This is a genomic window from Yeosuana marina (genome assembly GCF_011762485.1).
Classification (GTDB): Bacteria; Bacteroidota; Bacteroidia; order Flavobacteriales; family Flavobacteriaceae; genus Yeosuana; species Yeosuana marina.
Map to the genome: position 1 here is coordinate 1 of NZ_JAAKGI010000008.1, position 230,686 is coordinate 230,686.

The 230,686-nt window shown below is 33.2% G+C and carries 236 protein-coding genes, 2 tRNA genes and 1 riboswitch (1 of these 239 cut by a window edge); of the genes, 93 read left to right on the top strand and 145 right to left on the bottom strand.

Annotation, left to right across the window (positions count from 1 at the left end; all coding sequences use genetic code 11):
- Positions 1-659: 659 nt before the first annotated feature.
- The 17 genes from G5V56_RS10110 to G5V56_RS10190 form a co-directional block, all read right to left on the bottom strand.
- Positions 660-929 carry a Crp/Fnr family transcriptional regulator gene (locus G5V56_RS10110; protein WP_166964540.1) on the bottom strand — a complete coding sequence of 90 codons (270 nt, stop codon included), beginning with the start codon at positions 927-929 and terminating at the stop codon, positions 660-662.
- 89 nt (positions 930-1,018) lie between these two features.
- Entirely contained in the window at positions 1,019-1,342 is a 324-nt protein-coding gene (locus tag G5V56_RS10115; RefSeq protein WP_166964542.1) for an EthD family reductase, read from the bottom strand.
- A gap of 28 nt (positions 1,343-1,370) precedes the next feature.
- Positions 1,371-2,375 carry an NAD-dependent epimerase/dehydratase family protein gene (locus tag G5V56_RS10120; RefSeq protein ID WP_166964544.1) on the bottom strand — a complete coding sequence of 335 codons (1,005 nt, stop codon included), beginning with the start codon at positions 2,373-2,375 and terminating at the stop codon, positions 1,371-1,373.
- Positions 2,368-2,904, bottom strand: a complete 537-nt coding sequence (locus G5V56_RS10125) for a peroxiredoxin family protein (protein WP_166964547.1) — start codon at positions 2,902-2,904, stop codon at positions 2,368-2,370. The genes G5V56_RS10120 and G5V56_RS10125 overlap by 8 nt, the downstream gene beginning before the upstream one ends.
- Positions 2,905-2,966: 62 nt before the next feature.
- Positions 2,967-3,536, bottom strand: coding sequence for a Crp/Fnr family transcriptional regulator (locus G5V56_RS10130; protein ID WP_166964549.1), 570 nt, complete (start codon positions 3,534-3,536; stop codon positions 2,967-2,969).
- A 102-nt stretch (positions 3,537-3,638) separates the two neighbouring features.
- The gene (locus G5V56_RS10135; RefSeq protein ID WP_166964551.1) at positions 3,639-3,848 is read right to left on the bottom strand and encodes a YgaP family membrane protein; all 210 of its coding nucleotides are present in this window, start codon (positions 3,846-3,848) and stop codon (positions 3,639-3,641) included.
- Positions 3,849-3,989: 141 nt separating this feature from the next.
- A complete protein-coding gene (locus G5V56_RS10140; RefSeq protein ID WP_206285894.1) occupies positions 3,990-4,616 on the bottom strand; it encodes a Crp/Fnr family transcriptional regulator in 627 nt (208 codons plus the stop codon).
- 39 nt (positions 4,617-4,655) lie between these two features.
- Positions 4,656-5,105, bottom strand: a complete 450-nt coding sequence (locus tag G5V56_RS10145; protein ID WP_166964553.1) for a hypothetical protein — start codon at positions 5,103-5,105, stop codon at positions 4,656-4,658.
- 52 nt (positions 5,106-5,157) lie between these two features.
- Positions 5,158-5,733, bottom strand: a complete 576-nt coding sequence (locus G5V56_RS10150; protein ID WP_166964555.1) for a Crp/Fnr family transcriptional regulator — start codon at positions 5,731-5,733, stop codon at positions 5,158-5,160.
- Positions 5,734-5,918: 185 nt separating this feature from the next.
- Positions 5,919-6,206 (bottom strand): YciI family protein, encoded by a 288-nt coding sequence (locus G5V56_RS10155; protein ID WP_166964557.1) that lies wholly within the window; start codon positions 6,204-6,206, stop codon positions 5,919-5,921.
- A 67-nt stretch (positions 6,207-6,273) separates the two neighbouring features.
- Entirely contained in the window at positions 6,274-6,621 is a 348-nt protein-coding gene (locus tag G5V56_RS10160) for a hypothetical protein (protein WP_166964559.1), read from the bottom strand.
- A gap of 89 nt (positions 6,622-6,710) precedes the next feature.
- Positions 6,711-7,589: a DUF5777 family beta-barrel protein gene (locus G5V56_RS10165; RefSeq protein WP_166964561.1), complete on the bottom strand. Its 879-nt coding sequence runs from the start codon at positions 7,587-7,589 to the stop codon at positions 6,711-6,713.
- Between the two features lie 3 nt (positions 7,590-7,592).
- Positions 7,593-8,132, bottom strand: coding sequence for a YceI family protein (locus G5V56_RS10170; RefSeq protein WP_166964563.1), 540 nt, complete (start codon positions 8,130-8,132; stop codon positions 7,593-7,595).
- 5 nt (positions 8,133-8,137) lie between these two features.
- Complete coding sequence (locus G5V56_RS10175) at positions 8,138-8,566, bottom strand: OB-fold protein (RefSeq protein ID WP_166964565.1); 429 nt, start codon at positions 8,564-8,566, stop codon at positions 8,138-8,140.
- A gap of 11 nt (positions 8,567-8,577) precedes the next feature.
- Complete coding sequence (locus tag G5V56_RS10180; protein ID WP_166964567.1) at positions 8,578-8,787, bottom strand: hypothetical protein; 210 nt, start codon at positions 8,785-8,787, stop codon at positions 8,578-8,580.
- A gap of 218 nt (positions 8,788-9,005) precedes the next feature.
- Positions 9,006-9,962 carry a cytochrome P460 family protein gene (locus tag G5V56_RS10185; RefSeq protein ID WP_166964569.1) on the bottom strand — a complete coding sequence of 319 codons (957 nt, stop codon included), beginning with the start codon at positions 9,960-9,962 and terminating at the stop codon, positions 9,006-9,008.
- Positions 9,963-10,028: 66 nt separating this feature from the next.
- On the bottom strand, positions 10,029-11,615 hold the full coding sequence (locus G5V56_RS10190; protein ID WP_166964571.1) for a hypothetical protein: 1,587 nt from the start codon (positions 11,613-11,615) through the stop codon (positions 10,029-10,031).
- Positions 11,616-11,833: 218 nt separating this feature from the next.
- Between G5V56_RS10190 and G5V56_RS10195 the strand changes: the two genes are divergently transcribed.
- Complete coding sequence (locus G5V56_RS10195) at positions 11,834-12,946, top strand: LytTR family transcriptional regulator (RefSeq protein ID WP_166964573.1); 1,113 nt, start codon at positions 11,834-11,836, stop codon at positions 12,944-12,946.
- A gap of 301 nt (positions 12,947-13,247) precedes the next feature.
- Here G5V56_RS10195 and G5V56_RS10200 read toward each other — a convergent pair whose 3' ends face one another.
- The 23 genes from G5V56_RS10200 to G5V56_RS10310 all read right to left on the bottom strand — a co-directional run bounded on the left by G5V56_RS10200 (position 13,248) and on the right by G5V56_RS10310 (position 33,732).
- Positions 13,248-14,267, bottom strand: coding sequence for a phytase (locus G5V56_RS10200; protein ID WP_166964575.1), 1,020 nt, complete (start codon positions 14,265-14,267; stop codon positions 13,248-13,250).
- A gap of 9 nt (positions 14,268-14,276) precedes the next feature.
- Positions 14,277-17,096: a TonB-dependent receptor gene (locus G5V56_RS10205; protein ID WP_166964577.1), complete on the bottom strand. Its 2,820-nt coding sequence runs from the start codon at positions 17,094-17,096 to the stop codon at positions 14,277-14,279.
- A gap of 417 nt (positions 17,097-17,513) precedes the next feature.
- A complete protein-coding gene (locus G5V56_RS10210) occupies positions 17,514-18,338 on the bottom strand; it encodes a DNA adenine methylase (RefSeq protein WP_166964579.1) in 825 nt (274 codons plus the stop codon).
- 139 nt (positions 18,339-18,477) lie between these two features.
- Positions 18,478-19,368 carry a phage baseplate protein gene (locus G5V56_RS10215; protein WP_166964581.1) on the bottom strand — a complete coding sequence of 297 codons (891 nt, stop codon included), beginning with the start codon at positions 19,366-19,368 and terminating at the stop codon, positions 18,478-18,480.
- On the bottom strand, positions 19,361-19,861 hold the full coding sequence (locus G5V56_RS10220; protein WP_166964583.1) for a hypothetical protein: 501 nt from the start codon (positions 19,859-19,861) through the stop codon (positions 19,361-19,363). Before G5V56_RS10220 ends, G5V56_RS10215 begins: the two co-directional genes overlap by 8 nt.
- Positions 19,861-20,730: a hypothetical protein gene (locus G5V56_RS10225; RefSeq protein ID WP_166964585.1), complete on the bottom strand. Its 870-nt coding sequence runs from the start codon at positions 20,728-20,730 to the stop codon at positions 19,861-19,863. Before G5V56_RS10225 ends, G5V56_RS10220 begins: the two co-directional genes overlap by 1 nt.
- A gap of 10 nt (positions 20,731-20,740) precedes the next feature.
- Positions 20,741-22,543 (bottom strand): hypothetical protein, encoded by a 1,803-nt coding sequence (locus G5V56_RS10230; RefSeq protein ID WP_166964587.1) that lies wholly within the window; start codon positions 22,541-22,543, stop codon positions 20,741-20,743.
- An 11-nt stretch (positions 22,544-22,554) separates the two neighbouring features.
- On the bottom strand, positions 22,555-22,839 hold the full coding sequence (locus tag G5V56_RS10235) for a hypothetical protein (RefSeq protein ID WP_166964589.1): 285 nt from the start codon (positions 22,837-22,839) through the stop codon (positions 22,555-22,557).
- Positions 22,840-23,364, bottom strand: a complete 525-nt coding sequence (locus tag G5V56_RS10240) for a phage holin family protein (protein ID WP_166964591.1) — start codon at positions 23,362-23,364, stop codon at positions 22,840-22,842.
- Positions 23,361-23,642, bottom strand: coding sequence for a hypothetical protein (locus G5V56_RS10245; RefSeq protein WP_166964593.1), 282 nt, complete (start codon positions 23,640-23,642; stop codon positions 23,361-23,363). Before G5V56_RS10245 ends, G5V56_RS10240 begins: the two co-directional genes overlap by 4 nt.
- Positions 23,642-23,863 (bottom strand): hypothetical protein, encoded by a 222-nt coding sequence (locus G5V56_RS10250; protein ID WP_166964595.1) that lies wholly within the window; start codon positions 23,861-23,863, stop codon positions 23,642-23,644. Before G5V56_RS10250 ends, G5V56_RS10245 begins: the two co-directional genes overlap by 1 nt.
- Positions 23,864-23,868: 5 nt before the next feature.
- Complete coding sequence (locus tag G5V56_RS10255; RefSeq protein ID WP_166964597.1) at positions 23,869-24,354, bottom strand: hypothetical protein; 486 nt, start codon at positions 24,352-24,354, stop codon at positions 23,869-23,871.
- Positions 24,351-25,310: a hypothetical protein gene (locus tag G5V56_RS10260; RefSeq protein WP_166964599.1), complete on the bottom strand. Its 960-nt coding sequence runs from the start codon at positions 25,308-25,310 to the stop codon at positions 24,351-24,353. Before G5V56_RS10260 ends, G5V56_RS10255 begins: the two co-directional genes overlap by 4 nt.
- 8 nt (positions 25,311-25,318) lie before the next feature.
- Positions 25,319-25,936 carry a DUF6046 domain-containing protein gene (locus G5V56_RS10265; RefSeq protein ID WP_166964601.1) on the bottom strand — a complete coding sequence of 206 codons (618 nt, stop codon included), beginning with the start codon at positions 25,934-25,936 and terminating at the stop codon, positions 25,319-25,321.
- Positions 25,936-28,014 carry a phage tail tape measure protein gene (locus tag G5V56_RS10270; RefSeq protein ID WP_166964603.1) on the bottom strand — a complete coding sequence of 693 codons (2,079 nt, stop codon included), beginning with the start codon at positions 28,012-28,014 and terminating at the stop codon, positions 25,936-25,938. Before G5V56_RS10270 ends, G5V56_RS10265 begins: the two co-directional genes overlap by 1 nt.
- 244 nt (positions 28,015-28,258) lie before the next feature.
- On the bottom strand, positions 28,259-28,600 hold the full coding sequence (locus G5V56_RS10275) for a hypothetical protein (RefSeq protein WP_166964605.1): 342 nt from the start codon (positions 28,598-28,600) through the stop codon (positions 28,259-28,261).
- A 5-nt stretch (positions 28,601-28,605) separates the two neighbouring features.
- Positions 28,606-29,046 (bottom strand): hypothetical protein, encoded by a 441-nt coding sequence (locus G5V56_RS10280; protein ID WP_166964607.1) that lies wholly within the window; start codon positions 29,044-29,046, stop codon positions 28,606-28,608.
- Between the two features lie 2 nt (positions 29,047-29,048).
- Entirely contained in the window at positions 29,049-30,281 is a 1,233-nt protein-coding gene (locus G5V56_RS10285; protein ID WP_166964609.1) for a DUF2586 family protein, read from the bottom strand.
- The gene (locus G5V56_RS10290; RefSeq protein ID WP_166964611.1) at positions 30,281-30,640 is read right to left on the bottom strand and encodes a hypothetical protein; all 360 of its coding nucleotides are present in this window, start codon (positions 30,638-30,640) and stop codon (positions 30,281-30,283) included. Before G5V56_RS10290 ends, G5V56_RS10285 begins: the two co-directional genes overlap by 1 nt.
- Before the next feature lie 2 nt (positions 30,641-30,642).
- Positions 30,643-31,119 carry a hypothetical protein gene (locus G5V56_RS10295; RefSeq protein ID WP_166964613.1) on the bottom strand — a complete coding sequence of 159 codons (477 nt, stop codon included), beginning with the start codon at positions 31,117-31,119 and terminating at the stop codon, positions 30,643-30,645.
- Positions 31,116-31,472: a M15 family metallopeptidase gene (locus G5V56_RS10300; protein ID WP_166964615.1), complete on the bottom strand. Its 357-nt coding sequence runs from the start codon at positions 31,470-31,472 to the stop codon at positions 31,116-31,118. Before G5V56_RS10300 ends, G5V56_RS10295 begins: the two co-directional genes overlap by 4 nt.
- A gap of 75 nt (positions 31,473-31,547) precedes the next feature.
- On the bottom strand, positions 31,548-32,552 hold the full coding sequence (locus tag G5V56_RS10305) for a hypothetical protein (protein WP_166964617.1): 1,005 nt from the start codon (positions 32,550-32,552) through the stop codon (positions 31,548-31,550).
- A 31-nt stretch (positions 32,553-32,583) separates the two neighbouring features.
- Positions 32,584-33,732, bottom strand: coding sequence for a Clp protease ClpP (locus G5V56_RS10310; RefSeq protein WP_166964626.1), 1,149 nt, complete (start codon positions 33,730-33,732; stop codon positions 32,584-32,586).
- A gap of 157 nt (positions 33,733-33,889) precedes the next feature.
- Between G5V56_RS10310 and G5V56_RS10315 the strand changes: the two genes are divergently transcribed.
- The 8 genes from G5V56_RS10315 to G5V56_RS10350 all read left to right on the top strand — a co-directional run bounded on the left by G5V56_RS10315 (position 33,890) and on the right by G5V56_RS10350 (position 40,272).
- Positions 33,890-34,429, top strand: coding sequence for a terminase gpP N-terminus-related DNA-binding protein (locus tag G5V56_RS10315; RefSeq protein ID WP_166964628.1), 540 nt, complete (start codon positions 33,890-33,892; stop codon positions 34,427-34,429).
- Positions 34,426-34,674, top strand: coding sequence for a hypothetical protein (locus G5V56_RS10320; RefSeq protein WP_166964630.1), 249 nt, complete (start codon positions 34,426-34,428; stop codon positions 34,672-34,674). Before G5V56_RS10315 ends, G5V56_RS10320 begins: the two co-directional genes overlap by 4 nt.
- The gene (locus G5V56_RS10325; protein ID WP_166964632.1) at positions 34,658-36,175 is read left to right on the top strand and encodes a hypothetical protein; all 1,518 of its coding nucleotides are present in this window, start codon (positions 34,658-34,660) and stop codon (positions 36,173-36,175) included. Before G5V56_RS10320 ends, G5V56_RS10325 begins: the two co-directional genes overlap by 17 nt.
- The gene (locus G5V56_RS10330) at positions 36,172-36,591 is read left to right on the top strand and encodes a DUF1320 family protein (protein WP_166964634.1); all 420 of its coding nucleotides are present in this window, start codon (positions 36,172-36,174) and stop codon (positions 36,589-36,591) included. Before G5V56_RS10325 ends, G5V56_RS10330 begins: the two co-directional genes overlap by 4 nt.
- Complete coding sequence (locus G5V56_RS10335) at positions 36,591-37,874, top strand: phage portal protein family protein (RefSeq protein ID WP_166964636.1); 1,284 nt, start codon at positions 36,591-36,593, stop codon at positions 37,872-37,874. Before G5V56_RS10330 ends, G5V56_RS10335 begins: the two co-directional genes overlap by 1 nt.
- Before the next feature lie 380 nt (positions 37,875-38,254).
- A complete protein-coding gene (locus G5V56_RS10340) occupies positions 38,255-39,148 on the top strand; it encodes a phage minor head protein (RefSeq protein WP_166964638.1) in 894 nt (297 codons plus the stop codon).
- Positions 39,149-39,234: 86 nt separating this feature from the next.
- On the top strand, positions 39,235-39,747 hold the full coding sequence (locus G5V56_RS10345) for a phage virion morphogenesis protein (RefSeq protein WP_166964640.1): 513 nt from the start codon (positions 39,235-39,237) through the stop codon (positions 39,745-39,747).
- 12 nt (positions 39,748-39,759) lie between these two features.
- Positions 39,760-40,272, top strand: coding sequence for a hypothetical protein (locus G5V56_RS10350; protein WP_166964642.1), 513 nt, complete (start codon positions 39,760-39,762; stop codon positions 40,270-40,272).
- Here the strand turns inward: G5V56_RS10350 and G5V56_RS10355 are convergent.
- The 29 genes from G5V56_RS10355 to G5V56_RS10495 all read right to left on the bottom strand — a co-directional run bounded on the left by G5V56_RS10355 (position 40,269) and on the right by G5V56_RS10495 (position 53,168).
- Positions 40,269-40,451, bottom strand: a complete 183-nt coding sequence (locus tag G5V56_RS10355) for a hypothetical protein (protein ID WP_166964644.1) — start codon at positions 40,449-40,451, stop codon at positions 40,269-40,271. The two genes, G5V56_RS10350 and G5V56_RS10355, sit on opposite strands and share 4 nt — an antisense overlap.
- Positions 40,452-40,495: 44 nt before the next feature.
- Positions 40,496-40,900 carry a hypothetical protein gene (locus tag G5V56_RS10360; RefSeq protein WP_166964646.1) on the bottom strand — a complete coding sequence of 135 codons (405 nt, stop codon included), beginning with the start codon at positions 40,898-40,900 and terminating at the stop codon, positions 40,496-40,498.
- Positions 40,901-40,917: 17 nt separating this feature from the next.
- Positions 40,918-41,331, bottom strand: a complete 414-nt coding sequence (locus tag G5V56_RS10365; RefSeq protein WP_166964648.1) for a hypothetical protein — start codon at positions 41,329-41,331, stop codon at positions 40,918-40,920.
- A 52-nt stretch (positions 41,332-41,383) separates the two neighbouring features.
- On the bottom strand, positions 41,384-41,689 hold the full coding sequence (locus G5V56_RS10370) for a hypothetical protein (RefSeq protein ID WP_166964650.1): 306 nt from the start codon (positions 41,687-41,689) through the stop codon (positions 41,384-41,386).
- A 3-nt stretch (positions 41,690-41,692) separates the two neighbouring features.
- A complete protein-coding gene (locus G5V56_RS10375) occupies positions 41,693-41,914 on the bottom strand; it encodes a hypothetical protein (RefSeq protein WP_166964652.1) in 222 nt (73 codons plus the stop codon).
- A 3-nt stretch (positions 41,915-41,917) separates the two neighbouring features.
- Positions 41,918-42,289 (bottom strand): nucleoside triphosphate pyrophosphohydrolase family protein, encoded by a 372-nt coding sequence (locus G5V56_RS10380; RefSeq protein ID WP_206285895.1) that lies wholly within the window; start codon positions 42,287-42,289, stop codon positions 41,918-41,920.
- Between the two features lie 53 nt (positions 42,290-42,342).
- Positions 42,343-42,663 carry a DUF7220 family protein gene (locus G5V56_RS10385; RefSeq protein WP_166964654.1) on the bottom strand — a complete coding sequence of 107 codons (321 nt, stop codon included), beginning with the start codon at positions 42,661-42,663 and terminating at the stop codon, positions 42,343-42,345.
- Between the two features lie 2 nt (positions 42,664-42,665).
- On the bottom strand, positions 42,666-42,848 hold the full coding sequence (locus G5V56_RS10390) for a hypothetical protein (protein ID WP_166964656.1): 183 nt from the start codon (positions 42,846-42,848) through the stop codon (positions 42,666-42,668).
- Between the two features lie 11 nt (positions 42,849-42,859).
- Positions 42,860-43,156, bottom strand: coding sequence for a hypothetical protein (locus G5V56_RS10395; protein WP_166964658.1), 297 nt, complete (start codon positions 43,154-43,156; stop codon positions 42,860-42,862).
- A complete protein-coding gene (locus tag G5V56_RS10400) occupies positions 43,143-44,105 on the bottom strand; it encodes an RNA-directed DNA polymerase (RefSeq protein ID WP_166964660.1) in 963 nt (320 codons plus the stop codon). The genes G5V56_RS10395 and G5V56_RS10400 overlap by 14 nt, the downstream gene beginning before the upstream one ends.
- A gap of 211 nt (positions 44,106-44,316) precedes the next feature.
- Positions 44,317-44,724 carry a hypothetical protein gene (locus G5V56_RS10405; RefSeq protein ID WP_166964662.1) on the bottom strand — a complete coding sequence of 136 codons (408 nt, stop codon included), beginning with the start codon at positions 44,722-44,724 and terminating at the stop codon, positions 44,317-44,319.
- Positions 44,725-44,728: 4 nt separating this feature from the next.
- Positions 44,729-45,190: a hypothetical protein gene (locus G5V56_RS10410; RefSeq protein WP_166964664.1), complete on the bottom strand. Its 462-nt coding sequence runs from the start codon at positions 45,188-45,190 to the stop codon at positions 44,729-44,731.
- Positions 45,191-45,207: 17 nt separating this feature from the next.
- Positions 45,208-45,657 (bottom strand): hypothetical protein, encoded by a 450-nt coding sequence (locus G5V56_RS10415; RefSeq protein ID WP_166964666.1) that lies wholly within the window; start codon positions 45,655-45,657, stop codon positions 45,208-45,210.
- The gene (locus G5V56_RS10420; RefSeq protein WP_166964668.1) at positions 45,657-45,974 is read right to left on the bottom strand and encodes a hypothetical protein; all 318 of its coding nucleotides are present in this window, start codon (positions 45,972-45,974) and stop codon (positions 45,657-45,659) included. Before G5V56_RS10420 ends, G5V56_RS10415 begins: the two co-directional genes overlap by 1 nt.
- The gene (locus G5V56_RS10425) at positions 45,971-46,207 is read right to left on the bottom strand and encodes a hypothetical protein (protein ID WP_166964669.1); all 237 of its coding nucleotides are present in this window, start codon (positions 46,205-46,207) and stop codon (positions 45,971-45,973) included. Before G5V56_RS10425 ends, G5V56_RS10420 begins: the two co-directional genes overlap by 4 nt.
- A complete protein-coding gene (locus G5V56_RS10430) occupies positions 46,204-46,398 on the bottom strand; it encodes a hypothetical protein (RefSeq protein ID WP_166964671.1) in 195 nt (64 codons plus the stop codon). The genes G5V56_RS10425 and G5V56_RS10430 overlap by 4 nt, the downstream gene beginning before the upstream one ends.
- On the bottom strand, positions 46,398-46,913 hold the full coding sequence (locus tag G5V56_RS10435; protein WP_166964673.1) for a hypothetical protein: 516 nt from the start codon (positions 46,911-46,913) through the stop codon (positions 46,398-46,400). Before G5V56_RS10435 ends, G5V56_RS10430 begins: the two co-directional genes overlap by 1 nt.
- A 45-nt stretch (positions 46,914-46,958) precedes the next feature.
- Complete coding sequence (locus tag G5V56_RS10440; RefSeq protein ID WP_166964675.1) at positions 46,959-47,402, bottom strand: hypothetical protein; 444 nt, start codon at positions 47,400-47,402, stop codon at positions 46,959-46,961.
- The gene (locus tag G5V56_RS10445) at positions 47,399-47,590 is read right to left on the bottom strand and encodes a hypothetical protein (RefSeq protein WP_166964677.1); all 192 of its coding nucleotides are present in this window, start codon (positions 47,588-47,590) and stop codon (positions 47,399-47,401) included. The genes G5V56_RS10440 and G5V56_RS10445 overlap by 4 nt, the downstream gene beginning before the upstream one ends.
- On the bottom strand, positions 47,587-47,736 hold the full coding sequence (locus G5V56_RS10450; protein ID WP_166964679.1) for a hypothetical protein: 150 nt from the start codon (positions 47,734-47,736) through the stop codon (positions 47,587-47,589). The genes G5V56_RS10445 and G5V56_RS10450 overlap by 4 nt, the downstream gene beginning before the upstream one ends.
- A gap of 1 nt (position 47,737) precedes the next feature.
- Positions 47,738-48,466: a DUF3164 family protein gene (locus G5V56_RS10455; RefSeq protein WP_166964682.1), complete on the bottom strand. Its 729-nt coding sequence runs from the start codon at positions 48,464-48,466 to the stop codon at positions 47,738-47,740.
- Positions 48,459-48,758: a hypothetical protein gene (locus tag G5V56_RS10460; RefSeq protein WP_166964684.1), complete on the bottom strand. Its 300-nt coding sequence runs from the start codon at positions 48,756-48,758 to the stop codon at positions 48,459-48,461. The genes G5V56_RS10455 and G5V56_RS10460 overlap by 8 nt, the downstream gene beginning before the upstream one ends.
- Entirely contained in the window at positions 48,755-48,931 is a 177-nt protein-coding gene (locus G5V56_RS10465; protein ID WP_166964686.1) for a hypothetical protein, read from the bottom strand. Before G5V56_RS10465 ends, G5V56_RS10460 begins: the two co-directional genes overlap by 4 nt.
- Positions 48,915-49,271: a hypothetical protein gene (locus G5V56_RS10470; RefSeq protein WP_166964688.1), complete on the bottom strand. Its 357-nt coding sequence runs from the start codon at positions 49,269-49,271 to the stop codon at positions 48,915-48,917. The genes G5V56_RS10465 and G5V56_RS10470 overlap by 17 nt, the downstream gene beginning before the upstream one ends.
- Before the next feature lies 1 nt (position 49,272).
- The gene (locus tag G5V56_RS10475) at positions 49,273-49,914 is read right to left on the bottom strand and encodes a P-loop NTPase family protein (RefSeq protein ID WP_166964690.1); all 642 of its coding nucleotides are present in this window, start codon (positions 49,912-49,914) and stop codon (positions 49,273-49,275) included.
- 12 nt (positions 49,915-49,926) lie between these two features.
- The gene (locus tag G5V56_RS10480) at positions 49,927-50,781 is read right to left on the bottom strand and encodes an AAA family ATPase (protein ID WP_166964692.1); all 855 of its coding nucleotides are present in this window, start codon (positions 50,779-50,781) and stop codon (positions 49,927-49,929) included.
- Between the two features lie 18 nt (positions 50,782-50,799).
- On the bottom strand, positions 50,800-52,791 hold the full coding sequence (locus G5V56_RS10485) for a hypothetical protein (protein ID WP_166964694.1): 1,992 nt from the start codon (positions 52,789-52,791) through the stop codon (positions 50,800-50,802).
- A gap of 10 nt (positions 52,792-52,801) precedes the next feature.
- Positions 52,802-52,948 carry a hypothetical protein gene (locus G5V56_RS10490; protein WP_166964695.1) on the bottom strand — a complete coding sequence of 49 codons (147 nt, stop codon included), beginning with the start codon at positions 52,946-52,948 and terminating at the stop codon, positions 52,802-52,804.
- Between the two features lie 4 nt (positions 52,949-52,952).
- Positions 52,953-53,168, bottom strand: coding sequence for a hypothetical protein (locus G5V56_RS10495; RefSeq protein WP_166964697.1), 216 nt, complete (start codon positions 53,166-53,168; stop codon positions 52,953-52,955).
- 79 nt (positions 53,169-53,247) lie between these two features.
- Here G5V56_RS10495 and G5V56_RS10500 point away from each other — a divergent pair, with 79 nt between their 5' ends.
- Positions 53,248-53,955 (top strand): helix-turn-helix domain-containing protein, encoded by a 708-nt coding sequence (locus G5V56_RS10500; protein WP_240911297.1) that lies wholly within the window; start codon positions 53,248-53,250, stop codon positions 53,953-53,955.
- Positions 53,956-54,849: 894 nt separating this feature from the next.
- Positions 54,850-56,331 carry a Fic family protein gene (locus G5V56_RS10505; RefSeq protein ID WP_166964698.1) on the top strand — a complete coding sequence of 494 codons (1,482 nt, stop codon included), beginning with the start codon at positions 54,850-54,852 and terminating at the stop codon, positions 56,329-56,331.
- 325 nt (positions 56,332-56,656) lie between these two features.
- On the opposite strand, the gene G5V56_RS10510 is transcribed toward G5V56_RS10505, so the two are convergent.
- Together G5V56_RS10510 and G5V56_RS10515 are read right to left on the bottom strand one after the other, a co-directional pair.
- A complete protein-coding gene (locus G5V56_RS10510; RefSeq protein ID WP_166964699.1) occupies positions 56,657-57,907 on the bottom strand; it encodes a site-specific integrase in 1,251 nt (416 codons plus the stop codon).
- 235 nt (positions 57,908-58,142) lie between these two features.
- Positions 58,143-58,216, bottom strand: a tRNA-Arg gene (locus tag G5V56_RS10515).
- Between the two features lie 84 nt (positions 58,217-58,300).
- Between G5V56_RS10515 and G5V56_RS10520 the strand changes: the two genes are divergently transcribed.
- From G5V56_RS10520 to G5V56_RS10545, 6 genes are all read left to right on the top strand, one after another.
- Positions 58,301-58,936 (top strand): Crp/Fnr family transcriptional regulator, encoded by a 636-nt coding sequence (locus G5V56_RS10520; RefSeq protein WP_166964701.1) that lies wholly within the window; start codon positions 58,301-58,303, stop codon positions 58,934-58,936.
- A gap of 41 nt (positions 58,937-58,977) precedes the next feature.
- Positions 58,978-59,535 carry a YeeE/YedE family protein gene (locus tag G5V56_RS10525; RefSeq protein WP_166964703.1) on the top strand — a complete coding sequence of 186 codons (558 nt, stop codon included), beginning with the start codon at positions 58,978-58,980 and terminating at the stop codon, positions 59,533-59,535.
- A 3-nt stretch (positions 59,536-59,538) separates the two neighbouring features.
- A complete protein-coding gene (locus G5V56_RS10530; protein WP_166964705.1) occupies positions 59,539-59,952 on the top strand; it encodes a DUF6691 family protein in 414 nt (137 codons plus the stop codon).
- A 1-nt stretch (position 59,953) separates the two neighbouring features.
- Positions 59,954-60,748 (top strand): sulfite exporter TauE/SafE family protein, encoded by a 795-nt coding sequence (locus tag G5V56_RS10535; RefSeq protein ID WP_166964707.1) that lies wholly within the window; start codon positions 59,954-59,956, stop codon positions 60,746-60,748.
- A 64-nt stretch (positions 60,749-60,812) separates the two neighbouring features.
- Positions 60,813-62,225 carry an MBL fold metallo-hydrolase gene (locus G5V56_RS10540; protein WP_166964709.1) on the top strand — a complete coding sequence of 471 codons (1,413 nt, stop codon included), beginning with the start codon at positions 60,813-60,815 and terminating at the stop codon, positions 62,223-62,225.
- A 19-nt stretch (positions 62,226-62,244) separates the two neighbouring features.
- Positions 62,245-62,448 (top strand): YgaP family membrane protein, encoded by a 204-nt coding sequence (locus tag G5V56_RS10545; protein WP_166964711.1) that lies wholly within the window; start codon positions 62,245-62,247, stop codon positions 62,446-62,448.
- Positions 62,449-62,456: 8 nt separating this feature from the next.
- Here G5V56_RS10545 and G5V56_RS10550 read toward each other — a convergent pair whose 3' ends face one another.
- The 6 genes from G5V56_RS10550 to G5V56_RS10575 all read right to left on the bottom strand — a co-directional run bounded on the left by G5V56_RS10550 (position 62,457) and on the right by G5V56_RS10575 (position 66,745).
- Positions 62,457-62,732 carry an ATP-dependent Clp protease adaptor ClpS gene (locus G5V56_RS10550; RefSeq protein WP_166964713.1) on the bottom strand — a complete coding sequence of 92 codons (276 nt, stop codon included), beginning with the start codon at positions 62,730-62,732 and terminating at the stop codon, positions 62,457-62,459.
- A gap of 14 nt (positions 62,733-62,746) precedes the next feature.
- Positions 62,747-63,583, bottom strand: a complete 837-nt coding sequence (gene prmA, locus G5V56_RS10555) for a 50S ribosomal protein L11 methyltransferase (protein WP_166964715.1) — start codon at positions 63,581-63,583, stop codon at positions 62,747-62,749.
- 145 nt (positions 63,584-63,728) lie between these two features.
- Positions 63,729-64,478, bottom strand: a complete 750-nt coding sequence (gene tpiA, locus G5V56_RS10560; RefSeq protein ID WP_166964717.1) for a triose-phosphate isomerase — start codon at positions 64,476-64,478, stop codon at positions 63,729-63,731.
- Positions 64,479-64,527: 49 nt separating this feature from the next.
- Positions 64,528-65,013 carry a TlpA family protein disulfide reductase gene (locus G5V56_RS10565; protein WP_166964718.1) on the bottom strand — a complete coding sequence of 162 codons (486 nt, stop codon included), beginning with the start codon at positions 65,011-65,013 and terminating at the stop codon, positions 64,528-64,530.
- Positions 65,014-65,097: 84 nt separating this feature from the next.
- On the bottom strand, positions 65,098-66,192 hold the full coding sequence (locus tag G5V56_RS10570) for a BT_3928 family protein (RefSeq protein WP_166964720.1): 1,095 nt from the start codon (positions 66,190-66,192) through the stop codon (positions 65,098-65,100).
- A 10-nt stretch (positions 66,193-66,202) separates the two neighbouring features.
- Positions 66,203-66,745 (bottom strand): DUF1599 domain-containing protein, encoded by a 543-nt coding sequence (locus G5V56_RS10575; protein ID WP_166964723.1) that lies wholly within the window; start codon positions 66,743-66,745, stop codon positions 66,203-66,205.
- A 162-nt stretch (positions 66,746-66,907) separates the two neighbouring features.
- Here G5V56_RS10575 and folP point away from each other — a divergent pair, with 162 nt between their 5' ends.
- From folP to G5V56_RS10590, 3 genes are read left to right on the top strand one after another with little or no spacing between them, the layout of a single operon-like run.
- A complete protein-coding gene (gene folP / locus G5V56_RS10580) occupies positions 66,908-67,732 on the top strand; it encodes a dihydropteroate synthase (RefSeq protein ID WP_166964725.1) in 825 nt (274 codons plus the stop codon).
- Positions 67,733-67,740: 8 nt separating this feature from the next.
- A complete protein-coding gene (locus tag G5V56_RS10585; RefSeq protein WP_166964726.1) occupies positions 67,741-68,424 on the top strand; it encodes a hypothetical protein in 684 nt (227 codons plus the stop codon).
- A 35-nt stretch (positions 68,425-68,459) separates the two neighbouring features.
- Complete coding sequence (locus tag G5V56_RS10590; RefSeq protein ID WP_166964728.1) at positions 68,460-69,245, top strand: diadenylate cyclase; 786 nt, start codon at positions 68,460-68,462, stop codon at positions 69,243-69,245.
- Here the strand turns inward: G5V56_RS10590 and G5V56_RS10595 are convergent.
- Both G5V56_RS10595 and truA read right to left on the bottom strand, forming a co-directional pair.
- On the bottom strand, positions 69,242-71,008 hold the full coding sequence (locus G5V56_RS10595) for an ABC transporter ATP-binding protein (protein ID WP_166964730.1): 1,767 nt from the start codon (positions 71,006-71,008) through the stop codon (positions 69,242-69,244). The genes G5V56_RS10590 and G5V56_RS10595 overlap by 4 nt on opposite strands.
- Positions 71,009-71,752 (bottom strand): tRNA pseudouridine(38-40) synthase TruA, encoded by a 744-nt coding sequence (gene truA / locus G5V56_RS10600; protein WP_166964732.1) that lies wholly within the window; start codon positions 71,750-71,752, stop codon positions 71,009-71,011.
- A gap of 75 nt (positions 71,753-71,827) precedes the next feature.
- On the opposite strand from truA, the gene G5V56_RS10605 reads away from it, so the two are divergent.
- A complete protein-coding gene (locus G5V56_RS10605; protein WP_166964734.1) occupies positions 71,828-72,325 on the top strand; it encodes a metallophosphoesterase family protein in 498 nt (165 codons plus the stop codon).
- A 57-nt stretch (positions 72,326-72,382) separates the two neighbouring features.
- Here the strand turns inward: G5V56_RS10605 and G5V56_RS10610 are convergent, their stop codons facing one another.
- Complete coding sequence (locus G5V56_RS10610; protein ID WP_166964736.1) at positions 72,383-72,793, bottom strand: DUF4293 domain-containing protein; 411 nt, start codon at positions 72,791-72,793, stop codon at positions 72,383-72,385.
- 199 nt (positions 72,794-72,992) lie between these two features.
- Here G5V56_RS10610 and rho point away from each other — a divergent pair, with 199 nt between their 5' ends.
- Positions 72,993-74,627 carry a transcription termination factor Rho gene (gene rho, locus G5V56_RS10615; protein ID WP_166964738.1) on the top strand — a complete coding sequence of 545 codons (1,635 nt, stop codon included), beginning with the start codon at positions 72,993-72,995 and terminating at the stop codon, positions 74,625-74,627.
- Positions 74,628-74,769: 142 nt separating this feature from the next.
- Here the strand turns inward: rho and rpsT are convergent, their stop codons facing one another.
- The 3 genes from rpsT to proS form a co-directional block, all read right to left on the bottom strand.
- A complete protein-coding gene (rpsT, locus tag G5V56_RS10620) occupies positions 74,770-75,021 on the bottom strand; it encodes a 30S ribosomal protein S20 (protein WP_166964741.1) in 252 nt (83 codons plus the stop codon).
- Positions 75,022-75,045: 24 nt separating this feature from the next.
- A tRNA-Glu gene (locus G5V56_RS10625) sits at positions 75,046-75,117 on the bottom strand.
- Positions 75,118-75,264: 147 nt separating this feature from the next.
- The gene (gene proS / locus G5V56_RS10630; protein ID WP_166964743.1) at positions 75,265-76,743 is read right to left on the bottom strand and encodes a proline--tRNA ligase; all 1,479 of its coding nucleotides are present in this window, start codon (positions 76,741-76,743) and stop codon (positions 75,265-75,267) included.
- Between the two features lie 99 nt (positions 76,744-76,842).
- Between proS and G5V56_RS10635 the strand changes: the two genes are divergently transcribed.
- From G5V56_RS10635 to yidD, 5 genes are all read left to right on the top strand, one after another.
- A complete protein-coding gene (locus G5V56_RS10635; RefSeq protein WP_166964745.1) occupies positions 76,843-77,940 on the top strand; it encodes a hypothetical protein in 1,098 nt (365 codons plus the stop codon).
- A 36-nt stretch (positions 77,941-77,976) separates the two neighbouring features.
- Positions 77,977-79,491, top strand: a complete 1,515-nt coding sequence (locus G5V56_RS10640) for an OmpP1/FadL family transporter (protein WP_166964747.1) — start codon at positions 77,977-77,979, stop codon at positions 79,489-79,491.
- 178 nt (positions 79,492-79,669) lie between these two features.
- Entirely contained in the window at positions 79,670-80,347 is a 678-nt protein-coding gene (folE, locus tag G5V56_RS10645) for a GTP cyclohydrolase I FolE (protein WP_166964749.1), read from the top strand.
- A 21-nt stretch (positions 80,348-80,368) separates the two neighbouring features.
- Positions 80,369-81,850, top strand: a complete 1,482-nt coding sequence (gene cysS / locus G5V56_RS10650; RefSeq protein WP_166964751.1) for a cysteine--tRNA ligase — start codon at positions 80,369-80,371, stop codon at positions 81,848-81,850.
- 102 nt (positions 81,851-81,952) lie between these two features.
- On the top strand, positions 81,953-82,189 hold the full coding sequence (yidD, locus tag G5V56_RS10655) for a membrane protein insertion efficiency factor YidD (protein ID WP_166964753.1): 237 nt from the start codon (positions 81,953-81,955) through the stop codon (positions 82,187-82,189).
- A 55-nt stretch (positions 82,190-82,244) separates the two neighbouring features.
- Here yidD and G5V56_RS10660 read toward each other — a convergent pair whose 3' ends face one another.
- Positions 82,245-83,705 carry an aminoacyl-histidine dipeptidase gene (locus tag G5V56_RS10660; protein WP_166965043.1) on the bottom strand — a complete coding sequence of 487 codons (1,461 nt, stop codon included), beginning with the start codon at positions 83,703-83,705 and terminating at the stop codon, positions 82,245-82,247.
- A gap of 71 nt (positions 83,706-83,776) precedes the next feature.
- On the opposite strand from G5V56_RS10660, the gene G5V56_RS10665 reads away from it, so the two are divergent.
- The 3 genes from G5V56_RS10665 (at position 83,777) to G5V56_RS10675 (ending at position 87,024) form a co-directional block, all read left to right on the top strand.
- Positions 83,777-84,844, top strand: a complete 1,068-nt coding sequence (locus G5V56_RS10665) for a DUF3810 domain-containing protein (RefSeq protein WP_166964756.1) — start codon at positions 83,777-83,779, stop codon at positions 84,842-84,844.
- Between the two features lie 36 nt (positions 84,845-84,880).
- A complete protein-coding gene (locus G5V56_RS10670; protein WP_166964758.1) occupies positions 84,881-85,678 on the top strand; it encodes a TrmH family RNA methyltransferase in 798 nt (265 codons plus the stop codon).
- Between the two features lie 113 nt (positions 85,679-85,791).
- Positions 85,792-87,024 (top strand): M48 family metallopeptidase, encoded by a 1,233-nt coding sequence (locus G5V56_RS10675; RefSeq protein WP_166964760.1) that lies wholly within the window; start codon positions 85,792-85,794, stop codon positions 87,022-87,024.
- 123 nt (positions 87,025-87,147) lie between these two features.
- On the opposite strand, the gene G5V56_RS10680 is transcribed toward G5V56_RS10675, so the two are convergent.
- The 4 genes from G5V56_RS10680 to hutH all read right to left on the bottom strand — a co-directional run bounded on the left by G5V56_RS10680 (position 87,148) and on the right by hutH (position 93,268).
- A complete protein-coding gene (locus G5V56_RS10680) occupies positions 87,148-88,266 on the bottom strand; it encodes a hypothetical protein (RefSeq protein ID WP_166964762.1) in 1,119 nt (372 codons plus the stop codon).
- Positions 88,267-88,523: 257 nt separating this feature from the next.
- A complete protein-coding gene (gene hutI / locus G5V56_RS10685; RefSeq protein ID WP_166964765.1) occupies positions 88,524-89,768 on the bottom strand; it encodes an imidazolonepropionase in 1,245 nt (414 codons plus the stop codon).
- Entirely contained in the window at positions 89,768-91,765 is a 1,998-nt protein-coding gene (locus G5V56_RS10690; RefSeq protein ID WP_166964767.1) for a urocanate hydratase, read from the bottom strand. Before G5V56_RS10690 ends, hutI begins: the two co-directional genes overlap by 1 nt.
- A 12-nt stretch (positions 91,766-91,777) precedes the next feature.
- Positions 91,778-93,268, bottom strand: coding sequence for a histidine ammonia-lyase (gene hutH / locus G5V56_RS10695; protein ID WP_166964769.1), 1,491 nt, complete (start codon positions 93,266-93,268; stop codon positions 91,778-91,780).
- A 95-nt stretch (positions 93,269-93,363) separates the two neighbouring features.
- Between hutH and G5V56_RS10700 the strand changes: the two genes are divergently transcribed.
- From G5V56_RS10700 to G5V56_RS10710, 3 genes are all read left to right on the top strand, one after another.
- Positions 93,364-94,260 carry a LysR family transcriptional regulator gene (locus G5V56_RS10700; RefSeq protein WP_166964771.1) on the top strand — a complete coding sequence of 299 codons (897 nt, stop codon included), beginning with the start codon at positions 93,364-93,366 and terminating at the stop codon, positions 94,258-94,260.
- A 158-nt stretch (positions 94,261-94,418) separates the two neighbouring features.
- Positions 94,419-96,236, top strand: coding sequence for a DEAD/DEAH box helicase (locus G5V56_RS10705; protein ID WP_166964773.1), 1,818 nt, complete (start codon positions 94,419-94,421; stop codon positions 96,234-96,236).
- 119 nt (positions 96,237-96,355) lie between these two features.
- On the top strand, positions 96,356-97,132 hold the full coding sequence (locus G5V56_RS10710) for a carboxypeptidase-like regulatory domain-containing protein (protein WP_166964775.1): 777 nt from the start codon (positions 96,356-96,358) through the stop codon (positions 97,130-97,132).
- A 9-nt stretch (positions 97,133-97,141) separates the two neighbouring features.
- On the opposite strand, the gene G5V56_RS10715 is transcribed toward G5V56_RS10710, so the two are convergent.
- A complete protein-coding gene (locus tag G5V56_RS10715; RefSeq protein WP_166964777.1) occupies positions 97,142-97,672 on the bottom strand; it encodes an SRPBCC family protein in 531 nt (176 codons plus the stop codon).
- A 140-nt stretch (positions 97,673-97,812) separates the two neighbouring features.
- Here G5V56_RS10715 and G5V56_RS10720 point away from each other — a divergent pair, with 140 nt between their 5' ends.
- Together G5V56_RS10720 and G5V56_RS10725 are read left to right on the top strand one after the other, a co-directional pair.
- A complete protein-coding gene (locus tag G5V56_RS10720; protein ID WP_166964779.1) occupies positions 97,813-98,493 on the top strand; it encodes an SIR2 family NAD-dependent protein deacylase in 681 nt (226 codons plus the stop codon).
- Positions 98,494-98,751: 258 nt separating this feature from the next.
- The gene (locus tag G5V56_RS10725) at positions 98,752-99,540 is read left to right on the top strand and encodes a transglutaminase domain-containing protein (RefSeq protein ID WP_166964781.1); all 789 of its coding nucleotides are present in this window, start codon (positions 98,752-98,754) and stop codon (positions 99,538-99,540) included.
- 91 nt (positions 99,541-99,631) lie between these two features.
- Here G5V56_RS10725 and G5V56_RS10730 read toward each other — a convergent pair whose 3' ends face one another.
- Positions 99,632-99,979 carry a hypothetical protein gene (locus tag G5V56_RS10730; RefSeq protein ID WP_166964783.1) on the bottom strand — a complete coding sequence of 116 codons (348 nt, stop codon included), beginning with the start codon at positions 99,977-99,979 and terminating at the stop codon, positions 99,632-99,634.
- A 111-nt stretch (positions 99,980-100,090) separates the two neighbouring features.
- Positions 100,091-101,728, bottom strand: a complete 1,638-nt coding sequence (locus tag G5V56_RS10735; protein WP_166964785.1) for an ABC-F family ATP-binding cassette domain-containing protein — start codon at positions 101,726-101,728, stop codon at positions 100,091-100,093.
- Positions 101,729-101,854: 126 nt separating this feature from the next.
- Between G5V56_RS10735 and G5V56_RS10740 the strand changes: the two genes are divergently transcribed.
- Positions 101,855-102,301, top strand: a complete 447-nt coding sequence (locus tag G5V56_RS10740) for a KTSC domain-containing protein (RefSeq protein WP_166964787.1) — start codon at positions 101,855-101,857, stop codon at positions 102,299-102,301.
- Here the strand turns inward: G5V56_RS10740 and G5V56_RS10745 are convergent, their stop codons facing one another.
- On the bottom strand, positions 102,302-103,867 hold the full coding sequence (locus tag G5V56_RS10745; RefSeq protein WP_166964789.1) for a serine hydrolase: 1,566 nt from the start codon (positions 103,865-103,867) through the stop codon (positions 102,302-102,304).
- Positions 103,868-104,000: 133 nt separating this feature from the next.
- Here G5V56_RS10745 and G5V56_RS10750 point away from each other — a divergent pair, with 133 nt between their 5' ends.
- Positions 104,001-104,555 carry a hypothetical protein gene (locus tag G5V56_RS10750; protein WP_166964791.1) on the top strand — a complete coding sequence of 185 codons (555 nt, stop codon included), beginning with the start codon at positions 104,001-104,003 and terminating at the stop codon, positions 104,553-104,555.
- A 3-nt stretch (positions 104,556-104,558) separates the two neighbouring features.
- Here the strand turns inward: G5V56_RS10750 and G5V56_RS10755 are convergent, their stop codons facing one another.
- Positions 104,559-105,797, bottom strand: a complete 1,239-nt coding sequence (locus G5V56_RS10755) for a glycosyltransferase (protein WP_166964793.1) — start codon at positions 105,795-105,797, stop codon at positions 104,559-104,561.
- A gap of 39 nt (positions 105,798-105,836) precedes the next feature.
- On the bottom strand, positions 105,837-106,310 hold the full coding sequence (locus tag G5V56_RS10760) for a heme-binding domain-containing protein (RefSeq protein ID WP_166964795.1): 474 nt from the start codon (positions 106,308-106,310) through the stop codon (positions 105,837-105,839).
- Positions 106,311-106,350: 40 nt separating this feature from the next.
- Here G5V56_RS10760 and G5V56_RS10765 point away from each other — a divergent pair, with 40 nt between their 5' ends.
- The gene (locus tag G5V56_RS10765; RefSeq protein ID WP_166964797.1) at positions 106,351-106,923 is read left to right on the top strand and encodes an adenylosuccinate lyase; all 573 of its coding nucleotides are present in this window, start codon (positions 106,351-106,353) and stop codon (positions 106,921-106,923) included.
- Positions 106,924-106,925: 2 nt separating this feature from the next.
- Here G5V56_RS10765 and G5V56_RS10770 read toward each other — a convergent pair whose 3' ends face one another.
- Positions 106,926-107,906: a DUF1028 domain-containing protein gene (locus tag G5V56_RS10770; protein WP_166964799.1), complete on the bottom strand. Its 981-nt coding sequence runs from the start codon at positions 107,904-107,906 to the stop codon at positions 106,926-106,928.
- A gap of 129 nt (positions 107,907-108,035) precedes the next feature.
- Between G5V56_RS10770 and purB the strand changes: the two genes are divergently transcribed.
- A complete protein-coding gene (gene purB / locus G5V56_RS10775) occupies positions 108,036-109,379 on the top strand; it encodes an adenylosuccinate lyase (RefSeq protein ID WP_166964801.1) in 1,344 nt (447 codons plus the stop codon).
- Between the two features lie 3 nt (positions 109,380-109,382).
- On the top strand, positions 109,383-109,580 hold the full coding sequence (locus G5V56_RS10780; RefSeq protein WP_166964803.1) for a hypothetical protein: 198 nt from the start codon (positions 109,383-109,385) through the stop codon (positions 109,578-109,580).
- A gap of 65 nt (positions 109,581-109,645) precedes the next feature.
- Here G5V56_RS10780 and G5V56_RS10785 read toward each other — a convergent pair whose 3' ends face one another.
- The 4 genes from G5V56_RS10785 to G5V56_RS10800 are packed head-to-tail and all read right to left on the bottom strand — an operon-like array spanning position 109,646 to position 111,782.
- Positions 109,646-110,191 (bottom strand): DUF4252 domain-containing protein, encoded by a 546-nt coding sequence (locus tag G5V56_RS10785; protein ID WP_166964805.1) that lies wholly within the window; start codon positions 110,189-110,191, stop codon positions 109,646-109,648.
- 19 nt (positions 110,192-110,210) lie between these two features.
- A complete protein-coding gene (locus G5V56_RS10790; protein WP_166964807.1) occupies positions 110,211-110,771 on the bottom strand; it encodes a DUF4252 domain-containing protein in 561 nt (186 codons plus the stop codon).
- Positions 110,772-110,818: 47 nt separating this feature from the next.
- Positions 110,819-111,286: a hypothetical protein gene (locus G5V56_RS10795; protein ID WP_166964809.1), complete on the bottom strand. Its 468-nt coding sequence runs from the start codon at positions 111,284-111,286 to the stop codon at positions 110,819-110,821.
- Positions 111,273-111,782 carry an RNA polymerase sigma factor gene (locus G5V56_RS10800; RefSeq protein ID WP_166964811.1) on the bottom strand — a complete coding sequence of 170 codons (510 nt, stop codon included), beginning with the start codon at positions 111,780-111,782 and terminating at the stop codon, positions 111,273-111,275. The genes G5V56_RS10795 and G5V56_RS10800 overlap by 14 nt, the downstream gene beginning before the upstream one ends.
- 147 nt (positions 111,783-111,929) lie before the next feature.
- Here G5V56_RS10800 and G5V56_RS10805 point away from each other — a divergent pair, with 147 nt between their 5' ends.
- Positions 111,930-113,462 carry a S41 family peptidase gene (locus tag G5V56_RS10805; RefSeq protein WP_166964813.1) on the top strand — a complete coding sequence of 511 codons (1,533 nt, stop codon included), beginning with the start codon at positions 111,930-111,932 and terminating at the stop codon, positions 113,460-113,462.
- Positions 113,463-113,517: 55 nt separating this feature from the next.
- Positions 113,518-114,984 carry a S41 family peptidase gene (locus tag G5V56_RS10810; protein ID WP_166964815.1) on the top strand — a complete coding sequence of 489 codons (1,467 nt, stop codon included), beginning with the start codon at positions 113,518-113,520 and terminating at the stop codon, positions 114,982-114,984.
- A gap of 82 nt (positions 114,985-115,066) precedes the next feature.
- Here the strand turns inward: G5V56_RS10810 and G5V56_RS10815 are convergent, their stop codons facing one another.
- Positions 115,067-116,941, bottom strand: coding sequence for a TonB-dependent receptor plug domain-containing protein (locus G5V56_RS10815; RefSeq protein WP_166964817.1), 1,875 nt, complete (start codon positions 116,939-116,941; stop codon positions 115,067-115,069).
- 65 nt (positions 116,942-117,006) lie between these two features.
- Positions 117,007-117,201, bottom strand: a riboswitch (cobalamin riboswitch).
- Between the two features lie 242 nt (positions 117,202-117,443).
- Here G5V56_RS10815 and G5V56_RS10820 point away from each other — a divergent pair.
- From G5V56_RS10820 to G5V56_RS10840, 5 genes are all read left to right on the top strand, one after another.
- Entirely contained in the window at positions 117,444-118,556 is a 1,113-nt protein-coding gene (locus tag G5V56_RS10820; protein ID WP_317166426.1) for an ABC transporter substrate-binding protein, read from the top strand.
- Between the two features lies 1 nt (position 118,557).
- Positions 118,558-119,589 (top strand): FecCD family ABC transporter permease, encoded by a 1,032-nt coding sequence (locus G5V56_RS10825; RefSeq protein ID WP_166964820.1) that lies wholly within the window; start codon positions 118,558-118,560, stop codon positions 119,587-119,589.
- Positions 119,590-119,602: 13 nt separating this feature from the next.
- The gene (locus tag G5V56_RS10830) at positions 119,603-120,394 is read left to right on the top strand and encodes an ABC transporter ATP-binding protein (RefSeq protein ID WP_166964824.1); all 792 of its coding nucleotides are present in this window, start codon (positions 119,603-119,605) and stop codon (positions 120,392-120,394) included.
- A gap of 86 nt (positions 120,395-120,480) precedes the next feature.
- The gene (locus G5V56_RS10835; RefSeq protein ID WP_166964828.1) at positions 120,481-121,803 is read left to right on the top strand and encodes a DNA recombination protein RmuC; all 1,323 of its coding nucleotides are present in this window, start codon (positions 120,481-120,483) and stop codon (positions 121,801-121,803) included.
- A 9-nt stretch (positions 121,804-121,812) separates the two neighbouring features.
- Positions 121,813-122,349, top strand: coding sequence for an acyl-CoA thioesterase (locus G5V56_RS10840; protein ID WP_206285896.1), 537 nt, complete (start codon positions 121,813-121,815; stop codon positions 122,347-122,349).
- Positions 122,350-122,382: 33 nt separating this feature from the next.
- Here G5V56_RS10840 and carB read toward each other — a convergent pair whose 3' ends face one another.
- Positions 122,383-125,235, bottom strand: a complete 2,853-nt coding sequence (carB, locus tag G5V56_RS10845; RefSeq protein WP_166964839.1) for a carbamoyl-phosphate synthase large subunit — start codon at positions 125,233-125,235, stop codon at positions 122,383-122,385.
- A 113-nt stretch (positions 125,236-125,348) separates the two neighbouring features.
- Positions 125,349-125,510: a 50S ribosomal protein L34 gene (gene rpmH, locus G5V56_RS10850; RefSeq protein WP_019387117.1), complete on the bottom strand. Its 162-nt coding sequence runs from the start codon at positions 125,508-125,510 to the stop codon at positions 125,349-125,351.
- A gap of 386 nt (positions 125,511-125,896) precedes the next feature.
- On the opposite strand from rpmH, the gene G5V56_RS10855 reads away from it, so the two are divergent.
- Positions 125,897-126,472 carry a DUF2892 domain-containing protein gene (locus tag G5V56_RS10855; RefSeq protein WP_166964842.1) on the top strand — a complete coding sequence of 192 codons (576 nt, stop codon included), beginning with the start codon at positions 125,897-125,899 and terminating at the stop codon, positions 126,470-126,472.
- On the opposite strand, the gene G5V56_RS10860 is transcribed toward G5V56_RS10855, so the two are convergent.
- From G5V56_RS10860 to G5V56_RS10870, 3 genes are all read right to left on the bottom strand, one after another.
- Positions 126,473-126,790: a PH domain-containing protein gene (locus tag G5V56_RS10860; protein ID WP_166964844.1), complete on the bottom strand. Its 318-nt coding sequence runs from the start codon at positions 126,788-126,790 to the stop codon at positions 126,473-126,475. It lies immediately after the preceding gene.
- A gap of 145 nt (positions 126,791-126,935) precedes the next feature.
- Positions 126,936-127,862 carry a lytic transglycosylase domain-containing protein gene (locus G5V56_RS10865; protein ID WP_166964846.1) on the bottom strand — a complete coding sequence of 309 codons (927 nt, stop codon included), beginning with the start codon at positions 127,860-127,862 and terminating at the stop codon, positions 126,936-126,938.
- A 33-nt stretch (positions 127,863-127,895) separates the two neighbouring features.
- On the bottom strand, positions 127,896-128,561 hold the full coding sequence (locus G5V56_RS10870) for an alpha/beta hydrolase (RefSeq protein ID WP_166964848.1): 666 nt from the start codon (positions 128,559-128,561) through the stop codon (positions 127,896-127,898).
- A gap of 116 nt (positions 128,562-128,677) precedes the next feature.
- Between G5V56_RS10870 and G5V56_RS10875 the strand changes: the two genes are divergently transcribed.
- Positions 128,678-128,974 (top strand): N-acetyltransferase, encoded by a 297-nt coding sequence (locus G5V56_RS10875; protein ID WP_206285897.1) that lies wholly within the window; start codon positions 128,678-128,680, stop codon positions 128,972-128,974.
- Positions 128,975-129,046: 72 nt separating this feature from the next.
- Here G5V56_RS10875 and G5V56_RS10880 read toward each other — a convergent pair whose 3' ends face one another.
- The 6 genes from G5V56_RS10880 to G5V56_RS10905 form a co-directional block, all read right to left on the bottom strand.
- Positions 129,047-129,421 carry a hypothetical protein gene (locus G5V56_RS10880; protein WP_166964850.1) on the bottom strand — a complete coding sequence of 125 codons (375 nt, stop codon included), beginning with the start codon at positions 129,419-129,421 and terminating at the stop codon, positions 129,047-129,049.
- 124 nt (positions 129,422-129,545) lie between these two features.
- The gene (mtaB, locus tag G5V56_RS10885; protein ID WP_166964852.1) at positions 129,546-130,883 is read right to left on the bottom strand and encodes a tRNA (N(6)-L-threonylcarbamoyladenosine(37)-C(2))-methylthiotransferase MtaB; all 1,338 of its coding nucleotides are present in this window, start codon (positions 130,881-130,883) and stop codon (positions 129,546-129,548) included.
- Between the two features lie 132 nt (positions 130,884-131,015).
- Positions 131,016-131,345, bottom strand: coding sequence for a hypothetical protein (locus G5V56_RS10890; protein ID WP_166964854.1), 330 nt, complete (start codon positions 131,343-131,345; stop codon positions 131,016-131,018).
- A 5-nt stretch (positions 131,346-131,350) separates the two neighbouring features.
- A complete protein-coding gene (locus tag G5V56_RS10895) occupies positions 131,351-132,268 on the bottom strand; it encodes a TolB family protein (RefSeq protein ID WP_166964856.1) in 918 nt (305 codons plus the stop codon).
- 16 nt (positions 132,269-132,284) lie between these two features.
- Positions 132,285-133,460 (bottom strand): GlmU family protein, encoded by a 1,176-nt coding sequence (locus G5V56_RS10900; RefSeq protein WP_166964858.1) that lies wholly within the window; start codon positions 133,458-133,460, stop codon positions 132,285-132,287.
- 150 nt (positions 133,461-133,610) lie between these two features.
- Positions 133,611-133,862, bottom strand: a complete 252-nt coding sequence (locus G5V56_RS10905) for a type B 50S ribosomal protein L31 (protein WP_166964860.1) — start codon at positions 133,860-133,862, stop codon at positions 133,611-133,613.
- A 159-nt stretch (positions 133,863-134,021) separates the two neighbouring features.
- Between G5V56_RS10905 and G5V56_RS10910 the strand changes: the two genes are divergently transcribed.
- From G5V56_RS10910 to G5V56_RS10940, 7 genes are all read left to right on the top strand, one after another.
- Entirely contained in the window at positions 134,022-134,540 is a 519-nt protein-coding gene (locus G5V56_RS10910; protein WP_166964862.1) for a DUF4199 domain-containing protein, read from the top strand.
- Positions 134,541-134,592: 52 nt separating this feature from the next.
- Entirely contained in the window at positions 134,593-135,543 is a 951-nt protein-coding gene (locus tag G5V56_RS10915) for a glycosyltransferase family 2 protein (protein ID WP_166964864.1), read from the top strand.
- Positions 135,544-135,644: 101 nt separating this feature from the next.
- On the top strand, positions 135,645-137,375 hold the full coding sequence (locus G5V56_RS10920) for a phospho-sugar mutase (protein ID WP_166964866.1): 1,731 nt from the start codon (positions 135,645-135,647) through the stop codon (positions 137,373-137,375).
- Positions 137,376-137,461: 86 nt separating this feature from the next.
- Entirely contained in the window at positions 137,462-139,297 is a 1,836-nt protein-coding gene (locus tag G5V56_RS10925) for an ABC transporter ATP-binding protein (protein WP_166964868.1), read from the top strand.
- A 309-nt stretch (positions 139,298-139,606) separates the two neighbouring features.
- A complete protein-coding gene (locus G5V56_RS10930) occupies positions 139,607-140,158 on the top strand; it encodes an RNA polymerase sigma factor (protein WP_166964870.1) in 552 nt (183 codons plus the stop codon).
- Positions 140,159-140,191: 33 nt separating this feature from the next.
- Entirely contained in the window at positions 140,192-140,692 is a 501-nt protein-coding gene (locus G5V56_RS10935; RefSeq protein WP_166964872.1) for a hypothetical protein, read from the top strand.
- Positions 140,693-140,715: 23 nt separating this feature from the next.
- Positions 140,716-141,156 carry a hypothetical protein gene (locus G5V56_RS10940; RefSeq protein WP_166964874.1) on the top strand — a complete coding sequence of 147 codons (441 nt, stop codon included), beginning with the start codon at positions 140,716-140,718 and terminating at the stop codon, positions 141,154-141,156.
- 31 nt (positions 141,157-141,187) lie between these two features.
- Here the strand turns inward: G5V56_RS10940 and G5V56_RS10945 are convergent, their stop codons facing one another.
- Positions 141,188-142,228, bottom strand: coding sequence for a WD40/YVTN/BNR-like repeat-containing protein (locus G5V56_RS10945; protein ID WP_166964876.1), 1,041 nt, complete (start codon positions 142,226-142,228; stop codon positions 141,188-141,190).
- A gap of 107 nt (positions 142,229-142,335) precedes the next feature.
- A complete protein-coding gene (locus G5V56_RS10950; protein WP_166964878.1) occupies positions 142,336-143,220 on the bottom strand; it encodes a carbohydrate kinase family protein in 885 nt (294 codons plus the stop codon).
- 151 nt (positions 143,221-143,371) lie between these two features.
- Here G5V56_RS10950 and G5V56_RS10955 point away from each other — a divergent pair, with 151 nt between their 5' ends.
- The 4 genes from G5V56_RS10955 to G5V56_RS10970 all read left to right on the top strand — a co-directional run bounded on the left by G5V56_RS10955 (position 143,372) and on the right by G5V56_RS10970 (position 150,594).
- Positions 143,372-144,586, top strand: coding sequence for an RsmB/NOP family class I SAM-dependent RNA methyltransferase (locus G5V56_RS10955; protein WP_166964880.1), 1,215 nt, complete (start codon positions 143,372-143,374; stop codon positions 144,584-144,586).
- Between the two features lie 60 nt (positions 144,587-144,646).
- Complete coding sequence (locus G5V56_RS10960; protein ID WP_166964882.1) at positions 144,647-145,510, top strand: fructosamine kinase family protein; 864 nt, start codon at positions 144,647-144,649, stop codon at positions 145,508-145,510.
- Positions 145,511-145,622: 112 nt separating this feature from the next.
- The gene (gene purL / locus G5V56_RS10965; RefSeq protein ID WP_166964884.1) at positions 145,623-149,345 is read left to right on the top strand and encodes a phosphoribosylformylglycinamidine synthase; all 3,723 of its coding nucleotides are present in this window, start codon (positions 145,623-145,625) and stop codon (positions 149,343-149,345) included.
- Positions 149,346-149,400: 55 nt separating this feature from the next.
- On the top strand, positions 149,401-150,594 hold the full coding sequence (locus G5V56_RS10970) for a threonine/serine exporter family protein (protein ID WP_166964886.1): 1,194 nt from the start codon (positions 149,401-149,403) through the stop codon (positions 150,592-150,594).
- 54 nt (positions 150,595-150,648) lie between these two features.
- On the opposite strand, the gene G5V56_RS10975 is transcribed toward G5V56_RS10970, so the two are convergent.
- The 4 genes from G5V56_RS10975 to ppdK all read right to left on the bottom strand — a co-directional run bounded on the left by G5V56_RS10975 (position 150,649) and on the right by ppdK (position 157,675).
- Complete coding sequence (locus tag G5V56_RS10975) at positions 150,649-151,428, bottom strand: formate/nitrite transporter family protein (protein ID WP_166964888.1); 780 nt, start codon at positions 151,426-151,428, stop codon at positions 150,649-150,651.
- Positions 151,429-151,462: 34 nt separating this feature from the next.
- Complete coding sequence (gene pflA, locus G5V56_RS10980; protein ID WP_317166429.1) at positions 151,463-152,218, bottom strand: pyruvate formate-lyase-activating protein; 756 nt, start codon at positions 152,216-152,218, stop codon at positions 151,463-151,465.
- Positions 152,219-152,294: 76 nt separating this feature from the next.
- Positions 152,295-154,520 carry a formate C-acetyltransferase gene (gene pflB / locus G5V56_RS10985; protein ID WP_166964890.1) on the bottom strand — a complete coding sequence of 742 codons (2,226 nt, stop codon included), beginning with the start codon at positions 154,518-154,520 and terminating at the stop codon, positions 152,295-152,297.
- Between the two features lie 425 nt (positions 154,521-154,945).
- On the bottom strand, positions 154,946-157,675 hold the full coding sequence (gene ppdK / locus G5V56_RS10990; protein WP_166964892.1) for a pyruvate, phosphate dikinase: 2,730 nt from the start codon (positions 157,673-157,675) through the stop codon (positions 154,946-154,948).
- Positions 157,676-157,906: 231 nt separating this feature from the next.
- On the opposite strand from ppdK, the gene G5V56_RS10995 reads away from it, so the two are divergent.
- The 9 genes from G5V56_RS10995 (at position 157,907) to G5V56_RS11035 (ending at position 172,183) form a co-directional block, all read left to right on the top strand.
- Positions 157,907-159,679: an AMP-dependent synthetase/ligase gene (locus G5V56_RS10995; RefSeq protein ID WP_166964894.1), complete on the top strand. Its 1,773-nt coding sequence runs from the start codon at positions 157,907-157,909 to the stop codon at positions 159,677-159,679.
- A 134-nt stretch (positions 159,680-159,813) separates the two neighbouring features.
- Positions 159,814-160,257: a MarR family winged helix-turn-helix transcriptional regulator gene (locus tag G5V56_RS11000; RefSeq protein ID WP_166964896.1), complete on the top strand. Its 444-nt coding sequence runs from the start codon at positions 159,814-159,816 to the stop codon at positions 160,255-160,257.
- A gap of 14 nt (positions 160,258-160,271) precedes the next feature.
- On the top strand, positions 160,272-162,665 hold the full coding sequence (locus G5V56_RS11005) for a 3-hydroxyacyl-CoA dehydrogenase/enoyl-CoA hydratase family protein (protein WP_166964898.1): 2,394 nt from the start codon (positions 160,272-160,274) through the stop codon (positions 162,663-162,665).
- A gap of 102 nt (positions 162,666-162,767) precedes the next feature.
- A complete protein-coding gene (locus G5V56_RS11010; protein ID WP_166964900.1) occupies positions 162,768-163,958 on the top strand; it encodes an acetyl-CoA C-acyltransferase in 1,191 nt (396 codons plus the stop codon).
- A 14-nt stretch (positions 163,959-163,972) separates the two neighbouring features.
- Positions 163,973-165,781 carry an acyl-CoA dehydrogenase family protein gene (locus G5V56_RS11015; protein WP_166964902.1) on the top strand — a complete coding sequence of 603 codons (1,809 nt, stop codon included), beginning with the start codon at positions 163,973-163,975 and terminating at the stop codon, positions 165,779-165,781.
- 81 nt (positions 165,782-165,862) lie between these two features.
- Complete coding sequence (locus G5V56_RS11020; RefSeq protein ID WP_166964904.1) at positions 165,863-167,197, top strand: M28 family peptidase; 1,335 nt, start codon at positions 165,863-165,865, stop codon at positions 167,195-167,197.
- A 10-nt stretch (positions 167,198-167,207) separates the two neighbouring features.
- Positions 167,208-168,854, top strand: a complete 1,647-nt coding sequence (locus tag G5V56_RS11025) for a M1 family metallopeptidase (protein ID WP_166964906.1) — start codon at positions 167,208-167,210, stop codon at positions 168,852-168,854.
- 234 nt (positions 168,855-169,088) lie between these two features.
- Positions 169,089-171,554 carry a TonB-dependent receptor plug domain-containing protein gene (locus tag G5V56_RS11030; protein WP_166964908.1) on the top strand — a complete coding sequence of 822 codons (2,466 nt, stop codon included), beginning with the start codon at positions 169,089-169,091 and terminating at the stop codon, positions 171,552-171,554.
- Between the two features lie 59 nt (positions 171,555-171,613).
- Complete coding sequence (locus tag G5V56_RS11035) at positions 171,614-172,183, top strand: YdeI/OmpD-associated family protein (protein WP_166964910.1); 570 nt, start codon at positions 171,614-171,616, stop codon at positions 172,181-172,183.
- A 23-nt stretch (positions 172,184-172,206) separates the two neighbouring features.
- Here G5V56_RS11035 and G5V56_RS11040 read toward each other — a convergent pair whose 3' ends face one another.
- The 5 genes from G5V56_RS11040 to G5V56_RS11060 all read right to left on the bottom strand — a co-directional run bounded on the left by G5V56_RS11040 (position 172,207) and on the right by G5V56_RS11060 (position 179,277).
- Entirely contained in the window at positions 172,207-173,490 is a 1,284-nt protein-coding gene (locus tag G5V56_RS11040; protein ID WP_166964912.1) for a glycosyltransferase, read from the bottom strand.
- Between the two features lie 12 nt (positions 173,491-173,502).
- Positions 173,503-175,590 (bottom strand): HAD-IIB family hydrolase, encoded by a 2,088-nt coding sequence (locus G5V56_RS11045; RefSeq protein ID WP_166964913.1) that lies wholly within the window; start codon positions 175,588-175,590, stop codon positions 173,503-173,505.
- A 226-nt stretch (positions 175,591-175,816) separates the two neighbouring features.
- Complete coding sequence (locus G5V56_RS11050; RefSeq protein WP_166964915.1) at positions 175,817-177,283, bottom strand: magnesium chelatase; 1,467 nt, start codon at positions 177,281-177,283, stop codon at positions 175,817-175,819.
- Between the two features lie 98 nt (positions 177,284-177,381).
- Complete coding sequence (locus tag G5V56_RS11055) at positions 177,382-178,509, bottom strand: vWA domain-containing protein (protein ID WP_166964916.1); 1,128 nt, start codon at positions 178,507-178,509, stop codon at positions 177,382-177,384.
- 90 nt (positions 178,510-178,599) lie between these two features.
- Positions 178,600-179,277: a Crp/Fnr family transcriptional regulator gene (locus G5V56_RS11060; RefSeq protein ID WP_166964918.1), complete on the bottom strand. Its 678-nt coding sequence runs from the start codon at positions 179,275-179,277 to the stop codon at positions 178,600-178,602.
- A gap of 135 nt (positions 179,278-179,412) precedes the next feature.
- Here G5V56_RS11060 and G5V56_RS11065 point away from each other — a divergent pair, with 135 nt between their 5' ends.
- The 8 genes from G5V56_RS11065 to G5V56_RS11100 all read left to right on the top strand — a co-directional run bounded on the left by G5V56_RS11065 (position 179,413) and on the right by G5V56_RS11100 (position 188,098).
- The gene (locus tag G5V56_RS11065; protein ID WP_166964920.1) at positions 179,413-181,791 is read left to right on the top strand and encodes a heavy metal translocating P-type ATPase; all 2,379 of its coding nucleotides are present in this window, start codon (positions 179,413-179,415) and stop codon (positions 181,789-181,791) included.
- 70 nt (positions 181,792-181,861) lie between these two features.
- Positions 181,862-182,047, top strand: a complete 186-nt coding sequence (gene ccoS / locus G5V56_RS11070; protein WP_166964922.1) for a cbb3-type cytochrome oxidase assembly protein CcoS — start codon at positions 181,862-181,864, stop codon at positions 182,045-182,047.
- Between the two features lie 11 nt (positions 182,048-182,058).
- Positions 182,059-184,248, top strand: coding sequence for a cytochrome-c oxidase, cbb3-type subunit I (gene ccoN, locus G5V56_RS11075; protein WP_166964924.1), 2,190 nt, complete (start codon positions 182,059-182,061; stop codon positions 184,246-184,248).
- 24 nt (positions 184,249-184,272) lie between these two features.
- Positions 184,273-184,464: a CcoQ/FixQ family Cbb3-type cytochrome c oxidase assembly chaperone gene (locus G5V56_RS11080; protein ID WP_166964926.1), complete on the top strand. Its 192-nt coding sequence runs from the start codon at positions 184,273-184,275 to the stop codon at positions 184,462-184,464.
- A complete protein-coding gene (locus tag G5V56_RS11085; RefSeq protein ID WP_166964928.1) occupies positions 184,461-185,414 on the top strand; it encodes a cbb3-type cytochrome c oxidase N-terminal domain-containing protein in 954 nt (317 codons plus the stop codon). Before G5V56_RS11080 ends, G5V56_RS11085 begins: the two co-directional genes overlap by 4 nt.
- A gap of 95 nt (positions 185,415-185,509) precedes the next feature.
- Positions 185,510-186,934, top strand: coding sequence for a cytochrome c oxidase accessory protein CcoG (ccoG, locus tag G5V56_RS11090; protein ID WP_166964930.1), 1,425 nt, complete (start codon positions 185,510-185,512; stop codon positions 186,932-186,934).
- 13 nt (positions 186,935-186,947) lie between these two features.
- Entirely contained in the window at positions 186,948-187,394 is a 447-nt protein-coding gene (locus G5V56_RS11095) for a FixH family protein (RefSeq protein WP_166964932.1), read from the top strand.
- A 2-nt stretch (positions 187,395-187,396) separates the two neighbouring features.
- The gene (locus G5V56_RS11100) at positions 187,397-188,098 is read left to right on the top strand and encodes a sulfite exporter TauE/SafE family protein (RefSeq protein ID WP_166964935.1); all 702 of its coding nucleotides are present in this window, start codon (positions 187,397-187,399) and stop codon (positions 188,096-188,098) included.
- Between the two features lie 109 nt (positions 188,099-188,207).
- Here the strand turns inward: G5V56_RS11100 and G5V56_RS11105 are convergent, their stop codons facing one another.
- Together G5V56_RS11105 and hemN are read right to left on the bottom strand one after the other, a co-directional pair.
- A complete protein-coding gene (locus G5V56_RS11105; protein ID WP_166964937.1) occupies positions 188,208-189,038 on the bottom strand; it encodes a universal stress protein in 831 nt (276 codons plus the stop codon).
- A gap of 99 nt (positions 189,039-189,137) precedes the next feature.
- Complete coding sequence (hemN, locus tag G5V56_RS11110) at positions 189,138-190,502, bottom strand: oxygen-independent coproporphyrinogen III oxidase (protein WP_166964939.1); 1,365 nt, start codon at positions 190,500-190,502, stop codon at positions 189,138-189,140.
- 119 nt (positions 190,503-190,621) lie between these two features.
- On the opposite strand from hemN, the gene G5V56_RS11115 reads away from it, so the two are divergent.
- The 4 genes from G5V56_RS11115 to G5V56_RS11130 all read left to right on the top strand — a co-directional run bounded on the left by G5V56_RS11115 (position 190,622) and on the right by G5V56_RS11130 (position 193,317).
- Complete coding sequence (locus tag G5V56_RS11115; RefSeq protein WP_166964941.1) at positions 190,622-191,209, top strand: superoxide dismutase family protein; 588 nt, start codon at positions 190,622-190,624, stop codon at positions 191,207-191,209.
- 10 nt (positions 191,210-191,219) lie between these two features.
- Complete coding sequence (locus G5V56_RS11120; protein WP_166964943.1) at positions 191,220-191,843, top strand: YceI family protein; 624 nt, start codon at positions 191,220-191,222, stop codon at positions 191,841-191,843.
- A gap of 99 nt (positions 191,844-191,942) precedes the next feature.
- Positions 191,943-192,473 (top strand): RNA polymerase sigma factor, encoded by a 531-nt coding sequence (locus G5V56_RS11125; protein WP_166964945.1) that lies wholly within the window; start codon positions 191,943-191,945, stop codon positions 192,471-192,473.
- Position 192,474: 1 nt separating this feature from the next.
- A complete protein-coding gene (locus tag G5V56_RS11130; protein ID WP_166964947.1) occupies positions 192,475-193,317 on the top strand; it encodes an anti-sigma factor in 843 nt (280 codons plus the stop codon).
- Here G5V56_RS11130 and G5V56_RS11135 read toward each other — a convergent pair.
- A complete protein-coding gene (locus G5V56_RS11135; RefSeq protein WP_166965053.1) occupies positions 193,314-195,506 on the bottom strand; it encodes a TonB-dependent receptor in 2,193 nt (730 codons plus the stop codon). The genes G5V56_RS11130 and G5V56_RS11135 overlap by 4 nt on opposite strands.
- A gap of 295 nt (positions 195,507-195,801) precedes the next feature.
- On the opposite strand from G5V56_RS11135, the gene G5V56_RS11140 reads away from it, so the two are divergent.
- The 3 genes from G5V56_RS11140 to lpxD all read left to right on the top strand — a co-directional run bounded on the left by G5V56_RS11140 (position 195,802) and on the right by lpxD (position 199,439).
- Positions 195,802-196,974 carry an LETM1-related biofilm-associated protein gene (locus tag G5V56_RS11140; protein ID WP_166964949.1) on the top strand — a complete coding sequence of 391 codons (1,173 nt, stop codon included), beginning with the start codon at positions 195,802-195,804 and terminating at the stop codon, positions 196,972-196,974.
- 44 nt (positions 196,975-197,018) lie between these two features.
- On the top strand, positions 197,019-198,275 hold the full coding sequence (locus tag G5V56_RS11145) for an MFS transporter (protein ID WP_166964951.1): 1,257 nt from the start codon (positions 197,019-197,021) through the stop codon (positions 198,273-198,275).
- A gap of 171 nt (positions 198,276-198,446) precedes the next feature.
- Positions 198,447-199,439, top strand: a complete 993-nt coding sequence (gene lpxD / locus G5V56_RS11150) for a UDP-3-O-(3-hydroxymyristoyl)glucosamine N-acyltransferase (RefSeq protein ID WP_166964953.1) — start codon at positions 198,447-198,449, stop codon at positions 199,437-199,439.
- 13 nt (positions 199,440-199,452) lie between these two features.
- Here the strand turns inward: lpxD and G5V56_RS11155 are convergent, their stop codons facing one another.
- The 4 genes from G5V56_RS11155 to G5V56_RS11170 form a co-directional block, all read right to left on the bottom strand.
- Positions 199,453-199,653 carry a DUF6327 family protein gene (locus G5V56_RS11155; RefSeq protein WP_166964955.1) on the bottom strand — a complete coding sequence of 67 codons (201 nt, stop codon included), beginning with the start codon at positions 199,651-199,653 and terminating at the stop codon, positions 199,453-199,455.
- Between the two features lie 3 nt (positions 199,654-199,656).
- Complete coding sequence (locus G5V56_RS11160; protein WP_166964957.1) at positions 199,657-200,007, bottom strand: DUF418 domain-containing protein; 351 nt, start codon at positions 200,005-200,007, stop codon at positions 199,657-199,659.
- A gap of 2 nt (positions 200,008-200,009) precedes the next feature.
- Positions 200,010-200,339 (bottom strand): YtxH domain-containing protein, encoded by a 330-nt coding sequence (locus G5V56_RS11165; protein WP_166964959.1) that lies wholly within the window; start codon positions 200,337-200,339, stop codon positions 200,010-200,012.
- A gap of 245 nt (positions 200,340-200,584) precedes the next feature.
- The gene (locus G5V56_RS11170) at positions 200,585-201,013 is read right to left on the bottom strand and encodes an FKBP-type peptidyl-prolyl cis-trans isomerase (RefSeq protein WP_166964961.1); all 429 of its coding nucleotides are present in this window, start codon (positions 201,011-201,013) and stop codon (positions 200,585-200,587) included.
- A gap of 237 nt (positions 201,014-201,250) precedes the next feature.
- Here G5V56_RS11170 and G5V56_RS11175 point away from each other — a divergent pair, with 237 nt between their 5' ends.
- From G5V56_RS11175 to G5V56_RS11185, 3 genes are all read left to right on the top strand, one after another.
- Positions 201,251-201,484, top strand: coding sequence for a hypothetical protein (locus G5V56_RS11175; protein WP_166964962.1), 234 nt, complete (start codon positions 201,251-201,253; stop codon positions 201,482-201,484).
- A gap of 446 nt (positions 201,485-201,930) precedes the next feature.
- Positions 201,931-202,245 carry an HPF/RaiA family ribosome-associated protein gene (locus G5V56_RS11180; protein ID WP_166964964.1) on the top strand — a complete coding sequence of 105 codons (315 nt, stop codon included), beginning with the start codon at positions 201,931-201,933 and terminating at the stop codon, positions 202,243-202,245.
- Between the two features lie 218 nt (positions 202,246-202,463).
- A complete protein-coding gene (locus G5V56_RS11185) occupies positions 202,464-204,497 on the top strand; it encodes a hybrid sensor histidine kinase/response regulator (RefSeq protein ID WP_166964966.1) in 2,034 nt (677 codons plus the stop codon).
- Between the two features lie 23 nt (positions 204,498-204,520).
- On the opposite strand, the gene G5V56_RS11190 is transcribed toward G5V56_RS11185, so the two are convergent.
- The 9 genes from G5V56_RS11190 to G5V56_RS11230 form a co-directional block, all read right to left on the bottom strand.
- Positions 204,521-205,276 (bottom strand): LytR/AlgR family response regulator transcription factor, encoded by a 756-nt coding sequence (locus G5V56_RS11190; protein ID WP_166964968.1) that lies wholly within the window; start codon positions 205,274-205,276, stop codon positions 204,521-204,523.
- Positions 205,273-205,614, bottom strand: a complete 342-nt coding sequence (locus G5V56_RS11195) for a 2TM domain-containing protein (protein WP_166964970.1) — start codon at positions 205,612-205,614, stop codon at positions 205,273-205,275. Before G5V56_RS11195 ends, G5V56_RS11190 begins: the two co-directional genes overlap by 4 nt.
- An 18-nt stretch (positions 205,615-205,632) precedes the next feature.
- Positions 205,633-205,938 (bottom strand): 2TM domain-containing protein, encoded by a 306-nt coding sequence (locus G5V56_RS11200; protein ID WP_166964972.1) that lies wholly within the window; start codon positions 205,936-205,938, stop codon positions 205,633-205,635.
- 13 nt (positions 205,939-205,951) lie between these two features.
- Positions 205,952-207,298: a histidine kinase gene (locus G5V56_RS11205; protein ID WP_166964974.1), complete on the bottom strand. Its 1,347-nt coding sequence runs from the start codon at positions 207,296-207,298 to the stop codon at positions 205,952-205,954.
- A gap of 25 nt (positions 207,299-207,323) precedes the next feature.
- A complete protein-coding gene (locus G5V56_RS11210) occupies positions 207,324-207,944 on the bottom strand; it encodes a hypothetical protein (RefSeq protein ID WP_166964976.1) in 621 nt (206 codons plus the stop codon).
- Between the two features lie 206 nt (positions 207,945-208,150).
- Positions 208,151-208,819 (bottom strand): energy transducer TonB, encoded by a 669-nt coding sequence (locus tag G5V56_RS11215; protein ID WP_166964978.1) that lies wholly within the window; start codon positions 208,817-208,819, stop codon positions 208,151-208,153.
- A 235-nt stretch (positions 208,820-209,054) separates the two neighbouring features.
- Positions 209,055-209,783: an energy transducer TonB gene (locus G5V56_RS11220; protein ID WP_166964980.1), complete on the bottom strand. Its 729-nt coding sequence runs from the start codon at positions 209,781-209,783 to the stop codon at positions 209,055-209,057.
- 238 nt (positions 209,784-210,021) lie between these two features.
- Positions 210,022-215,973, bottom strand: coding sequence for an endonuclease (locus G5V56_RS11225; protein WP_166964982.1), 5,952 nt, complete (start codon positions 215,971-215,973; stop codon positions 210,022-210,024).
- A 130-nt stretch (positions 215,974-216,103) separates the two neighbouring features.
- A complete protein-coding gene (locus tag G5V56_RS11230) occupies positions 216,104-218,257 on the bottom strand; it encodes a TonB-dependent receptor (protein WP_166964984.1) in 2,154 nt (717 codons plus the stop codon).
- 547 nt (positions 218,258-218,804) lie between these two features.
- Here G5V56_RS11230 and G5V56_RS11235 point away from each other — a divergent pair.
- Together G5V56_RS11235 and G5V56_RS11240 are read left to right on the top strand one after the other, a co-directional pair.
- Entirely contained in the window at positions 218,805-219,299 is a 495-nt protein-coding gene (locus G5V56_RS11235; protein ID WP_166964986.1) for an RNA polymerase sigma factor, read from the top strand.
- A 4-nt stretch (positions 219,300-219,303) separates the two neighbouring features.
- The gene (locus tag G5V56_RS11240; RefSeq protein WP_166964988.1) at positions 219,304-219,939 is read left to right on the top strand and encodes a hypothetical protein; all 636 of its coding nucleotides are present in this window, start codon (positions 219,304-219,306) and stop codon (positions 219,937-219,939) included.
- Here the strand turns inward: G5V56_RS11240 and G5V56_RS11245 are convergent.
- The 5 genes from G5V56_RS11245 to G5V56_RS11265 all read right to left on the bottom strand — a co-directional run bounded on the left by G5V56_RS11245 (position 219,928) and on the right by G5V56_RS11265 (position 225,835).
- On the bottom strand, positions 219,928-220,506 hold the full coding sequence (locus G5V56_RS11245; protein WP_166964990.1) for a pseudouridine synthase: 579 nt from the start codon (positions 220,504-220,506) through the stop codon (positions 219,928-219,930). The two genes, G5V56_RS11240 and G5V56_RS11245, sit on opposite strands and share 12 nt — an antisense overlap.
- A 4-nt stretch (positions 220,507-220,510) precedes the next feature.
- Complete coding sequence (locus G5V56_RS11250; RefSeq protein WP_166964992.1) at positions 220,511-222,802, bottom strand: DNA topoisomerase 3; 2,292 nt, start codon at positions 222,800-222,802, stop codon at positions 220,511-220,513.
- A gap of 119 nt (positions 222,803-222,921) precedes the next feature.
- The gene (locus G5V56_RS11255) at positions 222,922-224,211 is read right to left on the bottom strand and encodes an alkaline phosphatase family protein (RefSeq protein ID WP_166964994.1); all 1,290 of its coding nucleotides are present in this window, start codon (positions 224,209-224,211) and stop codon (positions 222,922-222,924) included.
- A gap of 134 nt (positions 224,212-224,345) precedes the next feature.
- Complete coding sequence (locus G5V56_RS11260; RefSeq protein WP_166964996.1) at positions 224,346-225,143, bottom strand: lysophospholipid acyltransferase family protein; 798 nt, start codon at positions 225,141-225,143, stop codon at positions 224,346-224,348.
- A 50-nt stretch (positions 225,144-225,193) separates the two neighbouring features.
- Positions 225,194-225,835: an NUDIX hydrolase gene (locus tag G5V56_RS11265; protein ID WP_166964998.1), complete on the bottom strand. Its 642-nt coding sequence runs from the start codon at positions 225,833-225,835 to the stop codon at positions 225,194-225,196.
- 2 nt (positions 225,836-225,837) lie between these two features.
- On the opposite strand from G5V56_RS11265, the gene G5V56_RS11270 reads away from it, so the two are divergent.
- Positions 225,838-226,545 carry a peptidylprolyl isomerase gene (locus tag G5V56_RS11270; protein WP_166965000.1) on the top strand — a complete coding sequence of 236 codons (708 nt, stop codon included), beginning with the start codon at positions 225,838-225,840 and terminating at the stop codon, positions 226,543-226,545.
- Here G5V56_RS11270 and G5V56_RS11275 read toward each other — a convergent pair.
- Both G5V56_RS11275 and G5V56_RS11280 read right to left on the bottom strand, forming a co-directional pair.
- Positions 226,542-227,144, bottom strand: coding sequence for a trimeric intracellular cation channel family protein (locus tag G5V56_RS11275; RefSeq protein WP_166965002.1), 603 nt, complete (start codon positions 227,142-227,144; stop codon positions 226,542-226,544). The two genes, G5V56_RS11270 and G5V56_RS11275, sit on opposite strands and share 4 nt — an antisense overlap.
- A gap of 23 nt (positions 227,145-227,167) precedes the next feature.
- Positions 227,168-227,887 (bottom strand): RDD family protein, encoded by a 720-nt coding sequence (locus G5V56_RS11280; protein ID WP_166965004.1) that lies wholly within the window; start codon positions 227,885-227,887, stop codon positions 227,168-227,170.
- 24 nt (positions 227,888-227,911) lie between these two features.
- Between G5V56_RS11280 and G5V56_RS11285 the strand changes: the two genes are divergently transcribed.
- The 3 genes in view from G5V56_RS11285 to G5V56_RS11295 are tightly spaced (at most 13 nt apart) and all read left to right on the top strand, a layout consistent with a single transcriptional unit that may run on beyond the window.
- Positions 227,912-228,883 carry a stage II sporulation protein M gene (locus G5V56_RS11285; RefSeq protein ID WP_166965005.1) on the top strand — a complete coding sequence of 324 codons (972 nt, stop codon included), beginning with the start codon at positions 227,912-227,914 and terminating at the stop codon, positions 228,881-228,883.
- Between the two features lie 13 nt (positions 228,884-228,896).
- Positions 228,897-229,622 carry an ATP-grasp domain-containing protein gene (locus G5V56_RS11290; RefSeq protein ID WP_166965007.1) on the top strand — a complete coding sequence of 242 codons (726 nt, stop codon included), beginning with the start codon at positions 228,897-228,899 and terminating at the stop codon, positions 229,620-229,622.
- Positions 229,622-230,686 carry the 5' portion of a DUF4350 domain-containing protein gene (locus G5V56_RS11295; protein WP_166965009.1) on the top strand. 138 nt of this gene lie beyond the right edge of the window, so the window shows 1,065 of its 1,203 coding nt (coding positions 1-1,065); it begins with the start codon at positions 229,622-229,624; its stop codon lies off the right edge, out of view. Before G5V56_RS11290 ends, G5V56_RS11295 begins: the two co-directional genes overlap by 1 nt.

Consider the following 230,686-nt stretch of genomic DNA (forward strand, 5'->3'; position numbering starts at 1 on the left):
ATACTGATAATCATATAATTATAAATATTTTGTTTCTATTTGATATACTAAAAAGTCGGGATGACAGGATTACCTTTTATTTTATAATACACTGTTTTACAGTATTTTAAGCGATTTTATTTTGGTAGATTCACCTAATTGTACACTAAAGTCAAAAAGAACTATTTAAAAACAAATTTTATTTGTTTTTATTAACTTAAATATACAAATTAAAACAAAGACTAAAAAATATATATTAAATATATTTTAATATTGTGAATTGCTTTCAGTTCTTTAAGAATTGCTTAATTATTCGCTGACAAGAACCAATTCTTATTTCATACAATTCTATAATTAAAAACTTATATTCTTTATTCAAGATAAGATGTAAAGAAACCTATAATAACTGAACAAAATAATTGTCAGTCAGGTTTTAATTTATTAACACTATATTATAAAATATTAAAAAAAACATCATTTTATCGTATTTATTTATATTTAATCGATTAAATATTATATTTGTAAGAATTTAATCACTTATATTATTACAATGAAAGCAAAATTACCTACTCTATTCAAATTACTATTTGCTATATTTTTTCTTTTATTTATAAAAAAAATTGAAGCCCAAACAAACCCCAACGAGACTGTAAACGACAACTCATCAGGAAGTACAGTCTCTAGCAATTTAAATAACAATCTAACGACATAACACAGGTTTCTTGTGGCTGTACATAATACAGTAAAATCTCTCGATCTTCATTAACTTGGAAAACACGAATGGAGCCTTTTAAAACAATTGGCAATACTTTTAAATATTGGCCTTCTCTTATTAACAACTCGCCTTTTGCGAATGATTGAATTTCTCCAACGTTTTGGATTTCCTGCTTTAGTTCAGGTTCTCTGGCAGGAGTGAATTTAGAGAAATCGATAGCAGAATCTTTACCCATAGTTAAATAAAGTAATACTTAACAAAGTTAGTAAATTCAATTAACTAGGCTTAATTTTAAACCTTTAACAAGAAATGAATTAGAGCTATTTATTTTGATATTTCAACTTGATTTATTTGAATTACCGGAGTTATGTTTGTGTAGTTTTTGATGTCCTCCTGAAGTTTTTCTGCATTAGGCCCAAAAACCTCCATGAAACCCTCCAAAGTTTCAAAATAGTAGTGGCACATGGCCACAAAAGATGATTTTATTTCGGGGTTTTGCATATCCACGCCTCGTTCTACGGTAACTTTAATAAATTTTTCTGACCTGGAGAGCAACTCAATAGACATAGGCATATGTTTATTAAGATAATAATCAAAATCAAACTCGTAATTGTCTTTTACCGGATAGATACTTGAAATGTTTACCATATTCATATTTCTTTTATAGATTTAAAACTTAATTCTTATTCATTTTCATGTTAGAGGCTTGCTTCCGTACCATTTCATTAATCTGGATATCGATACTTTCTTTCCAATGAATTTTTGGTTTGTAATTTAAAACCTGTTCTGCTCTTATATTTGTTGCATTGGTTTCCTCCAATAATAAAACAATGGCTGGAACAATTAATGGGTCTCCCGGAATAATTTTATGGATGAGCTGCATCAATCTGGCAAAGCCATATGCAAATTTAAAAGATACACTAAAGAAAGGGAGCGGATAACTGTATTCTTTATGTAAATAGCTAAACACCTCTCTAACTGTTGGTATTTCTTTGCCAACAATATCAACAACATAAAATTTTTCTTGTAACTGAGCTGTAACCGTTTGCTTAAAAGCCAGTCCAATGTCCCTCCCATCAATTAATGGCAATGTTGTTTTACCTTTATTGATCCATGGAACTAGATACGTTTTCAATCGGGGCAACAAGATGGGCAATAAGCCAAGTGCATAATTCTTCCCTGTAAAATAGCCCACTCTTAGAATAATTACATCCATGCCTTGCCGGCTCACTTTCTTTAAATGATTTTCAATTTTTATAATGCTGTCATAATGAGGCCAGATTTTATTTAGTTTTCTACTGGAATGGACCAAATTTTGTTCAATAGGGTTTGAGGTAATGGCAGATAGAAAAATAAAACGCTTAACACCATTTTTTAATGCACTATTGATAACGTTAATGGTTGGTGCATAAAAATATTTTTTGGAATCTTCATCACTTCCATTCATTTCTGCCCATGCTGCAGTATGGCAAATAATATCTGCTCTTTCTGTTAGTATCTCAATATATTCTTTATCGGACAAGTCTCCAATAAGGGTTTCTCCCTGATACCAATCGGGAAGTTTTGACTTGGTTCGACAAGCAGCAATCACATTGCTCCTTTCCAAACCATTTCTATTGAACTCTTCCAAAATATGGCTACCCACAAATCCTGCAGCTCCTGTTACAACTATATTATCCATTGTTTTTATTTAAAATTTCACTTATAGGCAAATGGTCTGAAAAATCCTTACCGTAATGAGCTTTCACAATGACATAATCTTCAGAAATCAGAAAATCGGCTGGGATGGTGTTTCTTTTAAAAAATGACCTCGTGTTGAAAAATTCACTTTTTACAGCTTGCATGACTTTTTTCATATTAACTATTGTTCTTAATTTTCCTATAAAACCACCTTCAACACCGTAAAGCTTGTATATCCGTAGATCTGGATCGGGAATTATAGGAAACGGTGGATTTTGTTTTCCAGCATACTTAAAAATGTCTTCCTTGGTTGAATTAAAAAAAGTAATCACCTCAATATTATGACCCTTGAAAATATCATGGTTATTGATAAGACTCTGTAATCTTAAATTACAAAAAGGACAGGACGCATCCCTAAAAAAAGTCAATACTACTTTCTTTCCCTTAAAATCTGCTAACTGAATTTTATTGCCCAAAAAATCTTTGACCTCAAAATTTTTTGGTTTAGTGTTTTCTGTAATTCTTCCCATTTAGCATCCATTTTTCTTAAGGCAAAACTAACGGGATTGGAGTTGAAAAAAATTGATGTATGTTAGGAAATTAACTTGGAGCGTATTCTGCTCAAACTTTCAGGATGAATGCCCAAATATTTGGCAACTTTATTCACAGGTATTTTTTCAATGATTTCAGGTCGTTCATTTAAAAGTTGCAAATAGACCTCTTCCGCTGATTTGGTTAAAAAGTCATTTTCACGTTTCACCTTTGTAATAAAAAACTGTTCTGTAACATACCTGCCAAATTGATTGGCCACCATCGAGGTTTTATAAGCTTCTTCCAAATCCCATTTATAAAAAAACTCGACCTCACAATCTGTCAACGCCATGGTTTGGATTTCTGAAGGTGTAGCCAATAAAAAAGACGTATAAGAACAAATGAAATAATTAGGAAAGATAAAGTCTATGATTTTTATTTCCCCATCTCGTTCTATGGAACTCTCCAAAATTCCATCCAATAAAAAATAGGCGCTATGTTCTATTTGTCCGTAACGGGTTATTATATCATGCTTTTTGAACTTTTTTCTATAGGTAGGAAATGGACAAGTATCAATTTTGTCACTAGGCTGCTTAATTATATTTTTATTGATGAATTGCTTAATATCCATTTAAAACACTAATATTTTTTACCATAAAGGTAAAAAATCATTCAAAATAGAGATGCTTATCTTGTCTAACAAGCATCTCCATTCAAAGTTTAAATACCACGTTTACTGTTTTTTGACAGGGCATGATGATATACCAAAAATCCTATAGATAGGACAAAAATTGATTATGCTCGTCAGTGCAAAAACCCCTGCTATTACCAGTAACACAACGCCCAAAGTTCCAGACACAACATCCATAAAATAAAGTAGTGCAAACGTTATGGCAATAAGTAGTCTAATGATTCTGTCGGCATTTCCCATGTTTTTTTTCATAATTGATAATTTTAAAGTTTAACAAGAGAACCCAAAGAATGTACTCTTTCAACTTTTAAAGATGATAGAGATAACTTTCTGAAAATTCTATTGGTCAAAATTAACAACTAATAAAACCCTGTACAGTGACTATGGTCACCACTAAAGGACTTCAATGCTGTTTTTATGCTGGATTACCTTACCGTCAGTAACGAGCTTTTTTATTACTCTTGTAATGACTTCCCTTGCGGAACCTAGTTCATTAGCAATTTGCCTATGGGAAATTTTTAAAGGGTTTTTATCTGTTATTCTTACTTTTTCAACCAGATAATTATATAATCTGACATCCATTTTTTCAAATAACACATGTTGGATGGTATCAATAAGGTCAAAATACCTCAAATTATACTGGCTGTAAAACAGGTTGTTTATATCTGGATATTCTTTGACCCATTCATTTATTTTGTTAATGGGAAGCAAAAGAGCTACCGTATCTTCCTCTGTTACAGCAAACACCTTACTTGGTTCATTTTTAATACCAGACGAAAAGGACATTATGCAACTCTCATTGGGCTGGATATAATACAATAACAACTCTTTGTCTTCATAACGCGAACACACTTTTATAAGTCCCTGTAAAACTATGGGGACAACTTTAACATATTGCCCTTCTCGTAATATCTCTGTGCCTTTTGGAATTTGCTTCTCAGTAGCATTGCTTATTATTTCCGAAATTAACCCTTGGGACAGTTTTAGATCCATTTTTAATGTTCCGGAAAATGTTATCATATTTTTTACTTTTTGTTTTATAGCTAATATAAAATATTGCTATTCTACTTTCTTTTGTGGTTTGTTAAACTTAATAAAACTTAAAGTTCCGATTAAATACGTAATAACTATAAAGGCTATTGCTGAAAATAATATTTTATGAGGAGATTTAATAAAGAAAAGTGAAACCTCAACAGGATAAAAATATTCCAGAACTAACCTAGATATCCACAAAACAGTAAGTAAAGCACTTACCATGAATGAATCCTTTATAGATTTCAGTTTTGAAAAATATATCGAAATTAATCCCAAGGTTAATAAAAACCCACAGATGGCATAGGTGGCTAAATAATAGAAATGGTCTCTAACATTTGCCTCCATTGAATTGAAAATTTGAGGGCTGTAGCCAAAAGTTGGCATGAAAATATGGGCGACTCCTATAATCATTGTAAAGATTCCCCCTATCAATAATGCCCTGCTTAAAAATTTGTTTTGTGCTCTGAACTCCATAATTTATTCTTTTATTTTTTTGTAAAATTAGAGTTCAACAATTCTATAGAAGTTAACCTAGGTTAGTTTTTTTTCTTATTCTACTAAGGCTTTCTGGGTGAATTCCTAAATATTGGGCAATTCGTTTAACAGGGATGTGCTTAACTATTTCGGGTTTGGTATTAAGGATTTCTATATAAATCTCCTCAGAGGTTTTGGTCAGAAATGTTTTTTCTTTTTCCAATTTATCCAGAAAGAACTTTTCTTTTAAATACCTCCCCAATTTATTTAGGGTCAAAGAAGTTTCAAATCCTTTTTTTAAATCTTCTTTCTCAATATACTCTACTTTGCAGTTTGTAGAGGCCAGAACTTTAATATCAGAAGGCGTATCTAAAAGATAAGAGTTGTAAGCAGAGAAAAAATTACCTGGCAAAATAATGTCAATGACCTTATCATCACCATCATCATCAATAATGCACAAAACGGTGCCTTCTATTAAATAATACCCCTTTTTTTCTATCTGTCCAAAATCGGTAATGACTTCTCCTTTATTAAAACTTCCAGAAAAAATTTGTATTTGTAATGGATTATTCTTTAAATCAATTTGATTGTCGATGTGCTCTTGAATGAACTTTTCTATATACTTCATTTCACTTCTCTTTATCGCTTTTGAAAATAAATGCTAAAGATATTTATTTATTGGCAATCTATTTTGTGGGTTTAAAAAACTATAAGGGTATCTCCACTTTAAAAACAAAATAATACTTTTTTTGATCTTTTCAATATTTTTCAACCCAGTTCCTTGCTTTAGACAAAGAATTATCAATTCCTGTGCTATCCCATTAAGAACCCCAATTGTTTACACACCTTACTTGGAATGAATTCTATGAATTTGTATTCAGCTAAATCATTTATTTTAAAAGGATCTTGATTAATGATATTTTGCAATTTGATTTCATCTTGAATATTTGTCAATATGATCCCTCCTGTTCTGGGAATTTTTCTTCCAGAAACCAAAAAGTTTCCCTGTTGATACTGTTCACTCAAATACTCAATATGGTCATTCAAATATTTATCTACTGTTTCTAAAGGAACTTTGTAAGTTAAACTGATTATATACATTTCTTATTCTTTTAAGTTTTTAATCTCTTATACTCCGTTATTATGAAAATAATCAAAAACAGCAAATTTAAGAATAGTTATCCCAAACAAGATTATATTCAATTATAGCACATAATTGATTGTTTTGGTTGAAAAAATTATGTTTTGTAATCATTTCACATCCTTCAATGTCAATCTCAAAAATTTGAATATCAACTGTAAATACGTTTGTAAAAAACAGATCTTTTCTCTTGTCCAGAAACTTCTTTTTAACAGTAAAATCATGATTTGATCCACCTTGAAACATCCTTTCTTTATTTTCCTTAAAGTATCGTTTAATAGTCTTTTCAGAATATTTAAAGAATGATTCGTTTTCCATGACCATGTAATCATTAATATCCTCCTGACCATTTACTTTATATGAAATACTATACATGTCAATCATTTAAAAAATACCAGATGAACTTAAAATGAATGCCATTCTAAAGACACCTGGCATTTGGTTGCATTTCTCTTTTTCATATTCTACTTTCTTTTCCTTCCGGTTTGAAATGCTCTTGAAATATTGAAGCCAAAATGAATTCCTCCCTTAAAAAAATCATCTGTTGTTTCCGTAATGAAATCCCTCTCAACCATAGTTATGGAATTGGATAGGATAAGTTGAAATACGTGGCCTCCTGTTTCAATATCGATACCGATAGACAAAGAATTTTTTGTGTCTAAAGATTTTAATGGATTTACTGTATAAAAATACTCTGTGTTTAATGTGACTCGATTACTTAATTTAATTCGATTACCAAAACCAACTGCGAAAATATCATGAGGATCAGCACCAATTCTTGTAGAATTGCTATGGATATAAGTTGGTGAAACTTGTAACGAAATTAAATTATTAATTTTACTGGCCATTAACAATTGTGATGTATAGGCCAACCGTTTACTGAAACTCGGTTTATTTTCCGGATCATAGTCCTTTAGGCTTTTATATATCGTACTACCAAAAATGGAAACACTTATTGGAAAAGATTTTTCTCCTTTACTTTGCCTAATCAACTTGTATTTAAAAAACCCATCATACGTTTTGTTAAAAGAGCTTCTTCCCAATCCTAGCATTAAGTTATCTGTCATGCTGTATTCAAAAGCAAACCGGATATTGGATTGGTCCAGACCAAACAATTCGTCGACCCCTTGGTTTATTCTACCAAACCTATGGGAAATCAAAAATTCCAATGTGCCTTTTTTTCTATTTTCTATTGAATGGCCATTCAAAATCCTGGTCCCCTTAAATGTGGATGAAATATATTCCTTTTTCTTAGGTGTTTCTTTATCCAATACATCCAATAGGTTTTGTGAAAAGGACGTAAAGGACAATAATATTATGATTAACGTTGTAAAATTTTTCATGATTTAATTATATTCTTTATGATTAAGTGAAAATGATATTTCAATTGTTTTTGCGATATTATTTCTGACAACTGATGGAATTTTAATATCATAATCTGCTACCAAAACATTGAAGACCCCGGTTATGGAAACAATGTTGCCTTCTGCTTCAATATCTGCCTCAACTTCAATTTTATTACTAATACCATGTATTGTTAAGTCTCCTTCTATTAAGACAATACCAGTATTCCCTAAATCTTTTATGTTTAAAATTTTGCCAATAAACGTAGCTTTAGGAAACTTATCGGATTCGACATAGTTTTCATTAAAGTGCTCTTGCATCAATGACTTTTCGAACATGAAAGATTTCATCAACACCGATACAGCTATATCTCCACTTTCTACATCCATAATACTCAATACTTGATTGTTCAACGCTTTTATGTCTTCAACTGGAGAATGAGAAAAGAATGATATTGTACCTTGTTTGGTAATATATCTGTCTTGGGAGAAAGAAGTATTTACCATTAAAATGAATGTGAAAATTGCATATATATATTTCATCTTTTTTAAATTTTAACAAGGACACACCTTACCAAAATAACATCCATCAAGTATCCTGTACATATACCTTTTGCTATAATATCTTGGCCTTCCTTTAGATTTATTAATTTTTTGTTTTCGTCTGGAGAAAGATGGCAAATAACCGTTCCTAGAGGAGATTTATCATTAAGTAAGGTTATGATAATATCATTGTTTTCGGAGGCTTCTAGTTTTGATATGCGTCCGCTTACCTGAACTATCTGATCTAAATACTTTTTATTTGCCGAATTTTCATTTACCTGAAAATCCTCCAGTAACCCTTGTGAATTTGTTATTATATCCGGTTTTGTATCAGCTACATTTATATGTGGCTTATTATATTCTTTAACTGCCAAGAATATCCCCAACATAATAATTGCTAAAACCGATACAATTACTGTTTTTTTTCTACTCATCGTTTTTAGTACTAATTGTTTAATGACCCATTTTCTACCCAACACTTAATCAGGTTAATCTCTTCATTGCTCAAGACACCTCCAATGGGCATTGTTCTATTGATTACTTGTTCTTTTACTATTTCCGAATTGACACTTACCCCTTGATAAGTTCTCAAATCCGGAAATTGACTACCATTATGACAGCTAACACAGTTATTGTCTATTATTGGTTTAATCATGTTAGCAAATGATATATCAGGATCACACTCCTGCATTGGTGTTGCGTATTGCTCTTCTACATAACTTTCACAAGAGGAAAAAGCAACGCATGATATTAGTAATATCAAAGTCCTTATGTATTTTTTATTTTTCATTTTTTAAGATTAATATAACAGGAGGAGATTATACTATTAATATCCTCCTGTTAACAATTAACAACCAAATAAACCATGCCTACTTATGGAAAAATAGAAGGTGTGGTAAAGACATAATCCCTACCTTTTACTGGGGTATGGCACTCAATACAACTTTGAGAGAATTTTGAATCTTTGCCGAAAGGGGTCAATTCCTGATCAACCCATCGAGCCCAACCCCAGCCTTTGGTTTCTTTATATTTTTCTGAGTCTTTAAACATAAACTCTGCATGGATAAAAGTAGAAGGCACTATTGCCGCTTCCCAATTTTCATCGGAACGTTGATTCCAGACCACTTTTCCTAAAATGGTACCATCAGGCCATGGATTGGTTCTGTTTTCATTAATCGCCTTTATGGCAATATCATTACCCAAGATCACTCTTAAAGAATTATGGTCCTTTCTAAATGAACTACTCACAACGCTCCAGTTTCTGTAATCTTCAGGAAACTCAATACCATTGGGTGCATTTTTAACCGTTTTTTTCTTATTGCGATTGTTAATCCAAGTGGTATAGTCCTTTTCAAATTCTTCTTTATCCTTTCCAGATTCCTTTATCCCCATATCTTTATCCAACCCTTTTATGTATGCCTCAATAGCTACCAATTGGCTCTCGCTTATCTTCGCTTGAGGGTGAACCAGTAAATAATTTTCAGGGGGCATAATATTCTTTTTGATTTTGGTCAGAATATTATAGAGAATGGTCTTTCTTTCTTTTTCCGAATACTTGTCCCATTCAGAAAAATTTACTTTTTTTCTTCCTTTTTCTACGTCTTTTCTTACCATTTCTGCAACAAAAGGAAGCTTGTTATAAAATGATAGTTCGGTTTCATTTGAGTGACAATCGTAACAAGAGTTCTTGATAGTTGTCTTTACTTCTGCAGGCGCTCCTGTAAAATCACCAGTTACCGGTGGGTTTGTGACAACATCTCTAAATTGATATCCAATTATTATAATTAAGACTACTAGTATAATTCCTTTAAATACGTTCTTTGTACTCATATTTTTATATTATCTGGTTAATAGTGAATATTTCACCCAAATGAAACCGTTCTAAAATTTATAAATCTAATTTGGCGCTACAGCAGTATTTACATTAGCAATTGGCCATACTCCAGGTGATGGGAAGCTTACACCTTTATTGTCACCTCGTTCGGTATCCTGACCAAAGTAATACAGTGGCCATCCTTTATAGGTTAATTGGGTTCTACCATACACATCGATTGTTCCAAAATCATCACTGTTTAAGATAGTTGGTATCTTATCCAAGGTAATTTCTGCTATTGGCCATACACCGTTGTTTGAAAAATCTGGAGCGGTAAACGTATTGACACCGTTACTGTCATGGGAAAACGTATATAAAGTTCTACCATCAATGTCAACGATATAACCTGTTTCACCCTCACCAACCGTATAGTCGCTCATATAGTTATTACCATCATGACCAACCAACTGGGAATACACATACATTAAAGAATAATCTGGTTTTGCCACAAACCATTCATTTGCTACGCCCTCACCCGTAGTATCTCCTGCATTGACATCTGCTGCGTAATAGTATAAAGGCCATCCCTTATAAGTTGTTTGAAGTTCGCCATCTGTTCTGGTAATGGTTGCAAAGTCATTAATATCCAATCCTGTACCTACTACCAGGTTTTCCGAATAAAATATTGGCCAAATGTTTACACAACCATCCAAACATTCAGAGGTATCCATTGTATCATCAGAAAAGAAATAAAGTGTTTTACCCTCAGCATCTGTTAAAATACTACCTAAAGTAGAATCATTCACTAATTTAACTGTTGGTGCATCTGGAGCTACAGTAGTGTTTACATTTGCAATTGGCCATACTCCAGGAGCAGGGAAACTAATACCTTTATTGTCACCTCGTTGAGAATCCTGTCCAAAATAATATAGTGGCCATCCTTTATAGGTTAATTGGGTTCTACCATATACATCGATTGTACCAAAATCATCACTGTTTAAGATACTCGGTATCTTATCCAAGGTAATTTCTGCTATTGGCCATACACCGTTGTTTGAAAAATCTGGAGCGGTAAAACTATTGACACCGTTACTGTCATGGGAAAACGTATATAGTGTTCTACCATCAATATCAACAATATAACTTGTCTCCTCATCACCAACAGTATAACTACTTGTATAATTATTACCGTCATGGCCTTGTAATTGGGCTTTCGCATACATTAAGGAATAATCTGGTTTCGCCACAAACCAAACATTATTAACATTCTCTCCATTTGTGTCTCCAGCAACATTATCACTCGCATAATAATATAATGGCCACCCCTTATAGGTTGTTTGAAGTTCGCCATCTGTTCTGGTAATGGTTCCAAAGTCATTAATGTCCAATCCATTATCTACCTCAAGGTTTTCCACATAAAATATTGGCCAGATGTTTACACATCCATCCACACATTTTGAGATACCGTCGGTGTCTTTTGAAAAGAAATAAAGTGATCGACCCTCAGAATCGGTTAAAATACTACCCAATGTAGAATTATTGGTCAACTTGACCGAGGCCACATTAGGTTCAGGTTCAACGTAAGAACCTCCATCGTCTTTACTACAACTTTGTAGTAAGGTTACAAATGCCATTAATAAATAGGCTGCTTTTTTGATTGTTTTTTCCATTTGTAAAAAAAATTTATTTATTATTTAATTTCTGGGGCAAATCAAATCATTGCTAACAGCTCCAGTACTATAAATGTTTGTCAGAGGGAAAAAAATAGGGTTAAAAGGGAAAAAAAAGCGTTGAAAAAAAAGGCAAATATTTATCTCTTTTTAATTGAATCTTAGTAGGCGAATAACTAATTTTGTATTCGTTTCATGCCAATGAAAAAATCGCTCCCATGAAAAAGGATAGACTTTATTTCCTCACCTTCCTCTCTTTGCTTTTTGTAGTCTACATTATAGGGTATTTCAGTATGAACTACCTTGTTGATATTAGTACAGAGCAGTTCCTTGAGACCCAAATTGAATCCAGTAAAAGAGAAGCCAAAGAATTCTCCAATATGATTTCATCACAAATAACAAGAGGTATCCCTGAAGAAGAAGTCATAAAGAATATTCAAAAAAGTATAGAAAATACGGATAATGAAACCGGTTTTATCTGTATGTTTGATTGGTCTGGAAAAGAAGTCTGTCACCCAAACATAGAACGGATTGGAAAATATGCAACGCCCGAAGAATCCTTTATATCCACCACAAATGACAATGCAACATCTAAAGATTTTTATTACTATCTGAAAAACAAAAAAGAAGGCGGGGGCATAAGAACTTTTAATGAAAAAGAAAGATCCTCAGAAATTATCTATGTATATCCTGTAAAGAATACTGATTGGATTATTGCCGCCCATGCAAACACAAATAAAATTAAAGAACAAATTAATACCTTAAAAAGGAATTTCATTATAGTTTATTCCATTACGGGGGCGTTAATTGTTTTTCTATCCCTATTAATGGTAAGATTAGTTGGCAGTAGTTACGAGAGGAAATTGGAACTTAAGAATGAGAAGCTTTCTAAAGAGGTTTTAAACCTATCAAAATTAAATCATGATTTGGTTAGTTATAAAAATAAGGTAAATGCCACGGGAGGTCAAAATAAAGCATCGGATAAGAATAAAAACAAACAGAGGATTTTAACGTATTCAAAAAATGAGCTTGTTCCTCTTTTAGTGGAACAAATAGCTTATATCTATACTGAAAATACCGTTACATATATCATTAGTATTGATGGCAAAAAATCCCATAGTAACAATAGTCTGGATGAAATTTATACAAGTCTGGATGACACATTCTTTTTCAGGGCAAATAGACAATATATTCTTTCCATTAATGCCATCCATAAAATTTTACGATACGGAAATAACCAATTGAAAATTGAGGTTTTACCTAAAACAGAAATGGATATTCTTATAAGCAAGAATAAAGCATCTGAATTTAAGGGCTGGTTAAATACATAGTTTTTGTATACTCACAATACATTATATAGATTTGGGGAATTACTAACGGTTACCTTTTAAAAAGACAAGTACTTCTCTATTTTTAAGTATAAGTTCAAATACTTTCATATAACTGTTGGATTGGTTTTCTGATTTTCACACTGTGCTGTGACACATCATTTAAATCTCTAAAACCTATCGTTGCTATAACCGACACATTGAGCCCTTTTTCATTTAAGCACAACAATTGATTAAACCCTTCTGGCTCACTTTGCCCGCCCTATCCACCATGAAGGGTTTCAACTTTAAACCAGAAAAATTATTATTCTTTTAATTCAAGTTTTATCAAATCATGAAAAAAGAAATTCCTTTCATCGTTCATTGAAACAAATAGCCCGTTTGGAAACTTATCTCCTAAAGGCTGTGTGGTAGCATCGCAGCCATCGGTTTCAAGGGTTCCTAAATTAATTTCTTTTACAAAGGCATCAGTTTCTAAACTAAAAACTTCAAAAATATGTGCTTGCTGATTAGACACTACTAAATACCCTTTGTCTTGGTACTTTACAATAGCAATCCCTTCTATATCATCTTCAAAATGTTCACCTCCAAAAAGAGCCAGTTCTTTATTGCCTTTTTCTGGGCTTGCATGGTATTTTCTAACACCAATGCCTTCGTCAGAATAATAAACAAGACCTGCTTCATCATCAACAGCAATGGCTTCAATTTCTTTGTTTCCACTAAACTTACCAAACTTTCTAACAAAATTGGCATGTACACCCAATGAATCCGATACAAGCTCATATTGATATAAATAGTTTTCTGTAGGCCCTTTTTTTCTACTAACGATGGCTGATATACTTCCTTTTTCAAGATTTTTGTAAAGTGAAATTCCCATGGGGCGTTTCATTTCCACATCCGTTTCATCTTCAAAAACCTTAAACCCTCCGTGGTCCAATGGTTTCATATCTGGAACAGAAAACAAACGTATTTGATGTTTTTCTCTTTCTGTAAATGCTATGATATCTGTTTTTGTAGAATCGGTTAATTTAAAACCATATTCTATGTCAACATTATTAGGATAACTAATATTGGTTATACACTTATCTTTAATAATTTTTCCATCTAAATCGAACGCATACACGCCTCCGTTTACTTCGTCTTTATCGGTACCAAATACAATACTTTTGGCAGGATCCGTTGGGTTTACCCAAATAGCAGGATCGTCGGTATCATGCGGTACTTTTTCGGTAACTACACTGGCTACTATTTCTGGTAATTTTGCCACACAACCTAACAGTACAACGGTTGCGCCAAAAATAATATTGAGTTTTAACTTGTTCATTCTTTAACCTTATTTTCTTTTAAACAAATCGTATTTAATACCAAATGTAATACGTCTTCCGTAATATTCCATTTGCATGGTTCTGGCTTTAACACCTTGATAATAACGCAATGGTTGGTCTGTAATATTATTTAAATCGAAATAAACACTAATACCTTTGTTAAAAGCATATGATGCATTAAAATCCAATAAAAATTGCTCTCCGTAATATCTGTCTTCAAAAGCACTTCCTCCTATTTCATCAATGTATGAATCTGAATAATTAGCGGATAAACGTAAACTTAATTTTTTGTCTGTATAAGCTAACGATCCATTAAACATATTTGGTGCAGTTCCTGGTAAATCCAAATCGGTTCTTTCATCACCATCAGAGTTCCTAATACCTTTCGCACTAGATGTTAAGTAAGTATAGTTTGCCATGATGCTAAAGTTTTTAGCAAAACCAGGCAAGAAATCTAACTGGCGTTGGAAACCAATTTCTGCTCCAAAAATATTAGCGTTATCTCCATTTTGTGGTTGATAAACTTTAAAACCTGTGGTAGCATTACCATACGTATCATCAGTTGTTCTTGTTTGATATGTATAAATAAAATCTTTAATGTTTTTTTGGAACACCCCTGCTGAAATTATCCCAACACTTTTAAAATAATGCTCTCCCATCAAATCAAAGTTCATTGAAGTAGTTGCATTCAATTCTGGATTACCAACAACTATTTCACTATCAGCTAACAAAACATCTAAACTTGGTACAATATCAGCATAATTTGGTCTTGCCAAAGTATTTGTCCAAGCAAAACGCAATACGGTTTTATTACTTAAATTATATTTTAAATGAACACCTGGTAACACATTTGTATAACTTTTCTCTTTAGTAATGGTTCCTATAATATTTTCTTCGTCTTCAATTTGATTTCCTGTAGCTTCTGTTTTTGTGCTCTCTATTCGTAAACCAACCAAAACATCCAACTTATCAGATAATTTTTGATCTGCCATTACATAACCAGCATACACATGTTCTTTCACCTTATAATTTTGTCTTGCATACTCACTAGGCACATCTGTTTCTTCAAATGAAGATGCATCTTTAAAATTTAAGCTTCCTAAATATTCAGGAGTTACAAACATACCTGCCGCGTACTTACTTCCCGCTAAAAAGTCTTTATCTGTAGCGTTTATAAGTGGTAATGTTGAAAAGTCATCAAAAGTAGTATTTAAAGGCTCGTACTCAAAAAAGTCATTATTTCTCTTTTTTTCTTTTGTTTTAAAACGACCACCAAATTTTATAAACCCATCATTTGTATTAAAAAAGTTTACTGGCAATTTAAAGTTTACAAACGCATTATAATCCTTTTCGTCTGTGTAACCATTTTGTTCTGTAAGCTCTTTTAAACTAAACTCACTTAAATTAACATCACCTGCGTTAACTGGTGTAAGTAACGGAAATTTTGTATCTGATAAATCTTCATTAAGATCAACATTTTTTGCACTATAAGAAATATAACGCTCGTTTAAACGTTCTTCGGACGCTTTTGCGTAAGATGTTAACCAATCCATCTCTAAATTCCCAAACAAATGATTACCTCCTAAACTGTAATTTTGCATACGTTGGTCTTCAAGACGTCTGTTTTTATTTCTATTATTGTCTATACCACCTTTTGTTTGTCTATTAACCTCACCTATATAACCTGTTATGTTATCTGCATCATCAAATACAGGTTCAATTTTTTTGTAACGCAATCTGAAACGATTTTCTCTATCGTCTCTCCAGTTATACATGGTTTTTAAATAGATAGCGTTATTGGCATTAAAAACATAATCAAAATTAGCAGAAAAACTGCGACGAATACGCTGTACTAAATAGGTTCTGATGTCTGATTCCTCAATAAACGGATTTACCTCTATTTTATCTCCTACATTGTTTTTTGCTTCGTTTACCCAAGCAGCCTCTACGTTGTCTGACCCAAAATCCGTATCATTAATCGAGCTAGAAACCAACCAGCCAAATTTGCCATTTTTGCTTTTATCACCTATTAAAAAAGATCCATTAATAATTCTCTTATCGGTTATTAGGTTTACCCCAGAACCAACTGAAGCAGCAACTCTAAATCCATTTGGAGACGTTCTAGTTACCAAGTTTACAGAACCTCCTAAGGCATCGGCATCCATATCTGGTGTTACAGCTTTATTAACTTCAATAAGTTGAATCATGTCTGCTGGAATTAAATCCATTTGAACATTTCTGTTATCGCCTTCGGCTGAAGGGATACGGCTTCCGTTTAAAGTTACCGAGTTCAATTGAGGTGCTAAACCTCGAACTATTATATTACGAGCTTCACCTTGATCTACCTGCATGGTAATGCCAGGAATACGTTTTACGGCATCACCAATATTGGCATCTGGAAATTTACCAATTTGATCGGTAGAAACAACATTAGTTATATTCTGCTTATTTTTTTGTGCATTCAACGCTTTTGCTTGTCCGCTATTATATCCATTAATCACAACATCATCTAATTCTAATAATTTAGGAGTAAGCGTTATGGTAATAGTAGAAGTCTTATCTGCTTCAACAATAACATCGGCTTTAGTATCTTCGTATCCTAAAAACTTAACCGTAAGGGTTTGGTTTCCTGCTGGAACGTTTAGTAATAAAAAATTTCCTTCTTCATCTGAAATAGTTCCTTTATTAATAGATTCAATTAACACATTACTAAAAGGAACTTTTAATCCATCGCTATCAATAACAACTCCTTGTACGTTGCCATCTTGTGAGAATCCTAAAAAGGACACTAGTGAAATACATAGTAATAATACGTAATTTTTTCTCATGATTTTTGTTAGTTAATTATACTAACGAAGTAACAAAATTGATGAGAAAAGTGTTTTACCAGTTTTTTAATTTAGCGTTAACAATCACTCCTACAAAAGTTTAATTTACATTTGTTTAACATTAACTAAATATTTTTATAAAACAAAAAAAACCTCCTGTTTTCAGAAAGGGTTTATTCTTTCAGATACTCTTATTTACTAAGCTTCGAAATGCTCTATAGAAACATAAGATTTATTATCCTTTTTCTTCGTGAATTGTACACTAAAGTTAAAAAGAGCTATTTAAAAACAAAATTTATTTGTTTTTGCATATATTATAATCGTGAAATCAAATTGTACATAATCTGAAATCAAATTGTACATTAATTTCATCAAATGTACATAAATAAACAGAACTAAAACACTCTTTAAACAGTATTAAAACAGTGTTAAATCATAGTTAGGGTTGGTTAGGTCGTAGTTGGCTGTTAATACTTCAATCTTCTTCTTTTGAGGCTTACCTGTGTTATTAGCCACACTAACTGATTGCTCCAGCTTCATAGTATGCCAACCGCATTGCTTAGTATATTCAGTTAAAATGTCGCTTGGATAACTACTCATTAAAAACTTTCCTTTGATGCCTGAGAGCGTTTTTAAAAGCATTTCAAAGTCTTCCCTTGTATAGCCGTCATAATGACCACAATCACTATTAAAATAAGGTGGATCACAATAGAAAAAAGAATCTTCAGTATCTCTAGAGCTTATAATACGCAAGGCATCTGTACACTCAATCTGAACATTTTGAATACGAATAGCATAATCAATGGTAAACGCATCTCTTTTATTAGTTATCTTTTGACTAGTTGTGCCTTTTGCTTTATCATAACCCCAAGAACCGTCCAACATTGAGCTGAAACTTTGAGCTGCTTGCGCCCATACAGCCCAAGCACGCTGTATGCGACTAAACATGTGAGGGTTTTGGTAAATTACTAAAGCATCATTGAATAACGACCGTGAATGCAAGCTAATACGTATCATCTTTTCAAGCTCAACAAATTCGTTTTGTACAACTTCATAAAAGTTGATTAGCTCTCTGTTGGTGTCATTAATAACTTCTACTTCACTGGGTTGTTTTGCCCAAAAGATAGCACCACCACCTACAAATACTTCAGCATAAAGCTTGTGTTTTGGTATTAATGGCAATATGGTGGTTACAAGGTTTTGTTTGCCTCCATAATAGCTAGTTGGCGTTTTTAAATTCATATTTAATTGTATATTTGTTATCTCTTATCACTTAAAATAATACTATAGCCCGAACGCTGAAAGACTTATGTCCTCCAGTCCCGTTCGGGCTATGTTGTTAAAAAGTGGTAAGAGATTTTTTAATATACTGGAGGGCTTTTTACAGCACTCCTACATACGTAATGTAAGCCATGGTATAATATGGCGGTCTGTTTTCATGGGCTAAACCTCCCCCTTTATTATTCGTTGTTAGTGTATGGCTATGATTTCCATCTGTGCTAGTTCTGTAAATAGCGCCATTGCCGCCTCCTGAATCTGCATCATAATTTATATTACTTTGCCTAATAGCTCCATGATCTTCTAATCTATCATCACCAGGATATAGATGGTAGTGAGAACCTCCATTATTTGTATTTCCTATATGATTATGTGCTGGCATTTGCGCTTCATTAATAGCCACTTCTTTTAAACCTCCTTGTTTTCCAATTGTATCATAGTCTCCATCATTAGGATCTAAACCTACTATGAACATTCCAGATAAGTCAGGGATTCCATAAGTTGCATTATTAGCCTCATTGCATAATACCCAACCAGCATCTAAATCAGCTTCAAGACCCCAGTATGGTATTGCTGATTTTTTTGGAACTAAACGCCTTTGTATTTCCAATAATGGATTTAAACGCTCTAAATCTGCCCACTGAAAGGTTGCAACTCCATCGTTACCAAATCTAGCAAAGCGTGTAAAATAAGCGTTCTTATCATCGCCTTGACCATCGGCTGGATTGATGTCTTCTAAATAGGTTACAGCATCAACGGTTTCATCAATGGTTATTTCGGCAGCTAATGCACCACCTTGAAACGGCAACAACTCACCATCCAAAACAATAAAGCCATCGGCTATAACGCCATTATCGTCTTCACATCCTTTAAGAATGTAGTTATTGCCTCCAAAAGCCGTAAGCTCATGAACGGTATTTATCATATCACGTATAAAACGCCATGTTCTATTATCGGCAGGAAAGCCACTGCCTTGTACTTCAAATTTATTCATCGGTATAACGTATTTCGTATGTTTTGTCTGGGCTTCTGTAAAAATCGCACAATGCCCTTAAGCGAATCATTTCGGAATCTGTTAAATTCAATCCAAATGGTAACAATACAATAAAATCTACATCTAAAAGCTTGAGTTCATCAGGTTCGTAGAAGTAAACTGCCTTATCTTCTTCAGGTTCATAAAAATGTACTGGAGCGGTTTCTTCAGGCTCAAAAAAGTAAACAGGACTTTTATAAATGCCGTCCACAATTCTTATACGCCTTAAACCAATATCAAAAGTATCATTAAACACATTTACCATGCTGTAAACTTGTGGTGTATGCTCTATTTTATAAATGGCATCAGTACGTAATCCCATAAACTTACTATGTAAGCTCTGTAATGGCTTTATTTGGCAAAGCAACCAATGTACCAACCGTGTTTTACGCAAAGCAATGGGCAATAAATGCACGATGTATTCATTAAATTTTATGTTGAATACTTTATCCATTACAATACTTCAGGTTTTGGAATGAAATTAATGTTTAGATTGTAGTCTGTAACCACCATATAACCGCTGTTTGCCACATAACTATCACTAATGGCTATAAAGGCAGATGGTGTTAAATAATTAGCCTCACAAAGCCTTATGTAAGCTTCACGGTTGCTACAGCCATCAACATCCTGTAATAAGTCTTCCAACTTAGCAATATTGAATTCACCGTTAAATTTCAAATTCTTTAAATAGTCTCTTACTACATCTTGAACTGGTGTGTTTGAGGTTCCATCTATACGAGAACCATTTTCATCCAATACCAAAGGATTGTAAAAGAAATCTATATTTAACTTTAAATCATCAGCTTCATCGGTATAGATGATTATTTTAGTTCCAGCAGCTTTAACTCCATGTTCGGGGTCTGAATAATATACTTCTAAAGCTGCTTTAACTTCATTGGGTACTGGTGCTAAATCGCCATTTTCATCTTCAGTGGCAACTTTAATATACAAGTGTTTTCTATTATTGAGTTCTAATTCAATTACAGCTGCACGTTTAATGACTTTCATGGCTTCAATTTCTTCTTCGGTATAGCCATCATCGGTATATTCGTCATTAATTATTTGCTGGCCATAGCGAAACTCTAAAGCTCTATTTCTGTACCAAAGCAATGAGTATTTTTTTTGCTCCTTTATTTTGGTGTTTATTTCTTGAGTGAACAAATCAAAAAACACGTAGAGTGTCCAAATTACCGTTGCCACAATACCTGCCCATATACCAAATATGGATACTTTACTGGTACTATTCAAGGTATCTAAACTAATGTAGTTGGCTTTTTCTGTGAGGATTTGAGCCTTTATTTCTTGTTGTGTTGGGATTGCCATAATATTATATTTAAGCTAGTCTTTTTTGTAAAGCACCTGTAGAACTATTTATATAACCTTGACCTACATCTAAACCACCAGATGCTGCTGCTGTATCATCTGCATACTCTGGAATAGAACTTAAATCAATAGAGTCTATGTTTAATGTAGATAGTTTTGTTCGTCTGTCTGCTAAAGCTCCGCCTGTGTCTGAAAGGTCTATGTATTTTATGCTCTCAAAGTCCTGTTCTTGTACTGTAACATATAAATACATATCCTCAGTAATAACTCTAGTAGATTGGTGTACTAATATGTCATTTACATAGTAATACATTACACCAGACAAATACCTAAACTCAAAAATTGCATCCTCAAAAGCTGGGATTCTATCAACAATAGGTGTGCCAGATGGCACAATACCTAGTGACTTACTTTTTAGTCCTTGGTCGCTTGTGTCTAAGTAAACCATATTATTCCAACTTGCACCAGCCTGTTGAAATTGAAACTCTGTTTGATACCATGAGCTATCACTAGCTGAACCCAATTTAAGTAAATTAGTTCTAGTGTCTGCTGACTGTATGCCTAGGACACTTCTTTTATACCTAAATAAAACTTTAAAATCTTTAGTATAATCTAGTGCTTTGTTCCATTTTACTGTCTGTAAAGTTCCAAAATTAGTTAAAGATACGGCTCCGACTTCACTAACATCTGGATGTCCTCCTGTTAAGAATGTCCAATCATCATTTGTAGGTTCATAAACCGTACCATTAATAACCTGCAAAACGCCTACAAATGTTGAAGAAACCCCATTATTTAAAGTAACATCGTAAAGTCCGTCAGTCGCACTGGTTGTTAAATTAACACATATCTCATTATCATTTATAAAAGTGCAGTAATTGATAACGTTATCGCCTCCACTTATTTGAATGGCATTAGGAATCTCACCATTACACATTGCGGGTATAAAATAAGCCCCTTTAAGTATAAAGTTTCCTGTGGTACTTGGTAAGTAGGTATCGGGGATAAGCTCTTCTAAAAAAGGAGCTTGAAGGGATATTTGTGAGATTTCGGATTCTTGTATATATCTGCTAGAACCGTCTTCACCGTTATTGGTAATCTGTTTGGTTTGTGTTATTGAAGTTGATAAAGCAGAACTTTCAGTACCAGTCAACAATCTATAATCGTTTTCGTCACCAATAACACTGCCCAAATATTCAAAATAAGCACTACCAGAATCAACATTTGGATGTGCGCTGGCATCTGTAACAAATTGTATAAACGCATCGGTTTGATTGCCTTGGTCTGCGTATAAAGCTGCCATGTCTGCATATTCGTTTTCAACAACTTTAAACAGAGGCTTGTTTTGCAAATCATTATAATCGTTGGTTTTGGCTACCAATGCCAAATCATCATAAACAGCAAAGGTATCTAATAGTGTTTGTAAATCTTCAATCTCACTTATTTGATGAAACTCAGGATGCACATAGTTTACCAAACCATCCAGTTTGGTTTTTAAAGCGGTGGTAAAATCGTTTGTACTTAAGCCTTTTCCAGCTGCTTTATCCACTTTATTATCTAAAGTGGTTTGCAGATCTTGAATATAACTTATAGGTTGACTGTTGGGTAATGCAGGTACGCTTATGATGTGATCCACCTCATTACCATCACTATCTACAATGGTAAATTTATAACCGCCAGATTGAGCCGTTATAGATTTTAATAACCAACCCGAATCTTTATGCCAAAAGCTACTTAATAGATTAAGCCATTTGTTTTGTATTATTGGGTCGGTGCATGTAAGGTATGCTATTAAAATATTTAGTGCTTGTTTCATTTCTTTTAAAATTATTTAAAGAGTTTACATAAGTCGCATGGATCTGTATTCTCAATGCTTACTAAATCTATTGATGATAAAGCAGTTGAAGGCTTTATTTGCTTTTTGCTGTAATAGGTTTGAACCTCTGGGTTTGATGCTTCTAAAACGGGTATGTTTATGATAGTACCAGGAACAATAATATCGGTAACACTCAAGTTGTTTTCAACAGCCAACACAAAAGCTTCAGCAATGCTTCCATATTGCTGAATAGCGATGTCCAATAGACTTTGTTTGTATTTAACTCGAACTTCCAATTATTCAGGGTTTTTAAAATTAGTTCCAAATTTTCTAGTGATATAACCTAAAATACCAGTTGCCTCTTGATAGCCCAAACCTTCTAAGTTTTCAAGCAAGCTTTTAAATAGTTGATAAATTACTCCTGATAGAAATGACCAATACAATAGAATGAAAGGATCTATTTCATAATCCATAACTTTAGGGAAATGCAATCCCATTTTAAAGCTTTGAAGAATAAACAATATGGTAAGATATACGCCTACTTTTAAGAACATACGACCCATTTTACGTGATTGTATAATTTGTTTGTTTTTCTTTGATACAGCAATTCCTGTATTAAATTCTAGAATGTTAAGCAAAACAAATGCGCCTAGAACCAACAGAGGTATGCCAAAGTAATTTTGAAAAAAAGATTCAACAATGCCAATAATTAAAGACCATGTAATGACTTTAGTACCTATCATATAACCAAAAGTGCTAATTTTAAAATCGTTTAAGTTTTCAAAGCCAAAGCCGTTGAATAAAAAATTTAATGTTTTCATTGTGTGTTTCGTTTCAATTGTATATAATCTTTAAGGGCTTCATAATCTTTCCCGTCTCGTTGCAAATGAAGCTTTACCCGTGTTTGAAGCTCATCATCATCTACATTACTTTTTATTAACTGAATTAAGTTTGCACCCAGTAAAGGATCTTCTTTTAATTCGCCTTGGTTCATTCTTAAAATCAAACCAACATCTTGAGTGAGGCTTTCTCCTATTTTGAAATCGCCATTCTCAATAATTAAATCGTCGTTATCATCTAATAAAATATCCTGTTCCATTATGGCGTTGCTTTAATAATGCCAGTTCCAGCTACCGCACCTCCAGTTGCCGATGTTCCCGTAACCGTGGTTTCTCTACCAACTGTAAATTGAGCTATAGCCTCAGCAAGTTCATCAGCAAAATGTTGACGAGCTGCTGGTATATCCACAGTAGGATCATCACTATTAAACTCCATAGCTGCTTTTATTTTTGCTGCTAATTGCGCTTGACTTATTGGCATACTTATTATTCTATTAAAACGGTATTTAAACGCTGTTTAATGGCTGTGGTTGCAGCTACATTTATCGTGTTACCGTATATTACTTTTATCTTGTTTACTTCGTCTATGTAATCGTTAAGTATCTCTTTAAGGCTCTCATTTCCTACCTTTACGGAAAAGCCCTGGTCTTTTATTTTTAGTTCGGCTTCTTCAGTTGTCCAAACGGCTTCTTCAAACGCTTCACAGTCTATCAAGAAGGTTGAGGCTTCTTGGTTTAGAATAACACCTATTAAGCATTTTGCACCTACTTTGGGTTTTCTGTAAAAGGAACTTAAGCCTAAAAGCACATCATAAAACTCTAAATCGTCAACCAATCCTTTTACGGTCATGGTCTTGTTTTCCCAATCTACTTCAGTAACCATTGCCCAATGGGTTTGCACTTTGGTTTTAGAGTTCATTGTTTTGGACAATAATTGTCCAAATTCCTGTATTTCGCTTCCTTTACTTTTCATAACAATGCGCCTCCTAATGTTATTTCCTGCCTGTAACCAGATTTACCAAAGGTTTTTTTAACCGCTTCTATATAATAAATTCCTGATCGCTCTGGGTATAAACCACTCTCTAACTTTAATTTCAATCCGTGGGTTACTGAAGGCGTTCCAAAGCCTGTAAAACTGCCATCGAACCCTCCACGCTTTTTGGTTTCATAATCTTTCTCAAGCAACTTTTGCACTTCAGCTTTTACGGCAATATTGTAATAGGTTAGTTGGTAGGTGTCGCCTCCATCATCGCCAATCTCTACTTCAATCTTTTTTCCATCCTTCAGAACTGAAATGCCTTTTACCTTTAAAATGATGTCTTCAGCATTTCTATAGTTTAAATCGTTACTAACGGCATTGCGCTCTAAATGGAAGTTTAGGGTTTCTTCATTACTATCATCGCTGTAATATTTGCCACAAACCAACTGCTTACCTTTCATGTAGCTGAATAGGTTGTATGGGTCATTTTGGAGTTTATCCAAAACCGCTGCTACATTAGTGTTTGCAAACCGTACACCACCCAGTTCCACACCTTCTAAAGCATCAACCGAATAGTTTGGTGCAATGGTTTCCAAAAGCTTTTTAAGGCTGACAGATTTAAAGCTCACGTTTACTGGCAACTGTTTAAGCTTCCACATTTCGTCTTGACAAGTGATTTGGATGGGAATGCTTGCTGATACTTGAGAAATGTAACCTTCAAACTCTTTTATGTATTCACCATTGTAACCTAGAGTTATAATGACTGGAGCTCCACGTCTGAATACTTCACGAACTTTATTTTTATCAAAGAACTTTACGTTTCTAGGCAACGTTATGATTGCCTTATCAGTTAATAGCTTGAAACTGCTTTCAATCTCTACTGAAGAAACTTTTTTTATTATCATGTCTTTCCGGCCATTGTATTCAGGAAAGGAAATATGAGCGTTCATTGCCAGTGTCATAAAACCAATTCTAAAGGTTCATCACTACTAGCTGTAATTTCAAAAGGAATCACATTTTGTTTTCCTTGAGGTTGTTTAAAATCAAAGTCTTCAATGGTTAATCTATAAATGCTTTTATCTTTAAACAGTGCGCCAATAACTTCAATGCTATCTGCAATTTCTTCCCATTTTAATAATTGTTTATGCTGTTCGTAAGCCGATAGATTTGGTGTATCTAAACACAAACCACGGATGCGAATTTGCCAATCATCAAAACCATAGATCTCTTTTACAGTGCCGTTGCTTCCTAACACATTGGTTTTGGTTATGTTTTTGGCACGTCTAAAATCTGCTACACTGGCATGAGGCAATTCAAAATCGTTTAATCGTTTCTGATCTAAAACTCCTGAAGGTTTATAATACTGGTATGAACCACCTTTAAACTTCATTGGAAACATCACAGGCGTTCCCATCCAACTCATTTTCTTAACGTCCTCAATGGGTTTTGTTGGAATGGATTGATAGTTTGCATCGGCACTAGGTTGTACAGAGAAAGAATCACTCGCATACCTTACAGGAATGAATCCGAAAGCAAGGTTAAAAAGTTGTGATATGTCGGGTTTAAAATTGCTCATTATAAACTTATAAGGGAGTCTCTTAATCTATCGTTAATCTTGCCTGTTACAGCATCGGCTATTTTGTCAATGTCATTGCGCCAGTTACCATCAATGTTGAAATAGTTTTTTATGTCTAAATTCATAGTAACGGTTTTACCAGCTTCTTTACCAGCACCTTTTAAGCCGTTTGTGTTACCACCTGAAGTATCTAAATTACCAGTAGCATTACCTGCAAAATTGGTTAGATTTTTAGTGTCAACTTCTGGAGTTGTGTTAGGTAATACAGAACCTAAACTTAACCCTGTTGTTTCTTTTTTCTTTTTCTTTTTGGCATCAACTTCAGCAACACCTTCATGATAGGCAGTAGCAGCTTTATTGCCAACACCTTTCATATCGTTGACAAATTTCTTTTGTGCATCACCACCAATGCCTGTTAAATCGCTAACCGCTTTTTTACCAGTTTCCCAAGCTGCTTTCCAATCGCCTTTAAAGAATAGCATCAATGTTTTTCCTATTCCTGTAATACCTGAAAGCATTTCTTTTATTCGGTTTATAACCAAGTCCTTTATTGCCACGGCAAAGCCTTTAATAGCTTCCCATGTAGCATAAATAGCACCTCTAAACCAACCAAACTTATTCCAAGCGTACATAACTATAGCTACCAGTGCTGCAATAGCTGCTATTACAATACCTATAGGATTGGCATCCATAGCTGCATTCCATAACCATTGTGCTGCGGTTACTATTTTAGTCCAAACTGCTTGTAGTTTTTGTGATAGTATGAGTTTCTTCAGGTTTAGATTAAACAACCTTACTTGAATAGATGCGTAATTGAACATGATGATACCTACACCTAAAGCTGCTGAAACCAACGCTCCAACGGTTACAAATTTTGTTAGTGTTGGATTGGCTTTCATAAAATGACCAACCATTTTAAACACGGATTGACCAACTTGTAAAAGCTTCATTAATGTTGGTTGGGCTGCAACCATCATTTCATCCATGGCATTGTTAAAGCTATTTTTAGCTAACTGCATTTGTGCCTTGGTGGTTTGTGCCATTGTGCCAAAAGCCGTTTGAACATCTCCAGTTGCAGATGTAACTTCAGCTGTATTTTTACTCCAGCTCGCTCCCAGTTCACCACCAAGTCCTAAAACAAGTTTAATGGCTTCTTGACTTCCAAAAAGTTTACCTACAAGCTCTTCTTGATTAACGCCTGTTTGTTTACTGAAGGCTTCAATACGAGGCATCAACTCGTTAATGTAGTTTTGTAAACCACCTGCACGAGTGATTGATTTCGCATCAAAAGCAATGCCTAGTTTTTTTGCGGCATCAGTAGCTTCAGCACTAGGCTTGAGCATGGCATTTAAGGTTGCATTTAACTGCGTGGCCACTTCAGAGGTAGAACCCATCGGACCTGATGCGGTTGCAAATGTTCCAAGAAGTTCATTTTCTGTAACGTTCAATTTAGCTGCTACAGCTGTAACCCTTGGTAAGGATTCTGCCAAAGCTTCTAAACTTGGAATTTGTCCAAGCTTAACGGTACGTTGGAATTTATCTTGAATGCTCAAAGCTTCATCCCATTGTTTACCGTAGTTTTTTATAATGGTGGATGTAGCACCTACAACTGTGCCTACTTGAGCTTGACCAGCAATTGCAGCTTTAGAACTGTCTTGTAAAAATTGAACCCAATTGTTTTCAGGAACTCCAGCAGATATGGTTTCATAAAGCCCTTTGGCTATTTCTTCACGAGCTGTTGGTACTACTTCAGCAATGCCTTTTATTTGTGATTGCAGTTTTTCATAATCTGCCCCACTTTTATTTGCCATGGTATTGGCAACTGCCATGGAGTCCTCAAACTGTATGAAGCCTTTAGCTCCAGCACTAAGAGTTGCTAATAAAGATACGCCAAGACCAAGCTTTGCAATAGTATTTGAAAATGATTTGCTTTGGGTCTTAAGGCGGTCAATCTTGCTGTCTACCATACCAATAGCACGCTCTGTAACTTCACTGGATTTGGCAATTTTACGCATGGGCGCAGTTACCTTATCCATAAGTTCAAGAATCCATTGTGTAGTTGTAGAGCTTCCTGCCATTATTATCCTTTAAATAGCTGACTTAAGATGTCAGCCAATGCTTTTTTACTTGCAGTTTCAATTATTTTAGATAGGTTCTTAAAATCAATCGCTTTTACGTAGGCATATTCTTGATAGAGTTTTGCCCATTCATCGTCAGATAAGGACTCTGGTTCTATGTGATAGTGACTCCGTAAAAGCGCATTGACTTTACTTATAAATTGGTGATCGTCGGCTGTGTCATCGACCTCAAGTTTGTAGAGGTCTAACGCTTTTTTACCTTACTTTTTGCTTTAGAGGTAAGTTCTACGATCTGCGATAACACTTCAGCGTAAACATCGCCATCGTTTTCCAAAGCTTCCATGTCACCACCAAGCACACAGTTAGCTATAAAGATTTGATTCACTTTTGCTACATTGCCTTTTGAAGCTGGCTCACCAATGGCTTCCATAACGGTTCTGTTTGGTTTTCTTAAAACAAACTTCACGTTTTTACCTGAAGCGGTTTCAACTTCTAAATCTACAATGCGGTCTTTACCATATTTAGCTTCCCACTCCAGATTCATATCTGGAGTGATGTCGCTATACTTTTGAAAATCTTTGATCATCTATCTTAAATTACGTTCCACTCAATGTGTGAAACAATTAAATCGAATTTTGTTGAAATTGTGCCATCGTTGTTTTTTACCTCTACACCATTGTTCATGAACTCACAGTTACGAATACGGTCTTTTTGAATAGATCCGTCTTTCTTTTCATATTGAACATTGATATCAAAAGGTAAAATATCCTGAATGTATTGACCAGGAAGTAATGCACCTTGCAAACCGTCTACTTCTTCTTTGTAAAGCGTAATAGAAGCTTTGGCTTCATAGTTTCCTTCACCACGTCCTACGGGCATTTTACCACCACCGTAAGCGTTCTCTTTTTTGGTTTCATCGGTATAGCTTAACTCAGTAATACCTTCAACATCTCTGGATAACAAGTTTACAACTATGTTATTCCAACCAGTCATCTGACCGAATCTGTTAATTATTGTTGCGTCTGTTGTCATAGTTATAATTTATCTGTTAATCCTAGGTCTACATCAAATTCAAACACGATACCATCAACAACTAGTTGTCCTTTCACTTTTAAAGGTGAATCTTCAGCCAATACCTGTGATGGATTAATGTAAAAATCGAAGCCACTAATTTCATTATCAGTAATCATGGTTTCTAAGGCTTTGTTAAGTCTAGAGTTCCAGTCTGATATGGTTGATGATTTTATAAAACCAGTAGTTGGGTTCTTTTTAACGATACCACGTACTTTTGGTATTAATGTGGTACGTATCAATCTTGAGGCTTTATTCCAAACCCGATTGTTTTCTATGTATGCAAAATCATCTGCTTTTTCCACACAGGTTGGTGCATTATTGAAAAACACACCCCCATAGCCGTTAAAACTTCCTGCATAAATATATCCTGAATCGGTTAATGATTTTTGATCAGCATCAGACAGTGTTTCAAACGGATTGCCATCAGATAATTGAGAGGCTTCCCAAATGCTGGTGCCATCAATGGTTAAAGGAAAGTCTTCACGTCCTTTAAACGCATCAGGTTTATTTAGAATATCAACCGATCCTAAATTTTCATTCACTTGACGAACTGCCAGCATGCCCAAAACCGAACCAATAGATGCATATTTAGTATATGCTGCATCCATAGATGCAATGGCAGGATCTTGCGCTATGCTTACCGAAACATTTGGTGCATTTTTAGCACGCAGGTCTGGGTAATTTGCAATAGGTGTAATAGCAGCTGCCTCTCCTTTACCTTCTAAAATAACGGCATCTATATATCTAAATTCAGCTTTTAAAGCATCTACAAAAGCCTGTACAGGCTCAACTTCATCATCAATAGCAATTACTTCAGTAACGGTATTCATAACACCAATGACTTTAGCATCAGGCACAGAACGAACGGCTGTTTTAAAAGCATCCAACGCCACTAAAGCCGATGGTGCTAAATCTTCAGCACAAGGGATTAGATGCAATACGCCATCTGGACAATACGTAAAGAATTCAAATATTTCATTGTACACCAGTACACTTTCATTGGCATCAAACGCAGCGTTGACACCTAAAGCTTCAGCATCCGATGCCTGTAAAAGCTTTTTAGCTTCGTAAACCGTAAGGGTAGTTCCAGTAAGAGGCATACAAGCTGCCAATATGAAGATGTTATCTTCACTGGCATTTCTGCGTCCTAAACCACCTTTTCGTTTATTTATGTTAACTCCTTTAAAACTCATTATTCAGCTGGTTTTAATTCTGCAATTCTAGCATCATAAGCAGCAATTACAGTGCTTCTGTTTTTGCCTTTTGCTTCAATATCTTTAGCCGATTCAACCAAATCAATGGTTTCAATGGTTTTAGCTTCAGTAATTAAAGCTTCAGCATTTTTTGGTTTATTAGTATCATTGCTTTCAGAAGTGTCTTCATTAGCAATTTCTATCACTTTGCCTTTAGCACCTGCGTGTAAGTTGGCTCTGTTTTCATCTAAAAAGAATTGACCATCTGTAGTGGCAAATACTTTGTCGGCTTTTGGATAGTCTTTAAAAACGTCCTGAGCCTTTTTTTCTAATTCAGCTTTGCTGTATGTTTTTTTCATAATTAAAAGGGTTTTGATTTTATTAATGTGAATACGAATCCTATCAACGAAGCAATGCCAATAAAGGCTAGGGCTTTCATGTACCAGGGCGATTCTTTTACTTGTACCGTATTGGTAGTATCTTGAGACTGAGTAATCTTTAAAAGTGTCTCAATAATTTTATCTTGACTTTCAATAATAGCTTCGTACTCTTCAGTAAAGCACTGTACTTCTACAGTACCGTTTACTTGTCTAACTGAAGCTTTGGTTCTGCCACTCTCAGAGGTTTTGATTATTGGCTTTTCAGTAAGGTCTTTAATTGGTACTAAAAGCTTTAAACTATCTGCCTTAATTCTAATCGTGTCCTTTTTGGGCTTGTAGGTTATGGTTGTTATAGAATCTCGTTTAACATCCTTAACCGTTTTGGAACTTACAAGCTTACTGCCACCGCAACTGCTTAACAGTAATAAAATGACTATGTATTTTACCAATGGCTTCATACGTTCATTTCAAAATGTGGTGAGTCAATAAAGCCATCTTTAATGTCATTTTTGTTCCAGTCGCCTCCCCATCTGTTTAATGGGTGCAATGTTTTCCAATAATCACCTAATGGTTTTATAGTTGCCCAATCATAGGTTAGATTACCATTTACAAATACATTAAAGTCAACAGCCAATCGTCTTAAATGATTGCTGTTCATTGTTTTTGATTTTCCTGTTTGAACGTAAAGAAGTTGTTGTTCATTGGTTCTGTAAGCTTCACCAAAAGTTAACTCTAAACCATGCTGATAAGCAAAAACAATAAGTTTAGCTATGTTTCTAGTAAATATGCGTTGCTGTTCACTTAACTTCATGAGTATTGTTTTAATCCCCCAAAAGGGAGCAGGCTACTTGCAGTAAGTCAGCCTGCCATATTGAATTGACTAATTTTATGCTTTACCAGAGATAATGGCAGCACTACCTTCTATACCGTATGCCACGATAATGTGCCATACTCTGAAGCCTACTGTATTTTCTCTGTTTTCTGGATCTTCGGATGCAGCTCTAGCAAAACGCTTAACAGTTCCTACAGCTTTAGCTGTGCTTCCTTTATGGAAAACCACAGACGATTTACGTCCAACGGTTACAGAACCATAAGCTAATTTTGTTAAAAGTGTATCATCATACTCAGGAGTTGTAGAATCTTCATAGATTTTAAAACCATAGTATTTTCCACTTACAACACCATCAATTTGGTTGTGATATTGGGTATAGAATTTTCTATCTTCTTCTAATAAATCTGAAACGTGATCGTCACATAGTATTAAGATTCTACCTTTTTTATTAATACCAGCCTTATTCATTTTAGACTGTAAGGTTCTTAAATCTTTAGTTTGAAGTTTTAAACGACCTGTACCATCATCTTCACCAGTAGATTCTAAAACAAATTGATTTTCGGCTTCGTCATTTGCTTGAGGTGCCAATCCCCATAGACCGTACTCCATAGTTTCATCTTCTAAAGTTTCACGATGTTGACTTTGAACATCACTTACTTTTTCATAAGGTAAAGCGTATAGTTCATCTTCAGTAACAATGGTATTTTCAGTGTCAAACTTGTTTAATGCAACAACTACATGGCTATCGTCTCTATTATTCTTAACAATAGGATAGTTGGTATTATTGATTAACACCGCTGGAGCTGCACCACGTTTAGGAATTTTAATGGTATCGTTATTTACCCAACTTTGTTTAGAGCGAATCTCACTAGCCCATGTATGTTCATGGCGCAATTGTTTGATCATCTCTTTTTCTGCTAACTGGTTTTTAATAGGTAATGCTACCGTTGTAACTGCCATAGTAACACCACTAGTTGTTGAGCCTGTAAATGCGTGGCTAACCATGGTTACTAATACAATAGCAATAATTGCTAATGCGAATTTTGATATATTTTTCATGTGTTTAAAAGGGTTTAAATTGCTGTTTAAATTATTGTTTACCAAAGTATGCTGCCTCTAATGCTTCAGCTTCTTTAGGTTTTTCGGCTTTAAGTTTTTCGTAAGCTTCTGGGTCTTTTTCCAAATAGTCTTCTAAAGTCCATTTTGCTCTTGAGGCATCGTTAGATCCATCAGCAGATGTTAAGTTGGCACTTAACTTTTCTCTACTTACCATGGCATTTAATGCTTTTTCTGTACCATTAAAATCAGCTTTAGCCAATCCTAACCAAGTTTCTTTTTGGTCTGCTGTTAATTTTTTTGCAACAATGGCATCATCTACTAACTTTTCAGCTTTTGCATTAGCTTCAGTTTCGTTTTTTTGTTTGTCCGCATCTGCTTGAGAGCGTTGTTTAAGCGCATCTACTTTAAGCGCACTTTTTGCAGCCTCGATTTGTTCGTCGGTTGCATCGGCTGATAGCCCTAAAAAGGCAATCAATTCTTCTCTGTTCATAATTATCTGAGTTTTGGATTTATGTTGTGTTTTTGTATTGGCAGTTACTTTTGGAATAATGGGAGCTCCACAGGCTTCCAATATTGAAATGTCTTCAGAGGTTAATACAGCTTCAGCTTCATCATCTATAAAATCAATAAAGCCATCTGCTTTAGCTTCGGTAGCACTCATCCAGTAATCACCAGCTTTCCACAATTCTTCAATTTCGGCTGTGGTTTTTCCTGTTTTCTTACTGTATTTTGCTAAGTAATCTTGAGTTACGTTTTTAAGAAGCTTTAAATCACTTTGAATTTGGTCTTCATTTCCACCTGTATAAATAGATGGTTTATGAATCATGATTTGGCTATTCAATGAAGCGGTGGTAGGATAGCATGCTATAAAATAAGTAGCAGCACTGGCAGCCAATGAACCAACAGTTATGGTAACAGTTTTAAAGCGTTTTAACTGATTGTTGATTTCAGCAGCTTCAAATACAGAACCACCTTGACTGTTAATATATACCTCGCATTCACTATGCGTTTTTACAAGCTCATCAACTTTACTCTGAAATTCTTTTGAATTATTAGCGTTCCAATCGGCTATACGTCCAATAATTCTAACATACGCTTTGCCTTCTTTAGACTCAGCGGTTAGGATTAGTTCCCTACCATTTTGATTGCCTTGAGCAAATACTCGTTTTTTCAAATTCATAAGGCAAAAGTGTACACAAATGCGAGGTCAAAAAAATCGACATTCCGAATCGGTAACTACAGCATACCGAATTAGTAACCATGGCTTACCGATTCGGAATCGCAAATTCATAAAGCAATGCTACTATTGGATATTTGCCTTGTAATATTGAGTACTCATGGCAAAAGACAAGGAAAGAAGCATAGCACGAATTTGGTACACCGAACAAAATAAAACCGCCAAAGAAATAGCCGAAAAACTAAACCTAACGGAGAAAACAGTTGGTGATTGGGTTAAAAAATATGGTTGGAAAGAAGAACGCAATGCCCGTGAAAATGCAGTAGATAAACGCATCGATAATATTAAGAGTGTTATTGATGATATTACTGAAGACAGATCATCTGCACGAACTCGATTAAACGAACTTAAAAAGGAGTTAAAAGAAGCGGTTGCCAATAAAGATACTGACGAAGCTACGTTAACCAGAACCATGATTTCTGATATTAAAAAAGAAATTGTTGGTTATGATGATGCCATAAGCAAGTGGAACAAAACACTTGAAAATTTTGATAAAGAGAATAAAGTATCCTTATCAAACTACCTGCATGTTATGGACGAGATTTTTAAAGATTTACAAGGCTATGACCAAGCTATATACATGGCAACACTCGATTTTCAAGAACAGCACATTAATAAAGTAAGCATACAAATAGGATGATCATAAAAAGACTCGTAGGCCTGTTAAAACACAGAGCTCCAAAAGAACAGTATTTCTTAGAACTAGGTTCATATTTCATTAGAAAAGGCACAGGCTATAAAGTTGGTGATGCTTTTGAATATCAAGGGAAAAAAGCCAGTAAAACGCTGTTTATTTCGAACCTATATTACAATTTCAAATTAAACAAAATCACTTATAAACTAGACAAAAACCCGATTCTAAACCGAAGTGAAAAGAAGCGATAAAATAGCATTAGACCGCTATAAAAAGCGGTTAGAGTTTGCACGTAGTGCTGGCGAAGTCAATCCTTTTGAAACCAAAGCGGAACAAAAGGCTAGAATTGAACGAGCTAAGACTGACGTTAAATTCATGGTGCAGTATTATTTCCCTCATTATGCAACAAGTGAATGTGCAGATTTTCAGATTAATTGGGCTAATAAAGTAAAAAGCAATAAAGAATTTATAGGCTTTGCAAAATGGGGACGTGGTCAAGCTAAGTCTGTTTGGAATAATGTTCTAATTCCTTTTTGGCTGTGGATGAATGAAGGCAAAAAATATTTTGTTTTAATAGGTCAAAATGAAAAACGTGCGCAACAACTTTTAGAAGATATAAGAGCTGAATTTGAAGGTAATCCAAGAATTATACATGATTTTGGAGAACAAAGACAAATTGGTTCTTGGGAAGACGGATTTTTTATTACAAAAGGAGGGTTTATTGGACAGGCTTTAGGCTTAGGTCAAAGTTGTAGAGGATTGAGAGTTAAGGAAAAACGCCCTGATCATGTTAATTGTGATGATTTAGAAACAAAAAAAACTATCAAAAATGAAACCATACAAACAGAACATGTTGAATGGTTTGAAGGTGAATTATTGCCTGCAATGGATGGTGAATTTGAAAGAGCAACAATTTCCAACAACTGGTTTGCAGATAAAATGTTTATTAAAAAATTGGCAGAACGTCATGAAGACTGGTATGTTGATGAAGTAGTTGCATATGATTCTGTTACATATGAACCAACATGGTATCAAAAATATGACAATGAATATTTCCGTAAAAAGGAAAAGAAAATGGGAAGAGCCGCTGCTCTTGCAGAATATTGTCATGAAGTTTCTAAAAGAGGAACAATATTTCTACCTGAAGATGTACAATACAGATTAATACCAAAATTAAATAGCTATAAAACTATTGTTGGTCATTGGGATGTAGCTTATTCTGGTAAACCCAAATCTGACTATAATGCAGTTCGTATATGGGGGCTTAAAGATAAAGATTTCCAATATATAAATGGTTTTGTAAAGCAGTGTAAAATGCGCGCTGCACTTGACTTTATGTGCTACATAAATAAAAACCTTCCAGAGACAGTTATTATCCATTGGCAATATGAATCTCAATTTTGGAACGATGAAGTTGAAAGGACTATTGAAGAAGCTGAAGAAGCTGCTGGTACAAACTTATTACTGTATCAAATAGATACTCCAAAAACTAAAAAGTATGATCGTATTGAGTCTCTACAATCATATTGGCAGAATGGCAGGATATGGTGGAATGAACAATTAAAAGGCAATACAAGTCAACTAATAGGATTGGATCAATACTATGGTTTTGGACCAGGATATAAAACTAAAGATGATGCGCCTGATGCTGACCATCAAGCTATAACTAGATTAAGCAAATATATCCCGAAAGGATCTGGAAAAGGAAAATTAAAATCTGGACGAATGAAGGGCAAAAACGAACGCATATGATTTACATAACTGAAGACGATTTAAAAACCGAAAGCTTTGAACGGTTTATTACCGAAAGTACCAGCGACTTTCCAACGGTAAAAGATAAAGCCGAATTAAAAAGCATTGGTATTGCTAAAACCATGCTCAAAGGACGTTACGATGTCGATACTATTTTTGATGAAACCACACCTATTAAAGATGAGTTTTTGGTTGAAATAATAACCAAGCTCACGACCTGCAAGATATTTGGGCGTAATGCAGCTAGAAAACTTCCAACCGATATTAAAGAAGATTTTGATTGGGCTATGAAGCAGCTCGAGAAAATCAATGCAGGGCGATTGGTATTAGAACTGCCATTAAATTCGCCAACATATGGAGCTCCAAGCGGTGATACACTTTGGGGCAATAACAAAAACGAAAACTTTTATATCTAATGAAATTACCTCAATTTATATACAATCCACTAGCAAAGTACGTGTTTAAAAACAGCGACGAACGTTTATTAAGAGTGGTAGCTGCCACTAAATCTGGTAGCAGTAATAGAATTTCCGATAAAACGGTTAAAGAAGCCATTACCATGCAGGCGCAAACTTTAGACCAGTGGAAAATGGCATTGTTACTTGCTAGTGATCCTGATGAGCCTAGTCGTGCCGAACTGGATAAACTGTACAAAAACTTAAAGCTAGATAATCATTTAGTCTCACAGTTTGAAAACCGAACCGAACCGGTACAAGGTGCAGATTTTAAGTTTACCGATGCAAATGGCAATGAAAATGAAGATGCTAAAACCTTATTTGAGGCACAATGGTATATCGATTTTGTGGGTATGTGCATGTCTTCTAAATGGGAAGGTACAAAGGTTATTGAACTCTATGAGGTAGATCCTGAAACCATGCTTTTAAAAGATGTGATTGAAATACCTATGAGCAACATTATACCAAGCAAAGGTCTTATTGTAAAAGAAGCTGGAAGTACTGAAGGTTGGAACTACAAAGAAGGTATGTTTGCCGATCAATATATTCAAGTTGGTAAGGATAACTTTTTAGGCATGTTGGCGCAATTAGCACCGATTGTTTTGGCTAAAAAATTGGGTGTAGGTAGTTGGCTGGATTATATTGAGAAATATGGTGTGCCTTCTATTTTTGCCATTACAGATCGTGAAGACCAGGAACGTTTAGACCAACTCTACGAAGCCTTGTTAAACTTCAAGTCTAACAACTTTATGGTTGGGCGTGGACAGGAAACTTTTGAGATTGGAAAAGATACAGGAAGTGGCAACTATGAAGTGTTTGATAACCTTATTGAGCGTGCCAATAGTGAAATGAGTAAACGCATTGTAGGTGCCACTGGTACAAGCGATCCTAAAGCTTATGTTGGAGCTGCCAATGTACATGCTGCCATTTTAGCTACCAAGCATAAACTGGATAAGTTTTTTGTCAAGGTCATTATTAATAACGAGCTTATTCCTAGATTGGTTAAGCTATCTCCAGCATATTCCATGCTTGCTAATTTAAAGTTTGAATGGGATGATTCCGAAAGCTTAACACTTAAAGAGCTGTTAGAAGCTGTAAAAGATTTAAGCACGTTTTATGAGTTTGATGTTGATGAGCTTGTCAATAAAACTGGATTACCAATTACAGCAGTAAAACAAAGTGTTGCAGCTGTCAATTCTACTCAAGAAACCAATCCAACTACTAAAAAAAAAAGTCTAAAGTAAACGCTTTTAAACAAATTGAGGCGTATTATAATGCGCCTCGATGCAGTCATGCACTTCCAGAACCCGTTGCCATTAATTTACAACCATGGAACACCGTTATTGAGCGTATTGCAAAAGAGCTTCATACTGGTAAATTAAAGCCATCGGATTTAGACCAGGAACTGGTTCAAAAAACCTACGACACTTTAAACAATGGTGTTGCTGATGGTTATGGTGCTAAGTACTACCAGTACAATAAGCAAAATACACCAACGGTTCAAAGGCTTCAGCAAAACATTTACCAGTTTTCCGCTGCTAAAACCTATCAGCAATTAGCGGAATACAACAGTTATTTAGTTGATGAAAATGGCAAAGAACGTTCATTTAACGACTTTAAACAGTTGGTTCTTGAAAAGCATCCTAAGTACAATCAAAACTATTTACAGGCTGAATACCAAACTGCTAAAGCTTCAGGGCAAATGGCAGCTAAATGGGAAGGGTTTCAGCGCAATAAAGAACGTTATCCGTACTTAAAGTACATGACCGTTGGTGATGACCATGTACGTGATGAACATCAAGCTCTTCATGGTTTCATTGCTCATATCGATGATCCTATTTGGGATAGTATTTATCCACCAAACGATTGGCGTTGCCGTTGCTATGTGGTACAGACAAATCAAGATCCTTCAAAAGAGGCACCAGATATAAGCTTTATGAAACCTGAATTTAGTGTGAACGTTGGTAAAACGGGTAAGGTGTTTAATAATCAAGCGCATCCATATTTTATAATTCCTAAAAAGGATGAAGACCGTATGAAGTTGGCTTTTGAAAGTATGAAGCTTCGTTTAGGGTATGGTAAAGCTCGCTATACATCACCTTCAGGAAACAAGGTTTTTGTACATCCATTTGCTGATGTAAAAGACCTTTATGAAAACTATTTCAATGCTGTTCAAATTGCCAATACACTTAAACGCAATGTAAAATTAAGACCGCATTTAGATGGTTTGGTCATGAAAAACATTAAAAATCCTGAGTACTTAATCAATAACAAGCTTGCTGAGCGTAAAGCTCCATTAATGCTCAATTTTAGGAACATTTTTAACAAAGCCGTAAAACAAGGTAGTGAAGTTGTGGTTGTGGATCTGATAGACAATCCACATTCGTTTGATGAAGTAAAAACGCAAATTAAAAAACATTTAAGCAAGCCTACAAATTATAAAAGCATCAAAGAAGTGATATTGATTTCAAAAGACCGTAAAACGATTGAATCCATTAAACGAAGTGCCATAAAATAACAAAAGCAACCCGAAAGTTGCTTTGGTGTAAGGGGTATTCTTGAAGTTACTCGCGAACTTACTTACACTGCAAATGTACAAAAAATATGAGTAGAATTAACAAATCACCTGATTTTCTTGCTATGAGCCAACAACTTATAAAGGATCTGCAAAGCGATGCCGAAAAACAGGGTATGGATTTTATTCATAATAATTTTTATCAAGAAGGCTTTACTGATGCTGCTTTTGAAGCTTGGTTGCCTAAAAAAGAAAGTGACACTTACAATATTTTGCGTGTAACCAATTACTTATTCAATAGTGTGCATGTGGCATCCAGTACTCAAGACAAAGTGGTTTTTGAAGCAGATGCACCTTATGCTGCCATACATAACGAAGGTGGTATTTTAAACATTCCTATTACAGAACGTTCCCGAAAGTTTTTTTGGGTAATGTTTAAAGCCACTGGTAACGAAAAATGGAAGTGGATGGCTCTTACAAAAAAAGACCGCTTCACCATAAAAATTGATAAACGGCAATATATGGGAGATTCTGAGACGTTCACAAGAGATTGGGATGCTCATGTGATTAACGAAATTATAACACGATTTAAACAACTTTAAAATACTATTAAAATGCAAAACTGGAAAGACTTATACAAAGAACACGCAACGGCCATTAGCGATACTATACCTGCCATTCGTTGGATTGATTTATGGCATAATCAGGTTAATTTTTTAACTGAAGAACATCCATTTCCAACGCCTGCCATATTTTTAAGCTACAGAACCTTGCGTACTGAAGATGTTGGCAATAAAGTACAAAAAGTAAACCTACAGGTTGATGCTTACCTATATTATGAAACCTTTGCCGATACCTATAAAGATGCATTTAACCAAGACAGTGCTTTGGAATTTATTGATTTAATGGACAACATAAATGCGTTGTTTCATGGTGCAGAAGGCGAAAACTTTAGTAGTATGAGGCGTTTGGGTTTTGCGCCTGTAGATACTGGTAACGCTGGCAATTTATACCGAATGAGTTATGAATGTACGCTTATGGATTATTCAGCATTAAAGGAGTTTGCCGATCATGAAATTAATGACATAACCATTGAGCATGATAAAACGCCTTATGCGTTGGATTAAACTCTTTGAAAAATAATGTCTTCTATGGTTTTAACCTCCCTGAAGAATACACTGGCAAGTTTACGTCGTATCCATTCATCATTATATTTTTGAACGCCATACTCCGTAACATTGGTAAGGCGTTCATGCTCTTTACGAACGGTATCATAAAATTGGTTGGTTGTATGTTTGGCAGCCATACTACAAAGTAAATACAAACTGTCCAATTTTGCAAAAGGAGTTATTAAAGGTCTTTCAACTGTGGATCAGATTCAAAATGAAGCTTGCTGTCCAGCATCATGTTTTTCTGTTCTTCAGTAAAGTCATCAATTGACATATAACCATTAGCTTGAGTAAATAATGTTTTAGCTTTGGTTAAAATAGGTTTAGCCAGTTCAGGATCTACTTGATACACTTGATATGCAGCTGCATAATAATCATCACATAACAAGTATAAAGCTGATGCCTTTGCTTTGTTGCATTTTTCTTGAGGTGTAACGGCACATAAAGCTTCAACTTTTTTAAAGCCTTCACGAAGCTCATCAGCCGATGATCTTGGTTGAATGTACTGGGAGTATATTTCGGTTAATGATTGTGATTGAACTGAAGCTGCAATTAAGAAAGCAGTTAATAGTAGTAGTTTTTTCATGAGTATTTGTTTAATTTTTACAATCCAATAAAGCTAAAATCATAGGGTTCTTTACCGTTTATGTTAGACCATTCTCCAGCAGGAGCATAATCAACTTTACACATATAGGTATCTCCTTTAAACGTTTTATAAGTTTTCAATGGAGCTTTAAAAACATTAATAGCCAACACTTTTGGTTTTTCTTTATTTGCTACGTATAAAGCAATGCATTTAAGCTCTAATTTTAAAGCTTCATTTGATAGATTAGCACCTTCAGGAACGTTAACCGTTACAACCGTTCTTTTACCTTCAGCAATGCTCATATCTTCAATATTAAATATAAAGCTTACGGTTTCTGTACATTCTGGTTGTCCATAAATTTGCGTTTGTTTTTTTGGGCTTTTTCCACAACCGAGTATTGATATACAAATAATAAAAGTTAGTTTTTTCATCATTATAAACATAAATGTAAGTAAATATATAAAACCCTCGAATTCGAGGGAATTAATTCTGCAACAATTCGTTTAACTGCATACCTGTACGTTGTTTCCATTCTTTTAAAAGAGCTACATATCTATTATGGGCTTCTTTTACGGCTTGAGGTAGGTAATGATCTTTTAATCCATTTGCTTCGTCTTCAAACACCTCCGTTTCTCCATCTGCAATATCAACATAATCAAGTTTGTTATCAACGTCCATATAGCCATCAAAATGGTTATATATAGATTCTAAACCAATTACCGTGCCTTGAATAGCATTAAGTATGTTTTGGCTGGATTGTATTTGTTTTTCTTTTTGTTCAGGTGTCATGGTTTACCCTATTTTAATTATTCCAATTTCTAAATCATAGCTTCTTAAGATTTCAATTCCTTCATAAGGAAATGGTTTTCCATTTGTTGGGTCTATTGGCATAAGCCTTCCTATTTCATTTTCTAAATCTAAATAAGTTTTTGGGTTCATTATAATCATTGATGGTTGACAACCTCTGTTGTTTCGTTTCCATATGTATAATTGTTCTCTTAGTTTATTGTACATGATCTAGTATTTCTTACCATGTTTATGCTCTCTTAAAGAATTATAACGCATTTTAGCAATGATATGAGATTCTAAATCAATGCCTTTTGATACTGCCAAGTCCATGACCCTAATTACAATATCTGCCAATTCATCCTCAAAATTATGACTTACATTGTTTGAAAAAAGGGCTTTAAAATTTTTATCAGATTGTACTTCAGTTAATGCTCTAACATTAAATTCTGAATTGGTATAATCATTGTCTCTATCAGCCTCCAAAGCTTCGCTTACTTCACTGTGTATCAATGCCAGTTTTTCTGGTACGCTTGTAGGCTTTTCATAAAAACCCTTGCTTATGGCGTTTTGGTGGATTTCTATTGCTAATTTGTTGATCATAATTATTAGTGTTTTAGGTTATAATTTAAATTATTAGTGTTTCAGGTTATAATTTATATGCTATTCTTGTGTACCAAGCCACAATCAGCACAAAATAAGCGTCCTTTTTGTTCTACTACATGGTTTTCAACCTCGCAGTTAAAACAATAAAGCGTTGGTAACTGGCTATATCTTTTTTTATTAAAATACCTCCTAATCACATAACCTCTTAAAATACTTATTATGGTAAAATAAACGGTAATAATTAGGTTTGTACCGGCACTTGTTTTTAAGCCAACCAAGGGCAGTATTAAAAACGTGCTGGCATAACTTATAACAAAACCAATGGCAGTATTGGTTAGGCTTTCTATTAATGATTGTTTTTTTGTTTGCATGGTTAATCTTTATAGCCAATGGCTGTTAAACTTGAAGGCGTACACAATAACTTTTCTCCAGTTTCTTTAAATTGATTGTCTATTATTTTTACTTGTAATTTTTCGGCTTTTAAATCGTTATTTTCCTTATAAAAAATATACCCTTTCTTGCCTGTTTTGGTTTTTACTATAATTGCTTTTTCCATATTTTTAAGTTTTATGTAAATTCAAAATATTCGTTGTCTTTTATAATAGTTGCCGTAAACGGAAACTTATCTTTTGGCACTTGAGCTATTTGTTTCTGTAACACTTTAGAACCCGTGAAAATGATGTGCTTTGTTTGGTTCTTTTCTATTTGAAGCGTTAAGCGTTTTGTACCTTCTTTTACTGTGGAAGCTTCAATTTTAAAATCGTGAATAGTTATAGGCACGTTTATAATGCGGTCTATCTTTATTTTATCTCCAGTAAAAGAGTTTATTTCGGGTTTTATATTAAAATCTTTAAATGCGTTCATTGGGTAGTAATGTCTTTATTAAATGTTTGGCGTTGCAATGCGATGTCCAGCCTTTATATGAAGCAATGGAAGCTTCGTTTTGGTTTTCCTTTAGCATTTTTGCAAAGTTTTTTTTGATTTGTTTTCGTAATAAAATATGTGTGTGGTAGAACTTGTAACCTAAAAAGTCGATGCCACGAGCTTCAACAGGAAATACTTGGTAGTTCTGTTTTACCTGAAGCTTTAAATTAGTGTTTAAATAGTGTTTAATGTCGCTTAAAAGCTCATGTAAATACGGTTTGTTTGGTGCAAGAATTACCATATCATCGGCATATCTGAAGTAATATTTAACGGCTTTGGTTTCCTTGATCCAATGGTCAAAATATGACAAGTAAAAGTTTGCAAGATATTGGCTTAAATAGTTGCCAATTGGCAAGCCATCGGCACTATCAATAATTTCATCAAGCAGCCAAAGTAAATCGGCATCTTTAAACTTTTTCCGAAGCAATTGTTTTAAACATTCGTGATTTACATTAGGGTAAAACTTAGTGATATCAAGCTTTAAGCAATAGGTTGTACCAGGAATATCTTTTAGCGATTTTTTAACAGCTTTTGCAGCTGCATGGATGCCTTTACCTTTAATGCAACTATACGTGTCAGCTGTAAAATTGGACACAAAAATAGGCTCAAGAACATTCATAATAGCGTGATGCGTGACCCTATCTGGAAAGTATGGTAATCTATAAACTTTACGTTCTTTGGGTTCAAAAACCGTGAAAATATCATACTCCGAAGTTTTGTAGCCTTTATTGGCTAAAAGTTCATTTAGCATTAAAAAATTGCCTTCAGGATTCAAATCAAACAATTTAACACCGTATGTGTTTAGTTTGCCTTTTCGGGCTTTTTGATCTGCCAGTCTGAGGTTTTCAATACTTATTATCTTTTGGTATAAATTACTTTGTCGTTTCATGCCTTTGCTTTAAAAAAGTCGCTTTCCATTTCTGTACCAACGCCTTTGGTTTAAATTGTTATCTTTTGCTATGTAAGCAAGGTCTGCAATGTTATATTTTAGCATAGGTGAGAGCTGACATTCGAATTCGAGTTCCAGTTATCGTAGTCGTTGTACGAGAACCTGACACCTGAAGCAGAACTACAACCACACATTGCACCACCTTAATTAATTAAGCTGTGAAATACGCTTTGTAAAGTTCTATAAACTGATTGCCTGCATATCGTGCCAAACTGCTTGAGATAAAGCAAAGGCGAGAGCCGACAGTCGAAATCGAGCGCCAGAGAACGAAGTCGAGGTACGAGAACCCGACACCCGAAGCAGAATCCATATCAAACCAAGGGTAGTATTTATCCCATTCGCCATTAGTCCAATCTGGTGTCCATGGCTCACCACCGTTTTCTATGGTGTTTAAGGCTTCAGCTATCAGTACGAGTTTAGCATGGGATATCATGGCGTTTTGATGCTTTTCTGGAAACATTGAAAAATCGGGAATAGCATTATTAGGATCTACACTTAATACTTCACATGCGTCTTCAAATGTTTTGATGTCTTCTTTTGTTAAATTTTCTGTGTTCATTTTATTATTGTTTTATAGTTAAAAATTCTTTGTAAATATCCTCGAATTGTTTGCCTGCATATTCTGCCAATTCTCTTGATTTAAAGCAAAGGCGAGAGCCGACACACGAAATCGAGTACCAGTGATCGTAGCCGTCGTACGAGAACCCGACACCCGAAGCAGAACCCATTTCAAACCAAGGATAGTATTTATATTCATTACTGTCTGTCCAGTCTGGAGTCCAACCCTCGTTTAAGGCTTGAGCTATAAGTTTTAGTTTACGATAGGCTACTTCATCGGGTGCTAATTCATCACATTGTTGCGCAAAATCCCTAGCAATAATGTTATGGTAGTTGAGTACATTGGGAAACGTTTGAATACGTTCCTTGATGTCTTTTGGTATCGGTTCAAAAGATACCTCTCCTGTTTTTTCGTCGAATTGCTTTATTTTAAAGCCTTCAGGAATGTTGATTTTTAGTGTGTTCATATATTGATTTTAAATTATTAATGTATGCTTCCGTGATTGTCTTCCCAATATCGTTTGCCTAAGTATCTATATGGGTTGGCTTTGTCTACTCCTTTTCTTGCTAAATAATTGTTATATGTTTTGATATAAACAATAGCATCAATCTTGTCTTTTTCTGATAGCTTTTTCCAAAGTCTTTCAGTATCAATTTTCTTTAATTTATGGTTGTATAGTTCCCAAAAGGTTTCAAAGCTTAAATCTGGAGCTCCAATTTCTATTTTGAAGTTTTTAATACATTTCCAGCCTTTAATCTGTTTTTCTAAGTACGGGAATTCCCCTTTAAGAAACAGCCAGTTAATTTGTTTCTGGTCTAATTCGCCTTCAATCAGTTTAAACTCAGCTAAAAGTCCATTTAAACGATATTTAAACTGCCATACAATAGCAGTGTTAGATCCTGTTACAGTATAGGTGGTAAAAAGTTCTTCCATTATGCTAGTTTTTCGTGAATTTGCATTTTTATGGTTCGACATGCATTTATACGGTAATCGTGATCTGATATAACTTTATCTAGTTCATTATATAAAGCTGCTGCATCGGGATACTTTAGGCTTAATTTGAAGGGTTTTCCGCTAAAGTCATCAGCTTTATCTATTTGCTTTTTTAGCAGTTTTTTCATAACATCGGCAAACAGATGGAAATACACTTTTTCTATAATCTCTGTAAACCACATATCGGGTCTTTCATGTTTTAGGCTTGTAATGATCGCATCAAGCTGTTGTTTTTTTATATTGATATCTATTTTCATCTACAATCGTGTTCTACTTTTAATACTTTACTACAATCATCACAAACGGTATGAACGGTTTCACAATTAACCGAACTACTCACCGTTACAAGGCTTTTGTTTAAATGTGGGCATTCCAATACGGCATAATTATCATACCAATCCATATCAGGATCTTCATCATCAAAACTTATCAATGAAAAGACCAAAACAATAATGGCCATAATGCCTATTACAATTAAAAGCAGTGTCATATTTCATTAGGTATTTGTACGTTCATGGCAGCTTCATAACCACGCTCAAAAGCTTGTTTCTCATGCCATAGTAAAAATTGTTTGAGTTCATAAGCCAAATTCATGGCATCCTTTCCATCTTGAATTGGTTTAGCAGCAATATCAACTAAAACTGATAGAGCTAATTCTACATTGTAAGTATCCGCCGCCATTAGTAAATGGATATTTCAAGTCCAACAAATCCACTGGTTCTAAATACAGGTATTTCTAAATCGTTTCGTTGTGTTATTTGAACCATACTACATATTTTAAAGGCATTGCTTATTTTATAATTAACAACACCAGAGAAAGACCAGGAATGATATGTAAAATTTTCTCTATCTATCCAGCCCCAACCAGCAAAGGCTCCAGCTTCAGTATTTTTTATAACTAACTTGTTAAAAGTGTAACCTAGGTTAGCTGAATAGCGTATATAATTACCTCCTTTTAATTGAGCATATTCAAACTCAGGAAAAACGGTCATGTAACCCCATTTCTGCTGATTTCCTTGCATGTTTAAACGAGTAATAATATTTGGGGTTAAAGCTTTGTTGCCTTTATTGTCTCCAGCTACCAAAAGTTTAGCATCTTGGAAAACAGATATGGTTGTTTTTTCTTGGGCATGTGCTAAACACATAGCACCAAGAACTATGATGATAATGACAATGATGTTTCTAATAGTTTTCATAATTTTGATTTTCAGTTTTTAATTAAACATTGTTTTTGTTTACCCTCAATGTTGGCGCATTGAGGTTTTTTTTATATCCTTTTTTTGCATTTGCTGAAGCGCAAAAATGGTTTTGCTTACTTCATGGGGTTGCATATCTATTAAAGGTTTTTTTACTGGAGCTTTTGTTTGTAACCAACCACCAAAAGCATTCATATCGGCATAGTAACGTTGCTGTTCTGGATGGTAAAACTGCCAACCGTTTTGCATTAATAGACTCAACACATTTCTGTGTGAAGCTTTGTTTGCATCAAATCGTGTCCATTTATTGGGTACTGGAGTGCCTCCTAATTGCTGAATGATTTGATTGGCCTGATAAAACGTTAAATCGTTAGTGCTGCACTTTAAAGAATCGCCTGTTTGGTGCATTACCAATTCGGCTTTCAATTCTTTATCGCCATGGGTTAAAATGGCAATGATTTTCTTTTGTTGGGCATCGGCTTGTATCATACGTCTAAGGTTTTTAGTTTTTTTGTTAGTTTTTCAGTTTCTTCAGCTAACGTTCTTAATTTTTCACAGATATCGATTGCTTCATTTAATTCAGGTAATCTATTTGAATTATATCCTAACCTCTCTATCGTTTTATTCCTTTTTTTTAGCAAATCTATTAGCTTATTTGATGCTTGATTATAGGTCATATAACGCTTTTTATATGTTTTTGAAATGCCTTTTGTTCGGCTATCGTTAATTCTTCAGTAGCTATCCAGTTACCGTTACCATCTAAATAAACTCGTTTGTCGTTTACAAACATTTCATGATCTACGCATTGAACAATATGTACCATGTTAAAGACCTGAAAAATTCAATAAAATGTTACTCCATTTACCAGTGGATTCATCTTTCATTTTAAACTCATAACCAAAGCCCTTTAAATGATTACTAAAGCTTTCCTTTATAAGGCGTAAACCTTCTTTCCAACGTGGATCATCATACTTGTCTTCATGTTTGTATAAATCCATAACACGACTGTATTCTAAATCGCCATTGGCATTTCGTTCCAAGAAGCTCAGTAAAATTTCATAAAGTTTTAGATCTCTTTTTTTAATGGTATCACCTAAAAATTCCTTAATAAGTTCTATGGCTTTAACAGAGCGTTCATCCCAAACAGGTTCTGTATCTCTCCTTCGTGTTACACGCATGGTATCATCTGTATTTGTTACAGAAAAACCACCTTTACTATTACTTCTAATTTTACCGTATGCGCTCAATTTTATGGCTTGTTTGTCCATTTCAATGTGGCAGTAATCCTTAAACTCACTTAGTTCTTTAAAGAGCGTTTTAGCCGTGGTTATAATATTGAAAACCTTTTCATCTCTATCCTTTTCATAGGCTTCCTTTTCTTTGGCTAATTTTTTTTGTTCAGAGGCTTTTCGTTGTTTTAACAACGCTTCCAATTCGGCTGTTGATAGTTTTGAGGGATCTAATGTTTGTGTGTCTGTACTCATGTTTTTGTTTGAATTAATTGTTAATATTTCGGGTTCTATAACTTCTATGTTTTTGATGTCCTTACACATAATCTTCAGGTTTAAATGGTTTCCAGAGTTCTTTTGCTTCATCATACACTTCCAATTCTCTAGCACTGTTATATTTCAGCTCTGGGCGTTTCCATTTATGATTTACGATATATTGAGAAATACCTAAAATATAGCCTTGAGTGTCGTTTACCGTGGCTGGATCTGTACTGTATCCATGGTTTAATATTATTTCTCTGTGTAACCAATACCTATCGGCTATATCTAAAACTTGCACCATGCTGTCATAACATAAAATGGCTCTTAGGTGTTCTGAGTAATTGCCTCTGGTCATGCTTTAATGGTTTTTGCGTTTGGGGTTTCGTCTAATTCGGCTAGTTTGGTTATGTAATACTTGATGGCACTTTCTATTCTTATTTTTTCGCTCTTTGTTAAAAATGGATTTGATAATTCTTTATTAAAGTTTGAAACCTTGGTTTCCAATTCTGTTTTAGTGTACGTTCTCATTCTTTTTTTGTGGCTTTAATTCATTCTTAATCATGTATAGTATGACTGAAGGATAATATCCTTCGATGGTTTTTGGATAGGCTGACAACAATTCTAAATACGTGTTAGGATCATTAACATTAGCTTGTATATAAGCCTTAAAATCGTTTTTAAAAGCCGTCTCTACCACACCAAGCCATTGTTGGCAATACCAATCGTAAAGTGGTTTTGAAGTAACTAATGATTGTAAAGGCAAACATTGATCTGTGCATTGCTTTAAACACCATTCAAAAAAATAACTAAACCTATAATCGTCATAAGTTTTGTAGTCTGTTTTTAATATGTCCTGTATTGCTTTCATACTATAATTTTAAATCGTTCCAATATTTCTGAGCACCTTCTTCCCAAATGGTATAGGGTTTGGTTATTTTTCCTCTTGAACCTCTACTTCTTGAAAAAGCTTTAAAGCCTTCTACATTTATTTTCTGATCGGCATCATACTCAATGGCATGGGCTAATGTTCCTATGGCATATTTACCTTTAACATGACTGTTAATTATGAATACAATGTTTGGGTTTTCGGCTTGCATATCTTTATACTCTTTTAAAGTCATAAAAGCATATTGTATAGAATCTATCACCACAAACCGAATGCCTCTTGAACGCTTTAAACGTTCCCGCATATCGTCCATAGGTTCTCTATGTAGTAGCTTTATTTTGTTACGTTCGTCTTTAGTTAAATTTTGCTCTTTAAAAGCTTCTTTCATGCTTAACCGTGCGCCTTCTTCAAGTGAGTTGTAAATAATGTTTCCAAACTTGGTAAGCTCTTTTATCAACTGTAGCATGAAAGTAGTTTTACCTTCACCACTTTTACCCTTTATAAACCATGTGCCACTGGCCTCTGGTCTTCCAAGTAAATCTCTAAATCGTCCCGTAAGAGGTATTTCAATGAACTTTTTTTTAAGTAACTCATCAATAGAAACTGCTTTTTTAAGTCGTCTCAATGGATTTTGGTTTTAGGCAGTTTGTTTTAAGTTTTGTTTTAGTTTATACTTATCAATATCTCTACGTACACGCCTTAAATCATCCTCGCAGTTTTCATATATGAATAGAATCTCATCATTATCCTGTACGCCGTTTGCTTTACAAATCAATGCAACATCGTTATAAGTGATATGGTCTAGCTTGATGAATTTTTTACCTATGCGACTGTAAAATTCTGCATAACCTATTTTATCACGCTGCACACCTTTTAAAATGCGTTTTTCTAAGGCTTTTACACCACTTACTACAAATCCACACTTACCGTTTAAATCGTTGTACAAATCCATGAATAAATCAAGTTGTGGGTCTTTAAGCTTGTCGAACTGATCTAGGGTTAGGCTTGGTGCATCAATTGATCTAAGATGATTTATAAACCGTTCTAGTAATTCTTCAGTTTTACCATAGCTTTCTTGACCACTAGCTACAAGCAGGTTTTTTAAATAGCTTTTTTTTGTCCAGCTGTTTTTACATTGCACATAAATATTTTGTCCAATATGTGCTTTCCAAAAATGCTTGTAAGTTTCACTTTTACTTTTACCAGGAGTATCTGAAATGCCAATGCTAATACCTAAATCTTGACTGCTTTTTAATAAGCTACTTAGTATTTTAAAATTGGTAGTTTCAACCGTGTTCCAATTCGTGTCTATAAATAATTTAGCCTCTATAATGCGCCACATTTCATTGCTAATTAGCTTCCAGTTATTATTGATAACTTGACTTACCAATGCTGTGGATACTTCCAGCAATTTTGCCATGTGGTTTTGGCTCGTTTTTTGTGCAAGCCTTGAAAGCTCGTTGGCAATAAGTGTTTTTTGTTGGGTATTCATAATGAATAAATTTTAGTTTTACATTCTATCGATATAAACTTCAGACTCTACCTCATTGCGCAATTGTTTTGGTAGTTTACCTCCGAATTTTATTTTAAGTTCTTGGTCTTTTATCAGTTGTTCTGGAGTAATGCCAGTTTCTCGTTGTATGCGTTGAATTGTTGATTTTGCAGATGCTTCTTCTTTTTTGCGTACCTCGTAATCTTTAGTGAATTGCGATTTATCGCCCTCAGTCATAAGCACTGGTATTTGTTGTTGTTTACGCACTGGTTGGGCATCGGCAACAAATTGTTTATCGCCATCAGGAAGCTTTAAGTACAGGCTCACATAATTGTCCAGTTGGTCAGGATCATACTTCACAAAGAATTTTTTGTTCACCCAGCGTTCTCTAAATCTTAAATCGATGTCGCCATTTACGTTATAAACCTCAAAGTGATATTTCTCATTAGCTATCTGTACTTTAATACCATCGGCTTTGTAAGTAATAGGTTCAGGAGTATAGCACCAGAACAGATCTATCATGTCTAGATAGTTTATAGGCTCGTGCATTAATGGTTCTTGAGCATAAACTTCATTACGTGGTATTCTTAAAGTTGGATGCGTTGCTTCGTTCCATTCCTGTACACACAATTCCCATGCTTTAACCAATTCTTCTTTCTTTGGAAGTTTAGAAAGGTTGCTTAACAAGAAGTCCATGTTAGGCTTATTGTTGTTGGTACGCACCTTTACCGATTGCTTATCACTAAACCACCACGAGTTGATGACTTGCTGTTGTAAGCGGTTAAAAATACCTTCCACTGGTGAGCTATGCTCATAAGCAGCATGTTTGTAATGTAAACCACCTTTTTTGGCAACCATTTTACCGTACAGTTCTTGCATACGGTTACTAGTATGTCCAGATTGTCCATCATAAGTAAATAAGTAAGGGCGTGATTGCGATTCTTGAAATGCCATTTTAACAGCTGTAAAATGGTCTACATGGCTTTCGGTTTCGCTAAAGCTCCAGCCTATAATTTTTTCACTATATACATCTATTACAGGATCTATCTTTAGTTTAGCAGCTGCACCAAGATCATTATCGTAATAATGCATCCAGTCAATTTTAGAACCATCAATTGCCCAATACGCATTAGGAAACCATTGCTCTTTATCACGTACCAGTTTGTGTCCGTATTTGTTTCTGTAAGCTTCAATACCATCACGACTAATCATCCATAGTTTTTCCTGTTCTGGTTCGTAAAGCCATTTGTAAATAGCACTTTCACTAAGTTCACACCAGCTTTTTTTAGCAGCTTCACGTAAGTATAAACTATGTAGTACAGGCACAACCACTTTGTTAGGCATACTGTATTGCGCAATAATCCAGTTAGCGATGTCTCCTTTTATTTTTTGAGCTGCTTTATTACCAGCGTTTTTATGTACCAGAAACTCATAACCTTCATCAATATAGCCTTGACACTTTCTGTCGAAAGCTCTAACATTGGTTGGTAAATTATGAGGGTATTTTTTAGTAGTGGTGTTTGGGTAGCATTCTGTTTTTAAGTCTTTAATAATGCTGCAAAGCTTCTTTTTTAAACCACCTTTATTGTTCTTTTTACGTTGGTCTTTTATTTTGGCTTCGTAGTTTTGTACAATCTTATTGTATAGATTAAGTATCTCAGCTTCACAGATGTATTGGGCTTGCTTTTTGTCGCTGATGCCTAATCCTGTATCATATCTAAACGATTTAAAGAAATCAATAGCAGCTTCATCGGATTCTAGTTGATTGGTAAACGTTTCTCTATCATCTGTTAAATAGGGGTTGCCATAACTTCTAATGATCAGTTGTCTTAAATCTTCAGGAACTGATTGAAATTCAATTAAGCCTGTTCTGCCGTTACCCTTAGTTCTGACTCTATTTATTTTACCACGCTGTACCCATTTTTGAAAGTTATCATAACTAAGTATCGATAGGTCTTTATAAAAAACCTCTTGGTCAACGCATACTGTATTTAGGTAATTTTCAAACATTAAAAACGATTTAATTAAGTTTTGACAAAGTGTTTACTGGTGTATTGTACTCAAGATTTTTTGAGTTAATGAATGTTTTGTGCCATATGAGTTTAGCTTCGTGTTCAGCTACAAAGCGTTCAATAGTAGGTTTACTGCTTGATTTAGGAATAGCCATAAGATTATATGTTTTTGTTACTGGAATAAGCTGCGTACATGTTTACAATTTCTCTTGCAGCTTCTATAATGCGTTTAGATTTTTCATTGGCAGGTTCCTCTTGTAGTTTTAAAACCTTTCCAATCCACATGCTTGTACAATTAAATTTCTTAGCTAAAGCACTGGCATTTACCATTCTTATTTCATCTTCTGTAAATGGAATGAATTTTTTTTGATACATTTGGTTTAAATATTTAAACAAATATATACTAAAAAGGTATATATCCAAAATTAATTATACATTTTTTGAATAATTTTTTATGAATGCATTTGAAAAAATTAAAAAAGCTAGAGAGATGTTAGGCTTGAGTCAGTCTGATTTTGCTGAATCCGTAGGCGTTACTCAAAAAGATGTCTCTTTATTAGAATCTGGAAATAAAAAATTTATACCAAATAAGTATATTGATTTTCTAATTGATAAAGGATTTGATTTGAATACTATTTTTGATGATACTTTAAAATTAAATTACAAGAATGAAATAGACTTAAAAACCTTGAATGAAACTACAAAAGTATATCAATTAAGAACAGATAGAAATCACGACATTCAAAATATACCTTTGTTTAATTTAGAAGCTACTGCTGGTTTAGTTGAGTTATTTCAAAATCAAGGAGACCAAACGCCTATCGATACAATTCGAATTCCTAATCTTCCAAAGTGTGATGGAGCTGTTTTTGTAACTGGGGATAGTATGTATCCACTTTTAAAAAGCGGTGATATTATAGCTTACAAACAAATTCATGATATAAGTAATGAAATATTTTGGGGAGAAATGTATCTAGTTTCAGTAGAAGTTTCAGGTGAAGAATACATTAGTGTTAAGTACATTCAGAAATCCGAAAAAGGTGATCAGTATATTAAGTTGGTATCGCAAAATCAACATCATCAACCAAAGGATGTACTACTTAAAAAAGTAAGAGCATTAGCACTTGTAAAAGCCAGCATTCGTATCAATGCCATGCGATAAAAACAAATTGTACAGAGTTTTAAAACCTTAAAACGTACCTTTTTATTATTAAATATCTAATAATTAATAACTTACATATTTAGCTAACTGTATTTTTCATGTAATAACCCCCATGCTTAACGCTTATTTTAAGCATTTATCTATACTTTTATGTAATTATACGGCATCTTAGCACATGTTTTTTTATGTGTTTTGTCCATCCTACTGTCCATCCTACTGTCCATTTAGTTAATTTTAAGCATATTTTAAATATTATGAGACTTTATATTTAAAGATCTAATGTAGATGTTTAAATATTATTTAAACGTTATTAAAACGGCTTAAAATAGTACTGTTTAAGCCATTTTACAATATAAATGGTATATTTGTTTGTGTAATGGTAGTTGTGCTTTTAAGCAATGATACCTCAATGATGGAATAATGATACTAATGTACAATTTGAATTTTTTAGCAAATTGCACCATAAACGCTCGAAAGCCTTGTAAAATAAGACTTTTTTCGACCTTTTTATATTTAGTTACTATGTATTATTTGTTTTAATGCCCCTAATATACTGCAAAAAACAAATAAATTAAACCACAGAAAACGGAATTTTTTGAGCCACTTAAAAACTCATTTCAGCCTAAGATATAAAAGCATTTGCAAAAATTTTTGCTATGCTCACTTTTATCCGTTATAAGTGGCTCACATTTTTCGCCCTATCCATTCTGACATTAATTTTAAATATAATATAAAATATTTTGCATAAAGTCGATTATAATGGAAAATATTTTACATTAAGCGCCAGTTAAAAAATTATATTGAAAAAACTTTAAATTTTTACTGGAAAATATTTTGCAAAATTATAGTTATAATGGAAAATATTTTGCAATTTAGCGTTCTAAACCGTTTATAATGGAAAAAAAGGCATCTTCCTTGCATTTACAGGAGATTATTTATGGATCACCGGACGCTGTAACATCACGTAGACTATCACAATGGGAAGACAAGGGCTACATACGAAAAATAGCATCCAGGCTATATACGTCAAACTTTGAAGATAATCCCGCAGATATCATAAGACGTAATATTTTCCCAATTCTGGGGAATTTATATCCGAGAGCAGTGTTGAGCCATCGTTCTGCTTTAGAGTTTGCACCTACCGCTAATGGCAACCTATTTATTACCTACAAGTATACCAAAAAAGTAAAGCTTCCGGGAATTACCATTCGCTTTATGGAAGGTCCCAAAGCCATCGAGGGGGACATGTCCTTCTCAGGAGAATTAATGGTTTCCCAAAGGGAACGTGCATTTCTGGAAAATCTTCAGGTATCCAGACAGACCGGAGCCGATTCAAAAACGTTGGCCTTTCCACAAATAGAGGAAAAGCTTGAAAAAATCATACGTGTAAACGGTGAACAGGAATTGAACCTAGTACGTGACCGGGCAAGGGAAATTTCCAAAACATTAGGTATGGAAAAAGAATTCCAAAAACTCAATAGAATCGTAAGTTCCCTATTGGCCACAAGATCATCAAAGGAACTGAAATCACCAGTGGCCACAGCGCGGGCAACTGGCAATCCTTATGACCCTGTCCGTATTCAATTGTTTGAAATACTTTTTAGGGAATTAAAGCAACAAGAATTTAAATATAGGGAAGATAAAAATACCACCACCAATGCCTATCGCAACTTTGCCTTTTTTGAAAGCTATTTTTCCAACTATATAGAAGGTACGGTCTTTGAGATAGACGAGGCAAAACAGGTCATTGCCACACAACAGCCGTTACCATCCAGAAATGAGGATTCTCACGATGTTTTGGGAACCTACCAATTGGTTTCCAATAGGCAGGAAATGAAAATCACACCCTATTCAGGGGAAAATCTTTTAGACATTCTACAATACCGGCATGCCATACTATTGGATGCCCGCAAGGATAAAAACCCAGGGAAATTTAAAGTAAAAAACAATCAGGCAGGAGATACTTCATTCGTGGACATGGAGCTTGTTCGAGGCACTCTATTAAAGAGCTTTGACTTTTATCAGGCCCTTACCCATCCCTTTTCTAAAGCCGCCTATATCATGTTTGTAGTCAGTGAAGTCCATCCTTTTTTAGACGGTAATGGAAGAATCGCGCGGATTATGATGAACGCCGAGCTATCGTCGGCTGGGCAAACAAAAATTATTATTCCAACAGTTTACCGTGATGATTATTTAGGCGGATTGCGCAGGTTGACTAGAAACAATGATCCTGGTGTCTATATCAGGATGCTCGAACGCGCCCATGCGTTCAGTGATACCATCGTTGGCACTGATATGGATGCTATGGAAATTATCCTAAGAAAAAGTGATGCATTCAAAGAAAGTAACGAAGGGGTTTTAAAAATAATTGGTTAATAATCAAATTGCATAAACGTGATTCAAACCAAAAAACATTAAAATTTTCAGAAAAAAGTAAATATCTTAAGACCATAGACCTTTATTTGTTGTAGTCTTTTTGGAACATAAAAGTCAAAAATGACACTATCAAAAATTATTATGCTAGTTAAAAACGTTTTGTTCCCCAAACTGCAAATAACGGTTAAAGTGAACCATTAAAAACAGATTTTTTTGAGCCGCTTAAAAACTCATTTAAGCCTAAGATATAAAAGGATTTGCAATAATTATTGCTATGCTCACTTTCATACGCCGCAAATGGCTCACTTTGCCCGCCCTATCCAGGTTATGAGCCTAAGTCGTTATTTTTATTTTGAATATGGAGCTTGGCTTTTAAAGCTTCCATATCATCACTAACCTTTCTCTCTACCACTCTTGCATAGATTTGGGTTGTTGATATTTTTGTATGGCTTAGTAATTTAGACACCGTTTCGATTGGTACTCCATTACTCAAGGTGACTGTCGTTGCAAATGTGTGGCGAGCCATATGAAATGTTAAGTTCTTTTTAATGCCACATGCATCTGCCACTTCCTTTAAATATAGATTTAGTTTTTCATTTGTAATAACAGGGAATAACGTCTCAGTTATTTGGGTCATTGGATGCCCTTTGTATTTTTCAATTAATTCTTCTGCCTTATCTAATAATGGAACTTTAATTGGTATTTTTGTTTTTTGCCTTTTTGAAACTACCCAATTATTGCCATCGATTCCTTTAAGAATATTCGAATCATTCAATGTTATGATGTCTGCATAACTAATACCTGTATAGCAACTGAAAACAAATAGATCTCTAACTCTTTCCAGACGTTCTATTGGGAAATAATAGGTTTCTAAATTAGAGAGTTCATTCTCTGAAAGAAATTCACGCTCTTTCTTTTCCCATGTTGGTTTCCATCTCATGAATGGGTCTTTATCCACCCACTCCATATGAAAAGCTAGTGTTACCATTTTACGTAAACGCTGCAAATGTTTCATAACTGTATTATGGTTCATTGCCTTTGGATGGCCTTTTGGCCAATATTTATGTAGAAAAGTCTCAAAATCACAAATAAATTTGTAATTCAGCTGTTTTAGGAATACGTCCGTTGTCTTTAATGATGTCGTAAGAAACCTTTTTATGTAATTTTCTGTAATCCCAAAATTGATGACAGTGCCTGGTGCCAAAGTGCCTTCTATTTTGTGTGTATGATAGTTTATCAACTCTTGGAGTGTTTTACTTGTTTCTAGTTCTCCTACATAACTGGCTTTGATGAGTTGCGCCGTAATTAATTCTCCCTTGAATTTCAAATCTTGATAGCATTGAAATAATTGAGTGTGCGTTTGGTCTAAATATAGGTTTATTTGTCTTGCTTCACTGGAAGTTCCTTTTGCCCTTTTCTTTTTAGCATCCCAAAGGGAAATATCAATTTTTCGTTTAAGGCTTAAGTTCACTCGTTTACCATTAACAGTAATTCTAGCATAAAGTAATGCCTGGTCATCATTCTTATTTTTTTGATTAATAAAAAATAGAATAGAAAATGTGTTTGTACTTCTCATAGTTGTCGTCTTTAAATTATTAAACATTTTTCGAGACGAAAGTCAAATCAACTATACCAATTCAATTGATCAGAGTTATCAAAGTGTGTGCTCTAGCACACACTTTGCTCTTTGGGTGTCGAATAGCTACCATTTAAATTCAAAACCAATCAATTTAAATGAACCCCTAAAAACCTGAAAACCACACGATTCATAAGAATTGTGTGGTTTTAGTTGCTATTTTACTAGCTTTTAGTGACCTCGACTGGATTCAAACCAGTAACCTCTTGAGCCGTAATCAAGTGCGCTATTCAGTTGCGCCACGAGGCCTTTTTTGTGAGTGCAAATATACTATTTTTATTAAATTAGAGCCAAACAATTTATTTCAAATTTATAAAATCACTATTTTTGAACATGACAAATAAATTACTACAACAAAAATTCAATCAAATCCTCGATGAGGACCTCTTAAAAGAAATCTTTGAGTCAGGTATTTACAAGGAATTTAAAAAAGATGATATCATCATAGACATTAATCAGCCTTTAAATTATATTCCATTATTATTGACTGGAACTATTAAAATTTTAAGAGAAGACAATCATGGAAATGAATTGTTACTTTATTTCTTAGAATCTGGAGATACTTGTGCTATGTCCCTTACTTGCTGCCTAAAAACATCAAAAAGTAATATTAGAGCTGTCGCTGAAAGTGATTCAAGTTTAGTATTGATTCCCACAAGTAAAATTCACTATTGGTTTCAAACTAATGACAGTTGGAGAAATTTTATTTTAGAAGCTTATCAAATTCGTTTTAATGAAATGCTAGAAACTATAGACACATTGGCATTTATGAAAATGGATGAACGTGTTTATAAATATTTAATTGACAAAGTAAAACTCTCTGCATCTACCGATTTAGGAATAAAGCACAATGATATTGCTGAAGATTTAAACACCTCTAGAGTTGTTATTTCAAGAATTTTGAAACAACTAGAGAATGAGAAAAAAATAAAATTAAGCAGAAATAAGATTGAAGTTTTAGATTTTTAAAACTTCAATCACCACTTTAACCACACAACATAATTTTATCTATGGAATTCATTTTAAATCCATGGCCTTGGTATATATCAGGGCCCTTAATTACATTAGTGATGGCTTTATTGCTATATTTTGGTAAAACTTTTGGTATGTCATCAAACCTTCAAACCATGTGTTCTATTGCTGGAGCAGGAAAATTTATTGAATTCTTTAAATTTAACTGGAAAGATAGCTCTTGGAATTTAGTTGTTGTTTTGGGAGCTGTGATTGGTGGTTTTCTTGCAAAATTTGTATTATCAAACAATACCCCAACAAAACTCAATCCAGAAACCATAGAAGAACTGCAACAATTAGGTTTTCATAATGTTGGGAAAAGACTTGTACCTAACGAAATATTTAGTTTTGATGCTATGACCAGTTCACACGGTCTTGTTATTTTAATAATTGGAGGTTTACTTGTTGGTTTTGGAACTCGTTATGCTGGCGGTTGTACATCTGGACATGCTATTTTAGGTCTTAGCAGTTTACAAAAACCCTCGCTTATTGCAGTAATTGGCTTTTTTATTGGTGGATTAATCATGGTTAACCTAATATTACCATACATTCTATAAATTATGAGGTTTTTAAAGTTTTTATTAGTTGGAATGTTTTTTGGAATTGTACTCGTTAAATCAGAGGTTATTTCATGGTATCGTATTTATGAAATGTTTCGTTTTCAATCGTTTCACATGTACGGAATCATAGGAACCGCAGTCTTATCAGGAATCTTGTTTTTACAAATTTCAAAAAAACAACATATTAAAAGTGTGTTGGGATCAGAAATTTTCGTTCCAAAAAAAGAAAGTGGATTTTTAAGATATATAATAGGTGGAGCTATTTTTGGATTGGGCTGGGGCCTTATTGGTGCTTGTCCAGGCCCAATGTATGTTCTAGTAGGAACTGGTATTTTTAGCATGCTTATTGTTATTTTATTTGCTATCATTGGCACTCTTATCTATGGTGCTATTAAAAATAAACTTCCTCATTAATATGGATTACACCTTGATTTTTGGATATATTGGAGCTCTTATTATTGGTTTAGTTTTAGGACTTCTAGGTGGTGGTGGCTCTATTTTAACAGTCCCGTTATTAGTCTATGGTTTAGGTTATAATCCTGTGATTGCAACAGCGTATTCATTATTTGTGGTTGGTTCGTCTTCATTAGTCGGCACAATCCAAAAATTCAAAAGTGGGTTAGCCGATTTAAAAATTGGATTATCGTTTTCATTTCCTTCATTTTTAGCCGTTTATCTTTCTAGAAGATATTTAGTTCCAGGATTACCAGATGTGTTTTTTAATATTGGGAATTATACACTAACAAAAGATGTGGTAATTATGACATTTTTTTCTATTGTCATGCTTTTTGCATCATTTTCGATGATTAGAAATAAAAAGGAAGAGCCAGATACATCTACTAATCAACCATATTATAAAACATTTATACAAGGTTTGGCAATAGGTACTATTACAGGCATTATAGGTGCCGGTGGCGGATTTTTATATGTGCCTGCGTTAGTTCTTTGGGCAAATTTACCAATGAAAAAAGCTGTTGGAACTTCTTTAATTATTGTAACTTTAAACTCTTTGATTGGTTTTACAGGTGATATGCAAACTATAGAGATTGATTGGATTTTTTTACTGTCATTTTCTTTCTTTACAATTATTGGTATCCTCCTAGGTGTATTCCTTTCAAAATATATAAGTGGTAAAAAACTAAAAAAAGGATTTGGATGGTTTACCTTATTTATGGCATTTTATATTATATATAAAGAATTTAAGAACTGAATGTAATGATTATCACATAAAAACTTAAAATGTTTAATATTTTTACATTTAAAAAAATTAAAACATGAAAATTGAACAAATATACACAGGTTGCCTAGCTCAAGGAGCTTATTACATTGAATCTAAAGGTGAAGTTGCTATTATAGATCCTTTAAGAGAAACACAACAGTATGTTGAAAAAGCTAATCATGAAAACGCAAAAATTAAATATATTTTTGAAACCCATTTTCATGCAGATTTTGTATCTGGTCATATTGATTTAGCGAAAAAAACGGGAGCAACAATTGTATTTGGACCTGGTGCTGAAACTAGTTATGAAACCTACATAGCAAAAGATAATGAGGTTTTTAAATTAGGAGATATTACTATAAAAGTACTTCATACACCGGGCCATACTTTAGAATCTTCAACATTTCTTCTCATTGATGAAAACGGAAAAGATCATGCTATTTTTTCTGGAGACACCTTATTTTTAGGAGATGTAGGAAGACCTGACCTTGCTATAAAATCTGATTTGACAAAAGAAGATTTAGCAGCGATGTTATATGACTCGTTACGAAATAAAATTATGCCATTAGCTGATGATGTTATTGTTTACCCTGCACATGGAGCGGGTTCTGCTTGTGGTAAGAATCTTAGTAAAGAAACCGTTGGTGTTCTTGGAGAGCAAAAGAAAACGAATTATGCACTTAGAGCTAACATGACCAAAGATGAATTTGTAAAAGAAGTTCTTGATGGCATTCCACCGCCTCCTCAATATTTTGCTAAAAATGCCATGATGAATAAATCTGGGTACGATTCGTTTGAAACTGTATTAAAAAGAGGAAATACACCTTTAGATGTTGATGAATTTGAGGCCATTGCAAACCAAGAAGGAGCCTTAGTATTAGATGTTAGACATGAAGATGACTTTGTAAAAGAACATATTCCGAATTCTGTTTTTATTGGGATTGATGGCGCATTTGCGCCTTGGGTTGGAGCTTTAATTACAGATTTAAAGCAACCTATTCTTTTAGTGACTCCTAAAGGAAGAGAGGAAGAAACCGTAACGCGATTGTCTCGTGTTGGATACGATAATACTTTAGGATATTTAAAAGGAGGTTTTGACAGTTGGAAAAAGGCTGGTAAGGATATTGATGTTTTAGACTCCATTTCTCCAGACGATTTTGTACACAAAACAAACACAAACGACTTAAATATTCTAGATGTTAGAAAATCTGGAGAACATCAATCTATGTATCTGAACCTTAAAGGCGTTAAAAATTTTCCTTTAGATTTTATTAATGATAATTTACATGTTATTGATAAAACTAAAACTTATTACATACATTGTGCTGGTGGATACCGGTCAGTTATCGCTGCATCGATTTTAAAAGCGCGCGGATTCTATAATTTAGTGAATATTGAAGGTGGATTTGATGAGCTTAAGAAAACAGGAGTACAAATGTCAGATTTTGTCTGTCCTTCAACTTTATAATAAATAAATTTTTTATATCATGAAAAAAAACATGGGAAGTGCAGACAAAGGTATCAGAATAGTTATTGCGTTAGTAATTGCTGCTTTATACTACTTTAATGTAATTGAAGGAACTTTGGCTTATGTATTAATGGCCTTTGCTTTAATTTTCTTATTGACAAGTTTTATAAGCTTTTGTCCGCTTTATTTACCATTCGGAATTAATACTTGTAAAAAGAAATAGTCTTTATTTTAAACAATTTCGGCGCTTAAACCTGCTTCAAGTAGCGAGGTACAACGAGGCTTTAAATCCTTGTAAGGACCTGTTTTTACTGTACATTTACCATTGTAGTGCACAATTAAAGAACATTGCTCTGCTTGTTCTGGCGTATGGTCACAAACATGCATGAGCGTTTCTATAACGTGGTCAAATGTGTTAACATCGTCATTATGTAAAACGATTTCTTTTTGAGAGACCAATTTTTCATCAACAAGAAGCTTTTCTGATATTTTTTCTTTAGTACTCATAACAAAGATTTTTACTAATTTAAAAATTTTAACGAAACCCACAGGTTTCTTTCTAATTTTTCTTCAAATTTTAACAGATGCTTTTCACATTCTTCTTGTATCATAGGAATGTCATCATTATAAAAACCACTCAAAAACAACGTGCCACTTTTATTTAAACAAGACGCATAGGTTTTCAAATCTTGTAACAAGATATTACGATTAATGTTTGCAATAATTATGTCGTATTTCTTTCCTGTCAAAACACTGGCATCTCCTTCTATTACTGTGATATGCTTACAATTATTACGCTCTACATTTTCAAGACTATTTAAGTAACACCAATTATCATAATCTACCGCATCAATTGGTTTGGCACCTTTTAGTTCTGCAAGAATCGCTAAAACACCAGTTCCACAACCCATATCTAAAACAGATTTATTTGTGAAATCATTTTTTAAAATATGCTGAATCATCATATGTGTGGTTTCATGATGTCCTGTACCAAAACTCATTTTTGGCTCTATAATGATATCATATTGCGTATCAAACTTTGTATGAAATGGTGCTCGTACCGCACAAATATCATCAACCACAATAGGATTGAAGTTTTTTTCCCATTCAGCATTCCAGTTGGTCTGTTCAATGTCTTCAAAGGTATAGGTAATTTCAAACTCATCAGACTCTAAAATCTGGATATCATTTAAAATATCATCATTCCACTCGTCTTTTTGTATATATGCGGTTACACCTCTTTCAGTTTCTACAAAACTTTCAAAACCTGCATAACCCAATTCTGCTATTAAAATTTCAACACCTGGTTGAAGTGGAGAAACTATAAATTCGTATCCTAAATAAATATTGTTTGACATGGCGGATGTAAAATGATCTTAGTAAATAAGCCTGCGTTAGCGATTGGAATGAAAATCCTTTTTGAGAGGCACGAACAAAAAGATTGTAATAAAAAGCGCGACCCCGATTTTTTTTCGGGGTAACGCCCAAACTATTTTTTAAAACTTAAAATGCGTTTACTATGGCAAAAAAGTCGTCTGCATTAAGTGCAGCTCCACCTATTAAACCACCATCTACATCTGGTTTAGAGAAAATTTCTTTGGCATTATTTGGTTTACAACTTCCGCCGTATAAAATAGACACGCTATTAGCCACATCGCTCCCATATTTATCTGCTAATGTTTTTCTTATAAACGCATGCATATCTTGAGCTTGCTCCGGACTTGCAGTTTCGCCAGTACCAATGGCCCAAACTGGCTCATAGGCTAATACAATGTTTTTAAAAGCTGAAGCTTCTAAATGAAATAAAGCTTTTTTTATCTGACTTTCTACAACAGATTCATGATTCCCAGATTTTCTATCGGCTAAGACTTCACCAAAACAGAAAATAATTCGCATATCGTTTGCTAATGCTGCATCTACCTTTTTTGCAAGTGACTCATCGGTTTCATTAAAATATTCACGACGCTCACTATGTCCTAAAATAACGGTTTTAACGCCAACACTTTTTAACATACTTGCACTAATTTCACCAGTATAGGCTCCATTTTCCGCAAAATGCATATTTTGTGCAATCACCTCTATATCTGTACCTGTTAATGCTTCAAATGCTTTATATAAATTAGTAAAGGTTGGTGCGACCATAACCTCTGCTTTCGATGTTTTTTTTGCGTTTTTTAAATCTGTTATTAATGATTCTGTTTGAGATAAATCATTATTCATTTTCCAGTTTCCTGCTACTATTTGTTGTCTCATTTTATTCTAACCTTCTTAACTTAGAAGGATTTTTTTTTAATTGTTATGTTTATAAAATATTTTTAATTTTTGCGTCGTCTGCTTCCACAGCCTTAAATAGTTTAATCTGTCCTTCTTTATCTACTACCATGTATCTTGGAATCCAATCTAAACCTACAAAAGTTCCAAAAGGTCCTTTCCAACCTGATTCCATAAAATAATGATTACCTTCTACCTCATATTTTTCAATGCCCTTTTTCCAAGCATCTTGTGTTTTATCTAAGGATAGAAAAATATAAGTTACCTCAGGATGTTCCTTTTGCAGTTCTTTTACTTTTGGCATCCCTCCAACACAATCTTTGCACCAAGATGCCCAGATATCAATAACCAACGTTGAGCCTTTATGAGCTTCTAAAATATCATTAAATGTGATTTCATCTCCTTGCAATGTTACAAATGTATCGTTTAATGCTTCTTTTGAAAATGTTGTTGGGTCTTGAGCATTACAGCTAAAAAAAACCAAGCAAACTAATAGGATGTAGTTAATTTTGTTCATATTCATAATTTTATCAAGTATCTTTTCAAGTTAATAATTTACTCTAATTTAATTTTTTCGTGTCCCCAAACAAAAACAGTAGGTTTATAATTTCAAATCATCAATATCATTCCAATGTACCTTTTGCATAACGGTACCTTTATGTACAACCAAAATTCCTGGGTTTGAACGCACAACTGCTTTAAGTGCTTTTTCATCACATAAATAAAAATCAAAATTAAGATGATATCGCTCCTTTAATCGCTGCTTTGCTTCGTCGCCTGAAGCCGATAATCCAATAACGGTATATCCCATTTTCAAGGCCTTATCTGAAAATGCTTTTAATTTTCTAGCGCCTTCTAATTCCATTTTATCCAAATTGTATGATACAATCATTATTAATTTATCTTTTTCTAAAAACTGTTGGGTATAATCTCCATCATTAGTTTCAATAGAAAAATCAACAATTGGTGGTTGATAGCCTTCATCAATCACTTTAGTGTCTACCGAAACGAATTCTCCATCTACAGATGGGTATGAGCCATCAGTTGTTACAATTTTATCTTTACCATCAACTTTAAATTTCCAAGTATATTCTACCACAGGTTTTGGTGCATCTTCAGGAATAGTCATTCCTTCTTCAATATTTGCTCCTATGTGATACGGCCTAAAATCTATCGTTGGCAAATGCATTAGTACATGATAACCAAACCAAAAGCTAAGTATAAAACTCAATAAAGCCAAAAATGTCACTGTTAATTTGTTGAAAACAGGTTTGAGATGTTTAACCCCAAAGAATAAAATAAGAATAAAAAACAACAGCACAATATCTTTTGTAAAGCTTTGCCACGGTGTAAATTTTATAGCATCGCCAAAACAACCGCAGTCTTTTACTTTATCAAAATACGCCGAATAAAATGTTAAGAATGAGAAAAATACAATCATTAACAATAAGCTCCAAACTGTAAATTTCGGCTTATATCCAATCAATAAGAAAACACCTAAAACAACTTCATAAACAACGACCAAAACAGCAATCATTAAAGCATAGTGCTCTAAAAAAGCCATATTGAGCACCTCTTCACTAAAGTATTCTTGCAATTTATAAGAAAATCCTAGAGGGTCGTTAAGTTTTATTAATCCTGAGATAATAAATAATATACCAACAAAGAGTCTTGATATATTTACTAAATATTTCATTTTTTAAATTTTATTTTTCTTCGTTTAAATGTATCAAAGCAAAAACGGCATAATTAATCATGTCTTGATAATTGGCATCAATACCCTCACTTACTAAAGTTTTACCTTGATTGTCTTCAATTTGCTTAACTCTTAATAATTTTTGTAAAATTAAATCGGTTAAAGAACTCACTCTCATATCTCTCCAAGCTTCACCATAATCATGGTTTTTGTCTTCCATAAGTTGCTTGGTTATAGATACTTTTTCATCATATAACTCTGTTGCCTCAATTGTTGATAAATCTGGTTGCTCTACAATGCCTTTATCCAATTGAATTAAAGCCATAATACAATAATTTATAATACCTATAAACTCGCTAACTTCACCTTCATCTACTTTTCTAACACCATTTTTCTGTAAACTTCGTATACGCTGTGCTTTTATAAAAATTTGATCTGTTAAGGATGGTAAACGCAATATTCTCCATGCACTTCCATAATCCTTCATCTTTTTAATAAATAAACTTTTGCAGATGTTTATAACAGCATCATATTGTTTTGAAGTGTCTTGCATTGATTACTTTGAATTTTCTGTAAATTTCGCTTAAATAGTTTAAAGTTCAAAGTTAAAGGCTCAAAGATTTAGAGCGTATAATTTCACATTAAAATTTGAAACTATTTTTAGATAATTAGGTTAACTTTGAACTCTAATACATTGAAAACCGTTTGTTTCTAGATGACTATTAATTGCAAAGGAAAACTGATTGATCTATCCTCTCCCAAAGTGATGGGAATTTTAAATGTAACGCCAGATTCATTTTATGATGGCGGTAAACACAACCAAGAAAAAGACATTTTAAAACACGTTGAAAAGATGTTGCTTGAAGGTGCTACTTTTATTGATGTTGGTGCTTACAGCTCTAAACCCAATGCTGATTTTGTAAGTGAAGATGAAGAATTAAAACGAATTATTCCCGTAGTTACATCGATTATAAAAGCATTTCCAAATGTGCTACTTTCTATTGACACCTTTAGAAGTAATGTTGCTAATCAATCCATAGAAATTGGAGCTGCTTTGATTAATGATATTTCTGCTGGAAAACTAGATGAAAACATGTTGCAAACTATAGCTAATTTGCACGTTCCTTATAGTATGATGCATATGAAAGGAACACCACAAACCATGCAACAGCATACCAATTATCAAAATCTCACCAAAGAACTATTATTTTATTTTTCTGAACGAATTGCTGCTGCAAGACACTTAGGAATTGTTGATTTAATAGTGGATCCTGGTTTTGGTTTTGCAAAAACGAAGGAACAAAATTTTGAATTATTAAACCAATTAGAACTTTTTGATATATTAGAATTACCGCTGCTTGTTGGTGTTTCAAGAAAATCTATGATTTATAAAACCCTTGAAAATTCTTCAAAAGAAGCACTTAACGGAACAACCGTTTTAAACACTATTGCATTACAAAAAGGCGCTTCAATTTTACGTGTGCACGACGTAAAAGAAGCCATAGAATGCATCAAATTAGTTGAATCTTTAACAAGTTAATTTTATAAATGAAACCTATTTTTTATTGCTTATTACTTACTATCATAGTTTCTTGTGGAAACGAAAAAATTGTTCAACTTCCGGAAATACAACATTCAGATATTTCGAAAATAGATGATGTTTCTGCTGCGTATTTATTTTACGATGAAACCATGCCAGATAGTGTTGAACTCAATAGAAAAAATTTAATTAGCACAACCAATTGGTTAGTAAATGTTGATAAACGCTTAACATTAGGACAGGCTATTCCTAAAATTATGTACATACAAGCAAAAAAACGAGATGCCCAAATGCATAAAAACGAAAACGCCAAAAATTATTTTACCTGTAATAATATTAGTATAAAAAACTTGGGTTTTATTGAGTTTACCAATGTTTATTATCATGAAAATGGTTTTAATACTTACTTAGAAAAAAATAAAGCTAATCAGGTTATTTCCATAAAAGTTAACTCTCCAGATTCAATTATTATGTCTTTTATGTTTGATGGAACTACTTTAAGTCATTCATCAAACTACACAAAACTATTAGAACATTTAAAAACCAATCTCATCAATGAAGGTAATGCCATAATAATTTTAGAACTAAACCAAAAGCTCTCGTTTCAAGACTATATCACTTTAAAGTCGTTACTGTCAAAAATCAATTTAAAAAATGTTTCGATAGCTAATGATGAATTTGTTTTTAATTAGCTATATTTTATTAAATTTACCAAAACCCATGTGCCTTGGATATTTTTAAAGACCTTTTAAAATTTACCGTTATTGATGTTATAGATGTTATCTTGGTAGCACTTCTACTCTACTACATATACAAGTTGGTAAAAGGCACGGTTGCCATTAATATTTTTATAGGTATCATTATTATTTATTTAGGTTGGAGATTGACCGACTTTCTTAATATGGAATTGCTATCTAGTATTTTTGGCGGTTTTATAAAAGTGGGTATTATAGCACTTATTGTTGTTTTTCAACCAGAAATTAGAAAGTTCCTATTGATGGTCGGTTCGACAAATTTTAGTAGACGACGAAATTTTTTAAAACATTTTAATTTTTTAAAAACAGAAACAGGCGACGAAACCAATGTAGAAACTGTTGTTTCTGCTTGCAATAAATTAGCTGCGAGTAAAACAGGTGTGTTAATTGTTTTTGAACGTAATAATAGTTTAGATTTCCTTACAGCAACTGGAGACGAAATGAACATTCAGGTTACCCAGCCAATTATTGAAAGTATATTTTTTAAAAACAGTCCGCTACATGATGGCGCTATTATCATCAAAAATAATATTGTAAAAGCCACGCGAGTTATACTTCCTGTTAATAATGAGAAAATCATTCCGCAACGTTTTGGCTTACGCCATAGAGCAGCTATTGGTGTTACTGAAAAAACAGACGCTTTAGCACTTGTTGTAAGCGAAGAAACTGGTCACATTTCTTATTTTGTTGATGGAGAATTTGTTGTTTTTAAAGATACAGATGAGCTTATAGAACGCATTAAAAAGGATTTGGTTTAAGCAACTTCCTCTTTTAAAAACTGGACTTCATACAGATTTTTGTAGTATCCATTTTCCTTTTTAAGCAATTCATCATGCGTCCCCTGCTCTACAATATTACCTGAATCCATCACAATTATTTTATCAGCTTTTTTAATAGTTGCTAGTCTGTGTGCAATAATAATTGATGTTCTTCCTTTCGTGATTTTATCCGTTGCTGTTTGAATGAGTTGCTCTGAATACGAGTCTACCGATGAAGTTGCTTCATCTAAAACTAAAATACTTGGATTGGTTACATAGGCTCTTAAAAAGGATATTAACTGACGCTGTCCGGAAGACAACATAACACCTCGTTCTTTAACGTTATAATAATAACCTCCTGGTAAACTAGAAATAAACTCGTGAATACCAATATCTTTAGCTGCTTGAACAACATGTTCTTCTGTAACCGCAGGATTGTCAAGAGTAATATTACTTAAAATAGTATCGGCAAATAAAAAGACATCTTGTAACACAACGGCTATTTGTGACCGCAATGATGCAAGCGTTACATCCTTAATATTAACTCCATCAATTTCAATTGAACCCTCTTTAATTTCATAAAACCTATTCAACAAATTGATGATCGTTGATTTACCTGCACCTGTTGCTCCAACAATTGCAATAGTTTCGCCTGCTTTAACATCAAATGAAATACCATTTAAAACAACTTCGTCTTCAACATAACTAAAAATTACATTTTTAAAACTGATGGCTCCCATAAATGATTCGGCTACCAACGTGCCTTTATCATCAATTTGTGAAGTTGTCTCTAAAACTTTAAATACCCTATTGGCAGCAACCATACCCATTTGTAAGGTATTGAAATTATCAGCTATTTGTCGTAATGGCCTAAACAACATAGGAATAAACATAATAAATGCTGTTAAATCTCCTTCGGTTGTGGTTCCTGTGAGAACTACATTTAATCCGCCATACCAAGCTATCAGCCCAATAGTTATTGATGTAGAAAGCTCTGCAATTGGAAAAAATATAGAGTTATACCAAACCGTTTTTAACCAGCCTTTTTTATGCCGTTCATTAATTTCTTTAAACTTACGATATTCGGTATCTTCTCTTGTAAACAATTGAAGGATTTTCATACCAGTTAATCGCTCTTGCACAAATGAATTTAAGTTGGAAACCTCTGTCCGTACCTCTTCAAATGCTTTTTTCATATACTTTTGAAAAATTCTTGTAGCTATTAATACTACTGGAAGCATTATAAAAACGATTAAGCTCAATTTCCAATTCATAAAAAGCATAAATACAGAAACCACAATCATGGTAAGTAAATCTCTGAAAATAGTAAATAGTCCTTGTCCAAAAATATCTGCTATTCGTTCCATATCGGTCACAGCCCTTGTAATCAAAACACCAACCGAAGAATTATCATAATACTTCATTTTAAAACGAAGCAAGTGATTAAATAATTTAACACGAACATCTTTTACAACATTTTGTCCTAGCCAACCCGCGTAAAAAATAAATGATAACTGACCAACAACTTCCATGAGCAACATAACACCCATTATAATAACATAGGGTAAGAATCCTTCTATATCCTTATTTGCTAAATTATTATCCATTGCCAATTGCAATATTTTTGGTCTCACAGCTCCAAAAAGAGCAATTAAAATAGTGGCTACAAGAACACCTATAAAAACTAATTTATAAGGCTTTATATAAACTAATAACCGCTTAAATAAGTTTATATCAAAAACTTGTTCTTTATTTTTTTTCATCTATATTTTTATATCTTTCGGATATTCTATTGCCACTAAATACAAGGCATGAGCCGGAACAGAATAACCTGCTTCACTTCTACTTTTAGACAATATTATGTCATTTAAATCGGATACGTCTATTTTTCCTACCCCAATATTAACCATAGTCCCAACAATAGCCCTAACCATGTTTCGCAAAAATCTATCTGCTTTTATTATAAAATGTAGTTCATCATTTTTAATAAACCACTCCGCTTTACTAATGGTGCAATGATACGTTTTTACATCTGTATTACTCTTTGAAAAGCATTGAAAATCTTTATATGTAAATAATATTTTTGATGCTTCGTTCATTTTTGTAATATTCAGCTTTTTTGTAAAATAATAGGCGTTATCAAAATTAAATGCATTTTTTTTTAGTGCAATTCTATAAAGGTACGTCCTACTTAACGCATCAAACCGTGCATGAGTTTCTGGTTTAACCTTGAAAATAGTATGTATTGCTATATCTTTTGGCAAAAAAGAATTTAGTTTAAATACCATATTTTCTTCTAAAAACTCAATATCTGTATCAAAATGAGCAAACATTTGTGATGCATGAACGCCCGCATCTGTTCGGCCTGCTCCAACAATAGCAATTGGTTCTTTTAAAATTGTGCTAAGTGCCTTTTCTATAACTTCTTGTACAGAAATATCGTTGGGCTGATTTTGCCACCCATGATATGCTTGTCCGTTATAAGAAAGTTCGATAAAATACCTCAATCTATTTTGATACTTTTGTTTAAACAACAAAGATAAATAGATTTACGACTTTAGATTTACCATTAACATTTTAAAATGACAAAAATTTTATTGCTTTCTGACACCCATAGTTACATAGATGATGATATTTTAAAATATGTAAAAGAAGCTGATGAAGTATGGCACGCGGGAGATATTGGAGATATTGCAGTAACAGATGCTATTAGAAAATTAAAACCGCTTAAAGCGGTCTATGGAAACATTGACAATACCATAATTCGGTCTGAGTTTCCAGAACATAATCGGTTTATGTGTGAAGATGTTGATGTTTGGATAACTCACATTGGTGGATATCCCCAAGCATATGATGTTAGAGTTAGAGAAACCATTAAAGCAAATCCTCCAAAACTATTTATTTCTGGGCATTCCCATATATTGAAAGTTATGACAGACAAAAAACTAAATCTTCTTCATATGAATCCTGGTGCCGCAGGAAAACATGGGTTTCACAAAGCAAGAACCATGCTTCGTTTTACTATTGATGGTGCAAAAATTGACAACCTAGAAGTCATAGAATTTAATAAACGCTATTAAAAAACCCAAAGCTTTCACTTTGGGTTTTAACGCACTAATACTACTAAGATGTTAGGTTTATCGCAATCGATCTACAGATTTTACGAGATCTTCGTCCTTTTTAATGGCTTTATTGGCTAAAACCAATAACACGATAGAAATGATAGGAAGAAACATCCCAATACCTTTCTCAGAAACAATAGTTTCTCCAGATAAATTAAGAGATAGATACACAAAAAATCCTAGTAAAAAAAAGTTTAATATGATGTTAAGTCGCCCCAAAACAAACTGAAGCTTCCTGTTTTTAAACATAAAAATTGAAATAATAGACAATACTGCTGATCCTAAAAACAAGCCTAGAGAAATAGAATCATCCATGGCATAAACAACGAAACCATCTTTTGTTTTCCATAAATTGAATACAAAAATGAGCCCAGAAGAAATCCCTGCAACTAGAATTAAATATAAGGTTTGTATGCGTTGTATCATCTACTTTAGTAAATCAGGATGCAAAAATAATGGTTTCTTTTATAAATTTCGCTTAAAAAATTAAAATAAAGTTGTATTATTGCAATGTTAATTCTCAACAACCACTAAGTTAGGTTGTTAATTCTTCAGATTAAAAATCTATTTTTTTTCAGAACCAAACAAACTTATATTCAAATTTATATATTCAAGTAAATACCAAATGTTTGAAATTTCACAATTAAACGCAAAAAAACTCTCTGAATTACAGGAGATTGCACAAAAATTGAACGTTCCAAAGTATCGTTCAATGAAAAAATCAGATTTAGTTTATCAAATACTAGATCATCAAGCAGCAAACCCAAAAGCTGTAGCCGAAGTTATAAAACCTTCAGAAACACCTGCAGAAAATAAACCTGCTGCACCAAGACCAAAAAAGACAAGAGCGCGCATTCAAAAACCGTCTGATAAAGCCCCTATTAAAAAAGAGGAATCGACAAAAGAAGATGTAAAGACGCCTGAAGCGAAAAATAAGCCCGTTGATAAACCTGTTGAAAAGAAAAAACCGGAAGAAAAACCTGTTTCAAATTCAACTAATACACCAAATAAGCCGAATAAACCAAGGGACACTAATAAAAACCAACCTAAAAGAGAACATAATCCTCAACAAAAAAATCAAAACAAGAATCAGAATAATGGCAATAAAGATAACAGAAATCGTTATCGCGAACCAGATTTTGAGTTTGATGCTATCATAGAAAGCGAAGGTGTTTTAGACGTTATGCAAGATGGCTACGGTTTTTTAAGATCATCAGATTATAACTATTTATCATCTCCAGATGATATTTATGTTTCTCAATCCCAAATTAGATTATTTGGATTAAAGAAAGGAGATACTGTTCTAGGTCACGTTAGACCGCCAAAAGAAGGAGAAAAATATTTTCCTCTAATCAAAGTCATTAAAATTAATGGTCAAAATCCTGATGTTGTAAGAGACAGAGTTTCTTTTGAGCATTTAACACCATTATTTCCTCAAGAGAAATTCAATATTGCTGAAAAACAAAGTACGATATCTACTCGTATTATGGACTTATTTTCTCCCATAGGAAAAGGACAACGTGGTATGATTGTATCGCAACCTAAAACAGGTAAAACTATGCTTTTAAAGGATGTGGCTAATGCTATAGCCGCGAATCATCCTGAAGTTTATTTAATGATTTTATTAATTGATGAACGTCCTGAAGAGGTGACCGACATGCAGCGTAATGTTCGAGGTGAAGTTATCTCGTCTACCTTTGACAAAGAAGCTCATGAACATGTTAAAATTGCAGATATTGTGCTAGAAAAGGCAAAACGCTTGGTAGAATGTGGTCATGATGTTGTTATTCTATTAGATTCTATTACACGTTTAGCAAGAGCTTACAATACGGTTCAACCTGCATCTGGTAAAATATTGAGTGGTGGTGTTGATGCCAATGCGCTTCATAAACCAAAACGCTTCTTTGGTGCTGCCAGAAATATTGAAAATGGAGGTTCTTTAACTATTATAGCTACAGCCTTAACCGAAACAGGTTCTAAAATGGATGAAGTTATCTTTGAAGAATTTAAAGGAACAGGGAACATGGAACTACAATTGGATAGAAAAATATCTAACCGTAGAATTTTCCCTGCGATTGACCTTACGTCTTCAAGTACGCGTCGAGATGATATATTATTGGATGCCAATACCATTCAAAGAATGTGGGTAATGCGTAAATATTTAGCGGACATGAATCCTGTTGAAGCGATGGAATTTATTAATGACCGTTTTAAACAAACCAGAAATAATGAAGAGTTTTTAGTATCTATGAATGGATAATTAAAAGTTTAATTATATATAAAAAAATGCTTTGAGAATTCTCAAAGCATTTTTTTATGTCCTAACTTTTGTAATTAGATGAAATTAAAAAAGCCTTTCAAACGAAAGGCTCTTATATTATATATAACCAGAATACTATTCCTTATAAAGAAGCTACATGCTTCGCTAAACCAGATTTAAGGTTAGCCGCTTTATTTGCATGAATAATATTTTTCTTTGCTAATCTATCAATCATTGAAGCTACAGAAGGAAACATAGTTTCTGCTTCTTTCTTATCTGTTAACTCACGCAATTTTTTAATTGCATTACGAGTTGTTTTATGTTTATATCTGTTTACAACACGTTTAGCTTCGCTGCTTCTAATTCTTTTTAACGCTGACTTGTGATTTGCCATTAGTTCTTTTTTATTATTTAATTGTAGCCCGTAGGGGAATCGAACCCCTCTTACCAGGATGAAAACCTGGCGTCCTAGCCGATAGACGAACGGGCCATTTGGTTATAGCACAATAATAAATATCATTTCTATTTTACTAACTATGCTTTTCAAATAACTCTCAATGTCTCCATTGCGGATGCAAAAATACAACTATTTTTAAATGTCGCAATAGTTAGATAATATTTTTTTGAAAAAAAATAATTAATATGCTTTTGCAAACAATACTCTGCGTTTTGAAGGCATTCCCGTAAGCACACAAACCCCTTCTTCTTCCCTGTTATCCAATGGAATACACCTAATAGTTGCTTTCGTAAGTTCTTTTATCTTTCCTTCTGTCTCATTAGTGCCATCCCAATGCGCAGAAATAAATCCTCCTTTTGTTTCTAAAACTTCTTTAAATTCTTCAAATGTATCTACTTCTGTGATATGGGAATCTCTATAACTTAAGGCTTTATCAAATAAGCTTTTTTGAATTTCTTCAAGTAACGCCTCTACTGTATCTGTCAATTCACTTAACTTAACAATTTGTTTTGTTAATGTATCTCGCCTTGCTATTTCAACCGTTCCGTTTTCTAAATCTTTAGGACCAATGGCTATTCTCAACGGAACGCCTTGTAATTCATGTTGCGCGAATTTTGCACCGGGACGCTGTGTATCTCTATCATCGTACTTAACAGATATGTGTTTACTTCTTAAATCCTTTAATATTGTATTAGCTACTTCTGTAACAGCATTCAAATCCTCTTCACTTCTATAAATAGGCACAATAACAACCTGATTTGGTGCTAAACTTGGAGGCAATACCAATCCGTTATCATCACTATGAGTCATAATTAAAGCTCCCATTAAACGTGTAGAAACTCCCCAAGACGTTGCCCAAACATAATCCTGCTTGCCTTCTTTATTTGCAAATTTCACATCAAATGCCTTTGCAAAATTTTGACCTAAAAAGTGAGATGTTCCTGCCTGTAGCGCTTTGCCATCTTGCATTAACGCCTCGATACAATATGTTTCTTCGGCACCTGCAAAACGCTCACTTTCTGTTTTAACGCCTTGTATTACAGGAATAGCCATAAAGTTTTCTGCAAAAGTTGCATACACATTATTCATTTTTGTTGCTTCTTCTAAAGCTTCTTTTTTAGTTTCATGTGCCGTATGTCCTTCTTGCCATAAAAACTCTGCTGTACGCAAAAACAAACGTGTACGCATTTCCCAACGCACTACATTAGCCCATTGATTAATTAACAATGGTAAATCGCGGTATGATTGAATCCAATTTCTATACGTATTCCAAATAATAGCTTCACTTGTTGGCCGAACAATGAGCTCTTCTTCTAATTTCGCCTCTGGATCAACTCTTAATTTTCCCGGTTTATCTGGATCATTTTGAAGTCTGTAATGTGTTACAATCGCACATTCTTTTGCGAATCCTTCTGCATTTTTTTCTTCAGCTTCAAAAAGACTTTTTGGAACAAATAATGGGAAATAGGCATTTAAATGTCCAGTTTCTTTGAACATCCTATCCAATTCTGCTTGCATTTTCTCCCAAATCGCATAGCCATATGGTTTAATAACCATACATCCCCTAACGGCCGAATTCTCTGCCAAATCAGCCTTGACCACAAGTTCATTATACCATTTTGAATAATCTTCAGTCCTAGTTGTAAGTTTTTTGCTCATATCTGTGTTTTGGCATAAATATTGTGATTATGTTAAATATAAAAATAGTTCAGCAAAACTAACTATTTTTGTTATGTCCAACAATAAAATTATACAGATATGCTATTTACTAACTACTTAAAAAGAAAAATACCATTTTTAGCCATTTTAGGATTGCTATTTGGTTTATCATCATGTGGTTCTTATCAATACGTTGGTGTCGATAATGATGGTATTTATGGATCCTCATACCCCAACAATGATAATCAAGAAACTGTTGTTGTGGCTCAAAATAACCAAAACACCAATAATGGTTATTATAAAAATTATTTTAGAGATAAATCTCTAGAATATGATAACATGACTAATGGCGAAGTGTTTACAGATATAGACTCTTACGAAGGAGCTATTGTAGAAAATGATACTATTGACAACAATTATCAAGGATATGCAGGTTGGGGACAAAGCAATAGTTCTGTAACCATTAATTATATTGATAATGGCTTTAACAACTGGGGCTGGAATAACGGTTTTGGTATAGGATGGAATACTTGGGGTTGGAACCGATGGAATAACTGGGGTTTTTATGATGATTTTTGGTACAGACCTTACTTTTATGGAGGATACTATAACAGTTGGGCTTTCTACAATCCATACAGATATGGTTATTATGGGTACGGACATCCTTACTATTATGGTGGCTACAATGGCTATTACGGAAATCATGTATATAGCAGAAGAGGTCTATCTTACAGCGCAAGCAGACGTGGTAGCTTATCATCAAATTATAATACAAATCTATCCAACAGAACTGGATATTCAAGAAACTCTGCCTATAGCACTTCCAGAAGAAGTAGTGTAAACGCAAATTCTAATACTGTAAATAGATACAGTAATTCTAGAAGAAGTAGTGTAAATACAAATTCAAATACAGTAAATAGATACAGTAGCTCGAGCCCAAGAGTTTATACAAATACGCAACGTAGAACAACAGCCTCAACACCGGCTTCTAACTCTACAAGCAGATCGTCTTCTGTTAGAAGAAGTTATACCCCTGCCAACAGCAACTACAACAGAAGTTCATCATCTAACTCTACGCCCTCACGTAATTACAGTACACGAAGTAGCAGCAGTAGCTCACCGAGTTACTCAAGATCATCATCTTCTTCTGTGAGAAGTAGTAGTGGTTCAACATCTTCAGGTAGAAGACGCGGATAAAAATAAGACGTAAACAAAAAAAATAAAGTACTTAATATGAAAAAGTTAATCTTATTATTCATAGGCATCTTATCTATGCCTTTAATGTATGCTCAAAACATAACCGATGCACTTAGATATTCACAAGATGAAATTCAAGGAACAGCTCGTTTTAGAGCGCTAAGCGGTGCCTTTGGAGCGCTTGGAGGCGATATGAGTGCCGTAAGCTTAAACCCAGCTGGCTCAGCCGTTTTTAGTAGTAGTCATGCCTCTTTTACACTTTCAAATTTAGACTCTAAAAATGATACACAATATTTCAGTGGTTTTAATAGTACCTCTAATTCAAATTTTGATATTAATCAAGGAGGCGCCACGTTAGTATTTGTGAATCATGATACGAATTCACCATGGAGAAAATTTGCTTTAAGTGCTGCCTACGATAAAACTAGAAATTTTGATAATAACTGGTTTGCTGCTGGGACAAATACGAATAACAATTCTATTGATTTATATTTTTATGACTACGCTAATGGGTTACGATTAGATCAAATTTCATCTTTTGATGGTGAAACATACTCTCAGGCCTATTCTGACATTGGCAACTCATATGGTTTTGCAAATCAACAAGCATTTTTAGGATATGAATCTTACATATTAGAGCCACAAAGTAACGATGATGCTAATACTGTATATACATCTAATTTAGGAGATGGAACTTTTGATCAGCAATACACTTATGCTTCAACGGGCTATAACGGTAAAATTACTTTCAATGCTGCATTTCAATATGAAGATAATTTATATTTAGGAGTAAACTTAAATTCTCATCTTATCAATTTCGACCGTTTTACTCAATTATATGAAACTAATTCTAATTCAGCTTCTTTGATAAACGAGATAAATTTTGAAAACACGTTATCAACCACTGGATCTGGATTTTCCTTCCAATTAGGGGGTATTATGAAAATAAGTCCAGAATTTAGAATAGGACTTGTTTACGATTCTCCTACTTGGTACACTATTTCAGAAGAAACCACACAATATATCTCTACAACCTCCGGAACTGATAACCCCGTTATAATTGATCCACAAATTATAAATATTTATCCAGACTATAAACTACAAACTCCTGGTAAGCTTACAGGAAGCTTAGCGTATGTATTTGGAGAACAAGGCCTAATTAGTTTTGATTACTCTAGAAAAGATTATAGTGCTACAAAGTTTAAACCTACTTCAGACCCTGTTTTTATTGAGCAAAATAATGCTATAAGTTCAAATTTAACAGAAGCTTCTACTTATAGAATTGGTGGAGAATATAAATACAAACAATTTAGTTTTAGAGGTGGTTACCGCTTTGAAGAAAGTCCTTATAAAGATGGCGTAACTGTTGGCGATTTAAATGGATATTCTCTTGGACTTGGTTATAATTTTGGAAATACAAGATTGGATATTACTTATGATGAGGCACAACGCGACTCTCAATATCAATTATTTAATAAAGGACTTATTGATAAAGCTAATATCAATAACAAAAACTCTAACGTAACTATAACGTTAAGTTTTAATATTTAAAACACTGACTTTTCAGAATAAAAAGCTTAAATCTTAAATGGTTTAAGCTTTTTTATTTTCAATGTAATTTAATGCTAAAAAAACAGACAAATACATTAAAATTAATGTTTGCTAATACAAAACATAAGAAAACTGTTTTGCTTATCTTTGCAGACTAAAAACTTGATTTCTGTAGCAGATGAAAATTGAAAACAACATAGATGAATTTGAAGCTTTAGGAAATGACCATATTGGAACATCTTCAAATACACCAATGAGAAGTGATGCTTTTAAACTTTCGAATGATGAAAAAATGGACATCATAAAAGATGATGTGCGTCATATCATGGAAACATTAGGTCTAGATTTAACCGACGACAGTTTAAATGGCACACCCAACAGAGTAGCTAAAATGTTTGTAAAAGAAATTTTTAGCGGTTTAGACCCTAGTAGAAAACCAAAGTCTTCAACTTTTGAAAATAAATATAAATATGGTGAAATGCTTGTTGAAAAAAACATCACTTTATATTCAACATGCGAACATCATTTACTCCCCATTGTTGGAAAAGCTCATGTAGCTTACATTTCTAATGGAACTGTTGTTGGCCTTTCAAAAATGAATCGTATTGTCGATTATTATGCAAAACGCCCTCAAGTTCAAGAGCGCTTAACACTTCAAATAGTCAAAGAACTTCAAGAAGTATTAAACACAAAAGATGTTGCCTGTATTATTGATGCCAAACACCTTTGCGTTAATTCAAGAGGCATAAGAGATATTGAAAGTAGTACGGTTACTGCTGAATTTGGCGGGAAATTTAAAGATAAGTCAACCCGACGAGAATTTCTTGATTATATTAAATTAGAAACAAAATATTAGTACAAAACACCTACTAAAACAATGCAACTTTACAAGCATCAACAAATAAAAATTTACAATACCCTCACGGGGCAAAAAGAAACCTTTAAACCTATTAACGATGGCTATGTAGGCATGTATGTGTGTGGACCAACAGTCTATAGTAATGTGCACTTAGGAAATGTTAGAACCTTCATGTCTTTTGATGTAATTTTTAGATATTTAAAACATCTAGGATTTAAAGTTCGTTATGTTAGAAATATCACTGATGCCGGCCATTTAGAAAATGATGCTGATGTAGGTGAAGATCGTATTGCAAAAAAAGCGCGTTTAGAAGAAATTGAACCTATGGAAGTGGTTCAACGCTATACAGTTGATTTTCATAACATACTTGATACATTCAACTTTTTACCACCAAGTATAGAGCCTACAGCTACAGGACACATTATTGAGCAAATTGAATTGATTAAAACCATCCTCGATAACGGATTTGCTTATGAGATTAATGGCTCTGTGTATTTTGATGTTCATAAATTTAATGAAACTCATGATTACGGTATTTTAAGTAAGCGTAAACTTGAAGATTTAATTCATAATACTCGTGAATTAGATGGACAATCAGATAAAAAGAATCCACAAGATTTTGCCCTTTGGAAAAAAGCCGAACCGCAGCATATTATGCGTTGGCCATCCCCTTGGAGCGATGGTTTTCCTGGATGGCATTTAGAATGTACTGCCATGAGCACCAAGTATTTAGGTGAACATTTTGATATTCACGGAGGCGGTATGGATTTGAAATTTCCGCATCACGAATGTGAAATTGCCCAAAACGAAGCAGCTAAAGGACAGACACCTGTTAATTACTGGATGCATGCTAATATGCTGATTATGAATGGTAAAAAGATGGCAAAGTCTACAGGAAATTTTATTTTGCCTGGTGAAATTTTTACTGGAAACAATCCAAATATCACTAAAGCTTTCTCTCCTGGTGTGGCTCGTTTTTTTATGTTACAAGCGCACTACAGAAGTATTTTAGACTTTACAAATGATGGTCTATTAGCTAGTGAAAAAGGATTTTTCAGATTAATGGATGCCATTAATCTATTAGATAGTTTAAAAGCTTCAGCAACCTCATCCATAGATATAAACAAATGGAAACAAAGCTGTTATGATGCTATGAATGATGACTTTAACACACCTGTTTTAATTGCTAATTTATTTGAAGGTGTTAAATATATCAACCAAATAAAAGATGGTTCTGTTAGTGTTACCGACACTGATTTATCACTATTAAAAGATACCTTTCAAGCTTTTGTATTTGATATTTTAGGCTTAGAAAATAGCAGTAAAACTGATTCTGGGACCGACAAATTATCAGGAACTGTTGACGTACTTATCAAACTAAGACAAGAAGCCAGAGCAAACAAAGATTTTGCATTATCTGATAAAATACGTGATGAACTGGCTGCTGTTGGTATAGAACTTAAAGATGGTAAAGAAGGCACAACGTTTTCTTTAAATTAAATTTTGTCTGTTCGAGCAGTCGAAAACTACTTTATGATTACAGATTCTTAATAGGTTTCGACAGAGTTGCACCTGGCAATCATAACAAATCGTTATTTTTTAATGAAAAAGATACTTATTGCACCGTTTTTGTTTTTAATAAAAATTTATCAAATTTTTATTTCTCCATTAACACCTGCGAGTTGCAGATATAGCCCAACATGTTCGCATTACGCTAAAGAAGCTTTAGAAAAGCACGGTTTTTTAAAAGGCGGTTGGTTAGCGTTAAAACGAATTTTTAGTTGCCATCCTTGGGGAGGTAGTGGTTATGATCCTGTACCTGACAAAGACGACAACTAATTATTTTTCAATGAATTAGCTGTACTATTAACTAAAAATACGCACATGTATTTTCTTAATCTTCTGGTATATTTTTTAAAATCTCTAAAACAAACTTCCAATATTTTTGAACAGAAGAAATCTGAGCTCGTTCATCAGGAGAATGTGCTCCTTTTATAGTTGGTCCAAAACTAATCATGTCCATATTTGGGTAATTCTGCCCTAAAATACCGCATTCTAATCCTGCATGGCAAGCCGCTACATGCGGTTTTTCTCCATTCATCTTCTCATACAAACTAGACATTACTTTTAAAATAGGCGAATCCATATTAGGCGCCCAACCTGGGTAATCACCAGACAACTCTACTTCACAACCTGTCAATTCAAAAGTTGCCCGTAAGGTATTCGCTAAATCTATTTTAGAACTTTCTACAGAAGAGCGTGTTAAACAACCTATATGAATAGTTCCTTCCTTCACCAAAACTCTAGCAATATTATTAGATGTTTCCACTAAATCAGGGATATCAGCACTCATTCTGTAGACACCATTGTGAGCTGCATATAAGGCTCTTGTAAGTCCTTCTTGAACACCTAAATCCATTATCATTTTAGGAGCTTCGCATTTTGAAACCATTATTGCTAAATCAGGTTCCATCGTTTTTAACTCAGTCTTTAAGATGTTTGCTTGTACTTTCATTTCTGATAAAAAAGTAGCTTCATGAATGGCATCAATAACCACTAAAGCGTTACTTTCTCTAGGAATAGCATTACGTAAACTTCCGCCATCAATTTCTGAAATACGTAATCCAAATTTTTCAAATCCATCAAACAACAAACGATTCATGAGTTTATTGGCATTGCCTAACCCTTCATGAATTTGCATTCCTGAATGACCACCTTGCAATCCTTTAACTGAAATAGAAAATCCTATTTTAAACTCAGGTGTTTCTTCTTGATTATAAGTTCTTGTTGCTGTTATATCAACACCTCCTGCACAACCAACACCTATTTCATCATCCTCTTCGGTATCTAAATTCAGTAAAATACCGCCAGATAACAAGCCTCCTTTTAATCCCATAGCACCTGTCATTCCTGTTTCTTCATCAATTGTAAACAAAGCTTCAAGAGCCGGATGCGCAATATCTGTACTTTCTAGAATAGCCATAATAGTAGCAACTCCCAAACCATTATCAGCACCAAGTGTGGTTCCTTTTGCTTTTACCCAATCGCCATCAACAACCATATCAATTCCTTGAGTGTCAAAATCAAAATCGGTATCATTATTTTTTTGATGAACCATATCAAGATGTGATTGCAGCACCGCGGTTGTTTTTGACTCCATCCCTTTGGTTGCAGGTTTTTTAATTATCACGTTACCTACTTCATCAACCATGGTTTCAAGTCCAAGATTCTCGCCAAAATTTTTCATAAAAGCAATGACGCGTTCTTCTTTTTTTGATCCTCGTGGTACAGCATTTAAATCTGCAAATTTATTCCAAAGTTGTTTTGGTTCTAATTGTCTTATCTCTGAATTCATCATGTTTATTTTAGTTTTACAAAGGTAACATAACTAATCAGTATTAATAAACATTTTCATATTTTTGGAACATGCTAAAACATAAAAAAACTATAATAGCGCTTCTTATCATTCCTCAATATTTTTTGGTAAAATGGCTATCACATTACCCAAACTTTATTGAAACGTATTACAGTAATGGTCTGTATCCGTACATTTCAAAAATGTTTCGATTTATGTTGGGCTGGATACCGTTTTCGTTTGGTGATTTAGTCTATGGCTTTGCCATTATCTACATTATTAGGTGGGTTTTTAAAAATTTTAAGCGATTAAGAACAGATACAAAAAATTGGTTTATAGATGTATTTTCAGCAGCATCGATACTCTATTTTGCATTTCATTTGTTTTGGGGCTTAAATTATTACCGTTTACCTCTTCATAAAAGTCTTGGTCTTAATTCTGAATACACAACAGAACAACTTGTTGAAGTAACCAAAAAATTGATTTCTAAATCAAATGAAATTCAATTTGACATTATAAAAAATGATACCCTACCAATCGATATTCCATATAACAAAAGCGATATTTTAAATATGGTTCCTTTGGGCTACAACTCTTTAAAAAAGGAATATCCTCATTTAGAATATTATCCAAAAAGCATCAAAAAATCATTATTCAGTTTACCATTAACGTATATGGGTTTTAGTGGTTATTTAAATCCGTTAACCAATGAATCACAGGTAGACGGCTTAATTCCAAGTTACTTATTCCCAACAACGGCATCACATGAGGTTGCCCATCAGTTAGGATATGCAGCAGAAAATGAAGCTAATTTTATTGGATGTTTGGCAGCCATAAACCATGATGATATCTATTTTAAATACTCCGGATATACCTTTGCCCTTCGATTTTGTTTAAATGAAATTTACAGACGTGATGAATCTCTATTTGATTCTATTACTAAAACCGTCAATAGAGGGATTTTGAAAAATTACCAAGACATGCGTGAATTTTGGGACGCTTATCAAAATCCTGCCGAACCGCTATTTAAAAAAACGTATAGCTCGTATTTAAAAGCCAACAAACAAGATAAAGGCATGGAAAGCTATAGTTATGTAGTCGCCTTATTTGTTAACTATTTTGAAACAAAAACGTTATAACAATTTGATTAAAATTAAATTACATTTGTATTTGTTATGAACAAACACATAGTAAGCATACAAAACTCATTAATTAAGGAACTGGTTCAATTAATAGACAAGTCCAGAGAGCGAAAAAAAACAGGGTTATTTTTAATTGAAGGGGAACGCGAAATTTCGCTAGCTATAAAAGGACATTATGAGTTTGAAACGATTTTGTTTTATCCCGAATTAATATCTGAAATACGCATAAACGAATTAATCGATCAACACATTGAACGCATTGAAATTTCAAAAGAAGTCTACGAAAAACTAGCTTATAGAGATACAACTGAAGGCATTCTAGCCATTGCAAAAAATAAAACGAATTCGATTTCTGATTTAAAATTCAATACAAAAAACCCATTAATTTTAGTCGCCGAAGCTCCTGAAAAACCAGGAAACATTGGAGCGCTTTTAAGAACTGCTGATGCTGCAAACATTGATGCTGTTATTATTGCGAATCCAAAAACCGATTTATACAATCCAAATATCATACGCTCTAGCGTGGGATGCGTATTCACCAATCAGATTGCCACAGCAAGCACATCAGATATTATTGAATTTTTAAAAACTCAAAACATAAACATCTATTGCGCCGCTTTGCAGGCATCCGTAAATTATCACTCCCAAGATTTCACTAAACCTACAGCCATTATTGTTGGAACAGAAGCTACTGGTTTAAGTGATGAATGGATTAATAATTCAACTCAAAATATTATTATTCCTATGCAAGGAGAAATAGATTCTATGAATGTGTCGGTTGCAGCAGGAATTCTTATTTTTGAGGCGAAAAGACAACGAGGTTTTTTATAATCTTGTCATTCTAGGAGAGGAACTACCGAAGTAATCTCTAAAATTGAAACTAAAATAAAAACAGATTGCTATGTCGCTATAAAAAAGCGACTCGCAATGACAGTAAAATTAACATGACAGCAAACACCCTTTTTTATATCATCATCGCCATTATCGTCATCAATTTTATAGTTGATAAAATTTTAGATGCTTTAAATGCGAAACATTTTAACGATACAATTCCTAAAGAATTAAAAGATGTGTATGATGAAACAGAGTATAAAAAATCACAACAATACAAAGCAACTAAATATATATTCGGACTCACAACCTCAACATTTTCGTTACTATTAACTTCAGGGTTTTTATTTTTCGATGGTTTTGAATTTGTAGATAACATTGCAAGAAGTTATACTGAAAATCCAATTCTTTTAGCTCTTATATTTTTTGGAATCATTATGATTGGTAGCGACATTATTACCACGCCTTTTTCATATTACAGCACTTTTGTGATTGAAGAAAAATTCGGATTTAATAAAACAACGGTTAAAACATTCATTCTCGACAAACTAAAAGGTTGGCTCATGATGGCTGTTGTTGGTGGCGGCATTCTTGCTCTTATTATTTGGTTTTATCAGTCTACAGGCGACTATTTTTGGCTGTATGCTTGGGGATTAGTTGCTGTGTTTACCTTGTTTATGAATATGTTTTACTCGAAACTTATCGTGCCGCTATTTAACAAACAAACACCTTTAGAAGAAGGAAGTTTACGCGATAAAATTTCAGAATACGCTAAAACAGTTGGATTTAAACTTGATAAAATTTTTGTAATTGATGGCTCGAAACGAAGCACAAAAGCGAATGCTTATTTTTCTGGATTTGGAAGTGAAAAACGCGTGACACTTTATGATACGTTGATTAATGATTTAGAAGACGAGGAAATTGTTGCTGTTTTGGCGCATGAAGTTGGTCATTATAAAAAGAAGCATATCATTTTCAATTTAATAAGTTCTATTTTACTCACGGGTTTAACGCTTTATATTTTATCGTTATTTATTTCAAATCCATTATTATCAAATGCTTTAGGAGTTGAAATTCCTAGTTTTCATATTGGACTGATAGCCTTTGGATTGCTTTACTCACCTATTTCTGAAATTACAGGTTTAATTATGAATCTGTTTTCAAGAGCATTTGAATATCAGGCTGATGATTATGCTAAGAATACATATAAAGCAGAACCCTTAATTACCTCGCTTAAAAAACTATCAAAAAATAGTTTGAGTAATTTAACGCCGCATCCCGCTTATGTGTTTATGCATTATTCACATCCTACTTTATTAGAACGGATAGTTAATTTGAGGAAGTAAGCTTCTAATAATTCGTCATTACGAAAAATGAGGAACGAATAACGAAGTAATCTCATGTATTAATACTAAAATTAAACAGATTGTCGTAGTCGTTCCTTCTTTACTATGACGTGTTTAAAAAATTTAATCTGTAATAACAGAATTTGTAACACTAATGGGTGTATCTGCGTGCGCAGAAATACTAGGGTATGATGGATACCAAGAGCCTCCAATATTATTTTGAATGGTAGAATCATTTATAACGATATTACCAGAATGGTCGTTAGAAACAAAAAATATAGCAGCACCGTAAGCATTGACTTCATTGGACTCTATAAGTGAACCCATAACTTGAAGTGTCATCGTATTTCCGTCGTTATAAATAGCTCCTCCACTACCGCCTCCAAGCGTTCCTGACTGACTGGGGTTCCCTCCATTTCCAATAGCCGTATTGTATGAAAAAAGGCTGTTTATTATAGTCCATGAAACCCCAATACTACTTATTGCACCCCCATTTGACCCTGAATTACCAAACCCTTCTTTACCACCAAACGTACAATTGACAATGTATACGGGCTGGTTATTATATTGACTAAAAACACGAAGTGCACCTCCTCCAACATCTGGACCTGTTGGTACGCAAACGTTATTAAAAAATCTACAGTTTACGGCTTTAAAGCGGCCACCGCGAACCCAAATAGCACCTCCGCCTTCGTATTCTGTTTCATTATTTGAATTTCCATTTGCAAAAGTAATATTCTGAACAGTAAGCCTTGGGTTATCTTGATTTTGACAATGACTTGTTGTCCATACCTGGTTTTGGTCACAAGTATTCATATATAAAATTCTGGTTTGATTTTTACCACTTAAGGTTACCAATCCGCCTCCATCGATAACAACATCTGGATTGGCATTGTTAAATACTTTGGCTGGTTCATTTAGTGTTATTATAATGGGTTCTTTTCCACAATCAAATACAATTTTTCCGCCTTTTGACACAGCATCAATAACGAGCTGACCAGTACAACTTTCTGGAGTGCCGTTTCCAATAACGGTATCTGGATTTGACACATCTTCTAAACTTGCTTCGGAGGGAATAGGATAATTGCCATTTAGGTTTCCTGCTGGAATACCATCAAAAGGATTCTCAAGTGGATTTTGGACTATAGCTGTATCTGTTCCATCTTCATTACTACATGAGTTTAAGAGGATAATAATTAATAAAAACACAGAAAGCTTTAGAAAAAGTAAATTTGGTTTCATATTCATAAGTAGGTTACATATAAAGGCAAAACGAATTTATACTTTTATTATTGTTTTACAAGTAGTTAGAGCATTTTTTCATAGAAAATAATGCCTGTAATCGACAAAGTGACCTTCGTAAATAGACGCGTTAACCGATTATTCATTGATTCCTATTTTAAATTCTATCATTCATGAATGCTTCGCATTTGCAGCGACATCCTTTTTTGAGGCACAATAAAAAGATATAGCGGAAAGCGTGTTAAAACGCCCAAAAATTAATATTCTAGTTTTTTTTCTCCGTTAATAAAAACCGCTTCTATTTTATGATTTCCGAATGAATAAGGAATACACCCATGTGAATTAATTGGCTTGGTGAGTATTAAATTTGCTCGTTTATCTTTGGTAATTGAGCCAACTTTATCTTGCAATCCCATAGCGTAAGCACCGTTTATTGTGGCTGCATTAATGGCTTCTTCTGGGGTAAGATTCATTTTTATACAGGCCGTAGACACGACAAAATTCATATTTCCCGAAGGAGACGAACCTGGGTTATAATCGGTTGCTAATGCGAATGGTAAACCGGCATCGATGAGTTGTCTTGCCGGCGTAAAGGGAATCCCCAAAAAGAAGGAACAACCTGGCAAACCAACAGGCATGGTTTTGGTGTTTTGAAGTGATTCCATATCGTATTTACTCATCTCTTCAAGATGATCGACGGACAACGCATGATGTTTCACACCTGCCTGAACACCACCAATAGAGGTGAATTGATTGACATGTATTTTGGGTTGCAAACCGTATGTTTTTCCTGCTTCTAGAATACGTTCGGTATCTTTAACTGAAAAATAACCTTCTTCACAAAACACATCGATATAGTCTGCTAAATGCTCTTTTGCTACTAGAGGTAACATGTCATTTATCAGTAAGTCTAAGTAACCATCTTTATTATTTTTATACTCATTAGGAACCGCATGTGCTCCTAAAAATGTTGCCTTAATTGGAATCGAGTAATTTTCTTTTAAGCGCTTAATAACACGAAGCATTTTTAATTCGGATTCTACCGTTAATCCGTAGCCCGATTTAATTTCTATCGCACCTGTTCCAAGAGCTATAACTTCTTCTAAACGTATTTTACTTTGTTGATATAAATCGTCTTCGGACGTTTCTTGAAGCAGTTTTGCTGAATTTAAAATCCCACCTCCTTTATTTGCAATTTCTTGATATGTTAGTCCGTTTATTTTATCGACAAACTCGTTTTCTCTGTTTCCCGCATATACCATGTGTGTATGCGAATCGCACCATGTTGGTAAAACCATCTTTCCAGCGGCATCAATGACTTCTATAAAATCATTGTTCGGACAATCTTCCATCTTTCCGAAATCAGCAATCAGTCCATCTTCAACAACCAAGAACGCATTTTTAATGGTTGGCAGGATATTCATATCCTTTCCGGATACAAAAGCAATAGGCTCAGTTCTTACTTGAATTAACTCTTTTATATTTTTAAATAGTGTTGCCATTAAAATAAGTTGTTTAAAATATCGTCTTCAACAAGATTAGGTAAAGTTACTTTTAAATTTGGAGATCGTTCCATTTCACGTTTTATAGCGAATAAGGCCTCATTGTTTCTTGCCCAACTTCGGCGTGCAATACCATTATTTACATCAAAAAACAACATACTTTTTAATCGTTCTTCGGCTTCCTTTGTTCCATCTAATAACATGCCGAAACCACCATTGATGACTTCTCCCCAGCCAACACCGCCACCATTATGAATAGACACCCAAGTAGCGCCTCTAAAGCTATCGCCTATCACATTATGAATTGCCATATCAGCCGTAAATTTGCTACCATCGTAAATGTTAGATGTTTCACGATATGGTGAATCCGTTCCACTCACATCATGATGATCGCGCCCTAAAACTACGGGGCCAATTTTACCTTCTGCCACGGCAGTATTAAATGCTTCGGCTATTTTAGCACGTCCTTCGGCATCGGCATACAAAATGCGTGCTTGTGAGCCCACCACCATTTTGTTCTTTTTCGCATCCTTTATCCACGTAATATTATCCTGCATTTGCAACTTGATTTCTTCTGGTGAATTTTCCATAATTTCTTGTAAAACAGTCCCTGCAATAGCATCAGTTGCATCTAAATCTTCAGGTTTTCCCGAGGTACAAACCCAACGGAAAGGACCAAAACCATAATCGAAACACATGGGTCCTAATATATCTTGTACATAAGACGGATATTTAAAATCAATCTTGTTTTCAGCCATCACATCGGCTCCTGCTCGCGATGCTTCTAATAAAAACGCATTACCATAGTCGAAAAAATAGGTTCCTTTGGCGGTATGCTTATTAATGGCTGCGGCATGTCGTCGTAAAGATTCCTGAACTTTTTCTTTGAAAAGATCTGGTTCTTCACGAATTAAACGGTTCGATTCTTCATACGAAATTCCAATAGGATAATAGCCTCCAGTCCAAGGAATATGTAGCGATGTTTGATCGGAACCGACATGAATAAAAATATCCTCTTCGTCAAAACGCTCCCAAATTTCCACGATGTTTCCAATATAAGCTATAGACACCACTTCATTTTTCTCTTTCGCTTTTTTAACTCGAATAATCAAGTCCGCCATATTGTCAATCAACACATCAACCCAACCTTGTTCGAATCGTTTTGTTGCTGCTTTATCATTAACTTCAGCACAAACCGTTATGCATCCAGCAATATTTCCGGCTTTAGGTTGCGCACCACTCATCCCTCCTAACCCTGCGGTTAAAAATATTTTACCCTTAGAACTTTCTCCTTTTCTCAAAATATTTCGAAACGCATTCATCACGGTTATGGTGGTTCCGTGAACGATGCCTTGCGGACCAATATACATGAAGGAACCGGCCGTCATTTGTCCATATTGAGTAACTCCAAGGGCATTAAATTTTTCCCAGTCATCTGGTTTTGAATAATTAGGAACCATCATACCATTCGTAACAACAACTCTTGGCGCATTTTTAGATGATGGAAATAAACCCATAGGGTGACCAGAATACATATGCAAGGTTTGTTCCTCCGTCATATTCGCCAAATACTGCATGGTTAAAAGGTATTGTGCCCAATTTTGAAACACCGCACCGTTGCCACCATAGGTTATAAGTTCTTCGGGATGTTGTGCTACGGCAGGATTTAAGTTATTTTGAATCATGAGCATGATAGCAGCAGCTTGCGAACATTTTGCCGGATACTCTTGAATTGGTCTTGCATATATGTCATAGTCAGGCTTGAATCGGTACATATAAATTCTTCCAAAAGCTTTTAATTCTTCTGAAAATTCTTGAGACAGTTCTTCATGCCAATCCTTAGGAAAATATCGCAACGCATTTCTAATAGCCAACTGTTTTTCTTCTTTTGATAAGATATCTTTTCGCTTTGGAGCTCTATTTACTCCAGCTTCTAAAATATGTTTAGTTGGCAATTTTGATGGGATTCCTTGTAATATTTGTTCTTTAAAAGTCATAATGAGATTCAATTATTTTACTATGAAAGCTTGATTTTTAACCATTTCTATTAACGCATAAATATCATCTTTAAGAATGCGATCTTCTTCTAATTTAGCAACCTTACTTCTAATCATTTTAAAGTTAGATTCTATAATTTGAGAAAATGTATTTGGTCGTCTAAACTCCATTGCTTGTGCTGCATACATGAGTTCGATGGCTAATATTTTTTCAATATTTCCTAAGATTTGGTTGAATTTACGCCCCGAAATACTTCCCATAGACACATGGTCTTCTTGTCCTAATGACGTAGGAATACTGTCTGCTGAAGGCGGGAAACAAAGTGATTTATTTTCGGTTACCAGAGCTGCTGTGGTATACTGTGGAATCATAAATCCAGAATTTAAACCACCGCTCGCTGTTAATAATCGCGGTAAACCAAATTTTCCTTCAATGAGTAAATAACAACGTCTGTCAGCTATATTTCCTAATTCTGATGCTGCAATCGAACAATAATCTAATGCCATCGCAAGTGGTTGCCCATGAAAGTTTCCGCCAGAAATAGCTTCTGTTTCACTTAGTACGATGGGATTATCTGTCACTGAATTCATTTCAATCTCTGCCAATTCACTTAAATGATAATAGGCATTTCTTGAAGCACCATGCACTTGCGGAATACAACGCATAGAATACGGGTCTTGAACGCGCGCACAATTTTCATGAGACTTAATATTTTTAGAATTTTTGAACAACATACGCATACGCTCGGCCACTTCTATATTGCCTTTAAACGGACGAATACTATGCAATAATTCTTTAAATGGCGACTCACTACCTTGGTATCCTTCTAAACTCATGGCACCAGCCACATCGGCTAAATCTAGCAAATAGGCCATTTTTTGTAAGCCTGTTATCGCATGTGCTAATATAAATTGTGTCCCATTTATTAATGCTAAACCCTCTTTAGCTAGCAATTCTATCGGTTTAAGATTGTATTTTTCTAAGACGTCCTTTGCAGGAACCAAATCATTACCTACCCAAAATTCACCTTCACCAATTAGTGGTAAAAACAAATGAGATAAAGGCGCTAAATCTCCCGAAGCTCCCACAGAACCTTGCTCTGGGACAACAGGTAATAAATCATTTTCTATAAAATAAATGATGCGTTCAATAACGTCTAATCGAATGCCTGAAAACCCACGACTTAAGGCGTGTACCTTGCAAATCATCATAATTTTTGAAAGCTCTCTATCAATAGGCTTACCAACACCAACCGCATGCGTAATTAATAAATTTCTTTGGAGTGTGCTGGTTTGTTCTGGTGAAATTTTCACATCACATAACGGTCCAAATCCTGTATTAATGCCATATATAGCCTTACTTGAGGCAGCCATAACGTCTACCTTTTTTCTGCAATCCTGTATTTTTGATATAGCATAATCAGATAAAGAGGCCTTTAATGAACCATTAGCTATAGCCATAACTTTATCTACCGTAAGTTTATCAATTCCGTATATAAACATCTATTGAATATAATTTAAAGATTAAATCTATTTATTACAAAATTATCGATATTTTTGATGCTTAATAAGACTATTATTTAAAACTATTAATAACTATGAGTTATCAAATAGAATTGAGACATATCAGATATTTTTTAGCAGTCTCTGAGCTTTTGCACTTTAGAAAAGCTGCCGAAAAACTTTTTATATCACAACCCGGACTGAGTAGACAAATTAAAGAAATGGAAGATCATTTAGGTATTAAGTTGTTTGACAGACATAATCGGCAAGTCAAGTTGACGCCTACCGGATTGTATTTAAAAGAGGAGCTATCAAAAAACTTAAAAAGCTTAGACGCTATATTACATCATGCCAAATTACTTGAAGATGGGAAAGATGGCAAGCTTAACTTTGGGTATGTGGGTTCAGCTATGCAAAAAATTATTCCAGAATTACTATTAAAATTCACAGAAGATCATCCTAATATTTTGTTTAGCTTAAAAGAAATGGATAACAACAAACAAATTGAAGGGTTGCTTTCTCAAGATATCGATATTGGGTTTGTAAGATTAGACAGAATTCCGAGAGGTTTAGAAAGTCATCCTATTTTAAAAGAGCCATTTTGTTTGGTCTTACCTAAAAATCATGTCATTGATGCTTCTAACTTTAAAAGTTTATCACAATTTAAAGAGGAACACTTTATCTTATTTGATCCAGAATATAGTGCTTCCTATTATGAAAAAGTTATGGAAATTTTTGATGATAGCGGTTTTAGCCCAATTGTTTCGCACAATACCATTCACGCTGGTTCTATATATAAATTAGTGGAAAACAATTTTGGAATTTCTATTGTTCCAAAGTCTTTAATAAACGAAACTAATTCAAAAACAAAATTCATTGAACTACACAAAATAAAACAAAGAACCATACTATCGGCCATTTGGAATAAAGACAACAGAAATCCTATTCTAAATAATATTTTGTCACTAATTCATAAGGAAATGATAATATAAGTTCTAATGAAAAATAAAAGACTATATTTGCCGCTTGAAATCCGATAACGGATTTAAATTCCTCAGAGTGAGGATGTGTTGCTAGAAGTTTAGGTTTAAGTATGTCGATTCCCTTCTTATGTAACACCACATAATATAATCGAATACTTATACAAAGAATGAACACATTCCAAGATTTAGGTCTAAATGAAGACTTATTGAAAGCCATTACCGATTTAGGCTTTACTAAACCAAGTGAAGTACAAGACAAAGCCATTCCTATTTTATTAAACAATGAAACCGATTTGGTCGCTTTAGCCCAAACAGGAACAGGGAAAACAGCTGCTTTTGGTTTTCCTATGCTTCAAAAAATTGATATTGATAGCAGAACCACGCAAGGTTTAATTTTATCTCCAACCAGAGAACTTTGTTTGCAGATTACCAACGAAATGAAATTGTATGGTAAATACTGTAAAGGACTTAATGTCGTGGCTGTTTACGGTGGATCTAGTATTACAGACCAAGCAAGAGATATTAAAAAAGGAGCTCAAATTATTGTGGCAACGCCAGGTCGTATAAAAGATATGATTAGCAGACGTTTAGTTGATATTTCTAAAATTGAATATGCGGTTTTAGATGAAGCTGATGAGATGCTAAACATGGGTTTTTATGAAGATATTACTGATATTTTATCAAATACACCCGAAGACAAATGTACGTGGTTATTTAGTGCAACGATGCCAAAAGAGGTATCGGTTATTGCTAAAAAATTCATGGAAAATCCACACGAAATTACTGTTGGAAATAAAAACGAAAGTACCAGTCAGGTTTCTCACGAATATTATTTAGTAAACGCAAGAGACCGATACAACGCTCTAAAACGTTTAGCAGATGCTAATCCTGATATATTTTCAGTCGTATTTTGTAGAACAAAACGCGATACCCAAAAAGTAGCCGAACAACTTATTGAAGATGGTTATAATGCTGGCGCGTTACACGGAGATTTAAGTCAGAACCAACGTGATTTGGTGATGGGTTCTTTCAGAAAAAAACAAATTCAAATGCTGGTAGCCACGGATGTTGCTGCACGTGGAATTGATGTTGACGATATTACACATGTAATTAACTATCAATTGCCAGACGAACCTGAAATTTACACCCACCGCTCTGGAAGAACAGGGAGAGCAGGTAAAACGGGAATCTCAATGGTTATTGTGTCTAAAAGTGAGGTACGTAAAATAAAAAGTATTGAGCGCATCATTAAAAAAGAATTCGTTAAAAAAGAGATTCCGGATGGTATGGAAATTTGCGAAGTTCAATTAATGTCGCTGGCTAACAAAATTAATGATACAGAGATTAATCACGAAATTGATAAATATCTTACCAACATTAACGAACTGTTTGAAGACACTACCAAAGACGAACTTATTAAAAAATTCTTTTCGGTAGAATTCACACGTTTTTTCAATTATTATCAAAAATCCAAAAACCTAAATATTTCTGAAAGCTCTAGTGATCGCGACGATTCTGGACGTGATTATAGAGGTGGAAAATCTGATTCTACTCGTTACTTTATAAATGTTGGTAGTAAAGATGGTTTCGATTGGATGAAATTAAAAGACTTTTTAAAAGAGCAGTTAGAACTTGGTAGAGACGATGTTTTTAAAGTTGAAACCAAAGAAAGTTTCTCATTTTTTAATACTGAAAACGAATTAAAAGAAAAAGTTTTAGCCTATTTTACCGATTTTAAACATGAAGGTCGCTTTGTAAATGTTGAAGTATCTGAAAACCGTGGTGGTGGAAGACGAAACGACAGAAAAGGCGGTGAAAGACGATCATCTAAACCAAGAGGCGACAGAAGAAGTACCGGAGCAAATTCAGAAAACCGAAGTAGCAGAAGACGCTCTGAAGGCGACTCGAAACCGAGACGTTCAGGTAGTTCAGATTCTAAATCGTCCAAACCAAGCTTCGACAGACCAAGACGTTCAAGACGATAGATAATATTTAAACCTCTTTGCTTATATCAAAGAGGTTTGTTAATTTTAAGTCAAAAATATTGCATAGACCTGAAATTTGGTAGTTTGTTTACTATTTTTACGTTTAATAAAAAGTCTCAATGAAAAAGTATTTGCTTCTCCTTACCTTTATATTCACAACAATGTTTTCTGTTGCACAAGAAAAAACAACCGTAAAAGGAGTTGTTATAAACAGTTCAGATGATAAGCCGCTTGAAAATGTTAATATAGTTAACCTAAACCAAGTTGTAGGAACTTCGACAAATGACAAAGGGGAGTTTGAAATTTATGCAAAACCGGATGATACATTACATTTTTCTTATCTAGGATTTAAATCTATTGAAGTAAGAGTCACTAACGACTGGCTGAAATTTGGTAGTTCAAAAATTGAATTAACAGAATCAGCGTTGGCTCTTGAGACAGTTGTTGTAAATCAATTAAAACTTACAGGCTATTTAGAAGTTGATATTAAGCAAGTTCCTATCAATAATAATAATTATCGCTATAGCATATCTGGTCTACCAAGTACAGGTTACGAAGCTAGTTCTCCTGGTGCTATAACCAAAATAATAGGATCCATTTTTAATCCAGCCGATTTTTTAAATAGAATGTTCGGAAAAAAATCAAATGAACTAAGGAAACTCAAAAAAATGAAGCAGGATGATGAAATTCGGAATCTTCTTGCCTCTAGATTTGATAGGGAAATGCTCATGGCTTTATTACAGGTAGATCGTATTGATTTAGACGAAATTGTTAGTCAATGTAATTACTCAAAAGGGTTTATTCAAACAGCTAATGATTTACAAATACTTGATGCTATTAACGAATGCTATGAAGAGTATAAGTTGCTAAGCAGAGGAAGAACTAATAAACTATAATAAATTAGATTAGCCCTTCTCTAAAAGTTTTTTCAAATTAGCTAATCCTTCTTCAAAATCCTTTCCAATGGTTTGATCCAAATTATAAAAAAGCATCAAAATATTCGTTGGGAATTTATTTTCTCCTGAAAAACTCCAAGTAACTTTTGTTTGCATTTTACCCAAATCTTCTACTTTAGTAACGGCATTTGATATAGACTTCCATGGCCTATAAAATCGTAATTCGGTTTCAATTATTTTATTTTCAACAATATTTATAATTTCTTGTTCTCCTAAACCAACGTCACTGTTCCCTTGCCATTTTGCTATAAAACCAACGGTTCCATCATCTCCTATAAACTCTTGTTTCATATTAACATCTTTCTTTCTCCATGGCGACCAATGGTCTTCATTTTTCAAATATTTTAAATAACTAAAAACACCGGTGTATGGTCTGTCGATAATAATACTTCTGGTAAGCTCATAACGTTTAGGAGCCCATAATGAAAGTGCTATAATAATTCCTATAACAATAAGAATACCTATCAAAATAAGTAGCATTAAAATATGATTAGTTGGTTAATTGTGTTAAAAATAGAAAAAAAAATCAATCCGCATTAATTAAAGAGTTTTTAGCCTAAATAAAAGACATAACTTCATGGTGTTTTTTATACGACAGCAAAAAATAGTACTTTTAATTTATGAAACACATGGTAATACTTACAGGAGCTGGCATGAGTGCTGAAAGTGGACTTAAAACTTTTAGAGATGCTGATGGATTATGGGAAGGGCATGATGTTATGGAAGTTGCTACGCCAGAAGGTTTCGCCGCCAACCCAGAACTTGTCTTGGAATTTTATAATCAACGCCGAAGACAATTATTAGAAGCTACACCTAATTCTGGTCATATCGACTTAGCCCAACTTGAAACCGATTTTAAAGTGACAATCATCACACAAAATGTTGATGATTTACATGAACGGGCTGGAAGCACCGAAGTTGTTCATCTGCATGGAGAATTATTAAAAGCTAGAAATATAGTTGATGAATTTTCAATTATTGATTGGAAAACAGATATTAAATTGGGAGACACTTGCTCTAACGGACATCAATTACGACCACATATAGTTTGGTTTGGAGAAGCTGTTCCCATGATTGACCAAGCTATTAACATATGTATGACAGCTGATATTTTGGTTATAATTGGAACCTCAATGCAAGTTTATCCCGCAGCTAGTTTGATGCAATATACGCCTCAAGGGATTCCTATTTATTTCATAGACCCAAAACCCGCTTTAAAGACTCAAAATAATTTAACTGTTATTGCTGAGCCAGCAACTGTTGGAATAAAGCAGCTTAAAGAACTCCTAAAAACCCGATAATGCATTTTTAAATATGGAGCATGGTCTATAAGTAATAAATCACTCCTAACGTTTGGTTCTTTTTTAAAGATACTATTTCCTGTGGAGTCAAAAAAGGTGGTTTTATTATTAAAAATTCAATAAAACGACACTCAATTTTCATTATTTGTTATAATACCATATAAAGCAATTAAATAGCTTAAATAACATTGTTATATCTTCTCAATCATTTAATTTAATAGCATAGAAAGCCTGATTTCTTTTTAAAAACAAAAAAATATGTGGTTACGCGTTGGTTGTGAATTAACATTCGATATTGAAGTACCAACTCCTTTTATCTTAATGTTGCGTCCTCGCAGTGGTGCTCAACAATGGGTAGAGCGCGATGAATATAAAATTAGTCCCAATGTCCCTATTTTTGAGTATGCAGATGATTATGGAAACCTTTCCCAACGACTTGTAGCACCGCCAGGACGTTTTTCAATACATACTACAGCCGATGTAAAAATTGACGACTATGTTACCGTAAATCCAGGTGCTCCATTTATAGAAATACAACATTTACCAAACACCCTTTTAAGTTACTTATTACCCAGTAGATATTGTGAATCAGACCGTTTTAATGATATGGCAAACAATATTACCGCCAATCAGCTACCAGGTTATGACCAAGTAGCTGCTATTGAAAATTGGCTTCGAAATACGATTAGTTTTATTCCAGGAAGTAGTGATTTCCCCATTTCTGCTATAGAAGTTAACAACAAACAAATGGGTGTTTGTAGAGATTTAGCTCATTTGGGAATTGCATTATGCAGAAGCTTAAGTATTCCCGCACGCATGGTTGTTGGGTATTTATATAATTTAAACCCAATGGATATGCATGCTTGGTTCGAGGCTTATGTTGGCGGAAGTTGGTATACTTTTGATGCTACCCAAACCGACCCAAAAGGAGGTTATGTTGCTATTGGCTATGGGCATGATGCCGCTGATGTGGCAGTTTTTAACCAATTTGGCCCTGCGGTTCATCCTATCAATCAAATAGTAAGCGTAGAACGGATTGAGGGTTGAGTTTTTTGAAATTATAGAAGATTTATTTTGAGCTTAGAAAAGTTTTAACAAATGATTAAATTCAATAAAATATACAATTCTTGTTTGCCATTTACTTTTCAGTTATGTGTTTTTCAATTTCAGCAATAGCCTCTTTCACAGTATTTTTATCAAAATTAAAAAGAATAAAAATTCTTTCCACTCCGTCGTAATTCATTCTTATTCGCTCTTTGATTTTGAATATCCCACTTTTTGGACCAGGTAAAAATATGCTTAGAATAAAAACAGCTATTGTCCCAAAGATATCTATGCTTTTTTCTTTGAATTCAATATCATATAATTTTGAATATGAAAAAACTCCACTTTCTTGTTTATACTGATGATTAATAATTTTAAATTCAGTTTTATTAAGTACTATTTTGAGAAGCGGTGACTTTTTTATTATGAATTCCTTTTTCATTAAAATTACAAGGTTACTTGAATGGAAGTTTAAAATTATAGATTATTTTCTTCATATTGAATAATGATCTAACGAAGTTAAATAATTTACAAACTAAAAAACAACTAGACACTACTTCTTTAAATCTATCTGTTTTAAATTTTCGATTCGGTTTCGCACCAAGAAATCATCAATCGTTTCAAAATGTTCGATAACACGTTGGTCTTTAAATTCAAAGACTTTTTGTGAGAGCCCCTGAAGAAAATCACGGTCATGCGATACTAAAATTAAGGTTCCGTCAAAAGATAGTAACGCTTCTTTCAATACATCTTTTGACTTTAAATCTAAGTGATTGGTAGGTTCATCCAGAATTAACAAATTAACAGGTTCTAGGAGCAGTTTTACCATGGCTAAACGCGTTTTTTCTCCACCAGACAACACACTTACTTTTTTATCAATATCATCGCCTTTAAACATAAAACGACCCAAAATATTCTTGATTTGCGTGCGAATATCACCTTCTGTAACCTCATCAACAGTTTGAAAAATGGTCAGACTTTCATCTAATAACGATGCCTGATTTTGAGCAAAATAACCCACCTTTACATTGTGCCCCAAATGACAGGTGCCTTCAAAATCAATCTCTCCCATAATTGCTTTAATCATAGTTGATTTTCCTTCGCCATTTCTACCAACAAACGATACCTTCTCACCTCGTGAAATAGACATATTTGCATGTTTAAAAACCACATGCTCGTCGTATGATTTTGATAAATCTTTCACCGTTACTGGATAATCTCCTGAACGTTGTGCTGGCGGAAATCGTAATTTTAAAGCTGACGTATCAACCTCATCTATCTCAATAATTTCAAGCTTTTCAAGCATACGTTCTCTAGAATTAACCTGATTCGTTTTAGAATATGTTCCTTTAAACCGCTCAATAAACGCCATATTATCTGCAATAAATTTTTGCTGCTCGTTATAAGCTTTCACTTGATGTGCTCGACGTTCTTCGCGTAACTGTAAATAGTGTGAATAGTTAGCTTTATAATCGTAAATACGCCCCATAGTTACCTCAATGGTTCTATTGGTAATGTTATCAATAAACGCTTTATCATGAGAAATAACAACAATAGCTTTGGCTTTGTTTATTAAAAAATCTTCGAGCCAAATAACCGATTCTATATCAATATGGTTCGTAGGCTCATCTAATAAAATTAAATCTCGTTTTTGCAGTAATATTTTAGCCAATTCAATTCGCATACGGTAGCCTCCACTAAATTCGCTTGTTAATCTAGTAAAATCGTCTCGTTTGAATCCTAAACCTCGCAATGCTTTTTCTACTTCGGCATCGTAATTAATATCTTCAAGTGCATAATATTTTTCACCTAAATCGGATACTTTTTCAATAACAGACATATATGAATCCGATTCATAATCTGTTCTGGTTTCTAGCTCTTTATTCAGGCGCTCCATCTCGTCACGCATCTCAAAAATATGAATAAAGGCTTTTGAAGCTTCTTCAAAAACGGTACAGTTATCTTCAGTCAATAAATGTTGTGGCAAGTAGGCTATAACAGCATCTTTTGGATATCGAACTTGTCCGCGAGTTGCTTTTTGCTCACCTGCAATAATCTTCATCATGGTAGATTTTCCAGCACCATTTTTCCCCATGAGTGCTATTTTATCATTCTCATTGATAGTGAAAGACACATCACTAAATAAGGTTTGACCACTAAATTCTACGGCTAAAGCATCAACTGAAATCATTGTATTTTTTTTAAGCCGCAAATCTATAAAAAAGCACGATGTAAAAAGAAATAATCTATTTATAAAAACAGTTCACATTCAATACATTAAAAAGAGTATCTTCGCGCCTTGTAAAAAAACAACCCTATGAAGCGTATCAACGAATACAAGAAACTCTTTAATGTTGAAAAAGAGATTAACTTGAAAGACCTAAAAACTACCTACAGAAATTTAGTAAAAGAATGGCATCCTGATAAATTTCAACACGGTGACGCTTTAGCTATTGAAGCCGAACTTAAAAGTAGACAAATTATTGATGGCTATCATTTTCTTGTAAGCATTGCACCAGAAACCATAGCGGCAAATTTAGACGAGTTCAACGAAACTATTAATAGCCCAATTATCGATTGGCATCATAAAGGCATGCTTCTGGAAGTAACCTTTTTGGATGGCAATACTTACGAGGTTTTTGGTGTGAATAAAGCATTGTACATTAAACTTTGTCAGTCTGATAAAATAAATCGCTTTGCAAAACGAAATATTTTCAATTCGTATACCTATAGAAAAATTAAAAAAAGTGAAGTTGCAGCGTAACTAGTCGTTTTTAATTCGTTGTAAATCTAGGTCGTGAAAATCAAAACTGAAATCTATATTTGGAGAGATTCCTTTCATTTTAATGCTTTGCGCTAAACCATTTTCATCTAATGAAAACATGGCAAAAGCATCACAATTCATGTCTTGGTATTCCCATTTAATAGCAAAGGTGTTGGCGTTATAAAAATACATTGGTCCGTTAAGTTTTGGTGAACGATGTGATTTTATCCATAATTGATTTCCGTTTTTAAAAACTTCCATAGTTCCAAACCAACTATCCTTGTATAAACCAATATATTTTGTTTCATCAACTTTTATGTTTTTGCTAGCCTTAACCGTTTCCCATGCTTTTTTGCTTACCTCATCCCCTTTTTCTCCTCTTGATTTTAACACTTTAGCCCATTTATCAGTCCATTGAAAATCATCCAATCCTAAATAACTGTCTTCAATTGTTGATGTAACTGCAGAAAATAATCCGGCACCACCAGGCTCTGTATTCGTCAAGACAGCGACTCCCAGATTCAAGTCTGGAATTAAAAGCGTTTTACTTAACATACCAGGTAATCCACCAGTATGCGATACTTCCATATTACCTAGTTTATCTGTTAAAAACCAACCTAAGCCATATCCTGCAAAATGTGAGTTATATCGAGGATTTCTACTAGCTTCTTGGGTCGTGTGTATTTTCCACATTTCACGCTGACTTTTCTCTGTAAACAACTGTTTTTCCAAATTTTCTCCGTATTTACCTTTATTTAATTGGAGAAGCATCCATTGACTAATGTCATCTACATTGGAGCAAATACCTCCTGCCGCACCATTAATTTGATGTTCAAAATCTGGCAATACTTTGAGGACTCCAGAATCACCATTATGTGGAGAGGCTAAATTGTTTTTATTTTCAATTTCATCAGATGACGCATATGAATTATCCATTTTTAATGGTTCAAAAATTCTTGTTTTTGTGAATTCTTCCCAAGTCATCCCGCTCGCTCTTTTTATTAATTCTCCAGCAACTATGTACAGTAAATTATCATAATCCCATTTTGTTCTAAACGCAGACACTGGTTTAAAATGTTGAAAACTCGCCAATAAATCATCTATGGTAAAATCTGAACCATCAGGAAAAAACATTAAATCTCCCATTCCAAGACCTAAACCACTTCGATGGGTTAATAAATCTTGAATGTTAAAATTCTGTTTTACATAAGCATTATACATGGTAAATTCAGGAATATGATCAACAACTCTATCGGTCCATTTTAGTTTGCCTTCTTCTACTAACATGGCCAAAGCTGCTGTTGTAAAAGCTTTGCTGTTTGATGCAATAGCAAAATTGGTATGCTCATTTACAGGTTCATTTGTTAGTTTCGACTTTACTCCAAATCCTTTTTCATAAATTACCTTTCCATCTTTTACAATGGCTACTGCAGAACCTGCCACATTAAAGGTTTCCATAGCATTATTTACTAAAGAATCAATTTGTGTGTTTGAAAGTTGAGCAAATAAGGTGGCATTATAAATTACTAGAAAAAGGGTGGTAATAACAACTCGCTTTAATTTCATATGAATAATTCAATTAGGTTTTTATAAAAGTAAGATATTTATCTTTTAAGAGTAGATTATCATGATTTTATTTAAGTAAGAAAAATACGCAACCTTTTCTTTTTTCTGTCATCTATTAAGAAATAACTAACCCATGAAAAACAAACTTTTTTCCCAATTATTACTTATTTCTTTATTAATAGTTAACGTTAGTTGTGATACTGATGATGCTTCAAACTCCCAAAACATCAAAGCATACAACACCAGTTTAGAAACTTGGAAACATTTAAAACTAATTAGTGGAGCGTCATACGTATATGAAATTAGTACAACTTCTTTTTCTGGGTATAAAAGTACAACTCAAATAACAGTTCAAAATGATAAAGTGGTTTCTAGAACTTATGAATCCTATTCAATTTATGATGAGAACAATACCTACCTAGGTTATGAAAATAGATTAATCACAAGTTCATACACTGAAAGCTCAGAGACTCTTGGAACTAACACTGACGGTGCTTCTCCACTTACTATTGATGAATTATATGATACTTGTTTAAGTGACTATTTATCAGTAGATCCAGACACAAATACTATCACTTTTAACGTGAATGATTTTAATATTATCAGCGACTGTTACTATATACCTGATGGATGTCAAGACGATTGTACATTTGGAATTACGATTACAAACTTTAAATGGTTAGACTAGTAACTAATTATTTTTATTTTTCTCTTCAATCCATTTACTCATAAATTTAGTACTTTGCGTCGTATGATGTTGAAGCATTTGACCTGTGAAGTTATCTAACCTATGAACTTTTAAATTATTTTGAATAGCATTTATTTTATAAATAAAATCTGAAACAAAAAGTTGTTTATCAAAACGAGCATTCATTACTAAAAATCCATTTTTTTGTTTTCCATTCCAGAAAATTTTATCGGTATATAGTTCTACAGCTTTATTGGCAAATTCCTGAACCTCATCCGCTATAAATCCATTAGGCTCAAAACCACCGAACATACCTTCAGTAGCAATTGATGTCATAACACAAGGTGTGCCATTAGTCATAGCATCAATAAGTTTACCTTTTAGTCCGGCTCCAAAACGCAACGGCGCTAAACATACTTTAGCGTTCTGCATTACAAAATTTACATCATCTGTAAATCCTTTAATTAAAAAACCTTCTTTTTCATTATGGAGTTGATTGACCTTTTCTGAAGCATAAGCACCATAGATATGTATTTCTGCTTTTGGAAGTTTTTCTCTAATTAATGGCCATATCTTACTTTTTAAAAATAAAACAGCATCATAGTTTGGTGGATGCAAAAAATTACCAATAGAAATAAAATGTTCTCGTTCTTTAATCTTAGGTAGTTTTCTTTTAGCTTCAGATGAAAGTGGCTCTATTAAAAAAGGCAAATAGTATAATAAATGATTACCTACTTTAAACTGATTTTTTAATATCTCAATTTCTTCTTCTGAAATAATAAGACTTACATCACATCTATAAATACTGGCTATTTCGCGTTTTGAAACCTCATTAAACAAATAGGACTTATTAAAAACAGATTCATCTTTAAGTGCCTGTTCTCTTCCTTTTCTTAAGCAATGTAAATCTTCGGTATCCAAAATTCGTAATGCATCTGGGCATTGTTCTGCAACACGCCAACCAAATTGTTCTTCAACCATAAAACGGTCAAAAACAACAATTTCTGGATTTAACTCTTTTATAAATTCATCAAAACTTGAATTATTTAATTTAATACTAACTTGCTGTATATCAAGACTACTTAAATCAAACGCGTTATCTTTTTTAGCACAAGTGCTTGCAAATGTTATGTTATAATCATTGGAATGAAATGCTTCTATTAATTGCATCATCCGGCTTCCAGCGGCAGAACTTTTAGGTTCAGGCCAAACAAAACCAATAATTAATAGACGTTTAGTCATTAAATTTCTAGAAGCATGAAAATGTTATACAGAATTGAACTATTGTGGTTTTGGTTCTAAACCGTATTTTACTCTAACTTGTTTTGCCCAATCGACGACTTCTTTTATTTGTGCGTCTGATAATTTTGCATCAGTATGTATCCAAGTATATGAGTCCATTGGCATCCATTTGTTTTCAACCATTTTAATAAATTCCTCCATCTTATGATCTTTTCGCTTTGTAGAATTCCCTACCCAATTTGAAAAATTAAGATGCTTTTTTCCGTCTTTAATATGGTCTGCCAACCAGTAATTTACAGGCGTAATATGGTTATACCATGGATATCGAGTAAAATCACTGTGACAATCATAACAACTTACTTTTAAAATGGCTTTCACATTTTCTGGCGGATCGGTTTCATCTAAAAAAGGTTGTACCGAGGCTAAATCACCTTGGTTTTTTGCGGGCCCGAAAAACTGAGCAATTACAAATAAGACTAATAAGACTAAAAGGATTTTTTTTATTGTTTTCATTTTGGGTATTTTTAAAAAAATAAAATTAAGGAATTATTTAATGACTTTGGAAAAATTATATAAAGAGTTAAACTATGTATCTGCCTTACGCGAAAACAGACAAAAATATGCCAATATTGTTTTAAACGATTTGAGTTTACTACCGATCTTAATAAATATTTTGTTTATGGAAGATGACAAAGTTTCTTTTAAAGCCGCTTGGATTTTTGAATATGTTTGTGCTGAAAACATTGATGTTATTGTTCCTTATCTAGATGAATTTACAAGTAATTTGAATAAAATCCGTTTGGATTCTGCAGTTAGACCCGTCGCCAAAGTATGTGAATTTTTAGCAAAAGCAAACTATTCCAAAGAACCCAACCAAGTAAAAAACAATCTTTTACCAAAACATAAAGAGCGTATTGTAGAATCCTGTTTTGATTGGATGATACGTGATGAAAAAGTGGCCGTAAAAGCATATGCCATGAACACCTTATATCTTTTAGGAAAAGATTATAAATGGGTGCACCCTGAACTTGCTCAAATATTAGAACAAGATTATCCTCACCAAAGTGCAGCGTTTAAAGCAAGAGCAAGACATATTTTAAAAAAAATTAAAACTAAAAAAGAGTGATTTTATAGCTTCATTACATCTTCTAATTCTTCTTTAGAAATAATTAGTAGTTTGTTTTTAACGATTCTAGATGTTAATATTTTCCAATTATTGTCCTGTTTAAATATGTCTTTAAGAATAGGATGTGCCTTTTCAAATTCTTTATTATTCAACAAATTAATAGCATACCAGTATTTCATTTCTAAATTATCTGGAAACATTTTTTGCGCACTTAGGTATAATTCCTCTGCTTTTTTAGTATCACCTGCTTCCATAGCTAAGTCTCCATTATTCATAAAATCATAGGCTTTTTGAACTTTTACCAATCGTTCCAATTCGGCTACCGGATGAGGATTATCTTCTACTCTTAAATTCATAACAGTATCTTCCCAAGAATTTCCAGTAGCTTCACCTTTAACAATTAAAATAACTGCTGATTGACTTCCTCGAATATCACCTTTTTCGTCTTGGGCTGCTTTAAGTGCTGCTATAATTCGGTCGCTAAAATCACCTTTGGTAGTTTCAAAAGCATTTGCCATAGCATCCCAAACCGTATTATTAAGCATCATATTTGCTTGCACAGAGAAGTTCTTTCCTTGTCTATGACCTGCCGCTTCAATACAAGAACTACCCGTATGTGTAGCAACGTCTCCTTTAGCATTTAAAAAAGCAACTTGTCTAAACATTTCACCTTCATCATTAGCCAATAATGCATCTAACGCTTGTTGTGGTGATAATCCTTGTTCCATTAAGGCTAACCCTTTTGGTCCATAACTTGGATTCACAAAAGATTGAGTCGCCACTACTCCTACTCCTGCTTTGGCATAGGCTACTACGCTTCCTACACTAAACCAATGCGATTGCACGGCTACCCCAATATTGCCCGTAACTGAGTCTCTGGCAACAATGGAGAACGTATGTGCTAATGGCTCAGAAGATTTATAGACTTGAGAAAATGATAATTGAAAAAAGAATACAATTAAAATGAATTGAAAATATTTCATGACTATATATTTTATGACTAATATAGCTAATTAGAATAAGAAATTAATGAACAAAAAATCATAAATAGTAATTCGGTATTCGCTTTGTAAATAACTATCTTTGCCAATTCTTTAAAAAACTAATAGTAAATGTCATTATCAGAACTTAATGCCATCTCACCAATCGATGGGAGATACAGAAGTAAAGTAAACGAGTTAGCACCTTATTTCTCTGAAGAAGCACTAATAAAGTATCGCGTTTTAGTTGAAATTGAATATTTTATTGCCCTTTGTGAAATTCCACTGCCTCAACTTACAGGCGTTTCAAAAGATGTTTTCGAAGAGTTAAGAGGTATTTATCAGAACTTCTCTACCGAAGATGCTTTAATTATTAAAAAAATTGAAAGTATAACTAATCATGATGTTAAAGCTGTTGAATACTTTATTAAAGAAAAATTTGATGCATTAGGTTTATCTGAATTTAAAGAGTTTATTCATTTTGGATTAACGTCTCAAGATATTAATAATACGGCCATTCCATTGAGTATTAAAGAAGCCGTTGAAAATGTTTACATCCCAGAATACCATGTGATTTTTAAGAAATTAAAAGAATTATCTAAAGATTGGGCAAACGTTTCTATGCTTGCAAGAACTCATGGTCAGCCAGCATCTCCAACGCGCTTAGGAAAAGAAATTGAGGTTTTTGTGGTTCGTCTTGAACAACAATTTGCAACCTTAAAAAACATCCCTAATGCTGCAAAATTTGGTGGTGCTACTGGTAATTATAATGCGCATCATGTAGCCTATCCAAACATTGATTGGAAAGCATTTGGTTCTAAGTTTTTGAAAGAAACATTAGGATTACATCATTCATATCCTACAACTCAAATAGAGCATTACGACCATATGGCGGCTTTATTTGACAATTTAAAACGTATCAACACCATACTAATAGATTTAAATCGTGACATCTGGACGTATGTGTCTATGGACTACTTTAAACAAAGTATAAAAGCAGGAGAAGTAGGAAGTTCTGCGATGCCACATAAAGTAAACCCTATTGATTTTGAAAATAGCGAAGGAAATTTAGGAATCGCTAATGCCCTTTTTGAGCATTTGTCTGCAAAACTTCCTATTAGCAGATTACAGCGAGATTTAACGGATAGCACCGTGTTGAGAAATGTAGGCGTTCCTTTTGGACATACTTTAATTGGATTTAAATCCACCTTTAAAGGATTAAATAAATTATTGTTGAATGAAGCTAAGTTTGAAGCTGACTTAGAGCAAAACTGGGCTGTCGTTGCTGAGGCGATTCAAACTATTTTAAGACGAGAAGGATATCCAAACCCTTATGAAGCCTTAAAAGGGTTAACCAGAACCAACGAAAAAATAAATCACGCCTCTATTTCTAATTTTATTAGCACTTTAGATGTGAGTAATACAATAAAAGAAGAATTAAATCGTATAACACCTAGTAATTATACTGGAATTTAATTTATGTTGACTGATAAACAATCTTTAATACTTTGTGGTTTATTAGGCGTTGGTATTTTTGTATCAGGGATTCTAGATATATTGGATAATTTTATTACTAAAACAGTTCTTACTATTATTTTTTTAATAATTATCACCAATTTAATTGTTACAAAATCTTTGAAAAAAGAAAAAAAGGAACAAGAACAAGGACAAGATTAATTTAATTAAAAAAGGCTTGCAAAAATTGCGAGCCTTTTTTTATACTTAATACTTATTCCGATACTCTATTTTTTAAAGAAATCCATAATACCGCCAAGTTGAGACTCATCAATATCCGAATTTTTCATAGCATTTGCTAAGGTCATCATTTTCTCTGGGCTCATATCATCACCTAACACTCTAACGATTCCAAAACCCATATCCTTTGAGCTTGCAAAAACTATAAATTCATCAGCTTTATCATCATCTCCAAGATACTTTACAACAACTTTCGCGTTTTTATCATTAAATTCAATCAAGTCGTTATATTTCTTATTCTTAAGGATAGCTTTTACTTTAGCTAATTCTGCATTGAATGTTTCTACATTATTTTCATCTAGCTTATATCCTAAAAAGTTTAATCGTTTTACAGAATGATATGCTTCCTTTTGTGTTTCTGTTAACTTTGTTTCATCTAAATTAACAATAGATACAGGCAGATCAACAGCTGTAAAATTTCCTGATTCTTGATTATCTACAAAATAACGTTGTAACGTAACACCGTCATTACAGCCTACTAAAAGCAAAGCTGTAATGATGGTGAATAGTAAAGTTTTAACTGGTTGTTTCATGATTGATTAGTGTTTTTTATTAATGTTTTTTCTCTAGGTGTTCTCCACCAGGAATATTCATTTTTTCAGTAAGCTTAGAAATTTCATTCAAGTCGATATCTCCTGTTAAAGATACTACAACGGTTTCAATTTTTCTTTGCTCACCATTAATAGTGACACCATTTTCTCCCATTTTTTTGTCAATACCATTAACAAAGATTAAAAGTTCTTTAACATGATCTGCATCTTTTCCTTCTTTGACATAAAATTTCACTTCAGATCCATCATCTTTCACTTCCATTAATTCTTCTAAAGAACTTGAACGAGATTTTACCCATTTAGAGATATCTGCTGCAATTGTTTTGTTATCTGTCATGATGGTTTTAAAGCTTGTTATACTTTTAACCATATCCATATAGGCTTTAGCCTCTGGTTCTTCTACATTCATACCCATTTTTGCTATCATTTGAAACATTTTAGGCTTAATGGATACATAAGTTACATCTGAATTATCATTATACTTCTCAAAAACATCTTGAGCCGATGATATTGCTGGCATTAACATAATTGCCATTACGAATACTACTAATCTATTTTTCATTTTACTTGTTTTTATATTGTTTAACGTTTTCATTATTAATTGGTCTATTATTTAAAAATTAAATTTTTTGTGTTTTCAATTTCGTTAAGGTAACCAAGGGTAGCGGTTCCTTTGTTCAATTCATCTAAGTAACCTACTGTAGAAGCTCCTTTATTAAATTGAGTTGAGATCATGGCCAACGATTTAACAACTTCGTTATAAGCCTTTTGTGGGTCTTCATAAGTTCCTAACTCATTTTGAGTAGTTGATTTAAAATAAAACCCTATCATAAGAACTGCTACTGCTGCGACCGATAACCATTTATAGTTAAATTTATTTTTAGTTTTTAATGGAACGTCTTTAGTAAATTGTTCTTGCTGATTTCCCAAAAAATACGCAAACATAGGTTTATATATTTCTAAATGTGGTGCTACAGTGTCGCTAGTAAAATAGTTTTTCAACACTTGCTCTTCTTTTAGAGTTGTTTCTCCGTTTTCGTACTTTTCAAGTAACTTTTCTATATTATTTAATACCATAACTGTGCGTATTAGTTAATTTTTCTCTTATTGTTTTTCTTGCTCTAGACAAGGCTACTCTTACTGCAGTATTGTTCATGTCCAGCATATCGCATATCTCATCTAATTCATACTGTTCTATATCTCTCAATTGAATGACCATTTTTTGTTGTTCTGGCAAATCTGCAATGATTCTGCCTACCCAATCCAAACTATCTTTTGCCTCTAATTCCTTTTGTAAGGATACTTTATGGTCTTGATAGTTGCTATGCACTATTTTTAAATTTTGTGCTTGTTTAGATTTTAATTTGTCTAAACAAAAATTCTTTGTCATCGTCATTGAAAAAGCCTCTATATTTTTATAAGCTTCAAACTTTGACTTATTATTCCAAAGCTTTATAAGAACTTCTTGTGTCGCATCTTCCGCTTCTTCCGTCGAAACCAACAGCCGTTTGGCTAAACGAAACACTTTATCTTTAAAGGGCATGACAATATTTAAAAACTCTGTCTGCGTCATTTTAATTTTACTTTGGTTGTGGTTAGTTTAAAATGCTTTATTAGGGCGTTTGATATTACGACGAATCATAATCTATTTTGTTACAAAATATTTTTATAATAAAATAATGTCAGTATTTTTACCGTTACACAAATTAATTATACTGTTATGAAATTAGAAAAATTGCCCTTAAAACTACTCTTTGGATTGTTATTTATTTCTGTAATCTTCAATTGCAGTAAAAAAGATGATATTGTAGTTGCCCCTCCTCAACCTGTAGTTGAAGAACCTCAACCTGTAACATTAAATAATGAAATTAATGATTTTGTCTGGAAAGGCTTGAATGAAATTTACTTATGGCAAGGAGATGTACCTAATTTGGCCGATGATAAATTTGCTTCTCAAGATGACTACTACACTTTTTTAAATAGCTATAGTACCCCAGAAAACTTGTTTGATGGGTTATTATACCAAAAAGATGTTGTAGATAAATTTAGTTTTTTAGTAGATGACTATGTAGCCTTAGAAAACTCCTTTCAAGGAAACTCAAATTCTAATGGATTAGATTTTAGATTAGTTAGATTGTCAGGTTCAGATGATGTTTTTGGTTATGTGAGGTATGTAGCAAACGATTCTGATGCTGCTAGCAAAGACATAAGCCGTGGAGACTTTTTCATGACGGTTGATGGGCAACAATTAACCATAAATAATTATTCTGATTTGTTATTTGGATCTAACAACACTTATACGTTAGGAATGGCAGATATTACAAATAATACCATTGCTTCTAATGGAAAAACAGTAGAACTTACTAAAACTAATTTTACAGAAAACCCTATATTAATAAATAAAGTTATAGATGCAGATGGCATCAAAGTGGGCTACCTTATGTACAATCAATTTATTTCAAATTTTGATACGGCTTTAAATGATGCTATAACCGAATTAAAATCTCAAGGTGTCACAGAATTGGTTTTAGATTTAAGATACAACCCTGGCGGTTCTGTAAACACGGCTATAATTTTATCAAGCATGATAACAGGCCAATTTACTGGAGACGTATTTTCTACCGAAAAATGGAATAGCAAATATCAACAATATTTTGAAGCTAATAATCCTGAATATCTTATAAATCGTTTTACTGATAAACTTTCAGATAATTCACCAATCTCAACTCTTAATTTAAACAAAGTATATATTTTAACTACGTCTGGATCTGCTTCAGCAAGTGAATTAGTTATTAATTGTCTGAAACCATACATTGATGTCGTACAAATTGGCACAACAACAACTGGTAAATATACAGCGTCTGTAACCATTTATGATTCTCCAAACTTTGGCAGAGATAATGCCAACCCAAATCACACATACGCTATGCAACCATTGGTTTTAAAATCGGCAAATGCAAGTGGAGTTACAGATTATTACAATGGACTTGATCCTGACTACCCTATAACATATCAAACCTCATCTGGCAGTAGCTATGAAGGTGAAAATATGACTGATTTAGGAACTTTAGGAGACATAAACGAACCATTTTTGGCTAAAGCTCTTTCGCTAATCACTGGTGTAACTACTAAATCTAGCAATTCTAAATATAACAAAAACATCTTAGGGTTTGATATTGATAACGTTGCAGATTCAAAAGATTTTGCACCTTTAGGAAAAAACATGTTCATTAAATTAAAACCTAATGAATAATTTAACAAGATTCATTTGATTATTTCAATCGAAATGGATATCATCAAAAAACTATATGAAAATCTTAAAGGCACTAATCGTTGTTTTTATTGTAAGTAGTTTGTTAACAAGTTGTTTTAAAGACAATGACGATACCGCTACTGTTACTCGAGATATCAATGATTTTGTTTGGAAAGGCATGAACTCCTGGTACAATTGGCAAACCGAGGTTCCTGATTTATCTGATACAAAAGATGATAACTCCACCGAATATGCTTCGTATTTAAATCAGTTCAGCAATCCAGAAGATCTCTTTAATAGCTTAAGATATCAGTACGGCGTTACTGATAGATTTTCTTGGTTTATAGACGATTACATTGTTCAGGAACAACAGTTTCAAGGTATTTCAAATTCTTTTGGACTAAAATTTCAAGCAGTTCAAATAAATAATAATGGAGATATAATTTTATATATAAAATATGTTTCCGACAATTCTCCTGCTAGTAACTCCAATATTTTAAGAGGAGATATTATTAATGCTATTAACGGAACCGTCTTAAACACATCAAACTATAATAGCATTGTAAATGATTTATATAAAGAAACAGTAACCTTATCTTTTGTTACAGAAAATAACGGCGTATTAACACCAACTGAAGACAAAACCATTACGGCTACCATTGTTTATGAAAACCCTGTATATCTTGCTAAAGTATTTAATAATATTGATGGAAAAAAAGTGGGATATTTAGTTTATAACGGGTTTAGATCTTCATACAACGATGAATTAAATGCTGCCTTTGCGACTTTTAAAAATAAAAATATTGATGAACTCATACTTGATTTAAGATTAAACGGAGGAGGGTCTGTGGCTACGTCTTCGTATTTAGCAAGTATGATAGATGCAGATGCTGGTGAAGGAATATTTGCGAATTTAGAATTCAATTCAAAACACACAGGCGAAAACGGCTCTTATAATTTCACTAACACTCTAAATGTTTATAATGCTGATAATGTAAAAACTGGAGAAGAAACCATAAACAGATTAACTACAATTAACAGATTATTTGTATTGGTATCTGAAAATACAGCATCAGCAAGTGAAATGGTTATAAATGGTCTTAAACCGTATATTCCTGTTAAACTTATAGGAACCACAACGTATGGTAAGAATGTTGGATCTATCACGTTGTATGATTCACCAGGTTCAGATTATACAGATAGAGCATCGGCTAATCCTAATCATTCAAATGCCATGCAACCTATTGTATTTCAAATATTCAATAAAAACGGAGACAGTGATTATACGCAAGGTTTTACACCGGACATCGAAGTAAAAGAATACGAATATTGGAATAATATACTCCCTTTTGGCGATGAAAACGAAGCCGTTTTAAAAGCGGCTCTTGACGATATAAGAGGCTATACAACAAAAACAGGAACTATAAAAAAAGCGAGTAGCAACATAAAGAGTTTAGATCTTAAGCCTTTTAATAAATTTGAAAAAGAGATGTATCTTGAAAATGACTTTTCTTTAAATTAAAGTATAAAAAACTTAAACACATCAGCATAAAAAGCCTTTCTAAGTATTTAGAAAGGCTTTTTATATTGTAAACATTAATAAATTATAATGTAATATTTAATCCTACATTAACATTTCTTCCTTTGGTTGTATAACCTATTATTTCTGTATAATCTTCATTAAAAAGATTAGTTACACCAGCAAATAATTTCAACTTATTGTTAATCAATTTATGACTAAAATAAAGATCTATTAATGAAAATGACGGTAATTTAACATCTTGGTAGGTTGAGAAATCGGTATCCGTTCTACTACTTGTAAACTGATAGCTGAATGATGCATACATATTTTTAGAAAAATTATACCCTAAACTAGCATTCGCTTTATGTTTTGGTAAACGCAAACGCGTACCGTCTTTTAATTCTGTAAATGTATAATTTGCTGTAAAAACAAGATCATCTATTAAAGTTGCTTTTGCTTCTGTTTCAAACCCATGAACGTTTGCTTTAGTAGCTGCATTTTCATAACCATTGGCTGCATAAACAATCGTTTTATTTTCTTTTCTATTAAAATAAAGAGCATTAACTCTAAATCCTTTTTTATTTGAAAATTCTAATCCGCCTTCTACCGTTGTATTTTCTTCTGGATCTAAATTGGCATTGGCACCAAAAAAACCAAATAATTGTGACAAATTAGGTGCAATAAACGACGTCGCATAAGACCCTAAAACTTTAATATTTCCAGCACTAATAGGAATATTATAAGATGGATTTATACTGTAAACTAAATGAGATCCATATTCGCTATGATTATTTAAACGAGCTCCTGCATTTAAGTTCAACCCAAAGTCTGACACATAAACCGCATTTATATACGGATCGATATTATTGTAACTTTCTTCTACAGCAAATAAACTTTTATATTTATTATAGTTAACACCAGCAATTGTGTAAAAAGTTTTATTAAAGACATATTTATTAAAAGCATCAACAACAAAATTTTCAGCTTCGTAATTCGCGCTAAAATCTGAAACAATCGCTCTATCAATTTTAGTATAAGCTGCATTTACTTGAAAGCTACCATTAGTGTAAGTAAATTTTGGAGATACCCCCACTCTGGTCTGCTCGCTAAAAAAGGTGTCGTCGGTATCGGTTAACACATAAGCGGGTGCTGGACTGCCATCAATATCAGATTTCAACTTATCATAGCTAAAAAATGTGGCTATTTCAAAAGCCTTGCTTACTTCATAGCCCAATTTTAAATTGGTATTAAATCTTGAGAAAGGATCTTTTTCTGCATGATCAGATTTTGCCGCCGATAAACCATCAACATAATTATTTCCAAAACTTGCCAAATATGTTAACTTATTTGTTGTTCCGTTTACAGAAACATTATTGGTAAAACTTGATCCGTAATAATTTAAATTGTCTTGTGATTGATTGGTGCCAACTACCGTTAAAAAACTTCCTGAAACCGTATCTTTGGAGGCTTTTTTAGTGGTAATGCTAATAACCGCTGTGGCTGCAGCGTTTCCATACAATGTACTGGCTGCCCCTTTAATAATTTCAATAGATTCAACAGTATTTAAATCTACAAGTCTTAAATCAAATTCATTGGATACTGATGATGGATCGTTTACAGGAATACCATCAATTAACACTAAAACTTGCCTGGAGTTTCCGCCCCGAACATAATACGATAAATTTTGTCCTTGCACACTCCTACTTCCGTTAATTTCAATGCCGCTTTTAGAATTAATTAATTCGGTGATACTTCTTCCTTGATTGTTTTCAATCTCATTATTTGAGATTTTAATAACCGTTTTTCCTGAGTTTTCGCGTTTTAGTTTAAACCGTGAATCTGTAATAACAACTTCATCAAGTTGCTGGACTTTTGTTGAATCGATTTGCTGTTGTGCAAACCCAGCCATCGATACCCCTAAACATAGGATACCAAAAGCATGTACTTTTTTGTTCATTTTAATGAATAATTACTCGAGAATCGCATGACAATCATACGCAAACTTTTATCCCGAAAGTTTAACTTATTTTTTTGAAATTGGCAGGTCTCCTGACTTGCGTCTTCATGTTGGTCTTCCCAAAGATTTCTCTCCAGTGACATTGAAGTTGAACATGAAGCTTTATAGCTTACAGTTGCGGGAACAGTTCTGGATTTTAACCAGATTCCCTTTTAATTTATTCACGTGAAATGAACAAAACCTAATTTCGATGCAAAAGTAAATATTATGTTTTATATGACTTCGTAAATTTTATTTTTTCTTTGTCATTTTATAAACTAAATAAATAAAGCCGACTAAAAAATGAAGTATTATAACGCCAGCAACTATATATATTGTTAAATTTGAATTTTCTCTCATGAGTTTAAATTTATCCAAAAGTATTAAGTAATTAATTAAAATACAGTTACAATTGTTACAGAGTAAATCATTAAAATTATCTTATCAAATAACTCTTTTTCTGGTGTTTATAACATTTTTTAATTGTAAAAACGACTCCTCAAAAAAAGCTATTACTGATTTACATAAAAATGAGATATCCTTAAAATATGCTCAAGGATTTAGTATTTCAGACCAAGGCACTTATAAACTATTAGAAATTAAAAATCCGTGGCCTAAATCTGAAAAAATATATAAATATGCGTTAGTTCCTAAAGGCAACAAAGTCAATTTAAATAAGAACGATTTTGAAGCTATACTAACCATCCCTATAAAAAAAATAGTCGTTACTTCAACCACGCATATTCCCTCACTAGAATTATTAGATGTTGAACAAACCTTAGTTGGATTTCCTGGTATTAATTATATATCGTCTGAAAAAACCAGAAATCGTATTGATAATGGCAAGGTTCGAGAACTTGGAAAAAATGAAGGTATCAATACAGAAGTACTTTTAGAGCTGTTTCCTGATGTTGTAATTGGCTTCGGAATTGATGGCAACAACAAAACGTTTGAAACCATAAAAAAATCTAATATCCCTGTAATTTATGATGGCGATTGGGTTGAAAGTTCTCCACTTGCAAAAGCAGAATGGATCAAACTTTTTGGATTATTATATGATAACGAAAAACAAGCTGATTCCATTTTTAATACAATTGAAAACAATTATTTAGATGCCAAGAAACTGGCTTCTAAAGTAAATAACCAACCCACAATTTTAAGTGGCGCTATGTATAATGATGTGTGGTATTTGCCCAGAGGAACTAGCACAGAAGCACAACTTCTTAAAGACGCTAACACAAACTATTTATTTAAAGACACGAAAGGAACCGGAAGTTTATCACTTAACTTTGAAACGGTTTTCGCGAAGGCGAAAGATGCCGATATTTGGTTGAGTCCATCCAATTATGAAAGTTTGGAGGCTCTTGAAAACAGTAATGAACATTATACGATGTTTAAAGCATTTCAAAATAAAAATATATATTCGTTTACCAATACAAAAGGTAAAACAGGAGGCGTTTTGTATTACGAGTTAGGTATGACACGTCCCGATTTAGTCCTAAAAGATTTAATTAAAATTTGTCATCCGGAATTATTAGAAAATTATCAACCCTATTTTTTTAAAAAGTTGAACTAAATTGATTGACGCTAAAACATATTCGAAGTCATTTATCATTATCATACTCGTTTTAGTAGGGTGTTTTGTTCTAAATATTAGTTTAGGCTCTGTTCATATTCCATTACAAGATGTTTTTAAAAGCATCATTGGTAGTTCTACAGAACAAGATACGTGGTTGTATATTATCCAAAATTACAGACTTCCAAAAGCATTTACCGCTATTTTAGTCGGCTCTGGTTTGGGTATTTCCGGACTTTTAATGCAAACCCTTTTTAGAAATCCATTGGCTGGTCCGTTTGTTTTGGGTATAAGCTCTGGTGCCAGTTTAGGCGTGGCATTGATTATTTTAGGCTCGAGTGTTTTTGGCGGACTTTTAACAACGCTTTTAGTCTCTAAATGGAGTATCGTTATTGCCGCGAGTTTTGGTAGTTTTCTGGTTTTAATTTCCGTCATGGTTGTATCTTTAAAAATACGTGATACCATGGCCATTTTAATTATCGGACTTATGTTTTCAAGTATTACGGCCGCCATTGTAAGTGTACTTTCTTATTTTGGTTCCGCGCAACAGTTACAACAATATGTGTTTTGGGGTTTTGGTAGTTTGGGTAACTTATCCTGGAATGAATTGGGTATATTCTTCATCATTTATTGCTTCGGAATTGTACTGAGTATCTTTTCAATAAAATCGTTAAACTCACTTCTACTTGGTGAAAACTATGCTAAAAGCCTAGGTTTAAACATTAAAAGAAGTAGATTGTTAATTATTATAGCGACTAGTTTATTAGCAGGAACAATCACTGCTTTTGCTGGACCAATAGCATTTATTGGATTGGCTATTCCACACATGACACGTCAATTATTTAATACCTCTAATCATAAAGTATTGCTACCGGCCGTATTTTTATTTGGAGCCATCATCATGCTTATTTGCGATAGTATTGCACAAATACCTAATAGTGACTACACCTTGCCAATTAATGCCATAACCTCTTTAATTGGGGCGCCTGTTGTTATTTGGTTATTGGTTAGAAAACGTAAAATGATATTCTAGATGCTATTTCAAAATGGAAAATAAAAATAATATCATATTAAATACCGAAAACTTATCCATTGGATATGCTTCAAAAAAAGAGCGAACTATTATTGGTAGCAACATCAATATTAATTTGAATCGTGGAGAACTTATTGGGTTGATTGGGGCGAATGGCATTGGTAAATCCACACTTTTACGAACACTTACCAATGTTCAAAAACCATTGGAAGGGACTGTTAAAATAAATGATAAAAGTTTACATAAATATGATGCTATCGACTTAGCCAAAGTACTAAGTCTCGTCCTAACAGAAGCAGTATCCTCAAAAAACTTATCTGTTTTTGAATTGGTTGCTTTAGGAAGACAACCCTACACCAATTGGGTTGGATCGTTATCTGAATATGATATGAATAAGGTTGATGAAGCCCTGAAACTTATTAATATTACGCATTTAAAACACAAAAACTGTTTTGAGTTAAGTGATGGTCAATTGCAAAAAGCTATGATAGCACGTGCGTTGGCACAAGATACTGATATGATTATCCTAGACGAGCCTACCACGCACCTTGACATGTATCATAAAGCATACATTTTAAAACTGCTACAAAAACTGACTCAAGAAACAGGAAAAACGATTTTATTTTCGTCGCATGAAATAGATTTGGCTATTCAATTATGCGACACTGTAGTTGTTATGACCAATGATGGTGTGGTTTCAGATCAGCCATGTAATCTCATCGCAGATGGTGTATTCAACAGTTTATTTCCAAAAGATTTAATTATTTTTGATAAAAAAACAGGCAGTTTTAAGGTTAAGAAATAAATAAACTTCAAAAAACTTGTTTGCAGGATTAAAGCTTTATTCTTCAAACGAAAAAAATTATCTTTGATAAAATTCTATCTATTTATATGTCCGATTTAATCATTCAAATTATTGCTGCTTTAATTTTCGCAGCTTTAGGGTTCTTTTTAGGAACTTATTTCAATAAACTTAAAAACAAAAGCGAACAAAGCACCTTACAAGAGCGTCAAAACCAGATGACTTCAACTATTGAGGAACTCAAACTTAATTTAAATAAAATTGAATTAGACAGAGAAGAGATAAGACGTGAAAAAGAATTATTAAGTTCTGAAATAGCCAGAAAGAATGCCGATTTTGAACATCTGGAACAACTCAATTTAAAACGAGACAAAGAACTCGAAGAACGCCAAGAGCAATTGCGCAAAGATTTTGAGATTTTAGCTACCAAAATTTTAGATGAAAAGTCTGAGAAATTCACGCTTCAGAATAAAGAAAACATCACAAATATTTTAAATCCGTTACAAGAAAAAATTAAAATTTTTGAAGAAAAAGTAGACCTTACTCAAAAGGAAAGTATTAGCATGCATTCGGCTTTAAAAGAGCAATTATTAGGCTTAAAAGACTTAAATCAGCAAATGTCTAAAGAAGCCACAAACCTTACAAGGGCATTGAAAGGCGATAGCAAAATGCAAGGTAATTGGGGCGAATTGGTGCTAGAACGTGTTTTAGAAAAATCTGGTTTAGAAAAAGATAGAGAGTATTTTGTTCAGCAAAGTTTTACATTGGCAAGTGGCGCACGCGTGTTGCCCGATGTAGTTTTACATCTGCCAGACGACAAAAAAATGATTATTGACAGTAAAGTATCATTAACCGATTACGAGCGCTTTGTTAATGCTGAAGATGATGACAAACCGATGCATTTAAAAGCACATGTTAACTCCATTAAGAAGCATGTCGATCAACTTTCAGAAAAAAATTACCAAGATTTATACGATATAGAATCACCCGATTTTGTGTTGATGTTTATCCCTATCGAACCTGCCTTTGCTGTAGTTGTTAATGAAGATAATAGCATTTACAATAAAGCTTTTGAAAAAAATATTGTAATTGTAACACCTTCTACCCTTTTAGCAACACTTAGAACGATTGATTCTATGTGGAACAACGAAAAACAACAACAAAATGCTATCGAAATAGCCAGACAAGCTGGCGCTTTATATGATAAATTTGAAGGTTTGGTGAGTGATTTAACCGGCGTTGGAAAAAAGATTGACGCCGCCAAAAGTGATTATTCAGCGGCTATGAATAAACTTGTTGAAGGTAAAGGCAATCTTATAACAAGTGTTGAAAAACTTAAAAAAATGGGAGCAAAAGCTAAAAAAGCATTACCAGAAGCTATTATAAAACGTGCTGAAGAAGACCAACTATAAATCATTACTATGTTTAAAACCATTGAAGAATCTCAAATAACTTTAACGCAATTAATGTTACCATCTCACTCAAATTTTAGTGGAAAAATACATGGTGGATTTATTTTAGGGCTTATGGACCAAATTGCGTTTGCTTGCGCCTCTAAACACTCAAGAAATTATTGTGTAACGGCATCTGTTAACAAAGTAGATTTTTTAAACCCAATTGAAGTTGGAGAATTAGTTACGCTTAAAGCTTCTGTAAATTATACTGGACGAACCTCTATGGTTATTGGTGTGAGAGTAGAATCTGAAAATATTCAAACTGGAGAAAAAAAACATTGTAACTCATCGTACTTTACCATGGTAGCTAAGGACGAAAAAGGAAACAATGTTGCTGTTCCTGGTATTATTTTAAAAACAAAGGACAGTGTTAGACGTTTCTCAAGAAGTATAGAACGACAAGAACAGGCCAGACATAGAAGCACCAAGTTTAAATCTTCTGATTTTCAAATAGACGATTATCTTGATATTATTAAAACTCAAAATGCCAAGTTAGAAATCTAATTCATAAAAAAAGCCGCTAATCGCGGCTTTTTATTATTTATTTAAATACATTTTTCTTCTGGAGTATAATTCGTAAAACTCGTCGTCTTTCAAACTATCAATAAATAAAATGCTTTCTCCTGTACTTTTCATTTCTGGCCCTAATTTCTTATTCACATTAGGGAATTTATTAAAAGAGAACACCGGTTGTTTAATAGCGTAACCATTTAACTTCGGATTAAAATTAAAATCCTTAACCTTCTTTTCTCCTAACATCACTTTAGTTGCATAATTTACATAAGGCTCTCCATAAGCTTTGGCTATAAAAGGCACCGTTCTTGAAGCTCTTGGATTGGCTTCTATGATATAAACAACGTCGTCTTTAATAGCAAACTGTATGTTAATTAACCCTACAGTGTTTAATGCTAAAGCAATTTTTTTGGTATGATCTTTAATTTGCTGCATCACCAAATCCCCAAGATTAAAAGGTGGTAACATAGCATTACTATCACCTGAATGGATTCCACAAGGCTCTATGTGCTCCATGATGCCTATAATATAAACATCTTTTCCGTCACAAATAGCGTCGGCTTCTGCTTCAATAGCACCTTCTAAATAATGGTCTAAAAGTAATTGGTTACCAGGCATTACTCGTAACAAACTAACTACATGCTCTTCTAGCTCCTTTTTATTAATGACAATCTTCATGCCTTGACCACCAAGCACATAGGATGGTCTTACTAAAATTGGAAAATCTAATACGTCTGCAATAGCAGCGGCTTCATCGGCTGTTGTTGCAATATCGAACTGAGGATACGGAATATTATTTTCCTTTAAAAGATTAGAAAACAAGCCTCTGTCTTCTGCCAAGTCTAGAGCTTCAAAACTAGTTCCAATTATTTTAACGCCATATTTAGTTAATTTTTCAGCCAGTTTTAAAGCAGTTTGTCCTCCTAATTGAACAATAACGCCTTCTGGTTTTTCATGTTTAATGATGTCGTAAATATGTTCCCAAAAAACAGGTTCAAAATACAACTTATCAGCTGTATCAAAATCAGTTGAAACCGTTTCAGGATTACAGTTAATCATAATGGTTTCATAACCGCATTCTGCAGCCGCCAAAACACCATGAACACAACAATAATCAAATTCAATCCCTTGTCCTATTCTATTAGGTCCAGAACCTAGAACAATAATTTTTTTCTTATCGGTAACTATGCTTTCATTATGAGAAAAACGTTTACCATCGGCTGTTTCCATATCACTCTCAAACGTAGAATAGTAATATGGTGTTTGGGCTTTAAATTCTGCAGCACACGTATCAACCAGTTTATAGACTCTATTAACACCAAACTCTTCACGTTTATTATACACCTGACTTTCTAAACAGCCTAACATATGAGCTATTTGTCGGTCTCCATATCCTTTTTGCTTAGCCTCAAGCAATAAATCCTTTTGAATAGTATCTATCTTATAGGTTGAAATTTCCTTTTGAAGTAAGTATAATTCTTCATACTGCTTTAAAAACCACATGTCTATTTTTGTGATTTCAAAAATCCTACTCAACGGAATTCCCATTGCAATGGCATCATAAATAATAAACACACGATCCCACGAGGCATAGGTAAGTTTCTCTATGATTTGCTCGTAATTCTTATTTTCTTTTCCGTCTGCACCAAGACCATTTCGTTTAATTTCTAAAGACTGTGTTGCCTTATGAAGTGCTTCTTGAAATGAACGTCCAATTCCCATGACCTCTCCAACAGACTTCATTTGTAAACCTAAAGTTCTATCTGAACCTTCAAATTTATCGAAATTCCAACGTGGTATTTTTACAATCACATAATCTAATGTCGGTTCAAACAAGGCTGAAGTCGATTTTGTGATTTGATTTTCTAACTCATCTAAATGATAACCAATCGCCAATTTAGCTGCTATTTTAGCAATTGGATACCCTGTGGCTTTACTCGCTAACGCTGAAGAACGCGATACGCGTGGATTGATTTCAATGGCAATAATATCTTCATTTTCATCGGGACTTACGGCAAACTGAACATTACAACCTCCTGCAAAATCACCTATACTTCGCATCATATGAATGGCCATATCACGCATTCTTTGATAAGTTCTATCGCTTAACGTCATTGCCGGAGCTACAGTAATAGAATCTCCCGTATGAATTCCCATTGGATCCATGTTTTCAATAGAACAGATAATGACGACATTATCGTTATCATCTCTAAGTAATTCTAATTCAAACTCTTTCCAGCCAATTAAAGCTTTATCAATCATGACTTCATGAATTGGAGAAATCTCTAATCCACGAGTTAATAATTCGTCAAATTCTTCTTCTTTATGAACAAAAGATGCTCCTGCTCCACCAAGGGTATAGGAGGCTCTGATAACTAAAGGGAATCCAAACTCTTGCGCTATTTCTTTACCTTTTAAATAGGACGAAGCCGTTGCTTGAGGTGCCATAGGAATGCCTATTTTAAGCATTAACTCTCTAAACTGCTCTCTGTCTTCGGTAATGTTTATCGCATCAATATCTACACCTATAATTTCAACACCAAAATCTTTCCAAATACCTTTTTCATCTGCTTCTATACATAAATTTAAAGCTGTTTGACCACCCATAGTTGGTAATACGGCATCTATTTGTGGGTGTTCTTTTAAAATTTTAATTAAAGACTTAGTTGTTAAAGGAAGTAAATATATATGATCAGCCATTGAAGGGTCTGTCATAATTGTTGCTGGGTTGGAGTTTATCAAAATAGTTTCTATCCCATCTTCTCTTAACGACCTCAATGCCTGTGAACCAGAGTAATCAAACTCACAAGCTTGCCCAATAACAATAGGTCCCGAACCAATAATTAATATAGATTTTAGTTTTGGATTTTTTGGCATTTTCTTTTAGTTATATGTTGGATTTTAATGTTTTACAAAAATAGTAATCACTAGATATAAAAAAAGGCGTTACCGTTAAGTAACACCTTTAAATTATCAACAATTGTTAATCATTATTTTTTATGTCTAGCTTCAGTAGATACAGACAGTTTTTTTCTTCCTTTTGCTCTTCTACGAGCTAACACTTTTCTACCATTAGCAGAAGCCATTCTTTCTCTGAAACCATGTTTGTTTCTTCTCTTTCTTTTTGATGGCTGAAACGTTCTTTTACTCATTATCTAGTATCTTTAAATCTGAAAACTCTATTTATTTTTTTGTTTTTTGGCTTATGCAAAACCGAGCGCAAATATACAAAGAGTTTTTACTTTGACAAATGTTATTTTAAAAATATTTTGCAATACTTGAATTTTTATTCTTTTCCTATAATTATCTAAGTTATATGACTCATAAGCTCATTCTTATCTGATAAATTCACTTATTAATTTTAACTTAAATACTTCTTTTGTCAAATTTATAATTTATATATTTAGTTTTATGCTGCCTATCAACTTTACAATTTTATGGCTCATTTCATAAAAATTTAGTTTCTTTGCAATCTAGAAAGAAATAGGACATTACTAGATTATTAATGTGTCTTTAAACCCTTTATTTAAAATTAAAAATGTACAATAAAATTATAAAACTTATCATAGCGGCAGGTATTTTAGCCTATGCAGTATATCAATTTACTGAAGGATTTATAGGTAATGGCATCATGCTTATTCTATTGTCATCAGTCTTTGTGTTTTTATACTTTAAAAATGAATTTATTCTGTTAGCTTTCTTAAGACTTCGTAAACAAGATTTTGAAGGGGCAAAAAAATGGCTTAACAAAATTAAGAATCCAGAATCTGCTTTAGTGACCAAACAACAAGGATATTATAATTATCTGCACGGTATTATGGTTTCACAATCTAATATGAATGAAGCCGAAAAGTATTTTAAAAAAGCAATAGCCTTAGGCTTATCAATGGATCATGATTTAGCTATGGCCAAATTAAATTTATCTGGTATAGCGTTCTCTAAACGAAGAAAGCAAGAGGCTCAAAAATTATTGTCTGAAGCTCAAAAACTAGATAAACAAGGCATGCTTACGGATCAAATAAAGATGATGAAAGAGAATATGAAGCGTTCTCAAATGCCAAATCAACACTATGGTACTGGCGGTTCTTTAAGAGCTCAAAAACGCAGAGGTTAATTAACTCATTAAGCTAATTTGGTTCTTTATATTGGGATTGATTTTTATTAGTTCCTCTATAAAAGATATTTTATCTTTTGGAGAAATAACCACTGAACTAAATTGTCCATACTTTATTTCAATTCTATCAAAAGAAGCCGCTGGAGACGATATTAATGTGCTGCTTTTTGATATGGATAGTATCTTTTTGATTTCTAAATCCTTTTTATAAATAAACCCACTGCGTATTTTTAATATATCATCTACTATCATATATTTTGTGCTAAAGAATAGATGTATTATAAAAATGGCTGTTAAGACCAATATTACAATGGACATTAAAATCGATTTAATAGATTCAGTGCTAAAGATTTCCAATATACTAATTGCGAAAAGCAACAAAAGAATTCCTGACAATAACCCGTATGATATTTTAGATTTATAAACCTTCATTGTACCGAGGTTGTATAACAAAAAATTTCAACTACTTCACGTCATAATATCCTTTTTTAGGAATATCAATTAAATATTTTTTTCTTGATTTATTGTTAAGATACCTATCTCTTAACCATGGATTATGAACCTTTAAAATTTTATAGTTTATACCAAAGTCTTTTGCGAATTTTGTAAAATCAGAAACTGCTGTATCCACTTCAACTTTAAAGGTGGGAATGTTTGAATATAAATCTTTATCTCTAAAATTAAAACCATACGTATCTGGGTGTGTTAATATTTCTTTTAACGCAACTATTCTAAATACATATCGTCCGGTTTCTTCTCCTAGTAATAAATCGTAATAATTTGTTACATCCTGTTCTTCTAAACGTTTGGCTATACCTGTATCGCCAGCGTTGTAAGCCGCCGCAGCTAAAGTCCATGAACCTAGTACTTCTTTTGATTTCAAAAAATATTCACAAGCTACTTCTGTTGATTTTTCTAGATTATAACGTTCATCTACATTATCATTAACTTCTAAGCCTTTTTCGCGAGCAGTAGATGGCATAATTTGCCATACACCGCGTGCGCCAGCTGGTGAAACCGCATTAGTTAATCCACTTTCAATAACTGCTAAGTATTTAAAATCGTCTGGAACCCCATATTTTTTCAAAATAGGTTCTATAATTGGGAAATATTTTTTAGCCCGCTTAAACATTAATAAGCCGTTAGACTGCCAATATGTATTCACTAATAATTCCCTATCCATTCGTTCATAAATATCTGGGTCATTAAGCGGAACAGATTCACCTGCAAAGTTTAAATTATGTGGAATTTGTAAAGCGTATACATTATAATCGTTAATTAATTTTTTTTCAAAATTCTCATCGGTTGGAGCATCTTGGAGGGCATAAATAAACAAGGCTGTTAAACTTAATAATCCTACAAATGCCAATACTTTCTCTACTATCTTCATTTTTAAAAAGTTTTTTTAAAATTAATAAATTTTTCAATCTGATAAAATAATCTTTGGCAAATGTTCATTGAACCACTTATTTTTGTTTAGAATCATAATATGGGTTCCTCCTTTAATAATTATGCAGTTTTTTATCTTCTTAATTGGAAATACAGAATCAGAGTCTCCATGAATATGAATAATACCTTCCATACTTTCTTCTTGATCCCAACAAACCATTTGTTCAATAGCCCAACTTAAATACTTACTATCATTAACAGACAAGTATTTTTTATATAACTCTAGCCGCTTTCTTATATTGTTGCCAATAGCATATTTAGTTAATACATCTATTTTACTTACTAGTTGCGTAGGAATTAACTTGTAGGCTTTGGTTGTTTTTGCCAGAACCATATGCTGTGGCAATTCCTGATTTGTTTTAACACTTGAAACTATAATTAATTTTCTGATTTTAATATGCTTACTAATTTCTTGCACTAAAACACCTCCAAATGAGACACCTAAAAGCACACAATTAGGATGCTTTATATTATGAGAAACTCGCAATGCATAATCGCTAAGCAACTCATTATCAAATGGTAAAAGCCATTCTAAATAATGAATTTCAAATTGATTAGTAGGTAATTTAATATGCTCAAAAATACGCGGACTTGCGGCCATTCCAGGCATTAAATAAACATGTATTATCTCTTGATTCATAAGGTTTTAACCTTGAATTATCGCTATACTAAGGATTTTTTTTCGTAAATTTGTACTACAAAGCTATAGAAATAGCTCTTACTATTTACATTTCTTTTCAATTAAAACACTTTATCATGATTGATGCTGCAGAACTAATAGACAATGATTTTTTACGTCAGTTTGAAATTAAAATTGATGACCACCTTGCCAAAATTGAATATTCATTACAAGATCGAAAGATTTTCTTAACTAAACTTATCATCCCAGATGGGATTGGTGATGAAAATTTTAGTAATGAATTTTTAATAGCTGTGTTTGAACAGATTGAAGAACGTAATTTAAGTGTGGTTCCTACCAGCCCTGAAATAGCTAAATTTGTAAGAAAGAATAGGAAATACAAACGAATGCTCCCCGTTGGTGTGAGAATTTAATTTTTATAATAAGCAAACAAAAACCCCAAAACATGTGTTTTGGGGTTTTTGTTTTAATAATGTAATAGTTAATTAGTATGTTGAAGTATTATTAGATACTTTATTAAAAGGTAAATTGTCTTCAAGACTCAAAACAAGTTGTTTTTCTGAATTTATTATATAAGAAACTAATGAGATATCGCCTTGTAAAAGCGTTACCGTATTATCAATTGTCTGCCAATTAAAACTATTGGCGCTCGATATAATCTTATCTTCCTCTACTTCTGTATAAATTCTTATGCCTGTATTATCTGCCTTAAAGACTAATTGATATCCAGTATTATCATTATAATCAACTCTCTGCCAAACACCAACAATATCATTATTTTGACCAATCTCTTCGGTAGAGCAAGAAGCCAAAAAAAATATCAGAATTATAGTTGTAAATATGTTTAAGTGTTTTTTCATATATAAAACTAATTTAGATTTACTAGAATCTAAATATTTTGTAAGCCAAACTTATGGTAGTACAATAACGACGTCAAAAAAAATCGTTTAAACTCAAGAAAAGTAATCCGAAGGGCTTATCTTACTATATATTCAGTACAGATTCCTTTAAAAAATCAAACCTTACTAATCCATCATCATCAATATTAGTAAGCTGAATATTGTGCAAGGTGTTTACAAGATCTGGATTCCAAGGCGTTTTAACTTTGACATAATTTTCAGTAAACCCATGGATGTAGCCTTCTTTATTTTCGCTTTCAAACAAAACGGTTCTGCTAGTTCCAAGTTGGCTTTCATAAAAGGCACGACGTTTTTTAACTGATAAGCCTCGTAACATTTTACTGCGTTTACTTCTCACCTTCATAGGCACCACACCATCCATTTCCACTGCTTCTGTGTTGTCTCTTTCAGAATACGTAAAAACGTGCAGATAAGAAATATCTAACTCATTTAAAAAATGATACGTTTCTAAAAAATGCTCATCTGTTTCTCCTGGAAAACCTACAATCACGTCAACTCCTATACAGGCATGGGGCATCACTTCTTTTATTTTTGAAACACGATTTACATAAAGCTCACGATTATATCGACGTTTCATTGTTTTGAGAATCTCATTACTACCACTTTGCAACGGTATATGAAAATGAGGTACAAATGCTCTGGACTTCGAAACTAAATCGATTGTTTCATTTTTTAGAAGATTGGGTTCTATGGAAGAAATTCTTAAGCGCTCAATACCTTCAACTTTATCTAATTCAGTAACCAAATCTAAAAACGTATGTTCATGTCTCTTATTACCAAATTCACCTTTACCATAATCGCCAATATTAACGCCTGTTAAAACAATTTCTTTAATGTTTTGTTCAGCTATTTCTTTGGCATTTTTTAAAACATTGTCTAGCGCATCACTTCTTGAAATTCCTCTTGCTAATGGAATAGTACAATACGTGCACTTATAATCACAACCGTCTTGAACCTTTAAAAAGGCACGTGTTCTGTCTCCTATAGAATAAGAACCTACATAAAAATCTGCTTCTTCTATTTCGCAGGAATGAACTTCACCAAAATCATTTTTTGAAAGGTCGTTTAGGTAATCTGTAATCTTAAATTTTTCAGTAGCTCCCAGTACCAAATCAACTCCATAAACATCGGCTAATTGTTCTGGTTTTAATTGGGCATAACATCCTATGGCTGCTACAAAAGCTTCTGGGTTTGCCTTTTGTGCTTGCTTTACAATAGTTTTAAAACGTTTATCGGCATTTTCGGTGACCGAACAGGTATTAATTACATAAATATCTGCTTTTTCAGAAAAGTCGACACGATCAAACCCTTCCTCCGTAAAACCTCTTGCAATAGTGGAGGTTTCAGAAAAATTAAGTTTACAACCTAACGTATAAAATGCGACTTTTTTTCTAGTGTTCATTCTTGTGTTTTTACCAAGGCGGCAAATTTACAACTTAAAAACGAGATGATAAAACCAATAGGTTTTACATTAAAAAAACTGATACTTATTACATTTTTTTTAAATAAGATAAACTCAATTAAGAGATGTCATTTAACTCTCAATATCTTTTCCGATGTCTTGAATTTCATCTTTTACCAAAACAACCGATTTTTTCCATTTCTTTTCAAGCAATGTATAAAACCCCCAATCTGCCAACAATCCCGCAGGTAAAGCTAAAAGACTAATTCCCCATGTATTATCTAAATTGAAGCCCCAGTCAAAAACAACACTTAACACTCCTATAATAAAAACGACTATAAAACCCGCAACATAATAAAGAACAACACTCAAAATAGCATAGAGCCATTTGTTTTGGTTATAATTATCAGAAAGGTCATAAAACTTTTTTCCAATAAAATAAATTAATAAAATACCGAGCATAATTTTTAGTTTTTTATAAAATAATAAATATCGTCTTCGCCTTTACCCTCAGATCGTTTTGATGAAAAGTATCCTGATGTGTTTTCCTCATTAATAATAAAACTTATGTCATCTTTATTACTATTGATAGGCTCAGGCATTTTAACAGCTTTTTCAAAAACGCCTTTTGAATTTGTAATACATTTATAAATATCATAACCCCCAAATCCATTAGGTCTGTTTGAAGAAAAATACAAGGTATTATCATGGCTTATAAAAGGAAATATTTCGCCACTATATGAATTTACTTTAGAGCCTAAATTTTTAGGTTTGCTAAAGGTATTATTTCCTAAAATATCAACTTTAAATATATCCGAAGGTCCTTTTGTTGTTTCTTTACCTCCTCTTATATTGGCCGTAAAATACATAGTTTTTCCATCTTGACTAATCATTGGATGTGCATAGGAATAACGTGGTTCACAAAACGGCAATACTTGAAAATTGGTCCAGCCTACCCCATCTTTATACTCAGCAACTTCAATATGGAAATTTGTTTCCTTGAAATCACCTTTAGGCTTATTCTTTCTATTGATATAATTGGTAGTTACATACAACTGTTTTTTATCTGCAGAATAAATAGCACTTGTAATATGAAAAATATCTTCTTTTTTATCTATCTGTAACTCTTGAACGTTAGTAATATTCCCACTAGAATCCTTTATTCCTGTATATGGTATTAAAATTCCATTATCTAAAAAGGTTTTAGTTTTTCCATTTTTATTTAACAAATAAGAAGTAAATAAAACGTCGTTATTTTGATTGACCGATAGACCAAAATGTGGTTTATCATTATTGATATCTATATTCTGAATAGTATATTGTTCCGTTTGAGACACCATAAACAGACTCAAAAAACAACACAAAACACATACTATTTCTTTCATCTATTTATACTTTTGTTTATTCTCTTCTATACTTGCTAGTTTCTTCAAATACATGTTGAAGAATGGCAGCATCCTCTTCTGAAAAATCCATCTCACGCCTTGACATTACCTCTTTAGCTACTTCAAATGCTTTTTTAGGTAAATACGTTGTGTATCCTCCATGTCCGCCCCAAGTAAAACTTGGTATGAAATTCCTAGGAAAACCACTACCAAAAATATTAGCATTTACACCAACAACAGTTCCAGTGTTAAGCATGGTATTGATCGCACATTTACTATGGTCTCCCATGATGAGTCCACAAAATTGTAAGCCTGTTTTTTTAAAACTTTCGGTGCCATAATCCCATAAACGAACCTCGGAGTAATCGTTTTTAAGGTTTGAATTATTTGAATCTGCTCCAATATTACACCATTCACCTAAAACAGCATTTCCTAAAAATCCGTCATGTCCCTTATTAGAATACGCAAACAACACTGCATTATTAATTTCACCTCCAACTTTACTGTAAGGACCAACAGTTGTAGGTCCGTAAATTTTAGCTCCCATTTTTATAATGCCTCCTTCACATAACGCTAACGGACCACGAATAAGAGTTCCTTCCATAATTAACGCATCTTTACCAATATAAATAGGTCCTTTTGATGCATTGAGCGTTGCAAACTCTAACGTTGCTCCTTCTTCAATAAAAATATTTTCTGGGGCAATGACATTATTGCTTGATGGAATTGGTTTAGAACTTCTATCCTTAGTGATTAAATTAAAATCATCTTGAATTGCATCACCGTTTTTTGAAAAAATATCCCAAGTATGCTCAATTCGTAAAATATCCTCATTAAATTCTAAAGCTTCATAGGTTTTAAAATCTATATCATCTTGCGTATCAGTGGTAAAAAAAGCAATAATATCTTCATCTTTAAAAATAGCTTGGTTTTTTTCGAGATTTTTAATCATTTCAACCAATTCCAAATTAGGAAGATACGATGCATTAATCATGATATTTTCTTCCATTTCAACCATAGGATATTTATCAGATAAATAATCCTCCGTTACCGTTGTGGTAGTAGAATCTAAAAAAGTTTCCCATTTCTCTCTTATGGTTAAAATACCAACTCTAATATCTGCAACAGGTCTTGTAAAGGTAAGTGGTAACAAGTTGTTACGAAAAGGACCATCAAATAGAATATAGTTCATGAGGCTTATAAGTTAGACGTTAAAGTTAAAAAGTTTTATTCTATTGACTTCAAACCATTCGTTATTCTGTATCAAAAGTAGGTTAATTGTACAAAATAAAAAAGCCTTTCAAATGTTGAAAGGCTTTTAAAACTATGATTATTACTAAATTTACTTTTTAAACTTAGCATATTTATTTTTAAACTTATCGATACGACCAGCAGTATCTACTAGTTTAGATTTACCAGTGTAATATGGATGAGATGTTCTTGAAATCTCCATTTTAATTAGTGGATATTCAACACCATCAACTTCAATCGTTTCATTTGTGTTGGCAGTAGATTTAGTTAAAAACACATCATCGTTAGACATATCTTTAAATGCTACTACTCTATAATTTTCTGGATGTATACCTTTTCTCATCGCTAAATACTTTTATTCGTTTCAATTTTGGAAGTGCAAATTTAAGTTTTTTTTATAAATGAACAACACTTTTTTGTAATTTTTATTTTACCTCTTTATGTAACGTTTTGTTATCTTTGTTTACTAACTAATTAACTAATATTTTAAACCAATAACATCATGGAATCAGAAAAAATTTCAGCTGGTAAATTTTCCAGAAATTATGGACTTATTTTAGGGCTTATTTTAATTGTTTTAACAGTTTTAATGTATGTAACAGGCATGCAGTTAGAAGGTACTCAATGGCCTATGTATATCTATTACGCCATATTCCCCTTAACTATTTTTTATGCCATTAATCAATATAAAAAAACGCAAGGCAATTTGTTATCGCTAAGTGATGCCATTAAAATAGGGTTAGCCACGGCTGTTATTAGTGCATTAGTATTTACTGTTTACAATTTACTATTTAATTATGTAATCGATCCAGAATTTACACAACAAGTTATGAAAGCTGAAATGGATAGACAATTGGAAAGTGGCGCTTTAACAGAAGAAATGATTGAGAAATCTGCCTCTGTTCGAGAAGTATTAACGAATCCATTTGTTGGATCAGCTATATTTATCGCCTTTAGTGCTATTTTTGGTTTAATCTACTCACTAATTGGTGGATTAATAATGAAACGCGAACAACAATAAAAGCTTATTTTTTTTCAGTATTTTTGAAACTTCAATTATTGAGAAAAACTAAATGAACATATCTGTAGTCATACCACTACTTAACGAACAAGAATCATTAACAGAATTACATGATTGGATTGCTAAAGTTATGCAATCCAATCATTTTTCTTATGAGATTATTTTTATTGATGATGGCAGTACGGATAAATCATGGGAGGTCATCACAACATTATCCTCCAAAGACAACCAAATAAAAGGGATTCGCTTTCTTAAAAATTTCGGAAAATCACAAGCTCTTCATGCTGGCTTTGAAAAAGCGCAAGGAGATGTTGTTATTACTATGGATGCGGATTTACAAGACAATCCAGAGGAAATTCCAGAACTTTACAATATGATTATAAATGACGGACTTGATTTGGTTTCTGGCTGGAAAAAGAAACGGTATGATTCTATATTGTCAAAAAACTTACCTTCTAAATTATTTAACTGGGCTGCTAGAAAAACATCTGGTGTTAAACTACACGACTTTAATTGTGGGCTTAAAGCCTATCGATTAGAGGTTGTTAAAAACATAGATGTTAATGGTGAAATGCATCGTTATATTCCTGTGTTGTCAAAAAATGCAGGTTTTAATAAAATAAGTGAAAAAGTGGTTAAACACCAAGCCAGAAAATATGGCGAGACCAAATTTGGCATGGACCGTTTTATAAATGGATTTTTAGACCTCATAACTATTTGGTTTTTATCACGCTTTGGCAAACGTCCAATGCATTTATTTGGCACTTGGGGAGTTATTATGTTTGCTATAGGTTTTGGATTTGCTTTATATTTAGGTATTGATAAACTTTTTTTGCATCCAAACGGACGCTTAATAACACAACGGCCTCAATTTTATATTGCTTTATCTACCATGATTATAGGCACACAGTTTTTCGTTGCTGGATTTTTAGGAGAAATTATTTTACGATCTAAATCAGACAGAAAACGATACTCAGTAAAAACAGAATTAAATTTTAATTAATCTTTCAAAATGGTTACATTTAATTTCAATTAAGCAAGTAGCTTATTAAAATTATTTCTTCCATTTGTTTATTTTTATAGACAATTTATATAAAATATATTATGACACATATTGAACCGGAACTTTTAGAACGTGTTAATGCTTGGTTAACTCCTGCTTTTGACAAAGAAACTCAAGACCAAATAAAAGAAACCATTGCTTTAAATCCTGAAGGTTTAAAGGAAAGTTTTTATAAAGACTTAGAATTTGGAACTGGAGGAATGCGGGGTGTTATGGGAATTGGTACCAATAGAATAAATAAATATACGTTGGGTAGAAGTACTCAGGGTTTAAGTGAGTATATGCTTGAGTATTTCCCTGATGAAACACCAAAGGTGGCTATCGCATACGATTGTAGGCACAACAGTAAAACATTAGCCAAAGTTGTTGCCGATGTATTTTCAGCAAACGGAATTGAAGTCTTTTTGTTTGAAGATTTGCGTCCTACACCAGAGCTTTCATTTGCCTTAAAATATTTAAACTGCCATTGTGGTATTGTATTAACAGCATCACACAACCCGCCAGAATATAATGGATATAAAGTTTATTGGCAAGATGGTGGTCAGTTAGTTCCGCCTCAAGACACAGAAATTGTAAATAAAATAAATGAAACGCCTTATTCAAATATAAAATTTGACGCAAACGACTCCTTAATTCATTATATAGGAAAAGATGTTGATGATGTTTTTATTAATGCCTCCGTTGAAAAAGGAAGCTTTAACACTAATCAATCAGCAAAAGATAACTTAACTATTGTATTCACTTCCTTACACGGAACTTCAATTACTTTAGTTCCTGAAACACTGAAAAGAGCTGGTTACAAAAACGTTCATATTGTTAAAGAACAAGAAGTACCTAATGGTGATTTTCCAACGGTTGCTTCTCCAAACCCAGAGGAACCTGCAGCTTTAAAAATGGCTTTAGAATTAGCAGACAAAGTAAATGCTGATATTGTTATTGGTACCGATCCTGATTGTGATAGATTGGGGGTTGCTGTTCGTAATTCTGAAAACAAATTGCAATTGCTTAATGGTAATCAAACCATGCTTATGATGACTGACTTTTTACTTAAGCAATGGCAACATGAAGGTAAAATAACTGGAAATGAATTTATAGCCTCTACTATTGTTTCTACACCAATGATGTCTGTTCTTGGTGATGCCTATAACGTTGAAAGTAAAATTGTTTTAACCGGGTTTAAATGGATTGCCAAACTAATACACGATTTTAAAAATCTAGATTTTATTGGTGGTGGCGAAGAAAGTTTCGGCTTTATGGTAGGTGATTTTGTTAGAGATAAAGATGCCGTTACCTCAACCTTATTGGCTTGCGAAGTGGCTGCTCAAGCTAAAGCTAAAGGCAGTTCGTTTTTTGAGGAACTTATAAAACTTTATGTAACTCATGGATTTTATAAAGAACGCTTAATATCACTTACTAAAAAGGGTATTGAAGGTGCTGAAGAAATAAAACAAATGATGGTTGATGCAAGAGAAAATCCTCTAACTGTAGTTAATGGTTCTAAAGTTGTTAAAGTTGAAGACTACCAACTATCAATAACTAAAAACATGATTACGGGCAAAGAAGAAACTATTGACATTCCAAAATCAAACGTACTTATTTATTATACTGAAGATGGAAGTAAAGTAGCTTTAAGACCAAGCGGAACAGAGCCTAAGATAAAATTCTATATCAGTGTCAATACTAAATTAGACAATGTGTCAGCGTTCAAAACAACGGAACAAAAATTGGAACAAAAAATTGATGCTATTGTTCAAGATATGAAACTGGCATAAAAATAAATTCTAATTTAAATATGCTCTAAACGAATTACCTATAGTCGTTTTCGTTTAGAGCATATTAATAAAAATAGCTATAGTAAATGAATCAATTTATAAATGTTTTAAAATATGCGAAGCCTTATAAAAAATTTGCTTTAGGACACATTATTTCAAATGTGTTTTTTGCTTTATTTAGTACGCTTTCAATGATAGCATTAAAACCTATGCTAGACGTTATTTTTAAACAGAAAGAACAAACTCAACTTGTAAAACCCGTTTATAAAGGTTTGTCAAAATTAGGTGATTATGCTGAAAATTACTTGTCATTCCAAATGCATGAATTTACAGGTGGAGACAAATCCAAAGCTCTTATTTTTGTTGTAGGGTTAATTATTATTGCTTTTTTATTAAAAAACTTGTTTGGTTACTTAGCCAATTATTTCATGGTTTTTCTACGAAACGGTGTTGTCCGGGATTTAAGAAATGCTGTTTATAAAAAAACTGTAGAATTACCTCTTTCCTATTTTTCTGAGCAAAAGAAAGGTGATATTATGGCTCGTGTTACAAATGATGTTTCAACACTTCAATACTCAATGCTACCCGTTTTAGAGCTTATTATTAGGGAGCCTTTAACTATTATATTTACTATAATAGCTATGCTCTACTTAAGTCCTAGTCTTACCTTATTTGTTTTTATTTTTATTCCCATTACTGGTTTAATTATTTCTAGAATCGGCAAAAGCCTAAAAAGAAAATCAGATCGTGTTCAAACTGAACAAGGAACTATTTTAACAATTCTAGAAGAAACCTTAACAGGTTTAAGAATAATAAAAGGTTTTAATGCAGAAGAAAAATTCAATGATAAATTTGAGGAATCTTCAACTCGTTTTTATGGTTATTCAAATAAATTAATGAATCGACAAAATTTGGCGTCTCCAGCTAGTGAAGTTACAGGTATTTTAGCAATAGCTGTTTTATTATGGTATGGAGGTCAATTAGTTTTAAAAGAAGGAACCTCTGGTGGTTTAGATGGAAGTTCTTTTTTAGTATATATGGGCTTAGCTTATTATATATTAACTCCTGCTAAAGCAATTTCAAGAGGGCTCTATAATATCAAACAAGGAAATGCAGCAGCAGAGAGAATACAAGAAATTATAGATACGCCAAACCCTTTAAAAGATAAAGACAATGCTATTGTTAAAACTGGATTTGATTCTAACATAGAATTTAAAAATATTTCATTTAAATATGAAAAAGAGTTTGTTTTAAAAGATTTTTCTTTAACCATTCCTAAAGGAAAAACCGTTGCCCTTGTTGGACAATCAGGAAGTGGAAAATCTACCATTGCAAATCTAATAACTCGATTTTATGACATTAATAAGGGTCAGATTTTAATTGATGGAACCGACATTAGAGACTTCACTACAAAATCTTTACGAAGTCAGTTAGGTATTGTTACACAAGATGCTATTTTGTTTAATGACAGCATCAAAAACAACCTTAAATTGGGTGATGAACACGCTACTGATGAAGATGTTATAGATGCTTTAAAAGTGGCAAATGCATGGGAGTTTGTTAAAGACTTACCAGAAGGTATAGAAACCAATATAGGGGATTCTGGAAACAAACTTTCCGGTGGTCAAAAACAGCGATTAAGTATTGCGAGAGCAGTTCTTAAAGGCCCTCCTATTATGATATTAGACGAAGCTACTTCTGCCCTTGATACAGAAAGCGAGCGTCTTGTTCAAGTTGCTTTAGAAAATATGATGAAGAATAGAACCTCCATTGTTATCGCTCACAGACTTTCTACTATTCAAAATGCCGATGAAATTATTGTACTTCAAAAAGGATCAATAGCTGAAAAAGGTACTCACAATGAGCTTATTGCCAAAAATGGTATGTATAAAAAACTGGTGGACATGCAGAATTTAGGATGACTTTCCATTCACTAGAACATATAAAAATAAAAAAGGATAGAGATTTGGGCTTCTATCCTTTTTTTTGTTCATCGTAAGATTTGGGGCAAACAAAGAACATAAGTAGGTTTTAATACTGTAAAAGTATATTAAAAAAATCTATCCCACAAGAAAAAATGTATTTAATCGTTTTTATTTTACCTTTCGTCGATTATTTTAAATCTATTTAATTGTTTATCAAATAATTATGTTTTTGTGTTTTTCATCAAAATTAAAAATAATATCAATTGGGTATTAAACTTTTAGTATCTTGAATAGTCTAATAATTAAATGGCGCTTGTGACTCCTGAATATCAATTAGTAGAACAACTTAAATCTAATAAAAATATTGATCTTGCCTTTAAAGAATTAGTCTCTCTTTATAAGGAGCGATTATACTGGCATATACGCAATATTGTTAAGACGCATGACGATGCAGATGACGTATTGCAAAATACCTTTATAAAGGTTTATAAAAACATTAATTCATTTAAAGGAGAAAGCAAGTTGTTTTCATGGATGTACAGAATAGCAACTAACGAAGCTATTTCATTTTTAAATAAAAAAGCAAAGCATTTACAAGTTTCAAATGAAGATTTGCAACAAAGGGCTATAGAAAAATTAACAACTGATGTCTATTTTGAAGGAGATGCAATTCAATTAAAATTACAACAAGCCATTGCTAAATTGCCTCAAAAGCAACAATTGGTATTTAATATGAAATATTTTGAGAATTTAAAATTTAAGGATCTGTCAGATATTTTAGAGACAAGTGAAGGTGCTCTAAAAGCATCTTACCATATTGCAGTAAAAAAAATTGAACAGTATTTAACTAACAATTAAACTTTTACACAAAAAACTAGTCCTATATATACAATGAAAACAAATAGTTTAAATAATATGAATAAAACAGGTTTTAAAGTCCCTAAAGATTACTTTGAGAACTTTGAAGACATGCTTTTAAGTGAATTAAAACTCAAAGAGACTTCAAAAAATACTGGTTTTAAAGTTCCTGAAGACTATTTTAAGTCATTAGATTCCTATATAACTGAAGCTGTTAAAAAAGACAACAAACCTAAAGTAATTAAATTATTCACATGGAAAAAAGCTGCTTACGCAACTGCTATTGCTGCAAGTTTAATACTTATGTTTAATGTGTTTTATACACAAAAAAACACTTTAACTTTAGATAATATTGAAACCGTCAGCATTGAAAACTATCTTTTAAATGAAGATTTTCAAACAACCGATATGGCATCACTGTTAACTAATGAAGATTTAGATGATTTTGATTCTATTGAATTAAATTTCCAAGAAGAATCATTAGAAGATTATGTTTTTGAAAATTCAGAAATTGAAGATATAATTTCAAACTAAATAAGTAACTCAATACTAGAACTATGAAAAAAATATTAACTATAATCTTTGTTTTAGGTTTTTATCTAGTTTCCTTTTCACAAGATAATAGAGATAAAATAAAAACCTTAAAAATTGCATTTATAACTGAAAAACTAAATTTAACAGAAAAGGAAGCACAAGCTTTTTGGCCCGTTTACAATAGTTTTGAAGAAGAATACATGAGGCTTAGACGTCAATCATATGAAAAAAGAAAAAATATTGATTTTCAAAATATAACTGATAAAGATGCTGAAGCTTTGCTGAATGAAATTCGTGTTATTGAAAAGAAAAAGTATACTTTAAAAGAGAATTACGTGAATGACTTACTAAAAGTAATTTCTCCCAAAAAAATAATTCTACTCAATAAAGTTGAAGATGATTTTAAACACAAAATATTTGAAGAGTTTAAAAATAGGCGAGGCATGAGGAATGCTAAAGATTAAAAAAAACAGGAGCCAATGGCTCCTGTTTTTTTTACTTGAATTGTATTTTTGAAACTCTTCCTTTACCGGCTGCATAAGCAACGCTATCATTTAAAAACCTAATAGTATAAAATCCTTCATCACTTAAATGTTTCCAAGTAATGCCCGAATCATTAGAAAAGTCTATTCCTTTAAACCCTACTACAACTAACTCCTTCCCTTCTCTATTTGGTATGTACTGCACACAACTTCTATAACCAGGTTCTTGACTTTTTGCTACTATTTGCCATGTTTTGCCTCCATCTGTAGTTTTAATTTTATTAGCTACATTATCATCAGGGTTGGTATAATCGCCACCAATCGCAAAACCATTCAAGTCATCATAAAAATCAATTGAATAAATTCCTTCAGTGTTTTTCTCATGAACTATAGGTGTTTTAATAACTTTCCATGAGATTCCTTTATTTTCAGAATAGTAAATAGTGCCACTTGTTGTTGCAATCCAGGTTTTATCGCCTATCGTTTTAATGTTTGTATTACTTGCCGCAAAAGCTCCTTCACCATCTTCAGCTTCAGGTAAATCGTTACATGACATTTTCTTCCATGTTTTACCTCCATCTCTGGTAATAATAATTAATAAACATCCACCTACACTATCACCAACGGCAATACCTTCTTGATTATTCCAAAACGTCATAGCATCATAAAAAACACCTACACCATCTTCTCTATAAACTAATTGCATTCGTCCTGTATCGCCTGTTTTAAATAATAGGGCTGGACTTTCAATACTTAACATAAAAAAATCTGTTGCCGTATGAGCAACTGCTCTAAAGTGTAAATTCAAACTGTCAAACTTTTGTTTTGAAATCATCCAGCTATCTTTCATTGGATTATAAAGTCCAAAAGCACCATTATTAGCCGCAAAAGCTAAACTTTCATCATCTAAGATATCTATTGCTCGAATGCTTAAGAAGGAATCTGTATAAAGCGGTTTTATTTCTACTGATGTAAAATTTCTAGGCGTTATTGTAACCGCTTGTTTACAACCGAAACAAGAAACTAAAAGCAAAAGAAATAAGCGAGTCTTCATAAGATTTAAATTTGTATAAAAATAGAAAAGCTTCATGACATAAACATGAAGCTTTAGTTGTTAATTAACAGCACAGAATTTATCTGTTAATTTCTTATTACTTTAAATCAACAAGGATTCATTAAATTTTTAATTTGAGCATCTGTAATTATAGGATTAGCCCCTTCACAACTTGCAACAAGAGCTCCAACAGCACAAGCAAAATTTACAGCTTCTTGTGGTGAAGCGTTTTTTAAAAGCCTATCTGTTAAACTTGCCAAAAACGAATCGCCTGCACCAACAGTGTCTTTAACAACAACTTGGTAACCACTATTGTTATAAAATTTATCATTATGAAACAGAACTGCTCCATGGCTTCCTTTAGTAACACAAATTGATTTTGTATTTGTTTTTTCAGAAATAAAACGAATATTCTGCTCTAATGATTGAGATTTTGAATCTAAATAGTTTGCAATTTCAAGAATTTCTTCATCGTTAAACTTTATAAAATCAGCTTGATTCATTAAATGGATAAGAACTTCTTGAGTATAATAGGGTTCTCTTAAATTTACATCAAAAATTTTATATTTTGCTAATGGTAATAAATTGTAAAGTGTTTCTCTTGACTTATCGTCTCTAGCTACTAAGCTTCCAAAAACAAAAGCATCAGACGATTTTACTATTAATTTTGCAACATCGGTTAATTCAATTTTATCCCACGCACTTGGGTATTTTATATCGTATGAAGCAGATCCTTTTTCATTAAGCATCACTTTTACTTTACCTGTTTTATAGGTGTAATCCAATTGAATACCATCTGTATTTACCTGATTTTTATAAAAAAAATCAATGATTTTATTTCCTTTTTTATCATCTCCTATACGGCTGATCATTGACACTTCATTATCAAAAGACTTTAACCTTGTTGCTACATTTAAAGGCGCTCCACCAATTTTTTTATGAGTAGGAAACACATCCCATAACACTTCTCCAAAACAAGTTATCTTTGTCATTTTATAGGGTTTAAAACTTTACTAGTAATATTTGTAGAATATTTTTTAATTTGAATTAGTTAACTAATTTACAAAAATATCAGATTCATTTAAGTTACAAAACCTTTGAATTAATGAATTAAATGTAACTTTGCACACTTATTTATACAAGATGCGATTACACAGAAATTTATGCTTTTCGGTTATTGATGGATTAACCTTAATTTTTAATGAAGGAAACTATGCCGATAAAGTTATTCAACAACTTTTAAAACGTGACAAACGATGGGGCGCTCGAGACAGAGCTTTTGTTGCCGAAACCACTTATGATATTGTTCGTTGGAAACGCTTGTATGCTGAAATTGCTGAAGTTAAAGAGCCTTTCGATAGAGATAATCTTTGGCGCATGTTTGCTGTTTGGGCAACCTTAAAAGGAATAAAATTACCCGATTGGTCGTATTTTGAAAAAACACCTACACGAAAAATAAAAGGTCGTTTTGATGAATTATCTAAAATTAGAAAACTCAAAGAATCGATTCCCGATTGGATGGATGAGCTGGGTGAAAAAGAACTGGGCAAAGATGTTTGGACCAAAGAAATAGCTGCTTTAAACGAGCAAGCCGATGTTATTTTAAGAGTAAACACCTTAAAAACAACTAAAGAAAAACTTCAAGCTGAACTTTTTGATTTAGATATTGAAACTGATTTTTTACCTGATTACCCGAATGCGTTAAAATTAAAAGAACGTGCGAATGTGTTTCAAACTGAAGCATTTAAAAATGGTTTTTTTGAAGTACAAGATGCCTCATCACAATTAGTTGCCGAATTTTTAGATGTAAAACCAGGTATGCGTGTCGTTGATGCTTGTGCCGGAGCCGGTGGAAAAACACTTCACATAGCATCATTAATGGAAAATAAAGGGCAAATAATTGCTATGGATATTTATGGCAATAAACTAAATGAATTAAAACGCCGTGCGAAAAGAAACGGAGCTCATAACATTGAAACAAGGGCTATTGAATCGACTAAAGTTATTAAGAAACTTTATGATAAAGCAGACCGGGTGCTGATTGATGCGCCTTGTTCTGGCTTAGGTGTTTTAAGAAGAAACCCCGATGCTAAATGGAAACTTCAACCCGATTTTATTGATAAAATAAAAATCACTCAACAAGAGATTTTACAACAATATTCTAGAATGGTCAAAGCTGGAGGTCAATTAGTGTATGCAACCTGTTCTGTGTTGCCTTCTGAAAACCAAAAGCAAGTAAATACATTTTTAAAATCGGAAGCTGGAGCAAATTTCTCTTTAGTAAAAGACAACAAAGTGCTCTCTCACAAATCTGGTTTTGATGGGTTTTATATGGCGCTTTTAGAACGAACACAATAGTTTTAAAAACTTATACATACCAAGGCCATCTATTTCGATGGTCTTTTTTATTTTTATAGTATGAATGCACGGTTTCAAAACTATATTTCCGGTTTATTAAACAAAACTATTACGAGCCTAAACCCTGTTTCGGGAGGTGATATTTCGCAAGCTTATAAACTTAAAACACCTCATCATATCTTTTTATTAAAAGTAAATACTTCTGAAAGTGCTTTTAACATGTTTCAAGCCGAAGCCAATGCGTTGAAGCGTATTGAAAACACAAAAACGATTAAAACGCCTCAGATAATTTGTTACGACCGTTTTGACAACCATTCATTCTTGATTTTAGAATATATTGTAAGTAAATCGCCCTCAAACATCGATTTTAAAACCTTTGGCGCAAAATTAGCTGAATTACACCAAGTTACTAAAAATTGTTTTGGCTTAGACGAAGATAACTTTATCGGTAGTTTAAAACAAAGGAACAAAACCTATCAATCTTGGTTGGAGTTTTACAAAAATGAACGCTTGCTACCTCAACTGGAATTGGCAAAACAATCAGGTCATTTGTCGGACGCTGAATGTCCTTCAGAATCTAAAATTCAAGAAAACCTAAATAATTTATTTGAGAATATAAAACCATCGCTTTTACATGGCGACTTATGGAGTGGCAATTATCTGATATCAACAAAAGGCGATCCTTACCTTATCGATCCCGCTCTGTATTTTGGTCATCATGAAGTTGATATTGCTATGACTAAACTATTTGGAGGTTTCGGGAATGCTTTTTATAAAAGTTACCATAGCATTTTACCCGAAGACAGATATACACCTACGCGAATTGAGGTGTATCAGTTATATTATTTGTTAGTGCATTTAAATTTATTTGGGCGGTCTTATCATAGCGCTGTTTCAACAATTCTTAAAAAACACTTCTCTTAATATTGTTGAAAATACTGTTAATAACAGCTAATGGTTTAACTAAAAAAGAAAAGCATAATGCACAAAAAAGTGTATTTTTGCATTTTGAAAACACAACCATAAAACATCTAAAATGATTCATTTCTTTGGAAACGCAAACAGTAAGATTTTTGCTGTTCAAACAACAAAAGAATTATCAACCGAAACCATATCCAAATTAGTTTGGTTATTTGGTAACCAACCCAAAATAGAGCAAGCATCAATCGATGCTTTTTTTGTTGGTCCGCGCGCTGCCATGATAACTCCTTGGAGCACCAATGCTGTCGAAATTACTCAAAATATGGGTGTTTCAGACATTATTCGTATTGAAGAGTTTCATGCCATTTCTGAAGATTTTAAGGATTTCGACCCTATGATTTCAGAGAAATTTAGTGGTTTAAATCAGAAATCGTTTATCATAAATATTCAGCCTGAACCTATTCTTAATATTGAAGATATTGCAACTTATAACCAACAAGAAGGGTTATCATTGAGTGATGAAGAAGTTGCTTATTTAGAAGGTGTTTCAAAAAAAATAGGCCGTCCTCTAACTGATTCTGAAGTGTTTGGATTTTCGCAAGTAAACTCAGAACACTGTCGTCATAAAATTTTCAATGGCATGTTTGTAATTGATGGCGTTGAAAAACCAACCTCGTTATTCAAATTAATTAAAGAAACTTCGAAACAACATCCGAATTCCATTATTTCAGCATATAAAGATAATGTGGCGTTTATAGATGGACCTGTTGTAGAGCAATTTGCTCCTAAAACTGCCGATAAACCAGATTACTACCAAACAAAAGATTTTGAATCGGTTATTTCACTTAAAGCGGAAACACATAATTTCCCAACAACGGTAGAACCTTTTAACGGTGCAGCTACGGGTTCGGGTGGAGAAATTAGAGACAGATTAGCCGGAGGAAAAGGATCTTTACCACTTGCGGGAACCGCAGTTTATATGACATCTTATTCTCGTTTAGAAAAAGAAAGGCCTTGGGAAAAAGCATTTCCAGAACGAAAATGGTTGTATCAAACGCCCATGGATATTTTAATAAAAGCATCCAACGGCGCTTCAGACTTTGGAAATAAATTTGGACAACCGCTTATTTGCGGATCGGTTTTAACGTTTGAACACGATGAACATAATGATGTCACCCTGAGCTCAGTCGAAGGGTCTCAGCGTAAACTTGGTTTCGATAAAGTGATTATGCAAGCTGGTGGTATTGGTTATGGTAAAAAAGACCAAGCTTTAAAAGACAAACCACAAACGGGAGATAAAATTGTTATTCTTGGTGGCGAAAATTATCGTATTGGTATGGGTGGCGCTGCGGTTTCTTCTGCAGATACTGGAGCCTTTGCTTCGGGCATCGAGTTAAACGCGGTGCAACGTTCTAACCCAGAAATGCAAAAACGTGCTGCCAATGCCGTTCGTGGTATGGTTGAAAGTGACGAAAATTTTATTGTGTCGATACACGATCATGGGGCAGGCGGACATTTAAATTGTTTATCTGAATTGGTTGAAGATACTGGCGGAAATATCGATTTAGACGCACTTCCTGTAGGAGATCCAACGCTTTCTGATAAAGAAATTATAGGCAACGAATCTCAGGAACGTATGGGATTAGTGATTGCCGAAAAACATATTGATACTTTACAACGTATCGCAGAACGCGAACGGTCACCAATGTATACCGTTGGTGATGTTACGGGTGATAACCGTTTTACGTTTGAATCTAAAACCAGTGGCCATAAACCTATGGACATGGCCATGGAAGATATGTTTGGTAGTTCTCCAAAAACCATCATGTCTGACATAACAGTCAATCGAAATTACAGTGATTTAGAATACAATACCAATAAGTTTCATGACTATTTAGAGCAAGTTTTACAACTTGAAGCAGTTGCCTGTAAAGATTGGTTAACAAACAAGGTTGACCGTTGTGTTGGCGGAAAAGTTGCTAAACAACAATGTGTTGGTCCGTTACAAATTCCTTTAAATAATGTTGGGGTTATGGCCCTAGATTATAAAGGAAAAGAAGGTATTGCAACCTCTATTGGGCACTCGCCTATTTCAGGATTAATTGATCCGGTTGCTGGTAGTCGAAACTCGATTACTGAGGCATTGACCAATATTATGTGGGCGCCTTTAAAAGATGATTTAAAATCGGTTTCATTATCTGCCAACTGGATGTGGCCTTGTAAAAATGAGGGTGAAGATGCACGTTTGTATGAAGCCGTTCAAGCTGTTTCAGAATTTGCTATCGATCTATGTATCAACGTTCCAACTGGAAAAGATTCGCTTTCTATGAAGCAAAAATATCCCGATGGCGATGTGATTTCTCCAGGAACTGTAATTATTTCAGCAGCAGGACATTGCAATGATATTTCTAAAGTAGTCGAGCCTGTATTTAAGAAAACTGGCGGAGCTATTTACTACATCAATATATCTCAAGATGATTTTAAATTAGGTGGTAGTTCGTTTGCGCAAATCTTAAATAAAATTGGTAACGAAACACCAAATGTACGAGATGCTGCATACGTTAAGAACGTTTTTAATACCATTCAAGGATTAATACGAAATGAACAAATAATTGCGGGTCACGATGTGGCTTCAGGTGGATTAATTACAACCTTGCTTGAAATGTGTTTTGCTGACACGAATCTAGGAGCCAAATTAGATCTTTCTGCATTGGCTGAAAAAGATTCATTCAAAATATTATTTGCTGAAAATGCCGGTATTGTAATTCAGGCGAAAGATGATTCCATTGAAAAAACACTTTCCGAAGCAAATATTGAGTTTTTCAACATAGGAAAGGTTACCGAAAGTGATGTATTAAGTATCATAAATGGTACAGAAGTATTCACCATGACGGTTTCAAGATTGCGCGATGTTTGGTATAAAACGTCGTATTTATTAGACCAAAAACAAACAGCAAATGGTTTGGCTAGAGAGCGATACAATAACTATAAAAATCAACCGCTACAATATAAATTTCCAAAACATTTTACAGGAAAATTAGAAGACGCCATCGAGAACGCAGTGAAGCAATCTGTTCCGAATGAAAAACGACCTAAAGCAGCCATTTTACGTGAAAAAGGAAGTAACTCCGAGAGAGAAATGGCAAACGCTATGTATTTAGCAGGTTTTGATGTGAAAGACGTGCATATGACCGATTTAATTTCGGGTCGTGAAACCTTAGAAGATATTCAGTTTTTAGGTGCGGTTGGTGGTTTTAGTAATTCAGACGTTTTAGGATCTGCAAAAGGTTGGGCTGGTGCTATTAAATATAATGAAAAAGCAAATAAGGCGATTCAAAATTTCTTCAAAAGAGAAGACACTTTATCGGTTGGAATTTGTAATGGATGCCAATTATGGATGGAACTAGATTTAATTAATCCGGAACACGACATTCATGGTAAAATGGTTCATAACGATTCACATAAACATGAAAGCGCCTTCACATCTGTAAAAATTCAAGAAAATAATTCAGTGATGCTTTCTACACTTGCGGGTTCAACCCTTGGCGTTTGGATTTCTCATGGTGAAGGAAAGTTTAGTTTACCATATTCAGAAGACAAATATCATATTGTTGCAAAATATAGCTATGCTAAATATCCGCATAACCCAAATGGATCGGACTTTAACACGGCTATGATATGCGATAAAACAGGTAGACATTTAGTAACTATGCCTCACATTGAACGTTCAACGTTTCAATGGAATTGGGCGCATTATCCAGAAGGTAGAAAAGACGAAGTATCGCCTTGGTTAGAAGCTTTTGTGAATGCTAAAAAATGGTTAGCTAAAAAACAATAGCCAAACATATTTATTTTTTCTTTTTAAAAAGCCGAATTAATGGGACGTATTTGCAATGAAAATTCCTGAAAAATATAAACATATTATTGAATTAGGTAAGGCATTGCATATATACGGTGTACCTTCGTATAAAATACAATCTTATTTAACAAAAGTGGCGAAAACACAAGGTATTTATGGTGTTTTTATGGATTTGCCAACATGGATAAATTATGTGTTTTATGAAGATGAACAAACCTACAATTATATAGAATGCATTCCTCCTGGAGTTTTAAATTTAGGAGGACTATCTAGTGTTGATGAAGTTACAAATAAGGTAATTTCAAAAGAAATTGACAGCTCTGAAGTTATTCCTGAATTAGAAAAAATTAATGCAGAAACAAAAAAAACAAATCATTTTATTTTAACCATTTCGTATGCCATTGCATCTGGAGCGTTTAGTTTAATGATTGGCACCAATTGGATTTCTTTTGTTTTTGCTTTAGTATTGGGTGCTCTTGCGTATCCGTTTGTTTATTTGTCTGGTAAGTCTAATTATTTAGAAACCATTTTAGAATCCTTAATTTCATTTATAATTACCGTTTTCGCAAGTTTATTACATCTAATATTTCCCGAGTTTAATGTCGGGATTACCATCTTATCGGCTATTATCGTATTTATTCCCGGATTGGCAATAACCACTGCTTTAGAAGAAATTACATCAAAAAATTTAGTGTCTGGAGGCGCCAAACTATTTGATGCAATCATCTCATTATTCAAACAATTTTTTGGTGTATTACTTGGTTTGGCTTTAATGGCTTCAATCATTGATTTTAAGCTATTAGTTCATATATCTGATTTACCTAGATGGATTATGTTTTGTGGTATCCCATTGTTTTCAGTAAGTCTTTTAGCCATTTTTCAAGTTCGTAAAAAAGATATGCTTTTTGGTGTAATAACAGGAGTTTCTGTATTCTTTCTAACCGTATTATTTTCAGGATATGGCGTATTATTTAGCACCTTTATTGGAACTATTGCTGCTGTTGCTATTAGTAATTTATTTAATAGAATTACTAAAACTCCAAAAACAGTGTATTTAACACAAGGACTTGTCATGCTTGTTCCAGGTAGTAAATCGTTTATGGGACTTAGTAACTCTTTTTTAAATTCATCTATTATCATTGCTGATAATCTTTACGAACAAGTTGCCTTTACACTCATGGGAATTATAGGTGGTTTATTATTTTCAGGAGTGTTTAGAAAACGTTAATATGCCATATCACATATGTAATTGGTTTAAATATGAATTAAAGTACCATTAACTTTACTTATCGTGACCAAATAAGTACCCGTAAGGTAAACCTACAAAAAGAGCTCCTCCTACAATATTACCTAATGTAGCAGGAATAAGGTTGTTTATTATAAAGGTTGCCCATGTAATATCGGCACCTTCAAAAATTGCTAATGGAACGAAAAACATATTGGCAATACTATGTTCAAACCCCATGGTCACAAAAGCCATTACAGGCCACCAGATGGCAAATATTTTACCTGTTGTGTTCTTGGCTGCCATGCCCTGCCAAACTGCTAAACAAACCAACCAATTGGCGCCTATCCCTTTTATAAAGGTAACTAAAAACGTATGACTAGTTTTTCCTTCAGCAACGCTAAAAACGGCTTCCTTAAAAGGAGAGGCACTTACAATGTGTGTTAAATGTGTAATCACATAGGCGACAAAAACAGCCCCAATAAAATTCCCTACGTAGACCAGCCCCCAATTTTTAAGCATTTTACTAACGCCTAATTTTTTGTTTATTATACTAGGAATAAAATACGCATTATTACCAGTAAAAAGCTCCGCGCCTACTACAGCCACGAGAATTAAACCAATTGGGAAGGTTGCTCCATACAGAAACTTAACAATCCCAGGGTTGCTGGCTGCAATACCTGGTGAACCACCGCCAACAATATGTGCCAATAAACCTCCAAAAGCAATATAGGCACCTGCCAAAACAGCTAGAATTAATGTTTTACTTACTTTGTATTCACTTTTATTTTGAGATAGTTTGTTTACTATCTTTATTACTTCGTTAGGCGTATTCATGCGTATGCGTTTGTGTTGCGTTTACAACATCTTTCTAATTAATTTTAACTTCTTTAAAATAGTTTTTTAAAATTTCGGCAGCTGCCTTAATTTCTTCGGGTGTGTTTTCACGAGCATCTTTTAACTGATATTCCCAACCTAAAGCTTCCCATTTATGAATTCCTAATTTATGGTATGGCTGAATTTCGATTTTTTCAATGGTTTTATAATCTTTGAAATAGTCTCCCATGGCATGCAACAACTCTGGGTTGTTAGTAATTTCGGGAATTAAAACATAACGAAGCCACATGGCTTTCCCTGAAGCTTCGCGGTGTTTTGCAAATGTAAACGTGGTTTCTTTGTTGCGCATTCCTGTTAAGGCTTCATAGCCATCTTCAGTCATGTGCTTAATATCTAGCATTACCAAATCGGCATAATCGTCAAGCAATTCAACCGTAAAATGATTTAAAATTCGCCCGTTTGTGTCAACATTCGTGTGAATACCTTCCTCTTTTAAACGTTTAAAAAACGGAACTAATTCTTTAGACTGTAACAAAGGCTCGCCTCCAGAAACAGTTACACCTCCTCGTCGTCCAAAATACGGTTTCATTTTTAGTGCCATTTGCACGAGCTCTTCAATGTTATATTCGGTACCTCCCGAGGTTTCTATGGTATCTGGGTTATGACAATACAAGCATTTCAATTTACACCCTTGTAAAAAAACTACCATCCTAATTCCTGGTCCGTCATGCGTTCCAAAGGATTCAATTGAATGTACTCTTAATATGTGTTCTTCGGTTTTAATAGCTATATTTTTTTTAAAGTTAAAGGTGCTAAAAAATTAAACTATATAACTTTCTAACACCCTCAATGTGTATAAAATCTAATTACATAGACTCGTGAAACGATCTTGTAATAACTTCCATTTGTTGTTCTTTTGTTAAACGTACAAAGTTAACCGCATAACCAGACACACGAATGGTTAATTGTGGATATTCTTCTGGGTGTTCCATAGCATCTAACAAGGTTTCTTTGTTAAGCACATTCACATTTAAATGTTGTGCATTTCTTGAGAAATAACCGTCTAACGTTGTTGCAAGATTCTCGATTCTATCTTCTTCTGAAGCACCTAAAGATTTAGGAACAATTGAAAATGTATTTGAAATTCCATCTAAAGAATCTTGATACTTAATTTTAGACACTGAATTTAAAGATGCAATGGCACCATTTTTATCTCGTCCGTGCATTGGGTTTGCTCCTGGTGCAAATGGCACTCCATAAGCTCTACCATCTGGTGTTGCTCCAGTTTTCTTACCATAAGACACGTTTGATGTAATTGTTAAAACAGACATTGTTGGTTCTGCATTTTTATAAACAGGTAGTTGTTTTAATTCATTATTGAAATCGGCAACGGCTTGAGCGGCAAGTGTATCAACGCGGTCGTCGTCATTACCATAGCAAGGAAACTCTCCTTCAATTTTAAAATCAACTGTCAACCCTTCCTCATTTCGTATTGGTTTTACTTTAGCATATTTAATAGCTGATAAAGAATCTGCAACAATCGACAAACCTGCAATACCGTAAGCAATATTTATGCTTGGATTGGTATCTATTAAAGCCATTTGGGCTTTTTCGTAATAATATTTATCATGCATGTAGTGAATAATATTCATTGAATCGTTATACACACGAGCAACTTCTTTCATGGCTATTTTAAAGTTAGCCATTACTTTATCGAAATCTAAATACTCATCGGTATATTCTGGAATTCCTGAAACAACTTCGGTTCCTGTAAATTCACATCGACCAGCGTTTAAAGCTAATAATAATGTTTTTGCCAGATTGGTACGAGCTCCAAAGAATTGAATAGATTTTCCTAATTCTTGGTAAGACACACAACAAGCTATTCCATAATCATCAGATCCGCGATTTGTGCGCATTAGATTATCATTTTCAAACTGAATTGAAGACGTATCGATGGCTACTTTAGCACAATAATCTTTAAAGTTTTGTGGTAAGGCATCAGACCAAAGAATGGTAATATTTGGTTCTGGTGATGCCCCTAAATTGTAAAGTGTATTTAAGAAACGGAATGATGTTTTTGTTACTTTACTTCTTCCATCTGAAAACATGCCACCAATAGCTTCTGTTACCCACGTTGGATCTCCTGCAAAAATTTCGTCATATGCACTCATTCGTAAATGACGAACCATACGTAATTTCATTACAAATTGATCGATATATTCTTGAGCTTCTACTTCTGTAATTAAGCCTTCTTGTAAATCGTTTTCAATATAAATATCTAAGAACGTAGATACATTACCTAAAGACATAGCAGCACCATCTTGAGATTTTACAGCGGCAAGATAAGCCATATACGTCCATTGCACAGCTTCTTGAGCATTTTCGGCTGGACGACTTAAATCTAATCCGTATGTTTTACCTAAGTCAATCATTTCTTTTAAAGCCTTAATTTGCTCTGCCACTTCTTCGCGTAAACGAATAACAGCATCACTCATAGGGCCAGTAATATTAGCTTGATCGGCTTTTTTAGATTGTATTAAGAAATCGATTCCATATAGAGCAATACGACGATAATCACCAATAATTCTTCCTCTTGCATAATTATCTGGTAATCCTGTTAAGAATCCTAAAGAACGAAACTTTTTAATTTCTGCAGTATACGCATCAAAAACGCCATCGTTATGCGTTTTTACATATTTAGAAAACAAATTGGTTAAATTTACATTTGGCTCTAAACCTTGTTCAGACAATGCCTTTTGAACCACTTTAAAGCCTCCAAAAGGTTTCATAGTTCTTTTTAACAACACATCTGTTTGAAGACCAACAATTACCTCATTTTCCTTATCGATGTAACCAGCATCAAACGCACTAATGGTAGAAATTGTTTCGGTATCTACAGAACGCACACCATTATTTTGTCTTTCTTCTTTGGTTGCTTGTTTACAGATGTCCCATAATTTTTGAGTTCTTTGACTTGGTCCAACTAAAAAATCATGAGTTCCGTGGTAAGGTGTAACATTGTTAATTACAAAATCTCTAACGTTGACTTGTTTTGTCCAAACTCCGCTTTTAAATTGCTTTACTTCCATGTTATATTATATTAATCTTTTTGTAAAATCTATCTTATTATCAATGCTCAAAATTAATTATATCAATTCCTATTAAAACTGATAATTATCATGAAAACCCCTATTAACACTACGAAAATCAACGAAAACGTTTGAAATATAGGGCTCCCATTAATAAAAAAATTTATTATTTTTTGACTATTTAATGAAGAGGTAAAATACCATATCTTATAAGATAATATGCTATATGTTTTATTCTAAAATGAAGAAAAGTGAATAAAATCAATAAAAGAAAAACACAAAATTTGAGTTTTGGGGCTAAATTCGATTATTAAATATTAAGTAGAAATAGATTGTCGTGCTTAATCTATTTACTATTTAAGTAAAAAAAAAACCGAAGCAAGATATACATCTTACTCCGGTCCTTTCAAACTTAAAACAAATAATTACATGGATTTTTTAATTGCTGCTTGCGCTGACGCAATACGAGCAATTGGCACTCTAAAAGGTGAACAACTTACGTAGTTCATTCCTGAATTATAGCAGAATTCTACAGAACTAGGTTCTCCACCGTGTTCACCACAAATACCAACTTTTAAATTTGGTTTTGAGCTTCTACCTTTTTCAGTTCCCATTTTCACTAATTGACCTACACCTTCTTGATCAAGCACTTCGAATGGATCTACTTTTAAAATTCCTTTTTCTATATATATTGGTAAGAACTTACCAGCATCGTCTCTTGAATAACCAAAGGTCATTTGAGTTAAATCGTTCGTTCCGAAAGAGAAGAACTCGGCTTTATTAGCAATTAAATCTGCTGTTAGTGCTGCTCTAGGAATTTCAATCATGGTTCCAACCAAATAATCAATGGTATCATTTCTTTCTTCAAATACTTTACTAGCAGTTGCTCTAATAACAGCTTCTTGACTTTCAAACTCAGCAACAGTGCCAATTAGTGGTATCATAATTTCTGGTTTGGCTTCAATACCTCTTTCTTTTAGATTTAAAGCAGCTTCAATAATAGCTCTTGCTTGCATTTCGGTGATTTCTGGATAGGTAATTCCTAATCGACATCCTCTATGCCCTAACATTGGGTTAAACTCCTCTAATTCAGCCACCTTAGATTTAACATATTCTAATGAAACATGCATATCTTCAGCTAATTTTCTTTGCGTTTCTAACTGATGAGGCACAAACTCATGTAAAGGTGGATCTAATAATCGTACCGTTACTGGAAGACCAGCCATAGCTTCAAAAATACCTTCAAAATCGGATCGTTGCATTGGCAACAATTCTTTTAAGGCTTCTTTTCTACCTTTAATAGTATCGGCTAAAATCATTTCACGCATGGCTTTAATACGATCAACTTCAAAGAACATATGTTCTGTTCTAGTTAATCCAATACCTTGTGCTCCAAATTTAACAGCTACAAGTGCATCTTTAGGAGTATCTGCATTCGTTCTAACTTGCATCGTTGCATATTTATCAGATAACTCCATTATTTCGGCAAATTCGCCACTTAATTCTGGCTCACTAGTCGCTACTTTTCCTTCAATAATATTTCCTGTAGAACCGTTTAACGAAATCCAGTCTCCTTCATGATATTCGTGACCATCAACCGTTAATGTTCTTCTTTTATAATCAATTTTTAAAGCTCCTGCTCCAGAAACACAACATTTACCCATACCTCGAGCAACTACGGCTGCATGCGATGTCATACCTCCACGTGCAGTTAAGATTCCTTTTGCAATATTCATTCCCTCTAAATCTTCTGGAGACGTTTCAATTCTTACTAAAATACTGTGCTTGTATTTATTAGCTTCGTCTGCGAAGAATACTATTTTACCTGTAGCGGCACCCGGAGACGCTGGTAATCCTTGTGCAATAACATGTGCTTTTTTCAAAGCTTTTTTATCAAAAACAGGGTGTAATAATTCGTCTAACTTATTAGGCTCAATTCTCAATAAAGTTTCTTTTTCATCGATTAAGCCTTCTTTAAGCATTTCCATGGCTATTTTCACCATAGCAGATCCTGTACGTTTACCGTTACGGGTTTGAAGAATCCAAAGTTTTCCATCTTGCATGGTAAACTCCATATCTTGCATATCTCGGTAATGTAATTCTAGTTTTTCTTGATACTCATTTAGTTCGTTGTAAATAGTAGGCATCAATTCTTCTAAAGAAGGATAATTTTTAGCACGATCTTCTTCTTCTACTTTCGCTAATGCGGCCCATCTCTCAGATCCTAATTTGGTAATTTGTTGTGGTGTTCTTACTCCAGCTACCACATCTTCACCTTGTGCATTTATTAAATATTCTCCATTAAAAACGTTTTCTCCTGTACCAGCATCACGAGTAAAACAAACACCTGTACCAGAATTATCTCCCATGTTACCATAAACCATAGCTTGAACATTTACAGCAGTTCCCCAATCTTCTGGATAGCCATTCATTTTTCTATAATAAATAGCTCTGTCTCCATTCCAACTGTTAAAAACGGCTATAACAGCACCCCATAATTGATCCCATGGGTTAGTTGGAAAATCATGACCTGTACGTTTTTTTACAGCTTCTTTAAAATCGTAAACAAGATCTTTTAAATCCTGAATGCTAAACTCTGTATCTAATTCAATTTCGCGCTTATGCTTTAAGGCTTCCATAATTTCTTCAAAAGGATCGATATCTTCTTTTGATTCTGGTTTCATACCTAAAACAACATCACCGTACATTTGAATAAAACGTCTATATGAATCCCATGCAAAACGTTCGTTTCCAGATTTTTCAGCTAATCCAATAACAACTTCATCATTCAAACCTAAGTTTAATACAGTATCCATCATTCCTGGCATCGATACTCGAGCTCCAGAACGCACCGAAACTAATAATGGGTTTTCTTTGTTTCCAAATTGAGATCCCATAATGGTTTCAATATTTAAAATAGAATCTTCTACTTCTTTCTTAATCATTGAAACAACAGCTTCTTGACCAAGTTGATTGTATTCTGTACAAACTTCTGTAGTTATGGTAAAACCAGGTGGAACCGGTATTCCAATTAAACTCATTTCTGCTAAATTTGCCCCTTTACCTCCTAAGAGATTTTTCATTTTACTATTACCATCGGCAGATTTATTACCGAACTTGTAAACTCTAGTTTTCACCGATTCTAAGGTTTCCATATAATTCTTATTTTAATTTTTATATTTTGATGGCAACAAAATTAGAAAGTACAAATCATCTATTTAATGACATTAATCATAAAAAAAAACTTTTTATTCACCGATATCATAATAAACTTAAGTGATTTATAACAAAACCTTAGTATTTACATATAAAGCTTTTTTATACCTTGCACTTGGAAATCCTATTTTATTTGCTATTTTGCGAGACACTAAACTACTATAAACATCATGAGTGAGATTACCAGAATTTTTGATATTCCTCAATATCAGCTTAAAAAATTCAATTTAGATAAGTCATTAACAACTAAATATAATGGCGAATGGATATCAACTTCATCTCAAGACTATATTAATGAAGCTAATGCAATAAGCAGAGGTTTACTTCGATTAGGCGTTAAACCAAATGATAAAATTGCTGTTATTTCAAGCACGAACAGAACAGAATGGAGCATCTTAGATATTGGTGTTTTACAAATTGGTGCACAAAACACTCCTATTTATCCAACTATTTCTAAAGAAGATTACGAATATATTTTAAATCATTCTGAATCTATTTATTGTTTTGTTTCTGATGCAGAAGTATTAAAAAAAATAAATTCTATAAAGTCTAAAACAAAACTTAAAGATATTTACACATTTGATGATATTCCTGGAGAAAAAAATTGGAAAGATGTTTTAGAATTAGGTAAGGATACGAGTAATCAACCTGAAGTTGATGCCCGAAAAAAAACTGTTAAACCTCATGATTTAGCTACCATAATTTATACCTCTGGAACCACCGGAAAACCAAAAGGGGTTATGTTATCTCATAATAATTTAATATCGAATGTATTAGATAGCGAAAAACGTGTGCCTTTTGAATATGGTAAATCAAAAGCATTAAGCTTTCTACCTATTTGTCATGTTTTTGAGCGTATGATTTTGTACCTGTATCAATATTGTGGTGTTGAAATATATTTTGCTGAATCTATTGACAAAATGAGTGATAATTTAAAAGAAGTGAAGCCTAATGTAATGACTGCTGTACCCAGACTTTATGAAAAAGTTTACGATAAAATTGTTGAGAAAGGTGCAGACTTAAGTGGTATAAAAAGAGCTTTATTTTTCTGGGCGATAGATTTAGGTTTAAAATATGAACCTTATGGAAAAAATGGCATATGGTATGGACTTCAATTAAAACTGGCTAGAAAATTAATTTTCAGTAAATGGAAAGAAGGTCTTGGCGGTAATTTAGATTTAATGGTCTCTGGAAGCGCTGCGTTACAACCTAGATTAACGCGTACGTTTGCTGCCGCCAAAATGCCAATTATGGAAGGTTATGGATTAACAGAAACATCTCCTGTAATAGCTGTTAATGATATGAGACATCGCGGATTTAGAATAGGAACTGTTGGTAAAATAATTGATAATGTTGAGGTTAAAATAGCTGAAGACGGAGAAATTTTAGTAAAAGGCCCTAATGTGATGCTTGGCTATTACAAAGACCCAGAAAAAACTGCAGAAGTTATGACAGGGGACTACTTCCACACAGGAGATATTGGTGAAATAAGCCCTGACGGATTTTTAAAAATTACAGATAGAAAAAAAGAAATGTTTAAGACTTCTGGCGGTAAATATGTAGCACCTGCTCTTATTGAAAATGAATTAAAACAATCGCATTTTATCGAACAAGTCATGGTAATTGGTGAAGGCGAAAAAATGCCAGCAGCATTAATACAACCTGATTTTGAATTTTTAAAACATTGGATAGAAAGAAAACGAAAGAATATAAAACTTGATAATGAATCAATGATATCTTCTCAAATTATTAAAGATCGTATTCAAAAAGAAATAGATAAAACGAATAAGAAGTTTGGTAATTGGGAACAGGTAAAAAAGTTTGAATTAACAGCAGATTTTTGGTCGATAGATTCTGGTCATTTAACACCTACTATGAAAATGAAACGAAAAGTTATTAAGGAAAAATATAAAGACTTAATAGAAAAAATATATAGGTCTTAAACCTAACTATTAACATACCAAATAAAAGCGTCTCTTAATGAGACGTTTTCTTTTTGTGTTAAAAAGTGCTAAAAAATAAATTTATTATGCATGCATAATAAATTTTTGTATATTTGATTTTGAAATTGCCAACCATGAAAGACAAAACAATTGATTACGTACTGAGAACCACATGGTTAGCAGTGTCAAAAATGTATAACGAAGAGGCCCTAAAATTTGACAGTACAATGGCTACTGGGCTTACTTTGTTAAGCATTGATCAAGAAAAAGGAACACCATCAACAGCATTAGGCCCCAAAATGGGAATGGAAGCCACTAGTTTGTCAAGAATATTGAAAACAATGGAACAACGGGGTTTAATTGAGCGAAAAGCAAATCCCAATGATGGAAGAAGCGTTCTTATTTATTTAACAGATTTTGGTCGCGAAAAAAGAGCCTATTCGAAAGAAAAAGTTCTTGGTTTTAATGAGGCTATTAGAAATAATATTTCCGAAGAAAAACTGAATCATTTCTATGAAGTAGCTGAATTAATCAATGAAATGATTACAAATAAAAAAATTTACAAACAAACAAAATAAGCTAGTTATTAACCATGAGTAAACGTAGAATTAAAAAAATTGCGGTTATTGGTTCTGGAATTATGGGAAGTGGTATTGCATGTCATTTTGCCAATATTGGTGTAGATGTGTTACTACTAGACATAGTTCCCAGAGAACTCAATGACGCTGAAAAAGCTAAAAAATTAACCTTGGATGACAAGGTTGTTAGAAACCGAATTGTAAATGATTCGTTAGCTGCATCTTTAAAATCAAAACCATCTCCTATTTATCATCAAAGTTTTAAAAGTAGAATTACGACTGGTAATTTAGAAGATGACATTGCTAAGGTGAAAGATGTCGATTGGATTATGGAAGTGGTTGTGGAACGTCTTGACATTAAAAAACAAGTGTTTGAAAAACTTGAAAAACATAGAACTCAAGGAACATTAATCACATCGAATACCTCTGGAATCCCTATTCATTTTATGAGTGAAGGACGCAGTGAAGATTTTCAAAAGCATTTCTGCGGAACGCATTTTTTCAATCCAGCTCGTTATTTAAAACTGTTTGAAATAATTCCTGGTCCAAAAACAGATGCTTCAGTATTAGAATTTCTAAACGGATATGGCGAACAATTCCTAGGAAAAACATCAGTGATTGCCAAAGACACACCTGCTTTTATAGGGAATAGAATTGGTATCTTCGGAATTCAAAGTTTATTCCATCAAGTAAAAGAATTAGGTTTAACGGTTGAAGAAGTTGATAAATTAACAGGACCGGTTATTGGTCGTCCAAAATCGGCAACCTTCAGAACCGTAGATGTTGTTGGTCTTGATACCTTAGTACATGTGGCAAATGGTATTTATGATAATTGCCCTGATGACGAAGCTCACGAATTATTCAAGTTACCCGACTTCATCAATACCATGATGGAAAACAAATGGTTAGGAAGTAAAACAGGACAAGGTTTTTACAAAAAAGAAGGTAAAGATATTAAAGCTTTAGATTTAAACACCTTAGAATATAGAGATAAAAAATCGGCAAAGTTTGCGACACTAGAACTTACTAAAACAGTTGATAAAGTTATAGACCGTTTTAAAATTTTAGTTGGTGGAAAAGATAAAGCTGGTGATTTCTACAGAAAGAATTTTACGGCTATGTTCGAATATGTTTCGAACAGAATTCCAGAAATTTCGGATGAGTTATATAAAATAGATGATGCTATGAAAGCCGGATTTGGCTGGGAACACGGACCTTTCCAAATTTGGGATGCTATTGGCGTTGAAAAAGGGATTGAACTCATGAAAGCTGAAGACAAAAAACCAGCTGCTTGGGTAAATGACATGATTGCATCAGGAAACACTTCATTCTACACTGTTAAAGAAGGTGCTACTTATTTTTATGATATTCCGAAGAAATCACAAGAAAAAGTTCCGGGACAAGATGCGTTTATCATTTTAGATAATATTAGAAAATCGAATGAAGTCTTTAAAAATTCGGGTGTTGTTATTGAAGATTTAGGTGATGGTATTTTAAACTGCGAATTCCAATCGAAAATGAATACCATTGGGGGTGATGTTCTTGCAGGATTAAACAAAGCTATCGACTTAGCTGAAAAAGATTTTGCCGGCTTAGTTATTGGTAATCAAGCCGCTAATTTTTCGGTGGGTGCTAATATTGGTATGATTTTTATGATGGCCGCTGAGCAAGAATATGACGAGCTCAACATGGCTATTAAATACTTCCAAGATACCATGATGCGTATGCGTTATTCATCAATTCCAACCATATCAGCGCCTCACGGAATGGCTCTTGGTGGTGGCTGCGAATTATCAATGCATGCCGACAAAGTAGTGGCTGCTGCTGAAACCTATATTGGTTTAGTTGAATTTGGAGTTGGCGTCATTCCAGGTGGTGGTGGCTCTAAAGAAATGGCGTTGAGAGCGTCTGATACTTTTAAGAAAAATGACGTTGAATTAAATGTGCTTCAGGAATACTTCTTGACTATTGGTATGGCTAAAGTAGCAACATCTGCCTATGAAGCCTTTGATTATGGTATTCTTCAAAAAGGAAAAGATGTCGTTGTGGTTAATAAAGACAGGCAAATAGCCACAGCAAAGGCCTATGCAAAATTAATGGCCGAACAAGGGTATACACAACCTGTAAAACGTACCGATGTAAAAGTACTTGGTAAACAAGCCTTAGGTATGTTTTTAGTAGGAACAGACTCTATGGAAGCTAGTAAATACATCAGCGAACATGACCAAAAAATTGCAAATAAGTTGGCCTATGTTATGGCTGGTGGAGATTTATCGGAACCAACTTTAGTTAATGAGCAATACTTATTAGATCTAGAGCGTGAAGCTTTTTTAAGTTTATGTACAGAGCGTAAAACTTTAGAACGTATTCAACATATGTTAAAGACAGGAAAACCTTTACGTAATTAAAATTACTAAGCTATTTGCCTTTAGCCTTTAGCTAATGGTTCATTTTAATAAACAATCAGAGAAGCTAGAAGCAAAAAGCTAATAACCAAAAGCATAAAATTTATGAAACAAGCATATATAGTAAAAGCATATAGAACAGCCGTTGGCAAAGCTCCGAAAGGACTTTTTAGATTTAAACGCGCTGATGAATTGGGTGCTGAAACCATCCAATACATGATGAAAGAATTACCAAATTTGGATGTCACGCGTATTGATGATGTCATCGTTGGGAACGCCATGCCAGAAGGTGCTCAAGGGCTTAATATGGCACGTTTTATTTCTTTAATAGGATTAAACAGTGTTGATGTTCCTGGCGTTACGGTTAACCGTTTTTGTTCTTCTGGTGTTGAAACCATCGCTATTGCAACAGCTAAAATTCAAGCTGGTATGGCCGATTGCATTATTGCAGGTGGTGTAGAAAGTATGAGTTCTGTTCCTATGACAGGTTTTAAACCAGAATTAAATTACAACACTGTAAAATCTGGTCATGAAGATTATTATTGGGGTATGGGAAATACGGCCGAAGCAGTTGCTAACCAATTTAAAGTATCACGCGAAGACCAAGATGAGTTTGCATATAATTCACATATGAAAGCTTTAAAAGCACAAGCTGAAAATCGTTTTCAAGATCAAATTGTACCTATTGATGTAGAACAAACATACATTGATGAACATGGTAAAAAAGCGACCAAAAAATATACAGTTACTAAAGACGAAGGGCCGCGTGCCGGAACCAGTATAGACGCTTTGTCTAAATTACGTCCAGTTTTTGCCGCTAATGGAAGTGTAACTGCCGGAAACTCATCGCAAATGAGTGATGGTGCTGCCTTTGTAATGGTTATGAGTGAAGATATGGTTAAAGAATTAAATCTGGAGCCTATTGCTCGATTAGTAAATTATGCAGCAGCTGGTGTAGAGCCCAGAATTATGGGAATTGGTCCAGTTAAGGCAATTCCAAAAGCTCTTAAACTAGCTGGATTAAAACAATCTAATTTATCACTAATAGAATTAAATGAAGCTTTCGCGTCACAATCACTTGCGGTAATTAGAGAATTAGGATTGAATGCTGATATTGTGAATGTAAACGGAGGCGCCATAGCTTTGGGGCATCCACTTGGATGTACTGGAGCAAAATTATCAGTGCAATTATTTGATGAAATGCGTAAACAAAACATGAAAAACAAATATGGCGCTGTCACTATGTGTGTTGGAACCGGACAAGGTGCTTGTGGCATATTTGAGTTTTTAAATTAAAAAATAGACAAACTATGGAAACTAAAGAAAAAGAATTATTAAGAGGTGGTCAATTTCTTGTAAAAGAAACCAATTGTGACAATGTATTCACACCTGAAGATTTTTCGGAAGAACAAAAAATGATGAAGGATGCCGTGATGGAATTTAACGACCGAGAAATTATTCCAAATAAACCTCGTTTTGAAGCTAAAGATTATGCGCTCACTGAAGAATGCATGAAAAAGGCTGGAGAATTAGGTTTCTTAGGCGTTGCCGTTCCTGAAGCTTATGGTGGATTGGACATGGGATTTGTTTCTACCATGTTAGTTTGTGATTATATTTCAAGTGGAACCGGTTCTTTTAGTACCGCTTTCGGGGCTCATACAGGTATAGGAACTTTACCTATCACGCTCTACGGAACTGAAGAACAAAAACAAAAATATGTTCCAAAATTAGCTACTGGCGAATGGTTTGGCTCATATTGTTTAACAGAGCCTGGTGCAGGTAGTGATGCCAATTCAGGAAAAACAACCGCTACCCTATCCGAAGATGGAAAATCTTATAAAATTAACGGACAAAAAATGTGGATTTCAAACGCAGGGTTTTGTCGCTTAATGATTGTTTTCGCACGTATAGAAGATGATAAAAATATTACTGGTTTTATTATTGAATACGATAAAGAAAACCCAAATGGTATCACCTTAGGTGAAGAGGAACATAAATTAGGTATTCGTTCCTCATCAACCCGTCAAGTGTTCTTTACAGACACAGTTGTTCCTATAGAAAATATGCTTTCTGAAAGAGGCAACGGATTTAAAATTGCCATGAATGCCCTTAATGTTGGTCGTATTAAATTAGCAGCTGCTTGTTTGGATTCTCAAAGACGTATCACAACTACAGCCGTTCAATATGCTACAGAGAGAAAACAATTTAAAACTGCGATTGCTGACTTTGGGGCTATAAAAGTTAAACTAGCTCAAATGGCAACTAGTGCTTATGCTGGTGAATCTGCTTGTTACAGAGCTGCAAAAAATATTGAAGATAGAATAGCGCTTAGAATAGCAGCAGGAAACACACATCAGGAAGCTGAACTTAAAGGTGTTGAGGAGTATGCCATTGAATGTTCTATTCTAAAAGTAGCTGTTTCAGAAGATGTTCAAAACTGTGCGGACGAAGGCATCCAGATTTTTGGAGGTATGGGGTTCTCTGAAGACACTCCAATGGAAGCCGCTTGGAGAGATGCTCGTATTGCTAGAATTTATGAAGGAACTAATGAGATTAATCGTATGCTATGTGTAGGTATGTTGGTTAAAAAAGCTATGAAAGGCCATGTAGATTTATTAGGTCCTGCAACAAAAGTTCAAGAAGAACTTATGGGTATTCCTTCATTTGAAACTCCAGATTATTCGGAGTTGTTTTCTGAAGAAAAGGACATGATAGCTAAACTTAAAAAGGTGTTTTTAATGGTAGCTGGTGCCGCCGTTCAAAAATTTGGACCAGATTTAGAAGATCATCAACAACTATTGTTAGCCGCTTCAGATATTCTTATTGAAATTTATATGGCTGAATCTACTATTTTAAGAACTGAAAAAAATGTAAAACGTTTTGGTGAGGAAGCTCAGAAAGTGCAAATAGCTATGTCTAAATTATATTTGTATAATGCTGTTTCAATTGTTGAAAAAAATGGAAAAGAAAGTATCATCTCATTTGCTGAAGGAGATGAACAACGTATGCTTCTTATGGGGCTTAAACGCTTTGTAAAATATGTAAACTATCCAGATATTGTAGATTTACGTAAAGAAATTGCTGAAAAAGTAAAAACAGAAAATAAATATTGCTTTTAATAACTAGTGACTAATTCAAATGTAAAAACGCTTCAAATTGATATTCGAGGCGTTTTTTTATTATTTTAGTAAAAAAATAATATGCAAAAATCATTGTCTGTTTTTTTATTCTTTTTCTTTCAAATTATAGTCTCACAAACCCATTTAGAACTATACAAGATAATAGATAGTATATCTCCACAAAGAATTGAAAATAGCGTACAAACCTTAGTTGATTTTGGAACTAGGAATACGTTTAGTGATACCATTTCAAACACCCATGGCATAGGTGCTGCTAGACGCTGGATAAAGTCAGAATTTGAATCAATTTCCAAAGACTGCGACAATTGTTTAGATATTTTTTATCAAAAAGATTTTGTTACTAAAGAAGGTAATTCTCGTGTTCCTCATGACGCCTGGGTAGTTAATGTGGTGGCTATTCAAAAAGGCACAAAATATCCAAACCGATATATAATTATGAGTGGTGATATTGATTCTCGTGCCAGTGACACTATGGATTTTACAACAGATGCGCCAGGAGCCAATGATAATGCTTCGGGAATGGCTGGAACAATAGAAGCTGCAAGGGTGTTAAGCAAATATTCCTTTGAAAACAGCATCATATATACAGGACTTTCTGGAGAAGAACAAGGTCTTTTTGGAGGTGCTGGTCTAGCTAAATATGCTAAAGAACATAATTGGGATATCATTGGCATTTTTAATAATGACATGATTGGAAATATTGCAGGTGTTGACGGTGTTATTGATAACAGAACTTTTAGAATTTTTTCCGAACCTGTTCCTCCAACCGAAACAGAACGTGAACGCCAAATGCGTCGTTTTTATGGTGGTGAAGTTGATGGAATATCACGCCAATTAGCACGTTACGTTTTTAAAACTACCAAAGCCTATATGCCCGAAATGAATCCTATGATGATATATAGATTGGATCGTTTTGGTCGTGGCGGTCATCATCGCCCATTTAACGATTTAGGCTTTGCAGGTATAAGAATTATGGAAGCTCATGAAAACTATAATCGTCAACATCAGAATATTCGAGAAGAAAATGGTATTAAATATGGTGATGTTATTGATTATGTGAACTTTGATTATGCAAAAAAACTAACAGCCGTTAATGCTATTAACCTAGCAAGTATCGCTTGGGCCCCTCCAGCTCCTCAAAATGTTGCTATTGGTGGAATTGTAGAACCTTCAGTAAAACTTAAATGGGATAAAGTTGATGGTGCCGTAGGCTATAAAATTTATTGGAGAGACACAACATCACCAACTTGGGACAATAGTCGTTATGTTGGAGATGTTTCAGAATTCACACTCACTGGTATTGTTATTGATAATTATTTCTTTGGTATAGCTTCGGTTGGAAAAAATAGATTTGAAAGCCCTGTTGTATTTCCCAATAAAATTATAAGAAACTAAAATTTATTATATGCTTAAAAAAATTATAACAGTCGTCAGCTTTGTATTAATCGGAAACACAACTCTTTTTGCTCAAGGTTTATTAACTGATAGAAATAATTTCACCCATCAAGATACATTGCGAGGAAGCATAACACCCCAACGCGCCTGGTGGGATTTAACTTATTATCATTTAAATATTAAAGTTGAACCAGATAAAAAATTTATTTCGGGAAGCAATACCATTCAATATAAAGTAATTGATTCTCAAAAAGATTTACAAATTGATCTACAGCCACCTTTAAAAATAACTAAAGTGATTCAAGATGGTGAAGAACTTCAGGTTATAGATGACGGAAATGCACATTTTATTAAACTTAAGAGTAATCAAAGTATTGGAAGTATTCAAACACTTGAAGTTTTTTATGAAGGTAACCCAAAAGAAGCTGTGAGAGCTCCGTGGGATGGTGGTTTCTCATGGAAAAAAGATGATAACGGAAAAGATTTTGTAGCAACGTCTTGTCAAGGTTTAGGAGCCAGTGTATGGTGGCCTTGTAAAGACCATATGTATGATGAAGTAGATAGTATGTTAATTAGCGTAAACACGCCTAAAGGTTTAATGGATGTCTCTAATGGGAGATTACGAAGTGTAGAACAATATGGCGATACAAAAACTTTCAGTTGGTTTGTAGATAATCCTATAAATAATTATGGTGTTAATGTTAATATTGCCGATTATGCTCATTTCTCAGAAGTTTATGATGGAGAAAATGGTACCTTAGATATGGATTATTACGTATTAAAAGATAATCTGGAAAAAGCTAAAGAACATTTTAAAGACGCTCCAAAAATGATGAAAGCTTTTGAATATTGGTTTGGGCCTTATCCGTTTTACAAAGACGGTTATAAGCTAGTCGAAGTGCCTTATTTGGGCATGGAACACCAAAGCTCTGTTACGTATGGAAATAAATATATGAAAGGCTATTTAGGACGTGATTTATCAGGAACAGGTTGGGGCTTAAAATCTGATTTTATTATTGTTCATGAATCTGGTCACGAATGGTTTGCTAATAATATTACGTATAAAGATATTGCCGATATGTGGATCCATGAAAGCTTTACCGCTTATTCTGAAAACTTATTTATAGACTATTATTATGGTAAAGAAGCCTCGGCAGATTATGTAATAGGCACGAGAAAAAATATTCAAAATGATCGGCCTATTATTGGACAATACAATGTTAATAACGAAGGTTCTGGTGACATGTATTACAAAGGAGCCAATATGTTGCATACCTTAAGACAGCTTATTGAAGACGATGAAAAATGGAGAGAAATATTACGTGGTTTAAACAAAACGTTTTATCATCAAACCGTTACCACCGAGCAAATAGAAAACTATTTAAGTGAACAAAGTGGCATTGACTTAACTGCATTTTTCAATGAATATTTAAGAACCACCAAAGTCCCCACCCTAGAATATAAAATTGAAAACAAACAACTAAAATATCATTGGACTCATATTGTAGACAACTTTGATATGCCTGTACAAGTAACTATTAATGACAAAGAGCAATGGTTATACCCAACGTCTGAATGGAAAACAATATCTTTAGATTCTAACAAGACCGTACTAAAAGTTGATAGAGATTTTTATGTTGATTCAGGTAAAATATAAATAACATAAGAACCCTCTAAAATATATTTCAAAACTAATATCGAATACAAAAACGGATTATATAACAATTATGTTTCATCATTGATTGGTCATCGTAAATTTGGTTTTATTTTTTTTGCTAGTAGTTTAAATTATATAAACATTATTAGTTTTTCATTAATTTATGTTATCTATTTAACTTTTTAAAAGTAAAATAAACTAGATGTACAATACCAACCAACTAAGCATATCCCAATGAGAAAAACACTTTTCTTTAGTGCATTGTGCATTATTTTAACCTCTTTTGCTGTTTTTAACAGAAATAATTTCACTGACTTAGTTCAAGAAAAACTTCAAAATTACAGTTCTCAAGAATGGCCTGAAAAAGTTTATGTTCAAACTGATAAACCCTATTATTCAGTTGGTGAAAGCATTTGGTTTACAGCCTATTTAGTAAACGGAATAACTCATGCTAAAAGCTCTAAAAGCTCTGTGCTTTATGTAGAACTCATTAATGATAAAGACAGTATTCTTGACAAGAAAAAATTATATACGACTGATATCAGCGCAGCTGGCGATTTTAAAATTGGAAAAGATTGGAAAGAAGGTAATTACTTGTTAAGGGCCTACACCAATTATATGAGAAATTGTGATTCGGATTACTTTTTTCAAAAGGAAATAACCATTTGGGGTTTAGATGAAAAAGAGAAGTCAATTAGTTTAGAAAATGCAGACTCATCACAAGAAGCTACTATTTCAGAGAAACCAGATTTAAACTTTTATCCAGAAGGTGGCTATTTAGTAGAAAATGTCACAAGTAAAGTTGCCATTAAAATTAAAAATGATATTTATAATAAAATAAACCTTTCTGGTAACATTACAGATAGCAACAATACTGTTGTGTCTCAATTTTCTACGATAGATTTTGGTCTGGGACTTTTTATTTTAACTCCTGAACCAAATAAAACATATTATGCAAACATAGAGATTAATGGTTCTGAATATAGATACCCATTACCTGAAGCTTTGCCATTGGGATATACCTTAAATGTAATCAATAAGGGAGAGCAATTATTAGTAGATATTAAATCAACAACGGCAAAAGGGCTTGCAGGCACTTATCTTGTGGCGCACCAACGTGGTGATATGCTATTTAATAAATTAGAAACAGAAAACAAAAATAATTATTCTCTTATATTAAAAACCGATAAATTAAGAGATGGAGTAACTCATTTAACATTATTTAACTCAGAAGGTAATCCGGTTTGTGAACGTTTAGTTTTTATTGATAATCCCAAAAACAAAGCAACTATTGCGATTAAAAAGGATAAAGAAGTTTTAGGCTCCAGAGAAAAATTTTCATTAAACTTAAATGTGAAAGACAATGAAGGAAATAATCTTCCAAGCCATTTATCAATGAGCGTAAGGGACATGAATACATTTCCTTACAACAATCGCTCTGAAAACATTAAAACATGGTTGTTGCTCAATTCAGATTTAAGAGGAGAAGTTAAAGATCCTGGCTACTTTTTTAATAAAGATGCCGATTTTAAAAGTAAATATCTTTTAGATTTGGTTATGATGACAAATGGCTGGAGCCGTTTTACTTGGCAAGGTCTATTGTATGATAAAAAACATTTAGACAAATATCAAGTTGAAAAAGGCATCACACTTTCTGGAACCACCAAATTTTTAAAATCGCCTTACACAGCTACACCTGCATACTCTAAATTAACATTTTTTGGAGATCAAATTATTGAAGAACCTGTTCAAAAATCAAATTCTCAAGGAAAATTTAGTTTTGGTCCTTATATATTTTATGATTCTATACAAACCTTAGTTCAATCGAGATTAACAAATTTTAAATCGAAAGATGAACAAGATAGAAATGTATTGATTTTAATGGATCAAGATAAACCAAGTCCTAAAGTCAGTAGAAGTACTATTTTAAAAAGTAATATAACTACCGAAAAACAAATTGCAAATTTTTTAAAAATGTCAAAATATATTAGTGATATTAATTTAGAATTTGACCAGCAAAGACAAAAACTAGAAGAAATCACCATTATTGCAAGAAAAAAAACTCAAGAAAGTGAAAGAAAAAAGGAAATGGATGATAGAGTACGCTTTGGGTATCCCAGTAATAGATTGGATGTTGAATCGGATATTACTTTAAGTGCACAAAGTGTTTTTGATTTATTGAGGCGTTTCACTGGAGTTACTGTTTTTGGGAATACTGTTTCTATTAGAGGTGGTGGAGAACCTAGAATACTTTTAGATGATTTTCCAATTGATATTGATTTTTTAAAAACTTTATATGCCAACGAAGTATCCTTTATAGATGTTTATAAAGGTGCAGACGCAGCCATGTATTCAAACGCTGGTAATGGAGTTATTGTTATTTATTCAAGAATTGGAAATAGCAGGTTTTCAAGAAATGTGAAGAGAAAACCAGGTATTATTAACTTTGCTGCTGAAGGATTTTATACTGCTAAGGAATTTTATTCCCCAGATCCTGTCAATGGCTTTGAAGCGGCTATTCATGGCGACGTTAGAACAACACTTTATTGGGAACCTATAATAAGAATATCTGAAAAACAACAAACTAAAGAAATTTCATTTTTTACTTGTGACATGAAAAGTGATTATATTATCGAGATTGAAGGCATCTCAGATTCAGGAATTCCATTACATCAAATTAGTACGTTTTCAGTACAATAAAATATTGTATTTTTATTTTTACAATTTCATATGACCAAACTAAACCAACTTTAAAACTATTGGAAACCCCCGAGTTATATTTCAAAACTGATGATGAATGGCGTAATTGGTTACATGATAATCATGGTTCTGAAAAAGGCATCTATTTAATATTTTATAAAGTAGAACATGAAAATGACAGTATGCGTTGGGAGGACGCTGTTAAAGTGGCTTTGTGCTATGGATGGATAGATTCTACCGTAAAAAGTTTAGGAAATGGAAAACGTAGACAATACTTCACACCTCGAAATGAAAAAAGCGTTTGGAGTGCTTTAAATAAAAAATATATTAAAGAATTAATCTATTTAGATTTAATGCATAGGTCTGGTTTAGATAAAATTGAAATAGCCAAACAAAACGGAAGTTGGGCAGCACTAGATGACGTAGAAAATGGCATTATTCCAAAAGATTTACAAATTGAATTTGATAAAAATCAAAAGGCCTATAACAATTACCAAAGTTTTGCTCCTTCATACAGAAAAAGCTATTTATATTGGTTAAACCAAGCTAAACGCGAAACTACAAGACAAAAGCGAATTGCAGAAATTATTCAATTATGCACAAATAACATAAAATCTAGAAGTAGCTAGTAAACCTAAAAAATAGATATCTCCTAATTTGTGTAAATATTAGATTCCATCGTTTGCTGATTAATTGAATTCTTAAATACTTGAAGCATGCGCTTGGCTATACCTGTCCAACCAAAATTACGACGCGCAAATCGAGCTCCTTCAACCGATAATTCGTTACGCAATCTTGGATATAATAATGGCATGGCCATCATAGCTCCAAACTCTGTAGGACGATGAGGATCTGCAAATAAGGCTTGATTTCCAAAATCAATTAAATCATATAAACCACCGTGGACCGTTACAATACTAGGTGTTCCGCAAGCCATGGCTTCAATGGCAACCATACCAAAAGGCTCATACCGTGATGGCATCGTAAAAATATTAGCGGCTCGATAAACATTCGCTAAATCTTCATCCGCGACATAGTTTTTCCATTTTATTTTATCTGCCACACCTATCTCGCCTGCCAAAGTTTTTAGTTTTTTTATGCCTTCATTATCTTGATCTGATTTATCTCCTCCAATAGCCGCGACCAAACGTGCTTCTGGACAAAGTTCAAATACAGTAGGTAATGCCTTCAACAAAAGATCATAACCTTTATTATGTGCCATTCTACCTAAAGCAAGTATATCTGTCGGATGAATATCATATTTTGAGCGTATCTTATCATTTTCTTTAGACGGAACTGGATAAAAACGATTTTCATCAATTCCTGGTGGAATCATACCACAATTACGAGGTAATACATCATATTGCTTAGTAAGTAAATCTACTTGTGGTAATGTTGTTGCAATCACATAGTTGCACATTTGATACACAAAATATTCTTTACGGATACGCTCTTTAAAACGATACGTTTTTTCCATTTCTTTTTCATCCATGTCACTTCCCATAGAATGTCTTTTCCACCATCCTAATGAATGTGGAGTATGTACATGAGAAATACCCAATTCTTCCGCTATTTTTTGTCCTGCCCAGCCAGCATCCCAATAATGAGTATAAACAATATCATATTTTTTTCGCTCCTTGGCTATAGCTGCAAGACAATTAGTAACGAACTTTTTTAAATGGTCGTGCATATCCTCTTTTCTGATAAACTTTTTACCACCAAAAGGAATCCGCCAAACACTATAGTTTTCATCGACATGATCGTATTCTGGTTGATCTTCAAACTGTCTAGTAACTAAATCTACTCGTTTACCCAATCTGCTAAAACGCTCTGCTAGTTCTAAAACATAAACTACTTGTCCTCCTGTGTCTGGTTTTCCTAATTCGGCATTGGCTCCAACATATCCATGTAAAGAGATCATTAAAATCGATTTCATAATATTTATATTTTAGTTATTAATTATTTTTAAATCATGGCAAGCAGAAATATACTGTGCTGCCGACCATGCTTGATAGGCTTTTCCCATAGCTTTACCGGTGGTTCCATGCGCCCATTCTGTAAATTCCCATTCTTCTGTTAAACCTTCTTTATTTATTAAGGCTAGCTTATATAACTCTGAAACAGCCACATCTTTTAGTCCTAATTTATTGACAAATTTCACCCAAAAACCACCTACAAAAGGCCATATACCCCCGTTATGATAATGATTAGGTAAATTCAACAAGTTCACCGTGTAATATGGTTTCCAATCGGGGTCTCCTGGAGTTACAACAGGATACACATTTGTGACTGGATATGGATCATTAACACCAACACCCAACATGAATTTGAATGTTTGGTGCGCTTTTTCAGCATCGATGGTACCATGCAAAAATGCCAACACATTTCCAAAAACATCGCAGCGCCAACTAAAATCAAAAGGTGTTGTTTGCTGAATTAAATAAGATGTATCTCCCAGTGTAAATTGACGTTCTGCAAAGGATACTGATTGAAATAGTTTTTGTTGTGTAGATGGCCAAAAATTTTGCAAAATTTCCTTTTTAATAACTTGAGACCATCTAATATTTTCTCCTGCTTCTTCATAATCACCTAAAAGCTCTAACATTCTGCCAAAACAAACATTAGCTCTGTACCATAAAATCTCATCATAAAGTATATTATAACTTCCTCCAAATAAATCGGTCCAGTCACCAGCTTCAGGAATTTCTAATAAGGCATCATTATTACTATCGTGAGCACCTAACCAACGCATAGTTTCTTTTATCGACGAAATATATTGTCGAAGAAAATCAATATCATTAGTTACTTTAACATATTCATAAAAAGCTATTACTACCCAAATACCACTATCAATGGAACAAATACCACCAACACCCGAATAGTCTGCTGTATTATCTTTTATTCTTACGTTAGAAGGAATTTGTCCGTTACGAGAAATATGTTCAAATAATGTAATTAATGTTTGCCGTTGGCATTGATGAATTTCTTCATCGTGGATTAGAGATAAAGATCCTATTAATGTTATGGCGCCATCTCTAGCCCAAACACTATGATAGTTTTCGTCAGTACCATTAGTTACGTTATCTTTTATTGAACACGCTGAAAAACCTAATGGTGTAATATTTTTTTTAAGTGCTATAATGGCCTTATCATAACCTTCACGAATTAGTTTTAATTTTTCATCATCATCTTCTTCGGCTATTATATTTAATTCTTGCTGAATAATATAATCGTCTGTGTGACTATCTTCTTTGGTTATTTTAGCATCTTCAGGTAATATTTCAAAAAAAATGAGTCCTTCAATAATACCATCTCCATTTTCAAGTTCTGAATGATAAACCTCTCTATGCTTAGTAAACTTGTAAAGTTCTTCATGTGCGTTGGCAACTACAATACCTTTAACACCTTTAACATTAAACATAGCAGAATCATTACCACTATCGCCAGCAACTAAAACATTGTACGATTTTAAATCTAGCTTTTTTAACAACCATATTAAGGCATTTCCTTTATTGGCCCATTTTGGAAGAATGTCTAAAAACTTATTTCCAGAATACACCACATTGATATACATTTTTGATTCAGCAAACACCTGCTCAACATTATTTATGAGCTCTTCACTAGCATCATGAAAATAGTAACTTCTTTTATATGAATGTTGAAACCTTGCTGGTTGTTCGCTAATAGGATGATCTAAACTTTGAATAATTTCTTCAACGGCGGCTATATCCCAACCTTCGTCTAGCACCTCATTAAACTCTTTTACAACACATTTTTTATTATAGTCATAAATAAGCGTACCAACTCCAGCTATAATATAATCGGGTTCTGGTAACACCCCTCGTTTTATTAAGTTAAGAACATCGTCAATTAATCTACCAGTATTATACGTTAATAAAACATCTGTTTGAGGCTTATACTTATTCCAGACTTTACCAAAGTTACTTTTTAAGGTATTAAAATCAATTAGGGTATTATCAATATCAAAAGATAAGAGTTTGATAGAGCTCTTTTTTGTAAGATTTTCTTTCGCCATCTTGAAAGTTTAATTTTCTTTTTTTTGTTTATTTTGAATAAAAAAACATGATAAAAACATGCTTTTTGGTTAATATACATAAAAAAAGGCGGAAAAAGAATCAAAAATAGAGATGTATGAACACGAAAATTCCTTTTTATAGGAATAGAAAAAATAGGTGGTTTAAAATAAATATTTTTAAATTAAACCACCTTATATCGTGAATATGGAAATTCAAAAAAAAGGACTAAATACCACTTATAAAACTTCCGTAAGGATCTTTAAATTGCGTTCCTTCTGAAAAACGAAACTTACTTAGTTGCTTAAACTCGACTAATGCCCAAAGCACAAATTCTTTAACAAAATAACTATCTTCTTTTGCTAATTTAGGCTGGTATTGACCTAATAAATCATCTAAAGGCGTAATAGCATCCAGCAAACTTTTATATTCTTTTTCTCTTAGATCGTCTAATAACTCAAACCCTTCTTTTTGATTAAAAAACCAAGATATTACGTCATCATAAGGCGATTCTTCGTCTTGAGCTTTTAACTTTTCAATCTTTGGAAAAAATTCAGTGAATAAACTTTTTACTGCTTCGCCTATTAAGTTGTAAGCCACAACAGCTGCACCTTCTTGTTCTCCTTCATAAACCAATTCAACCTTACCTATAATAGATGGAATGACACCAACAAAATCACTCAACCGAACCATCGTCTTATAGTCTCCAGCTTTTAAAGCTCTACGTTCAGCAGTGCTTAACAAATTTTCTAGGGCTGTAATACTCAAACGCGCACTCACACCACTTTTTGCATCAATAAAATCACTTTCACGAGCTTCAAAAACAATTTGTTCTAGTAAATCTCTAGCCAAATCTGGAACAATTATCATCTCCTTTTGGCTTTCAACCACTCTTGCTTCTTGCTCTGTAATTAATCGAGCTGTCTCAATATCTATTGGATAGTGCGTTAAAATTTGTGAACCAATTCTATCTTTTAGAGGTGTAACGATACTTCCTCTGTTAGTGTAATCTTCTGGATTAGCTGTAAATAAAAACTGAATATCTAAAGGTAATCTAACTTTGAAACCACGTATTTGAATATCGCCTTCTTGTAAAATATTAAACAACGCTACCTGAATTCTGGCTTGTAAATCTGGTAATTCGTTAATTACAAAAATACAACGGTTTGCTCTTGGAATCATACCATAGTGAATCACACGATCATCTGCATAACTCAATTTTAAATTGGCTGCTTTTATTGGATCGACATCTCCAATAATATCGGCGACCGTTACATCGGGTGTGGCTAATTTTTCGGCAAAACGTTCACTTCGGTGCAACCAAGCAATAGGAGTGTTATCTCCCTTTTCTTTAATTACTTCAATTGCAAAACGAGAAATAGGTTGCAACGGATCATCATTAACTTCTGAACCTTCAACATACGGAATATAATCATCTAACAAGTTCAACATCAACCGTGCTAAACGTGTTTTTGCTTGACCCCGCAATCCTAACAAGTTAATATTATGACGCGATAAGATGGCGCGTTCTAGCTCTGGAATAACAGTATTTTCATAACCGTGTACACCTTCAAAAGTAGTTTCGTTATTCTTTATTTTTTGAATTAAATTATCTCTTAATTCATCTTTTATGGATTTACTTTTATATCCTGCTTTTTTTAATTCGCCTAAAGTTTTTATCGTTTCTATTTTCATAATTTTCTTTTACAAAAGAGATTACAGAAAAAAGAAAATAGACCTCGTCAACTTGTCTTTGACTCTATTCTAATCTCTTTGTTCTTGTTTCTCATTTATTATCCTCTAATTCGTTTTTTTCTATTGGTTTCGTAATCTTCAAAAATCATTTCGCCCAACCCTTTTAAGCCTGTGTAAAATGCTTTTCCTTGATTAGCATAGGTAAATTCTCTAACAAATTGCATTAAATACGGGTCTTGAGCAATCATAAACGTGGTAATGGGAATATGTAATCGCCTTGCTTGCTGAGCCATAGCGTAGCATTTATTAACAATATGCCTGTCCAACCCATTACTGTTTTTATAATATTGTCCGTCAGGTAAACGCAAACAGCTTGGTTTACCATCGGTAATCATAAATATTTGTTTGTTGGTATTACGTTTTCTTCGCAGTAAATCCATAGCTAATTGCAATCCCGCCACGGTATTTGTATGATACGGCCCTACTTTTAAATAAGGCAAATCTTTAATTTCTATCTGCCATGAGTCATTTCCAAAAACAATAATATCTAAGGTATCTTTTGGATAGCGGGTTGTAATAAGTTCGGCAAGAGCCATGGCTACTTTTTTGGCGGGTGTAATTCTGTCTTCTCCATACAAAATCATACTGTGACTAATATCAATCATCAATACAGTACTCATTTGCGATTTATGAAGTGTTTCTTCCACTACTAAATCATCTTCTGAAATACTAAAATCTCCAATACCGTGATTAATCTGGGCATTCTTCAAACTTTCGGTCATCGACACTTTATCTAAAGCATCACCAAACTGGTAATTTCTAAAATCGCCCGTATGCTCGTCACCTATTCCTGGGCTTTTACTTTTATGATTACCTTGTCCGCTACGTTTTATATTCCCAAAAATTTGATCGAGGGCCTGTTGGCGAATAGCTTTTTCGGTTTTTGCTGTAATTGCCATTCCCCCTGAACCATCGGGTGTAATTTCTTCGCGTATATACCCTTTCTTTTTAAGATCTTCAATAAAATCATCTATGGTATACTCGGGTGTCGTTAACTTGTATTCTTTATCTAATTCTCTTAACCAATCAATAGCTTCATCAAAATCACCTGAAGTATGGGTAATTAATTCCTTGAAAATATCAAAAAGTTTATCGAATGGAGAAAGATTAGGAGCTTGATAGGTTTTAAAAACAAAGCCTTTTTTTTTGAAACTGTTTTTTGTCATAGCCGTATAAAATTAATACAATTTTATACAAAAAACGTTCTTGTAGTTATTAGATTTATTTATAGCAGCAAAAGGAAATCAAATAACAAGTTATTCTACACGACTTAAGCCATCTAAGTCAATTATTTTTATTTGTTTTCCAATAGTAGTAATCAAGTCTTCTTTTTTAAACTGCGATAGGACTCTTATGGTAGATTCTGTTGCTGTTCCTATAATATTTGCAAAATCTTCTCTTGACAACAAAACACTCAAAGTCCCGTCTGGTTTTGTTCCAAAATTATCATTAATATAAATCAACGTTTCGGCGAGACGTTGTCGCACCGATTTTTGAGCCATGTTTACAATAATATCATCGGCTTCTTTTAAATCCATTGCCATTTCTTTTAATACATCAAATGTAAAAGCTGTGTTTTTTTGAAGATCAGCCAAGATTTCGGTTTTTGGAATAAAACATACTTCCATATCATTTAAAGCGATGGCGCTAAGATTGACACTTTCATCACTAACTAAAGAGCGCTGACCAATTAATTCGCCCTTTACAACCAATTTTATAATTTGATCTTTTCCGTTTGAACTTAGCTTGGTAAGTTTACAAATACCTTCTCGAATACAATAAATTCCTTTAAGTGTATCACCTTCTTCAAATATAATGTCTCCTTTTTTTATAATTCGAGATGTTTTACAAGATGAAATCCTTATTAATTCTTCTTCACTTAAGGTTTTTAAAGAATTAAACTGTTTTATAATACATTGTTCACACTTGCCCATAATGAAAGATAAATTGTTGCTAAATTATACAAAACCTAACAATTATCATATTTTATGAATATGATAATTATCATATTTCTTTTTTATTATATTTGAAATATTTGCATTTAGGTACAAAAAAGAGTAAATAAATTTATGAAACATCATACATGTTTCCACTGTGGTTTAGACACCAAAGATACGGAGGTTATTATATTTGATAACAAACCTTTTTGCTGTAATGGTTGTAAAACTGTTTATGAAATTTTTTCAGCAAACGATTTAACTTGTTATTATGACTTACAACAAGCTCCTGGTGCTACACCAAAAGAAATTGAAGGAAAATATAATTTTCTCGATAATAGTAAGATTATTGATCAACTCTTAGAGTTCAATGACGGAAAAACTCAAATAGTTACCTTATATATACCTCATATTCATTGTAGTTCTTGTATTTGGATTTTAGAAAACTTAAATAAAATTCATCCTGCTATAAGTTCGTCTATTGTTAATTTTGGTAAAAAAAATATCAGAATCACTTTTAATTCTGAGGCTATTTCGCTTAAAGATTTAGTGATTCTTCTAAATAGTATAGGTTATGAACCTTTTATAAGTTTAGACGACTATAGCACAGGTAAAAAACATATTGATCGCTCATTAATTTACAAACTGGGTATTGCAGGATTTGCTTTTGGCAACATTATGTTTCTATCCTTTCCTGAGTATTTTGAAGTGAATGAGTTTTGGTTAGATCAATACAAACCACTGTTTAGGTGGATTATGTTTGCTTTTTCACTTCCTGTTGTTTTTTACTGCTCTCAAGAATATTTTATTTCTGCATATAAGGGTCTTCGTTCTAAAATCCTAAATGTAGATGTTCCTATCGCCTTAGGAATTTTGGTATTATTCATTAGAAGTACCATTGAAATAATTTTTAACTATGGCTCAGGTTTTTTTGATAGCCTTTCAGGTTTGGTATTCTTCTTATTACTAGGGAAGTTTTTTCAGCAAAAAACATACACATTCTTATCTTTTGAACGTGATTATAAATCTTATTTTCCTATTGGTATTACAAAAATAACCTCTGAAGAAAAAGAAGAATCTATACAAGTTTATGACATAAAAAAAGGAGACAGACTTCTTATTAGAAATGAAGAACTAATACCTGTTGATTGTATTTTGATTAAGGGACGTGCACATATAGATTACAGTTTTGTTACTGGCGAATCAAAAGTGGTTAAGAAGACCTCTGGCGACAAATTATTTGCAGGTGGAAAACAACTAGAAGGAAGCATAGAAGTTGACGTGCTAAAAACCGTAGAACAAAGTTATTTAACACAACTTTGGAGTAATGATGTATTTAAAACAGACAAAGAACAATCCTTCACTTCAATAACAAACAATATAAGTCAATACTTTACTATAGCAGTTCTTTCTATCGCCTTAATTACAACAACCTATTGGTTACTAGTAGACTCCAGCAAAGCTTTAAATGTATTTACAGCCGTATTAATTATTGCTTGTCCGTGTGCTTTTGCGTTATCTGCTCCTTTTACCTATGGAAATATTTTACGAATCTTAGGTAATAAAAAATTCTATTTAAAAAATGCCAGTGTTATTGAACAATTAGCTAAAATAAACACCATCATCTTTGATAAAACAGGAACGATTACAGCCAACAAAGATACTTCTATAAACTATGAAGGTATTGAGCTTTCTCCTGAAGAAGAGTCCTTATTAAAAAGCACCTTACGCGGTTCAAACCACCCGTTAAGTCGGTCTCTATACAACCTTTTAAAAGAACATGATATTTTACCATTAGACACGTATCAGGAATATTTAGGAGAAGGTATCACGGGACAATACAAAAAAAACCAAATAAAAATAGGCTCTGCCCCATTTGTAGGGTATGCTGCAGATACATCAACATTAAACACCACAGTTCATGTAAGTAGCAACGATACATACAAAGGTAAATTCACGTTTTATAATGCTTATAGAAAAGGCTTGTCGCAGTTATTTAATAAGCTAAAAAAACAGTATGATTTAGCCATTCTTTCTGGAGACAATGCAGGTGAAAAAGAAAATTTAACGAAATTACTTCCAGCCAAAACAAAATTGTTATTCAACCAAAAACCTGAAGATAAGCTGGAATACATTAAATACCATCAAAGCGAAGGTGCTAACGTTTTAATGATTGGAGATGGTTTAAATGATGCTGGTGCTTTAGCACAAAGTAATGTTGGAATAGCTATATCAGAAAATGTTAATGTATTTTCGCCTGCATGTGATGCGATTTTGGATGCATCAAAATTTAATCAATTATACGAGTATATAAAAATATCTAAAACGGCTTTAAAAATTATTAAATGGAGTTTTGTTTTATCATTTATATATAATGTATTTGGGCTTTACTTTGCTGTAACCGGACAATTAGCTCCTGTTGTTGCAGCTATATTAATGCCTTTAAGTTCAATTAGTATTGTAAGTTTTACAACGCTTGCTACAAACATAGCTGGAAGAAAATTAAAATAATTATAATATGATATTTATCATATTATAGAAAAACACATAAAAGTATTTTTATCGCTTATTTAAAACACGTATGAACGTCATCTATTTAATGCTCACAATTAGTATTATTGTTGCTCTTGTATTTTTTATTGCATTTATTATAGCAGTAAAAAACGGACAATATGATGATAGTTATACACCTTCAGTTCGGATGCTTTTTGAAGATGAACTAGTTAAAGAAAAATCAACTAAATCAATTAAAACTAAAAAAGATTAATTATTAAACTTATGGAAGTACAACAATTTCATTACGATAATAAAATCGTTAAAAATTTCATCTATGCTACCATGGTATGGGGCGTTGTTGGTATGCTAGTAGGCTTACTGTTGGCATATTTATTTTTATTCCCAACTTTAACCGACGGTATTTCATGGTTAAGTTTTGGTCGTTTAAGACCATTACATACCAATGCAGTTATTTTTGCATTTGTTGGTAATGCCATTTTTGCTGGTGTTTACTATTCATCTCAACGTTTACTTAAAGCACGTATGTTTAGCGACGTGTTAAGTAAAATTAACTTTTGGGGGTGGCAACTTATTATTGTAGGCGCTGCTTTAACCTTACCTTTTGGATTTACAAGCTCAAAAGAATATGCCGAATTGGAATGGCCTTTTGATATTGCCATTGCCGTTATTTGGGTAGTTTTTGGTTGGAATCTTATTGGAACCATCTTAAAAAGACGTCAACGCCACTTATATGTTGCTATTTGGTTTTACATAGCAACTTTTGTTACTGTTGCTGTTCTTCATATTTTTAATAGTTTAGAATTACCAGTTAGTTTAACTGGTATGAAAAGCTACTCGGTTTACGCTGGTGTTCAAGATGCCCTAGTACAATGGTGGTATGGACATAATGCCGTAGCCTTCTTTTTAACAACTCCATTTTTAGGCTTAATGTATTATTTTGTTCCTAAAGCTGCTAACAGACCTATCTATTCTTACAGACTGTCTATTGTACACTTTTGGTCATTAATATTTATATACATATGGGCAGGCCCACACCACTTATTATATACAGCTCTTCCTGAATGGGCACAAAGTTTAGGGACTACATTTTCAATTATGCTGTTAATGCCATCTTGGGGTGGTATGATAAACGGATTATTAACACTTCGTGGAGCCTGGGACAAAGTAAGAACTGACCCTGTTTTAAAGTTCTTAGTTGTAGCTATTACAGGATACGGTATGGCAACATTTGAAGGGCCTACCTTATCGTTAAAAAATGTAAATGCCATTGCGCATTTTACAGACTGGATTATTGCCCACGTTCACGTTGGTGCTTTAGCTTGGAACGGCTTTTTAACCTTTGGAATGATTTATTGGTTAGTACCAAGACTATTTAAAACAAAATTGTTCTCTATAGGCATGGCCAACCTTCATTTTTGGATAGGTACTCTTGGTATTGTTATGTATACATTACCCATGTACGTAGCTGGATTTACACAAGCAAGTATGTGGAAACAATTCAATCCTGACGGCACGTTAGTTTATGGTAACTTCTTAGAAACAGTTACCGAAATTATGCCAATGTATTGGATGCGAGCTATTGGTGGTACCTTATATATAACTGGTATGCTTATTTTGGTTTACAATATTGTTGCCACAATAAGATCGGGAAGTAAAGTTACAGATGAATTAGCTGAAGCTCCAGCCTTAGAGCGCGTTTCTAAAAAACGTCTTGCTGGTGAAGGATGGCATTCTTGGTTAGAACGTAAACCTGTTAGATTAACCATATTTGCTACTATAACTATTCTAATTGGAGGTATGGTACAAATTATACCTACCATTCTAATCAAATCAAATATTCCAACTATAGCGAGTGTAAAACCATATACACCGTTAGAACTTGAAGGACGCGACATTTATATTCGTGAAGGCTGCGTAGGCTGTCACTCTCAAATGATTAGACCTTTTAGAAGTGAAGTAGAGCGTTATGGTGAATACTCAAAAGCCGGGGAATATGTATATGATCACCCGTTCCTTTGGGGTAGTAAACGTACAGGTCCAGATTTACATCGTATAGGAGGAAAATACTCTGACAACTGGCATTTAAACCATATGTATGATCCTAGAAGCACTTCTAGTGGATCTATCATGCCTAGCTATCCTTGGTTACTTAAAAATAAACTTGATAAATCTACAACAGAAGCTAAAATGCAAACTATGGTGACTCTTGGCGTTCCTTATACTGAAGAGGAAATAGCCAATGCACAACAGCAAATGACAGAACAAGGAACTCAAATTGAACAAAATTTGTATACCGATCCTGACTTTGCTGAAAGTTATGAAGCCGACAAGAAAAATGCTGCTGAAAGCGGTAGTGAATTTGTTGAAATGAAAGATCGTGAAATAGTTGCTGTGATAGCCTATTTACAGCGATTAGGAACAGATATAAAAGTAAAAGATTCGCAAGAATAATTAATTCATTAAAAAAATATAAACATGTTGAAATTTGTTAAAAACTACATGGAAACTATTTCAGGAATTGAAATTTATCCTATCATATCTTTACTTATTTTTTTCGCATTTTTTGTTATTCTCTTCTGGTGGGTGTTTTCTGCTAAAAAAGAATATATCAATACTGTGAGTAACCTTCCATTAGACAACAACAACCAAAACGATTATTTGTTATGAGAAATCTTATTCCATCTTACATTAGAGTCCCTATAGTATTCTTTATAATTCTTGGCCTGGTAGAATATTTTGTTGATTCAGGCGATCAGCCAGCATTCATCAAATATCCAGTCATACTATTGTTTCTTCTATTGGTATTATTAATTCTAGTAGCTATAGAGGCTATTATTGGTGCCCTAGAAAATGTTATGTTTCAAAGTTTAACCGAAGAAGCAAAAGAACGTTTTTTAGCATCAAAAACCAAAGTTCCTCAATTTACTTGGATTAAAAATACTTATAAAAAATTAGCAGGCACAAAACCTATAGAGACAGAAAGCGAACTTATTTTAGACCATAACTACGATGGTATCAAAGAATTAGACAATTCGCTACCACCTTGGTGGATATATTCATTTTATGCATCAATAGTATTTGCAGCAGTTTATCTGGTAAATGTTCATATCCTTGGCAACAATAGCCAATTTGATGAGTATGCAGAAGAATATAAGCAAGCTGAAATAAGTATTGCAGAATACAAAAAAAATGCTAAAGATTTAGTTGATATAAATACCGTAACTCAACTAACGGATGCCGCAGATTTGAGTGCTGGCAAAGCTATTTTTATGCAAAACTGTGTTGCTTGCCACATGGCTGATGGAGGTGGTGGTATTGGACCTAACTTAACAGACAAACATTGGATTTTAGGAGGTGGCATTAAAAATGTGTTTCATACAATTACAGAAGGTGGTAGAGATGGCAAAGGGATGATTGCCTGGAAACAAAACTTTAAACCATCTGAAATTGCACAAGTGGCAAGTTATGTGCTATCTCTGCAAGGCACTACTCCTGCTAACCCTAAAGAGCCGCAAGGTGATATTATTTGGCCTGATGAAACTGAAGAAACTCCTGCTGTTGATGAAACTAAAACAACAGAGGTTGACTCTTTATCAACTATGGCCGCAACTAAATAAATTTAAAGTAAAAATACAAGAACCAAGAGTTTAAGAATTTAATACATAAATTTTCTTTTTGTCTTGGTTCTTTTGTCTAAACAAGTCTACAAAAAATGGAAACCCCAAAAAACGAAAAATTCAGAGATTCTATTGGCACCATTACTGAAGAAGGAAAACGCGCGTGGGTATTTCCTAAAAAACCCTCAGGTAAATTCTATAACTATAGAAAAATAGTTAGCTATGTGTTGTTGGCTTTTCTAATAGCAGCTCCATTTGTTAAAATTAATGGGAACCAATTTTTGATGTTCAATATTTTAGAACGTCGATTTAATATTTTTGGCTTTCCCTTTTGGCCGCAAGACTTTTATTTATTTGTACTCTCAATGATTACAGGGGTTCTTTTTATAACCTTATTTACCGTTGTTTTTGGTCGTATTTTTTGTGGATGGATTTGTCCTCAAACTATTTTTATGGAAATGGTTTTTAGACGAATTGAATATTGGATTGACGGAGACAGAAATAAACAAATTAAGTTAAAAAAACAGCCCTGGAATGCTGAAAAAATAAGAAAGCGTCTTTTAAAGTGGTTCATTTTTTTAGTTATTTCATTCTTTATTGCCAATGTTTTTTTAGCTTATTTAATTGGTGGAGATACTGTTCTTGAATATATATCAGAAGGTCCCTCTAACCATTTAAGCACACTATTTTCTTTATTAATTTTTACAGCTGTTTTCTATTTTGTATTTGCATGGTTTAGAGAACAAGTTTGTATTATAGCATGTCCTTACGGAAGATTACAAGGTGTATTATTAGACAATAAATCAATTGTTGTTGCCTACGATCACAAACGAGGTGAAGCGGAAAATGGAAGAAAAAAATGGCGTAACGGGGAAGATAGACAAGCTTTAGGATATGGAGATTGCATTGATTGTACCCAATGTGTTCATGTATGCCCAACAGGTATTGATATAAGAAATGGAACTCAATTAGAATGTGTAAACTGTACTGCCTGTATTGATGAGTGCGATTCTATTATGGAGAAAGTAGGTCTTGAAAAAGGACTTATTAGATATGCTAGTGAAGCAGAAATAGAGAACAAAGAACCTTTTAAACTTACTGCGAGAATGAAAGGGTATATAGCCGTTTTAGTTATTCTTGTTGGCGTGTTAACAGGTATGTTGTTTTTAAGAAATGATGTTGAAGCCACTGTTTTAAGATTACCAGGCCAGTTATTTGAACACAAAGCAAATAATATGATAAGTAATGTATTTACTTATAAATTGGTAAATAAAACAACTAAGGAAATTGACGACGTAGTGTTTAAACTACGCAAATATAAAGGCACTATCAAATTAGTTTCAACAAAAGATAATTTTATTGTTCCTGCGCAAGGAATTGCAGAAGGGACTTTATTTATTGAAATTAATAAATCAGAACTTAATGGAGATAAAAATAAATTAATGATTGAAGTTTACAGTCACGATAAATTGATTGAAACAACAACCGTCAACTTTTTAGGTCCTAGAAGTTATAATTAAAAAAATAGTTATTATGAAATTTAATTGGGGAACAGGAATTGTTTTAGCTTTCATCGGATTTATTTCCTTTATCATGTATTTTGTTATTTCTATGAATTTTAACAAAAAATATAATCATGATTTAGTTACAGAAGATTATTATAAAGTTGAGCTAGGATATCAAAAAGATATTGACAAACAAAATAACGCGAAAACTCTCAAAGAAAATATCTCTTACACTAAAACTAGTGAAGGGTTACGCATTGTTTTCCCAAAAAATTTCGATATCAAAAATATTACAGGAAAAGTGTTCCTATATAGACCATCTAACAAACAATTAGATTTTGAAACTCCAATTTCATTGTCTGAAAATTATTTGCTCGTACCTGACAAACGTTTATTAGATGGTCGATGGAACCTTACTGTAGATTGGCAATATAATGGAACACCTTATATCTATAAAGCTTCCATAAATTATTAATTATGTTAATTTCTGCACTTGTTTTGGGTTTATTAGGCAGTTTCCATTGTGTTGGAATGTGCGGCCCTATAGCATTTGTGCTTCCTGTAGATAGATCTAAAACCTATAAAAAAGTTTTTCAAATAGGTATGTACCATTTTGGAAGATTATTATCTTATAGTATTATTGGATTAATTTTTGGTCTTATTGGTAAAGGTTTAAATCTATTTGGATTTCAGCAACAACTCTCAATTTTTATAGGTGTTGTTATGATTGTGGTAGTTCTTATTCCTTACAATAAATTCAATAATTATAACTTATCAAAACCCCTTTTTAAACTTGTTTCAAAAGTTAAATCTGGATTAGGAGTCGCTTTAAAGAAAAAAACACTTGACACGTTTTTAACTATTGGTTTTTTAAATGGTTTTTTGCCATGTGGTTTAGTATATATGGCGGTTTTTGGTGCTATAGCTGGTGGTGATGCTTTAGAAGGAAGTCTTTACATGATCTTTTTTGGTTTAGGAACCATTCCTTTAATGACAACTGCAATTTACTTTGGTCATTTTTTAAAAGGTGCAATGCGTCAAAAAATACAAAAAGCAATTCCTGTCTTTGTAATATTAATTGGTACACTTTTTATTCTTAGAGGTTTAGGTTTAGGTATACCTTATATATCTCCATCTCCTATTGTTGAAATTACTGGGAGCTCAATGAACTGTCATTAAACTACTTCGATTCATATAAAAAATCGCTATAAGTTTTTAGTACAAAAAAAAGGAACAACTTCTTAAAAAGCCATTCCTTTTCTCATAGTTAGTCACTCTAATTTTAAAGTTAGTCAACTTTAAATGTCATTACAGGCAACGTAGCATGATTCACAATATCTTCACCTACACTACCTTCAAGAAAAAGAGCGATTCCTTTTCTTCCATGCGTAGGAATCGCAATAATATCAGCTTTCACTTTTTTTGAAAAACTTATAATGCCATTTTCAATTGTATAATCACATACAAAATGCACATCATTTCTTCGTTTTAAATTGCCATCTGCTTTCATTAAAAATTTGTCGACAGATTCTTCAATTTCTGGAGTACTTTTAAATCTATCATTAGGAAGATTAACGTAAACTAAGTTGATTTGTGAATGGTCGAACATTTTAATAACATTAGAGTAAGAGGCTATAGTATCGTCATTAAAGTCGCAAGCAAACACAACATTTTTAAAATCAGTAGTACTAAGTTCATTTTTTACAACTAGCACCGGAATATTAGAATACCTTACAACTCGCTCTGTATTAGATCCTAAAACAAACTCCTTAACACCATTTGCACCATGAGACCCCATAACAATAAGATCTGCATTATGTTTAGCTGCAACATCATTTACCTCACTAAACACTTTAAAATGTTTTATAATAGGAGTAATTTTTATATTTTCTAAATACTCTTTGTTTAGAAATGTACTTAGCTGTTGCTCAGCCAATTTATAAAAAAACATGGTTCTTTCTCTCTGATCACCACCTGTTGATGTCAACATGATTTCAGACATTTCTAACATGTTTAAAACAATAATTTCTGCATTGTTTTTTCGAGCTAAAGAGGCTGCGGCTTTTAAAGCATATTCTGAATGCTTTGAAAAGTCAATTGGAACAATAATTTTTTTCATTTTTCCATTTTTTTGATTCAACTAATCATCTTCTATTCTTTTGAATAGAATGGTTACAATCATTTTAAGTTATTAAATTCATTTGCTTTCAGAAAAGGATTATACCGTCATTGAAAACAATTGCACATCTGGGGTTTTTCTTTGCAATAACAGGTCAAAAGCCATACATATATTTCTAACAAAAGGCTGCCCTTTAGGTAAAATTTTAATTGATTTTGATTCTACTAAAAGAAGCTCATCATTTTCCATTTCCTTAAGTTTGATTAAAACTTCAGGGATTTCTGCAAAATGGGTTTCATCAGAATCCCAAGAGGTTTCAAAACTACACATCAAATTAAGAATATGTTTTCTAACTATTAAATCCTCTTTGTTCAAAATATGCCCTCTATAAACAGGAATAATATCTTTCTCTAATAACTCGTAATAATCCTCAAGCACCTTAACATTTTGACCAAATCCGTACCAGCTATCTCCTATTGAAGACACACCCAGACCAATCATAGTTTGTGTTTTTGATGCCGTATAGCCCATAAAATTTCTATGTAAACTTTTATTCTGCATAGATTTATATAACGAGTCTGTTGGTAATGCAAAGTGATCCATTCCTATTTCGTGATATCCAACATCCATAAGCAATTGTTTTCCTAGCTCATATTGTTGTCGCTTTAATTCGGCTTTAGGCAAATCGGAATCTTTAAAACCACGTTGGCCATTACCTTTTATCCAAGGCACATGAGCATAGCTATAAAACGCTAATCTATCTGGACATAACTCTTTAGTTTTTAAAATGGTTTGCTCTACATGTTCCATGGTTTGAAACGGCAAGCCAAAAATAATATCATGCCCTATGGATGTATACCCAATTTCTCGAGCCAGCTCTGTTACACGTTTTACGTTTTCAAAAGGTTGAATTCTATGAATAGCTTTTTGAACCGTTATATTATAATCTTGAACGCCGTAACTTACACGTCTAAACCCAACGTCATATAAAGCTTGTAAATGGTCTCGTGTTGTATTATTAGGATGTCCTTCAAAACTAAACTCATGACCTTCAGCAAGAACAGCATCTTTTAAAATACCGTTTATTAATCGTTTTAAGTTTTCGGGTTTAAAAAAAGTAGGCGTTCCCCCACCAAGGTGCATTTCTTTTATAATTGGTTTTTCATCAAACAGCTCCAAATACATCTTCCACTCCTTTAAAACCGCATCTATGTATGGTGATTCAACATCGTGTTGCTTGGTAATGCGTTTATTACATCCGCAAAACGTACATAAACTTTCGCAAAATGGCATATGGATATATAAACTAATGCCCTCGGAGGAATTAGTTTCGTTAAATGATGTAATGACTGAAGATTTCCATCGTTCCAATGAAAACGTTTCATTATTCCAATAAGGTACCGTTGGATAACTAGTATATCTAGGCCCTGCAATATTATACTTATTTATTAGTGACTTGTTCATACCTACAAACTTAATTCAAAATTATATGAATTGGTAATCTTAAAACATGATATTAGTCATAATGATATTTGGGAAAACATTAAAAATGATTAACTTTAACAAAAAATAAAATGTTAGAAATGAAAAAAATAAGTCTTCTAGCTGTTGCCCTTATATTAAGTATAACAGCTTGTAAAAACCAAAAAAAAGAGGAAAACACAGAACAAATGACTGAAGAACCTGCAATGGCTAAAAAAGCTTTAGATTCAGACATTCAAGTCATAAAAATAGCTCTTGAGCCCAAAAGCGACAGTAACGTTTCTGGCACAATCACTTTCACGCAAGAAAATGATTCTGTAACCATGGTAGCTAATATGGAAGGCCTAACAGAAGGTACACACGCTATTCATATTCATGAGAAATCTGATTGTTCGTCTCCTGATGGAACATCTGCTGGTGGTCATTGGAATCCAACAAATCAACCACATGGTAAATGGGGGTCTCCAGAAGGCTATCATAAAGGAGATATTGGAAACTTTACTGCCGGTGCAGATGGCAAAGGTTCCATTACCTTTTCAACAGATGAGTGGTGTATAGGTTGTGGAGATGACACTAAAGATATTCTTGGTAAAGGCATAATTGTCCATGAAGGCGCTGATGATTTTACTTCACAGCCATCGGGTGCTGCTGGTACCAGAGTAAGTTGTGCAGGCATTATCAAAAATTAAAATATTAAAGATGAAAAAAATAAGTCTTCTTGCTGTTGCACTTATATTGAGTATAACAGCTTGTAAAAATGAAAAAAAAGAAACTAAAATCGATGCTGCATCTGAAACCGTTGCGTCTCAAAAATTTATAGTAAAACCTGAAGCTACATCTGTAAAATGGATTGCTTACAAAACCACAGAAAAAAAACCTGTTGGTGGCGAATTTGCAACTCTTAATTTTGAAGAAAAAGGAGGAGCAACACCTCAAGAAGCTTTAAATAATTTAAACTTTTCAATTCCTGTAAGTAGTTTATTCACTAAAGATGAAACTCGTGATGCCAAATTAAAAACCTTTTTCTTTGGAGCCATGTTAAATACCGAATTTATAAAAGGCACCATTAAATATATGGACAATAAGTATATTGCTTCAATTACTATGAACGGAGTTACTAATGATCTCCCCTTAGATGTTAAAATCACAGATGAAAGACGTGTTTCCATGACCGCTACTATGGACCTTAAAGACTGGGATGCCTTAGGTGCTTTACAATCTTTAAACAAAGTGTGTTATGATTTGCATAAAGGACCAGATGGCATAAGCAAAACATGGGAAGATGTAGCTATTGAAGTCGATACTTACCTTCGTGATAAATAATCGGGGTAAACTATAGAATTAATACAATAATTTAAGCTACTTCATTAAGTAGCTTTTTTATTATTATTTTATTACTTTTAGATACCATAAAACAGTTGCATGCAGTTACCTATACTTGTAGAAAAATTTCAACAGAAAGATACAATAGCTTTTGAAGCTCTTTACAATATGTATGGCAAAAGTATCCACGGTGTTATTTACAATATCGTTAGAGATTATGCTGTTGCAGATGACATTTTACAAGATGTTTTTGTTAAAGTTTGGAATAATTCTAGTAATTACTCAACTGAAAAAGGTCGCTTTTTTACTTGGCTTTTAACTATTGCCAGAAAAGCTGCTTTAGATAAAATACATTCAAAAACAATTAATCCCTCTGAACATAATCTTAATAAGCAGTGCTTTGCTGATATTATAGAAACTAATGAGTTTTTAAATACTGAAAATGATGGCTTAGATATTAAAGTATTTGTATCAAAACTTGCCAACAGTTGTATTGATGTTATTGAGCTTATCTATTTTAAGGGCTATAACCAAAAAGAAACTTCTGAAAGTTTAGATATGCCCATTAGCACCATAAAAACTAGAAACAGAAATTGCATGATGCAGTTAAGACTCATGCTTAATATTTAAAATGGATATTAAAGAATACATAGACTCTGGGATTTTGGAACTTTACGTTGCAGGCAGTCTTTCTGACAAAGAAAATCAGGAAGTTCATGAACTTATGTTAAAGCATTCTGATATAGAGCGTGAAGTTTTAAAAATTGAAACCACGCTTCTTCAACTAGCAGCAGCTTCTTCACCAAGTGAGTCTAAACATGTATTTAAAACTGTAAAAGAGCATATTATGTTAGATAACGAGAACTCTAAGACTAATTCTTATGTTAACAAAAAGTCCAAAATCAATTGGTTTAATTATTCTGGTTGGATAGCATCAATTTTGTTTGCTGTTGGATTATTATGGTTAGGTTATGAAAACAGACAGTTAACTAGTGAAAAGAATCAACTTTCAAATGAAATCAATCAACTAAAGACAAAAATCAGCACAAATGAAAGTGATAAAAAATTTTTAGAACTTGAAATTGAAAAAGTAAATACCAATTTAAAAGAATCTAAAGAACTCATATCGATTTTAAGAGACCGACATATTATTGCGGTTCCTCTTGCTGGGCAAGCCATATCACTAAATGCGTATGCTAAAATATACTGGGATAAAAGCACTAAAACCATTTATTTAGATGCCCAAGGATTACCAGAACCTCCAGAAGGAAAAGTATATCAATTATGGTCATTAACTTTAGAGCCTTTAACATCTAAAAGTTTAGGTACACTCAATGATTTTGATTCGGTAACCAACAAAATATTTACTCTTAAAAATGCTAATGCTTCTCAAGCTTTTGGTATTACTCTTGAACCAGAAGGTGGCAGTATAACGCCTACATTAGATCAATTATACACCCTTGGAATCGTTTAAAATTTATAAGTTAAACTACCTTTTAAAGAAAACGGAATCCCGGGAGTAAAATGAATCTCTTCAACGGGTTGCGCTTCATTTTTAAGTCTTGTTTCTGTCGCAAACTGTGTCTCGTTCCATTCTGTATTAAATATATTTTCAATAACAATCCCCAGTGTTATATCTTTTAAATTATAATTAGCATTAAAATCAGTTACAAAATAGCCATTGGCTACAATACTATTGTCTTCGTTTGCTGGTCTATCGTCAATAAATCGATATTTAATACCTCCAGAAAAACCAGCTAGTTCATTAACATACAATCCTCCAGTTACAGTAAAATTTGGGGCTAACGGAATATAATTTTGACCCTTAGGTTCTTCCTTACTTCTACCATGTGTTAATGTAAAATCGGAATTAAAAAACAGCCAGTCATAGAATTGATAACGTATTCCAAAATCTAATCCATAACGCTCTGTTTTACCGCTAGGCTCAACAATACCAGCATCACCAACATATACAAACTCTTGCTCCAAAAATAAATACCAAATAGCTGAATTGAGAATTACACTTGGAAATGGTTTCCAAATGGTTCCTAAATCCATGCCATAAGCACGAGGTAACACATCGTTTCCTAATTGCCTGACTACAACCCTAGCATCGTTAGAATGAAACCCAATACCCGATTTTAAATACATTTGCAAATTAGTGGAAGCATCATAATAAAAATTTAACTTAGGACTTATAACCGTTTTTGTTTCAGATTGAGTTTTATAGGTAGGCTGTAACTTATCATTATATAAAAAATTAAAATAGTCTAAACGTAACGCTGGAACCACACGCCATTTATCAAATTCAAATTCTGCATTTGTAAAAACACTCATGTTTGTTTGGTTTAAATCACCAAGTTCTAAATTCTGCAATGTTGTCTTTCTGTTTAAGGTTTTTGACAATTCAATATCAGTCACTATATCGTGCCTTAAACTTAAACCAGAGGTTAATACTACAGGTGTTTGTCCTAGAAACGTATTGTTTTTTAGAACTGTATTAATACCAAATATCTGACGATTTTCTTTCTGCCTAATTTGATCACCATTTATAGGATCTTCTAAAAAAAAGGTGAAATTAGAATACAGTTCAAAGGCATAATGAGTATAAAAGGCATTAGCTTTTAGCATAGAATTATCAGAAATATGCTTATCAAATGCCACATTGAAATTGCTTCTTTCTGTCTGACCTCCCTCGGTATCATCAATGGCACCAAAACGAGAAATAGAACCATTATCAACCTCTCGCTGCGGAATTTGCCCTGAAGCATCCCATCGACTAGTAAATTTTGAAATTGTCACTGAAAGTTTATCATTGTTAGGCAAAAAACTTACATATTTACCAAACAAATTTAATCGGTTGAAATTTTGAGCAGATTCAAATGGACCATCTGTGGCTAAATACTCCGTAGCGATATACGCATTTTTATTTTGCGTGTTCTCCAATAAATTAAATAATCCAAGAGTTCTTATGGCATTAAATTGTCCAACAGAAATCGTTACAGAACTTTCTGCTAAATAATCTCTTGTAAAAAAATCTACGTAACCAGCAGTGGTAAAATCTCCATGATTAGCATAATAAGGACCTTTGCCAAAGTCTAATTTACTAATCGTTTCAGGAATTAAAAAATGTAAATCACTATAACCTTGACCATGAGCGTGAGATACCATATTAACAGGCATACCATCAACTGAGATTGAAATGTCGGTTCCATGATCTATATCAAAACCTCTTAAAAACAATTGCTCTGCTTTTCCGCCACCGGCATGTTGACCAATAATAAGACCAGGAACTTTTCGCAACACTTCTTGTGATGAATTTACAGGATTTGTTTTTATATCCATTCGGGAAATAGTACTCACAGGATTTAAAGTTTCTGATATTACCATCTCTTTTAATTCAAACACCTTTTCCTCTAAAACAATTCGAGTTGCTGTTTTAAAATTTGAGGCATTTAAAACCATTGTAAATGTCTTATATCCAAGCAAACCAACTCGCACAGAGTCTCCAACAGCACTATAATCCAAGGTAAACACACCATTTCCTGAAGAATGTGTATGGCTTAATGACCGTAAGTTATAAATGTAAGCTTCTTCCAGTGGCTGATTATTTTCATTAACAATAACACCTTTAAATTGTTGGGAATAGGCATTATTTAGCATTAAAAGTAAAGATAATAATATGACTCTTTTAAAGATTTTCACGGTAACTTTTACTACCTATTTTTAGTTAGTATTCATCTCAATTGAGTAGTCTATAAAGTTAATAATTTCAATCATTTTTTTTACCTTTTATACGGTATTTAATTGATTATTTTGCTATATTTTTTCGTTCCATTTTCTATAACAATTTTCAAGATTTCAAAACAACAAATCAGGATGTGTTTATGTTTTGTTCACCAAAAAAATATCGTTTTTTGATTTTAAAAAGTATCTTTACGGTTTTAAAAATGCTATCATGAACCCATCAGCAAATGGCTGGATAAAAAAACTTATTACAGAACTTTCTGAAAAAGAAAGTTTCCTTCAATTATCTTTAAATACGTTTTACAAAGCATTAAAGGTAAGTGGATTTATTTATGGAAGTAATGTTTCAATTGTAAACAATTGCATCGAAGACAACGAGTATACAGACGAAGAGTTGTGCAAAATAAATCTGTTTTTAGGATTTTATTTTATCCACTATCAATCTAAAAGTAAAATCAATATCATAGATAGTATTATTGCATTTTACGATGCTATTGACTCATACAAAGCATCTTTTTTTGATGGCATTCTAGGAGAAAAAAAATCAGCTTCTCTAGTAGAAAACATGATTAATAAACGGGTTCATATTGACGATAATATTCTTACAAAAAACTTTAATTATTTCATTACTAACGCCCTACTATTTGTTGATATTTTAGCATATCAAGAATTTTTAAAATCAAATACCATTTCAGAACATTATCTGGAAGAACTTGAAGCTTCTATAGAAACCATTGTGTTGATTGCTTTCGATATAAAAAAAGACAAATCTAAATATGACGAGAGTTTAATTAAGCTATTCGAGTCTTCGCTTCGCTATCAAAATAAAAGTACACTGACCTATGAAGAGGTCATTAAAAGTATTGAAACTGAATTAGCCAAATACTATATTATCGATATTGCCTGTATGGCCTTTTGGACTGATAGAATTATTGATACTGAAGAACAAAAAACATTAAATACTTTGGGAACTGATTTAAAACTTAACCCTATAATAGTGGAACAATCTATTAATGATATTGATATATTTTATAAGCTAAATAAGGATAAAGTAGCTCTTTTAAGTTCGAGAAATATGATTCAGAGTTTTTATGATAACTCTAGTAAAATGGTAATTAAGCTTATTAAACGAAACAGTAAACGTTTATTAAATGAACTTAAAGAAAGTAAAGAACTTATGGTTCTGTTGACTAAATCAACTACAAGGAATTTAACCGAAGAAGAGCAAAAAAAAGTTCAAGATCAGTTGTTAGATATTATGAAATCCATTCCCAGTCTAGCCATTTTTATATTACCAGGTGGAGCTATCTTATTACCTTTGTTTGTAAAATTTATACCTAAACTACTACCTTCTGCTTTTGATGAAAACAGAATTGAAGATTAATGATTATTTACAAATTCCATATTTCTTTCTGATACATTAAAATCATGGACAAGTCTTTAAAAAACAAACAATATTTTAAATTTTGTTCTTATGGTTTTTTAAAAAATCTACGGTTTTTTGATGCTTTTTTGTTGTTGTTTTTTCTTGAAAGTGGCATCACATACACACAAATTGGTGTTTTATATGCTTTAAGAGAAATAATAATTAATATTTCTGAAATTCCTTCAGGCATTATTGCAGATACCTATGGTAGAAAAAAATCTCTTATTGTCTCATTTTCATTATATATATTATCATTTCTTATTTTTTATTTTTTTAACACCTTTTACTTATTCATTTTAGCTATAATCTTTTATGGTATAGGTGATGCCTTTAGAACAGGCACTCATAAAGGGATGATTATGGATTATCTAGCACTTAATAAATGGTCTCATCATAAAGCAAATTATTATGGACATACACGTTCTTGGTCTCAAAAAGGATCTGCCATATCAGCTTTAATTGCTGGTTGTTTAGTATTATATTCTGGCTCTTATCGTACTATTTTTTTGTATTCTGTAATTCCATATTTAATTAATTTCATTAATATTTATTCATATCCTAATGTTTTAGATTATTCTTTAAACACTCAAAAAGAGCGAAAAAAGAAGACCCTGATATTTGTGTTTAAATCGTTTATAAAATCGTTAAAACAACCTAAGGTTTTACAAATTATTAATTCATCTGCATTGCATTCAGCCTATTTAAAAGCCATCAAAGATTATATTCAACCAGTTATTTTACAAATCACTCTTATAATTCCATTTTTATTATCAATGGAAACAAAAAGAAAAAGTGGTATTGTTGTAGGTGTTGTTTACTTTTTTATCTATCTATTAACTTCTTACGCTTCGAAAAAATCTTTTAAAATTTCTGAATTGATAAAAGGTAATGTTCCTAGGTTAACCCTTATTTTAGGACTTACTTCGGGTTTAGTTTGTGGTATACTATATCATTTTGAATTATGGGTTTTAGCACTGATTTTTTTTACTTGTATTTACATTTTTGAAAATATTAGAAAACCTTTATTAACCGGAGAAATTGCGGACCATGTTGCACCAGAAATTCTTACGTCGGTTATTTCGGCTCAATCTTTCTTTGGCACTATTACGACGTCCATTATCGCCCTATCTATTGGTGTTTTATCTGATTATCAAGGACTTGGTGTCGCGTTTATTATTGTTTCTTCAATACTTCTATTATTTACTATCGTTTTGAATCTTCAAAAATTTAAAAACTCTAGTAAAATTTCAAAGTTATAAGCATTAGATAACTATTACTTATCTTATGTTTTTTATCTGAAATGATGGGACTTTTTAAAATTTCATCTAATCACTTTAAATTAATTTTAAAAAAAAGCTTGTAAATCAATTAATTGTATGTGAATTCCTTTAGATTTACGAAAACTAAGCAAATCAATAAGTATCACATTTATGAAATCATATACAATTCAAGAAATAAATGCTTTGTTAAATGGAGTCCTAGTTGGTGATTCATCACAGCGCATAGACGGCCCAGAACAACTAGAAAAGGCAAAAATAAATCATATTAGCTTTATTGGAAGCAATAAATATGTAAAGCTATGGGCAAACTCTAAAGCTAGTATTGCAATTGTAAACGATAATTTAACCATTGAACCTGGAGAAAATCGCGCTTTAATAAGAGTTAAAAATGCCGATTTAGCCATGGCCAAAATTTTAGAACTCTTCAACCCAAGTACTCCAGAATTTGATGTCAATATTCATCCCACAGCAGTTATTCACCCAACGGCTAAAATTGGAGGTGATTGTCAAATTGGTGCTAATTGCTATATAGGCAAAAATGTGGTTTTAGGAAAAGGAACTGTTTTGTATCCTAATGTATGTGTGTTTGACGAAACTATTATTGGCAACCATACAACCGTTTGGTCAGGAACGGTTATTAGAGAACGCTGTATTATTGGCGACCATTGTATTTTTCACACCAATGTAAGTATTGGAGCCGATGGTTTTGGTTATCGCCCAAGCGATGATGGTAGAGGCTTAGTTAAAATTCCGCAAATTGGCAATGTAGTTATTGGCCATTATGTAGAGATTGGTGCTAACTCTTGTGTTGATAGAGCCAAATTTAGTTCTACCATCATTGGAGACGGATGTAAAATTGATAATCTAGTACAAATTGCCCACAACAGTATAATGGGCCGTTTTTGTATTATGGCTGGACATAGTGGTTTAGCGGGCTCTGTTACTTTAGGTGATGGCGTTATGATTGGTGGCAGCGCCTCTATAAAAGACCATACCACGATACACTCTGGTGCTACAGTTGGTGCAGGTTCTGGTGTGATGGCAGATGTAGAAGCTGGAAAAACCGTCTTAGGTTACCCAGCACAAGATGCTAGAGATATGCTAAAACAGTGGGTTGCTATGCGACGCCTTATGAAAAAATAATCATGTCGCTCGTTTACTTAAAAAAACGTTTTAAAAGCACATAAAAACCGTATTTGCTAGCAACATCAATTACCAAACTCAACCAATTTTTTTGTTTTAAGTTGTTTGTGAATTTGTTTTTTGACAATTTCATTTGTTCCAAAGCGATGTTCCGTTCTAAACTTAAGCGTTTTAAATCTTGCTCTATATGTTCAAAAGATTTGTATTCTTTCATAGGCTACGAATTAAAAAATTTAGTCGATAGACTTTTAACCACTTTATTATTAATATGATGTCTATTCAAATAAATAACACCTGTTATTAATAGAAACCCAATCGCTGTTATAGCGTATCCTAAAGCTACATTTCCTATACTTTCGCCTATAAACATAGCCATAGCAAATGCTAAAAAAAATAAAGCTATAAAAAGCAAACCGCCAATAACTAAAACTTTTGTTATCAAACTAATGGAGGCACTTAATTGCTGAAACACTTTTAACGTGTAATACTCTTGAGATTTTTTAATATAAGTTTCCCCTGCATCTGTTATTTTTTCAGATGTTTCACTTACAGATTCAAAAATGTTCATTCTTAAGATTTTTGGTATTTCTTGTTTTTAGCCTTCAATTCACTCAGTTTCTTTTCTAATGTGGTGATAACATCTTCTGTTTTATGACTTACGTTTGAAACTATAGATTCTATTTGTTCATCTAGCGTTGCTTTATTGCTAGACACAGTATCAGCTACCTTATCTCTTAAGTGTTCTGTGCTTTCAGCTACTTTATCTTTAGCTGCTAAAGCTTCATCTGCGATACGCTGTCTTGTTTTAGAGCCCTTGTCTGGCGCAAACAAAATTCCTAATGTTGCTCCTATTGCTGTTCCTGCTAATATGCCTAATAATGTACTACTTTCTTTTCCCATAATGTTTTTAAATTTTTAAAAGTTAATATTTAATGTGAATCAAGTTTCAAATAAAATAGCTGCACTTCGTAACATCGTGTTCAATACAGAAACATGCGGCAAAAATAAAAACTATTTTGTATGAAAATGATTTACTTTAATATACCTTATAATTAGTAATAATCCAAACAGTTTAAACATATTTTAACATATAAACAAAAAAGCCCGAGCAATGCTCAAGCTTTTTACTAAATATGTATTTAAGCTTACTTAATTTCCACTAGCTCAAGTTCAAAAGTAAGATCTTGACCTGCCAATGGATGATTACCATCAACAATAATATGATCATCATTAACTTCTGCAATCCTGAATTGGTATTCTTTACCATCTTCACTTCTTGAGGTTAATCCCATTCCTATTTCTGGTTTAATTTCCTCTGGTAATTGGCTATTATCTACTTTATGAAATAATTCTTCTTGAATATCACCATAGGCCTCTTCTTTAGGAATGCTTACTATTTTCTTGTCGTTTACTTTCATATCAACGATTGCTTTTTCAAAACCAGGGATTAGCATACCTTGTCCCAATGTAGCTTCAAGAGGCTCTCTACCTTCTGAGCTATCAAAAACTTGTCCGTTGCTTAATTTTCCTGTGTAATGAACTTTTACCGTATCATTTTCTTTTACTTGACTCATAAATTTTATTTTCTTGTTAAAAAATCGATGCAAAGCTATCATTTATATATTAAACCCCAATGGATTAAGGTAAAAAGTCCTTGTTTTTAATATAATCTTAACTCAAACTGAAAGATTAGTAGATCTTGTAAGATTTTTTTACTAAATTAGGTTAGATTTTAATACAAACGTTTACTATACTTAACTAAACCTATTATTCATTTTATTAGGTACTAGTCATTGTAGAAAAAAATTATTATGAAAAAAAAGATAATTTTAATGATTTTGAGTTTTGTGATATTTTTCATCATTTATTTAATCATTTGGGAGACCATGAAACTTTCATTTAAATCTATGAATGACCCGATTAGAGCTATTATTTCTGGTGGATTAACCGCTATTTTTTCACCACGAGTTGCAAATTACAAATCAAAATTGGGTGATAAATTGCAACTAGATTGGCCAGTTTTAAAAAAGTCAGTTAAACTTTAAAAATAAATTTACACCTTATTTCTATTATGAAAACAATTGCACTTATTACTGTTGGTTTGATTTGGATTTCAAGTTTGATTATTTTATAATTTCATTGACGGATATATATCCAGAAAATAATTTTAAGGAACATCGCCTTATTATTGGTATTGCATTTATAACGATAACTGGACTCTTAAAACCAATTTATAAATCTGTTACTAAGAAAGACAGCAATGTCGGAGGAAATTAAAACTAACAGCATTCAACTTGATTACAAGCTAGGAAATATTTGTTTTGTCCATTATCTTAAATACTAAAAAGATATAATTGTTTTCTCTAATTTTATAATACTTTGGCCTTAAGAATCCTTACCTTTACAATAAGAGATTCCTTGTAATCATTAACTCCCTTTTTTTACTGAGTCCGTTTCTCTCTATTCAATATAAACTTTTAAAAGACACATTATGAATATTCAACTTAATACCGATACAAATATTTCAGGAAATGAAAGACTTGAAAACTATATAAATACTACTATAATTAAAGAATTAGATAGATTCAGCGATCATATAACTCGTATCGAAGTGCATCTTTCAGATGAGAACGGGTCTAAAAATGGTCAGCACGATAAACGTTGTTTGCTTGAGGCACGATTGGAAAACAGACCACCCATTGCCGTTACCAGTAATGAGAACACCATGGAAAAAGCGGTAAGTAATTCAATCAAAAAATTAAAGAGATCAATGGATACCATTTATGGGCGTTTAATGAATCGTTAAGTGTGCGAATATTATGATTTAAAACTATTACTATTTTAAACTCGTAATACTAGCAAACCTTAAAACAGTCAATAAATCAAAAATTATATCCTAACTCCTTTTAAATTTTAAAACCTACATCATGAATTTATAAGGTTATTATAATTGACTTCGATGCACTTCCACCGTTATAGTTAATCCCCAGATTAGAAATAACTTATTAATCTTAATAACATACTATGAATATTAATGAGAAAACTAAGGAAGAGCTTAAGCAAGAGTTGGTAGAATTATTTCAGGAAAATAACTCTTTAAAAGTTTTAAAAGAAAAACGAGAGGCAGAGTTTCTCATTGCAAATAAAGAACTGCTTATTCAAAGCGAGTTGAAGGAAAAACGCGCAGAAGAATTAGCTGTTGCTAATAAAGAACTTGCGTTTCAGAGCAAATTGAAGGAGAAGCGAGCTGAAGAATTAATTATTGCAAATAAGGAACTGGTTATCCAAAGTGAGTTAAAGGAAAAACGGGCAGAAGAACTGGTTATTGCTAACAAAGAGCTTGCTTATCAAAATAAAGAAAAAGAAAAACGTGCTGAAGAGTTGGTTATTGCCAATAAAGAACTTGTATATCAAAACAGAATAAAAGAAAAACGGGCTGCAGAGCTGGTTATTGCCAATAAAGAACTTGTCTTTCAAAACCAAGAAAAAGTAAAACGCGCTGCAGAATTATATCTTGCTCAAGAAATAGCAGAAGAATTCGAAAATAAATTCAAACAAATTGCTGAACATATAGATGACGTTTTCTGGTTAAGAACAACTAGTGAAATGATTTATGTGAGTCCTTCTTTTGAAAAAATTTGGGGTGTTCGTGTTGATGAACTATATAAAAACCCCGAAATATTAACTGATAAAATACATCCAGAAGACAAACCTAATGTACAAGAAATAATTCAATCAAAAGAATTTAAAGATAAAGGCTTATTCGACTATCAGTATAGAATAATACAGCCAAACAATCAAGTACGCTGGATAAATACTAAAACATTTCCAATAATAGACGATTCTGGAAAAATTGTTAAACGTGTTGGCATTGCACGGGACATTACTGAAAGATTTCAAAATTTGCAAGAGTTAGTTGATGCCATGAAAAAAGCAGAACAAAGCGACCGCTTAAAATCGGCATTTCTAGCTAATATGAGTCACGAAATTCGTACTCCTATGAATGGAATTCTTGGTTTTGCTGGACTCTTGAAAGAACCTAACTTATCAGGCGAAAAACAACAAGAGTACATCCAAATTATTGAGAAAAGTGGTGTGCGTATGCTTAATATCATCAATGACATCATTAGTATTTCAAAAATAGAATCGGGTCAGATGAATCTTAATATTAGTGAATCAAATATTAACGATCAAATCGAATATGTTTACACCTTTTTTAAACCAGAGATTGAAGAGAAGGGAATGCGGTTTTTAATTAAAAATTCGCTGCCTTTAGGCAAAGCTATCATTAAAACTGACCGAGAAAAATTATTTGCCATTTTCACCAATCTTGTTAAAAATGCTATTAAATACACCGAAAGAGGGTCCATAGAATTAGGCTGCAATAAAAAGGATGAATACCTTGAATTTTACGTTAAAGATTCGGGTATTGGTATAGATAAAGACAGACAGAAAGCAATTTTTGAACGTTTTATTCAGGCTGATATTTCCGATAAACACGCCTATCAGGGAGCAGGTTTAGGGTTATCTATTTCTAAAGCTTATATAGAAATGCTTGGTGGAAAATTATGGGTGGAAAGCGAAAAGGGCTTTGGCTCGACGTTTTACTTTACTATTCCTTATACTAGCGAACTAAAGAAACAAGCCATATCTGCTATTGAGACTTACAACGATCAAACAGATAATCAAATTAAAAATCTAAAAATATTAATTGTTGAAGATGATGAAACTTCAGATTTACTCATAAGCATTATGCTTACAAAAATGAGTAGAAAAATCCTCAATGCAAGAAACGGTATTGAAGCCATTGAACTTTGCAGAAATAATCCTGATATAGATCTAATATTAATGGATATTAAAATGCCTACAATGGACGGATATGAAACTACCCAACAAATACGCCTATTTAATGAAGATGTCATTATTATTGCCCAGACAGCTTTTGGACTTACTGGTGACAGAGAAAATGCCATAGCAGCGGGATGCAATGCCTATATTTCAAAACCAATCGTAAAAGAAGAATTAATGTTGTTATTACAACAATATTTCATTAAATAAACATGATTAATAGCTATAAAAAATTATTCTAACCACGCTTTAAAATCCTTAACGCGCTCTCTAGCAACGATAACCTCATCGTCATTATAGGAGTTTAATTTTATTTGCAGACGTGAATTGGTATAGCTTACCATATCTTTTATAGCATTAATGTTTACAAAAAATTTACGATTTATACGGAAAAACGTTTGAGGTTCTAACTCATTCTCCAATAGCTCTAATGTCGTGTCTAGCAAATAGCTTCTACCTTCGGTAGTGTAAACATAAGTCCCTTTGTTTTCACTATAAAAACATTCAATATCTTCAATATTAATGAGCTTTAAATGTTGCCCAACTTTTACTGAAAATCGTTTTTTATACTCACGATCAATGGGATTTACCAACAATTTTTTAATATCGTTAAAATCTATCGTTACCGCTTGTTGCTTTGGAACTCGATCTTGATATTTCTTTACCGCTTTCTCTAATTCATCCGCATCAATTGGTTTTAACAAATAATCTATACTGTTAAGTTTAAAGGCCTGCAGTGCATACTCATCATAAGCTGTCGTGAAAATTACAGCACTTTGAATGTCTATAGTTTCAAAAATTTCAAATGATAAGCCGTCACTTAACTGAATATCTAAAAATATTAAATCTGGATGTTCGTTGTTTTTAAACCATGTAATGCTCTCTTCTACAGAATGCAGCATAACCTCTGCTTGAACTTGTATGCTTGCCAACATGCGCTGTAATCGGCGCGCAGACGGCTTTTCATCTTCTATAATAAGTACGTTCATTCCCATCGTTTTTTATCTTTATCCATATACTCTTTAATTTTGCGTTGCTCCCAGTTTTTCCCAAAAAAGAAATCAGGTCCAAAAACACCTAGAAAATGAAAAAATAATCCGATTCCCCAAAAGATAGCCGTAGAGAATGTTCCAAAACTCCAAAAGTTGTCAGTATTCCTTCCTATTATAAAAATCAAGAATAAATTGACTACAACATAAGATGCTAAATGCCAATAGAAACCAACAATTTGTTTTACCTTTTTTTGTGCTCTTAAATACGAGTCTTCACGATGAAAATCGTTTTTAAATGTATTGTTTTGTTCTTTATCTGTTCTAAAATGTGTCATAATATTTAATTTTTACTATTACTCCCAGCGCTGTTCTTCTTCCTCACGCATAAATTGTTCTATCTTGCGTTGTTGCCAGTTTCCTCCAAAAATACCATTGTTTACAAATACATGATAGGCATGAAAGCACAAGCCTATTCCCCAACCTAATATGGCGAACCAAAACCATTGAAATCCCCAATAGGTTTTATAATTAATGAAAATTAAAAACGGAATGAATAAGCAATAAACTATCAGGTGGTAATAAAACCCCTTTAACTCTTCTACATGTTTTCGGGCTTTGTTATACTTTTCGTTACTATCGTTGTCTGATTGTGTTTTCATTTGTGTGTTATTTTTATTTCCATCGGGTGTCAATATCGTCTTGATTTTTCATAAATTGTTTTATTTTGCGCTCTTCCCAATCACGTCCAAAAACACCTTCACTTACATACACTTTAAAGGCATTGACAAGGATACCGATTCCCCAACCTATCATTGGAAACCAAAACCATTGAAATCCCCAATAGGTCTTATAGTTAATGAAAATTAAAAAGGGAATTACTAAAAAATAAGAAATGATACTGTAATAAAATTCTTTAAGTTCATCTATATGTTTTCGTGCTCTTAAATAGCTATTATCTATTTTTGAAGTTGGTGTTTCATTCATAATTGATATTTGTTTTGTAAGCATAGGTATTGCCACGGCAAAACTGTTTGCTTGTTGATTGATGTTTACTTTTTTGTTTGATAAAAGATTGTATCGTTGTTTAATATTCTCTAAACCAACACCGCTACTCTTTTTTACAATTTGTTTTGGCTGAAGGTTGTTTTCTACCACTAAATTACCATCATATTCATAAATTTTGATACGCAAGGGTTTACTAGTTGTTACCATATTATGCTTCACAGCATTCTCCAAGAGGAGCTGTAAAGAAAGCGGAACCACTTTGCTTTCTGGGTTTGAAGCTTTCTCTGGCATATCAAAAACAATACTATCTTCAAACCTCATTTTAAGCAAAGACATGTAGGTTTTGGCAAATTCTAACTCCTCATCAACCGTTACAAGTTCTTTATTTTTTTGTTCCAATACATAACGATATACCTTTGATAGGGAAGTAGTGAACTTTTGCGCATTTTCTGGATTTTCTTCAATTAAACTAGTTAAAACATTTAAACTATTAAATAAAAAATGCGGATCTAATTGATTTTTTAAGGCATCAAACTTAGCGCTGGCTGTACCTGCTATGACTTTCTGTTCTTTAATTTTATTTTGCTGATATCTATTGTAGAAATAAACAAAGTGAAAAATGATTACTATGGTTAGTGTGATCCATAATCCAAATCGATAATATTCAAATTTTTCGTGAGTTACAAATTCAACTATTGATTTTCCATTAAGTAATGTTTCTACAAACCCCCTCAAAAAGAAAAGGGCAATAAGAGTAATTAAAGTAGAGCCGGCAATTCCAATAATAATTCTTTTTATTCTATCTTTTTCACTCCATTTACGACTTTCCAAATATTGAAAATAATACATGTTTGAATATCCAATAGCAAAAGAATATAACTGATATAAGACAAAATCAATTAAAAATTCATTCAGGTTTTTAAAATCGAAGCCTCCTGATAATAGGTTACCTACTATAAAGACAGCACATCCAATTATAAAAGTTATGATTATATTTTTAGCTAATTTTGTCATGATTTATTTAATACCCTAATAATTACTATTTACAAGATTCTAACAACATTTTTGTTCTTTCTTCACCCCAATTTGGAGAAAATGGTGTTTCTGGTTTAAAGTTAGCAAAAAGTTCTAAAGCTCTTTCCAAATCTTTACAAAATGGCGTTGTGTCCTGTCCGAAATATTTAGCGCCTCCTATACCCCACTCTGCTTTACAGTACACAACTCTGGGATTTTCTGGAGCTATTTGTTCGGCTTGCTCATAAATTGCTGCTACTTTAGGAGATAAAGTCATTCCATAGGTTGCTCCGTCATGAGCTACCCAAGCGGTATATAATAACGCTTGTAACACTAAAATTTCTGGATTGTTTTTTGAGATAGCCGTAGCATCATTAATTAAATCCTGTGCTTTTTTAAGTTGCGCTGATAATTTTTCTTCATCCTGAAGCCCAAAACTATTTACAATATTAACCTGAGCAGCATAATACGCAGGTAACCAATTATCTGGTTCTGCATTGGCGATACGCTCAAACATGTTTGATGCTTCAACAGGTTTGTTCTGCCCCCAAAGTTCAAAGGCTTTTTGCATGCCTTTTTCATAATTTGTTTGAGCACTTACTAAGCTCGTTACAAATACAACTAAAATAATACTTAATTTTTGCATAATGATTGTTTTTAGATTATGAAACAAATATCTACTAAGAATGCAGCATTTTAAAAAGAGAGTAACCGAACCGTCGTATTTTCTGGATGAGATGTTATTGTTAACTGCTGTTCATAAAAAAACCACTTTAAAATCAAATCTGACCTTAAAGTGGTTTTAATAAAATATGTTTATTGTTTTTATAATTTATTGTTTTATACTCCTATTTAGCTGGTCTTATATTCGAACACTATAGGCACGCTGTATCCTACTTTTACTGGTTTGCCTCGTTGTTTACCTGGAGTCATTTTTGGAAGTAAACTAATGATGCGTTCTGCTTCTTTTTTTAAAATTTTACTCGTTCCTCTTGATCTAATATTGGTAACATATCCATTTGAATCAATTGTAAAAATCACATATACTTTTCCTTGTATTCCAAAATCTAAAGCAACTTCTGGGTATATAAAATTCTTTGCGATGTGGGCTTCTATACTTTCTTGAAAACAATCTCTTCTGTGATCTTTTGAAACATTTTCACAACCTGAAAAAACAGGAACGTCTTCAATGATTGAAATTGGTATTTCAACATATTCTTCAACGTTTTCAATATACACAGCATCTGAAATTGTATGGCCTTGAGTTGTTTCGGCACTTGCAATGCCTATCTCTTCCCCTTTTTTACCAAAACTATTTAAACTATGTATTTGAGTTGGATAATAGGTAAATATCCCATTTTCTGGTTCTGAATTAGCAATATGCTCAAACATGTTGGGGTTTTCTATTGGGCTGTTATTTCCCAAAAATTCAAAGGCCTTTTGCATGGCTTGTTCGTGATTTGTTTTTGCATTCAGTAAGCTGGTTACGAACGCCACTAAAATAATAACTGATTTTTTCATAATGATTGATTTTAAATTATGCACAAATATGCCACGGGATATGCATATTTAAAAAAGAGACTAACTGAATTGTTATATTTAGAGGACGGGATGTATTTGAAAAACAGAGAATAAAAAACCACTTTAAAATCAAATTCTGATTTTAAAGTGGTTTCAATAAAAACGTGTTTTTGTCATGGACACGTAAACCCTTTTTTAAGACATGTTTATTCTTTTATAACTTTACACCCAATATTTAGCTTGCCATAAATTTAAATACTATAGGAACGCTATACGGTACTCTTACAGGTTTGCCACGTTGTTTGCCAGGTGTCATCTGTGGTAATAATTTAATAATACGCTCTGCTTCTTTTTCTAAAATTTTGTCTGGTCCTCTTGATCTAATACCGGTTACATTTCCTTTTGAATCAATTACAAACATTACAAACACTTTTCCTTGAATACCAAGATCTAAAGCAGCTTCTGGATAATTAAAATTATTTCTTACATGAGCATCCATCTTTTCTTGAAAGCAATTTCTTCTTTGGCTTTTAGCTACATTTTCACAACCTGGAAAAACAGGAATATCTTCAATAACTGAAAATGGCACTTCAACGTCTTCTTCAACTTCTTCGACAGCAACATCTTCCACTGAAACAATTGGAGCCGCAATCTTATCACTTTGGTCTGTTTCTGTGCTTTGTATAACTGTCTCTTTAACATCTTCAGTATTTTCAACTATTTGAATAGACTCTTGAATAGCTGCAGGTGGTGGAGGTGGTGGAGGTGTATTAATTTTTACTATAGGAATATCGTCCTCTAAATCAGCCTCCATATTTACAACATCAATACTAACCTCTGATTTATCATAGGTTTTATACTCTAGTAATTGCCAAGAAATAAACAGCATTATATTAAGTCCGAGCGCAAAATAAAGACTGCTATTTCGTCCAATTTCAACTTGTGGGTTCTTTTTTGTTTCCATGACTAAAACTATTTAATTACTCCCTTAAAGTTAGTCAAAACTGCTGCTAAAAAATATGATTTTTATCATGTAAAGGGGCTGTTTTTAAGAATATAACAACTTAATAACATTAAAAACTATTAAAATTATGATATCCTTAAAAATTATTTAAAACACCACTAGCAAATATTTAAATAAGACGCATTAAAAAAAACCGCCGATTTTCATCGGCGGTTTTTTTAATAGTGTTTTTAAACTATTATTCTTTTATAAGAGTTTCTGTTCCCTGAAGTTCTCCATCAACATAAACTTTTAGATAGTAATATCCTCTTCTCAAATACCATAATGGCAATACTAGTTTATCTTTTTGACAAAAGAAACCTTCTTGAGATTTATATACTAATCTACCATAATGATTATAGACTAAAATTTTAATCTTAGAGTTAACATTAGTATTCTCTAACTTCACAGCAACAAAGGCCTTAAACGGATTAGGATAAATTCTATAAGTGATATCATCATTATTGTCATTAACAGTATCACATGACCCTAAAACATCCCCATGGTTTAAATGTGCTTGTACTGCTCTTTCTGAAACACAAATACTTCGTCCATTATGACACATTTCTACTTTTGGATGTCTTTCGTTATTTCCGCATTGCACATCAACCACATTAACAACTATTTCTGCATCTAAAGCACATCCATTAGCATCCGTTACTGTCACGGAATATGTTGTAGTTTCTTCAGGACACACTGTAATAGCATTTGTAGTTTCATCTGTACTCCATAAATAACTATAAGGTGCAACACCTCCTAAAACATCTGAAATAGCTATCGTTGCACAAGATTCTGGTGCATAACCATAATACACAGTTGTATCATCTGTTTTAGTTATTTCTAATGGTGTCGGTTCTTCTACTACAACCTCACCTGTCACTTCTTTTCCTAAGGCATCAGTTACTATTACAGAATACGTTCCTCCAACTAACCCTACTGCTGTTGCGCTTGTTTGTCCATCGCTCCATAAATAATTGTAAGGAGCAATTCCACCTGAAACACTAACAGTAGCAGAACCATTTTGTTCTCCTGCACAGGTAACATTAGTCGCAGTAATATCATGTAACTTTAATTCATTGATTAAAAAACGCGCTGAGACTGGAAAATGATCTGAGGTCGTTGAAGTATAGTTAGAATTATAAAATTCATAACCAACACTAACAGAGCCTTCAATATAAATTGGAGTCACCTCATTAGAAACCATGATATGGTCTATCATATTTTCTCTAAACACATAAGAACGATAATCTTCTGCACTTAAAGCACTAGTTACAATATTATAGTTAGCAAAATCATTAACATATTTTTCGTAGGTACTAATTGTTGTTGACACATTATCGGCAACTGTTTCATCTACATCATCATTGTAATCACCTAAAATTATAAGATTCGCATCTGGGTATTGAACATCTAAGGTGTCTTTAAGAACCTCAACATCATATTTTCGCATGTCATAACGCTCTTGAGACTCCGTTCCGCTATTGGCTCTAGCATGCAACGAGACTATATTAAATTGCTTTGTTTCGCCATTTAAAGTAACATTAGCAGTCATCATAAATGGTAACCGACCACTTGCATAAAAACGTGTTTTATCAGCAACTGGATAATCTGTTAAAGCAGAATCATCGCCACCATTGTAATATGGGTGAATACTTTTTAAAAGCACTTTTGTACCTTCCACCGAAACCGTATTAGCATTGTATATAAATCCAACTTTTTGTTGAGTTCCGGTTTCATCGTTTGGATATGATACAGCATCAGAAAGCACATAAGCATATCCAGGCATTTCACTTACTAATTGAGCAAACAAAGCATCATCTGACACTTCTTCAACTGCATATACATCGGCATCTAATTTTTGAAGAACAGCTATAACACTTTCTTTTTGAATGTCATCTGATAATGGGTTTCCAGCAGTTGGCGAATTTGTTTCATCTCCAAACCACTCTATATTCCATGCCACAACATCAAATGTTTTATCTTTTGTAACTGGAATTGAACTTCCTAAAGGCACATAATCTCCAGCGCAAGGCATATCAGATTTCATTCGAGGTAACAATTGGTAGGTTTCATAAAAACGCCCGACAACCCCAACAATACCATCACAAGATTCTGGTTGCCCCAAACCTACTAAATCATCAACATCATTATCTATTCGTAATTCACCTTGTCCGCTAGCATCTGATAATACATAGTTTGAGTTTCCAAAAAGAATATCTCCTGGTTTTGGAAACGCAGGATTTAAAATGTTTACTAATTCTGAAGGATGATTACCCATTTCTGCCAATGTAATGGTGATTGCAGTTATTGGTTTTTTCGGTAATCCATTATTCTCAACATTAGTAACCGCACTAATTTGAATTTGATCATTAAAAGCACTACGTGTTCCAGTAACTGTAATGGAATCACCTATTTTAAAATTACCTTCACCATGAACTGCTTCATCAAAAATTGCAATAGCTGCGGTTTTATCTTGAAGATAGGCAGAACCTGCAAACTGATCTGAAACCGTTAATACACCGCTTACGGTTACTAGTTCTCCATCAGCCGTATTACGAGCGTCTAAAATTGAAATCACTGCTGGAGGAGGAATAACTGCTCCGTTTTCTGTTCCAGGTGACGGAATTGCTTGCGTATAAGTTGTTGTATTTCTTGCTCCACCACTTCCGTTAGGAATACGCTGCATGGATTGATTATCTTTATCTCCCATGCCAGCTTCATTAACTTGAGGCTCTCCCGTGTTTAACAAGGCCAACAATTCTGTATCATCACTGTCATCAGTATCATAAACCAAAGCATCAAGCAACAACTCATCAACTAAAATAGGCGTGTTATTAGGAAAACTAGTTGCATCTCCTTTATACAGCGCAACAGCATCTGGTCCATTTTGAATTCCATTAGTAGTGAAAGACACTAAATCTACGTTAGTAACACCTGCACTACCAATTACAAAATAACCATTCGCATTAGTAGAATAACCGTCTAAGTCTATTGCATTATAACTTAAATCATTACTTCCGTTATACAACACAACCACTAAGCCATCTAATGATGTATTTCCAGAACCTCCGTCATACAATTCAATAAATTCTAAAGCATCTGTACCAGGATTATCTGAATCTACTTCGTTAATAATTATTTGGGCTGGTTCCGACATTTTATATGTAGCTGTAGGAAATGGATTTACTGCCGTAGCATTGGTTGTTTCATTATCCAAAGCATTAATACCACTAAACGACCAATTATCTAAAATAAATGTACTTCCATCTGGTCCTGTGTTTTCATTTCTATACACCCATCCATCTAAATAATCCCAAGCTTGACCTGAACCATCTGTATTGATGTCTCCAAAAACATCAACAACAACTCCATCTTTAAACAACTCAATAGCATCATCTCCGTTTATAGCTGCTGCGCCAGAAGTATAATTAGGAGCAAACCCAAAGAAACTTGTAAAACCAGGAACTTCGGTCGCTATATAAATAAAGTCGCCTTTACTTGCTGATTCAGCAGGGAATGTAAACTCTTCCCCGTCTGTTCCACCTCCGTTATTAGCAGAACCAAATCCGTAAACACTTAAATCTGCAATATCTTGAGTAACGTATAACTCTATGGCTTTAGGAATACCACCCGTTAGCGGTCCATCTGCAATTCCTGTAATTATTAAAGCACTTCCAGAAACTGTTGTCTCCTTAGTTGTTGTAAAGCTAATTGTAGCTGTTGTTGCAGACGTATTTCCTGCAGCATCTAATGCAACAACGGTTAACATATAGTTGGTTTCTCCTGTTAATCCTTCAACAGTAAATGATGTATTAGTCGTGGATCCTAAAAGCGTTGCTCCATCAAAAATTTGATATTCTGTAACAGCAACGTTATCTGTGGCGGCATCCCAAGACAAATCTGTGGTTGTAGCTGCTATATTTTGTGCTGCTAAATTAGTGGGAACAGATGGTGCTTCTGTATCTGTAGTGCCTCCTAAAATATTTTCGGTTCCAGGGGTAGGCACTAACATAGCATACCCACTTGTATTTCTTGCACCTCCTTGACCATTAGGAATACGTTGCATAGAATTTGTTGTACCATTGCCTCCTTCATTTTCATCTACCTGAGGTTCTAACGCATTTAATAATGCTAAAAGCCCAGCATCATCAGCGTCACTGGTGCCATAAACCAAAGCATCAACTAACGTATCATCTACTAAAACTACTGTATTATTAGGAAAACTATCTGCATCACCTTTATATAGCGCAACAGCATCTGCCCCATTTTGGATTCCATTTGTTGTGAATATTGCTAAATCTACATTTGGAACATTGGCACTACCGATTACAAAATATCCATTCTCATCAGTTGTATAACCATTTAAGTCAATTGTTTTATAACTTAAATCATTATTATCTCCATTAAACAACACAACTACAAAGCCGTCCAAAGATGAGTTTCCAACACCTCCATCATACAATTCAATAAACTCTGCCGCATCTGTACTAGGTTGATCTGCATCCACTTCATTAATTACAATAGAAGGGGTTCCTGTTGTTATAGCTGTTCCTTCTAATTTTACATCATCAAATCCAGCATAATCACTACCTCCGTTTTGTTTTACATATAATTGAAGTCCAACACGACTGACCGTATTTGGAATAGCTTGAGAAATCTGTTCCCAATCTACAGTGCTGTAAGGACTCCCAACCGTAATTGTTGTTACTCCTTGAGATACATCATCATAAAAAAGCTCGTAAGTTACAACATCTCCATTAGCAACGTCAAACCCTACAATATTAACTCCAAAAGACAATACAACATCTTGATAACCTGTAATATCTATAGCATCAAAAGATAGTGTTCCGCCATCAGCAGTTCCACAATTTCCTTCTAAATCTTGAACTCCAAAAAAGCTATTTCCTGTTTTAGGAGCTGCTATAGATCCTACACTAGAAACCACTTGCCAAACATCACCACCATTATTACAAGGAACTGGTGATTGCGTGTAAGCCCATGTATCATTTGCAGATCCTTCATAACCTTGAAACGCAATAAAATCTCCTGTAGGAGGTGTAACAACATCTTCTAAAGTTGTAATTGAAACTGTATTACTTGCAGCCGATACATTACTAGCCGCATCGATAGCTTTAACAGTAAATGCATAAGCTGTACTTGAAGTTAAACCTGCAACGGTATATGTTGTAGTTGTTGAAGTCCCTATTTGTGTCTCCTCATTAAAAATTTGATAAGCAATCACGCCCACGTTATCAGTAGAAGTATTCCACGATAAATCTGTTGTTGTAGCCGTTATATTTGACGCTACTAAATTTGAAGGAATACTTGGCGCTTCAATATCTGTGGATGTATTTTCAAAACGATTTTCTGCTTGCGGCCCACCCCAGATAGACGTTGCAAAAGCTGGATTATCTATAAAAGGGTTTCTATTCCCTTGAATCCCTTCTAAGATTACATTTCTATTAATTTCAACTTGAGATACAGGATCTTCAGCATTCCACTCTAAAAAAATATCACGCATCTCTGGGCTGTAAGTAGAACTACCTAACCCTACATTTGATGGCAAACAACGATCTCCATATCGTATATACATATACATCATCATACGAGCGACATCACCTTTCCATTCATCACCCGGATAAAATCCAGTATTTACGACTTTTGCATTACCAGACCCATCTGTATAAAGACGATTGCTTCTAATTGCATTCAATTGAACATCTGAAGCTCTTAAATGATGTGCATCAGACCCAGGTCCTGTTTCGCCCAGATTTGGATCTCCTAAAGATTTTGCATAAGTGTGCTCTCTATTCCAATCTCCAACATTACCTCCATTCAGATCTTTTGAACGCGTTCTGTCATTGGTAATATCGGAATCAGAATCATCAGACCCATAAATCAACAATACATTGTTTGGATTAGTAGGATCTAAATCTGTCTGCTTTAATGCATCCCAAACACCTGGTGTGTAAGTTAAAATTGTTGTTTGAGTATCTGTTACTAACGTAGCGAGGTTTGCTTTTAAACTTGCTCCTGTAACAGTAATGTCTGTTCCGTTGTAATAACTCGGAACTTGCGCATAACTAAACGTTAATGATAGCAATGCTAGAACCCTTACAAAAAAGCTCTTTTTTAAGTAATTTTTTTTCATATAGTTAAATGATTTTAGTCCTAACAAACATACAAATAAGGACTTAAAATCTGGATTTTATTTATTAACTAAGAGTTAACAAACTATCAAATTTAAGAAAGGAAAACACCCAATAACTATATTAATATTATTACAAATTATCCAATTGGTTACTTTTTTTATCGTCACTAATAGTCCAAAAGAAGCCTACAAAAAAGAATTGATCTGCAGCAGGTTGCAAAGCACGTCTTGAGAAACTACCATCAATACTCGGTGTATCGGCATATTGATATCCATTAATATTTTTAAACCCTAACACATTATTTACTGATGCATATAGTATTTTTTGAGGACTTATTAAGTAGGCCCAATTAAGACTTAAATTATTATACGCTTTAGTTTTTTGATTCATAAAACCCTGTTCGTTTGGATTTGTATATGGTCTACCAGAGGCAAACGAATAACTAAATCCTACTTGACTTCTCCAATCTGAAATCCAATATTTTCCTACTATTGAAAGGTTATGAGTATTAGCAAAATTAGGTTGTGCTTTACTTGGATAATTTAAATAATCACGTTTCGTATCCAAAAAAGAATAACTTACCCAATAATCAATATTTTTTAGCGTCTTACTATCTCTCCAAAACAAATCAATTCCCCTAGCAAATCCGTAACCATTACTATTATAATTACTGTCAAATTGAGCAAATTCTGTATCGTATTTCACCAAATGACTATAATCTTTATAATAAGCCTCTGCTCTAAATATCTTGCGATCTGCGTTATACTGATAGTTTACAATATAATGCGATGTATTTTGCGCCTTTAAATCTTGATTAAACTTTAAAATAGCACTTGAAGGGTTTTGATAAAAGTTTCCATAGGCTAATGATAATTGACTTTTATCTGATGTTTTATAGGCTAACGAAAGTCTTGGTGCTACAGATAGCTCTTTAAAAATTTGACTATAATCTGCACGCAATCCCGTTTTAAACGCCAACTTTTTTGATAAGAAAATATCGGCCTCTACAAAAGTAGCAGCTATATTATTATCATACCCATATTGTTCCTTTGTACTGTTAGTTTCTAAATAACCTTCTTTAAAATTTGAAGCTAAATATTCTGTTCCAAAGTACAGCTTGAATCGATTACTGAATCGCTTTTTTAATTTAAACTTGGCATGCATAGCAGTTTCTTTATCATCAATAGCCATATTATCAATGTTTAAATCATTATTTCCACGCGTAAAGCTTAATCCACCAAAGACATCCCAAGTATCACTTAATGCGCCTTGATAAGACCCATTAAAATATAGATTATTGTTTTTTAATTTAAAATGAACCCCGTCTAGATTATTAATATCTTCTTGTGACAGTTCAAAATTAGTATCGTCAAAAGCTGTGTATACTTTTAGTAAACCTGAATCAAACTTTTTTCTGTAAACAGCCTCTCCAGAAAATGTTTCAAAAGGTTTTATCCATGTATTTCTATTGGGGAAAATTTCATTATAAGGTGATAAATTAATGTATGAACCATTAACACTCAACGAACTTGTTTTCCATTTTTTAGTATTACCAAGCGTTGCACCAAGACTCATAACACCTATATCTGTTTTATTCTGATCTGGTTCATCAATAGTATTTAGCAATAAGACACTAGATAATGCCTGACCGTATTCTGCTGAATAACCTCCAGTTGAAAACGTAATGCCATCAAATAAAAATGGTGAATACCGACCTCTTGTTGGGGTATTATTAGTCGTTGGGGTGTAAGGTGTAAACACGCGAATACCATCAATAAAAATTTGAGTTTCATCAGCCTCCCCACCTCTCACAAATAAGCGACCATCCTCTGCAACTGTTGTTGTTCCCGGCAACGTTTGTAATGCTCCAACAAAATCACCTAACGCACTGGCAGTAGTTACAACATCTAAAGGTTTTAGTACATTAATTTTACTATTGTCACCAGCTTGAAAGGTTCCTGCCGACAACACCACCGCATCCAAAGTATTTACATCTTCTTGAAGCCTTATTGTTACATTTGACATATAAGACACATCTCCAACCATTGAATACGTTTCAAAAGAAATGTATGAAACCATTAAATTTTGAGTTCCTGTTTCATCTGTTTTAAATGAAAATTTACCGTTCTCATCGGTTGTACTACCATCATACGTTCCTTCTAAAAACACATTTGCCCCAACTAACGGAACATCTTTATTGCTTAAAACAATGCCACTAATAACTTGTTGGGCTTGTAATTGAAGACTAACAAAAATGATAAGAATAATGCTTACTTTTTTCATGATTTTAATGTTTGTTCGTTTTTTGTACTGAAAAATTCAGGTTAAATTGATGAGACAAAATTGGTAAAGAAACGAGAGGACATAAATTATAAATAACCCAACTGTAAAATAACTAGGATGAATTGATGATTTACTAAAAAAGTGAAGAGCATTAAAGGTTAATCAAACGGTTATTAGTCAAAAAAGTATTCAAAATATTCATTAAAAAACAGTGAAAAAAATCTTTTAAAGTATAAATTACCACCTCATATTGTATTAACTATTTTTTTTATATATTCGTTTTATTCAAACCATGAAAAGTCAACTTTAAACAAAAAAACTAACAATAGATTATCTCTATAACAACTACTTAACCATCATTCAATCAGATTATTTACACAATTATATAAACAAAAACTTTAATAGTTTTCAAAACAATAAAATCCTACTGATATAAAAAGTGATTTATAAAAAAGCTCACCCAAAAGATGTTTTTTAAATTAATTTCCTGAAGCTTTTGTAACGTTTTAAACCATTAAGCTACTTACATATAACTAACGAATCAAATTTGAATAAAGAACTAGAACATAGTTTTGTTGAATTGCTAGAAAAGCATCAAAATATAGTCCATAAAGTCTGTAGATTATATACTGATAATTACGATGCACACAATGATTTGTTTCAAGAAATTACCATACAATTATGGAAAGCATATCCTAAATTTCGTGGTGATTCAAAATTTAGTACATGGATGTATCGCGTTGGATTAAATACTGCTATTACTTTATATAGAAAATCAAAACGACGCGTCAATACGCAAGATTTTGATGGAGTTGAATTTAGAATTAAAGCCGAGGATTATGATGATACCGAGGAGCAACAATTAAAAACATTATACAAAGCTGTACACGAATTAAATGATATTGAAAAGGCTCTTGTGTTTTTATATTTAGAAGATAAAGACTATAGAGAAATTAGTGAAACAATGGGAATAAGTGAAGTGAATGCCCGTGTGAAGATGAATAGAATAAAAAACAAACTTAAAACCATATTAAATCCGTAAACCTATGGATGAGTTAGAATTATTAAAAAAAGACTGGAAAAAACAGGATGCTGGATATAAGCAACTAACTTCCAATGAGATATACCCAATACTTCAAAAAAAGTCGTCTTCTATAGTTAAGACATTATTCTATATAAGCATTGCTGAACTAGTATTTTGGACCTTAATTAATTGCATCCCATTTTTCACATCGGGCAGTTACAGAGAACGTCTTGATGAGATTTATTCTGACACTTTAGTCATTACTGGTCTTACTATAATTAGCTATGGCGTTATATTATTATTTATTTATTTGCTCTTTAAATCGTACAAAGCAATCTGCGTGATAGATAATGCAAAGAAGTTAATGGAGAGTATTTTAAAAACACGTAAAATCATTAAATACTATGTTATTTATAATTTAGTTATGGCCTTTATATCTATGGTTATAGCCATGTATCTTGCTATTCTTCATAACTCCGAACTATCACACGCCATTGAAAAATTGAACAATAAACAACTCTTTATTTTCTTTGGAATTATAATTCTATTCACTGGAGTATTTGTACTTTTAATTTGGCTTTTTTATAGGCTTATTTATGGGCTTTTACTAAAACGTTTAAACCGAAACTATAAAGAATTAAAAAAACTAGAAGTTTAAACTAAACTCATTCACCTCAATAACATCGCCAGAATTCATAGAATTAAGCTGAATTGCCCCTACTCTAACTCGAACCAATCTTAAGGTTGAAAACCCAACAGCAGACGTCATTTTTCGTACTTGACGAAACTTGCCTTCATTAAGGGTAATAGATACCCAAGACGTTGGTCCATGCCTATCATCTCGTATTTTTTTGGAGCGCTCTGGCAATTCCGGAATGGTTTCCAATTTAAAAACTTTACAGGGTTTGGTTATATACTTTTTTCCTTCAAAACCAATTTCAACACCTGCTTGTAACTTAGCAATAGCTTCTTCCGAAATATCGCCATCAACCAACGCGTAATATTCTTTATTAACCTTTTGGCTGTTTACAAAATCACTAGTTTTCCCATCGGTGGTAATAAGTAACAAGCCTTCCGATTTTTCATCTAGCCTACCAATAGCCATGGCATTTTCTGGAAAGTCATATAAGTCTCCTAAAAATCGTTTCTTTTGTTGTTGCTTTGAATTGCTATAAAACTGGCTTAAATAACCGTAAGGTTTGTAAATGATAAAATGTCTATGCATTGATTTAAACACTTTCTTTTAAAATACTAAAAACAAGGTCTTTGGTTGCCTTTTGCCCATTAATCTTGTCTCTAACCTCATCAAAAGACATCCTAAAATCACAGCCTGATTTATAATCACTACAACCATACGCTGTTTTTCCTTTTACTATGGATCCCTTTTTACATTTAGGACATAACAAGTCTTTTTCTTTCGCTTTCGCGGAAGTTTGTTTAGGCTCTAATTTAAGGTTGAAATTCTCATCAAAACGAATCAACCCTTCAACCTCTCCAGAATCTGTTTTAAAGCCTTTTAAATTAACTGTTGAACCCTTTTGAAGCAGCCTTAGATACTGTTTTTCTGATATTTTTTTACCCTGAAAACTAAATGGCATTAAAAAGTGGCATCCTGATTTATAATGACTACACCCATAAGCCGATTTTCCTTTTATAATCGTTCCTTTATGACATTTAGGACACAATTCTGCAGACATACCAGCCTTCTGCTTTTTTGTTGCTTTTGCTTCACGTTCTTTAACCGTTATAGCATACGAAATATTTGCCCGATTAGTCTCGCTTCTTACTTCATAAACCAACGCATCAACCATACGTTTCATATTTTTTATAAAGGCTGCCGCACTAAACTCTCCTTTTTCAATATCCTTTAGTTGTTTTTCCCAAGAACCCGTTAATTCGGCCGATTTCAACAGTTCATTTTGTATGGTATCAATTAATTGAATACCCGTAACCGTAGGCAACACTTGTTTTTTATTACGTTTAATATATTTTCGCTTAAAAAGAGTTTCAATAATATTGGCTCTGGTTGACGGGCGTCCAATACCATTTTCTTTCATTAAGTCTCTTAATTCATCATCATCCACCTGTTTACCAGCTGTCTCCATAGCACGTAACAACGATGCCTCAGTAAATTGATTAGGTGGCTTCGTTTCTTTTTCTAAAAAAGACGGTTCATGTGGTCCTTTTTCGCCTTTAACAAACGTTGGCAACACACCCGATTCTTTTTCTTTTGAATCGGGAGTTTCAAAAACAATACGCCATCCTTTTTTTAAAATTTCCTTTCCAGTTGTTTTAAAAGGAACCTGAGCAGCTTTTCCTAAAACCGTGGTATTTGACACCGAACAATCATCATAAAAAACCGCAATAAAGCGTTTTACAATAATATCGTACACTTGTTGCTGATTGTATTGTAACCTGATTTGCATCCCTGTTGGGATAATAGCATGGTGATCGGTTACTTTTTTATCGTTAAATACTCGAGATGATTTTTTTATTTTCTTGCCTAAAAGTGGCTGTGTTAAACTTGCATAATCAGTTAACTTTTGTAAAATACCTTGTACTTTAGGATATACATCGTTTGGTAAAAACGTGGTATCTACTCTAGGATAGGTTACTACTTTTTGTTCGTATAATGTCTGAACAATTTTAAGTGTATCATCCGCCGAAAATCCAAATTTGGTATTACAATACACTTGCAGTCCTGTTAAATCAAACAGTTTGGGGGCATATTCGTTGCCTTTCTTTTTTTCAATAGAAACAATCTCAAAATCACTTTCTTTAACCTTATTGGCTAAGGTTTCTCCATCTTCCTTCTTTAAAAATCGTCCATCTTCATAACTAAAAAGCGTATCTCTATAAAGAGTTTGTAGTTCCCAATATGGTTGTGGTTTGAAATTTTCAATCTCTTTAAAACGATTAACCACCATAGCCAAAGTGGGTGTTTGCACCCTTCCTACCGATAATACTTGCTTGTAACCTCCATGTTTAACCGTGTATAATCTCGTCGCATTCATACCCAACAGCCAATCGCCAATCGCTCTGGAAAAACCAGCATAATACAGATTATCATAATTTTTTGAAGGTTTTAAGTTTTCAAAACCTTCTTTAATAGCTTCAGTAGTTAATGACGAAATCCACAAGCGTTTTACTTCTCCTTTATAGTTGGCTTGATGCATCACCCAACGTTGAATAAGTTCCCCTTCTTGACCGGCATCTCCGCAGTTTATAACAACCTCAGCTTTATCAAAAAGACTTTTTACTATCTTGAATTGCTTTTGAATACCAGAATTAGCCACCACTTTGGTTTGAAACTTTTCGGGAAGCATGGGCAGATTGTTTAAGTCCCAGCTTTTCCAATAGGGTTTATAATCATGCGGCTCCATGAGTGTACACAGATGCCCAAACGTATAGGTTACTGCATATCCGTTACCCTCAAAATAACCATCATGTTTGGTGTTTGCACCTAAAACAGACGCTATCTCTCGCGCTACACTTGGCTTTTCTGCAATACAGACTTTCACTTATTCTTATTTAAATGTGAAGTGCAAATTAAGGATTTTGGTATGTTTTTTAAAAGGGAATTGTCAGTAGTTATTAACTGATTAAAATTGACAACAACGGGTGTTTTAAAATTTAGTTATTACTCCTTAGATTTAAGAACACCTTGCATTTCAATTAACTTCCCATCAATATCGCCTGGAATTGGTAACCCCAATATATCACACATTAATGGATAAATATGAATATTTTTTACTGAAGGCATCACATACCCGTTTTTAAAGGCAGGACCATTCGCATAAAAAATACCATGCATATCTTTAAAACTGGTATCATACCCATGCACTCCAAATACAGCATTGGGGTTTTTAGAATTCATGGTTTCTATACTAGTTTGCTTAGTGAAATAATATCCTAAATCTGGCAGCACTTGAATAGCTCCCCAGTTTTTATTTTTAGGTACATATTCAAACCCTGGCGTATTTTCAGTTTTATAGACTTTAAAATTGGTCTCTTTCTTTTTCAAATAGTTATAAATAGAGTCAATTTTCGTTTTATCTTTAGGGTATATATTTACAATCGCACCATTGCTAATTGTTAAAAACAAGTCATCATTTTTTATGCTCTCAATCGGAATATAATTTTTCACAGGAATAGCAGTCATACCATGATCTGATACAATTATAATATTAACAGGAAGTCCTGTTTCTTTAACTCCTTTAAACAAATTACCTAAGGTCTCATCTAAATCAAAAAGAGCCTTTTTTATTTTTTCATTGTTATTAGGGCTAAATCGATGCCCTATATCATCCATATCAGAAAAATATAAAGTAATTAAATGTGGCCTTTCCTTTGCTGGTAGTTTTAACCACTGCAAAGCTTGAGCAACGCGAACTTCATTTTTTACACTGCCATCATATCTTTTGTAATAGGTCGGTCTAATACCTTGAACATCAGCTTCAGAACCAACAAAAAAATAGCTTGCTGTTACCATATCTGCTTTATCTGCTTGTACCCAGATTGGTGTGCCTCCATAAAAACTTCCATCTTCAACCATATCACGATTTCCAATTTTGTAGATCACATTCTTTTCATAACTGTAAAAAGAATTCCCTAAAATACCATGATGCTCGGGATACATACCTGTTGCTATAGTGTAATGATTAGGAAATGTTTTAGACGGAAATGAAGGAATTAAAGATTCTGCTTTCACCCCGTTTTTTATAAAACTAGTTAAATGAGGTGGTTTAAATCGCTCTACATAATCCCAACGAAAACCATCAAGAGAAACCAATATGAGGTACGGTTTTGCTTCTGAAGCTTTTGAATTGACAGTAAGTGATGATGTATCATTTAAATTAGCTCTTGTTTTACAGGATGATATAATTGCTGCACTTATAAATAAAAAAAGTACATATATAATTTTTCTCATTGTCATTTAAATCTTCTTTATGAACAGTTAGTTGTATATTTTGATTCTATAAAGTTAATTTTTTTGACAAGATGGTAGATTAAAAAACTATTAACATTTACTCTTATAAACTATTTAAATGAAAGTCTTTACAGTTACCACTTACGAAGTTTATTTAATTCCTCTAAAGCAGCTAATTCTTCTTCTGAAACCACTTTTAGAAACGATGGATGTTGCTCGATAGCGTATTCAATTTTAGTCACAATATCTTCAGTGGTGTCATTTTCGTAATCTATCTCTAACGGGGCTTTAATTTCCATAGATTGTAGAATATTTTTCTTTTTCACCCGTAGGCCCTTTTTATCAAATGACCGTCTAAATCCATCAATAACGATTGGAATCACTACTGGCTTGTAACGTTTAATTATATGTGCTGTTCCTTTTCTAATAGGTTTAAAAGGGGTTGTTGTTCCTTGAGGAAAAGTAATTACCCAACCATCCTCTAAAGCTTTACCTATATTTGAGATATCACTCATTTTTACTTGCCTATTGACTTCCTTCCCCTCTGCTCTCCAGGTTCGCTCAATGCTAACCGAGCCCACATAAGCCAAAATTTTTGGCAACAATCCAGCTCTCATGGTCTCTTTGGCTGCTACATAATAAATATTAAGCTTAGGATTCCAAAGGTAACCTACGTTTTTTATGGAATCTACTCGACCACTCAAACTCGCATTAAACACGTGAAACATTGCCACTACATCAGCAAAATAAGTTTGGTGATTTGATATGAAAAGTACGTTTGTATCTGGTAAGTCTTTAAAAATATCTGACCCTTCGATTTGCAGTTCATTAAATCCTCTAAAACGTCTATGGGTCATGATTCCAAGAATTCTAATCAACCATTTTTTTACAATAAGAATATGCCCAAATGGATTTCGTTTAAACAACGCCATATATCAGTCTTCAATTAGTTAGTTGTTTACAAATGTAATAAAACTATAAATTACATCAATTGTTTTAATAGGTCTTTAACCTCACTCAAAATCATAGCTGTTGCCCCCCAAACGATATGTCCGTTTAAAAAATAGGCAGGCACCTCAACATCAACACTATACGAGGTTGCTACTTTTTCTAAAACTGTTACGTCTTCACTAAAAAAATGTTTTAATGGTATTTCAATAATATCCTCAACTTCGCTTTCTTCTTTTTTAAAAGAAGGTTTTTTGTCTAAAACTCCAAGAAAAGGTTGTACATAAAAGTTGCTAGGTGGTATGTAAACCTCTGTTAAAGGTGTTACAACTTTTATATCAGAAATAGGCACACCAACTTCTTCAAAAGTTTCTCTTAAAGCAGCATCTTCAAGGGATGTATCAGTAGCTTCAAGCTTTCCACCAGGAAACGACACTTGTGCGGAATGTACACCTTTGTAGGTTTTTCTAAGTATTAATACAAAATTGGTTTCCTGGTTTTTATCTGGATAAAAAAGGGCTAAAACTCCTGCTTTTTTAGCATATTTAACAGCGTCCTTATGCTTTTCTAACAATTCTTTTCTAAAAGGCGGCGCCATTTTAAACTGAGATGTTTCGGCTGGGAGCGGTATATTTTTTATTTTTGAAATCGATAGTAAAAATTCATCAAAATTCATTTATGAGACTTATTTGGCTAATATGTATTTGTATTTTATTTCTGAATTGTGAAGATAAACATTCTAAGAAGAAAAAAAAGGTAGAAATAAATCAAACAACTACAGAACAAAAACAGGTTATTAAAGACACTATAGAAGAGACTAAAAAGACCTATCCAGTTTTAGATGGTCTTCAAAACGCTATGGAATTCTTTTTAGAATATGACAAGCATAACAAAGAAAACAAAGTACGTTTGACTACTGATTTTGGAACTATTGATATTTTGTTGTTTAATGAAACCAAATTTCACCGAGCCAATTTTATCTATTTAACAAAACGAGGCTATTTTAATGGAACACAATTTTACAGAGTTATTGACAACTATATTATACAAGGAGGAAATAGTGATGATGTAAAAACAGCTAAAAAACGTGATAAAATAGGTAAGTACTTATTGCCGACAGACACCAACAGAGGATACACACATGAACGCGGCGTTATTTCGATGCCTAGTAGTGATATTGAAAATCCTTATAAATTAGCTTCTCCTTATGAATTCTTTATTGTACAGCAACATGGTGGCTCTCATTTTTTAGATGGTGATTACACGGTTTTTGGCAAAGTAATCAGGGGGATGGATGTGGTTGACAAAATAGCTGCTGTTAAAACTGATGATGGTGATTGGCCCATACATAATGTTTACATTAGAAAAGCTGAAATTATCAATTAATCTCTATAGATATTTGGTAATCTGATTTTAAATTTAACAGCAAGGAGTCTTATTACAATTACAACAATTCCTGAAATTACAAATACAATATTACTGTCTATAGGTAATTTAATTAAAAGGAAATAAACTACACCGCCTGCAATACAAGCTGTGGCATAAATTTCTTTTCTGAATATAACAGGAATTTCGTTACATAAAATATCTCTTATAACTCCTCCAAAACTGGCCGTCATAGTTCCTAAAGCAATACAAATTATAGGATGTAATCCCGCACTAAGTCCTTTTTCTATGCCGACTAATGTGTATAAACCAATACCAATAGTGTCAAATAGAAATAAGGACGTTCTTAAATAGTTTATTTTACTTCTAAAGATAATTGCAAAAATAGCCGAAGCCATAACAACATAGCTATAGGTCATATCTTTCATCCAGGTAACGGGCGCCTCGCCAATAAGTAAATCTCTTAGAGTTCCTCCTCCTACTGCTGTAACAAATGCAATGATTAAAACTCCAAATAAATCCATCCGTTTATTAAAAGCAACTAACACCCCCGAAATAGCAAAAGCAATGGTTCCTAAAATATCTATAGTATAAAACATATGTTTTTAAGTTGTGATTGTAGTCACATATCTTGAGTATAATAATTATAATCCTTTAAAATCGCATCAATAAACTCTATATCTGTTTTTTGTTTTACTTCTTTTATATCAACGACTTCGACAAGCTTTTTTCTTAATTTTATTAGCGTCTGATAATCTCTTGACGCTCTTGCCACAGTAAAGGTATCTTTTATTATTCGTGCATCATTATCAGACAATTTAATAACATTGGGATACGTTGGCCTGTAGTCTTCCTTTAAATCCTCTAAAATAGTGTGATTAATGGTCACCTTATCTTTTAATGCAATAACAGCAGTTCCTGCAGCCATATCACCCAAACGTTGTGTTTTTTTATTAAACATCATCACAAAAAAACCTAAACCAAAAACATAAATATCAACAATTCTAAAAAACCAACGCACCGCATAATCAGAAATAGACGCTTGGTATCCGTCAATTTTAACGACTTGTATTTTAAGTGCACGCTTACCAAGAGTTTGTCCTTGTAAAAAAGATTCTAAAGCAAATGTATAAAACATAACAGGCAAACTAAGAATAGTATTAATACCTATTTGTGACCATTGATCCATGTTTTTAAAAGCATCAAAAACATTTGCAACCACAACCAAATACCCTATTTTAATAGCTAAATCAATTATAAAAGCTAGCAAGCGCTCTCCTGCTCCAGCAGCCTTAAATTTAATTTTTACATTTTGGGTCGTGTTAATTTGTAACTCTGACATTTTATATTTTAATTTAACAAATATATGAGAGAAGTTTCATTCATAAAGCAAAATAAGGAAAAATGGCTAAGTTTTGAAAAAGCCATCTTTAATAATGACTTTAAAGATCCTGATGAACTTGCCACACAATATATACATTTAATAAACGATTTAGCCTACGCACAAACCTATTATCCTAAAAGTAGGGTTATTGACTATTTAAATCAGTTAGCGGCAAAAGCGTTTCAAAAAATTTATAAAACAAAACGGGAAGACACCAATAGAATTGTCGCTTTTTGGAAAACCGAAGTCCCATTAATTTGCTACCAATACCGTAAATTTATTTACGTCGCCTTTATTATTTTTTTCGCATTTACGTTTATCGGAGCTATTTCAGCTGCCAATGATGGTGAGTTTGTTCGCTCTATTTTAGGTGATAGTTATGTAGACCAAACGCTTGCAAACATTGAAGCTGGAGATCCCGTTGCTATTTATAAAAGCGGAAGTAATTGGGGTAGTTTTATAGGCATCACTATTAATAATTTAAAAGTAGGCGTTATGTCCTTTGTTTTGGGTGTTTTTGGTGGTGTGGGCACCATTTATATCCTATTTAAAAACTGTATTATGTTGGGATCTTTTCAGTATTTTTTTTATGAAAAAAATGTGTTTTGGGAAAGTGTTCGTGGTATTTGGATTCACGGCTCCATGGAAATTTTTGCCATTGTTATTGAAGCTGCTGCAGGATTTCTTCTTGGTGCAAGCATTTTATTTCCGGGCACACATTCTAGGTACACCTCATTTAAACTGGGTGCAAAAACTGGTATTAAAATTTTAATCAGTACATTTCCATTTACATTTTTTGCTGGTTTTTTAGAAGGATTTATAACACGTTATTCTAATAGCATGCCCAATTGGTTATCTGTTAGTATTATAATTATCACACTAAGTTTTATTAGTTTTTATTACATAATTTATCCGTTTAAAGTCCATAAAGAAATAATTCAAAGCCCTATTTAACCTACATATCTAATTGATACCAAATAAAATTCATATTATTTTTCTGCTGTTCTTAGGCTTCACTAGTATTCAAAATAGTTATGGGAATATTCAACAAACCCCAAAACACATCAGAACATTTGATCAAAATTTCAAAGAACAGTATTCAGATAAGAAATATAATTATGAAGGAAAAGAGATTGTATCAACTGCGAATTCAGGTTCTGGAAAATATGAAGATTATAAAAAAAATGAGAACCCTCATTTAAAAGAATCGAATGATCGAGAACATTTTACTATCAATCTAGGACCGTTCAGCTGGTTGTTTTATCTAGTTATTATCATTGCTGTTTTATATTTAGTTTACATTCTATTAAACGAAGGAGGAACGGGCCTATTTTCTTCTAAACAAAGCAAAAAGCTTGATAACCATGAGGAAATCACTGCCGATAATATTCAAAATGTGGATATCAATGCGCTCATACTTGATGCCGAAAGCAACAATGATTACCGGTTAGCCATTAGATACTATTATTTGCTTGTTTTAAAAACATTAAGTATAAAAAACCACATTAAATTTGAAGAAGACAAAACCAATGCTGAATATTTAAATGAGATTAACTCGAAACCTTTCTGCACTACATTTTCATACGTGTCTTATTTATACAATTACATTTGGTATGGCAAGTTTCCGCTGAATATAGAACAATATACAAAAGCTAAAGGTGATTTTGTAACGTTATTAAATCAAGTAGAATAATGAAGAAAGTTCTCCCTATACTTATTCTTCTTGCTGCCTTAATTGTTACCGCTGCCATAGCCATTGGTGTAAAACGAACCAAAACCGTTGATTGGAGAGAATCATTCAACGAAAAAAGCACCAAACCATACGGCGTAAGTGTATTTTATAACGAGCTACCAAAACTTTTTAAAAACGATACAGTAAGAACTGTTTATTATACGCCTGCAAGTTATTTAAAAGCTAATTCTGAAAATGGAGATGGCGATCATGTAGCTAAAGGCAGTTTTATAATTATTGGAAATTCAGACTATTTAGATGACGAATCTATTGATGAATTATTGCACTTTGTTGATACAGGAAACACCCTTTTTATATCAGATTATTATTTCAGTCAAAAAATTCATGATACTTTAAGTATCGATATTGATTATGCTTTAAACAAAAAAGACAGCATCTCTTATATGTCTTTTGAAAACAAAAACCTAAAAAGCACAATAATCGATAAAAATGTAGGCGTCAATTATTTTTCTAGTTTCGATTCTATTAATTGCCACATTTTAGGATATGTTAAAACAGACGAAAAACATGTTAACTTTATTGATGTATCTTTTGGGAAAGGTCATATATATTTGCATTTAGAACCTAAAGCTTTTACCAACTACAATATTTTAAAAGACGACCGCTATAAATATGTAGAAGGTGTTTTGTCCTTTCTACCAGAAAATGATGTCTATTTTGATTCGTATACCAAAATTCAATCAGGCTATGGAGATGCCGAAAAAAAATCTAATTTAAGTTGGTTTTTAGAACAACTATCTTTTAAATGGGCGTGGTATACCTCTTTGATTTTCACTCTTCTATTTGTGATTTTTAATGCAAAACGCAGACAACGAATTATTAAAATAATCAAACCTCTGCCAAATACAACCATTGCTTTTGTAAAAACAATATCGAATCTATATTTTGACACGCAAGACCACAAAAACCTAATCGAAAAAAAAATAACGTACTTTTTAGAAAAAATTAGAACCGATTATAATTTAGACACCTCTGTTTTAAATGATGAGTTTATTTTAAAATTA

Coding starts and splice junctions, on each gene's coding strand:
- G5V56_RS10910 (WP_166964862.1), top strand. CDS start 134,022: ATGGAATCAGAAAAAATTTCAGCTGGTAAATTTTCCAGAAATTATGGA.
- G5V56_RS11055 (WP_166964916.1), bottom strand. CDS start 178,509: ATGACAAAAAACAGTTTCAAAAAAAAAGGCTTTGTTTTTAAAACCTAT.
- yidD (WP_166964753.1), top strand. CDS start 81,953: ATGAAAAAGATACTTATTGCACCGTTTTTGTTTTTAATAAAAATTTAT.
- lpxD (WP_166964953.1), top strand. CDS start 198,447: ATGAAATCATATACAATTCAAGAAATAAATGCTTTGTTAAATGGAGTC.
- G5V56_RS11065 (WP_166964920.1), top strand. CDS start 179,413: ATGAAACATCATACATGTTTCCACTGTGGTTTAGACACCAAAGATACG.
- G5V56_RS10390 (WP_166964656.1), bottom strand. CDS start 42,848: ATGGAAAAAGCAATTATAGTAAAAACCAAAACAGGCAAGAAAGGGTAT.
- folP (WP_166964725.1), top strand. CDS start 66,908: ATGACTATTAATTGCAAAGGAAAACTGATTGATCTATCCTCTCCCAAA.
- G5V56_RS11210 (WP_166964976.1), bottom strand. CDS start 207,944: ATGCAAAAATTAAGTATTATTTTAGTTGTATTTGTAACGAGCTTAGTA.
- G5V56_RS10860 (WP_166964844.1), bottom strand. CDS start 126,790: ATGTCCATTGTAATATTGGTCTTAACAGCCATTTTTATAATACATCTA.
- hutI (WP_166964765.1), bottom strand. CDS start 89,768: ATGGCAACACTATTTAAAAATATAAAAGAGTTAATTCAAGTAAGAACT.
- G5V56_RS10770 (WP_166964799.1), bottom strand. CDS start 107,906: ATGAAATATTTTCAATTCATTTTAATTGTATTCTTTTTTCAATTATCA.
- G5V56_RS11115 (WP_166964941.1), top strand. CDS start 190,622: ATGAAAAAAATAAGTCTTCTAGCTGTTGCCCTTATATTAAGTATAACA.
- G5V56_RS10260 (WP_166964599.1), bottom strand. CDS start 25,310: ATGAACGCTCATATTTCCTTTCCTGAATACAATGGCCGGAAAGACATG.
- G5V56_RS11195 (WP_166964970.1), bottom strand. CDS start 205,614: ATGACACATTTTAGAACAGATAAAGAACAAAACAATACATTTAAAAAC.
- G5V56_RS10445 (WP_166964677.1), bottom strand. CDS start 47,590: ATGACCTATAATCAAGCATCAAATAAGCTAATAGATTTGCTAAAAAAA.
- G5V56_RS11135 (WP_166965053.1), bottom strand. CDS start 195,506: ATGCTAAATAATGCCTATTCCCAACAATTTAAAGGTGTTATTGTTAAT.
- G5V56_RS10730 (WP_166964783.1), bottom strand. CDS start 99,979: ATGAAAAAGGAATTCATAATAAAAAAGTCACCGCTTCTCAAAATAGTA.
- G5V56_RS10225 (WP_166964585.1), bottom strand. CDS start 20,730: ATGGCAATCCCAACACAACAAGAAATAAAGGCTCAAATCCTCACAGAA.
- G5V56_RS10955 (WP_166964880.1), top strand. CDS start 143,372: ATGCGATTACACAGAAATTTATGCTTTTCGGTTATTGATGGATTAACC.
- G5V56_RS10950 (WP_166964878.1), bottom strand. CDS start 143,220: ATGACAAAGATAACTTGTTTTGGAGAAGTGTTATGGGATGTGTTTCCT.
- G5V56_RS10675 (WP_166964760.1), top strand. CDS start 85,792: ATGACAGCAAACACCCTTTTTTATATCATCATCGCCATTATCGTCATC.
- G5V56_RS10800 (WP_166964811.1), bottom strand. CDS start 111,782: ATGACGCAGACAGAGTTTTTAAATATTGTCATGCCCTTTAAAGATAAA.
- G5V56_RS11165 (WP_166964959.1), bottom strand. CDS start 200,339: ATGGGAAAAGAAAGTAGTACATTATTAGGCATATTAGCAGGAACAGCA.
- G5V56_RS10480 (WP_166964692.1), bottom strand. CDS start 50,781: ATGAATACCCAACAAAAAACACTTATTGCCAACGAGCTTTCAAGGCTT.
- rho (WP_166964738.1), top strand. CDS start 72,993: ATGTTTGAAATTTCACAATTAAACGCAAAAAAACTCTCTGAATTACAG.
- G5V56_RS11010 (WP_166964900.1), top strand. CDS start 162,768: ATGAAACAAGCATATATAGTAAAAGCATATAGAACAGCCGTTGGCAAA.
- G5V56_RS11025 (WP_166964906.1), top strand. CDS start 167,208: ATGCTTAAAAAAATTATAACAGTCGTCAGCTTTGTATTAATCGGAAAC.
- G5V56_RS10110 (WP_166964540.1), bottom strand. CDS start 929: ATGGGTAAAGATTCTGCTATCGATTTCTCTAAATTCACTCCTGCCAGA.
- G5V56_RS11270 (WP_166965000.1), top strand. CDS start 225,838: ATGAGACTTATTTGGCTAATATGTATTTGTATTTTATTTCTGAATTGT.
- G5V56_RS11005 (WP_166964898.1), top strand. CDS start 160,272: ATGAGTAAACGTAGAATTAAAAAAATTGCGGTTATTGGTTCTGGAATT.
- G5V56_RS10150 (WP_166964555.1), bottom strand. CDS start 5,733: ATGAAGTATATAGAAAAGTTCATTCAAGAGCACATCGACAATCAAATT.
- G5V56_RS11260 (WP_166964996.1), bottom strand. CDS start 225,143: ATGGCGTTGTTTAAACGAAATCCATTTGGGCATATTCTTATTGTAAAA.
- G5V56_RS10345 (WP_166964640.1), top strand. CDS start 39,235: ATGAGTAGAATTAACAAATCACCTGATTTTCTTGCTATGAGCCAACAA.
- G5V56_RS10230 (WP_166964587.1), bottom strand. CDS start 22,543: ATGAAACAAGCACTAAATATTTTAATAGCATACCTTACATGCACCGAC.
- G5V56_RS11280 (WP_166965004.1), bottom strand. CDS start 227,887: ATGTCAGAGTTACAAATTAACACGACCCAAAATGTAAAAATTAAATTT.
- folE (WP_166964749.1), top strand. CDS start 79,670: ATGAAAATTGAAAACAACATAGATGAATTTGAAGCTTTAGGAAATGAC.
- G5V56_RS10215 (WP_166964581.1), bottom strand. CDS start 19,368: ATGAATAAATTTGAAGTACAAGGCAGTGGCTTTCCTGCCGATAATAGA.
- ccoS (WP_166964922.1), top strand. CDS start 181,862: ATGAACGTCATCTATTTAATGCTCACAATTAGTATTATTGTTGCTCTT.
- G5V56_RS10595 (WP_166964730.1), bottom strand. CDS start 71,008: ATGAAAAAAAATAAAGAACAAGTTTTTGATATAAACTTATTTAAGCGG.
- G5V56_RS10875 (WP_206285897.1), top strand. CDS start 128,678: ATGATTGATGCTGCAGAACTAATAGACAATGATTTTTTACGTCAGTTT.
- G5V56_RS10120 (WP_166964544.1), bottom strand. CDS start 2,375: ATGGATAATATAGTTGTAACAGGAGCTGCAGGATTTGTGGGTAGCCAT.
- G5V56_RS10670 (WP_166964758.1), top strand. CDS start 84,881: ATGAACAAACACATAGTAAGCATACAAAACTCATTAATTAAGGAACTG.
- G5V56_RS10130 (WP_166964549.1), bottom strand. CDS start 3,536: ATGGATATTAAGCAATTCATCAATAAAAATATAATTAAGCAGCCTAGT.
- G5V56_RS10915 (WP_166964864.1), top strand. CDS start 134,593: ATGAACATATCTGTAGTCATACCACTACTTAACGAACAAGAATCATTA.
- G5V56_RS11155 (WP_166964955.1), bottom strand. CDS start 199,653: ATGAAAGAATACAAATCTTTTGAACATATAGAGCAAGATTTAAAACGC.
- G5V56_RS10435 (WP_166964673.1), bottom strand. CDS start 46,913: ATGAAAACTATTAGAAACATCATTGTCATTATCATCATAGTTCTTGGT.
- G5V56_RS10810 (WP_166964815.1), top strand. CDS start 113,518: ATGAAAATCTTAAAGGCACTAATCGTTGTTTTTATTGTAAGTAGTTTG.
- G5V56_RS10975 (WP_166964888.1), bottom strand. CDS start 151,428: ATGAATACGCCTAACGAAGTAATAAAGATAGTAAACAAACTATCTCAA.
- hutH (WP_166964769.1), bottom strand. CDS start 93,268: ATGTTTATATACGGAATTGATAAACTTACGGTAGATAAAGTTATGGCT.
- G5V56_RS10355 (WP_166964644.1), bottom strand. CDS start 40,451: ATGGCTGCCAAACATACAACCAACCAATTTTATGATACCGTTCGTAAA.
- G5V56_RS10300 (WP_166964615.1), bottom strand. CDS start 31,472: ATGAAGTTAAGTGAACAGCAACGCATATTTACTAGAAACATAGCTAAA.
- G5V56_RS10745 (WP_166964789.1), bottom strand. CDS start 103,867: ATGAAATTAAAGCGAGTTGTTATTACCACCCTTTTTCTAGTAATTTAT.
- carB (WP_166964839.1), bottom strand. CDS start 125,235: ATGCCAAAAAATCCAAAACTAAAATCTATATTAATTATTGGTTCGGGA.
- G5V56_RS10525 (WP_166964703.1), top strand. CDS start 58,978: ATGGAATTCATTTTAAATCCATGGCCTTGGTATATATCAGGGCCCTTA.
- G5V56_RS11100 (WP_166964935.1), top strand. CDS start 187,397: ATGTTAATTTCTGCACTTGTTTTGGGTTTATTAGGCAGTTTCCATTGT.
- G5V56_RS10460 (WP_166964684.1), bottom strand. CDS start 48,758: ATGACCAGAGGCAATTACTCAGAACACCTAAGAGCCATTTTATGTTAT.
- rpmH (WP_019387117.1), bottom strand. CDS start 125,510: ATGAGTAAAAGAACGTTTCAGCCATCAAAAAGAAAGAGAAGAAACAAA.
- G5V56_RS10855 (WP_166964842.1), top strand. CDS start 125,897: ATGTACAATAAAATTATAAAACTTATCATAGCGGCAGGTATTTTAGCC.
- G5V56_RS10280 (WP_166964607.1), bottom strand. CDS start 29,046: ATGACAACAGACGCAACAATAATTAACAGATTCGGTCAGATGACTGGT.
- G5V56_RS10635 (WP_166964745.1), top strand. CDS start 76,843: ATGCTATTTACTAACTACTTAAAAAGAAAAATACCATTTTTAGCCATT.
- G5V56_RS10195 (WP_166964573.1), top strand. CDS start 11,834: ATGAAAAAGGATAGACTTTATTTCCTCACCTTCCTCTCTTTGCTTTTT.
- G5V56_RS11000 (WP_166964896.1), top strand. CDS start 159,814: ATGAAAGACAAAACAATTGATTACGTACTGAGAACCACATGGTTAGCA.
- G5V56_RS10420 (WP_166964668.1), bottom strand. CDS start 45,974: ATGAAAATAGATATCAATATAAAAAAACAACAGCTTGATGCGATCATT.
- G5V56_RS10690 (WP_166964767.1), bottom strand. CDS start 91,765: ATGACTTTTAAAGAACAAATATTACAAGGAATCCCATCAAAATTGCCA.
- G5V56_RS11225 (WP_166964982.1), bottom strand. CDS start 215,973: ATGAAAAAAAATTACTTAAAAAAGAGCTTTTTTGTAAGGGTTCTAGCA.
- G5V56_RS10440 (WP_166964675.1), bottom strand. CDS start 47,402: ATGATACAAGCCGATGCCCAACAAAAGAAAATCATTGCCATTTTAACC.
- G5V56_RS10870 (WP_166964848.1), bottom strand. CDS start 128,561: ATGAATCAAGAGATAATACATGTTTATTTAATGCCTGGAATGGCCGCA.
- G5V56_RS11095 (WP_166964932.1), top strand. CDS start 186,948: ATGAAATTTAATTGGGGAACAGGAATTGTTTTAGCTTTCATCGGATTT.
- G5V56_RS11085 (WP_166964928.1), top strand. CDS start 184,461: ATGAGAAATCTTATTCCATCTTACATTAGAGTCCCTATAGTATTCTTT.
- G5V56_RS10240 (WP_166964591.1), bottom strand. CDS start 23,364: ATGAAAACATTAAATTTTTTATTCAACGGCTTTGGCTTTGAAAACTTA.
- G5V56_RS10940 (WP_166964874.1), top strand. CDS start 140,716: ATGAAAAAAATATTAACTATAATCTTTGTTTTAGGTTTTTATCTAGTT.
- G5V56_RS10905 (WP_166964860.1), bottom strand. CDS start 133,862: ATGAGAAAAGGTATACATCCAGAAAATTATAGAGTAGTAGCATTTAAA.
- G5V56_RS10255 (WP_166964597.1), bottom strand. CDS start 24,354: ATGAAAAGTAAAGGAAGCGAAATACAGGAATTTGGACAATTATTGTCC.
- G5V56_RS10430 (WP_166964671.1), bottom strand. CDS start 46,398: ATGGCGGCGGATACTTACAATGTAGAATTAGCTCTATCAGTTTTAGTT.
- G5V56_RS10265 (WP_166964601.1), bottom strand. CDS start 25,936: ATGAGCAATTTTAAACCCGACATATCACAACTTTTTAACCTTGCTTTC.
- G5V56_RS11170 (WP_166964961.1), bottom strand. CDS start 201,013: ATGAGTCAAGTAAAAGAAAATGATACGGTAAAAGTTCATTACACAGGA.
- G5V56_RS11245 (WP_166964990.1), bottom strand. CDS start 220,506: ATGCATAGACATTTTATCATTTACAAACCTTACGGTTATTTAAGCCAG.
- G5V56_RS10660 (WP_166965043.1), bottom strand. CDS start 83,705: ATGAATTCAGAGATAAGACAATTAGAACCAAAACAACTTTGGAATAAA.
- G5V56_RS10680 (WP_166964762.1), bottom strand. CDS start 88,266: ATGAAACCAAATTTACTTTTTCTAAAGCTTTCTGTGTTTTTATTAATT.
- G5V56_RS10205 (WP_166964577.1), bottom strand. CDS start 17,096: ATGAGAAAAAATTACGTATTATTACTATGTATTTCACTAGTGTCCTTT.
- G5V56_RS10490 (WP_166964695.1), bottom strand. CDS start 52,948: ATGGCTATTCCTAAATCAAGCAGTAAACCTACTATTGAACGCTTTGTA.
- G5V56_RS10740 (WP_166964787.1), top strand. CDS start 101,855: ATGAAGCGTATCAACGAATACAAGAAACTCTTTAATGTTGAAAAAGAG.
- G5V56_RS10815 (WP_166964817.1), bottom strand. CDS start 116,941: ATGAACAAAAAAGTACATGCTTTTGGTATCCTATGTTTAGGGGTATCG.
- cysS (WP_166964751.1), top strand. CDS start 80,369: ATGCAACTTTACAAGCATCAACAAATAAAAATTTACAATACCCTCACG.
- G5V56_RS10585 (WP_166964726.1), top strand. CDS start 67,741: ATGAAACCTATTTTTTATTGCTTATTACTTACTATCATAGTTTCTTGT.
- ccoG (WP_166964930.1), top strand. CDS start 185,510: ATGGAAACCCCAAAAAACGAAAAATTCAGAGATTCTATTGGCACCATT.
- proS (WP_166964743.1), bottom strand. CDS start 76,743: ATGAGCAAAAAACTTACAACTAGGACTGAAGATTATTCAAAATGGTAT.
- G5V56_RS11180 (WP_166964964.1), top strand. CDS start 201,931: ATGAATATTCAACTTAATACCGATACAAATATTTCAGGAAATGAAAGA.
- G5V56_RS11205 (WP_166964974.1), bottom strand. CDS start 207,298: ATGACAAAATTAGCTAAAAATATAATCATAACTTTTATAATTGGATGT.
- G5V56_RS10180 (WP_166964567.1), bottom strand. CDS start 8,787: ATGATTAAACCAATAATAGACAATAACTGTGTTAGCTGTCATAATGGT.
- purB (WP_166964801.1), top strand. CDS start 108,036: ATGTCATTATCAGAACTTAATGCCATCTCACCAATCGATGGGAGATAC.
- G5V56_RS10275 (WP_166964605.1), bottom strand. CDS start 28,600: ATGATCAAAGATTTTCAAAAGTATAGCGACATCACTCCAGATATGAAT.
- G5V56_RS11080 (WP_166964926.1), top strand. CDS start 184,273: ATGTTGAAATTTGTTAAAAACTACATGGAAACTATTTCAGGAATTGAA.
- G5V56_RS11130 (WP_166964947.1), top strand. CDS start 192,475: ATGGATATTAAAGAATACATAGACTCTGGGATTTTGGAACTTTACGTT.
- G5V56_RS10715 (WP_166964777.1), bottom strand. CDS start 97,672: ATGCTACTTATTTTGATAGGTATTCTTATTGTTATAGGAATTATTATA.
- G5V56_RS10140 (WP_206285894.1), bottom strand. CDS start 4,616: ATGATAACATTTTCCGGAACATTAAAAATGGATCTAAAACTGTCCCAA.
- G5V56_RS10370 (WP_166964650.1), bottom strand. CDS start 41,689: ATGACACCTGAACAAAAAGAAAAACAAATACAATCCAGCCAAAACATA.
- G5V56_RS11120 (WP_166964943.1), top strand. CDS start 191,220: ATGAAAAAAATAAGTCTTCTTGCTGTTGCACTTATATTGAGTATAACA.
- G5V56_RS10890 (WP_166964854.1), bottom strand. CDS start 131,345: ATGCTCGGTATTTTATTAATTTATTTTATTGGAAAAAAGTTTTATGAC.
- G5V56_RS11240 (WP_166964988.1), top strand. CDS start 219,304: ATGGATGAGTTAGAATTATTAAAAAAAGACTGGAAAAAACAGGATGCT.
- G5V56_RS10865 (WP_166964846.1), bottom strand. CDS start 127,862: ATGAAGATAGTAGAGAAAGTATTGGCATTTGTAGGATTATTAAGTTTA.
- G5V56_RS10335 (WP_166964636.1), top strand. CDS start 36,591: ATGAAATTACCTCAATTTATATACAATCCACTAGCAAAGTACGTGTTT.
- G5V56_RS10350 (WP_166964642.1), top strand. CDS start 39,760: ATGCAAAACTGGAAAGACTTATACAAAGAACACGCAACGGCCATTAGC.
- hemN (WP_166964939.1), bottom strand. CDS start 190,502: ATGAACAAGTCACTAATAAATAAGTATAATATTGCAGGGCCTAGATAT.
- G5V56_RS10470 (WP_166964688.1), bottom strand. CDS start 49,271: ATGAAAGCAATACAGGACATATTAAAAACAGACTACAAAACTTATGAC.
- tpiA (WP_166964717.1), bottom strand. CDS start 64,478: ATGAGACAACAAATAGTAGCAGGAAACTGGAAAATGAATAATGATTTA.
- G5V56_RS10135 (WP_166964551.1), bottom strand. CDS start 3,848: ATGAAAAAAAACATGGGAAATGCCGACAGAATCATTAGACTACTTATT.
- G5V56_RS11050 (WP_166964915.1), bottom strand. CDS start 177,283: ATGAAAATAGAAACGATAAAAACTTTAGGCGAATTAAAAAAAGCAGGA.
- G5V56_RS10485 (WP_166964694.1), bottom strand. CDS start 52,791: ATGTTTGAAAATTACCTAAATACAGTATGCGTTGACCAAGAGGTTTTT.
- rpsT (WP_166964741.1), bottom strand. CDS start 75,021: ATGGCAAATCACAAGTCAGCGTTAAAAAGAATTAGAAGCAGCGAAGCT.
- G5V56_RS10125 (WP_166964547.1), bottom strand. CDS start 2,904: ATGGGAAGAATTACAGAAAACACTAAACCAAAAAATTTTGAGGTCAAA.
- G5V56_RS10790 (WP_166964807.1), bottom strand. CDS start 110,771: ATGAAAAATAGATTAGTAGTATTCGTAATGGCAATTATGTTAATGCCA.
- G5V56_RS10610 (WP_166964736.1), bottom strand. CDS start 72,793: ATGATACAACGCATACAAACCTTATATTTAATTCTAGTTGCAGGGATT.
- G5V56_RS10935 (WP_166964872.1), top strand. CDS start 140,192: ATGAAAACAAATAGTTTAAATAATATGAATAAAACAGGTTTTAAAGTC.
- G5V56_RS10755 (WP_166964793.1), bottom strand. CDS start 105,797: ATGACTAAACGTCTATTAATTATTGGTTTTGTTTGGCCTGAACCTAAA.
- G5V56_RS10425 (WP_166964669.1), bottom strand. CDS start 46,207: ATGACACTGCTTTTAATTGTAATAGGCATTATGGCCATTATTGTTTTG.
- G5V56_RS10410 (WP_166964664.1), bottom strand. CDS start 45,190: ATGAACACACTAAAAATCAACATTCCTGAAGGCTTTAAAATAAAGCAA.
- G5V56_RS10270 (WP_166964603.1), bottom strand. CDS start 28,014: ATGGCAGGAAGCTCTACAACTACACAATGGATTCTTGAACTTATGGAT.
- G5V56_RS11060 (WP_166964918.1), bottom strand. CDS start 179,277: ATGGGCAAGTGTGAACAATGTATTATAAAACAGTTTAATTCTTTAAAA.
- G5V56_RS10200 (WP_166964575.1), bottom strand. CDS start 14,267: ATGAACAAGTTAAAACTCAATATTATTTTTGGCGCAACCGTTGTACTG.
- G5V56_RS10495 (WP_166964697.1), bottom strand. CDS start 53,168: ATGTATCAAAAAAAATTCATTCCATTTACAGAAGATGAAATAAGAATG.
- G5V56_RS10750 (WP_166964791.1), top strand. CDS start 104,001: ATGAAAAACAAACTTTTTTCCCAATTATTACTTATTTCTTTATTAATA.
- G5V56_RS10415 (WP_166964666.1), bottom strand. CDS start 45,657: ATGGAAGAACTTTTTACCACCTATACTGTAACAGGATCTAACACTGCT.
- G5V56_RS10115 (WP_166964542.1), bottom strand. CDS start 1,342: ATGGTAAACATTTCAAGTATCTATCCGGTAAAAGACAATTACGAGTTT.
- G5V56_RS10250 (WP_166964595.1), bottom strand. CDS start 23,863: ATGCCAATAAGTCAAGCGCAATTAGCAGCAAAAATAAAAGCAGCTATG.
- G5V56_RS11215 (WP_166964978.1), bottom strand. CDS start 208,819: ATGAAAAAATCAGTTATTATTTTAGTGGCGTTCGTAACCAGCTTACTG.
- G5V56_RS10500 (WP_240911297.1), top strand. CDS start 53,248: ATGAATGCATTTGAAAAAATTAAAAAAGCTAGAGAGATGTTAGGCTTG.
- G5V56_RS11265 (WP_166964998.1), bottom strand. CDS start 225,835: ATGAATTTTGATGAATTTTTACTATCGATTTCAAAAATAAAAAATATA.
- purL (WP_166964884.1), top strand. CDS start 145,623: ATGATTCATTTCTTTGGAAACGCAAACAGTAAGATTTTTGCTGTTCAA.
- prmA (WP_166964715.1), bottom strand. CDS start 63,583: ATGTCAAACAATATTTATTTAGGATACGAATTTATAGTTTCTCCACTT.
- G5V56_RS10220 (WP_166964583.1), bottom strand. CDS start 19,861: ATGGATAAAGTATTCAACATAAAATTTAATGAATACATCGTGCATTTA.
- G5V56_RS10805 (WP_166964813.1), top strand. CDS start 111,930: ATGAAATTAGAAAAATTGCCCTTAAAACTACTCTTTGGATTGTTATTT.
- G5V56_RS10145 (WP_166964553.1), bottom strand. CDS start 5,105: ATGGAGTTCAGAGCACAAAACAAATTTTTAAGCAGGGCATTATTGATA.
- G5V56_RS10375 (WP_166964652.1), bottom strand. CDS start 41,914: ATGTACAATAAACTAAGAGAACAATTATACATATGGAAACGAAACAAC.
- G5V56_RS11175 (WP_166964962.1), top strand. CDS start 201,251: ATGAAAAAAAAGATAATTTTAATGATTTTGAGTTTTGTGATATTTTTC.
- G5V56_RS11030 (WP_166964908.1), top strand. CDS start 169,089: ATGAGAAAAACACTTTTCTTTAGTGCATTGTGCATTATTTTAACCTCT.
- G5V56_RS11200 (WP_166964972.1), bottom strand. CDS start 205,938: ATGAAAACACAATCAGACAACGATAGTAACGAAAAGTATAACAAAGCC.
- G5V56_RS10175 (WP_166964565.1), bottom strand. CDS start 8,566: ATGAGTAGAAAAAAAACAGTAATTGTATCGGTTTTAGCAATTATTATG.
- G5V56_RS10725 (WP_166964781.1), top strand. CDS start 98,752: ATGTGGTTACGCGTTGGTTGTGAATTAACATTCGATATTGAAGTACCA.
- G5V56_RS10185 (WP_166964569.1), bottom strand. CDS start 9,962: ATGAGTACAAAGAACGTATTTAAAGGAATTATACTAGTAGTCTTAATT.
- G5V56_RS11255 (WP_166964994.1), bottom strand. CDS start 224,211: ATGAGAAAAATTATATATGTACTTTTTTTATTTATAAGTGCAGCAATT.
- G5V56_RS10900 (WP_166964858.1), bottom strand. CDS start 133,460: ATGAACTATATTCTATTTGATGGTCCTTTTCGTAACAACTTGTTACCA.
- G5V56_RS10295 (WP_166964613.1), bottom strand. CDS start 31,119: ATGAAGCCATTGGTAAAATACATAGTCATTTTATTACTGTTAAGCAGT.
- G5V56_RS10930 (WP_166964870.1), top strand. CDS start 139,607: ATGGCGCTTGTGACTCCTGAATATCAATTAGTAGAACAACTTAAATCT.
- G5V56_RS11020 (WP_166964904.1), top strand. CDS start 165,863: ATGCAAAAATCATTGTCTGTTTTTTTATTCTTTTTCTTTCAAATTATA.
- G5V56_RS11015 (WP_166964902.1), top strand. CDS start 163,973: ATGGAAACTAAAGAAAAAGAATTATTAAGAGGTGGTCAATTTCTTGTA.
- ppdK (WP_166964892.1), bottom strand. CDS start 157,675: ATGGAAACCTTAGAATCGGTGAAAACTAGAGTTTACAAGTTCGGTAAT.
- G5V56_RS10785 (WP_166964805.1), bottom strand. CDS start 110,191: ATGAAACAACCAGTTAAAACTTTACTATTCACCATCATTACAGCTTTG.
- G5V56_RS10705 (WP_166964773.1), top strand. CDS start 94,419: ATGAACACATTCCAAGATTTAGGTCTAAATGAAGACTTATTGAAAGCC.
- G5V56_RS10520 (WP_166964701.1), top strand. CDS start 58,301: ATGACAAATAAATTACTACAACAAAAATTCAATCAAATCCTCGATGAG.
- G5V56_RS10405 (WP_166964662.1), bottom strand. CDS start 44,724: ATGAACACAGAAAATTTAACAAAAGAAGACATCAAAACATTTGAAGAC.
- G5V56_RS10510 (WP_166964699.1), bottom strand. CDS start 57,907: ATGAGAAGTACAAACACATTTTCTATTCTATTTTTTATTAATCAAAAA.
- G5V56_RS11285 (WP_166965005.1), top strand. CDS start 227,912: ATGAGAGAAGTTTCATTCATAAAGCAAAATAAGGAAAAATGGCTAAGT.
- G5V56_RS10920 (WP_166964866.1), top strand. CDS start 135,645: ATGACACATATTGAACCGGAACTTTTAGAACGTGTTAATGCTTGGTTA.
- G5V56_RS10880 (WP_166964850.1), bottom strand. CDS start 129,421: ATGAAAAAACACTTAAACATATTTACAACTATAATTCTGATATTTTTT.
- G5V56_RS11190 (WP_166964968.1), bottom strand. CDS start 205,276: ATGAACGTACTTATTATAGAAGATGAAAAGCCGTCTGCGCGCCGATTA.
- G5V56_RS10245 (WP_166964593.1), bottom strand. CDS start 23,642: ATGGAACAGGATATTTTATTAGATGATAACGACGATTTAATTATTGAG.
- G5V56_RS10550 (WP_166964713.1), bottom strand. CDS start 62,732: ATGAGTACTAAAGAAAAAATATCAGAAAAGCTTCTTGTTGATGAAAAA.
- G5V56_RS10540 (WP_166964709.1), top strand. CDS start 60,813: ATGAAAATTGAACAAATATACACAGGTTGCCTAGCTCAAGGAGCTTAT.
- G5V56_RS10155 (WP_166964557.1), bottom strand. CDS start 6,206: ATGTATATAATCAGTTTAACTTACAAAGTTCCTTTAGAAACAGTAGAT.
- G5V56_RS10305 (WP_166964617.1), bottom strand. CDS start 32,552: ATGAAAAATATATCAAAATTCGCATTAGCAATTATTGCTATTGTATTA.
- G5V56_RS10395 (WP_166964658.1), bottom strand. CDS start 43,156: ATGAACGCATTTAAAGATTTTAATATAAAACCCGAAATAAACTCTTTT.
- G5V56_RS11275 (WP_166965002.1), bottom strand. CDS start 227,144: ATGTTTTATACTATAGATATTTTAGGAACCATTGCTTTTGCTATTTCG.
- G5V56_RS10795 (WP_166964809.1), bottom strand. CDS start 111,286: ATGGTATTAAATAATATAGAAAAGTTACTTGAAAAGTACGAAAACGGA.
- G5V56_RS10665 (WP_166964756.1), top strand. CDS start 83,777: ATGCTAAAACATAAAAAAACTATAATAGCGCTTCTTATCATTCCTCAA.
- G5V56_RS11185 (WP_166964966.1), top strand. CDS start 202,464: ATGAATATTAATGAGAAAACTAAGGAAGAGCTTAAGCAAGAGTTGGTA.
- G5V56_RS10380 (WP_206285895.1), bottom strand. CDS start 42,289: ATGATCAACAAATTAGCAATAGAAATCCACCAAAACGCCATAAGCAAG.
- G5V56_RS10385 (WP_166964654.1), bottom strand. CDS start 42,663: ATGCAAACAAAAAAACAATCATTAATAGAAAGCCTAACCAATACTGCC.
- G5V56_RS10545 (WP_166964711.1), top strand. CDS start 62,245: ATGAAAAAAAACATGGGAAGTGCAGACAAAGGTATCAGAATAGTTATT.
- G5V56_RS10170 (WP_166964563.1), bottom strand. CDS start 8,132: ATGAAATATATATATGCAATTTTCACATTCATTTTAATGGTAAATACT.
- G5V56_RS10605 (WP_166964734.1), top strand. CDS start 71,828: ATGACAAAAATTTTATTGCTTTCTGACACCCATAGTTACATAGATGAT.
- G5V56_RS11040 (WP_166964912.1), bottom strand. CDS start 173,490: ATGAAATCGATTTTAATGATCTCTTTACATGGATATGTTGGAGCCAAT.
- G5V56_RS11045 (WP_166964913.1), bottom strand. CDS start 175,590: ATGGCGAAAGAAAATCTTACAAAAAAGAGCTCTATCAAACTCTTATCT.
- G5V56_RS10840 (WP_206285896.1), top strand. CDS start 121,813: ATGTTTAAAACCATTGAAGAATCTCAAATAACTTTAACGCAATTAATG.
- pflB (WP_166964890.1), bottom strand. CDS start 154,520: ATGGAAGTAAAGCAATTTAAAAGCGGAGTTTGGACAAAACAAGTCAAC.
- G5V56_RS10290 (WP_166964611.1), bottom strand. CDS start 30,640: ATGAAAAAAACATACAGCAAAGCTGAATTAGAAAAAAAGGCTCAGGAC.
- G5V56_RS10735 (WP_166964785.1), bottom strand. CDS start 101,728: ATGATTTCAGTTGATGCTTTAGCCGTAGAATTTAGTGGTCAAACCTTA.
- G5V56_RS10285 (WP_166964609.1), bottom strand. CDS start 30,281: ATGAGTTTTAAAGGAGTTAACATAAATAAACGAAAAGGTGGTTTAGGA.
- G5V56_RS10505 (WP_166964698.1), top strand. CDS start 54,850: ATGGAAAAAAAGGCATCTTCCTTGCATTTACAGGAGATTATTTATGGA.
- G5V56_RS10400 (WP_166964660.1), bottom strand. CDS start 44,105: ATGAAACGACAAAGTAATTTATACCAAAAGATAATAAGTATTGAAAAC.
- G5V56_RS11125 (WP_166964945.1), top strand. CDS start 191,943: ATGCAGTTACCTATACTTGTAGAAAAATTTCAACAGAAAGATACAATA.
- G5V56_RS10190 (WP_166964571.1), bottom strand. CDS start 11,615: ATGGAAAAAACAATCAAAAAAGCAGCCTATTTATTAATGGCATTTGTA.
- G5V56_RS10455 (WP_166964682.1), bottom strand. CDS start 48,466: ATGTGTAAGGACATCAAAAACATAGAAGTTATAGAACCCGAAATATTA.
- G5V56_RS10450 (WP_166964679.1), bottom strand. CDS start 47,736: ATGGTACATATTGTTCAATGCGTAGATCATGAAATGTTTGTAAACGAC.
- G5V56_RS10720 (WP_166964779.1), top strand. CDS start 97,813: ATGAAACACATGGTAATACTTACAGGAGCTGGCATGAGTGCTGAAAGT.
- G5V56_RS10765 (WP_166964797.1), top strand. CDS start 106,351: ATGACTTTGGAAAAATTATATAAAGAGTTAAACTATGTATCTGCCTTA.
- G5V56_RS10945 (WP_166964876.1), bottom strand. CDS start 142,228: ATGAAGACTCGCTTATTTCTTTTGCTTTTAGTTTCTTGTTTCGGTTGT.
- G5V56_RS10575 (WP_166964723.1), bottom strand. CDS start 66,745: ATGCAAGACACTTCAAAACAATATGATGCTGTTATAAACATCTGCAAA.
- G5V56_RS10970 (WP_166964886.1), top strand. CDS start 149,401: ATGAAAATTCCTGAAAAATATAAACATATTATTGAATTAGGTAAGGCA.
- G5V56_RS10760 (WP_166964795.1), bottom strand. CDS start 106,310: ATGAAAACAATAAAAAAAATCCTTTTAGTCTTATTAGTCTTATTTGTA.
- G5V56_RS10360 (WP_166964646.1), bottom strand. CDS start 40,900: ATGAAAAAACTACTACTATTAACTGCTTTCTTAATTGCAGCTTCAGTT.
- ccoN (WP_166964924.1), top strand. CDS start 182,059: ATGGAAGTACAACAATTTCATTACGATAATAAAATCGTTAAAAATTTC.
- G5V56_RS10330 (WP_166964634.1), top strand. CDS start 36,172: ATGATTTACATAACTGAAGACGATTTAAAAACCGAAAGCTTTGAACGG.
- G5V56_RS10830 (WP_166964824.1), top strand. CDS start 119,603: ATGGAAAATAAAAATAATATCATATTAAATACCGAAAACTTATCCATT.
- G5V56_RS10165 (WP_166964561.1), bottom strand. CDS start 7,589: ATGAAAAATTTTACAACGTTAATCATAATATTATTGTCCTTTACGTCC.
- G5V56_RS10710 (WP_166964775.1), top strand. CDS start 96,356: ATGAAAAAGTATTTGCTTCTCCTTACCTTTATATTCACAACAATGTTT.
- G5V56_RS10700 (WP_166964771.1), top strand. CDS start 93,364: ATGAGTTATCAAATAGAATTGAGACATATCAGATATTTTTTAGCAGTC.
- G5V56_RS11160 (WP_166964957.1), bottom strand. CDS start 200,007: ATGAACATTTTTGAATCTGTAAGTGAAACATCTGAAAAAATAACAGAT.
- mtaB (WP_166964852.1), bottom strand. CDS start 130,883: ATGAACACTAGAAAAAAAGTCGCATTTTATACGTTAGGTTGTAAACTT.
- G5V56_RS10365 (WP_166964648.1), bottom strand. CDS start 41,331: ATGAAAAAACTAACTTTTATTATTTGTATATCAATACTCGGTTGTGGA.
- G5V56_RS10995 (WP_166964894.1), top strand. CDS start 157,907: ATGAGTGAGATTACCAGAATTTTTGATATTCCTCAATATCAGCTTAAA.
- G5V56_RS11105 (WP_166964937.1), bottom strand. CDS start 189,038: ATGAAAAAAATTATTGTTCCAATTGACTTTTCAAAGCATTCAGAATAT.
- G5V56_RS10925 (WP_166964868.1), top strand. CDS start 137,462: ATGAATCAATTTATAAATGTTTTAAAATATGCGAAGCCTTATAAAAAA.
- G5V56_RS10210 (WP_166964579.1), bottom strand. CDS start 18,338: ATGAATTTAAAAACGCCAACTAGCTATTATGGAGGCAAACAAAACCTT.
- G5V56_RS11140 (WP_166964949.1), top strand. CDS start 195,802: ATGAACCCATCAGCAAATGGCTGGATAAAAAAACTTATTACAGAACTT.
- G5V56_RS10315 (WP_166964628.1), top strand. CDS start 33,890: ATGGCAAAAGACAAGGAAAGAAGCATAGCACGAATTTGGTACACCGAA.
- G5V56_RS10780 (WP_166964803.1), top strand. CDS start 109,383: ATGTTGACTGATAAACAATCTTTAATACTTTGTGGTTTATTAGGCGTT.
- G5V56_RS10895 (WP_166964856.1), bottom strand. CDS start 132,268: ATGAAAGAAATAGTATGTGTTTTGTGTTGTTTTTTGAGTCTGTTTATG.
- G5V56_RS10960 (WP_166964882.1), top strand. CDS start 144,647: ATGAATGCACGGTTTCAAAACTATATTTCCGGTTTATTAAACAAAACT.
- G5V56_RS10570 (WP_166964720.1), bottom strand. CDS start 66,192: ATGAAATATTTAGTAAATATATCAAGACTCTTTGTTGGTATATTATTT.
- G5V56_RS10565 (WP_166964718.1), bottom strand. CDS start 65,013: ATGAACAAAATTAACTACATCCTATTAGTTTGCTTGGTTTTTTTTAGC.
- G5V56_RS11145 (WP_166964951.1), top strand. CDS start 197,019: ATGGACAAGTCTTTAAAAAACAAACAATATTTTAAATTTTGTTCTTAT.
- G5V56_RS10310 (WP_166964626.1), bottom strand. CDS start 33,732: ATGAATTTGAAAAAACGAGTATTTGCTCAAGGCAATCAAAATGGTAGG.
- G5V56_RS10535 (WP_166964707.1), top strand. CDS start 59,954: ATGGATTACACCTTGATTTTTGGATATATTGGAGCTCTTATTATTGGT.
- G5V56_RS10530 (WP_166964705.1), top strand. CDS start 59,539: ATGAGGTTTTTAAAGTTTTTATTAGTTGGAATGTTTTTTGGAATTGTA.
- G5V56_RS10640 (WP_166964747.1), top strand. CDS start 77,977: ATGAAAAAGTTAATCTTATTATTCATAGGCATCTTATCTATGCCTTTA.
- G5V56_RS10835 (WP_166964828.1), top strand. CDS start 120,481: ATGTCCGATTTAATCATTCAAATTATTGCTGCTTTAATTTTCGCAGCT.
- G5V56_RS11220 (WP_166964980.1), bottom strand. CDS start 209,783: ATGGAAACAAAAAAGAACCCACAAGTTGAAATTGGACGAAATAGCAGT.
- G5V56_RS11230 (WP_166964984.1), bottom strand. CDS start 218,257: ATGAAAAAAGTAAGCATTATTCTTATCATTTTTGTTAGTCTTCAATTA.
- G5V56_RS10160 (WP_166964559.1), bottom strand. CDS start 6,621: ATGTATAGTATTTCATATAAAGTAAATGGTCAGGAGGATATTAATGAT.
- G5V56_RS10465 (WP_166964686.1), bottom strand. CDS start 48,931: ATGAGAACGTACACTAAAACAGAATTGGAAACCAAGGTTTCAAACTTT.
- G5V56_RS10320 (WP_166964630.1), top strand. CDS start 34,426: ATGATCATAAAAAGACTCGTAGGCCTGTTAAAACACAGAGCTCCAAAA.